Annotated in this window: 222 protein-coding genes and 2 pseudogenes (2 of these 224 cut by a window edge); 103 read left to right on the top strand and 121 right to left on the bottom strand. The window is 72.5% G+C overall.

Features of this window, described 5'->3' with window-relative positions; genetic code table 11:
* From JOF41_RS13160 to JOF41_RS13140, 5 genes are all read right to left on the bottom strand, one after another.
* Positions 1-198 carry the 5' end (the start) of a site-specific integrase gene (locus JOF41_RS13160; protein WP_209619068.1) on the bottom strand. 774 nt of this gene lie to the left of the window's left edge, so 198 of the gene's 972 nt are visible here — the first part of the coding sequence; the start codon lies at positions 196-198; its stop codon lies beyond the left edge, outside the window.
* 70 nt (positions 199-268) lie between these two features.
* Positions 269-511, bottom strand: coding sequence for a DUF6355 family natural product biosynthesis protein (locus JOF41_RS13155; protein ID WP_189223498.1), 243 nt, complete (start codon positions 509-511; stop codon positions 269-271).
* A gap of 207 nt (positions 512-718) precedes the next feature.
* Positions 719-1363 carry a response regulator gene (locus tag JOF41_RS13150; RefSeq protein WP_268248704.1) on the bottom strand — a complete coding sequence of 215 codons (645 nt, stop codon included), beginning with the start codon at positions 1361-1363 and terminating at the stop codon, positions 719-721.
* On the bottom strand, positions 1360-2523 hold the full coding sequence (locus JOF41_RS37760; RefSeq protein ID WP_209619065.1) for a sensor histidine kinase: 1164 nt from the start codon (positions 2521-2523) through the stop codon (positions 1360-1362). Before JOF41_RS37760 ends, JOF41_RS13150 begins: the two co-directional genes overlap by 4 nt.
* 193 nt (positions 2524-2716) lie before the next feature.
* Positions 2717-3835: a substrate-binding domain-containing protein gene (locus JOF41_RS13140; RefSeq protein ID WP_209619062.1), complete on the bottom strand. Its 1119-nt coding sequence runs from the start codon at positions 3833-3835 to the stop codon at positions 2717-2719.
* A 145-nt stretch (positions 3836-3980) separates the two neighbouring features.
* Here JOF41_RS13140 and JOF41_RS13135 point away from each other — a divergent pair, with 145 nt between their 5' ends.
* The 10 genes from JOF41_RS13135 (at position 3981) to rhaS (ending at position 16299) form a co-directional block, all read left to right on the top strand.
* Entirely contained in the window at positions 3981-5279 is a 1299-nt protein-coding gene (locus JOF41_RS13135; protein WP_209619059.1) for an ABC transporter substrate-binding protein, read from the top strand.
* Positions 5276-6202, top strand: coding sequence for a carbohydrate ABC transporter permease (locus JOF41_RS13130; RefSeq protein WP_209619056.1), 927 nt, complete (start codon positions 5276-5278; stop codon positions 6200-6202). The genes JOF41_RS13135 and JOF41_RS13130 overlap by 4 nt, the downstream gene beginning before the upstream one ends.
* 29 nt (positions 6203-6231) lie before the next feature.
* Positions 6232-7041 carry a carbohydrate ABC transporter permease gene (locus tag JOF41_RS13125; protein WP_209624171.1) on the top strand — a complete coding sequence of 270 codons (810 nt, stop codon included), beginning with the start codon at positions 6232-6234 and terminating at the stop codon, positions 7039-7041.
* Positions 7038-8048, top strand: coding sequence for a hydroxyacid dehydrogenase (locus tag JOF41_RS13120; protein WP_229795564.1), 1011 nt, complete (start codon positions 7038-7040; stop codon positions 8046-8048). The genes JOF41_RS13125 and JOF41_RS13120 overlap by 4 nt, the downstream gene beginning before the upstream one ends.
* Complete coding sequence (locus JOF41_RS13115; protein WP_209619053.1) at positions 8045-9964, top strand: DUF2264 domain-containing protein; 1920 nt, start codon at positions 8045-8047, stop codon at positions 9962-9964. The genes JOF41_RS13120 and JOF41_RS13115 overlap by 4 nt, the downstream gene beginning before the upstream one ends.
* A gap of 13 nt (positions 9965-9977) precedes the next feature.
* The gene (locus tag JOF41_RS13110) at positions 9978-11447 is read left to right on the top strand and encodes a glycoside hydrolase (protein ID WP_209619050.1); all 1470 of its coding nucleotides are present in this window, start codon (positions 9978-9980) and stop codon (positions 11445-11447) included.
* A 32-nt stretch (positions 11448-11479) separates the two neighbouring features.
* A complete protein-coding gene (locus tag JOF41_RS13105) occupies positions 11480-12952 on the top strand; it encodes a sugar ABC transporter ATP-binding protein (RefSeq protein WP_244989581.1) in 1473 nt (490 codons plus the stop codon).
* 305 nt (positions 12953-13257) lie between these two features.
* On the top strand, positions 13258-14241 hold the full coding sequence (locus JOF41_RS13100) for an ABC transporter permease (protein ID WP_189223506.1): 984 nt from the start codon (positions 13258-13260) through the stop codon (positions 14239-14241).
* Positions 14234-15232 (top strand): ABC transporter permease, encoded by a 999-nt coding sequence (locus JOF41_RS13095; protein ID WP_209619044.1) that lies wholly within the window; start codon positions 14234-14236, stop codon positions 15230-15232. Before JOF41_RS13100 ends, JOF41_RS13095 begins: the two co-directional genes overlap by 8 nt.
* Positions 15229-16299 carry a rhamnose ABC transporter substrate-binding protein gene (rhaS, locus tag JOF41_RS13090; protein WP_209619041.1) on the top strand — a complete coding sequence of 357 codons (1071 nt, stop codon included), beginning with the start codon at positions 15229-15231 and terminating at the stop codon, positions 16297-16299. Before JOF41_RS13095 ends, rhaS begins: the two co-directional genes overlap by 4 nt.
* Positions 16300-16307: 8 nt before the next feature.
* On the opposite strand, the gene JOF41_RS37005 is transcribed toward rhaS, so the two are convergent.
* Together JOF41_RS37005 and JOF41_RS37000 are read right to left on the bottom strand one after the other, a co-directional pair.
* A complete protein-coding gene (locus JOF41_RS37005) occupies positions 16308-16760 on the bottom strand; it encodes a hypothetical protein (RefSeq protein ID WP_244989580.1) in 453 nt (150 codons plus the stop codon).
* Positions 16729-17148 (bottom strand): transposase, encoded by a 420-nt coding sequence (locus JOF41_RS37000; RefSeq protein WP_244989579.1) that lies wholly within the window; start codon positions 17146-17148, stop codon positions 16729-16731. The genes JOF41_RS37005 and JOF41_RS37000 overlap by 32 nt, the downstream gene beginning before the upstream one ends.
* An 89-nt stretch (positions 17149-17237) precedes the next feature.
* Between JOF41_RS37000 and JOF41_RS37755 the strand changes: the two genes are divergently transcribed.
* Positions 17238-17372: a hypothetical protein gene (locus JOF41_RS37755; protein WP_268248705.1), complete on the top strand. Its 135-nt coding sequence runs from the start codon at positions 17238-17240 to the stop codon at positions 17370-17372.
* Positions 17373-17931: 559 nt separating this feature from the next.
* Positions 17932-19200 (top strand): MFS transporter, encoded by a 1269-nt coding sequence (locus JOF41_RS13080; protein ID WP_307867401.1) that lies wholly within the window; start codon positions 17932-17934, stop codon positions 19198-19200.
* A gap of 822 nt (positions 19201-20022) precedes the next feature.
* Here JOF41_RS13080 and JOF41_RS38250 read toward each other — a convergent pair.
* From JOF41_RS38250 to JOF41_RS13070, 3 genes are all read right to left on the bottom strand, one after another.
* Complete coding sequence (locus JOF41_RS38250) at positions 20023-20286, bottom strand: transposase (RefSeq protein ID WP_307867707.1); 264 nt, start codon at positions 20284-20286, stop codon at positions 20023-20025.
* 137 nt (positions 20287-20423) lie between these two features.
* Entirely contained in the window at positions 20424-20675 is a 252-nt protein-coding gene (locus JOF41_RS36990) for a transposase (RefSeq protein WP_244989578.1), read from the bottom strand.
* Positions 20676-21712: 1037 nt separating this feature from the next.
* Positions 21713-22558: an IS5 family transposase gene (locus JOF41_RS13070; protein ID WP_372448479.1), complete on the bottom strand. Its 846-nt coding sequence runs from the start codon at positions 22556-22558 to the stop codon at positions 21713-21715.
* A 59-nt stretch (positions 22559-22617) separates the two neighbouring features.
* On the opposite strand from JOF41_RS13070, the gene JOF41_RS13065 reads away from it, so the two are divergent.
* Positions 22618-24018, top strand: a complete 1401-nt coding sequence (locus tag JOF41_RS13065) for a BNR repeat-containing protein (protein WP_209619038.1) — start codon at positions 22618-22620, stop codon at positions 24016-24018.
* A gap of 12 nt (positions 24019-24030) precedes the next feature.
* Positions 24031-25359, top strand: a complete 1329-nt coding sequence (locus tag JOF41_RS13060; RefSeq protein WP_209619036.1) for a glycoside hydrolase family 43 protein — start codon at positions 24031-24033, stop codon at positions 25357-25359.
* Here JOF41_RS13060 and JOF41_RS13055 read toward each other — a convergent pair.
* Entirely contained in the window at positions 25303-26241 is a 939-nt protein-coding gene (locus JOF41_RS13055) for a phytanoyl-CoA dioxygenase family protein (protein ID WP_209619033.1), read from the bottom strand. The two genes, JOF41_RS13060 and JOF41_RS13055, sit on opposite strands and share 57 nt — an antisense overlap.
* Positions 26242-26327: 86 nt before the next feature.
* On the opposite strand from JOF41_RS13055, the gene JOF41_RS13050 reads away from it, so the two are divergent.
* From JOF41_RS13050 to JOF41_RS13035, 4 genes are all read left to right on the top strand, one after another.
* Entirely contained in the window at positions 26328-28235 is a 1908-nt protein-coding gene (locus tag JOF41_RS13050) for a S9 family peptidase (protein ID WP_209619030.1), read from the top strand.
* A gap of 54 nt (positions 28236-28289) precedes the next feature.
* Positions 28290-28751, top strand: coding sequence for a hypothetical protein (locus tag JOF41_RS13045; protein WP_209619027.1), 462 nt, complete (start codon positions 28290-28292; stop codon positions 28749-28751).
* A 91-nt stretch (positions 28752-28842) separates the two neighbouring features.
* Positions 28843-29418 carry a hypothetical protein gene (locus JOF41_RS13040; RefSeq protein ID WP_209619025.1) on the top strand — a complete coding sequence of 192 codons (576 nt, stop codon included), beginning with the start codon at positions 28843-28845 and terminating at the stop codon, positions 29416-29418.
* Positions 29415-30314, top strand: a complete 900-nt coding sequence (locus JOF41_RS13035; RefSeq protein WP_209619022.1) for a hypothetical protein — start codon at positions 29415-29417, stop codon at positions 30312-30314. The genes JOF41_RS13040 and JOF41_RS13035 overlap by 4 nt, the downstream gene beginning before the upstream one ends.
* Here the strand turns inward: JOF41_RS13035 and JOF41_RS13030 are convergent.
* The 3 genes from JOF41_RS13030 to JOF41_RS13020 form a co-directional block, all read right to left on the bottom strand.
* On the bottom strand, positions 30300-31046 hold the full coding sequence (locus tag JOF41_RS13030; protein ID WP_189223515.1) for a GAF and ANTAR domain-containing protein: 747 nt from the start codon (positions 31044-31046) through the stop codon (positions 30300-30302). The genes JOF41_RS13035 and JOF41_RS13030 overlap by 15 nt on opposite strands.
* Positions 31047-31118: 72 nt before the next feature.
* Positions 31119-32168, bottom strand: a complete 1050-nt coding sequence (locus JOF41_RS13025) for an NAD-dependent epimerase/dehydratase family protein (protein ID WP_189223516.1) — start codon at positions 32166-32168, stop codon at positions 31119-31121.
* A 74-nt stretch (positions 32169-32242) separates the two neighbouring features.
* The gene (locus tag JOF41_RS13020; protein ID WP_209619018.1) at positions 32243-32917 is read right to left on the bottom strand and encodes a DUF1990 family protein; all 675 of its coding nucleotides are present in this window, start codon (positions 32915-32917) and stop codon (positions 32243-32245) included.
* A gap of 177 nt (positions 32918-33094) precedes the next feature.
* Between JOF41_RS13020 and JOF41_RS13015 the strand changes: the two genes are divergently transcribed.
* Both JOF41_RS13015 and JOF41_RS13010 read left to right on the top strand, forming a co-directional pair.
* Positions 33095-34702 carry an alpha/beta fold hydrolase gene (locus tag JOF41_RS13015; protein ID WP_209619015.1) on the top strand — a complete coding sequence of 536 codons (1608 nt, stop codon included), beginning with the start codon at positions 33095-33097 and terminating at the stop codon, positions 34700-34702.
* A 117-nt stretch (positions 34703-34819) separates the two neighbouring features.
* Positions 34820-35680, top strand: a complete 861-nt coding sequence (locus JOF41_RS13010; protein ID WP_209619012.1) for an NAD(P)-dependent oxidoreductase — start codon at positions 34820-34822, stop codon at positions 35678-35680.
* A 277-nt stretch (positions 35681-35957) separates the two neighbouring features.
* Here the strand turns inward: JOF41_RS13010 and JOF41_RS13005 are convergent, their stop codons facing one another.
* The 3 genes from JOF41_RS13005 to JOF41_RS12995 form a co-directional block, all read right to left on the bottom strand.
* Positions 35958-37997, bottom strand: coding sequence for a xanthine dehydrogenase family protein molybdopterin-binding subunit (locus JOF41_RS13005; RefSeq protein WP_209619009.1), 2040 nt, complete (start codon positions 37995-37997; stop codon positions 35958-35960).
* The gene (locus JOF41_RS13000; protein ID WP_189223521.1) at positions 37994-38467 is read right to left on the bottom strand and encodes a (2Fe-2S)-binding protein; all 474 of its coding nucleotides are present in this window, start codon (positions 38465-38467) and stop codon (positions 37994-37996) included. Before JOF41_RS13000 ends, JOF41_RS13005 begins: the two co-directional genes overlap by 4 nt.
* A 178-nt stretch (positions 38468-38645) precedes the next feature.
* The gene (locus JOF41_RS12995) at positions 38646-39674 is read right to left on the bottom strand and encodes a glycoside hydrolase family 25 protein (RefSeq protein WP_209619006.1); all 1029 of its coding nucleotides are present in this window, start codon (positions 39672-39674) and stop codon (positions 38646-38648) included.
* A gap of 868 nt (positions 39675-40542) precedes the next feature.
* Between JOF41_RS12995 and JOF41_RS12990 the strand changes: the two genes are divergently transcribed.
* A complete protein-coding gene (locus tag JOF41_RS12990) occupies positions 40543-41157 on the top strand; it encodes a TetR/AcrR family transcriptional regulator (RefSeq protein ID WP_209619003.1) in 615 nt (204 codons plus the stop codon).
* Positions 41158-41217: 60 nt separating this feature from the next.
* Positions 41218-42351, top strand: a complete 1134-nt coding sequence (locus JOF41_RS12985) for a cellulose-binding domain-containing protein (protein WP_229795576.1) — start codon at positions 41218-41220, stop codon at positions 42349-42351.
* 312 nt (positions 42352-42663) lie between these two features.
* On the opposite strand, the gene JOF41_RS12980 is transcribed toward JOF41_RS12985, so the two are convergent.
* The 4 genes from JOF41_RS12980 to JOF41_RS12965 all read right to left on the bottom strand — a co-directional run bounded on the left by JOF41_RS12980 (position 42664) and on the right by JOF41_RS12965 (position 46824).
* Entirely contained in the window at positions 42664-43098 is a 435-nt protein-coding gene (locus tag JOF41_RS12980) for a winged helix DNA-binding protein (protein ID WP_209619001.1), read from the bottom strand.
* Positions 43095-43589, bottom strand: a complete 495-nt coding sequence (locus JOF41_RS12975) for a MarR family winged helix-turn-helix transcriptional regulator (RefSeq protein ID WP_209618998.1) — start codon at positions 43587-43589, stop codon at positions 43095-43097. The genes JOF41_RS12980 and JOF41_RS12975 overlap by 4 nt, the downstream gene beginning before the upstream one ends.
* A 106-nt stretch (positions 43590-43695) precedes the next feature.
* Positions 43696-44541 carry a siderophore-interacting protein gene (locus tag JOF41_RS12970; RefSeq protein ID WP_209618997.1) on the bottom strand — a complete coding sequence of 282 codons (846 nt, stop codon included), beginning with the start codon at positions 44539-44541 and terminating at the stop codon, positions 43696-43698.
* Between the two features lie 21 nt (positions 44542-44562).
* Positions 44563-46824 (bottom strand): ATP-binding cassette domain-containing protein, encoded by a 2262-nt coding sequence (locus JOF41_RS12965; RefSeq protein ID WP_209618995.1) that lies wholly within the window; start codon positions 46822-46824, stop codon positions 44563-44565.
* Between the two features lie 74 nt (positions 46825-46898).
* Here JOF41_RS12965 and JOF41_RS12960 point away from each other — a divergent pair, with 74 nt between their 5' ends.
* Entirely contained in the window at positions 46899-47726 is an 828-nt protein-coding gene (locus JOF41_RS12960) for a TetR/AcrR family transcriptional regulator C-terminal domain-containing protein (protein ID WP_209618993.1), read from the top strand.
* A gap of 74 nt (positions 47727-47800) precedes the next feature.
* Here the strand turns inward: JOF41_RS12960 and JOF41_RS12955 are convergent, their stop codons facing one another.
* The 4 genes from JOF41_RS12955 to JOF41_RS12940 all read right to left on the bottom strand — a co-directional run bounded on the left by JOF41_RS12955 (position 47801) and on the right by JOF41_RS12940 (position 50942).
* Entirely contained in the window at positions 47801-48013 is a 213-nt protein-coding gene (locus JOF41_RS12955) for a DUF5703 family protein (protein WP_189223529.1), read from the bottom strand.
* A complete protein-coding gene (locus tag JOF41_RS12950) occupies positions 48010-48978 on the bottom strand; it encodes a YncE family protein (RefSeq protein WP_209618991.1) in 969 nt (322 codons plus the stop codon). The genes JOF41_RS12955 and JOF41_RS12950 overlap by 4 nt, the downstream gene beginning before the upstream one ends.
* 143 nt (positions 48979-49121) lie before the next feature.
* Complete coding sequence (locus JOF41_RS12945) at positions 49122-49832, bottom strand: carbonic anhydrase (protein WP_189223531.1); 711 nt, start codon at positions 49830-49832, stop codon at positions 49122-49124.
* A gap of 144 nt (positions 49833-49976) precedes the next feature.
* A complete protein-coding gene (locus tag JOF41_RS12940) occupies positions 49977-50942 on the bottom strand; it encodes an aldo/keto reductase (protein ID WP_189223532.1) in 966 nt (321 codons plus the stop codon).
* Positions 50943-51014: 72 nt separating this feature from the next.
* Here JOF41_RS12940 and JOF41_RS12935 point away from each other — a divergent pair, with 72 nt between their 5' ends.
* The 3 genes from JOF41_RS12935 to JOF41_RS12925 all read left to right on the top strand — a co-directional run bounded on the left by JOF41_RS12935 (position 51015) and on the right by JOF41_RS12925 (position 53838).
* The gene (locus JOF41_RS12935) at positions 51015-52064 is read left to right on the top strand and encodes an LLM class F420-dependent oxidoreductase (RefSeq protein WP_209618989.1); all 1050 of its coding nucleotides are present in this window, start codon (positions 51015-51017) and stop codon (positions 52062-52064) included.
* Complete coding sequence (locus JOF41_RS12930) at positions 52061-52885, top strand: undecaprenyl-diphosphate phosphatase (protein WP_189223534.1); 825 nt, start codon at positions 52061-52063, stop codon at positions 52883-52885. The genes JOF41_RS12935 and JOF41_RS12930 overlap by 4 nt, the downstream gene beginning before the upstream one ends.
* Before the next feature lie 266 nt (positions 52886-53151).
* Entirely contained in the window at positions 53152-53838 is a 687-nt protein-coding gene (locus tag JOF41_RS12925; RefSeq protein ID WP_209618987.1) for a histidine phosphatase family protein, read from the top strand.
* 613 nt (positions 53839-54451) lie between these two features.
* Here the strand turns inward: JOF41_RS12925 and JOF41_RS12920 are convergent.
* A complete protein-coding gene (locus JOF41_RS12920) occupies positions 54452-55462 on the bottom strand; it encodes a hypothetical protein (RefSeq protein WP_209618986.1) in 1011 nt (336 codons plus the stop codon).
* A 251-nt stretch (positions 55463-55713) separates the two neighbouring features.
* Here JOF41_RS12920 and hrpA point away from each other — a divergent pair, with 251 nt between their 5' ends.
* Positions 55714-59616, top strand: coding sequence for an ATP-dependent RNA helicase HrpA (gene hrpA, locus JOF41_RS12915; RefSeq protein ID WP_209618985.1), 3903 nt, complete (start codon positions 55714-55716; stop codon positions 59614-59616).
* A 31-nt stretch (positions 59617-59647) separates the two neighbouring features.
* On the opposite strand, the gene JOF41_RS12910 is transcribed toward hrpA, so the two are convergent.
* Positions 59648-60184, bottom strand: a complete 537-nt coding sequence (locus JOF41_RS12910) for a helix-turn-helix domain-containing protein (RefSeq protein WP_189223538.1) — start codon at positions 60182-60184, stop codon at positions 59648-59650.
* Positions 60185-60245: 61 nt separating this feature from the next.
* On the opposite strand from JOF41_RS12910, the gene JOF41_RS12905 reads away from it, so the two are divergent.
* Positions 60246-61553, top strand: coding sequence for an erythromycin esterase family protein (locus JOF41_RS12905; RefSeq protein WP_209618983.1), 1308 nt, complete (start codon positions 60246-60248; stop codon positions 61551-61553).
* A 56-nt stretch (positions 61554-61609) separates the two neighbouring features.
* Here JOF41_RS12905 and JOF41_RS12900 read toward each other — a convergent pair whose 3' ends face one another.
* The 4 genes from JOF41_RS12900 to JOF41_RS12885 form a co-directional block, all read right to left on the bottom strand.
* The gene (locus JOF41_RS12900) at positions 61610-62578 is read right to left on the bottom strand and encodes a PP2C family protein-serine/threonine phosphatase (RefSeq protein WP_209618981.1); all 969 of its coding nucleotides are present in this window, start codon (positions 62576-62578) and stop codon (positions 61610-61612) included.
* 2 nt (positions 62579-62580) lie between these two features.
* Positions 62581-64842 carry a serine/threonine-protein kinase gene (locus JOF41_RS12895; RefSeq protein ID WP_209618979.1) on the bottom strand — a complete coding sequence of 754 codons (2262 nt, stop codon included), beginning with the start codon at positions 64840-64842 and terminating at the stop codon, positions 62581-62583.
* A 49-nt stretch (positions 64843-64891) separates the two neighbouring features.
* On the bottom strand, positions 64892-65851 hold the full coding sequence (locus JOF41_RS12890) for a glutamate ABC transporter substrate-binding protein (RefSeq protein ID WP_209624167.1): 960 nt from the start codon (positions 65849-65851) through the stop codon (positions 64892-64894).
* 65 nt (positions 65852-65916) lie between these two features.
* Positions 65917-67200: a GlnX family signal transduction membrane protein gene (locus tag JOF41_RS12885; RefSeq protein ID WP_229795580.1), complete on the bottom strand. Its 1284-nt coding sequence runs from the start codon at positions 67198-67200 to the stop codon at positions 65917-65919.
* Positions 67201-67356: 156 nt separating this feature from the next.
* On the opposite strand from JOF41_RS12885, the gene JOF41_RS12880 reads away from it, so the two are divergent.
* On the top strand, positions 67357-68286 hold the full coding sequence (locus JOF41_RS12880; protein ID WP_209624165.1) for an NADP-dependent oxidoreductase: 930 nt from the start codon (positions 67357-67359) through the stop codon (positions 68284-68286).
* Here JOF41_RS12880 and JOF41_RS12875 read toward each other — a convergent pair.
* Both JOF41_RS12875 and JOF41_RS12870 read right to left on the bottom strand, forming a co-directional pair.
* A complete protein-coding gene (locus JOF41_RS12875; RefSeq protein WP_209618977.1) occupies positions 68276-68422 on the bottom strand; it encodes a hypothetical protein in 147 nt (48 codons plus the stop codon). The genes JOF41_RS12880 and JOF41_RS12875 overlap by 11 nt on opposite strands.
* On the bottom strand, positions 68419-69195 hold the full coding sequence (locus tag JOF41_RS12870; protein ID WP_209618975.1) for a TetR/AcrR family transcriptional regulator: 777 nt from the start codon (positions 69193-69195) through the stop codon (positions 68419-68421). Before JOF41_RS12870 ends, JOF41_RS12875 begins: the two co-directional genes overlap by 4 nt.
* An 87-nt stretch (positions 69196-69282) precedes the next feature.
* Between JOF41_RS12870 and JOF41_RS12865 the strand changes: the two genes are divergently transcribed.
* Together JOF41_RS12865 and JOF41_RS12860 are read left to right on the top strand one after the other, a co-directional pair.
* A complete protein-coding gene (locus tag JOF41_RS12865) occupies positions 69283-70290 on the top strand; it encodes an aldo/keto reductase (protein ID WP_307867398.1) in 1008 nt (335 codons plus the stop codon).
* Between the two features lie 31 nt (positions 70291-70321).
* Positions 70322-70906, top strand: a complete 585-nt coding sequence (locus tag JOF41_RS12860) for a flavodoxin family protein (RefSeq protein WP_189223544.1) — start codon at positions 70322-70324, stop codon at positions 70904-70906.
* 162 nt (positions 70907-71068) lie between these two features.
* Here the strand turns inward: JOF41_RS12860 and JOF41_RS12855 are convergent, their stop codons facing one another.
* Both JOF41_RS12855 and JOF41_RS12850 read right to left on the bottom strand, forming a co-directional pair.
* A complete protein-coding gene (locus tag JOF41_RS12855; RefSeq protein WP_189223545.1) occupies positions 71069-71548 on the bottom strand; it encodes an NUDIX hydrolase in 480 nt (159 codons plus the stop codon).
* Positions 71535-72086: a MarR family winged helix-turn-helix transcriptional regulator gene (locus tag JOF41_RS12850; protein WP_209618973.1), complete on the bottom strand. Its 552-nt coding sequence runs from the start codon at positions 72084-72086 to the stop codon at positions 71535-71537. The genes JOF41_RS12855 and JOF41_RS12850 overlap by 14 nt, the downstream gene beginning before the upstream one ends.
* Before the next feature lie 5 nt (positions 72087-72091).
* Here JOF41_RS12850 and JOF41_RS12845 point away from each other — a divergent pair, with 5 nt between their 5' ends.
* Positions 72092-73228 carry an MFS transporter gene (locus JOF41_RS12845; protein ID WP_209618971.1) on the top strand — a complete coding sequence of 379 codons (1137 nt, stop codon included), beginning with the start codon at positions 72092-72094 and terminating at the stop codon, positions 73226-73228.
* 326 nt (positions 73229-73554) lie between these two features.
* Here the strand turns inward: JOF41_RS12845 and JOF41_RS12840 are convergent, their stop codons facing one another.
* The 4 genes and pseudogenes from JOF41_RS12840 to JOF41_RS38795 form a co-directional block, all read right to left on the bottom strand.
* Complete coding sequence (locus JOF41_RS12840) at positions 73555-74133, bottom strand: pyridoxamine 5'-phosphate oxidase family protein (protein WP_209618968.1); 579 nt, start codon at positions 74131-74133, stop codon at positions 73555-73557.
* Between the two features lie 66 nt (positions 74134-74199).
* Positions 74200-75036, bottom strand: coding sequence for an NsdA family TPR-like regulatory protein (locus JOF41_RS12835; RefSeq protein ID WP_504739848.1), 837 nt, complete (start codon positions 75034-75036; stop codon positions 74200-74202).
* Positions 75037-75159: 123 nt separating this feature from the next.
* Positions 75160-75588, bottom strand: coding sequence for a hypothetical protein (locus tag JOF41_RS12830; protein WP_504739847.1), 429 nt, complete (start codon positions 75586-75588; stop codon positions 75160-75162).
* Between the two features lie 652 nt (positions 75589-76240).
* Positions 76241-76417 (bottom strand): annotated as a pseudogene (locus JOF41_RS38795) (helix-turn-helix domain-containing protein); the annotation flags it as partial.
* Positions 76418-76770: 353 nt separating this feature from the next.
* Between JOF41_RS38795 and JOF41_RS12820 the strand changes: the two are divergent.
* The gene (locus JOF41_RS12820) at positions 76771-77070 is read left to right on the top strand and encodes a hypothetical protein (protein ID WP_209618958.1); all 300 of its coding nucleotides are present in this window, start codon (positions 76771-76773) and stop codon (positions 77068-77070) included.
* A 16-nt stretch (positions 77071-77086) separates the two neighbouring features.
* On the top strand, positions 77087-78127 hold the full coding sequence (locus JOF41_RS12815) for a threonine aldolase family protein (protein ID WP_209618957.1): 1041 nt from the start codon (positions 77087-77089) through the stop codon (positions 78125-78127).
* Positions 78128-78195: 68 nt separating this feature from the next.
* On the opposite strand, the gene JOF41_RS12810 is transcribed toward JOF41_RS12815, so the two are convergent.
* Positions 78196-79158: a zinc-binding dehydrogenase gene (locus JOF41_RS12810; RefSeq protein ID WP_209624161.1), complete on the bottom strand. Its 963-nt coding sequence runs from the start codon at positions 79156-79158 to the stop codon at positions 78196-78198.
* 609 nt (positions 79159-79767) lie between these two features.
* On the opposite strand from JOF41_RS12810, the gene JOF41_RS12805 reads away from it, so the two are divergent.
* From JOF41_RS12805 to JOF41_RS12790, 4 genes are read left to right on the top strand one after another with little or no spacing between them, the layout of a single operon-like run.
* Complete coding sequence (locus JOF41_RS12805; protein WP_209618955.1) at positions 79768-81933, top strand: bifunctional SDR family oxidoreductase/aminotransferase class I/II-fold pyridoxal phosphate-dependent enzyme; 2166 nt, start codon at positions 79768-79770, stop codon at positions 81931-81933.
* Between the two features lie 11 nt (positions 81934-81944).
* On the top strand, positions 81945-82352 hold the full coding sequence (locus tag JOF41_RS12800; RefSeq protein ID WP_209618945.1) for an NUDIX domain-containing protein: 408 nt from the start codon (positions 81945-81947) through the stop codon (positions 82350-82352).
* Complete coding sequence (locus JOF41_RS12795; protein WP_209618943.1) at positions 82349-83134, top strand: inositol monophosphatase family protein; 786 nt, start codon at positions 82349-82351, stop codon at positions 83132-83134. The genes JOF41_RS12800 and JOF41_RS12795 overlap by 4 nt, the downstream gene beginning before the upstream one ends.
* Before the next feature lie 35 nt (positions 83135-83169).
* A complete protein-coding gene (locus JOF41_RS12790; protein WP_209618941.1) occupies positions 83170-84309 on the top strand; it encodes an MFS transporter in 1140 nt (379 codons plus the stop codon).
* Between the two features lie 263 nt (positions 84310-84572).
* On the opposite strand, the gene JOF41_RS12785 is transcribed toward JOF41_RS12790, so the two are convergent.
* Positions 84573-85691, bottom strand: a complete 1119-nt coding sequence (locus tag JOF41_RS12785) for a serine hydrolase domain-containing protein (RefSeq protein WP_189223556.1) — start codon at positions 85689-85691, stop codon at positions 84573-84575.
* A 42-nt stretch (positions 85692-85733) separates the two neighbouring features.
* Positions 85734-86402, bottom strand: coding sequence for a DUF4097 family beta strand repeat-containing protein (locus JOF41_RS12780; RefSeq protein WP_209618939.1), 669 nt, complete (start codon positions 86400-86402; stop codon positions 85734-85736).
* A gap of 228 nt (positions 86403-86630) precedes the next feature.
* On the opposite strand from JOF41_RS12780, the gene JOF41_RS12775 reads away from it, so the two are divergent.
* Positions 86631-87386, top strand: coding sequence for a GbsR/MarR family transcriptional regulator (locus JOF41_RS12775; protein ID WP_209618938.1), 756 nt, complete (start codon positions 86631-86633; stop codon positions 87384-87386).
* A gap of 23 nt (positions 87387-87409) precedes the next feature.
* On the opposite strand, the gene JOF41_RS12770 is transcribed toward JOF41_RS12775, so the two are convergent.
* From JOF41_RS12770 to JOF41_RS12745, 6 genes are all read right to left on the bottom strand, one after another.
* Positions 87410-88300 (bottom strand): helix-turn-helix transcriptional regulator, encoded by an 891-nt coding sequence (locus JOF41_RS12770; protein ID WP_189223559.1) that lies wholly within the window; start codon positions 88298-88300, stop codon positions 87410-87412.
* A gap of 77 nt (positions 88301-88377) precedes the next feature.
* Positions 88378-89181, bottom strand: coding sequence for an SDR family oxidoreductase (locus JOF41_RS12765; RefSeq protein ID WP_189223560.1), 804 nt, complete (start codon positions 89179-89181; stop codon positions 88378-88380).
* Positions 89182-89446: 265 nt separating this feature from the next.
* Positions 89447-90007, bottom strand: a complete 561-nt coding sequence (locus JOF41_RS12760) for a TetR/AcrR family transcriptional regulator (protein WP_209618937.1) — start codon at positions 90005-90007, stop codon at positions 89447-89449.
* A complete protein-coding gene (locus JOF41_RS12755; RefSeq protein WP_209618936.1) occupies positions 90000-90836 on the bottom strand; it encodes an alpha/beta fold hydrolase in 837 nt (278 codons plus the stop codon). Before JOF41_RS12755 ends, JOF41_RS12760 begins: the two co-directional genes overlap by 8 nt.
* 73 nt (positions 90837-90909) lie before the next feature.
* Complete coding sequence (locus JOF41_RS12750) at positions 90910-91815, bottom strand: cyclase family protein (RefSeq protein WP_189223563.1); 906 nt, start codon at positions 91813-91815, stop codon at positions 90910-90912.
* Between the two features lie 101 nt (positions 91816-91916).
* Positions 91917-92993: a MerR family transcriptional regulator gene (locus JOF41_RS12745; RefSeq protein ID WP_209618935.1), complete on the bottom strand. Its 1077-nt coding sequence runs from the start codon at positions 92991-92993 to the stop codon at positions 91917-91919.
* Between the two features lie 241 nt (positions 92994-93234).
* Between JOF41_RS12745 and JOF41_RS12740 the strand changes: the two genes are divergently transcribed.
* Positions 93235-94470, top strand: a complete 1236-nt coding sequence (locus tag JOF41_RS12740; protein ID WP_189223565.1) for an epoxide hydrolase family protein — start codon at positions 93235-93237, stop codon at positions 94468-94470.
* Positions 94471-94549: 79 nt separating this feature from the next.
* Here the strand turns inward: JOF41_RS12740 and JOF41_RS12735 are convergent, their stop codons facing one another.
* Positions 94550-95431, bottom strand: a complete 882-nt coding sequence (locus tag JOF41_RS12735; protein ID WP_209618934.1) for an SDR family oxidoreductase — start codon at positions 95429-95431, stop codon at positions 94550-94552.
* Positions 95432-95513: 82 nt separating this feature from the next.
* Between JOF41_RS12735 and JOF41_RS12730 the strand changes: the two genes are divergently transcribed.
* Positions 95514-96092: a TetR/AcrR family transcriptional regulator gene (locus JOF41_RS12730; RefSeq protein ID WP_189223567.1), complete on the top strand. Its 579-nt coding sequence runs from the start codon at positions 95514-95516 to the stop codon at positions 96090-96092.
* A 35-nt stretch (positions 96093-96127) separates the two neighbouring features.
* Here JOF41_RS12730 and JOF41_RS12725 read toward each other — a convergent pair whose 3' ends face one another.
* Genes JOF41_RS12725 through JOF41_RS12715 form a run of 3 tightly spaced genes read right to left on the bottom strand, consistent with a single transcriptional unit; the run spans position 96128 to position 97132 of the window.
* Entirely contained in the window at positions 96128-96451 is a 324-nt protein-coding gene (locus JOF41_RS12725; RefSeq protein ID WP_209618933.1) for a DUF1048 domain-containing protein, read from the bottom strand.
* Position 96452: 1 nt separating this feature from the next.
* Positions 96453-96809: a DUF1048 domain-containing protein gene (locus tag JOF41_RS12720; RefSeq protein WP_209618932.1), complete on the bottom strand. Its 357-nt coding sequence runs from the start codon at positions 96807-96809 to the stop codon at positions 96453-96455.
* A complete protein-coding gene (locus tag JOF41_RS12715) occupies positions 96806-97132 on the bottom strand; it encodes a PadR family transcriptional regulator (protein ID WP_209618931.1) in 327 nt (108 codons plus the stop codon). The genes JOF41_RS12720 and JOF41_RS12715 overlap by 4 nt, the downstream gene beginning before the upstream one ends.
* 202 nt (positions 97133-97334) lie before the next feature.
* Here JOF41_RS12715 and JOF41_RS12710 point away from each other — a divergent pair, with 202 nt between their 5' ends.
* From JOF41_RS12710 to JOF41_RS12695, 4 genes are all read left to right on the top strand, one after another.
* Positions 97335-98996 carry a serine/threonine-protein kinase gene (locus tag JOF41_RS12710; RefSeq protein WP_209618930.1) on the top strand — a complete coding sequence of 554 codons (1662 nt, stop codon included), beginning with the start codon at positions 97335-97337 and terminating at the stop codon, positions 98994-98996.
* Positions 98997-99071: 75 nt separating this feature from the next.
* The gene (locus tag JOF41_RS12705) at positions 99072-99803 is read left to right on the top strand and encodes an IclR family transcriptional regulator (protein WP_209618929.1); all 732 of its coding nucleotides are present in this window, start codon (positions 99072-99074) and stop codon (positions 99801-99803) included.
* A 109-nt stretch (positions 99804-99912) separates the two neighbouring features.
* Complete coding sequence (locus JOF41_RS12700) at positions 99913-100923, top strand: carbon-nitrogen hydrolase family protein (RefSeq protein WP_209618927.1); 1011 nt, start codon at positions 99913-99915, stop codon at positions 100921-100923.
* Entirely contained in the window at positions 100920-101882 is a 963-nt protein-coding gene (locus tag JOF41_RS12695) for a serine/threonine dehydratase (protein WP_244989577.1), read from the top strand. The genes JOF41_RS12700 and JOF41_RS12695 overlap by 4 nt, the downstream gene beginning before the upstream one ends.
* Positions 101883-101997: 115 nt before the next feature.
* Here the strand turns inward: JOF41_RS12695 and JOF41_RS12690 are convergent, their stop codons facing one another.
* The 3 genes from JOF41_RS12690 to JOF41_RS36985 all read right to left on the bottom strand — a co-directional run bounded on the left by JOF41_RS12690 (position 101998) and on the right by JOF41_RS36985 (position 105494).
* Entirely contained in the window at positions 101998-102489 is a 492-nt protein-coding gene (locus tag JOF41_RS12690; protein ID WP_209618924.1) for a hypothetical protein, read from the bottom strand.
* A 561-nt stretch (positions 102490-103050) separates the two neighbouring features.
* Positions 103051-103818 carry a dienelactone hydrolase family protein gene (locus JOF41_RS12685; RefSeq protein ID WP_209618922.1) on the bottom strand — a complete coding sequence of 256 codons (768 nt, stop codon included), beginning with the start codon at positions 103816-103818 and terminating at the stop codon, positions 103051-103053.
* 128 nt (positions 103819-103946) lie between these two features.
* The gene (locus JOF41_RS36985) at positions 103947-105494 is read right to left on the bottom strand and encodes a tyrosine-type recombinase/integrase (protein WP_209618920.1); all 1548 of its coding nucleotides are present in this window, start codon (positions 105492-105494) and stop codon (positions 103947-103949) included.
* Between the two features lie 323 nt (positions 105495-105817).
* On the opposite strand from JOF41_RS36985, the gene JOF41_RS12675 reads away from it, so the two are divergent.
* A complete protein-coding gene (locus JOF41_RS12675) occupies positions 105818-105961 on the top strand; it encodes a hypothetical protein (protein ID WP_189223577.1) in 144 nt (47 codons plus the stop codon).
* 235 nt (positions 105962-106196) lie between these two features.
* Here JOF41_RS12675 and JOF41_RS12670 read toward each other — a convergent pair whose 3' ends face one another.
* Positions 106197-106775: a TetR/AcrR family transcriptional regulator gene (locus tag JOF41_RS12670; RefSeq protein ID WP_189223578.1), complete on the bottom strand. Its 579-nt coding sequence runs from the start codon at positions 106773-106775 to the stop codon at positions 106197-106199.
* An 80-nt stretch (positions 106776-106855) separates the two neighbouring features.
* Here JOF41_RS12670 and JOF41_RS12665 point away from each other — a divergent pair, with 80 nt between their 5' ends.
* The gene (locus JOF41_RS12665; protein WP_209618919.1) at positions 106856-107629 is read left to right on the top strand and encodes an oxidoreductase; all 774 of its coding nucleotides are present in this window, start codon (positions 106856-106858) and stop codon (positions 107627-107629) included.
* Positions 107630-108129: 500 nt separating this feature from the next.
* Here JOF41_RS12665 and JOF41_RS12660 read toward each other — a convergent pair whose 3' ends face one another.
* On the bottom strand, positions 108130-109008 hold the full coding sequence (locus JOF41_RS12660; RefSeq protein ID WP_244990980.1) for an RNA polymerase sigma-70 factor: 879 nt from the start codon (positions 109006-109008) through the stop codon (positions 108130-108132).
* 249 nt (positions 109009-109257) lie between these two features.
* Here JOF41_RS12660 and JOF41_RS12655 point away from each other — a divergent pair, with 249 nt between their 5' ends.
* Both JOF41_RS12655 and JOF41_RS12650 read left to right on the top strand, forming a co-directional pair.
* On the top strand, positions 109258-109755 hold the full coding sequence (locus tag JOF41_RS12655; protein WP_189223580.1) for a carboxymuconolactone decarboxylase family protein: 498 nt from the start codon (positions 109258-109260) through the stop codon (positions 109753-109755).
* A 14-nt stretch (positions 109756-109769) separates the two neighbouring features.
* Positions 109770-110528 carry an SDR family oxidoreductase gene (locus JOF41_RS12650; RefSeq protein ID WP_209618916.1) on the top strand — a complete coding sequence of 253 codons (759 nt, stop codon included), beginning with the start codon at positions 109770-109772 and terminating at the stop codon, positions 110526-110528.
* A gap of 386 nt (positions 110529-110914) precedes the next feature.
* On the opposite strand, the gene JOF41_RS12645 is transcribed toward JOF41_RS12650, so the two are convergent.
* The 3 genes from JOF41_RS12645 to JOF41_RS12640 form a co-directional block, all read right to left on the bottom strand.
* The gene (locus JOF41_RS12645) at positions 110915-112087 is read right to left on the bottom strand and encodes a coiled-coil domain-containing protein (RefSeq protein WP_209618914.1); all 1173 of its coding nucleotides are present in this window, start codon (positions 112085-112087) and stop codon (positions 110915-110917) included.
* Positions 112088-112369: 282 nt separating this feature from the next.
* Positions 112370-112504, bottom strand: coding sequence for a hypothetical protein (locus tag JOF41_RS37750; RefSeq protein ID WP_276515689.1), 135 nt, complete (start codon positions 112502-112504; stop codon positions 112370-112372).
* A 317-nt stretch (positions 112505-112821) separates the two neighbouring features.
* Positions 112822-113220 (bottom strand): VOC family protein, encoded by a 399-nt coding sequence (locus tag JOF41_RS12640; protein ID WP_209618912.1) that lies wholly within the window; start codon positions 113218-113220, stop codon positions 112822-112824.
* Positions 113221-113310: 90 nt separating this feature from the next.
* Between JOF41_RS12640 and JOF41_RS12635 the strand changes: the two genes are divergently transcribed.
* A complete protein-coding gene (locus JOF41_RS12635) occupies positions 113311-114330 on the top strand; it encodes a helix-turn-helix transcriptional regulator (RefSeq protein WP_209624155.1) in 1020 nt (339 codons plus the stop codon).
* Positions 114331-114381: 51 nt separating this feature from the next.
* Here the strand turns inward: JOF41_RS12635 and JOF41_RS12630 are convergent, their stop codons facing one another.
* Positions 114382-115443, bottom strand: coding sequence for a winged helix DNA-binding domain-containing protein (locus JOF41_RS12630; protein ID WP_209618910.1), 1062 nt, complete (start codon positions 115441-115443; stop codon positions 114382-114384).
* 157 nt (positions 115444-115600) lie between these two features.
* The gene (gene glyA, locus JOF41_RS12625; protein ID WP_307867397.1) at positions 115601-116932 is read right to left on the bottom strand and encodes a serine hydroxymethyltransferase; all 1332 of its coding nucleotides are present in this window, start codon (positions 116930-116932) and stop codon (positions 115601-115603) included.
* Between the two features lie 74 nt (positions 116933-117006).
* Between glyA and JOF41_RS12620 the strand changes: the two genes are divergently transcribed.
* Positions 117007-117858, top strand: coding sequence for a helix-turn-helix domain-containing protein (locus JOF41_RS12620; protein WP_209618909.1), 852 nt, complete (start codon positions 117007-117009; stop codon positions 117856-117858).
* 116 nt (positions 117859-117974) lie between these two features.
* On the opposite strand, the gene JOF41_RS12615 is transcribed toward JOF41_RS12620, so the two are convergent.
* Positions 117975-119261, bottom strand: a complete 1287-nt coding sequence (locus JOF41_RS12615) for a M20/M25/M40 family metallo-hydrolase (protein ID WP_189223592.1) — start codon at positions 119259-119261, stop codon at positions 117975-117977.
* A complete protein-coding gene (locus tag JOF41_RS12610) occupies positions 119254-120081 on the bottom strand; it encodes a M55 family metallopeptidase (RefSeq protein ID WP_209618907.1) in 828 nt (275 codons plus the stop codon). The genes JOF41_RS12615 and JOF41_RS12610 overlap by 8 nt, the downstream gene beginning before the upstream one ends.
* Positions 120082-120172: 91 nt before the next feature.
* Here JOF41_RS12610 and JOF41_RS12605 point away from each other — a divergent pair, with 91 nt between their 5' ends.
* The 4 genes from JOF41_RS12605 to nikE are packed head-to-tail and all read left to right on the top strand — an operon-like array spanning position 120173 to position 125350.
* A complete protein-coding gene (locus tag JOF41_RS12605; protein ID WP_209618905.1) occupies positions 120173-121963 on the top strand; it encodes an ABC transporter substrate-binding protein in 1791 nt (596 codons plus the stop codon).
* Entirely contained in the window at positions 121915-122916 is a 1002-nt protein-coding gene (locus JOF41_RS12600; RefSeq protein ID WP_189223595.1) for an ABC transporter permease, read from the top strand. Before JOF41_RS12605 ends, JOF41_RS12600 begins: the two co-directional genes overlap by 49 nt.
* Complete coding sequence (locus JOF41_RS12595; protein ID WP_209618902.1) at positions 122913-123797, top strand: ABC transporter permease; 885 nt, start codon at positions 122913-122915, stop codon at positions 123795-123797. Before JOF41_RS12600 ends, JOF41_RS12595 begins: the two co-directional genes overlap by 4 nt.
* Positions 123794-125350 (top strand): nickel ABC transporter ATP-binding protein NikE, encoded by a 1557-nt coding sequence (gene nikE, locus JOF41_RS12590; protein ID WP_209618900.1) that lies wholly within the window; start codon positions 123794-123796, stop codon positions 125348-125350. Before JOF41_RS12595 ends, nikE begins: the two co-directional genes overlap by 4 nt.
* A gap of 231 nt (positions 125351-125581) precedes the next feature.
* Here the strand turns inward: nikE and JOF41_RS12585 are convergent, their stop codons facing one another.
* Positions 125582-125902 (bottom strand): NIPSNAP family protein, encoded by a 321-nt coding sequence (locus JOF41_RS12585; RefSeq protein ID WP_209618897.1) that lies wholly within the window; start codon positions 125900-125902, stop codon positions 125582-125584.
* Between the two features lie 30 nt (positions 125903-125932).
* Positions 125933-126886, bottom strand: coding sequence for an NADP-dependent oxidoreductase (locus tag JOF41_RS12580; protein ID WP_209624151.1), 954 nt, complete (start codon positions 126884-126886; stop codon positions 125933-125935).
* 154 nt (positions 126887-127040) lie between these two features.
* Here JOF41_RS12580 and JOF41_RS12575 point away from each other — a divergent pair, with 154 nt between their 5' ends.
* Entirely contained in the window at positions 127041-127430 is a 390-nt protein-coding gene (locus JOF41_RS12575; protein ID WP_209618894.1) for a winged helix-turn-helix transcriptional regulator, read from the top strand.
* Positions 127431-127498: 68 nt separating this feature from the next.
* On the opposite strand, the gene JOF41_RS12570 is transcribed toward JOF41_RS12575, so the two are convergent.
* The 9 genes from JOF41_RS12570 to JOF41_RS12530 form a co-directional block, all read right to left on the bottom strand.
* A complete protein-coding gene (locus tag JOF41_RS12570; protein WP_209618891.1) occupies positions 127499-128356 on the bottom strand; it encodes an SDR family oxidoreductase in 858 nt (285 codons plus the stop codon).
* Between the two features lie 87 nt (positions 128357-128443).
* A complete protein-coding gene (locus JOF41_RS12565; RefSeq protein ID WP_209618888.1) occupies positions 128444-129136 on the bottom strand; it encodes a response regulator in 693 nt (230 codons plus the stop codon).
* Positions 129133-130275, bottom strand: coding sequence for a sensor histidine kinase (locus tag JOF41_RS12560; protein WP_244989575.1), 1143 nt, complete (start codon positions 130273-130275; stop codon positions 129133-129135). Before JOF41_RS12560 ends, JOF41_RS12565 begins: the two co-directional genes overlap by 4 nt.
* Before the next feature lie 42 nt (positions 130276-130317).
* A complete protein-coding gene (locus tag JOF41_RS12555) occupies positions 130318-131130 on the bottom strand; it encodes a hypothetical protein (RefSeq protein ID WP_209618886.1) in 813 nt (270 codons plus the stop codon).
* A 132-nt stretch (positions 131131-131262) separates the two neighbouring features.
* Positions 131263-132474: an acyl-CoA dehydrogenase family protein gene (locus JOF41_RS12550; protein WP_209618884.1), complete on the bottom strand. Its 1212-nt coding sequence runs from the start codon at positions 132472-132474 to the stop codon at positions 131263-131265.
* Entirely contained in the window at positions 132474-133487 is a 1014-nt protein-coding gene (locus JOF41_RS12545) for a phosphotransferase family protein (RefSeq protein WP_209618882.1), read from the bottom strand. Before JOF41_RS12545 ends, JOF41_RS12550 begins: the two co-directional genes overlap by 1 nt.
* Positions 133484-134134: an HAD family hydrolase gene (locus tag JOF41_RS12540; protein WP_189223605.1), complete on the bottom strand. Its 651-nt coding sequence runs from the start codon at positions 134132-134134 to the stop codon at positions 133484-133486. The genes JOF41_RS12545 and JOF41_RS12540 overlap by 4 nt, the downstream gene beginning before the upstream one ends.
* A 602-nt stretch (positions 134135-134736) precedes the next feature.
* Positions 134737-135267, bottom strand: coding sequence for a DUF6886 family protein (locus JOF41_RS12535; protein ID WP_189223606.1), 531 nt, complete (start codon positions 135265-135267; stop codon positions 134737-134739).
* 97 nt (positions 135268-135364) lie between these two features.
* Complete coding sequence (locus JOF41_RS12530) at positions 135365-135802, bottom strand: Hsp20/alpha crystallin family protein (RefSeq protein WP_189223607.1); 438 nt, start codon at positions 135800-135802, stop codon at positions 135365-135367.
* A 111-nt stretch (positions 135803-135913) separates the two neighbouring features.
* Between JOF41_RS12530 and JOF41_RS12525 the strand changes: the two genes are divergently transcribed.
* Positions 135914-136471 (top strand): hypothetical protein, encoded by a 558-nt coding sequence (locus tag JOF41_RS12525; RefSeq protein WP_189223608.1) that lies wholly within the window; start codon positions 135914-135916, stop codon positions 136469-136471.
* A gap of 17 nt (positions 136472-136488) precedes the next feature.
* Here JOF41_RS12525 and JOF41_RS12520 read toward each other — a convergent pair whose 3' ends face one another.
* The 3 genes from JOF41_RS12520 to JOF41_RS12510 all read right to left on the bottom strand — a co-directional run bounded on the left by JOF41_RS12520 (position 136489) and on the right by JOF41_RS12510 (position 140151).
* Positions 136489-137208 carry an ETX/MTX2 family pore-forming toxin gene (locus tag JOF41_RS12520; protein WP_189223609.1) on the bottom strand — a complete coding sequence of 240 codons (720 nt, stop codon included), beginning with the start codon at positions 137206-137208 and terminating at the stop codon, positions 136489-136491.
* A 127-nt stretch (positions 137209-137335) separates the two neighbouring features.
* Positions 137336-138244 carry a S66 peptidase family protein gene (locus JOF41_RS12515; protein ID WP_307867396.1) on the bottom strand — a complete coding sequence of 303 codons (909 nt, stop codon included), beginning with the start codon at positions 138242-138244 and terminating at the stop codon, positions 137336-137338.
* Positions 138241-140151 (bottom strand): dipeptidyl-peptidase 5, encoded by a 1911-nt coding sequence (locus JOF41_RS12510; protein WP_209618870.1) that lies wholly within the window; start codon positions 140149-140151, stop codon positions 138241-138243. Before JOF41_RS12510 ends, JOF41_RS12515 begins: the two co-directional genes overlap by 4 nt.
* 114 nt (positions 140152-140265) lie before the next feature.
* Between JOF41_RS12510 and JOF41_RS12505 the strand changes: the two genes are divergently transcribed.
* The 8 genes from JOF41_RS12505 (at position 140266) to JOF41_RS36980 (ending at position 147209) form a co-directional block, all read left to right on the top strand.
* Positions 140266-140832: a DUF3090 domain-containing protein gene (locus tag JOF41_RS12505; protein ID WP_209618867.1), complete on the top strand. Its 567-nt coding sequence runs from the start codon at positions 140266-140268 to the stop codon at positions 140830-140832.
* An 8-nt stretch (positions 140833-140840) separates the two neighbouring features.
* Positions 140841-141647, top strand: coding sequence for an SCO1664 family protein (locus JOF41_RS12500; RefSeq protein ID WP_209618863.1), 807 nt, complete (start codon positions 140841-140843; stop codon positions 141645-141647).
* Between the two features lie 18 nt (positions 141648-141665).
* Positions 141666-142139 carry a GNAT family N-acetyltransferase gene (locus JOF41_RS12495; RefSeq protein ID WP_209618860.1) on the top strand — a complete coding sequence of 158 codons (474 nt, stop codon included), beginning with the start codon at positions 141666-141668 and terminating at the stop codon, positions 142137-142139.
* Between the two features lie 15 nt (positions 142140-142154).
* Positions 142155-142922: an aminoglycoside phosphotransferase family protein gene (locus JOF41_RS12490; RefSeq protein WP_209618857.1), complete on the top strand. Its 768-nt coding sequence runs from the start codon at positions 142155-142157 to the stop codon at positions 142920-142922.
* 120 nt (positions 142923-143042) lie between these two features.
* Positions 143043-143861 carry a DUF3097 domain-containing protein gene (locus tag JOF41_RS12485; protein ID WP_209618855.1) on the top strand — a complete coding sequence of 273 codons (819 nt, stop codon included), beginning with the start codon at positions 143043-143045 and terminating at the stop codon, positions 143859-143861.
* 40 nt (positions 143862-143901) lie between these two features.
* Positions 143902-144327: an NfeD family protein gene (locus JOF41_RS12480; RefSeq protein WP_307867395.1), complete on the top strand. Its 426-nt coding sequence runs from the start codon at positions 143902-143904 to the stop codon at positions 144325-144327.
* A 15-nt stretch (positions 144328-144342) separates the two neighbouring features.
* Positions 144343-145569 (top strand): SPFH domain-containing protein, encoded by a 1227-nt coding sequence (locus JOF41_RS12475; protein WP_244989574.1) that lies wholly within the window; start codon positions 144343-144345, stop codon positions 145567-145569.
* Between the two features lie 347 nt (positions 145570-145916).
* Entirely contained in the window at positions 145917-147209 is a 1293-nt protein-coding gene (locus tag JOF41_RS36980; RefSeq protein WP_307867394.1) for a GNAT family N-acetyltransferase, read from the top strand.
* Positions 147210-147243: 34 nt separating this feature from the next.
* On the opposite strand, the gene JOF41_RS12465 is transcribed toward JOF41_RS36980, so the two are convergent.
* On the bottom strand, positions 147244-148560 hold the full coding sequence (locus tag JOF41_RS12465; RefSeq protein WP_209618853.1) for a PepSY-associated TM helix domain-containing protein: 1317 nt from the start codon (positions 148558-148560) through the stop codon (positions 147244-147246).
* Positions 148561-148631: 71 nt separating this feature from the next.
* The gene (locus tag JOF41_RS12460; RefSeq protein ID WP_209618850.1) at positions 148632-149153 is read right to left on the bottom strand and encodes a hypothetical protein; all 522 of its coding nucleotides are present in this window, start codon (positions 149151-149153) and stop codon (positions 148632-148634) included.
* Between the two features lie 130 nt (positions 149154-149283).
* Between JOF41_RS12460 and JOF41_RS12455 the strand changes: the two genes are divergently transcribed.
* Positions 149284-149913: a superoxide dismutase gene (locus JOF41_RS12455; RefSeq protein WP_189223615.1), complete on the top strand. Its 630-nt coding sequence runs from the start codon at positions 149284-149286 to the stop codon at positions 149911-149913.
* A 115-nt stretch (positions 149914-150028) separates the two neighbouring features.
* Here JOF41_RS12455 and JOF41_RS12450 read toward each other — a convergent pair whose 3' ends face one another.
* From JOF41_RS12450 to JOF41_RS12440, 3 genes are all read right to left on the bottom strand, one after another.
* On the bottom strand, positions 150029-150868 hold the full coding sequence (locus JOF41_RS12450) for a Rossmann-fold NAD(P)-binding domain-containing protein (protein ID WP_209618845.1): 840 nt from the start codon (positions 150866-150868) through the stop codon (positions 150029-150031).
* A complete protein-coding gene (locus JOF41_RS12445) occupies positions 150865-151293 on the bottom strand; it encodes a nuclear transport factor 2 family protein (RefSeq protein WP_189223617.1) in 429 nt (142 codons plus the stop codon). The genes JOF41_RS12450 and JOF41_RS12445 overlap by 4 nt, the downstream gene beginning before the upstream one ends.
* Positions 151294-151421: 128 nt before the next feature.
* A complete protein-coding gene (locus tag JOF41_RS12440; RefSeq protein WP_209618842.1) occupies positions 151422-152564 on the bottom strand; it encodes an FAD-dependent monooxygenase in 1143 nt (380 codons plus the stop codon).
* 164 nt (positions 152565-152728) lie between these two features.
* On the opposite strand from JOF41_RS12440, the gene JOF41_RS12435 reads away from it, so the two are divergent.
* A complete protein-coding gene (locus tag JOF41_RS12435; RefSeq protein ID WP_189223619.1) occupies positions 152729-153052 on the top strand; it encodes an ArsR/SmtB family transcription factor in 324 nt (107 codons plus the stop codon).
* A gap of 48 nt (positions 153053-153100) precedes the next feature.
* On the opposite strand, the gene JOF41_RS12430 is transcribed toward JOF41_RS12435, so the two are convergent.
* Positions 153101-154474: an amidase family protein gene (locus JOF41_RS12430; protein ID WP_209618839.1), complete on the bottom strand. Its 1374-nt coding sequence runs from the start codon at positions 154472-154474 to the stop codon at positions 153101-153103.
* Positions 154475-154507: 33 nt separating this feature from the next.
* Between JOF41_RS12430 and JOF41_RS12425 the strand changes: the two genes are divergently transcribed.
* Complete coding sequence (locus JOF41_RS12425) at positions 154508-155449, top strand: pentapeptide repeat-containing protein (protein ID WP_209618836.1); 942 nt, start codon at positions 154508-154510, stop codon at positions 155447-155449.
* On the opposite strand, the gene JOF41_RS12420 is transcribed toward JOF41_RS12425, so the two are convergent.
* Positions 155439-155957 (bottom strand): CGNR zinc finger domain-containing protein, encoded by a 519-nt coding sequence (locus JOF41_RS12420; RefSeq protein WP_209618833.1) that lies wholly within the window; start codon positions 155955-155957, stop codon positions 155439-155441. The genes JOF41_RS12425 and JOF41_RS12420 overlap by 11 nt on opposite strands.
* Before the next feature lie 26 nt (positions 155958-155983).
* On the opposite strand from JOF41_RS12420, the gene JOF41_RS12415 reads away from it, so the two are divergent.
* Complete coding sequence (locus JOF41_RS12415; RefSeq protein WP_189223623.1) at positions 155984-156148, top strand: hypothetical protein; 165 nt, start codon at positions 155984-155986, stop codon at positions 156146-156148.
* A 12-nt stretch (positions 156149-156160) separates the two neighbouring features.
* Positions 156161-156892 carry a TetR family transcriptional regulator gene (locus tag JOF41_RS12410; protein WP_209618829.1) on the top strand — a complete coding sequence of 244 codons (732 nt, stop codon included), beginning with the start codon at positions 156161-156163 and terminating at the stop codon, positions 156890-156892.
* Here the strand turns inward: JOF41_RS12410 and JOF41_RS12405 are convergent.
* A complete protein-coding gene (locus JOF41_RS12405) occupies positions 156773-157693 on the bottom strand; it encodes a ferredoxin family protein (protein ID WP_307867393.1) in 921 nt (306 codons plus the stop codon). The genes JOF41_RS12410 and JOF41_RS12405 overlap by 120 nt on opposite strands.
* Positions 157694-157785: 92 nt before the next feature.
* Here JOF41_RS12405 and JOF41_RS12400 point away from each other — a divergent pair, with 92 nt between their 5' ends.
* From JOF41_RS12400 to JOF41_RS12390, 3 genes are all read left to right on the top strand, one after another.
* Positions 157786-158541, top strand: a complete 756-nt coding sequence (locus JOF41_RS12400) for an SDR family oxidoreductase (protein WP_209618823.1) — start codon at positions 157786-157788, stop codon at positions 158539-158541.
* A 91-nt stretch (positions 158542-158632) separates the two neighbouring features.
* A complete protein-coding gene (locus tag JOF41_RS12395; protein WP_229795605.1) occupies positions 158633-159259 on the top strand; it encodes a class I SAM-dependent methyltransferase in 627 nt (208 codons plus the stop codon).
* Positions 159260-159325: 66 nt separating this feature from the next.
* The gene (locus tag JOF41_RS12390) at positions 159326-160111 is read left to right on the top strand and encodes a GNAT family N-acetyltransferase (RefSeq protein WP_189223626.1); all 786 of its coding nucleotides are present in this window, start codon (positions 159326-159328) and stop codon (positions 160109-160111) included.
* Here JOF41_RS12390 and pip read toward each other — a convergent pair.
* Entirely contained in the window at positions 160099-161049 is a 951-nt protein-coding gene (gene pip / locus JOF41_RS12385; protein WP_209618820.1) for a prolyl aminopeptidase, read from the bottom strand. The genes JOF41_RS12390 and pip overlap by 13 nt on opposite strands.
* Positions 161050-161088: 39 nt before the next feature.
* On the opposite strand from pip, the gene JOF41_RS12380 reads away from it, so the two are divergent.
* On the top strand, positions 161089-161574 hold the full coding sequence (locus JOF41_RS12380; protein WP_189223628.1) for a MarR family winged helix-turn-helix transcriptional regulator: 486 nt from the start codon (positions 161089-161091) through the stop codon (positions 161572-161574).
* Here JOF41_RS12380 and JOF41_RS12375 read toward each other — a convergent pair.
* Positions 161534-162151 carry a hypothetical protein gene (locus JOF41_RS12375; RefSeq protein WP_189223629.1) on the bottom strand — a complete coding sequence of 206 codons (618 nt, stop codon included), beginning with the start codon at positions 162149-162151 and terminating at the stop codon, positions 161534-161536. The genes JOF41_RS12380 and JOF41_RS12375 overlap by 41 nt on opposite strands.
* A gap of 902 nt (positions 162152-163053) precedes the next feature.
* Here JOF41_RS12375 and JOF41_RS12370 point away from each other — a divergent pair.
* The 7 genes from JOF41_RS12370 (at position 163054) to JOF41_RS12340 (ending at position 171241) form a co-directional block, all read left to right on the top strand.
* Positions 163054-164025 carry a tyrosine-type recombinase/integrase gene (locus tag JOF41_RS12370; RefSeq protein WP_209618815.1) on the top strand — a complete coding sequence of 324 codons (972 nt, stop codon included), beginning with the start codon at positions 163054-163056 and terminating at the stop codon, positions 164023-164025.
* Positions 164026-164077: 52 nt separating this feature from the next.
* Positions 164078-164941, top strand: coding sequence for a non-homologous end joining protein Ku (ku, locus tag JOF41_RS12365; RefSeq protein WP_209618812.1), 864 nt, complete (start codon positions 164078-164080; stop codon positions 164939-164941).
* Positions 164942-165062: 121 nt separating this feature from the next.
* Positions 165063-166004 (top strand): non-homologous end-joining DNA ligase, encoded by a 942-nt coding sequence (gene ligD / locus JOF41_RS12360; protein WP_189223631.1) that lies wholly within the window; start codon positions 165063-165065, stop codon positions 166002-166004.
* Entirely contained in the window at positions 165997-166902 is a 906-nt protein-coding gene (gene ligD / locus JOF41_RS12355) for a non-homologous end-joining DNA ligase (RefSeq protein ID WP_209618799.1), read from the top strand. The genes ligD (JOF41_RS12360) and ligD (JOF41_RS12355) overlap by 8 nt, the downstream gene beginning before the upstream one ends.
* A 51-nt stretch (positions 166903-166953) precedes the next feature.
* Positions 166954-167529 (top strand): GrpB family protein, encoded by a 576-nt coding sequence (locus JOF41_RS12350; RefSeq protein WP_189223633.1) that lies wholly within the window; start codon positions 166954-166956, stop codon positions 167527-167529.
* Between the two features lie 90 nt (positions 167530-167619).
* Positions 167620-170751, top strand: coding sequence for an AfsR/SARP family transcriptional regulator (locus JOF41_RS12345; protein WP_209618796.1), 3132 nt, complete (start codon positions 167620-167622; stop codon positions 170749-170751).
* A 28-nt stretch (positions 170752-170779) separates the two neighbouring features.
* Positions 170780-171241: a PPOX class F420-dependent oxidoreductase gene (locus tag JOF41_RS12340; protein ID WP_189223634.1), complete on the top strand. Its 462-nt coding sequence runs from the start codon at positions 170780-170782 to the stop codon at positions 171239-171241.
* A 13-nt stretch (positions 171242-171254) separates the two neighbouring features.
* Here JOF41_RS12340 and JOF41_RS38245 read toward each other — a convergent pair whose 3' ends face one another.
* On the bottom strand, positions 171255-171950 hold the full coding sequence (locus tag JOF41_RS38245; protein ID WP_209618793.1) for a VOC family protein: 696 nt from the start codon (positions 171948-171950) through the stop codon (positions 171255-171257).
* A gap of 133 nt (positions 171951-172083) precedes the next feature.
* Positions 172084-172467, bottom strand: a complete 384-nt coding sequence (locus JOF41_RS12330; RefSeq protein ID WP_189223636.1) for a hypothetical protein — start codon at positions 172465-172467, stop codon at positions 172084-172086.
* On the opposite strand from JOF41_RS12330, the gene JOF41_RS12325 reads away from it, so the two are divergent.
* A complete protein-coding gene (locus JOF41_RS12325; protein ID WP_209618790.1) occupies positions 172466-173314 on the top strand; it encodes a glycerophosphodiester phosphodiesterase family protein in 849 nt (282 codons plus the stop codon). The genes JOF41_RS12330 and JOF41_RS12325 overlap by 2 nt on opposite strands.
* Before the next feature lie 76 nt (positions 173315-173390).
* Entirely contained in the window at positions 173391-174788 is a 1398-nt protein-coding gene (locus JOF41_RS12320) for an MFS transporter (protein ID WP_189223638.1), read from the top strand.
* Here JOF41_RS12320 and JOF41_RS12315 read toward each other — a convergent pair.
* Complete coding sequence (locus JOF41_RS12315) at positions 174751-175512, bottom strand: hypothetical protein (protein WP_209618788.1); 762 nt, start codon at positions 175510-175512, stop codon at positions 174751-174753. The two genes, JOF41_RS12320 and JOF41_RS12315, sit on opposite strands and share 38 nt — an antisense overlap.
* The gene (locus JOF41_RS12310) at positions 175509-175838 is read right to left on the bottom strand and encodes a PadR family transcriptional regulator (protein ID WP_306344673.1); all 330 of its coding nucleotides are present in this window, start codon (positions 175836-175838) and stop codon (positions 175509-175511) included. Before JOF41_RS12310 ends, JOF41_RS12315 begins: the two co-directional genes overlap by 4 nt.
* A 182-nt stretch (positions 175839-176020) precedes the next feature.
* Here JOF41_RS12310 and JOF41_RS12305 point away from each other — a divergent pair, with 182 nt between their 5' ends.
* From JOF41_RS12305 to JOF41_RS12295, 3 genes are all read left to right on the top strand, one after another.
* A complete protein-coding gene (locus JOF41_RS12305) occupies positions 176021-176734 on the top strand; it encodes a thymidine kinase (RefSeq protein ID WP_189223640.1) in 714 nt (237 codons plus the stop codon).
* Positions 176735-176761: 27 nt separating this feature from the next.
* Positions 176762-177292, top strand: coding sequence for an NUDIX hydrolase (locus JOF41_RS12300; RefSeq protein WP_189223641.1), 531 nt, complete (start codon positions 176762-176764; stop codon positions 177290-177292).
* Positions 177293-177737: 445 nt separating this feature from the next.
* Positions 177738-178082, top strand: coding sequence for an RNA polymerase-binding protein RbpA (locus JOF41_RS12295; protein ID WP_189223642.1), 345 nt, complete (start codon positions 177738-177740; stop codon positions 178080-178082).
* A gap of 69 nt (positions 178083-178151) precedes the next feature.
* On the opposite strand, the gene JOF41_RS12290 is transcribed toward JOF41_RS12295, so the two are convergent.
* On the bottom strand, positions 178152-178943 hold the full coding sequence (locus JOF41_RS12290; protein WP_189223643.1) for a polyprenol monophosphomannose synthase: 792 nt from the start codon (positions 178941-178943) through the stop codon (positions 178152-178154).
* 283 nt (positions 178944-179226) lie between these two features.
* Here JOF41_RS12290 and JOF41_RS12285 point away from each other — a divergent pair, with 283 nt between their 5' ends.
* Positions 179227-179415 carry a PspC domain-containing protein gene (locus JOF41_RS12285; protein WP_189223644.1) on the top strand — a complete coding sequence of 63 codons (189 nt, stop codon included), beginning with the start codon at positions 179227-179229 and terminating at the stop codon, positions 179413-179415.
* 51 nt (positions 179416-179466) lie between these two features.
* Here JOF41_RS12285 and JOF41_RS12280 read toward each other — a convergent pair whose 3' ends face one another.
* Positions 179467-179820: a GntR family transcriptional regulator gene (locus JOF41_RS12280; protein WP_189223645.1), complete on the bottom strand. Its 354-nt coding sequence runs from the start codon at positions 179818-179820 to the stop codon at positions 179467-179469.
* A 161-nt stretch (positions 179821-179981) separates the two neighbouring features.
* Between JOF41_RS12280 and JOF41_RS38240 the strand changes: the two genes are divergently transcribed.
* Positions 179982-180401 (top strand): permease-like cell division protein FtsX, encoded by a 420-nt coding sequence (locus tag JOF41_RS38240; protein ID WP_209618784.1) that lies wholly within the window; start codon positions 179982-179984, stop codon positions 180399-180401.
* A gap of 43 nt (positions 180402-180444) precedes the next feature.
* Here the strand turns inward: JOF41_RS38240 and kal are convergent, their stop codons facing one another.
* From kal to kdd, 5 genes are read right to left on the bottom strand one after another with little or no spacing between them, the layout of a single operon-like run.
* Positions 180445-180837, bottom strand: a complete 393-nt coding sequence (gene kal, locus JOF41_RS12270; RefSeq protein ID WP_189223647.1) for a 3-aminobutyryl-CoA ammonia lyase — start codon at positions 180835-180837, stop codon at positions 180445-180447.
* A complete protein-coding gene (gene kamE / locus JOF41_RS12265) occupies positions 180834-181577 on the bottom strand; it encodes a lysine 5,6-aminomutase subunit beta (RefSeq protein ID WP_229795619.1) in 744 nt (247 codons plus the stop codon). The genes kal and kamE overlap by 4 nt, the downstream gene beginning before the upstream one ends.
* Positions 181574-183139, bottom strand: a complete 1566-nt coding sequence (kamD, locus tag JOF41_RS12260) for a lysine 5,6-aminomutase subunit alpha (protein WP_189223648.1) — start codon at positions 183137-183139, stop codon at positions 181574-181576. Before kamD ends, kamE begins: the two co-directional genes overlap by 4 nt.
* 2 nt (positions 183140-183141) lie before the next feature.
* Complete coding sequence (locus JOF41_RS12255; protein WP_307867390.1) at positions 183142-184698, bottom strand: amidohydrolase; 1557 nt, start codon at positions 184696-184698, stop codon at positions 183142-183144.
* Positions 184695-185714: an L-erythro-3,5-diaminohexanoate dehydrogenase gene (kdd, locus tag JOF41_RS12250; protein ID WP_189223649.1), complete on the bottom strand. Its 1020-nt coding sequence runs from the start codon at positions 185712-185714 to the stop codon at positions 184695-184697. The genes JOF41_RS12255 and kdd overlap by 4 nt, the downstream gene beginning before the upstream one ends.
* Positions 185715-185919: 205 nt before the next feature.
* On the opposite strand from kdd, the pseudogene JOF41_RS12245 reads away from it, so the two are divergent.
* A pseudogene (locus JOF41_RS12245) lies at positions 185920-186177 on the top strand (ArsR/SmtB family transcription factor); the annotation flags it as partial.
* Positions 186178-186254: 77 nt separating this feature from the next.
* Here the strand turns inward: JOF41_RS12245 and JOF41_RS12240 are convergent.
* Genes JOF41_RS12240 through JOF41_RS12230 form a run of 3 tightly spaced genes read right to left on the bottom strand, consistent with a single transcriptional unit; the run spans position 186255 to position 189230 of the window.
* Positions 186255-187775, bottom strand: a complete 1521-nt coding sequence (locus JOF41_RS12240) for a tripartite tricarboxylate transporter permease (protein WP_209618781.1) — start codon at positions 187773-187775, stop codon at positions 186255-186257.
* Positions 187768-188262 (bottom strand): tripartite tricarboxylate transporter TctB family protein, encoded by a 495-nt coding sequence (locus JOF41_RS12235; protein ID WP_189223652.1) that lies wholly within the window; start codon positions 188260-188262, stop codon positions 187768-187770. The genes JOF41_RS12240 and JOF41_RS12235 overlap by 8 nt, the downstream gene beginning before the upstream one ends.
* Entirely contained in the window at positions 188259-189230 is a 972-nt protein-coding gene (locus JOF41_RS12230; RefSeq protein WP_189223653.1) for a Bug family tripartite tricarboxylate transporter substrate binding protein, read from the bottom strand. Before JOF41_RS12230 ends, JOF41_RS12235 begins: the two co-directional genes overlap by 4 nt.
* Before the next feature lie 152 nt (positions 189231-189382).
* Here JOF41_RS12230 and JOF41_RS12225 point away from each other — a divergent pair, with 152 nt between their 5' ends.
* A complete protein-coding gene (locus JOF41_RS12225; protein WP_229795621.1) occupies positions 189383-190957 on the top strand; it encodes an ATP-binding protein in 1575 nt (524 codons plus the stop codon).
* Complete coding sequence (locus JOF41_RS12220; RefSeq protein WP_189223655.1) at positions 190954-191625, top strand: response regulator; 672 nt, start codon at positions 190954-190956, stop codon at positions 191623-191625. Before JOF41_RS12225 ends, JOF41_RS12220 begins: the two co-directional genes overlap by 4 nt.
* On the opposite strand, the gene JOF41_RS12215 is transcribed toward JOF41_RS12220, so the two are convergent.
* Together JOF41_RS12215 and JOF41_RS12210 are read right to left on the bottom strand one after the other, a co-directional pair.
* Positions 191610-192371 carry a helix-turn-helix domain-containing protein gene (locus tag JOF41_RS12215; RefSeq protein ID WP_209618778.1) on the bottom strand — a complete coding sequence of 254 codons (762 nt, stop codon included), beginning with the start codon at positions 192369-192371 and terminating at the stop codon, positions 191610-191612. The two genes, JOF41_RS12220 and JOF41_RS12215, sit on opposite strands and share 16 nt — an antisense overlap.
* A gap of 41 nt (positions 192372-192412) precedes the next feature.
* Positions 192413-192664, bottom strand: coding sequence for an HC3 family zinc finger protein (locus JOF41_RS12210; protein ID WP_209618775.1), 252 nt, complete (start codon positions 192662-192664; stop codon positions 192413-192415).
* 186 nt (positions 192665-192850) lie between these two features.
* Here JOF41_RS12210 and JOF41_RS12205 point away from each other — a divergent pair, with 186 nt between their 5' ends.
* Complete coding sequence (locus JOF41_RS12205; RefSeq protein WP_209618772.1) at positions 192851-193699, top strand: helix-turn-helix domain-containing protein; 849 nt, start codon at positions 192851-192853, stop codon at positions 193697-193699.
* Positions 193696-193869: a DUF397 domain-containing protein gene (locus JOF41_RS12200; RefSeq protein ID WP_209618767.1), complete on the top strand. Its 174-nt coding sequence runs from the start codon at positions 193696-193698 to the stop codon at positions 193867-193869. The genes JOF41_RS12205 and JOF41_RS12200 overlap by 4 nt, the downstream gene beginning before the upstream one ends.
* 201 nt (positions 193870-194070) lie before the next feature.
* On the opposite strand, the gene JOF41_RS36965 is transcribed toward JOF41_RS12200, so the two are convergent.
* From JOF41_RS36965 to JOF41_RS12180, 4 genes are read right to left on the bottom strand one after another with little or no spacing between them, the layout of a single operon-like run.
* Complete coding sequence (locus JOF41_RS36965) at positions 194071-194301, bottom strand: DUF2188 domain-containing protein (protein WP_189223661.1); 231 nt, start codon at positions 194299-194301, stop codon at positions 194071-194073.
* 27 nt (positions 194302-194328) lie between these two features.
* Positions 194329-195891 carry an alpha-amylase family protein gene (locus tag JOF41_RS12190; RefSeq protein WP_307867389.1) on the bottom strand — a complete coding sequence of 521 codons (1563 nt, stop codon included), beginning with the start codon at positions 195889-195891 and terminating at the stop codon, positions 194329-194331.
* Positions 195888-196847 carry a TIGR03885 family FMN-dependent LLM class oxidoreductase gene (locus JOF41_RS12185; RefSeq protein ID WP_209618763.1) on the bottom strand — a complete coding sequence of 320 codons (960 nt, stop codon included), beginning with the start codon at positions 196845-196847 and terminating at the stop codon, positions 195888-195890. Before JOF41_RS12185 ends, JOF41_RS12190 begins: the two co-directional genes overlap by 4 nt.
* A gap of 39 nt (positions 196848-196886) precedes the next feature.
* Positions 196887-197366, bottom strand: coding sequence for an FxsA family protein (locus JOF41_RS12180; protein WP_189223664.1), 480 nt, complete (start codon positions 197364-197366; stop codon positions 196887-196889).
* A 107-nt stretch (positions 197367-197473) separates the two neighbouring features.
* On the opposite strand from JOF41_RS12180, the gene JOF41_RS12175 reads away from it, so the two are divergent.
* On the top strand, positions 197474-198859 hold the full coding sequence (locus JOF41_RS12175; RefSeq protein WP_189223665.1) for a KamA family radical SAM protein: 1386 nt from the start codon (positions 197474-197476) through the stop codon (positions 198857-198859).
* A 93-nt stretch (positions 198860-198952) separates the two neighbouring features.
* Here the strand turns inward: JOF41_RS12175 and JOF41_RS12170 are convergent, their stop codons facing one another.
* From JOF41_RS12170 to JOF41_RS12150, 5 genes are all read right to left on the bottom strand, one after another.
* The gene (locus JOF41_RS12170) at positions 198953-200497 is read right to left on the bottom strand and encodes a class I adenylate-forming enzyme family protein (RefSeq protein ID WP_307867388.1); all 1545 of its coding nucleotides are present in this window, start codon (positions 200495-200497) and stop codon (positions 198953-198955) included.
* Between the two features lie 118 nt (positions 200498-200615).
* Positions 200616-201497 (bottom strand): fumarylacetoacetate hydrolase family protein, encoded by an 882-nt coding sequence (locus tag JOF41_RS12165; RefSeq protein ID WP_209618761.1) that lies wholly within the window; start codon positions 201495-201497, stop codon positions 200616-200618.
* A 103-nt stretch (positions 201498-201600) separates the two neighbouring features.
* Positions 201601-203256, bottom strand: a complete 1656-nt coding sequence (locus tag JOF41_RS12160; protein WP_189223668.1) for an FAD-dependent monooxygenase — start codon at positions 203254-203256, stop codon at positions 201601-201603.
* A complete protein-coding gene (locus JOF41_RS12155; protein WP_189223669.1) occupies positions 203253-203798 on the bottom strand; it encodes a VOC family protein in 546 nt (181 codons plus the stop codon). The genes JOF41_RS12160 and JOF41_RS12155 overlap by 4 nt, the downstream gene beginning before the upstream one ends.
* A gap of 86 nt (positions 203799-203884) precedes the next feature.
* On the bottom strand, positions 203885-204475 hold the full coding sequence (locus JOF41_RS12150) for a TetR/AcrR family transcriptional regulator (protein WP_189223670.1): 591 nt from the start codon (positions 204473-204475) through the stop codon (positions 203885-203887).
* Between the two features lie 516 nt (positions 204476-204991).
* On the opposite strand from JOF41_RS12150, the gene JOF41_RS12145 reads away from it, so the two are divergent.
* Entirely contained in the window at positions 204992-205372 is a 381-nt protein-coding gene (locus JOF41_RS12145) for an anti-sigma factor antagonist (protein WP_189223671.1), read from the top strand.
* Here the strand turns inward: JOF41_RS12145 and JOF41_RS12140 are convergent.
* Complete coding sequence (locus tag JOF41_RS12140; protein WP_189223672.1) at positions 205369-205851, bottom strand: MarR family winged helix-turn-helix transcriptional regulator; 483 nt, start codon at positions 205849-205851, stop codon at positions 205369-205371. The two genes, JOF41_RS12145 and JOF41_RS12140, sit on opposite strands and share 4 nt — an antisense overlap.
* 96 nt (positions 205852-205947) lie before the next feature.
* On the opposite strand from JOF41_RS12140, the gene JOF41_RS12135 reads away from it, so the two are divergent.
* From JOF41_RS12135 to JOF41_RS12125, 3 genes are all read left to right on the top strand, one after another.
* Positions 205948-206979 (top strand): LLM class flavin-dependent oxidoreductase, encoded by a 1032-nt coding sequence (locus JOF41_RS12135; RefSeq protein WP_209618758.1) that lies wholly within the window; start codon positions 205948-205950, stop codon positions 206977-206979.
* 103 nt (positions 206980-207082) lie between these two features.
* Entirely contained in the window at positions 207083-207946 is an 864-nt protein-coding gene (locus JOF41_RS12130) for an oxidoreductase (protein WP_209618755.1), read from the top strand.
* Positions 207947-208018: 72 nt separating this feature from the next.
* The gene (locus JOF41_RS12125; RefSeq protein WP_209618752.1) at positions 208019-208642 is read left to right on the top strand and encodes a TetR/AcrR family transcriptional regulator; all 624 of its coding nucleotides are present in this window, start codon (positions 208019-208021) and stop codon (positions 208640-208642) included.
* Between the two features lie 23 nt (positions 208643-208665).
* Here JOF41_RS12125 and JOF41_RS12120 read toward each other — a convergent pair whose 3' ends face one another.
* Positions 208666-211149, bottom strand: a complete 2484-nt coding sequence (locus JOF41_RS12120) for a M6 family metalloprotease domain-containing protein (protein ID WP_209618749.1) — start codon at positions 211147-211149, stop codon at positions 208666-208668.
* A gap of 172 nt (positions 211150-211321) precedes the next feature.
* Positions 211322-212254 carry a bifunctional DNA primase/polymerase gene (locus JOF41_RS12115; protein ID WP_189223677.1) on the bottom strand — a complete coding sequence of 311 codons (933 nt, stop codon included), beginning with the start codon at positions 212252-212254 and terminating at the stop codon, positions 211322-211324.
* Between the two features lie 365 nt (positions 212255-212619).
* On the opposite strand from JOF41_RS12115, the gene JOF41_RS12110 reads away from it, so the two are divergent.
* On the top strand, positions 212620-213816 hold the full coding sequence (locus JOF41_RS12110; RefSeq protein ID WP_229795623.1) for an Acg family FMN-binding oxidoreductase: 1197 nt from the start codon (positions 212620-212622) through the stop codon (positions 213814-213816).
* A gap of 19 nt (positions 213817-213835) precedes the next feature.
* Here the strand turns inward: JOF41_RS12110 and JOF41_RS12105 are convergent, their stop codons facing one another.
* Positions 213836-215068, bottom strand: coding sequence for an MFS transporter (locus JOF41_RS12105; protein WP_209618747.1), 1233 nt, complete (start codon positions 215066-215068; stop codon positions 213836-213838).
* Positions 215068-215688: a hypothetical protein gene (locus tag JOF41_RS12100; protein WP_189223679.1), complete on the bottom strand. Its 621-nt coding sequence runs from the start codon at positions 215686-215688 to the stop codon at positions 215068-215070. Before JOF41_RS12100 ends, JOF41_RS12105 begins: the two co-directional genes overlap by 1 nt.
* 288 nt (positions 215689-215976) lie before the next feature.
* On the opposite strand from JOF41_RS12100, the gene JOF41_RS12095 reads away from it, so the two are divergent.
* Positions 215977-217782, top strand: a complete 1806-nt coding sequence (locus tag JOF41_RS12095) for a LamG-like jellyroll fold domain-containing protein (RefSeq protein WP_307867386.1) — start codon at positions 215977-215979, stop codon at positions 217780-217782.
* Positions 217783-217974: 192 nt separating this feature from the next.
* Here JOF41_RS12095 and qcrB read toward each other — a convergent pair whose 3' ends face one another.
* On the bottom strand, positions 217975-219498 hold the full coding sequence (qcrB, locus tag JOF41_RS12090) for a cytochrome bc1 complex cytochrome b subunit (protein ID WP_209618744.1): 1524 nt from the start codon (positions 219496-219498) through the stop codon (positions 217975-217977).
* Between the two features lie 154 nt (positions 219499-219652).
* On the opposite strand from qcrB, the gene JOF41_RS12085 reads away from it, so the two are divergent.
* The 3 genes from JOF41_RS12085 (at position 219653) to JOF41_RS12075 (ending at position 221829) form a co-directional block, all read left to right on the top strand.
* Entirely contained in the window at positions 219653-219985 is a 333-nt protein-coding gene (locus JOF41_RS12085) for a glyoxalase superfamily protein (RefSeq protein WP_189223680.1), read from the top strand.
* Between the two features lie 106 nt (positions 219986-220091).
* A complete protein-coding gene (locus tag JOF41_RS12080; protein ID WP_209618691.1) occupies positions 220092-220961 on the top strand; it encodes an alpha/beta fold hydrolase in 870 nt (289 codons plus the stop codon).
* A gap of 97 nt (positions 220962-221058) precedes the next feature.
* A complete protein-coding gene (locus JOF41_RS12075; protein ID WP_209618690.1) occupies positions 221059-221829 on the top strand; it encodes an NAD(P)-binding domain-containing protein in 771 nt (256 codons plus the stop codon).
* 34 nt (positions 221830-221863) lie between these two features.
* Here the strand turns inward: JOF41_RS12075 and JOF41_RS12070 are convergent, their stop codons facing one another.
* Positions 221864-223306 (bottom strand): flavin monoamine oxidase family protein, encoded by a 1443-nt coding sequence (locus JOF41_RS12070; RefSeq protein WP_209618687.1) that lies wholly within the window; start codon positions 223304-223306, stop codon positions 221864-221866.
* Between the two features lie 223 nt (positions 223307-223529).
* A protein-coding gene (locus tag JOF41_RS12065; protein ID WP_209618684.1) for an efflux RND transporter permease subunit crosses the window boundary here: on the bottom strand, positions 223530-225837 show its 3' portion. The gene runs 788 nt beyond the window's last position; 2308 of the gene's 3096 nt are visible here — the last part of the coding sequence; its start codon lies beyond the right edge, outside the window; the stop codon is at positions 223530-223532.

Raw genomic sequence — 225837 nt, 5'->3', positions numbered from 1 at the left:
GATCAGCTGCCGGACATCAGGATCGCGGACGCCGTGGAAGTCGACCAGCTCCTCCGGTGAACGCCGCCCCTTGTGGATGTGGGTACGCAGCGTCGGCGGCGTCCCTGGTGGGAAGTGGCCCATGCCGCGCAGGATGTCCCAGGCCATCAGCCCGGCGAAGCGGTTGGAGTCCGTCCGGGCACCGACGACGAGGTTCAACCTGCGGTACTGGTGCCGCTGCGCCGCGCGAGCGGTCCGCCTCCTCGAAGAACTTGTCCAGCTGCGTGGATCAGCGGTTGCACAGGCGGTCGTACCAGGCACCCCGCGTCGACCAGGCGGGACCGAGCTTGGTGGTGCCGGGGTTGACGCACCGCTCGCTGTCGAGCCCGGCGACGACATCGATCTTGATCCAGATCTTGCTGCCGTCCGACGTGCAGTGGTTGTACCAGGCCGAGCCCTCGGATTCCGAGTAGCCGCACGGCTTGTCAGCGGCCATCGCGGCGTTCGCGATCGAACCGGTCCCCACGAACATGAACGCGACCGCTGCCGTGGCAGCTGCCAGGCGGACGACACCTGCGCGAGTGTTCCGAATCATCGACTTCTCCCCCAAGAGGCATTACCTCAACACCACACCACTTCATGCGGGTCGGGCACCACCATCTCCACCCGGTCAGGTGACGGCGCGCGGACACCCGCCTCCGACGAGCAGATCCTGGTTGCGCCACACCGGAAGCACGACCTAAGAGGACATCAGTCCGACGCGCCACGCCCAGGAGGCGATCTCCACGCGGTTGCGCGCGCCGAGCTTGCCCTGCGCCGACGCCAGGTGGGTCTTCACCGTCGACAGCGACAGGAACAGCGCGGCCGCGATCTCCTGGTTGGTCAGCCCCCGCGCGACCTCCCGCACCACGTCCCGCTCGCGCGGCGTCAGCAGCTCCGCCCCCGGTTCGTCCAGCGGCCGGGCGAAGTGGCGCAGCATCCGCACGGTGACCTGCGGCGAGATCAGCGCGTTGCCCGCAGCCGCGGCGCGCACGGCTTCCACCAGCAGCGCCGGGCCCGCGTCCTTGAGCAGGAAGCCGCTGGCCCCGTGCCCCAGCGCCGCGTGCACGTACTCGTCGAGGTCGAAGGTGGTCACCACGACCACCTTCAGCGGGTCGGCCACGCCGGGACCCGCCAGCAGGCGGGTGACCTCCAGGCCGTCCAGCTCGGGCATCCGGACGTCCAGCAGGCACACGTCGGGCCGCAGCTCGCGGGCCCTGGCCACGGCCGCAGCCCCGTCGGCCACGTCCGCGACCACCTCGATGTCGGGCTGGTTGTCCAGGATCATCCGGAAGCCGACCCGGACCATCTCCTGGTCGTCGGCGACCAGCACCCTGATCGTCACCGGCCGCTCCCTTCCAGCGGCAGCTCCGCGAACACCCGCCAGCCCCGGTCGTCGGGGCCCGCGGCGAACCGGCCGCCGAGCAGCTCCACTCGCTCCCGCATCCCGAGCAGACCGTAGCCCGCGTCCCCGGTGGCCGGGGCACCGCGCCCGTCGTCGGCGACCACCAGCCGCAGGACCCCCGCGAACGCGGACAGCCGCACCTCGACCTCGGTCGGCGAGTCGGCGTGCCGCCGGGCGTTGGCCAGCGACTCCTGGACCAGTCGCAGCACCGAGCGGCCCACCTCGGGCGGCACGTCCTGCTCCAGCTCCACGCACGTGCGCACCGGCAACCCGTCCTGCCCGGCCCGCTTGGCCGCGGCCAGCACGTCCGCGCGCAGGTCGACGGTCGCTTCCGCGGCCGCGTCGTCGCCTTGGCGCAGCGTGCCCACCAGCCGCCGCATCGCCGACAGGGCGTCCGAGCCGCTGCCGACGATGCCCGGCAGCAGCCGGTGGGCCGCGGTCGGGTCGTTCCCGGCCACCTCCAGGGCGGCCTGGGCCTGCACCACCATCCCGGACACGTGGTGGGCGACCACGTCGTGCAGCTCGCGGGCCAGCGAGATCCGCTCCTCCCGGCGCACCCTCGACTCCGCGCCGATGATGGCCAGGTTCCGCTCCGCGTCCCGACCCCGCAGGTACAGCCCCACCACGACGGTGAGCGCGAACAGCAGGACGGTCGCCAGCGCGTCGGACGAGTCGCCGATGACGCGGACGAGCACGGGGTCGCGCACCACCGCGCCGACCGCCGCCGCCACGCAGAGCGCGGTCACCGACAGCGCCGCCTGCCTGGCAGGCGCCTGCCGCACCGCCAGCGTCACCAGCACCGCGCACGCCGCGGTCTCGGCCGGGGTCAGCGGGCTGACCACGGCAGGCAGCACGGCGTTGAGCCAGCGGTCCGCGGTGGACGCGACCAGCAGCCACCCGGCGGCCAGCAGCGACGCGCGCACCGGGGTCCGGACGGCCAGCACCGCCAGCCCGATCACCGGCCACGTCAGCAGCCACGCGGCCAGCTCCCGGTGGGCGCCGAACCGGAACCCCGGCAGCATCTCCAAGACCAGCAGCACCGCGAGGCAAAACCCGACGAGTACCGGGACACGTCGCTCGTTGAGGGGAAGTCCGTCCACGTGGGGCACCGTACGGAGGCGCGCGGCGGGCCACCTCGGCCGGCGGGTCGCACTCGCCTCGGTCATCCGGCCGATGCGGACGTGGTCATGCGCGCAAACCTCAGTGCGGCAGGACGAACCCGCCACGTCTGCAAGTACCACCGGGTCCTCCTGAACGGGCCGCTAGCCGCCACCTGACCAGCGCGGGTAGCGGTTACGCGCGCGAGGACACCGGTCGGGTGGTACTTGCAGGCGTGCCGCAAGAGGTGCGGACGGCGAGGGTGGGCCACAGGGCCACCCGGTGCACCGGCCGGTCCAGCGGGTCGGTGATCCGCGCCAGCGCGAGTTGCGCGGCCAGCGCGCCGAGGCGGTGCTTCTGCGGCCTCACCGCCGTCAGCGGGGGATCGGAGGCGGCGGCCACCTCGTCGTCGTAGGAGACCACCGCGAGGTCGCCGGGCACCTCCACACCGCGCTGCCGCGCCAGGTCCAGCACCCCGATCGCCTCCCGGTCGGCGTGCACCAGCAGCGCCCGCACGCCGCTGCCCGCGCACTGGTCCAGCACCTCCTCGCACGCCGCGGCCCACCCCGGCGACCCGTACGGCGGGACCTCCACCACGGGGGCGCCCTGCGCGGACATCCCCAGCGACGCCAGCGCGGCGGCCCACCCCGCGCGGATCGCGGCGCTGTGCGGGCTGTGCCGGGAGGCCACCAGGCCCACCCGCCGGTGGCCCAGCGCCGCCAGGTGCCGCACGGCCAGCCCGGCGCCCAGCGAGTGGTCGGTCACCGCCGCGTCCAGCGCCACGGTGGGCAGTTCCGGCGGCGGCACCCGCTCGACGAGCACCACCGGCACGTCCAGTCCGTCCAACCAGCGCAGCAGTTCCGCCCCGGCCCGGCCGCTGGTGCTGGGCGCGACGAGCAGCGCCCGCACGCCCCGGTCCAGCAGTTCGGCCACCTGTCTGCGGTCCTCGGCCGGGTCGTAGCACGACGTGCGCAGCACCAGCCGCCCGCCCGCCGCCGCGACCGCGGTCTGCGCGCCCTGGATGATCGCGGGCCAGTAGTACTCCACCGACGGGGCCACCATGCCCATCAGGGCGTGCGGGGCGGTGGGACCGACCAGCGCGTGCGGTTCGTGGGAGGGGTGTTGCCCGTGGCGGGGCAGCGTGATCCCGCCGTGCACCCGCACCACCAGGCCCCGGTCGGCCAGCGCGGTCACGTCCCGCCGAACGGTCACCGGGGTGACGCCCAGCCGCGCCACCAGCTCCGCCAGCCGCACCGCGCCCTGTTCGCGGACCGCGGTGAGGATCAGCTCGTAGCGCTGCGCCGCCAGCCTCATCGCACCCGCCTCACCCGGACGGCGCACGCGCAACCCATCACCGGCATATCAGTTCCGATCGACTTTGATCGTTCCTGTTCGTTTCGTTGACCTTGACTATGCCACGCGCTGGAGTGATGTCCACCACTCCGGCGGGAGGACGGCGATGGCGCTGCGTTCTCGGCGTGCGGTCCTGCGCGCCTCACTGGCACTGGGGTCGCTCACTCTCGCGGGCTGCTCCTCCTCGGCGGCCCCGCCGGGCGCGACCCGCGTCCGCGTCTGGTCGTGGCTGACCGGCATGGACCGCTACGTGACCGCGTTCAACGCCTCGCGACGCGACGTCTTCGTGGAGCTGAGCGTGATCGCCGCCGGTCTGTCGGGCGGCTACGCCCAGCAGACCAACGCCATCCGCGGCCACAACGCGCCGGACGTCCTGCACGTGGAGTACCAGGGCCTGCCGCAGATCCTGCTCACCGGCGGCCTGCGCGAGCTGACCGACGACGTGGCCGACCTGGCCGACGGCTACTCCCCGGCGGCCTGGCGCGGCGTGCGCCCGGACGGGCGCACCTGGGCGGTGCCGATGGACCTGGCGCCCATGGTCTTCTACCACCGCGAGGACCTGTTCGACGCGCACGGCATCGCGGTGCCGCGCACCTGGGCGGAGTTCGGCTCGGCCGCGCGGGCGGTCCGCGAGGTGGACCCGGCCGCCCGCATCACCACCTTCCCGCTCAACGACGGGTCGTTCTTCGCCGGGATGTGCTGGCAGGCGGGCGATCCGTGGTGGAGCGTCGACGGCGACGCCTGGCGGGTGGACATCGCAGGCGCGGGCACCCTGCGCACGGCGGCCCACTGGCAGGACATGATCGCAGGCGACCTGGTGGCCGGGCTGGTCCACGGCTCGCAGGACTGGATCGCCGCGATGCACGAGGGCAGGCTGTGGGGCCTGCTGGGCGCGTCGTGGAGCGTCGGCACGCTCAACCGGTCCATCCCGCAGGACGCCGGGCGCTGGGCCGTCACCACCATGCCCACCTGGGACGGCGCACCCGCCAACGGCATCCAGGGCGGCACCGCGTTCGGCGTCTCCGCGGAGAGCCGGGTGCCGGGGGCCGCTGTGGAGTTCCTGCGCTGGCTGAGCACCGACCCCGAGGTGCCGCGCATCGGCTCCGCGTTCACCACGCCGTTCCCGGCCCACCTGCCGAGCAGGCAGGTCGCCCGCGACGCCTACCGGGGCGGCTACTTCCTCGGCGACCCGGTCTACGACGTGCTCGACGAGGCCGCGCGCCGGGTGCCGGACTGGACGTGGGGGCCGAACGCGCTGCGCGTGTTCTCCACCGCCGCCGACCGCTTCGGCCCGGTGCGCACCGGCCGCGTCACCCTGCCCGACGCGGTGCGGCGCCTGCAGGACGACGCCGTGGCCGACCTCAGGGCCAGGGGCCTGTCGGTGCGCGAGGGGAGTCGGGCATGAGCGTGCCGGTCCCGCGCGGACCCGCCGTCGCGACACCGCCCGCCGCGCGGGTGCCGCGACGTCGTGAGCGCGGGGTGGCCGGACTGCTGCTGGCCGGGCCGTTCGCGCTGCTGCTGGCGGGCACCGTGCTGGCCCCGGTGCTGTACGCGCTGTACCTGAGCCTGTTCACCGAACGCCTGGCGGGGCTGGGCTTCGACGGCCCGCGACAGGTCTTCACCGCCATGGGCAACTACGCCGCCGTGCTCGGCGACCGGGCGTTCCACGACAGCCTGGGCAACGTCGCGCTGTTCGCCTTGGTGCACATCCCGGTCATGCTAGGCGCGGCGCTGCTGCTGGCCCTGCTGCTGGACTCCGCGGTGGTGCGGCTGCGGCAGCTGTGGTCGCTGGCGGTGTTCCTGCCGCACGTGGTGCCGGTGGTGATCGGCGGGCTGGTGTGGGCCTACCTCTACAGCCCCGGCATCGGCCCGCTGGCGGCGGTGCTGCCCTTCGACCCGCTCAGCGACGTCGGCGTCCTGCCGTCGGTGGTCAACATGGCCACCTGGCAGTGGACCGGCTACAACATGGTCGTCTTCTACACCGCGTTGCAGGCGGTGCCGCGCGAGGTGGTGGAGGCCGCGCGCGCCGACGGAGCCGGGCCGGTCCGCGTCGCCCTGTCGGTCAAGGTGCCGATGGTGCGGCCCACCGCCTTCGTGGCACTGGTGTTCACCGTGATCGGCTCGCTGCAGCTGTTCACCGAACCGCTGGTGCTGCGCGGTTTCACCGGCTCGGTGACCAGCACCTGGACCCCGAGCCTCTACGTGTACGAGGCGGCGTTCATCGCGGGCGACCACGGCCGTGCCGCCGCCGCGTCGGTGCTGCTGGCGGTGGTCTGCGCCGCGCTCTCGGCGCTGGTGATGCGCCTGTCCGCGAGGAGGTCGGGGTGATCCGGTCGCGCTGGACGTCGGTCCCGGCGGTGCACCTGGTGCTGCTGCTGGCCGCGCTCTACAGCCTGCTGCCGCTGGTGTGGCTGGCCACCTCGGCCACCAAGTCGCTCGGCGAGTTCTCCACCACCAGCCCGTTCGAGCTCGGCCAGTGGCACCTGGGTGCCAACCTGGCGGCGCTGTTCGCCCAGGAGGGCGGGATCTTCCTGGTCTGGGTGGGCAACTCCGCGTTCTACGCGGGCGGCGGCGCGGTGCTCGGCGCGCTGATCTGCGCCGCCTGCGGCTACGCCATCGCCAAGACCAGCTTCCCCGGCAGGCGGCTGCTGTTCGCGCTCACCCTCGCGGGCGTGCTGGTGCCCACCACGGCGCTGGCGCTGCCGCTGTACCTGCTGGCCTCCCAGCTGCGCGTGGTGGACACCGCGCTGGCGGTGTTCCTGCCGCTGCTGACCAACCCGTTCGGCGTCTACCTGGCCAGGGTCTACGCCGAGGCCGCAGTGCCCGACGAGGTGCTGGAGGCCGCGCGCGTCGACGGAGCGGGCGAGCTGCGGACCTTCTTCGCCGTGGCGCTGCCGATGATGCGGCCCGGCGTGGTGACCGTGCTGCTGTTCCAGTTCGTCGGGATCTGGAACAACTTCTTCCTGCCGCTGGTCCTGCTGACCGACCCGGAGCTGTTCCCGCTCAGCCTGGGGCTGTTCCAGTGGAGCACCCGCCAGTCGCAGTTCCCGCAGTACACGCCGCTGGTGGTGACCGGATCGCTGCTGGCGGTGCTGCCGCTGGTGGTGGCGTTCCTGGTGCTGCGGCGGCAGTGGCGAGCCGGGCTGGCGGCGGGGAGCGCGCGGTGAGGCGCCCGGAGGCGCTGCTGGTGATGAGCCGGGAGACGATGCGCGTGCAGTTCGGCGCGGCCGAGCTGGCGCGGCTGCGGGAACTGGCCGGGGTGGGCGACCCGCTGGTGACCGACGAGCTGCGGTCGCCGGAGGTGCGCTCCCGCCTGGCCGAGGTGGAGGTGCTGCTGACCTCGTGGGGCTGTCCGCCGCTGGACGAGGCGGTGCTGCGCGCCGCACCCCGGCTGCGGGCGGTCCTGCACGCGGCGGGCAGCGTGCGCGGTCACGTCGGCGACGCGGTGTTCGACCGAGGGCTGCGGGTCACCACCGCGGCGGGTGTCAACGCCGAACCCGTCGCCCAGTACACGGTCGCGGCGGTGCTGTGGGCGTTGAAGAAGGTGCCCTTCCTGGCCGCCGACGCGCGCGCCCACCGCGAGGACTGGAGCTATCGGGAGCGCCGGGGCGAGCTGTCGGCCAGGGACCGGACGGTGGTGCTGGTCGGCTTCTCCCGCGTTGGCCGCCGGGTGGTGGACCTGTTGCGCCGCTTGGACTTCCCGCGCCTGCTGGTGGTGGACCCGGTGGCCGACCCGGCGGCGGTGCGCGCGGCGGGCGCGGTGCCGGTGGCGCTGGCGGAGGCGCTGCCGCAGGCGGACGTGCTGAGCCTGCACGCGCCCGCGCTGCCGCGGACCCGGCACCTGATCGGGGCCGCCGAGCTGGCCGCGCTGCCGCCGGGGGCGACGCTGGTCAACACCGCGCGGGGGGTGCTGGTGGACACCGCGGCGCTGGAGCGGGCCTGCGCGGTGGACGGGCTGCACGCCGTGCTCGACGTCACCGACCCGGAGCCGCTGCCCGCCTCCTCCCCGCTGTACGACCTGCCGAACGTGCTGATCAGCCCGCACGTCGCGGGGTCGCTGGGGTCGGAGACGCGGCGGATGAGCGCGGCGGCGCTGGACGAGCTGGAGCGCTACGGGGCCGGGCTGCCCCCGCTGGCCCCGGTGACCAGGCGGGCGCTGGCGGTGGAGGCGTGATCCCGCCGGAGGACCGGGCGCGGTCGCCGTTCACCGGGTGGACCCGCGCGCACTGGGCGGCGCTCGCCGACCGGGTGCTGGCCGCGCTGGACCCGCACTGGTCGCCCGGCCGCGCCCGGATCGACCTGCCGGGCCCGGCCAGCCGCAGCGGCCGGGAGTCCGACGGGCTGGAGGGCTTCGCGCGCACCTTCCTGCTCGCCGGGTTCCGGGTCGCGGGGCGGGGCGGTGATCCGGGCGGCCTGCTGGAGCGCTACGCGCGCGGCCTCGCCACCGGCACCGACTCCGCCTCGCCCGAGGCGTGGCCCCGCCCCGACCGGCTGGGGCAGGCCAAGGTCGAGGCGGCCTCGATCGCGCTGGTGCTGCAGCTGACCCGGCCCTGGTTGTGGGACCGGCTCGACGACGCCGTGCGGGAGCGCGTGGTGGCCTGGCTGGCCACCGTCGTCGGGCAGCCCTACCCGCCCATCAACTGGGTGTGGTTCCGCGTGGTCGTGGAGTCGTTCCTGCGCGAGGTGGGCGGCCCGTGGTCGGCCGACGACATCGCCGAGGACCTGGCGGTGCACGCCTCGCTGCGCCGCCCCGGCGGGTGGCTCAGCGACGGCCATGAGCGGGCCTACGACCACTACACCGGCTGGGCCCTGCACCTGTACCCGCTGCTGTGGACGCACCTGTTCGACGTGACCGGCACGCTGTGCCCGGTGCAGGTCCGCGACCAGTGGACCGCCGACCTGGCCGCCTACCTCGACGACGCGGTGCGCCTGGTCGGCGCGGACGGCTCGCCGCTGTTCCAGGGCCGCAGCCTGACCTACCGGTTCGCCGCGGCGGCGCCGTTCTGGGTCGGGGCGCTGACCGGCGTGGGCGCTCCGGGGCTGCTGCGCCGCGCGGCCAGCGGGGTGCTGCGGCACTTCGCCGACCGCGCCGCGCCGGACCGGGACGGCCTGCTCACGCTGGGCTGGCACGGCGCGTGGCCCGCGCTGCGGCAGTCCTACTCCGGGCCGGGGTCGCCGTACTGGGCGGCCAAGGGGATGCTCGGCCTGGCGCTGCCCGCCGACCACCCCGCGTGGACCGACGTGGAGCTGCCGCTGCCGGTGGAGACCGGCGACGTCGCCCGCGTGGTGGCCGCGCCGGGATGGCTGCTCTCGGCCCGGCGCGACGACGGCATCGCGCTGGTGCTCAACCACGGCACCGACCACGCGCTGCCCGGCGACACCCGCTCCGACGCGCCGCTGTACGCGCGGCTGGGCTACTCGACCGCCACCGCGCCGCTGCCCGAGCCGGTGGACAACGCCGTGGTGCTGCTGGACGCCGCGGGCCGCCCGAGCCACCGGGCCGGGTTCACCACCCTGTTCGTCCGCGAACTGCCCGGCGGCGTGCTCGCCGGAGCCTCGACCGGGCCGACGCGCTGGGTGGACACCAGCGCCGACGACTCGCCGGACCACGGCTCGGGCCGCACCGGACCGGTGACGCCGGGACCGCGGATGACCGTGGCCTCGCTCGTCCGCGACGGGCTGGAGGTCCGACTGGCCATGGTCCACGAGGCGGACGGGCGCCGCCTGCGCCTGGGCGGCTGGCCGATCTCCGCCGACACCGAACCGGCCACCGCCGCGGAACGGCACGCGGAGGTCCGCGGCGTCGACCTGCGCTCGCGCGTGACCCCGCTGCGCGGCTTCACCGGAGCCGGTGTCGACCTCCGGCGCGACGCCACCGCGTTGGGCGCGGTCACCGCGACCCCGTGGCTGTCCGCCGTGAACACCGGCGGTGTGCTCGCCGCCGCGGTGCTGCTCGACCGCCGCACCACCGAGCCCGTTCTCCCCGCCCTGGCCGTCGAGCGGGCCCACGACGGCCACCGCGTCACCGTCGCCTGGCACGACGGGCCCACCACCCGGATCACCCTGCCGGACCGCCCCGGCGACTCGTGAACAGGAGGAGCTCATGGTCACCCGCAGGACCCTGCTGACCGCCGCCGGAGCCGCCGTCGCGGGCGCAGCCCTCGGCCCCGGCGCGGCACGCGCGGACGCCACCATCGTCATCGACCCGGCCGCCGACTACGGCGCCTGGGAGGGCTGGGGCACGTCGCTGGCCTGGTGGGCCAACGTCTTCGGCGACCGGGACGACTTCGCCGACCTGTTCTTCACCACCGGCACCGTCACCTACAACGGCACCGCGCTGCCCGGCCTCGGCCTGAACATCGCCCGCTACAACCTCGGCGCGTGCGGCTGGAACAGCGTCGGCGGTGAGCGGATGGTCGCCTCGCCCAACATCCCGCGCTTCAAGCAGATCGAGGGCTTCTGGCAGGACTGGAACAACGCCGACCCGGCGTCCTCGGCGTGGAACTGGGACGCCGACGCCAACCAGCGCGCCGCCCTGGTCAAGGCGACCCGCCGGGGCGCGGTCAGCGAGCTGTTCGCCAACTCGCCGATGTGGTGGATGTGCCTGAACCACAACCCCTCCGGCGCGGCCGACGGCGGCAACAACCTCCAGCCGTGGAACTACCGCCAGCACGCCGCCCACCTCGCCGCCACCGCCCGCCAGGCCGAGGACCGCTGGGGCGTGTCGTTCGCGACCGTGGACCCGTTCAACGAGCCCTCCTCGGACTGGTGGCGCGCCGACGGCAAGCAGGAGGGCTGCCACGTCGACGCGGGTATCCAGCGCACGATCATCGCCCACCTGCGCGCCGAACTGGACCAGCGCGGCTTGTCCAACATCGTGGTCTCGGCGTCCGACGAGACCGGCTACGACCTCGCCCGCACCACATGGAACAGCTTCGACGCGCAGACCAGGGCGCTGGTGGGGCAGGTCAACGTGCACGGCTACCAGGGCTCCGGCGGTCGTCGCGACCTGCTGCACAGCGAGGTCCGGGCGGCGGGCAAGAAGCTGTGGAACTCCGAGACCGGAGACAGCGACGGCACCGGCCTGACCACCGCGCGCAACCTGTGCCTGGACTTCCGCTGGCTGCGCCCCACCGCGTGGTGCTACTGGCAGGTGATGGACCCCAGCGCGGGCTGGGCGGCGATCCACTACGACCCGACCACGCTGCGGGCGGGCGCGGTGCAGACCAAGTACTACGTGCTGGCGCAGTTCACCCGCCACATCCGGCCGGGGATGCGCGTGCTGCCCACCGGCGTCGACAACGCGGTCGCCGCCTACGACCCCGCCGGGCGACGCCTGGTGATCGTCGCGGTCAACACCGGCGCGGCGCAGGCGCTGACCTTCGACCTGTCCCGCTTCGGCCAGGTGACCGGGGGAGCGGACGGACAGGTGCCGCGCTGGGCGACGTTGACCTCGGGCGCGGGGGACCGGTACACCCGATACCTGGACACCCGCGTGGACGGCAAGTCGGTCCGGGTGCCCTTCGCCGCGGGTTCGGTGCAGACGCTCCAAGTCGACGGGGTGGTGGAGTGACACGAACGAATGAAACGTTTCAGGCACCGCGGTTGGCCCTCCGGGAGGTCTCCAAGACCTTCGGGTCGGTCCAGGCGCTGCGCGGTGTCTCGCTGTCGCTGCACGCGGGGGAGGTGCACGCGCTGGCAGGCGAGAACGGCGCGGGCAAGTCCACCGCGGTGCGGATCATCGGCGGCGAGCACCGCCCCGACAGCGGCGAAGTGCTGCTGGAGGGCCGTCCGGTGCGCTTCGCGTCGCCGCGCGAAGCGCACCGCCACGGTGTCGCGGTGATCCACCAGGAACCCGCCTGCTTCCCGGACCTGTCGGTGGCCGAGAACGTGTTCATGGGCGCGCTGCCGCTGCGGGCGGGCCGCCGGGTGGACCGGCGCGAGACCCACCGCCGCACCGCGGAGGTGTTCCGGCGGCTGGGCGTGCGCGTCGACCCGGCCCGGCCGGTGCGCGGGCTGTCCGTGGCCGACCGGCAGCTCATCGAGGTCGCCAAGGCGCTGGTCGCCGACGCGCGGGTGATCGTGATGGACGAGCCGACCGCTGCGCTGTCGCCGGTGGAGGTGCGACGGCTGTTCGAAGTGGCTCGTGGTCTGGTCGCGCGGGGTGCGGCGCTGCTGTTCATCTCGCACCGCCTGGACGAGGTCTACCAGTTGTGCGACCGGGTCACCGTGCTGCGCGACGGCGCCCCGGTCACCACCGGGACCGTCCCCGAACTCGACGCCGACGCGCTGGTCCGCGCCATGGTCGGCCGCCCGGTCGAGCAGCTGTTCCCGCGCCGCGACACCGAGCCGGGCGCGGATGCCCTGGTGGTGCGCGGGCTGACCAGGGCGGGGGCGTTCGAGGACATCTCCTTCGCGGTGCGCCGGGGCGAGGTGGTCGGACTGGCGGGCCTGGTCGGGTCCGGCCGCTCGGAGGTGGCGCGGGCGATCTTCGGCGTGGACGGCCGCGACCACGGCCGCGTGCTGCTGCACGGACACGAACTGCCCGCAGGCGACCCGCGCGCGGCCATTCGCGGCGGCCTGGCGCTGGTCCCGGAGGACCGCCGCGAACAGGGGCTGGTGCCGGAGCTGCCCATCGAGCGCAACGCGGCACTGGCCCGGCTGCGCCAGGTCTCGCCGCTGGGCCTGACCCGGCGCTCGCGCGAGCGGGCACTGGCCGCCCGGTGGGCGCGGCGGCTGGGCATCAAGCAGCGGCGGCTGTCCGACCCGGCCGCCACGCTCTCCGGCGGCAACCAGCAGAAGGTCGTGCTGGGCAAGTGGCTGGCCACCGAGCCGACGGTGCTCATAGTCGACGAGCCAACCCGCGGCATCGACATCGGCGCGAAGGTCGAGGTGCACGCGCTGCTGTCGGACCTGGCCGCGCGCGGCATGGCCGTGCTGCTGATCTCCTCCGAGCTGCCCGAGGTGCTCGGCATGGCCGACCGCGTGCTGGTGATGCGGGAAGGGCGGATCACCGCCGAGCTGTCCGGGGAGTCGGCCACCGAGGAGGCCGTGATGCGCGCGGCTGTGCTGGATTGACCCGGCTCTGCCGGGTCGGGCTCGGCCGCCTGGAAGTCGGTCCATCGGCACGCGTTTCGTGCCGATCGAAGGGCGTGATCGGCACGAAAGGCATCCCGACAGACCGACGCGGCTGTGTTGGATGGCCGCTGCTTCGCAGACGGCGGCTCGGCCGCCCGGAAGTCGGTCCATCGGGACGCGTTTCGGAAAAAATCGAAGAGCGTGATTTTTTCCGAAAGGCATCCCGACAGACCGACGCGGCCTCGCGTGGTGGTTGGGAAAGGACGGCATTGCGCGGAGTGGGTGGTGGTGGGAGGTGGTTCGGTGTGAGGTTGGGGCGGGAGAGCGGCGTCGCGCTGGTGCTGGTGGTCGTGGTCGGGGTGACGGCGGCGGTGAACCCGGCGTTCGTCAGTGGCCGTGGGGTGCATGATCTGCTGCTCAACGCCTCGATCGTCGCGCTGCTGGCGATCGGGCAGGCGCCGCTGGTGATCACCCGCAACATCGACCTGTCGGTCGGCTCGGTGCTGGGGCTGGCGGCGTTCCTGTCCGGCCAGCTGTTCCTGGCCGACCGGGACACGCCGGTGGTGCTCGTGGTGCTGGCGGGTGCGGCGCTGGGCGCGGCGTGCGGGGCGCTCAACGGCGCGCTGGTGGCCGTGGCGAAGGTGCCCGCGCTGGTGGTCACCCTCGGCACGCTGTACGTCTTCCGCGGCGTCGACTACGGCTGGGCCAGCGCCTCCGGCGTGCACCAGGTCAACGCCGACCGGATGTCCCCGCGGTTCCTGGCCTTCGGCAGCGGCTCGGTGCTGGGCGTGCCCAACCTCGCGCTGATCGCGCTGGTCGCGCTGCTGGTCGTCGGGTTCGCCCTGCGCGACTCCCGATCCGGTCGCGAGCTGTACGCCATCGGCTCCAACCCCGACGCCGCGCGGCTGGCGGGCATCCCGGCGGGCAGGCGGGTCTTCGGCGCGTTCGTGCTCTCCGGGACGCTGGCGGGTTTGGCCGGCGTGCTGCACGCCGCGTACTTCGGCACGGTCAACGCCTCCGTGGGCACGGGGCGTGAGCTGGCCGTGGTGGCCGCGGTGGTGGTCGGCGGCGTGGCGATCTTCGGCGGCAGCGGCACCGTGCTGGGTGCGGCGCTGGGTGCGCTGCTGCTGACCACGGTGACCGGTGCGCTGCCGGTGCTGGGCGTGCCCGCCTTCTGGCAGCGGGCGGTGGACGGGGCGGCGCTGCTGGTGGCGATCTCGCTGGACCGCGCAGTGCTGCTGCGCGTGGTCGAACGCCTGCGAACGGGGAGAGGAGCGCGCCGTGGATGACAAGCCGCTGCGCTGGGAGGCGGTCCTGCTGGTGCTGTGCGCGGCGGTGTTCGTCGCGGGAGCCGCGACCACGCCCGGTTTCACCGACGCCGACAACATCGGCTTCCTGCTGCTGGACCACACCGCGGTGGCGCTGCTGGCGCTGGCGCTGCTGCCGGTCGTGCTGGTCGGCGAGATCGACCTGTCGGTGGCCTCGACGCTGGGCCTGTGCTCGGCGCTGACCGGCGTGCTGTGGGACGCCGGTGTGCCGTTCGAGACGATCGGACCGGTGGTGCTGCTGGCGGGCGCGCTGCTCGGCGCGGTCAACGCCGTCCTGGTGGTGGGGCTGGGCCTGCCCTCGCTGGCGGTCACCATCGGCACCCTGGGCCTGTACCGGGGACTGGCCTACGTGGTGCTCGGCGACGGCGCGGTGACCGGGTTCCCGGAGAACTACCGGCCGATCGCCACCGACGCGGTCCCCGGCACCTTCCTGCCCTTCTCCGCGCTGCTGGTGCTGGTCGTCGGCGCGGCGATCGCGGTGGTCGTGCACGCCACGCCGGTCGGGCGCGCCCTGTACGCGATCGGGCTGGGGGAGCAGGCCGCGCGCTTCTCCGGCATCCGCGTGCGGCGGATCAAGTTCGCCCTGTTCGTCGCCTCCGGGCTGCTGTGCGCGGTGGCCTCGCTGGTCTACACCCTGCGCTACAACACCGCCCGCGCCGACAACGCGAGCGGGCTGGAGCTGGTCGCGGTCACCGCGGTGCTGCTGGGCGGCGTGTCGATCTTCGGCGGGCGCGGCACGGTGCTGGGCGTCGCGGGCGCCCTGCTGCTCACCGCTGGCCTGCGCAACGTGCTGCTGCTCAACGACGTGACCAACGAGGTCCAGAACGTCGTCAACGGACTGCTGCTGATCGTGTCGGTGCTGGTCCCGGTGGCGGCAGGCGCGCTGCGCGCCCGCCGCCGCACCGCCCCGGCCGCTGTTCCCGCACCCGTTCCAGAGGAGGCTCGACGATGACCCATCCCCGAACGCCGAACCGCGCCGCGGCGGCCACCCTGGCCGCGCTGCTGCTCCTGGCCGGGTGCGGCAGCACCACCAAGGGGTCCGCGCCCACCGCCGACGCGGGTGCGGGCACCGCGAAGGCCGATCCGAACGCGCCGATCAAGGAGGGGCTCAAGGTCGCCTTCCTGCCCAAGGAGATCGACAACCCCTACGAGGCGCTCATGGACCGCGGCGGCATCACCGCGGTCGGGGAGCTCAAGGGCGAGGGCAAGGAGGTCGGCCCGTCCGACGCCTCGGCGTCCTCGCAGGTCTCCTACATCACCACGCTGGTCCAGCAGCGCCAGGACGCCATCGTCATCGCGGCCAACGACCCCGACGCGGTCGCGCCCGCCCTCAGGGAGGCCATGGCCGAGGGCGTCGCGGTGGTCACCGTCGACTCCGACGCCGCCCACGACGCCCGCCGGGTGTTCGTCAACCAGGCCGACTCCGAGGAGATCGGCCGCTCGCAGATCCGGATGATCTCCCAGCAGATCGGCGGCCGGGGCAAGATCGCGGTCCTGTCGGCCACGCCCAACGCCACCAACCAGAACACGTGGATCGAGTTCATGCGCGATGAGCTCGACAAACCCGAGCACGCGGGCATCGAACTGGTCAAGGTCGCCTACGGGGACGACGACGACCAGAAGTCCTTCCAGGAGACTCAGGCGCTGCTGCAGTCCACTCCGGACCTGAAGGGCATCGTCGCGCCCACCACCGTGGGCATCTCCGCCGCGGCCCGCTACCTGTCGACCTCGCCGCAGAAGGGGAAGGTCGCGCTGACCGGTCTGGGCACGCCCAACCAGATGCGGCAGTTCGTCAAGGACGGCACGGTCACCGCCTTCGCCCTGTGGGACCCCGAGGAGCTGGGTTACCTCGCCGGGTACGCCGCCGCCGCACTGGCCTCGGGGCGGATCACCGGGGCCCAGGGCGAGGTCTTCGAAGCGGGGTCGCTGGGCGAGCGCACCATCGGCGAGCACGGCGAGGTCATCCTCGGTCCGCCCACCACCTTCGACGCCGCCAACATCGACGACTACGACTTCTAGCTTGAGTTTTAACCTGTTCGGCGGGGGGCGTGGGTGCTCGACTTGGTCTTCTTGCCGCGTGTGGGTTTCTGCTTGTTTGTGCTGGTGACGGTGTGGACGTCGTGGCGTGCCGCGGGCTGATGGTTGGGCAGTCCTGTGGGGCGTCCCGGGCCGGGGCGAGAGGGTTTCGGGACACAGGCCGGACAGGCCAGTTGTGGACGCAGGTTCCGAAAACCCCGGCGGATCCGTGACGGGCTCAGCCGCTGGGTCGGCCGGGGTTTCTCCCAGGGACGACGCGGGTCGGTGGCAAGTTCGCGGGCGAGGCGGAGCTGGGTGCAGGTGAGGCCGGTGCGGGAGTGCCAGAGCCACACGGGTTTCGGAATCGCGCCCGATGGCAGACGCTCGACCTGCAGCCGGATCACGGTGCCTTCCAGGATCGGCAGCTCCTCGTCATGGGCGGCCCAGGCGATGCGGTGGGTCAACCGTGGGTGACACCAACCGCCCGCCCGCCGCCTGCGGGATCGACACCGCGCTCAACGCGGTCCGCAACCGCGCGAGGTCGATCCCGCCGCGAGCGAGCGCGGCATACCCGCTGCCATGCCCTCGCCGATGCTCGCCCACCAGGGACGACTCCGCGATCGAGCGTACCGGCCCATCGGCACACAACACCGCATCGGCGAGCTCGAACAACGCATCCGCACGCCGGGGCAGGCACCCGTAGAACTCACGCCGGAATCCGGACAACTCCCCGTCGACACGCCTGCCATCGGCGTGAGGCACACTGATCACCGCAGCCCTCTGGTCGATCTTCCAATTGTCGCAAGAAGGAATGATCGACCAAGGGCTGCACGCATGATCAACCAGGGGCAAGCAGACACCACCCGAAGGTTAAAACTCAAGCTAGTGACGTCGATCCGCGTCGAAGCAAGCGGCATTGCATCATCGCCGGTGCGTTCGTCGTGGTCGTCAACATCATCGCGTTCATCTTCAGCGATCAGGCTTCGCGGGCCACGGTGCTCGCCGGTGCATTGCTGGGCGGCTTCCTGGTGGACGCCGTCGTCGATTGGGCGAAGTACCGTCGCACCAAGGGATAGGACCCGAGGGTTGCAAGATCAAAGACGCCGGGGTTTGCGACCCGTCCAGTGTGGTGATCGATCCCAGGGCCGTGCCCGCCGGTTGGACCACGATCTGTCGACCCTGCGGCTGACGAGGCCCACAAGCCCACCGTGGACGGTGTCGGGGTAGCCCATGACCTCGTGCCACACGATCGTCTGTGGTTGATCGGCGCTATACGTATGGCGGTTTGGAATTGGAGCTCTACGGAGCTTCGGTCAGGGCCGAAGCTCCGCGCCGCCCCGCGTGCGCGCTTGGTGGTCGGGGACGACCCCACCACAACCAGCTCGGTCAATGGAATCCCACCCGCAGCCATGCTGACGCTCGATCACCAGCAGACGCCAGTCGTCGCATCGGGCACGACCGCTCGGATCACGATCGCACCGTGTGGGTCGGTGGTGGCTCACGCCGGCATCGGTGTGAGCCACCACCGACCCGTGCGGTCCTACGCCGGCCGAATCGCCTTCAACCACAACCACACCCTCGATTTGTCACAACCCGAAGATCACCAGCCCGACAGTCGATAGCATTCACGTGCCCGTGGCGTTCGCCGAGAGGGAATGCGCACCCATGTCCGAAGCTCTCTCCCCGGCGAGAGATGACGTGGTCACACAGGGGGCGCGGCGCAGGTTCGTGGCCTCAACGGTGATCGACGCCGTCGGCAGCGGACTGTGGATGCCCTTCGCGCTGTTGTTCCTCGTGCACGGACGCGGTCTGGGGCTGGTCGAGTCCGGGGCGGCGCTGACCGTGGGTGGTTTCATCGGGTTGGCCTCGGTGCCGCTGGCCGGCACCGCCGCCGACCGAATCGGGTTCGTTCGCGTGCTCGTAGCGGGCAACGTCATCCGGTGCGCCTGCTTCCTGTGCTACCCCTTCGTGTCCAGCGCCTGGCAGGTGATAGTTCTTGCGGCGGTCATCAGCATCGGCGATCGGCTCTTCTGGACGGCCAACGCTCCGCTCGTCACCGCGCTGACCAGCGGTCGTGACGCCGAGAAGTTGATGGGAACCCAGACCATCGCCCGGTTCACCGGCGCAGGCATCGGTGCGGCCGCCGCGGCTGTGCTGCCTGCCATCGCCGGTGCCGCGATGTACAACCTGTTGGCGCTGGCCAACGCCGCCAGTTTCGCCCTCGCCGCCGTGCTGCTGTTCGGAGTCCCCGTGCCGGGTGCGCCGAGCGCTCCTCCCGAGCCGACTGCCAAGCCGGTGAAGGGCAGTTGGCTGCTGTTGCTCCGCAACCGGCCGTACGTGGCGTTCTGCGCCACGCACGTGCTCTACGCGCTGGCCAGCGTCAGCAAGTTCGCCGTTCTGCCGCTGGTGGTGTTCGACGTCCTGCGTGGCCCCCAGTGGCTGCCCGGTGCGGCGGTCGCGGTCAGCACAGTGATCATCGTCACTAGCCAACGACCGATCACCGCGTGGTTCGCCCGCTGCAACCGGAGCACGGGCATGGTGACGGCAAGCATCCTGTTCGCCGTCTCGTTCGCCACGCTGGCCACGCTGACCGCGCTACCGATGTCGTTGGCCACGGTAGCGATCCTCGCGTTCAGCGTGCTGGCATCCGGCGCCGAGGCGATCTTCGCGCCCATCACCACCGCGACCGCCGCTGCCGCGGCGCCGCCGCACATGGGCGGGCGAGCTAGCGGCCTGTTCCAGCTGTCCTGGGGTGTCGCCCAAGTGGCTGCCCCGGTGTTGCTGACGGGCCTGTTGAGCCAGGGGAACGTGGTCCTGTGGTCGACCCTGGGCATCCTGGCCGCCCTGACGATCCCGGCCGTTCTGCGGCTGCGCGCATCCCTTCCTCCCGGCACGCTCTCCTGAGGCGTCGCGTCCCCCGCGCACGCGCCCTTCGAAGAAGGAGGCGAGTTCCGAGTGCCGTGAGCTCACTTCCTCAACCGCCTCTGGTAACGGGAGATGCCGCAGGGCATTCCACCCCTTCCCATGCCGGCGCAGGCACCGCCCAACGCAGCCGCGCGGTGCAAGGAAATCATCCGTCACCGCTCTACCTGCCCCAAGCTTGAGTTCTAACCTTTGATGTCCGTTGTTGGGGTCTTGCCGGGCTCATGGTGTTGTGCCGGAAGCCGGTTTCGTGATCCCGCTGGGCGTCCGGGACCTGGGCGGCAGGGTTTCGGCGCGTTTGCGGGCAAGGCGATCATCGGTCGGATCGCACGAAACCCTCGACGGACCCGGGCCGGGGACAACCGGGTGGGTGTGGCCGGTGCGCGTTCCCAGGGACGGCGCCGATCCTCCATGAGAGACCGGCCGGACCGGAGCTGGGTGTAGACGGCGATCATCAGCCAGGTCCATCGATCCGCCGCCTGCGGGTCCCGGATGCGGGGTCGGGTCCAGTCCGGGGTCTGTCCGAAGACCCGGAACGTGTGTTCCGGGTCGAATCGGCGCAGGAACGTCTGCCACAGCCGGTCCACCCGTGCCGCGGTGACCTCTTCCCGGCCAGTGCTGAAGTGCCACAGCCACAACGGTTTCGGGGTGGCGGTGCCGGGCAGAGGCTGAACGTGCAAACGGATCCAGGTGCCTTCCACGATCGGTAGCACGTCCTCGTGCTCTGTCCAGGCGCCGACCCGCGTCAGCTTGGTGTGCAGGCGGTCCCAGGACTGGGCATGCGCTGCGCCGTAGCGGGTGCTGTCAGTGGAGGTGGACTGTGCCGGGGCCGGCCGGGTTGGTGAACCCGAACCGGGGTCCGTGACGGACGGGGCGCCCGCGCGTGCCGGGCGCTCTGGCCGGAGCGGGAGAACGCAAGACTCGATCGGAGCGCAGCCGGACCAGGACCGGGACCGGGAGATCGGCTGGCAGGAACGTCAGCCGGACACCGTCGTAGCCACTGCCGGCGACGGTCCGGATCTCCGGGTCGCCGGTCTGCCAGTGCCCGGCGACTATCAACCGGTCCACCACGTCGCACAGCGTCCGGCAACGCGGTCCAGGAGCTGCGACCCGGTTCCAGCGCGGCGACGAAGGAGTAGGGCCAGCCGGGGATCACCTGGGCTTGGCCGGCCCTTGCCCCGGCCGTAGGTGTGGCGGAACAGTCGCTATGGGCTGGTGTCGGCGTCCGGGCGCAGCCAGTGGCTGATGTCGATGGCCGGCATGATGCGGCCATCGTTGTCGCGCGGAATCGGTTGGCGGGCAACGATACCGCGGAACCGGTCGGTGTCGATCCGCCCCTGGTTCAGCGCCTGGTACAGGGTGCCATGGCCGCGCCGGTGCTCTGGCGTCAGCGACAACTCGACCAGCGAGGTGACCGGCCCGTCGGCACAGAGTGCCGCATCGGTCAACTCGAACAACGCATCCGCTCGTGCGGCGAGACACTGGTGGAACCGTTCACGGAACCGAGAAAGGTCCCCGGTGCGGCGCCCGCGCCGGTGTGATGCACACCGATCATCGAAGCCCTTGGTGTGATCTCCCATCTGTCGCAAGAAGGATGATCAACCAAGGGCTTCATCCATGATCAACCAGGACGCCGTGCCCGTCCTGCAACGCCCGCCCTACATCGCCTGGCCACACAGCGGATCCGACTTTGCCGGGACCCTGGGGATTGACCCCACGTGTGGAATTTGTGGTCCGATCAGTCCACCGAGCGACGAGCGCATGGATGCTCCGTACCGGCCTCCCGGACGCTTTCGCGTGGTTCTCCAACGGTTCGCAGGCCAAGATGCCACCTTTGAGTGCTGAATCTCGTCAGGAGTTGACGGGAGCCGTGATCGTCAAAGGAGGGAACACGCAATGAGCAGGACGGTAAGAGCCGGGCTCGCCACGGTGTTGGTCGGCTTGGCCTTCGCAGGCGCGACCGGTCTGACGCCCGCCGCGTCAGCGTCACCAACGGCCAACGAAGTTCGCAATACAGGCACGATCGGCATCGGTGCCATCCAGGTGTTCGACGGTCAATACAAACATCCCGGTCAGTACGATGACCTGATTCCAGGCGGGCGCTTTTCGGGCTACGCCCACACCGCAGGCCTTTACGTCGGGCCGGGATTCTGCGTAAGACTTCGCGGTTGGCTTTACGGGACCGAGCAAAATCCCCCGCCTCCGTCAGGCCTGACGGACCCTCAACTCCTTCCAGGTGGAACAAGCGGAGCTCAATGGGAGCTCAGTGACGCCTACCCTGGTTTCGACGCGAGGGCATTGCCGGCCAGCGATCCTGGCTGTCAAAACCCGTAACCCAGCGCCAACGCCGAACAGTCCTCGACACCTGAGTAGTCACACTGACAGGGCCTGGCGCGTCCAACAGCTCCTTGGCGGCGAGGAGGCTGTCATCGTGGAGAAGGCTGGCCCGCTCGCTGATATTTCGGCGTCCGGGTCGGCCTGAGCCGCTTAGTGATCAGTTCAGAATGAGTTTGCGCAGGCAGATGATCGAGCAGGCCGGACTCAGGATGGCTTGGTGGACGTCGGCTCGTCGTTCGGTGCGGATGCGGAGTCGTCGGAAGCCTTTGAGCCAGGCGAAGGTGCGTTCGACTGGCCAGCGGACTGTGCCCAGGTCGAAGGCCGGTGGTCGTCCGCCGTGTGAGCCCAGGGACGCTCGGCGGGCGATCTGGTCCTTGCGTTCGGGGCAGGTGAACCGGACGTGGCGGGTTCGCATGGCCTGTCGGGTCGAGGTGTGCGAGTAAGCCTTGTCCGCGGTGACCGCCTCGGGTCGGACGCGCGGGTGGCCGGGACCGGTGCGGGCGACGCGGATGTCGTCGAGCAGCGGCAGCAGTTGCGGGTTGTCCCCGGCCTGGCCGGGTGTGATCAGGATGCGCATCGGCAGGCCGCGTCCGTCGACCGCCAGGTGGATCTTGGTGCTCAGCCCGCCCTGGGAGCGTCCGAGTCCTTCCCCGTCGATGGCGAGGGCGTCGACCCCAGGGATGGCATCCCCCTTTTTTCCGGGCCCCGGCGGCGTGCCGGTGGGGCCCGGACGACGCTGGGGTCGACGCTGATGACCCACTCCAGCTCGCCGACCGAGTCGTCCTTGACGATCACGCGGTCCGGGTCCGCAGCCGTTCGTGCGCGGTCTTCCGCGGCCCGTACCGGTCGGGCAGGTCCCGCCAGGGGCGCCGGTGCGCAGCTTCCACAGGATCGCGTTGATCACCTGACGGTGATCCCGCCACCTGCGACCACGCCCCGACACCGGTAACAACGACTCGATCGCCGCCCACGCCCGATCGGTCAGCTCACCACGGCCTACCACCCACCAGAACTATCAGACACCCTGATCACAGACTTACAGGACACTGCCTAGGCGGAGCCATGCGCAAAGCCCTCCCCGCGGCCGTGGCGTTGGCCGCGGGCCTCACCCTGCCCGGCGCGGCCCACGCGGCACCCGGTGTGACGTTGCTGTCGGACACCCTGCTCGACCGCTCGGGCATCTACTTCGTGTCCTACGACGGGCTGGTCAACAACAACGCCTTCCAGCAGGACGCCATTCTCACCCATGCGGGTTACCAGTACGCCGCCTGGTACACGGCGAGCCGGAACGCTGTAATCGCCCGCCGCTCCTTGGCCGACAGCACCCGGTGGGAGACCGCGACGCTGCCGCACACCCTGAGCGCCAACGACTCCCACAACGTGATCTCGCTGGGCATCTCGCCGCAGGACGGCACCCTGCACGTGGCGATGGACACCCACAACACCCGCCTGTACTACGCGAAGTCCGTCGACGGGCTGGCCTCGCGGCCCGCCGCGCACCAGTGGGGATCAGCGGTGTTCGGCGCGGTGCAGCGCACGCTCGGCGGGGCCGAGCTGGGCGACATGACCTACCCGCAATTCGTCGTCACCCCGGAGGGCGTCCTCCAGTTCAGCTACCGGACGGGGGGATCGGGTAACGGCGTCAACGAGCTCGCCGAGTACTCCGGCGGATCTTGGCGCAAGCTCGGCGCGTGGAGCTCAGCGACCGGGAACTACACCGGCCCCAACGGCGTGGTGTCCACGACGCGCAACATGTACCTGCACGGCCTGACCTACGACCACCGAGGACGGCTGCACGCGGCGTTCACCTGGCGCGAGGGCAACACGGGCGTGCTGTGCAGCTCCGGCGGCCTGGCCAACCACGACACCGGTTACGTCTACAGCGACGATCGCGGCCGGACCTGGCGCAACGGCGAGGGGGCGGTGGTGGGCACCACCGGCCGGGCCAGGGTCGGCATCGGCTCGCCGGGCCTGGTGGCCGACCCCCTCGACCCGAACCACGGCCTGATGAACCAGGAGGGGCAGGCGGTCGACTCCACCGGCACGCCGCACGCGGTGATCAGCTACGTGCCCGGCCGGTTCACCCAGTGCGTCACCAGCTACGCCCGGCAGCGCGCGCAGTACGCGCGCGCGTTCCACCTGGTGCGCGGCTCCGACGGCCGGTGGACCAAGCGCGAGGTGCCCGTGGCCCCCGGCCACACCCAGCGCACGAAGATCGTCTTCGACCGGGCCGACAACGCCTACCTGATCATGCCCAGGGGGAGGATCGTGTCGGCGAGCAAGGCCAGCGGGTGGACCGACTGGGCCCTGGTGTTCGACAACCCGGCCATGAACGCCTTCGGCGAGGTGAACGTGGACACCTCCCGGCTGCCCGCTGAAGGCGTGATCTCCGTGCAGTACCAGCAGATCTCCAGCGGCACGACGCCCTCGCCTGTCAGAGTGGCCGACCTCCGCCTAGGTTGACAGGAGAACCCGATGCGCACCCGCTTGCACACCGCTGTGCTCGCCGTGGCCGCGACGCTGGTCGCCCTGCTCGTCCGCGCCCCCGCGGCCGAAGCGGTCGGTCCGGCCCCGCACTACCTGATGACCGCGTTCACCAACACCAGCGAGTCCAACATGTACGTCTACGACTCGCCGGACGCGACGGACTTCGCACTGGTCAGGGCCAACGCCTACACCCCGCCGACCGGCCTGATCCGCGACCCGAGCGTCATGCGGCACACCGATGGCCGCTACTACGTCGTGCACACCACCGGTTGGACCGGCGACACCATCGCCTTCGCCCGCAGCACCGACGGCGTGAACTGGACCTTCCTGCGGACCCTCACCGTGGGGCTCAACGGCGCCACCGGCAGCACGTGGGCGCCGGAGTGGTTCAAGGACACCGACGGCAGCGTCCACGTGATCTTCTCCGCCTCGCGCGAGGGCGTCGGCGGGCAGTTCCGCCCGTACCGGATCACCGCCACCCGCGGCGACCTGTCGAGGTGGACCGCGCCGACCCCGCTGGGCATCCCGGCGAACTTCATCGACAGCTTCCTGGTCAAGGTCGACGGCACGTACCACAACTTCCTCAAGAACGAGACCACCAAGTACGTCGAGCACGCGGTAGCGCGGTCGCTGGCGGGACCGTGGCACTTCGTGGGCACCGGCGACTGGGCGGGCTGGGGACCGGGCCTGGAGGGGCCCGCCCTGGTGCAGCTGCCCAACGGGCGGTGGCGGATCTACTTCGACCAGTACGGCGCGGGCCGCTACTTCTACGCCGACACCCCGGACCTGCGGGCCTTCGGCGCGAAGGCGGAACTGCCGGGCCTGTCCGGCGTCGCTCGGCACTTCACCGTGCTGCGGGAGGAGGTCGGGGACCGCACCGCCGTCCCGGCGGGCAACCGCTCGCTGCGCTCGGTCGACCACCCCGACCGGTATGTGCGGCACCGTGACAACGTCGCCTACCTGGAGCCGGTGAGCACGGCCCTGGACCGGCAGGACGCCACCTTCTCCGTGGTGGCGGGCCTGGCGCACACCGACTGCTACTCGTTCGAGTCGTCCAACTACCCCGGCCACTTCCTGCGCCACCGGGGGACGGCGCTGGTGCTGGGCCGGTTCGACGGGTCGGCCGGGTTCCGCGGCGACGCGACCTTCTGCGGCCGGGCCGGGCTGGCGGGCCGGGGGACCACGTCGTTCGAGTCCTACGACCACCCCGGCCACTACCTGCGCCACGCGGGCCAGGAGATGAGGGTGGAACCACGGGAGTTAGGCGGGAGGTTCGCCGCTGACGCCTCCTTCAGCGTGGTCGCGCCGCTGGCCTGACCGCCACGGCGACAGGTCCAGGCCGGGGTAGCGCAGCGCCGTGCCCGCCAGCGTCTCCTCGGTCCAGAACGGGTGCCCCGGCGGCGGGAAGCCGAACAGCGCGAGCTGCCGGGGCGTGGCGCGCTCCACGAACCGGTACCAGGCGGGCTCGTGGCCTGCCGCGACCCACCCCGTGCGGTGCCCCCACTCGACCTCGGCGCGCCGGTAGCCCAGTTGCATCGAGTAGCGCGCGCCGCCGGGGCGGGACAGGCCGGTGCCGCGGTGGAAGGTGCCCGTCTCGAAGGCCACCACCGTGCCCGCCGGTCCCGCGGCGGACACCTCGTGCGCGTACAGGGCGGCATGCCCCGGTTCGACGAAGTCGTCCGCGATGTCGGCCGGACCGGGGACCAGCCAGTTCGGCTTGGCCCCGAACCCGGTCGTGCGCGTCCTGGGAACCAGGTGCGGCGGACCCAGCTCCTCGGGCACGTCGACCAGGTAGACGAACATCTCCAGTTGCCGGAAGCGCGGGTCCGCGCTGGGCACGGTCACCGTGTGGTTGAGGTAGTCGCGGTGCAGTGCCTGGTCGTAGTCGGCCGCCCCGGTGTACTTCGCCCACGCCTCGGCCGTGTAGAGCCGCAGGTCGTCGTCCTCCAGCAGGGTCCGGGCGAGGTCGATCAGGAGGTCGTGCACGGCCAGCAGGCTGATCTCGGTGCTGGCGAAGGGGAAGCTGTCGATGCCCGCGAACTCGTCTTCGAGGAAGCGCTGCCGCCGCGGGTCGCTGCCGTCGTGGAACGCCTGCGGTGAGGGGAACATCAGCTCCAGTTCGGCCAGCGCCGGGCGCAGCACCTCGGCGGGCAGGTAGCCGGGCAGGACGGCGAACCCCTGGTCCCGCCGGCTCTTCACGGCCGCGCTCAGCTCCACCCGCCCACTGTCGCAGCCCGGATTCGATACGGTCGAACGAGTTTTCGCCGCTGCGGAGAGGCACGCCCATGGAACTCAGCGCAGAGCTGGTGGTCGACGGGTGTCCGCCGTCGACCCCGGTGCTGTCGCCGGACGGCCGCTGGGTGGCTTACGCCGTGGCCCCCATCGGCCGCACCGGCGAGCACCCGTCGAGCCGGTTGTGGGTCACCGCGGCTGGCGGCAGCGCGCCGCCGCGGCAGCTGGACCTGCCACCGGCCCACGTGTCGTGCCCGCAGTGGGCCTCGGACTCCGAATCCCTGTTCTTCCTGTCCGACCACGGCTCACCGGGCGTGGCGCAGCTGCACCGGGTCGGCCGCACCGGCGGGGACGTCCAGCGGCTGACCGACTGGCGCGTCGGGATCGACGCCTGCCGCCGCTCGGCCGATCCCGACGTGGTGGTGATCATCGCCGCCGACGAGCCCGCCGAGCCGGAGAACCCGGCTGACGCCTGGGTGCGCGGTCGTCCGGCCCCGTCCCGGCTGCGGTTGCTCGACCTGCGCACCGGGCGGGTCCGCACGCCCGCGTCGTTCGGCGGCAGGCACGTGGTCGACGCGGTCCAGCGCCCCGACGGCGGGCCGCTGGCGGTGCTGACCTGGTCCACCCCGGACATCGATCCCGGCCTGGTCAACCCCGCGCTGCACCTGCTCGACCCCGGCACCGGCGAGGCCCGCGACCTCGGTCCCACCCCGGCCGACGCCCACTCGCCCGCGTGGTGGCGCGGCGAGGGGTGGCACCTGGCCTACCTCGCGCTCACCCCGCCGGGGCTGCACGGCGGAACCGCCGTGTTCGACCTGGAGGTGCCCGACACCGGACCGGCCGGGGCGCACCGCAACCTCACGGCCCGCCTGCCCGCGTGCCCGGCGGAGCTGGTCCAGGTCGACCGAGGTGCGCCGCTGGTGCTGGTCGCCGACGGTCTGGACACCGCGATCCACCGGTTGGCACCCGACGGCCCGGTGCGGCTGTCGCGGATCAGGGGCCGGGTCGGACAGCTCAGCGCCGACCGGGGCGGTGACGTGGTCGCGGCGGTGGTCAGCGCGGCCGACGAGCCGCACGACGTGCACGCGGGCCCCGTCGGCGGTCCGCTCACCCGGCGCAGCGACACCCGCCCCGAACTGCGCGGCATCCGGTGGGGCGACCAGCAGCGGCTGTCCTGGCAGGCGGGCGACGGGCTCGCGCTGGACGGCCTGCTGGTCCTGCCACCGGGGCGTTCCCGGCAGGACGGGCCGTTCCCGCTGGTGACCCTGGCCCACGGCGGCCCCTACGACCGGTACGCCGACGAGTTCGTGCTGCACTGGGCGCCGTCCGGGCAGTGGCTCGCGCACGCCGGGTACGCGGTGTTCCTGCCGAACCCGCGCGGCGGCCAGGGCCGGGGGCACGACTTCGCCGCCGCTGTGGCGGGCGCGGTCGGCCAGGAGGAGTGGACCGACGTCCTCAGCGGGATAGACCTGCTGGTCGCCGAGGGCGTCGCCGACCCCGACCGGCTGGGCATCGGCGGGTGGAGCCACGGCGGGTTCACCGCCGCCTGGGCGGTCGGCCGGACCGACCGGTTCGCCGCCGCGGTGGTGGGCGCGGGGATCAGCGACTGGGGGATGCTGGCGGCCACCGGCGAGTGGGGCGCGTTCGAGGCCGCGCTCGGCGGCAGCACCGGCTGGGAGGGCGTCGGTCCGCACCCGCACGACCGGCTCAGCCCGATCTCCTACGCCTCGGCCATCCGCACGCCGGTGCTGATCCTGCACGGGGCGGAGGACACCAACGTGCCGCTGTCGCAGGCCGAGTACCTGCACCGCGCCCTGCGCCGGTTCGGCGTCGAGCACGAGTACGTGGTCTACCCCGGCGAGAACCACTCCATCCGCGGGCGCGAACACCAGATCGACGTGCTCCGCCGCACCCGCGCCTGGTTCGACAGGTGGCTCACCCCGTCCACGCGGTCGGTCTGACAGGCGAACCGATCGCGCCGCTGCCGCGAACACCGGGTGGTGAGAGGGGGAGCGATGGATGTGATCGGGTCCTGCGCCGCGGTGGAGTACGCCAACGAGCTGCACGCCACCGTGGAGCGCTGCGCGCTGCGGCTGGGTTGGCCGCTGGTGCTGGTGGACGGCAACGTGCACCTGGCCACCGATCGGGGAGTCGTGGGCCTGCTGGTGGGCGCCAGGTTCGGCGGGCACCTGCTCGGCGAACTGCGCGGCCGGGGCTGGGAGGTCCCGGTGCTGGCGCTGCCGGGCGTCGCGCTGCGGTGGGCGTTCCTGGTGCGGACACCCGTCGGGCCGGTGCCCCGGCTGCCCGCCTGGGCGCGCGTGGTGAGCGGTCCCCAGCTGCTGCCCCTGCCGCCCAGCGTCACCGGGCACGGCCCGGCCCGGTGGGTCCACGCGCCCACCGGGCACCCCGCCTGCGTGCCGCCGTTCGCCGCCGCGTTCGAGGTGGTCCTCGCGGCGGCGAGTCACGCGATCGGGTGATGCCGCGCTGACCTGAGCGGTCGGGGTATCTGCGCCGCCCCGACGCCCCCTGGGTTGGTATCCGTCTTGGATGCGCCAATCGGGGGTATGAATGCGTACGAAGAGCGCCCTGTCGGTGCTGCTGCTCGCCGCGGTGGTCGGCGGGTGCGGTGGGACCGAGCCGGGCGGCCCCACGGGGGAGGGGACCGGGGTGACCTCCTCCGCCGCCGACCCGACGACCTCGCGGGAGGGGACCACACCGGAGAAGCCGGACCGGCCCCGCCGCACCACGGACGAACCGCCGGGGGTGCCGCCGAAGGTGCCCGGTGTGCCGATCAACGTGCCCGAGAACTTCGGCCTGGAGCAGACTTGGCGCGACTTCGAGGCCAACGCCGTCGAAGTCCTCACCTCGCTGTGCGGGGGCACGCTGTGCGTGAAGATCGTGGTCCGGCCGATGCGGCCGACGCCGGGTGATTGCCGGATCGTCGACTTCTCGCCGAAGCGGGTGCGCTCCGGTGACACCTTCACCTTCATCCTGGACAGCCCGTGCCGGGAGGAGGGGACCGCCGAGGAGACGACCGAGGAGACGACCGAGGAGACGACCGAGGAGACGACGGGGAAGACGACGGGGATGACCACCGAAGCAACTACCGAGGTCACCACCGCTTACCCGGTCGAGACGCCGTGAGACCGCGGTCCCACCGCCCCGCCGAGAGCGGGGACGTCGACCTGGCACGCCCCAGGGCGCTGCGGCTGCTCGGCGCGGTGGCCGCGCCGACCACCCTGCTCGCCGCGCTGCTGTACTTCTTCGGCCACCAGCAGGCGCACCACTTCTACCGCTACTTCGGCGTGGAGCAGACGCTGCTGGACCTGAGCACCGAGTACTACCTGTCCCGCAGCGTGGAGGGCCTGTACCTGCCGCTGGCCTACGGCTCTGCGGGCGTCCTGCTGGCGCTGTGGACCTACCGCTTGCTGCGCGCCCGGCTGTCCGACGCCGCGTGGCGCGTCCTGCTGCAGGTGGCCGCGCCGGTCGCGGTGGTCACCGGGCTGACGATGGTCGGCTGGGCGCTGGCCGCGGCGGCCGACCCGGAGCCGGTGATCCACCTGGTGGGCCTGCCGGGACTGGCCCTGGCGGCGGGGGTGCTGCTGGTGGTGTCGGCGTCGCGGTTGCGCACCGCCGCGGATCGCACAGGGGTGCGCCGCCCACCCGCCGGTGCGACAGCCGAGTGGGTGGCGGTCTTCGCGCTGGTCAGCCTCGGGTTGTTCTGGGCGGTCGGGGACTACTCCGCGGCGGCGGGGCGCAGCCGGGCGCAGCGCCAGGAAGCGGTGCTGCCGCTGCTGCCCGAGGCCGCCCTGTTCAGCGCGGAGGGCTTGGCGCTGCCCGAGTCGGTGCCCAGGGTGGAGTGCTCGGACTCGGCCTACCAGTACCGCTACGACGGGCTCCGGCTGGTGGTCCAGTCCAGCGGCCAGTTGCTGCTGCTGCCGTCGGACTGGACCCCCGGTGCCGAGGCGTTCGTGCTGCCGCGCACGGACTCGACGCGGCTGCAGTTCAGCTCCGCGCCGGAGCGGTCACCCCGGTGCTGACGCACGTGACCGCCCGATCCGGTAGCGGGCCAGCGCGTCCGCCAGCTCGCCCCTGTCCTGCGCCTCCACCAGCGCCGAAGCCACTTCGCGCAGCTTGGTGTTGGTGCGCTGGGAAGCCTCCTTCAACAGGCCGAAGGCGTCGTCGGTGCGGCAGGCGAAGTGGCGCATCAGCAGGCCCTGCGCCTGGCCGATGACGTGCCGGGTGCCCAGCGCGGCGGTCAGGTGCTCCACCATCCTGCGGTTGTGGTGGAACAGCCGGGCGTTGTCGAACACGACTCCGGCGTGCACGGTCATCAGCAGCGTCACGTCATGGGTGTGCTCGTCGAACCCGTGCGGCTCGCGCGAGAGCAGCGTCAGCGCTGCGGCGGGGGAGCGCTCGGTGGGCACCGGCAGGCTCAGGCAGCTGCGGTAGCCGTCCTCGGTCAGGCGTGCGAGGTACTCCGGCCAGCGGTCGTCGGACAGGGTGTCCTCCACCCTGCGGGGTTCCCGGTAGCGCAGCACCTCGTGGATCGGTCCGGCGTGCCGGGGATCGGCGGGCGGCAGACCGTCGGTGGCGGCCGCGGTGTCGAACCCGGCACCGCTGAGCACGGTGATCATCGCCTGGTCGCAGCCGTGCACGGTGCGCACCAGGTGGTCGACGAACCGCCGCAGGGCGGTGGAGACGTCGTCCTCCTCCAGCAGCCGCGACACCCGTGCCAGCTCCCCGGCCAGCTCCGCCACGTGGTCCGCCACCGCACCCTCCCCGCTCGCACACCGGACGAGGTCTGGTGTCCCACGACCGGGCGGCGGTGAAACCCGGTGGCGCTACGTCAGGCGCGGGACGCGCAAGTCGTCCCTGAGCTTGTCGCGCGACAGCGCCGGGCTCGGCGCCGTCGCCGACTCGGCCATGCCTGCCAGCTGCTCGCGGGCCGCTTCGACGCTGCCCACCCTAGGCCGCCAGCCCAGCTCCTCGCGGGCGCGCGTGGTGTCCACCACGGGGGAGCGGGTGCCCACGTCGAACCAGCCGGGTGACATGCCGATCGCCCGCAGCCGCCACAGCAGCCCCACCGCCACGCGCATCACCTCGCCGGGGACGGGCACCGCGCGGGCACCTGCCAGCCGGGCCAGGTCGTGCTCGGTGAGCACGTCGGCGGCCAGGTTGAACGCGCCGCCCGCCCGCAGCCGCAGGATGCGCGCCACCGCGTCACCCACGTCGTCGGCGTGCACCAGCTGCACCAGCATCCCGGCGGGCAGCGGCAGCAGCGGCACCTTGCCGCGCTGGAGGAGCCGGAGCAGCCACTGCGGGACGATCGGGTCGAAGAACAGCGCGAGCAGGCTGGCCGAGGTGGCGGACTGGGCCACCAGCGTGGGGCGGATGACGCTGACGGTGGTCTCGGGGTTCTCCGCGGCGAACCGGCGCACCGCCTGCTCCGCCTCGACCTTGCCCGCGGCGTAGACCGAACCCGGCACGCCGGTGGTCGGCCACGTCTCGTCCACCGGCTGCCTGCCCGCCGGGGCGTAGGCGGCGATGGAAGAGGTGTGCACGACGTGCGGCACGCCCGCGCGGCGGGCCGCCTCCAGCACCGCGGCGGTGCCCTTGTGGTTGGTGCGGTGCAGCCGCTCGCCCTGCCGCAGCGGCTGGATCATCCACGCCAGGTGCACCACCGCGTCGGCACCGACCATGACCTCGTCCAGCACCTCGGGGGCGCGGTCGTCGCCCAGGTCGCAGGCCCGCCAGGTGGCCGCGTCATAGGGCGGCTCCGGCTGCGGCGGGCGGCGGCAGATCCCGACGATCCGGTGGCCGCCCTCGGCGGCCAGCGCGCGGAGCACGCCGGTCCCCACGTTGCCCGACGCGCCGGTGATCACGATCTTCACGACTGGTGCTCCATCCGCTCGGGTGGCGTCCCGTGCCTGTACCCAGGCCGTGCCGGGTCAACCGCCACGGCCGCTCAAGGCACCGGATCGTGGATGCGCAACGCCCAGCCCGCGCCCAGGTCGGCCGTGGCGGGGACGACCACGACGGTGTCCGCGGCGTGGCTGAGCCCGCGCAACCGCCGGCCCGCGCGCCGGTAGAACCGCAGCTGCACGCGCCTGCCGAACAGCCGCCAGCCCAGCCGCATCCACCACGGCGCGCGCGGGTGCAGCTGCGAGTAGCTGCGCGCCACGAACTCGACCTCCCCACTGGCGTGGTGCTTGACGACCTCGTAGTCGACCCGTCCGCGCTCCAGGTGGCCCCGCAGGGTCTCGTAGCTCCACCCCCACGTCGTGCGCTCGTCGTCGGCGTCGTCGCGGACCGCGGTGACCCGCACGCCCATCAGGAACCGCAATCCCGGCAGCCGGGCCTCCAGCAGCATGTCGCGGCCCAGCAGCTCCGAGCCCGCGGCGTGGAAGGCCCGGATGATCTCCGGCGGGGTGAACTCGTAGGCCGCGACCAGTTCCCGCGCCCGCCGCCACAAGCCGCGCCCCTCGGGCGGTCCGGGCGCTTCCCTGCCCAGCACGTGCCGGTGCTCGTCGAAGACCCACTCCGGCGGCCGGACCTCGCCGGGGGAGTAGTTGAGGTCCCGGTCGCGCAGGCCGCGCAGCACCGAGGCGGGGTCGGTCCGACCGGGCAGCACCACGCGCACGACGACTCCTCACGTTGTCCGACCAGGTGGGTTGCCGCTGGGAACCGGCGCAAACGACGCACGTCCGGCGGAGGAAAAGCCTTTGGTCGCAGCGCCACCCGACTTCCGGACGGTGCTGGGCGCCCCGCGGCTTGCCTAGCTTGGCGGGGTCCCCACAACTTGATCCGAGGATGAACGATGACCGCAAGCAGAGGGAGCCGGGCGGCCGCCGTGGGCGCCTGCCTGGCGATCGCGGCAGGAGGCGTCGCGGCACCCGCGGCGGTGGCCGCGCCGTCGTTAACCCAGTTCTACCAGCAGGACGTCGAGTGGGCGCCGTGCGACACCTGGCCGGGCCTGCAGTGCACCCAGGTGGTGGTCCCGCTGGACTACCGCGAGCCGGACGCCGAGCGCATCTCGATCGCGGTCAGCAAGCTGCCCGCCGCCGACCCGGCCCGGCGCCGGGGCGTGCTGCTGCTCAACCCCGGCGGTCCCGGCGGCTCGGGCCTGTCGCTGCCGCTGGAGTTCGCCACCCAGCGGATCGCCCGCAGCTACGACATCATCGGGTTCGACCCGCGCGGCGTGGGAGCCTCCACGCCGCTGCGGTGCGAGCTGGAGAGCGACCCGCCCCTGCTGACCCGGCCGACCGACGCGCAGCTGGAGCTGTTCACGTCGAACGCGCGGGCCAGGGAGGACGCCTGCCGCCGGGCGGCGGGCGGCATCCGGCCCCACGTCAACACCCCGAACACGGCCAGGGACATGGACGTCGTCCGGGCGGTGCTGGGCGAGCAGAAGATCAACTACCTGGGTTTCTCCTACGGCACCTACCTGGGCGCGGTCTACGGTTCGCTGTTCCCCGGCAAGCTCGACCGCAGCGTGCTGGACTCGGCGGTGCACCCGGACTGGATCTGGCGCGAGCAGTTCAGGGCGCAGTCCAGGGCCATCCGCGACAACGTCGACGAGTTCATGACCTGGGTGGGGCAGCGCCACGGCGTCTACGGCTTCGGCACCTCCCGCGAGGAGGTGCTGGCCACCAGCGAGGCGCTGGGCGCCAAGCTGGCGGTGACGCCGTGGCAGTCCGAGATCGACCTCAACACCTACGACATCGTCGTGGGCTCGAACGCCCGCTACCGGGAGATCTGGCACGAGCTCGCCTCGCTGATGAAGGTCATCCGCGACGACGTGGAGGGCGCGGCGCCCGGTCCCGAGCTGCTCGCCGACGCGACCAGGGCCGCGCGGGTGCTGCGCGAGCTGGGCATCGCCGAGACCATGTCCGGGGTGTTCCAGACCGTCACGTGCGAAGCGGACTGGACCACCGACCTGAACACCTACTACAGCGACATGCGCGAGTTCCGGGCCAAGTACCCGTATGGCTGGGGCGTCCTGCGCGCCGCGCCGAACGAGTGCACGTTCCGCAGCTTCACGCCGACCGAGCGGGTGACCGACCTCAAGCGCGTGAAGTACCCGGCGGGGTTGGTGGTGCAGGCGGAGTTCGACCCGCAGACGCACTACGACGGCGGACCGGCGATGGCCACCAGGCTCAACGAGCCGCTGATCTCGGTGGCCGACGAGGGCATCCACGGTCTGTACTCCCGCAACGACTGCGTCACCGCGCTGGTCGACCGCTACCTGGTGGACGGTGTGCTGCCCGGTAGCCGCACGGTGTGCGCGGGCACGCCGAGGCCGGACGTTCCCGCCGACGAGCAGGCGGGTGCCGACCTGCGCCCGCAGGCCCAGCCGAGTCCCACGCTCGAGCGCGAGATCCGGGCGTTCATCGACGAGAAGAAGCTGATGGGGCACCACTTCTGAGCCCTACCGCCACGGGTGGTCCGGACCGCTCCGGCGTCCGCACCACCCGTGGCGCGGTGTGCGCGCCACGGGCCCGAGTGGGATGTTGGACCACACGGACGACGGGGAGGCGGAGCGGTGGCGAAGACCGTGGCGTTGCTGGGCACCGGCTTGATGGGCGCGGGCATGGCCCGCAGCGTGCTGCGCGCCGGGTTCGACGTGGTGGTGTGGAACCGCACCGCGGCCAGGGCACGGCCGCTGGCGGATGACGGTGCGACCGTGGTCGAGCAGCCGTCGCGGGCCGTCGAGGGCGTGGACGTGGTGGTCACCATGCTGTTCGACGCCGACGCCACCGCCGAGGTGATGGCCGGGGTGCTGCCGTCGATGGGCGGCGACGCGGTGTGGGCGCAGTGCGGCACGGTCGGGCTGGACGGCACGCGGCGGCTGGCGGAGCTGGCCCGCGAGCACGGCGTCGGCTTCGTCGACTCGCCGGTCCTGGGCACCCGGCAGCCCGCCGAGAACGGGCAGCTGGTGGTGCTGGCGGGTGGCCCGGTCGCCCTGCGCGACGCGGTGGTCCCGGTGTTCGACGCCATCGGCTCGCGCACGGTGTGGGCGGGGGAGCGGCCCGGCGACGGGCACCGGCTGAAGCTGGCGGCCAACGCCTGGGTGCTGTCGATCACCGCGGCCACCGCGCAGTCGCTGGCACTGGCCCGAGGCTTGGGGCTGGACCCGGCTTCGTTCCTGGACGTGATCTCGGGAACGGCCACCGACAGCGCCTACGCCCAGCTCAAGGGGCGGGCCATGCTGTCGGGGGACCTCGCGCCGTCGTTCGGCATCGACGGCGCGGTCAAGGACAGCGAGCTGATCCTGGCGGCGATGCGCGGGACCGGGGCGGACGACCGGCTCATGCGGGCGCTCAACGAGCAGTACCGCGAGGCCGCGGCGCTGGGCGACGGGGTCGAGGACATGGCCGCCGTCATCCGGGTCCATCGCGGCTGATCTCCTCTCCGAGCGCGGGTCCAGCGGAATCAGGCGACTGCGACCGGCCCGCGACCAGTCGATTCGAACTGATCAATGATTTCAGTGTTGACAGAATTTAAATCGGTGCGGGGCGGACCCCGCACCGATCACCCCGATCAACCGAAAGCGGCCGTGACGAGAACAGGGCTCGTCCGCGGGCAGCACCCACGTGACGCGCATCTGCTGGTCCCTGGTCGGTTCGGATCACCCCGACTGTTCCTCGGGGTGGGCGATGATCACCCGGTCGGTTGGCGGGTCAGCCGACCGGGCTGTGGGAGGGCATCCCGGTGACCGGGCGGCCGGTGGCGTCGGCGATGGCCGCGGCGATGGCCGCCGCCGCCGGGGGGAAGGCGAGTTCGCCCGCGCCGCCCAAAGGCGCGTCGGAGGGGACGATGAGGGCGTCGATGTCGGGTGCCCGGTCGATGCGCGCCCAGGTGTAGTCGCGGAAGGACGATTCGACGACTCGGCCTTCGCGGACGGTGATCTGGGCGCCCAGGACGGTGGAGACGGCGTCCATGACGCAGCCCTCGACCTGGGCGCGCAGGCCGGAGGGGTGCAGTGCGCGGCCGACGTCGACGGCGGCGGTGACGCGGCGGACGCGGGGCTGGTCGGCGCGGGCGTCGACCTCGGCGATGACGGCGATGGCGGAGCCGTACTCGGCGTGGCAGGCGACGCCGAGGGTGTGGCCGTGGCGGGGACGGCGGTGGTGCTCGCCTGCGGTGTCGAGGACGCGCAGCAGCCGGGGCTGCTGGGTCAGCAGGCGTTTGCGCAGTTCGACCTGGTCCCAGCCGCCGAGGGTGGCCAGTGCGCTGAGGAAGACCTCCTCGGCGTAGGCGAGGTGGCCTGCGTAGACGGAGCGCCAGAAGCCGGTGCGCAGCGGTGCGGGTTTGATGACGACCGTGGGCGTGCCGGGCACGGAGTAGGGGAAGTGGTTGCCGTTGACCAGGACGAGTGAGGGGTCGGTGGGCAGGGGCAGGACGGTCAGCGGCCAGGTGGCGATGTCGTGGGAGCGCCAGGTGGGCAGGCCGGTGGCGTCGGTGGTGGCTTGCAGGCGGTGCACCGACATGGGGCGGTAGGAGTCGTGGCGGGTGTCGTCGTCGCGGGTCCAGAGGACCCTGACGGGTGCGCCGGTGTGGCGGGAGCACAGGGCGGCTTCGGCGATGTAGTCGAAGTCGAAGCGCCTGCCGAAGGCGCCGCCGGTGAGGGTGGGTTCGACGCGGACGGTGTCGGTGGGCACGCCGAGGAACCGGGCGAGGGTGACGCGCAGGTTGCCGGGGTCCTGGGTGGGGACCCACGCGGTGGCGCCGTCGGGTCGGACGTGGACGGTGGCGTTCATGGGTTCCATGGGGGCGTGGGCGAGCAGGGGCAGGGAGTAGGTCGCCCGCAGTGCCACGGGGGAGGGGGCGGTGGGGGCGGGCGGCAGGGCGGCGGTGAGGTCGGTGAGCCAGGCGCGGCTGTCGGCGGTGGGGGTGCCGCCGGTCCAGGTGCACTTCAGCGCGGCGCGGGCGGCCAGCGCGGCGGCGGTGGAGCGGGCGATGACGGCGACGCCGCCCTGGGGCCCGGTGTCGGGGTCCAGGCGCAGCACGTCGACCACGTCGGGCAGGGCGCGGGCGGCGGTGTCGTCGACGGTGTCGAGGCGGGCGCCGATCCAGGATGGTCGGGCGACGACGGCGACGAGGGTGCCGGGCGGTGCGGTGTCGATGCCGTAGCGGGCGCGGCCGGTGACGATGTCGCGGGCGTCCACGCGGTGGGCGTGGCGGCCCAGGACGCGCCACTGGTCCTCGGGGGTGAGGGTGACCGGGACGGTGGTGGGGTCGAGTGCGGCGGCGTCGTCGACGAGTGCGGCGTAGGGGAGTTTGCCCTTGCGGCGGTGGTGGACGACGCCGTCGCGGGCGGTGCACTCGTCGACGGGCACGCGCCAGCGCTGGGCGGCGGCGGTGAGCAGCAGGCAGCGGGCGGTGGCCGCGGCGCGGCGCATGGGGTCGGCGAGCTGGGGGACGGAGGTGGAGCCGCCGACGGTTTGGATGCCGTAGCGGGCGGTGTCGCCGGGGGCCTGCTCGACGCGCACGGAGTGCAGGGGGACGGCGAGTTCCTCGGCGATGAGCATGGTGACCACGGTGCGCACGCCTTGTCCGCTGTCGGGGCGGGGGATGGTGGCGGTGACGCGGCCTTGGCGGTCGACGCTGACGAAGACGTTGGGGGTCAGGCCGGTGGGGGAGGCCAGGGCGGGGACGGGCAGCGCGACGGAGAGGGCGCCCAGTCCGGCGGCGGCGAGGAAGCCGCGGCGGCCGATCACGACTGGGCCTTGCGGGTGTACTGGGCGGCCAGGCGGACGGCGGCGCGGATGCGGGAGTAGGTGCCGCAGCGGCAGACGTTGTCGCGCAGGGCGCGGTCGATGTCGTCGTCGTCGGGGTCGGGGTTGGCGGCCAGCAGTGCGACGGTGCTCATGATCTGGCCGGGTTGGCAGTAGCCGCACTGGGCGACGTCGAGCTCGATCCAGGCGCGCTGCACGGGGTGGTCGCCGTGCTCGGAGAGGCCTTCGACGGTGGTGATGTCGTGCTCGCCCGCTTCGGCGAGCGGGGTGACGCAGGGGCGGGCGGCCTGTCCGTCCACGATGGAGGTGCAGGCTCCGCAGGCGCCGATGCCGCAGCCGTACTTGGGGCCGGTGAGGCCGAGTTGTTCGCGGAGCACCCACAGCAGGGGGGTGTCGCGTGGTGCTCGGACTTGGTGGTGTTTCCCGTTGACCTGGAGCCGGAACTGGTCCACGCCTGCCTCCTGATTGCACGTACTGCCATCTTGGCAGTCACTGCCACATTACAGATCTCCTGGCAGTCACTGCCAGGAGTGGTGGAACATGGCGGCGTCGGAAGGCACGAGTGCCCGAAGGGGCGGTCTCAGCGCAGTGAGGTGCTCGGGGCCCCGCCGCGGCGGGGCCCCGAGCCGGTCAGCTCCCCTCGGCCTGGCCGGTGCTCCCGCTGGTGCGGTCGGTGAGCAGTTCGGCCAGCGCGTCGCGGATCTGCGGCGGCAGTTGCCGGTAGACCACCTCGGCGATCCGGCGGGCGTTGGCGGCCGGGGCGTCGCTTCCCTGCGCGGCAGCCGCCGCGGTGGACACCTCGTTCGAGGCCCGCAGCGCCGCCAGCAGGTTGGTCTCGTCCTCGGTCAGCTCCCCGGCGTGCGCGTCGAGCTTGACCTCGACCCGGCGCGAGGTGGCCTCGGCGCTCTGCGCGCTCCACATGCCCTGGATGGTGTTGTTGACGATCGAGCGGTCGGGTTGGCCGTCTCCGTCGGTGTCGTAGCGGCGCTGCTCCATCTCGTCGAGCACGGCCTTGGCGATCTCCTGCGCGCTGGGCAAGATGTCTCCTTCCAGAAGCGCGGCCAGCTGTTCGCGCGTGCCGCGGTAGGCGTTGCCGTCGATGCGGCCGTTGGGGTAGTTGGCCACGGCCAGGCTGCTGGTGAACTGGGCGATCTCGGTGTGCAGGCCACCGAAGCTGGGCCAGTACTCCGGGCCGAGGGCGAACTGCTCCTTGCGGCGCACCACGTTGTCGGGGTAGAGCGAGTGCCACAGCGGTGGCAGGCCGGACAGGTTGGGCGAGCCCATGCGCCCCTGCCAGTACCAGCGCGGGATGTAGATCAGCGGGGAGGCGTAGCCCGCCCGCCGCAGTTCGTCCACCAGCGCCCGGATCGAGGCCAGCGTGCCCGCGCCGTCCTCGATGTCGAGGATCACGGGGGTGTCGGTGGAGACCATGGCCCGGATGTTGGCCAGTTGGCTGCCCACGTCCGAGCCCCGCATGTAGTGGTAGGCCGCGACCAGCATCCCCGCCGACCGCGCGCGGCCCAGCTGGTCGTGGTAGTTCGGGGACCGCCAGGTGGCGCCCTCGGTGGCCTTGATGATGGCGAACTCGATGCCCTCCCGCCGTGCGGCGGCGAAGTCGAAGCCCGGCTGGTAGGCGGAGACGTCGACGCCGTAGATCACGGGCGACCTCCTGGAGTAGTAGTTGCGGTGCCGTTCGGTCCACTGCGTGATACGTGTGCTGGTGGCGATCGGATCACCCGAATCCCGGGCAAGTGATGCCGCCGCCTGCGCATCGGGAGGTCGCCGGGGACCGGCCTGCTCGGCAGGCGGCCCCCCACCACGTGAAAAGGACCGCGCGAGGCCGCGGTGACGACCGCGGTGGTACGCGCGAGCCCTTGCCCCCGGTGGCGCGAATTCCCCCGTGACCTGGAAAACCCCGGGAAGTCCCGGTGTGCCCGATGTGCCACTTGTCCCTGCGGTGGTGGTCCGGTTGCCAAGTCGTTTCCCAGATTCATGGATCGGTAGGTGTGTGTCAAAGCATTACCCGGTAGTAGTGCGACTTACCACTCGATTGCGCTACTTAGGGGTTGCCGATGGCGACATCGGCAGCAGGGGCGGGGGTCCGATCGCACACCGCGAGCGGACAGCGGCACCCGACTGACCGACGCCGACCACCGGGCCGCCTTCGGCGCCGCAGGCGTGCCCGACCGACCACGACCGCGGCACGGACCGGGCACAGGGACGCCTCCGGGTGGTCTGCGAATGGTGTCGCCTACTAGTAGAGCGCGTTCCCGGTCCCCGTTCGCCCGGTTTCGCACATGACGTGGCCGGCGATTCCGCCGATGACGCGAAATGCGGCCAGCGGGCCGCTGCGGTCGATATGAGGACTGTTCACAGTGGCGTCCCCCTCGGATGGTCCCCTCCGTGCGGGCGGTTCCGCCTCATCGGAATGCGACCGGGTATTTCATGGGAGGTCCGTCGCCTGCCGCTGGTCACGATGCGGATCGCGACTGAAGTGGATAATATTTCCACTTGCTACTCTGGCCCCATGCCGGACCGTCGGCCGATGCGCGTGGACGCCGCGCGCAACCGCGACCGGGTGCTGTCCGCCGCGCGCGAAGCGGTGGCGCGCGGTGACACCTCGTTGCAGCTCAACGAACTGGCCCGACGGGCGGGCGTGGGCGTGGGCACCGTCTACCGCAACTTCCCCACCCGCCAGGCGCTGCTGGAGGCGCTGTCGGAGGACCGGCTGCTGGCCCTGCTGGCCGAGGCGAGTGCGGCACTGGCCGAAGCCGACCCGAGTTCCGGGCTGCGACGGCTGCTGCGCGCGGTGCTGGACGTGCTGCTCGCCGACGAGGCCTTCGCCGAGGTGCTGGCCACCCGGCAGGAAGCCCGCAGCGCCGCGGCCGGGCTCAAGACCCGTTTCGACCGCGCCGCCGAGGACCTGATCACCCGTGCTCGCGAGGCGGGGGCGCTGCGGGCGGACGTGGACGCGGAGGACCTGCGGCTGATGGTGTGCGGGGTGGTGCACGCCGCGCGCAACAACGGCGGCGACACCGACTCCGCCGCCGAGCGCTACCTGGCCGTTCTGATGGCCGGGCTGCACTCTGACCCACGGTCAGCCGCACCCCGTTGCGGCACTCGGTCCCTTCCGCCGGAGTGAACGGCTCATTACGGTCAGTGTCTGGGAGCGTTCCCAGAACTCGACAACAAAGGAGTCGTCGTGCGAAGCCTGCTGCGATGGGCCGCCCTGCTGGCGGCCGGGATCTCGACCGCGGGGTTGGTGGTGGTGGGCGGGAACGGAGCCGCGGTCGCCGTGCCCGCCTGCACCGTGGACTACGTGCCCAACCAGTGGTCCGACGGGTTCACCGCCGACGTCACCGTCACCAACCGCGCCGCCCCGGTCAGCCAGTGGGAGCTGAGCTGGACTTTCCCCGGAAACCAGGCGGTGATCTCGGGGTGGGGCGCCGAGGTGCGGCAGACCGGCGCGAAGGTGGTCGCCACCAGCCTCGCCTGGAACGGCTCGCTGGCCACCGGCGCCAGCGCCCGGTTCGGCTTCCAGGCCGGCTACCAGGGCGCCAACGATGCCCCGGTCGACTTCGCCTTCAACGGTGTCTCCTGCAACGAGGACGCGCCCACGACGACGACCACTACTACCACCACTACGACCGGGAACCTGCCGGTCGACTGCACCACGGCGACCGTCTGCGACGATTTCGAGGCCCACTCCGGGAGCACTCCCGGAGCGCCGTGGACAGTCGGCGCGGCCAACTGCACCGGCACCGGCCGGGTTTCCGTCGACAGCTCCGTGGCCCACAGCGGCTCCAAGTCGGTGCGCGTGGACGGCAAGGCCGGGTACTGCAACCACATCTTCTTCGGCGCGCCGCTGAGCGGCAGCGTGGTCCACGGCCGCTTCTACGTCCGGCACACCACGGCCCTGCCCGCCGCGCACGTGACGTTCCTGGCCATGAAGGACACCTCGGACAACAACCGCGACCTGCGCATGGGCGGGCAGGGCACGAAGCTGCAGTGGAACCGCGAGTCCGACGACGCCACCCTGCCCGAACAGAGCCCGCAGGGCTTGGCCCAGAGCCCTCCGCTGCCCACCGGCGAGTGGAACTGCGTGCGCTTCAGCCTCGACAACGGCAAGCTGACCACCTACCTGGGACAGCAGGAGATCGCGGGCCTGAAGGTCGACGGCGTGCCCACGCCCGACATCGACCGGCAGTGGCTGAACAGGCAGGGGTGGCGGCCGACGGTGACCGACATCCGGCTGGGCTGGGAGAGCTACGGCGACGGCAGCGACACCCTGTGGTACGACGACGTGGCCTTCGGCCCCTCGCCGATCGCCTGCTGAGGTGCGCGCACGCCTCCGGGCGCCGTGGGGGGAGACGGCGTCCGGAGGCTGGTCGAAGGGGTCGGCGCGGCGGTCGCCTCTCGGCGAGTGGCACGACGCGGCTCCAGCCGAACGGTATTCCGCGAAGGCGTTAGGTGAGGCCCGGGGACACGGACCGCACCGACCGCTCCGTACAACGGCGCGCGCCCGCCCGGTGTTTCCGGTGTGGGTGTGCCCTGCGTCTCACCGTATAGCGTGATTATTCCTATAGCTTCAGTGTTGACCAAAACAAACACTCATCAACGCCGAAGCCCCGAGCAGGGCGCAGAAGGATCAGTGGGCCAACACCGCGAGTTCCGCGTTGGCGCGTTGGATGACCAAAGCGAGGACGCGACCTGCCGCGGCCAGGTCGTCGACGGGCATCCCTTCCCAGATGCGGGCGGAGATGGGGGCGACCTCCGCGTTGACGGCGGCCAGCAGTTCGCGTCCTTCGTCCGTCGGTCGGAGGTGTGCGCCGTCGACGACGAGCAGCCGCTTGGCGAGCAGTTCGTCGATGGTGGCGCGGATGCCTGCCGGATCGGCCTTGAGGAAGTCCCGGACCAGGTCGACCACCTCGTCCGGCGTTCGCGGGGCGTTGACGGTGGCGGTGCGCAGGGCGATCTGCTGCTGGAACGTGATGCCGTGCCGGGTCAGGACGTGCTCCAGGACGCCGCGGGCGGCGTAGTGGGCCAAGCCGAGCAGGCGGGAGTCGACGGCGGGGGTGGTCATGGGTTCCTCCTTCGAGGGTTGTCGTTGGGCGCGAGTGGGGCGAGGGGTGTGTCGAGCAGGGTCGTCAGCTCCTGGGTGAACGCGCGCGTCCGAGGGGCGTCGAGGCCGCCGAGCGGTGCCAGCAGCCGCTGGAGCAGTTCCTGGACCATCGCGATGGCCTGTCGCGTGACCGCCTGGCCCTGTTCGGTGAGGGCGAGTTGCACGGCGCGCGGGTCGTGGGGGTCTCGGCTGCGCTCGACCAGACCGGCCGACTCCAGGGCGCGCGCCAGCTTCGAGACGTAGAGCGCCTCCAGGCCGGTGTGGTCGGCGAGTCGGCGTTGGCTGGGGCGTTCGCCCGTGCGCTGCACGTCATACAGCGCTGTGACCAGCGCATACTGCGCGTGGGTGAGGCCCAGTGGAGCTACCGCGCGGTCGACCGCGACGCGCCACTTGTTGGCCAGCAGCCACACCAGGTAACCGGGTGTGGGGGCCGGTGAGTCCTCGTCGTCCATGAGATTTAGAGTACATGTACATTATGTACATGGCTACTGATTAGCGGACGTCACCGGCCCGGTCCCTCCGAGGGCGCGCTCGTCTGGTGCGAGCGGCATCACCGTGCTAGGCGGTCCCCTCCCCGGTGGCGGCCAGCTTCTCCCGCGCCTCGGCCAAGTCCTCCTCGGTGGGCGCGTCGTCCTGGGTCAGCCGCAGCCGCCAGTAGCCGCTGAAGTCCACCGCCGGCTTGGGCAGGCCACGCTCCCGGACCAGGTGCGCGCGGATCGCGCGCACGACTCCCGCCTCACCCGCGACCCAGGCGCGGCCTTCACCGGGCGGGAAGTCGGTCGCGCGCACCGCGCGCAGCAGGCCGTCGCCCAGTCCCGGCGGCTGATCGCCGCGGTGCACCCAGCGCACCGACAGCCGCGCGCGGGTGGGCAACCGCTGTTCCTCGGCCTCGTCGCGCACCTCGATCACCGCCGTGGCCGGGGTCGCCGGTGGCAGTGACGCGACCAGCGTGGCGATCGCGGGCACGGCCGTCTCGTCCCCGGCGAACAGGTACCAGTCGGCAGCCCCCAACGGGCGGGCGTAGGCCGCGGCGGGGCCGTAGCGGCCGATGGTGTCGCCAGGGCGTGCCGAGGCCGCCCACCGGGTGGCCGGTCCTGCTCCGTGCTCGTGCAGCACGAAGTCCACCGCGATCTCCTGGCGCAGCGGGTCGTAACGGCGCACGGTGTAGCTGCGCATCCACGGCCGTCGCTGCTCGGGCACCGAGGTGAACGCCCGGTACCAGCCCATGCCGTGCTCGTCCTCGGTGTAGGACAGCTCCGGCAGGCCGTGGCCGGGTCGGGGGAACAGCAGCTTGAGCTGCTGGTCGGGCCAGATCGGGAACTCCTCCAGCCCCGGTCCGGTGAAGCTGACCCGCACCACGTGCGGGGTGACGCGCTCGACGTGGGTGACGTGCAGGGCGAGCACCGTGTCCTCCTCCGTGCGCTCTCAGCGGCCGACGTAGGCGCGCAGGTGGTGGGCGGTCAGCGTGTCGGCGCTGTCCACCAGCTGCCGGGGCGTGCCGGTGAACACCACCCGGCCGCCGTCGTGGCCCGCGCCCGGTCCCAGGTCGATCACCCAGTCCGCGTGCGCCATCACCGCCTGGTGGTGCTCGATCACGATCACCGTGTTGCCCTGGTCGGCCAGCCGGTCCAGCAGTGCCAGCAGCTGGTCCACGTCGGCCAGGTGCAGTCCGGTGGTGGGCTCGTCGAGCACGTAGGTGGAGGACTTCTCGGCCATGTGGATGGCCAGCTTGAGCCGCTGCCGCTCCCCGCCCGACAGCGTGGTCAGCGGCTGCCCCAGCCCCAGGTAGCCCAGGCCCACGTCGGCCAGCCGGTCCAGCACCGCCCTGGCCTGCTTCTCGGTGAAGAACTCCCGCGCCTGGTCCACCGACATGGCCAGCACCTCGCTGATGTCCTTGCCGCGCAGCTTGTGGGTGAGCACCTGCGCGGTGAACCGCTTGCCGCCGCACTCCTCGCAGGGCGAGGCCACCCCGGCCATCATCGCCAGGTCGGTGTAGACCAGCCCGATGCCCTTGCAGTGCGGGCACGCGCCTTCGGAGTTGGCGCTGAACAGCGCCGCCTTGACGCCGTTGGCCCTGGCGAAGGCCGCGCGGATGGGGTCGAGCAGGCCGGTGTAGGTGGCCGGGTTGCTGCGCCGCGACCCGCGGATGGGGGACTGGTCGACGACCACCACGTCCGGTCGGTGGTCCAGCGAACCGTGGATCAGCGAGGACTTGCCCGATCCGGCCACCCCGGTCACCACCGTCAGCACGCCCAGCGGGATGTCCACGCTGACGTCGCGGAGGTTGTGCAGGTTCGCGCCGGTGATCGGCAGCACCCCGGTCGGCGTGCGCACCTGGTCCTTCAGCCGCGCCCGGTGGTCCAGGTGCCGCCCGGTGAGGGTGCCCGAGGCGCGCAGCCCCGCCACGTCGCCGGTGAAGCACACCCGTCCGCCCGCCGCGCCCGCGCCCGGTCCCAGGTCCACCACGTGGTCGGCGATCGCGATGGTCTCCGGCTTGTGCTCGACCACCAGCACCGTGTTGCCCTTGTCCCGCAGCCGCAGCAGCAGGTCGTTCATCCGCTGGATGTCGTGCGGGTGCAGGCCCACGGTCGGTTCGTCGAACACGTAGGTCACGTCGGTCAGCGCCGAGCCCAGGTGGCGCACCATCTTCACCCGCTGCGCCTCGCCGCCCGACAACGTGCCCGACTGGCGGTCCAGGCTCAGGTAGCCCAGGCCGATCTCCACCAGCGAGTCCAGGGTCTGCCGCAGAGCCGCGAGGATCGGTGCCACCGAGGGCTCGTCCAGCTTGGCCGCCCAGTCGGCCAGGTCGCTGATCTGCATCGCCGAGCAGTCGGCGATGTTGACCCCGTCGATGCGCGAGGCCAGTGCCGCGGCGTTGAGCCGCGCGCCCGCGCACTCGGGGCACGGGGCGAAGGTCACCGCCCGGTCGACGAAGGCCCGGATGTGCGGCTGCAGCGCTTCCCGGTCCTTGCCCAGGTACAGCCGCTCGACCTTGACCGCCAGACCCTCGTAGGTGACGTTGGTCTTGCCGACGCGGATCTTGGTGTTCTGCCGGTGCAGCAGCGCGTCCCACTGCTCGGGGGTGAAGTCGGCCAGCTTGGTGTCGGGGTCGTACAGGCCGGAGTTGACGTAGGTCTGCACGTACCAGTGGTCCACCGAGAAGCCGGGCACGGTGATCGCGCCCTCGTTGAGCGACTTGCTCCGGTCCACCAGCTGGTCCACGTCGATGGTGGAGACCCTGCCCAGCCCCTCGCAGCGCGGGCACATGCCCTCGGGCAGGTTGAAGCTGAACGCACCGGAGGTGCCCGCGTGCGGGGTGCCCAGCCTGCTGAACAGGATGCGCAGCATGGTGTGCGCGTCGGTGGCGGTGCCGACGGTGGAGCGCGCGTTGGCGCCCATGCGCTCCTGGTCGACCACGATGGCGGCGCTGAGGTTGCGCAGCGAGTCCACGTCCGGCCTGCCCAGGGCGGGCATGAACGACTGGACGAAGGCGGTGTAGGTCTCGTTGATCAGCCGCTGGGACTCCGCGGCGATGGTGCCGAAGACCAGTGAGGACTTGCCCGAGCCGGAGACGCCGGTGAACACCGTCAGCCGCCGCTTGGGGATGTCCACCGACACGTCGCGCAGGTTGTTCTCCCTGGCTCCGCGCACCTCGATGACGTCGTGGCTGTCCGCGACAGCGTTCATACCGCCGGCCCCCTGAACGTTTTATGGCGTAAACTGATCTCGGGCACCGTACTTTACGCTGTAAGGAGTGGCAAGTGGTCCTCTACGCCGGACAGGGCGACGCGCAACGGTCCATGTCGCTGCTGTGGCGCGGACCCGACCCGGCGTCCGGTTCCGCGTCCGATCGCCGGCCGTCCCGGCCGGGCCCCAAGCAGGGGCTGAGCGTCGACGCGATCGTCGACGCCGCCGTCGCGGTGGCCGACGAGCAGGGCATGGCCGCGCTGTCGATGCGCGCGGTGGGGCAGCGGCTGGGGCGCACCGCGATGGCCCTGTACACCTACGTGCCCAGCAAGGCCGAGCTGATCGACCTGATGTACGACAAGGTGCTGGGGGAGTTGCCCGCCGAGCACGACCTGTCGCGGGGCTGGCGCGCGGCGCTGACCGCGTGGGCGCGCGAGACCAGGGCGTTCTACCTGCGCCACCCGTGGGTGCTCCAGGTCTCGCAGGCCAGGCCGGTGCTGGGGCCCAACGAGTTCGCGACGCTGGAGGCGCTGGCGCGCGTGCTGCACGGGACCGGTCTGCCCGCGCCGGTGCTGCGCGGCGTGATCGGCGCGGTGGCGCAGTTCGTGCGCGGCGCGGCCCAGGTGGTCGCCGACGCCCGCCAGGCCGCGCGGGCCACCGGGGTCGGCGACGAGGAGTGGTGGTTCTCCCGCTCACCGCTGCTGGAGCGGCACGCCCCCGACCTGGCCCGGCGGTTCCCCCTGGTGGTGTGGATCAACCAGGACGACCCGCCTGCGGTGCCCGACGCCGACGACGCGCCCCACCTGGAGCGCGACGCCATGCACAACTTCACCGTCGGGTGGGAGGTCCTGCTCGACGGGATCGAGGCGAGCATCGCCAAGCACGGCGGCGATCAGCGCTGACAGCTTCCTGACCGGCGCGGATTCTGACCACCACAGGTGTGGTACCACACCTGTGGTGGTCAGAATCCGCGCCGCTAGGTGATCAGGCCGGGCATGACCGCCGCGGTGCGCTTGCGGCGCAGCCACACCTTGCGCGAGCCGTCGCCGAACAGCAGGGTCCTGGACAGCTCCCACCCGGAGAACTCCGCCTGGATGGACAGCTGCGTCGTCACCGCGCGACGGGACAGACCGGCCGGGAGCCGCAGCGGCCGGTACTCCCAGTCCCCGTCGACCACCCCTTCGTTCATGGCTGGATCACCTGCATCCCTTCTCCTGCCGCGGAGGCGACGAACACGCGTCCGCTGCCGGGGTCGACCGCCACCGAGTCCGGTTGGCGGACGGTGGCGAACCGGTGCCTCTCCACCGGCTCGCCTCCCGCGACGTCCAGGCCGACCACCTCGTTGCGCTCGGTGAGCGTGATCCAGGCGAGGTCGCGCCGGTCGTCGTAGGCCAGTCCGTACGGAGCGCCGGGCACCGGGTAGCGCTGGCGCATGATCAGCGGGTCGGTGGAGAACGCCATCAGCTCGCCGCCCCTGGTGTCGACCACCAGCACCCGGCCGAACCGGTCGGCCACCGCGTTGGTGGCCCCGTCGCCCGCGCGCAGGCCCGCGCCGGGCCGGTCCGCGGCCGGGTCCAGGTCGAACACGGCGCTGCGCGGGCGGTCGAGCACCACGGCCGCCCCGCCCACCGCCAGCACCCGGTCCGGGCTGGACACCCCGGCGATCGTCCGGTCGTCCACGCCGACCAGCTTGGCCTCGCGGCGGGCCACCAGGGTCCGCCCGCCGACCACCGCCACGTCCACCGGGCCGCCGTCGACGGCCCGTTCGGCCGTGCTGCCGTCCGGCCGCACGGTCACCACCACGCCGCTGCCGGGCACCGCGGCCGCCACGTCGGAGCCGATGACCTCCAGCGACTCGGCCCGGCCGGGCAGCGGCACCGCGATCGGCACGGCGGCCGGCTCGGCCAGCGGGTACAGCGCCACCGACGGCGGGTCGGCCAGCGCCACGGCCACGTGCCGCGCGGTCACCGCGACGGCGTCCGCGCCGCCCAGCGGCAGCACCCGACCGGCGGGCGCGGTGGTCGGTTCGGGGGAGGCGGCGGGTTTCGCGGCCTCCAGGGTGGCCGCGACCTGCAGCGGGTCGCGGGGGTTCTCCTCGCGCCCGCACCCCGCCAGCAGCGCAACGGCGAGCACGACCGCCGCCAGACGACGCAACGTCAGACCTCCCAGCACCCGTTCGCGGACTGCTCACCAGCATCCATCACGCGCCCGCGATCGTCACGCAGGGGGCGGGTGTCGTCGTTGGTCCCCTGGGGTGATACCCGCTGCCCGCCCGTGCCCGGCGGTCGGGTCGGCGGTCAGGTCAGCCGGGTGACCCGGCCGGTGGTCAGCTCGTAGCTGGCGGCCACCACCCGCACGCCGTGCTCGGCGACCGCGGCGCGCAGGGTCGCCGAGCGCTCCAGCAGCAGCCGGACCGCGCGCTTGGCCTGGTTGTCCACGCACCGCGCCAGGAACACCGCGTCGTCGGGATCGGCCGGGGTGCCCAGCACGGCGGGCTCGATCGCGCGCACCAGGCTGCTGATGCCGCCGGTGACCTCGCCCCGGCCGCGCACGACGTCGACGGCCGCGGACACCGCGCCGCAGTTGGCGTGCCCGAGCACCACCACCAGCGGCACCTCCAGGTGCTCCACGGCGTACTCGACGCTGCCCAGCACGGCCTCGTCGACGACCTCGCCCGCCGCGCGGACGGTGAACAGGTCGCCCAGGCCGTGGTCGAAGACCAGCTCGGGCGGAACGCGGGAGTCGGCGCAGCCGAGCACCGCGGCGAACGGGTGCTGCCCGCCCGCCAGCGACTCGCGCCACCTCAGCGACTCGTGGGGGTGGCGCTGGTGGCCGCCGACGAACCGCGCGTTGCCCTCGGCGAGCTTGCGCCAGGAGCCCTCCGCGTCGCGTCGCCCCTGCCGGGCCGTCGCGGGCGCCGCGCCCGCGACCACGGTGGCGGCCGTTCCCGCCGTGATGCCGAACAACCGACGCCGCGTCACCGCGGAGCCATCGCCTGTGTCACCCACGGCGCGGAATTTAGTCCTGTTTCACTTCAACGAGTGAAATTACGTGGTCCGGTTCACAATTTCCGATAGACGTATCCGGCGAACCGGACAGTTTGTTTTCGGGCGACGGAATTCGCGAACCGGACAGCGGCGCGCGATCACCGGTCAGCCCACCGGGCACTCGGGGTAGCCGAACTCGATCGCGCTCACGTCGTCCAGCGCGGCGCGGATCGCGGGCGGCAGCGTCAGCTCCTCCGCGGCCAGCGAGCCCAGCAGCTGCCCGGTGTCGCGCGCGCCCACCACGGGCGCGACCACGCCCGGCCGGTCCCGGACCCACGCCAGCGCCACGGACAGCGGGGAGGTGCCCAGCCCGTCCGCGGCCGTGGTCACCGCCTGCACGATCCGCGCGGCCCGCTCGGTGCGGTGCTGCTCCACGTAACCGGCGAAGTGCGCCGAAGCGCCGCGGGAGTCCGCGGGGGTGCCGTTGCGGTACTTGCCGGTGAGCACGCCCCGGCCCAGCGGGGCCCACGGCAGCAGGCCGATCCCGTGGTGCGCGGCGGCGGGCACCACCTCGCGCTCGATGCCGCGTTCCAGCAGCGAGTACTCCGCCTGGTTGGACACCAGCGGGGTGTGCCCCGGCAGCGCGGCGGCCGTGGCCAGCTGCCAGCCCGCGTAGTTCGACACCCCGACGTAGCGCACCTTGCCGCTGGTGACCGCGGCGTCCAGGGCGGACAGGGTCTCCTCCAGCGGCACCGCCGGATCCCAGGCGTGCAGCTGCCACAGGTCGACGTGCTCCACGCCCAGCCTGCGCAGCGAACCCTCCAGCGCGTGCAGCAGCGCCCCGCGCGAGGCCCCGCCGCCGAACGGCCCGTCGTTGCGCCGCGCCACCGCCTTGGTGGCGATGACCAGGTCCTCGCGCGGCACCACCTCACCCAGCAGGCCGCCCAGGATGCGCTCGCTCTCGCCCTCGACGTAGACGTCGGCGGTGTCCACGAGCGTGCCGCCCGCCTCGGTGAAGGCCAGCAGCTGGGTGGCCGCCTCGTCCGCGTCGGTGTCCCGGCCCCACGTCATGGTGCCCAGGGCCATCCGGGAGACCCGCAGGCCGCTCCGGCCGAGGTATCGCTGTTCCACGCGGCGCAGCCTAAGGGTTGATCGACGTCCCGGCCTGGCAAATGGTGTTACCCGGCGGTAGGGTCCGGCTTCGTGCGACTGGGACTGAACCTCGGGTACTGGGGTGCCGGCAACGACGCGGCCAACCTCGAACTGGCCAAGGAAGCCGACCGGCTGGGCTTCTCGGTGGTGTGGGCGGCGGAGGCCTACGGCTCCGACGCGCCCACGGTGCTGGCCTGGGTGGCCGCGCAGACCGAGCGCGTCGACGTGGGCAGCGCGATCCTGCAGATCCCCGCCCGCACCCCGGCGATGGCGGCGATGACCGCGGCGACGCTGGACTCGCTGTCCGGCGGGCGCTTCCGGATGGGCCTGGGCGTGTCCGGGCCGCAGGTCTCCGAGGGCTGGCACGGCGTGCGGTTCGACAAGCCGCTGGCGCGCACCCGCGAGTACGTCGACATCGTGCGCATGGCGCTGCGCCGGGAGCGGCTGCGCTACGACGGCGCGCACTACACCCTGCCGCTGCCCGACGGCCCCGGCAAGGCGCTCACCCTGACCGTGCACCCGGTGCGCGAGCACATCCCGCTCTACCTCGCCGCGGTGGGCCCGAAGAACGTCGAGCTGGCGGGCGAGATCGCCGACGGCTGGCTGGCCATCTTCTTCTCGCCCGAGGACTCCGCGGAGTCGCTGACCGCGCTGCGGGCAGGCCGGGAGAAGGCGGGCAAGACCCTCGACGGCTTCGACGTCGTGCCGACCGTGCCGCTGGCCGTCGGCGACGACTGGCGCGCGTGCGCCGACAGCGTGCGCCCCTACGCCGCGCTGTACGTGGGCGGCATGGGCAGCAGGCAGAAGAACTTCTACAACGCCCTCGCCGCGCGCATGGGCTTCGCCGCCGAAGCGGCCGAGGTGCAGGACAAGTACCTGGCCAGGGACTACCAGGGGGCCATGGCGGCGCTGCCGGTGGACTTCCTGGACCGTACCTCGCTGCTGGGTCCGAAGCAGCGCATAGCAGACCGCATGAAGGCCTACGCCGAGGCGGGGGTCACCACTCTCACGGTTTCACCCATGCTGCAAGATCTCGATCAGGGGATCGCCGCGCTGCGCACGGCGTCCGAAGCTCTGGATCTGGCAGGAGTAGGTAGTTGAGCTGGTTGCAGGCCCTTGTCCTCGGACTAGTCCAAGGCTTGACGGAATTCCTGCCCATTTCCTCGTCGGCGCACGTGCGGATCGTGTCCACGCTGTTCTTCGGCAACGACGCGGGCGCGTCGTTCACCGCGGTGATCCAGCTGGGTACCGAGGTCGCGGTGCTCATCTACTTCGCCAAGGACATCGGCAACTTCATCGCGGCCTGGTTCCGCGGCCTGTTCAGCAAGGCCGCGCGGCAGACCGAGGACTACCGGATGGCCTGGTACGTCATCATCGGCTCGATCCCGATCAGCGTCCTGGGCTTCCTGCTCAAGGACGTCATCCGGTCCTCGTTCCGCAACCTGTGGATCACCGCGACCGTGCTGGTGGTCTTCGGCCTGCTGCTGGGCCTGGCCGACCAGCTGGCCAAGCACGTGCGCACCAGGCTGGAGCTCAAGGACGCGGTGGGCATGGGCCTGGCGCAGGCGCTGGCGCTGATCCCCGGTGTGTCCCGCTCCGGCGGCACGCTGACCGCGGGCCTGTTCCTGGGCCTGGACCGCGCCTCCGCGGCGCGCTACTCCTTCCTGCTTGCGCTGCCCGCGGTGTTCGGCGCGGGCCTGTTCAGCATCCCCGACGTGCTCGACCGCTCCGAGCCCAACGCCGCGTCGGTGCCGCAGATGATCGTGGCCACGATCGTGGCCTTCGCGGTCGGCTACGCCACCATCGCCTGGCTGCTGCGGTACGTGTCCAAGCACAGCTACTCGGCCTTCGTCTGGTACCGGCTGCTGCTGGGCATCGTGCTCATGGGCCTGCTGTCGATGAACCTGATCAGCCCGTCGTAGTCCCTGGCTCCACGTGGAGGCCCTGCCGCACTGGTCGGCAGGGCCTCCACGCCGTTTACGAGCGTCTCGCCCTCCCGCGAGTCGAACCTCCGGACACCCCGAATTCGACATTCGCGCACCCCGCCCCCGCGCTTTCACGCGTGTCGGGTGGTAGTTACCGGCCCTCCTGGCCTCGTCGGGTAGTACTTGCCGACGCGGGTGGGGGAGGGGCGAGGGGGGAGCGTCGCTTTTCACGGTGGGAGAACCGGCCGCATAGGGTGGGGGCCGTGGCTACCGTGATCTTGCTGCGACACGCGCGTTCGACCGCCAACGGCTCCGGTGTGCTGGCCGGGCGCCAACCGGGGGTGCGGCTGTCCGACAAGGGGGAGGAGCAGGCCAAGGCCCTGGTGGACCGCCTGGCGGACATTCCGGTCGATGCCGTGGTGACCTCGCCGTTGGAGCGCTGCGGGGCGACCCTGGAGCCGCTGCTGGCCGCGCGCGGGCTGACCCCTGTGGTCGAGCCGGAATTGGCCGAGGTGGAGTACGGCGAGTGGACCGGGCGTGAGCTCAAAGGCCTGGTCGAGGAGCCGCTGTGGTCGGTGGTGCAGCAGCACCCCTCCGCCGCGGTGTTCCCCGGCGGGGAGGGGCTGGCCGCGGTGCAGGCGCGCGCGGTGGCCGCGGTGCGCAGGCACGACGCGCGGATCACCGAGGAGTTCGGGCCGCGCGCGGTGTGGGTGGCGTGCAGCCACGGCGACGTGATCAAGGCGGTGCTGGCCGACGCGCTGGGCGTGCACCTGGACGGCTTCCAGCGGATCGTGGTCGACCCGGCTTCGGTGTCGGTGGTCCAGTACACCCCGACCCGGCCGTTCGTGCTGCGGGTCAACGACAACGGCGGCGACCTGTCCGGGGTGGTGCCGCCGCCGGAGCGGCCCGCCTCCTCCGACGCGGTGGTGGGCGGCACCACCGGCGGGTGAGCCGCGCGGGTGAGCCGCAGCGGTAGTGGCCCCCGGACCTTGCAGGGTAGGCCGGGGGCCACCGGTGGGGCGGCGGTCCGACTGGTCGGCGGCCGACGACCAGGTGGGCTGATCGTATTGCGGTGAATGCCCTGGTAAATCCCCTGCCTGGAGGTGACGGCGGAGAGCTGTCTGCCGGCTTGCGCGGGTCAGGATGCGTCCCGCGGGGCAAGCGCCGGTCCAAAACCGCTGATCAAGCGGGGGAGTGCGACCAGGACGACGTCACCGGTAGCCCGAGTCGGGCGGTGCGCTGGGCCGTTCAGCTCCGTCCGGGAGCCGGGGTCGCGTTTACGGTTAACGACCGCCCGTGCGCTGTCGGTCACAACCCGAGGCGGGTGACGGTGTTCTCCTCAGCGCCCCAACCGACCCGGTCTGGGCGGTAGACGCGCACCGGTTCGGGCGGGAGCACGGGCGACCTCATCAAAATCAATATATTCGATGATTTCAGTGTGGAATAAAATCAATCACACAGAGTGGTGCAGTCGAACACACAGAACAAACGCAAAACGCAGGGACGCCGAGCCCTCCGCTGGCGAAGGCGCTCGACAGCGCACCCAGGAGGACCGGTGAGTCGTCAGGTGGCTGGGGTGTGGCGCAGGACGTGAACGCCTTCGGCGGTCTTGAGGTAGGCCCAGGCGGTGCCGGTGGAGGTGGTGGCGAGGCCGACGTGGGAGGCGGGGGTGGCGGCCAGGTCGTCGGGCAGGGGGATGGGGGTCCAGTCCTGGCCGGTCCAGCGGTGGAAGGTGGGGCGGGTCTCGAAGCTGCGGCGGGTGGTGCGCACGCCCCAGGTCCAGCCCGCGGTGACGCCGTGGAGGCTGAGCCGGTCGGGACCGGTGGGGGTGGGGACGGGGTGCCAGCGGTGGCCGTCCCAGCGGTGGACGAGCAGGCCGTCGGTGTCGCGCTGGTGGCCCAGCCAGAGGTCGGTGGGGGTGGCGGCGGCGAGGTGGGCGATGTGGCCGTGTTCGAGGCGGGGGACGCGCAGGTCGGTCCAGCGGGTGCCGTCCCAGTGGATGAGGACGGGGTACTCGTAGCTGGTGGGGCCGGTGCCCGCGAGGCCGCCGCCGCCTGCCCAGACGTCGTGGGGGCCGGTGGCGGTGATGGTCTGGAGCCCTTCGCGGGGGGAGGCCAGGACGGTGGTGCGGGTCCAGCGGGTGCCGTCCCAGTGGAGGGTGTCGGGGCCGGTGCCGACGATGTGGACGTCGTGGGGGGTGATGGCGGTGACGGCTTTGGCCCAGGTGATGGGTGGCAGGTCGAGGAGGTGCCAGGTGGTGCCGTCGTAGTGGAGCAGGAGGGGTTTGCCCGCGCTGTTGCCGACGGCCCAGACGTCGTGGGGGCCGGTGGCGGAGATGCCCGCGAGGCTGGCGGCGGCGGGGAGGTGGGGGAGGGGTTCTTCCTGCCAGGTGTGGCCGGTCCAGCGCAGCACGAGGGGGGCCGAGGGGTGGCTGGTGAAGACCCCGGTGGTGCCCGCGAGCCAGGCGTGGTCGTCGCCCGCGGTGGCGAGGTCCGCCAGTGCGGTGCTGGGTGGCAGGCCGGGAACCGGCACGGGTTGGAACAAGTGCTTCCCCTCGATGGTCCCCCGACTCATCGACGGGTCTACCTCACCAGGCCCTGGCGTGGTGGGTATCCGCCGAATGGTTGGTCTCGGGTGTGGTTGGCAGGTGTTGTGTACCGGATCTTCGTGCGGCCGGGTGGGGTTTGGGGGGTTTGTCGCTAGGTTGTGGGGTGTCGCCGGGGGGTGTGGCTGGGGGGCAGTGGTGAGACGCACGCCTCGAACGGTGCTCGGCGGGGGTTATTCGGGGGCTTGTGCGGGTGGAGCTGACTATCCTTGGGCGCAGTATGAACACCTCGCTCTTCGCCGATCTGCATCAGCGCCTGCCCGAGCTCATGTCGCGGGACCAGCGGCGGCTTCGCCGCAGGTTGGAGGGGGCCCGCAAGGTCCGTGACGACAAGGCGCGGTTGGCGGTGGTCGCCGAGATCGAGGCGGAGCTGGAGCAGGCGGAGCTGCGGGTGGCGCTGCGCCGCGAGGCCGTGCCGAAGATCACCTATCCGGCGGAGTTGCCGGTCAGCGCGCGCAAGGACGACATCGCCGCGTTGATCCGCGAGCACCAGGTGGTGATCGTGGCGGGGGAGACGGGGTCGGGCAAGACGACGCAGCTGCCCAAGATCTGCCTGGAGCTGGGTCGGGGGGTGTTGGGGCAGATCGGGCACACGCAGCCGCGGCGGTTGGCGGCGCGGACGGTGGCCGAGCGGGTGGCGCAGGAGTTGGGCACGCCGTTGGGGTCGGCGGTGGGCTACAAGGTGCGCTTCACCGATCAGTCCGGTGATGACACGCTGGTCAAGTTGATGACCGACGGCATCCTGCTGGCCGAGATCCAGAGCGACCGGATGCTGTCGCGCTACGACACGATCATCATCGACGAGGCGCACGAGCGCAGCCTCAACGTGGACTTCCTGCTGGGCTACCTCAAGCAGCTGCTGCCGAGGCGGCCGGATCTGAAGGTGGTCATCACCTCGGCGACGATCGATCCGGAGCGGTTCTCCCGGCACTTCGGCGGTGCGCCGATCATCGAGGTCTCGGGGCGCACGTACCCGGTGGAGGTGCGCTACCGACCGATCGTGGATCCCGATGACGTCGATGCCGATCCGGATCGGGATCAGACGCAGGCGATCTGCGACGCGGTGCGGGAGTTGCAGGCGGAGGGGCCCGGTGATGTGCTGGTGTTCCTCTCCGGTGAGCGGGAGATCCGGGACACCGCGGACGCGTTGGCGGCGTTGGAGCTGCGTGATACGGAGATCCTGCCGTTGTACGCGCGGCTGTCCTTCGGTGAGCAGCACCGGGTGTTCCAGCCGCACCGGGGGCGTCGGGTGGTGTTGGCGACGAACGTGGCCGAGACGTCGTTGACGGTGCCGGGGATCAAGTACGTGGTCGATCCGGGTACCGCGCGCATTTCGCGCTACAGCCACCGGTTGAAGGTGCAGCGGTTGCCGATCGAGCCGATTTCGCAGGCTTCGGCCAACCAGCGCAAGGGGCGTTGTGGGCGGGTGTCGGAGGGTATCTGCATCCGGCTCTACACCGAGGACGACTTCGACGCGCGTCCGGAGTTCACCGATCCGGAGATCCTGCGCACGAACCTGGCGTCGGTCATCCTGCAGATGACTTCCATCGGGTTGGGTGATATCGCAGCGTTCCCGTTCATCGACCCGCCGGAGTCGCGCAACATCGCCGATGGTGTGCAGTTGCTGCAGGAGTTGGGTGCGATCCTGCCCGCCGAGCAGAAGTTGACGCCGCTGGGGCGCAAGTTGGCGCAGCTGCCGGTGGACCCGCGGTTGGCGCGCATGGTGATCGAGGGTGATCGCAACGGCTGCGTGCGGGAGGTCATGGTGATCGCCGCGGCGTTGTCGATCCAGGACCCGCGTGAGCGGCCCAGTGACAAGCAGCAGGCCGCCGACGAGCAGCACAGCCGGTTCCGCGATCCGGATTCGGATTTCCTGGCTTATCTCAACTTGTGGAATTACCTGCGGGAGAGGCAGCGGGAGCTGTCGTCCAACCAGTTCCGCAAGCTGTGCCGGTCGGAGTTCCTGAACTACCTGCGGGTGCGGGAGTGGCAGGACGTGTACACGCAGTTGCGGCAGGTGGCCAAGACGTTGGGTGTGCACGTCAACGACGAGCCCGCCGATCCGCGCAGCATCCACATCAGTCTGCTGTCGGGGTTGTTGTCGCACATCGGTGTCAAGGACGTGCTCAAGCGTGACGCGGGCAAGCGGCAGGCCACCGAGTACTTGGGGGCCCGCAACGCGAAGTTCGCGATCTTCCCCGGTTCGGCGCTGTTCCGCAAGCCTCCGCAGTGGGTGATGGCGGCGGAGTTGGTGGAGACCTCGCGGTTGTGGGGTCGGATCGTGGCGCGCATCGAGCCGGAGTGGGCCGAGAAGCTGGGTGAGCACCTGGTCAAGCGCACTTACAGCGAGCCGCACTGGGAGGCTCGCCGGGGTGCGGTGGTGGCGCTGGAGAAGGTGACTTTGTACGGGGTGCCGATCGTGGCCTCCCGCAAGGTCAACTACGGGCGGATCGATCCGGAGCTGTCGCGGGAGCTGTTCATCCGGCACGCTCTGGTGCAGGGGGAGTGGACTACCCACCACAAGTTCTTCCACCGCAACCGGGAGCTGTTGGCGGAGGTCGCGGAGCTGGAGAACCGGGCGCGGCGGCGCGACATCGTCGTCGACGACGAGACTCTTTACGACTTCTACGACCAGCGGGTGCCCGCCGAGGTGGTTTCGGCCCGGCACTTCGACAGCTGGTGGAAGAAGACCCGGCACGCCCAGCCGGAGCTGCTCAGCTTCGACAAGGACATGCTGGTCAACGACCGGGCGCAGGTCAGTCCCGAGGCTTATCCCGACCGGATCGACCGCAGCGGGCTGACCCTGCCGTTGAGCTACCGGTTCGAGCCGGGCACGGATGCGGACGGGGTGACCGTGCGGTTGCCGCTGCCCGCGTTGACCGCGCTGCCCGACGACTCGCTGTCCTGGCAGGTGCCGGGTCTGCGCACGGAGCTGGTGGTGGCGCTGATCCGGTCGCTGCCCAAGCCGTTGCGCCGCAACTTCGTGCCCGTGCCGGACGTGGCGGCTGCCGCGCTGGCCCGCATCGGCGCCGACGAGGCCCTGCTGCCCGCCTTGGAGCGCGAGCTCAGGGCGTTGACCGGGGTGAGCGTGCCGCGCGAGGAGTGGCGGCTGGACCAGGTGCCCGAGCATCTCAGGCTCACCTTCCAGGTCGTGGACGACAACGACCGGGAGCTGGCCAGGGGCAAGGATCTGGGGGCGCTCAAGCAGCGGTTGCGCGCGGAGCTGCGCGACAGCTTGGCCGCCGCCGCTGCCAGCCTGGCCCGCACCGGTGTGACCAGCTGGGACATCGGTGATCTGCCGCGCACCGTGCAGCGCCGCCAGTCCGGCATCGTGGTCACCGCGTATCCGGCGCTGGTGGACAAGGGCGATTCGGTGGCGGTGGAGATCCTGGACACCCCCGGTCGGCAGCGCCAGGCCATGTGGGCGGGTACCCGGCGGTTGTTGTTGCTGACCGTGCCCTCTCCGGTCAAGCTGCTGCAGCGGGGGCTGAACAACGCCGAGAAGTTGGCGTTGACCCGCAATCCCCATGGCGGCGTCGCGCCCCTGCTGGCGGATTGCATCGCGGCCGCGGTGGACCAGCTCATGGCGCAGGCCGGGGGGCCTGCGTGGACGCAGGCGGGGTTCGCCAAGCTGGCCGAGCACGTGCGCAAGCACCTGGGTGAGACGGTGTTCGACGTGGTGGGCAAGGTCCGGCGGGTGCTGGAGGCGGCCCAGGACGTCGAGTTGCGCCTGGCCGGGGTGCGCGGCGCGGTGTTCGAGGAGTCGCTGGCCGATGTCCGGGCTCAGCTGCGCGGTCTGGTGCACAAGGGGTTCGTCACCGAGGCGGGGGCCGGGCGGCTGGGGGATGTGCACCGCTACCTGCAGGGCATGTCCCGGCGGTTGGAGAAGCTGACCGAGAACGTGGGGCGTGACCGGGAGTGGATGGACCGGGTGCACCAGGTCCACGCCGAGTACCGGGAGCTGCGCGCCCAGTTGCCCGCCGACGAGCCGCAGGAGGCGTTGGAGGAGGTGCGGTGGATGATCGAGGAGCTGCGGTTGAGCTACTTCGCCCAGACCATCGGCACCCGCTACAGCGTTTCCGACAAGCGCATCTACAAGGCCCTGGACGCCATCGAGCGCTAGGGCGGGCTCCGCGGCCGAGGGTGCGTCGTCTTCACGGCCGGTGCGTTGCGGTGGGGAAGAAGACCGCGCTGACCAGGTAGGGGGCCCGGCCCGGCGCGGGCCCGTTGCCCGCTCTGGCCGCGTACACCCGGCGCATCCCCTCGGCGACCTCGGCCAGTTCCTCGCGGCTGAGCCACAGCACGCCCTGGCGGTAGCCGACGCCGTCGGTGGCCGGGTCGGCCCCGTCACGGTCGAGGTAGGAGCCGAACTCGCCGATCATCGCGGCCATCGCGGCGGTGAACCCGCGGCGGTGGTCCTCCAGCGACATGGCCTCGGCCGCCTGCTGGTCCACCGCGTACCGCTCGCGGCGCAGCCGGTAGTGCCGCTCCACCGCGCCGTGCACGCGCTGCTCGTCGGCGACTTCCAGCACCCCGCCCTCGACCAGCAGGCCCACGTGGCGGTACACGGTGGTCTTGGGCACGTCGGGCAGGCGGGTGCACACCTGCGAGGTGGTGTGGGTGCCGCTGTCGGACATCACGTGCACGATGCGCAGCCGGATCGGGTGCAGGAGCAGGTCGAGGGCGTCCACGCCCCGGACGATCTCACATCTGGTACCTTTCCCAAAATTGGAAACGGATATGGGGGGCGACATGACGACCGCACCGGACAGGCTCGGTGACCAGGCGGTGGTACCGCTGCGCACGCTGGACCCGGACGCGCCGCTGGACGACCTGGCGCACCTGGACCGGGCCATCGGCGACGCGCGGGTGGTGGCGATCGGCGAGAGCGCGCACTACAACGCCGAGTCCTACCGGCTGCGCCACCGCCTGCTGCGCTACCTGGTCGAACGGCACGGGTTCACCACCTACGCGATGGAGACCGGGGCCTGCGAGGCGTGGCTGGTCGACGACTGGGTCCGCGGCGGGGCGCAGCCGGTCGGCCGGGTCCTGGCCGAGGGCCTGACCTCGCTGATGGGGTCGTGGACGCAGATGCGCGAGCACCTGGAGTGGATGCGGCGGCACAACGCCGCATCCACTCCGGTCGGCTTCTACGGCATCGACCTGGGGTGCGCCAACGCCTCCCTGCTGCCCGCCCTGGACGTCGTGCTCGACCACCTGGCCCGCGCCGAGCCCGAGTCGCCGGTCAGCCCCGCCCTGCGCGCGACCGCCGCGACGTTCCCGGCCACCTCCGCCTTCGCCATCCCACAGGCGCTGGCCGCCTACGGGCAGTTGCCGGTCGAACGCCGCGACGCGCTGACGGCGGGCCTGGCCGAACTCGCGGCACGCCTGCGGGCGGGCAGCCTGGACCACGTCCGGCGCACCGGCGCGGAAGACTACGAGCGCGCGCTGCGGGCGATGGCCAACACGGTCACCCTCGACGTGGTGCTGCGCGGGATGGCACGCGGCGACCTGCGCAGCGCCGCGCTGCACCGGGACACCACCATCGCCGAGACCGTCGAGTGGGTGCTGGGCCGGGAGCGGCGGGTGGTGCTGGCCGCCCACAACGGCCACATCCAGCGCCAACCCGTCACCATGCCCGGCGCGGCGGCACCGGTGACCACCATGGGGATGCGCCTGGCCGACCGGCTGGGGCGGGACTACCTGGTCATCGGCACCACCACCGCCACCGGCCGCACCCTGGGTCCCGGCTTCTTCGCGGGCGAGCTGTTCGAGCGTCTGCCACCGCCCGAGCCGGGCAGCCTCGACGCGCTCATGGCCGCAAGCCATGACGGGCCTTTCATCACCGATCTGCGCACCCTGTCCTCGCGCGACGCCGAGGCCGTGCGGGCCGCGTCACGGCAGCGCTACGGCACCTACTACGCCGAAGTCGACCCTCTGGACGCCTACGACCTCCTCGTCCATCTCCCTTACGTCACCGAGGCCACCCCCGACCCCGACGCCCTGACGGCCTCACCCGAGGAGGTGCGGGCGGCCTTCGCCGCGTGGCAGGCGCGCTAGCGGGTCAGCCACGCGGCCACGTGCCCCCGGTTGCCCCGCAGGGGATTCGGGCGAGATCAAGCGCCATGCCCACCCCGCAGCTGAACGACGACCACCGTCACGTTGTCGTGGCCCCCGGACTCCAGGGCCACCTCCACCAGCGCCCGCGCCACCTCCAGCGGAGGTGTCCCCACCGGTAGCGCCGCCTTGAGGTCCTCGGGTTCGGGCAGGTAGTTCCACAGCCCGTCGCTGCACAGCACCAACAGCGCCGGTGTCCCCGCCTGCAGCGTCACCACCTGTGGTGTGCCGAAGCCCGAGTCCCCGCCCAGCCACTTGGACAGCACGTGCGCCCGCCGGTCGGTCAGCGCTTCCCGCTCGGTCAGCACCCCCTGTGCCACCAGCTGCGCGGCCCAGGTGTCGTCGCTGGTCAGGCGCGCGGCACCGGTTTCGGCCACCAGGTAGGCGCGGCTGTCGCCCACCCAGCCCACGGTCACCGCCCCGTCGATCACCACCGCCGAGACGAAGGTGCACGACGGCGCCAGCTCCGGCGCCTCCGGCCGCGCCAGCGCGCTCACCGCGCGGTCGGCCGACATCGCCGCGTCCACCGTGGCCGCCTCCGCGTCACCTCCGCACTGCACCGCCGCCAGCAGCACGTCCAAGGCGGTGTCCGCGGCCAGCTGGGAGGCCTGCTCGGCGCGCTCGGAGGAAGCCACCCCGTCGCACACCACCGCCGCGACCCCGCGCCCGCGCACCCGCCCGAACGCCAGCGAGTCCTCGTTGCGGCGCCTGCGCCTGCCCAGGTCGCTGACCCCGGCCACGCCCGGCAGCGAGAACTCCACCCGGTCGCGCCCCTGCCCGCGCGCCCGGCCGCACCGCGCGCAGCACTGCCCGGCGTCGAACTCCTCCCCGCCGCACGCGCACCGCGTCGCGGGCCCGGCGCCCGGCCCGCCCACCGGGGTGCGCTGCACCCGCAGGTTGCGCCCGCACGCCTCGCAGAACCGGTCCTGCGCCGAGACCGGCGCCCCGCACTCCGGACAGCACTCCATGATCACACCAACGTCCTTGGCCGGACCGCGTTCGCGCGGTCGACGAGAGCGATGCGCTGCTCGGGGGTGTCGGCCAACCGGGCCAGCTGCCGGTAGCAGCGTTCCAGCCCCAGCCGCAGGCCGGTGTCGGTGACCGGGCAGCCCAGCAGGGTTCCCGGCACCGCCTCGCCCGCGCGCAGCGACTCCAGCGCCCGCCCCAGCACCTCCGCGGTCAGCTCCACCCGCCGCGCCACGTCCAGCTCCAGCCCCGCCAACCGGGTACCGGCCGCCAGCACGTCGGGCAGTTCCCCGCCCGCCTGCGCCCGCACCGCGGCCACCTGCGCGGTCACGTGGTGGCTGGAGGTGTCGGGCACCGAGTGCAGCACCGCCACCGCCTCCCGCCGGGCCCCGCGCGCCAGCAGCACCCGCGACCAGCCGAAGGCGGCGCTGACGTAGGAGTGGTCGGTGCACCACACCACCTCGTAGAACCGCGCCGCGGTGGCCGGGTCGCCCTCGGCCTCCGCGCACACCGCGATCGCCAACTTGGGGGCGGCTTCACCGGGCAGCACGTCGCAGATGATCTCGAACGCCTCCCTGGCCTGTCGCACCCGCCCGTCCGCCAGCGCCGCCACCCCCAGGTACCAGCCGGGACGCCAGTCGTCCTCGGCGAGGTCGTCCTCGACGTCCCGCGCGGCGGCCAGCGCGTCCAGCTCCGCCTCCGCCTCGGCCACCCGGCCCGCCTCCACCAGCGACCGCGCCAGCTGCAGCCGCACCTCCACCGTGGTCACCGGCGCCGACCGCAGCGCCCGCACCAGCTCCTGCGGGTCGCCGCCCGCCGTGGCCAGGAACCCCGCCGCCGGGTCGGCGGCGTCCACCTGCGGCACCGGCAGCGCCCGCCACGCGGCCCCGGCGTCGCGGGCCACGTCGAACGCGGCGGGCACCCGCCGTTCCGGGGTGAACTGCCGCGACAGCCCCGGTCGCGGCAGGCCGTCCTGCTGCGCCAGCACCTCCCGCAGCACCCCGGTCAGCTGCTCGGCCATCTCCTCGGCCGAGGCGAAGCGCTGGTCGGGGTCGCGGTGCGTGGCACGGGCCAGGAACCGGCGGAACGAGTCGTGCCGCGCCAGCAGCGGCTGCTCCTGCGGCCCCGGCAGCGACTCGCGGTGGGCGTGGCGGAAGTCGAAGTGGAAGCTCATCACCGCCAGCGCCCGGCCCACCGTGTACAGGTCGGAGGCCACCGACGGGCCGCGCTTGCCGATCTCCGGCGCCTGGTAGCCGATGGTGCCGTAGATGGGGGAGTGCCGGTCGTCGACGCGCCGCACCGCGCCCAGGTCGATCAGCTTGAGCTGCTCCTCGGTCTGGATCACGTTGTCGGGTTTGAAGTCGCAGTACAGCAGCCCCACGCTGTGCAGGTAGCCCAGGGCGGGCAGCGCCTCCAGCGCGTAGGCGATGGCCTGCGCCACCGGCAGCGACTCGGTGCCGGTGCCCCGCGCGCGCAGCTGCTTGATCATGTCCTTGACCGAGGTGCCGCCGACGTACTCCATCACGATGTAGTCGACCAGCTCGCCGCTGCGCCGGTCGGCGTGCCGCACGAAGTTGTGGATCTTGACGATGTTGGGGTGCTCCACCTCCGCCAGGAACCGGCGCTCGGCCATCGCCGCGGCCATCGCGTCGGCGTCCCCGGAGTCCAGCAGGCCCTTGAGCACCACCCACCGGTCGCTGACCGCGTGGTCGGCGGCCAGGTAGATCCAGCCCAGCCCGCCGTGCGCCAGGCACCCCAGCACCTCGTACTGCTCGTGCAGCACCTCGCCCGGCTCCAGCTTCGGGGTGAACGAGTAGCGGTGGCCGCAGTGCGCGCAGAACCCCTCGACCCGCCCCGGCCGCCCGTCGCGGCCGCGCCCGACCTGCTTGCCGCAGTTGCTGCAGAACCGCTTGGCCTCGGGCACCTCCGGGTCGGTCAGCACCGCGGTCTTGGGGTCGCGGTAGGGCACGCGCGGCACCTCCACCAGGCCCGCGCCCAACCGGCCCCGTCCCGAGGAGCGCGTCGACGCGCGGGTGACGGCCCGCCGCGACCGGGTCGCCGCGGCGCTCGTCCCCGTCCACGGCGCGGTGCCCGGCCCGGTCGACGGGGAGCTGTCCGGCGCGGTGCGGGGGCCGGTGCCCGCAGCGGCATCAGCAGCGGTGGCCGGAGCGGTGTCCTCCAGCACCGGCGCCTCCAGGCCGCACCGGTGGCAGAACCCGTCGCTGCCCACCCGGCCGCCGCACGCGGGTCGCGGGCACGTCCTCATCGCCTCTCCATCCTGCCCGGCAGGCGCACCCCTGCCACGGGACTGCACGTCAATCCCGGTAGACCGGCTCGGGCGGGGCGGGCGGGTCGCCCAGCCACCGGCGGTGGATCGCCGCCCAGGTGCCGTCGGCGCGCAACCGCTCCAGCACGCCGTTGACGAACCGCACGAAGTCCTCGTGGTGCCTGGGCACGGCCATGCCGTAGGGCTCGGTGGTGAACCGCGGCCCCACCACCTTGGTGTAGGGGTCCTGCGCGGCGAACCCGGCCAGGATCGTGTCGTCGGTGGAGATCGCGTCCACCTGGCCCTGTTGCAGCATCACCAGGCAGTCGGTCCAGTTGGGCACCCCGACCGCGATCGGCCGCGACGGGGCGGCGGCCACGTTGGTCAGCGAGCTGGAGCCCTTGGTCGCGCACACCCGCCGCCCGCCCAGGTCCTCGATGCCGTCCGCGTCGGAGGAGGTGGGCACCAGCACCTTCTGGCCCGCCAGGTAGTACACCGCGGAGAAGTCCACCCGCTGCCTGCGCTCGCAGTTGACCGTCATGGTGCGCACCACGATGTCGACCTCGCCGCGCTCCAGCGCCGGGATGCGCTCGTCGGAGGTCAGCACCTTGAACTGGACGGCGTCGCGATCGCCCAGCACAGCCGCGGCGACCTCGCGGACCATGTCCACGTCGAAGCCCTCCAGCTGCCCGGACAGCGGGTTGCGGAACCCCATCAGGTAGGTGTTCTGGTCCACCCCGGCGATCAGCTTGCCGCGCTGCTGGATGCGCTCCATGGTCGACCCGGCGGGCATCCGCCCCGGCGCGGGCTGCTGCCCGGTCGGCCGCAGGCTGGCCAGGGGATCCCCGCAGGAGTCGGGTGGCGCGGTGGCGCTGCCGGGCGCCGCGGGCAGCTCCACCGCGTCGGCGGGCCGCGGTGGCTCCACCACGCCGCCGCCGATCTCCGGCGCCGAGCTGGGCACCGGGGCGCAGCCGCACAGCAGCGGCAACGATGCCAGCGCGACCGTCATCAGCGCCCTGACCAGCGGGGTCGCGCGCGGCCATGAGCGGGGCGGCAAGGGGCGGGGTGGCGGTCTCACCGGTACTCCTTCAACCGCTGCCACAGCCCCGCCGTCGAGGCCGCCGCCGCGCCCAGCGCCAGCAGCACCACCACCGGCACCGCCCCGGTCAGCGCTCCGCGCGCCCGCGCGATGGAGTCGGTCAGCCCCTGCCGCGCCCCGGCCAGCGCCTCGACCAGCCCGGCGTCCAGCGCGTCGAACGCCGTCGCCGCACCCGCCGGGTCCTGCCCCAGCGCCAGGGCCACCGCCTGGGCGACATCACCGCCGTCGTCGGCCGCGCGCACCCGCGCGTGCACCTCCTGCCAGCGCTGCTGGTGCCGCACCGCCGCGGCCACGGCGGGCGCGTCGGTCATGCCGCGCGCCTGCGCCAGCAACTCCCGCAACTGGGCGTCCGCCTCGCCGTAGCGCTGCTCGTACTGCGCCCCGCTGCCGCGCGCCACCAGCGTCAGCGTCTCGTCGCCGCGGGCGGACAGCGTCGCGATCCGCGCCCTGGCCAGCACGTCCACCAGCGCCGCGTCCCGCGCGCTGGAGTCCACCCGCGCGACCACCAGCAGGCTGGCGGCGAGCACCCACAGCAGCGACACCACCGCCATCGCCGTGGCGACCAGCAGACCCACGTTGAGCAGCCGGTTGGTCTTGCGGGTCAGGTACCGCTGAGCCAGCGCCAGCGCCGTCAGCAGCACCGCCCCCAGCGCCAGCTCCGACCACGGCAGCGCTCCGGCTCCGCGCAGGTCGCGCGCCACGTTGCCGGTCTCCGCCCGGTAGAGCTCCTGCGCGGCGGGCAGCAGCCGCGAGCGCATCAGGTGCGAGGCCTCCCGCAGGTAGGCCGCTCCTACCGGGTTGCCCTGCCGGTTGTGCGCGCGGGCGGTCTCCACCAGCCCCGTGTAGACCGGCAGCTGCCCCGACAGCGTCGACAGCACCGGCGACAGCTCGGGGGAGCGGGTGCTCTCGCTGGTCGCCGCCGACAGCGCCGCCGCGGCCTTGGCCACGTCCGCCTCGTAGCGCCCGCGCAGGCGCGGGGACTCCACCCCGCCGGACAGGAACGCGCTGGCCGCGGTCGCGTCGGCGTCGGCCATCGCCCGGTGGACCTCCTGCGCGGCGAAGGCCAGCGGCTCGCTGCGGTCCGCCAGCGCCGCCAGCGCGTCGGACCTGCGCTGCACCGACAGCGCGGTCAGTGCGCCCGCCAGCAGGCTCGCCGAGATCAGCAGCAGCGCGACCAGGCTCAACCGGCCGGGGGTGCTGCGGGCCAGCCCGGTCACCCGGCGCAGGACGCGCCTGTTGCGCTGGCCCTCGACCAGCACGACCGCCCCCTTCTCGAAGTGATCGGCGTCACCCGCCGCTGCGCCCAGCGTACTTTTCCGGTGAGCGGAATCGGACGTAATTCATCGCGACCCGTCGGAGTGCGGGCGCGATTGGCGCACCTGGGCGACCTGCCCCAGGATCGGTCCATGACTGCCATGCGCGCGATCAGCCAGGACCGGTTCGGCGGTCCCGAGGTGCTGCACGAGGTGGAACGGCCCCGGCCCGAACCCGGCCCCACCGAGATCCTCGTCCGCGTGCACGCCGCCGGGGTCAACCCGGTCGACGCCAAGACCCGCGCGACCGGGTACCTGCTGGGCGAGCTGCCGTTCGTGCTCGGCTGGGACGTCTCCGGCGTGGTGGAGGCCGTCGGCTTCGGCGTCACCCTGTTCCGGCCCGGCGACGAGGTGTTCGGGATGCCCCTGTTCCCCCGCGAGGCGGGCGCCTACGCCGAGTACGTCGTCGCCCCCACCCGCCACTTCGCGCCCAAGCCCGCGGCGCTGGACCACCCGCACGCCGCCGCGCTGCCGCTGGTCGGCCTGACCGCGTGGCAGAGCCTGGTGGAGACCGCCCACCTGCAGGCAGGCCAGCGCGTGCTCGTGCACGCCGCCGCGGGCGGTGTCGGCCACGTGGCCGTGCAGCTGGCCAAGGCCAGGGGAGCGCACGTGATCGGCACGGCCAGCGCCGCCAAGCACGACTTCCTGCGCGAGCTGGGGGTGGACGAGCCGATCGACTACACCACCGCGGACTTCGCCGAGCAGGTCCGCGACGTCGATGTCGTGTTCGACACCGTCGGCGGGGACATCGGCGTCCGCTCGGTGCCCGTCGTGCGGCCCGGTGGCACCGTGGTCACCATCCTGGGCAACACCCTGCCCGCGCTGGCCGAGGCGGCCGCGGGCCGCGAGGTGCGCGCCGCGGCGGTGCTGTGCGAACCCGACCGGTTGGGCCTGACCGCGCTGGCCGACCTGGTCGAGGGTGGGGCGCTGCGCACCGAGCTGGACGCGGTGCTGCCGCTGGCGCAGGCCGGGAAGGCACACGAGCTGATCGAGTCCGGCCGCACCCGCGGCAAGATCGTGCTCACGCCCTGAGCGCGGCCCGTACCTCCAGCAGCGCCTCGCCCAGCAGGTTCGCGCTCTCCGACGGTGAGGACCGGGGCTCCACGACCAGCCTGGACGCGCTGCTGGAGCGGATCGCCCCCCACTGCGAGAAGTCCGCCGCCGTCATCGAGATGCCGGGTTGCTGCTACCGGCGGATTCGTGGGCCTCGTTGAGCCGTGCGAGCCACTCGCGCAGCAGGCCGGCTTCGAAGACGCTGAAGCCCGCGTCGACCACGGGGTCGGCATTGCCGGCGGGGGTGATGATCGCGAGCAGTGACTGTGCGCGGTCGGCGATGTGGGAGCGGTCGTCGGCGCGCGGTTCCGCCTGCTCCATCAGGGCGTCGAGCACGATGTCGCGCAATGGTCGGATCAGCTGGGCGTGCCGCGCCTGTTCCGGCTGGGCCAGCAGGAGGAGGACCGCGCCTGTCGTGGACGCCTCGATGGCCACCACGGCCGTCTCGACAGGTACCCGGAGCAGGCCCTGCACTTTGGCGCGTTCGAGCATGCCGCGCAGGATGGCCCGGTTCTCCGTTGCCGCCGCGGGACGGCGGCCCGGCCGCAAGTTCCCGTACATCAGCGTGTAGATGGCGGGATTGGCCAACCCGAACTCGACGTGTACCTCCCAGCCCCGGCGCAGGTCGTCGACCGGGTCGTCGCTGGGCTCGAACGCGCGCTTCTCGGCGAGGTAGCTCTCAAAGCCGAAGCTGGCCACGGCGTCGAGCAGCCCGTCCTTGTCCGCGAAGAGCCGGTACAGCGTCGGCGTCTGAACTCCGGCCGCTGCCGCGACGGCTCGAGTGGACAACGCGGATGGCCCGGCATCGGCGAGCAGTTTCACCGCCGAGCTCAGGATGCGCTCGCGTTGCTCGTCGGACCCGCCGCCGCGTCGATCGTCGGGTTTCATGTGCCGACGATAACAGAAGCCTGTTGACGTTGACAGTGACACTGTCACGGTTCTAGCGTTATCAACGTCAACAGATGGGGGGCGGAAGTGGCTGACGGCAAACGGCTGGAGCAGGTCCGGCTCGGTGGTCGGGGTCTGGTGGTGGGGGCGCAGGGCCTCGGCTGCATGGGGATGAGCGAGTTCTACGGCGACACCGACGAGTCGGCCGCTCGCGCGACATTGGATGCGGCTCTGGAGCGGGGCGTGACGATGTTCGATACGGCCGACATGTACGGCCGCGGCGAGAATGAACGCTTCCTCGCCCCGTTCGTGCGGGCTCACCGCGAGCAGGTCGTCATCGCCACGAAGTTCGGCAGTGTCCGCGACGACGACGGTTCGATGTCCGTGAACAACGATCCACGTTATATCCGACAGGCCATCGACGGCAGCCTGTCCCGGCTCGGCCTCGACGTGATCGACCTCTACTACATGCACCGCTACGACCCGAAGGTGCCATTGGCCGATCCGATCGGAACGATGGCCGATTTGGTGACGCAGGGCAAGGTGCGCTACCTGGGGTTGAGCGAAGTCACGGGCGATGAGCTACGCGAAGCCGACGCCATCCACCCGATCGCTGCCGTGCAGTCGGAGTGGTCGCTGTTCACTCGTGACATCGAGCGCACCCTGGTGCCGGCCGCCGCTGAACTCGGCGTCGGCGTTGTGCCTTACTCGCCGCTCGGGCGGGGCTTCCTGACCGGCGCGATGCCTGCCCAGTCGCAGGGCAACGACATCCGTTCGGTGTTCCCCCGTTTCACCGGCGAGAACGCCCAGCGCAACGCCGAGCTGCTCACACCTGTCGCCGAAATCGCCGAAGCTCGCGGTGCGTCGATGGCGCAGGTCGCCCTGGCCTGGCTGCATCGACAAGCCGTCGTGCGGAACCTGACCGTGGTGCCGATCCCCGGCACCCGCAAACCGGACCGACTGGCGGAGAACCTGGCCGCGCTCGAGATCACCCTCACCGACGACGAACTCGCACGTCTGGACCCGATCGCCGAGCAGGTGGCCGGCGAACGCTACCCGGACATGACCGAGACCGCAGGCTCACGCGAGTCCTGAGCCGGCCCCGCACGACGAAAGGAAATCCGATATGCCATCCGTTCAAGTCGCCATCGCTTACTACTCCGGCTACGGGCACACCCTGCAGATCGCCAAGGCCGTGCGCGACGGTATCGAGTCGGTACCGGAGGCCCGCGCCGACATGGTCGACGTAGCGGACATGACCGACGCGAAGTGGGCGATCCTCGATACCAGTGACGCGATCATCTTCGGAACACCGACCTACATGGGATCGGCATCCGGGGCGTTCCACGTATTCGCCGAAGCGACCTCGAAGCGCTGGATGACCCAGCAATGGTTGGACAAGCTCGCGTCCGGGTTCACCAACTCCGGATCGATGAGCGGCGACAAGCTGCACACGCTGCAGTACCTGTCCCTGCTCGCCGCGCAACACGGCATGCACTGGGTCAGCCTGGGCCTGATGCCCGGCTGGAACACCACCACCAGCAGCGAACACGACGACAACCGGCTCGGGTTCTACCTCGGCGCGGGCGCCCAAACCTGGAACGACCAAGGCCCAGAGGCCGTCCACACCGCCGACATGACCACGGCACGTCACCTCGGGGCCAGGGTCGCAACCCAAGCCCTGCGCTATCAACATCCGGTCGCGCCGTAGACCCGCGAACGGCTCGACAACGCCTACCGCGCCCAGCGCCGGTCGGGGCCTTGTCACCGTGACGTGGCCCCCCGGTGTCGCGTCCCCTCCATCAGCAAGGGCGTTCGGGGTCTGCCTCCACGTCGAGCGATCGCTCTGGCTGCGACCGGGACAGCGGCAGCGTCATCGCACGCCGCGCGAGGTGAACCGGGCGTGCGGGGTGTCGGCCACCGCCGCGTCGATGCGGGCGCGCATGGTCGCCTCCAACTCCGGCAGCCCGTCCAGCGCAAACCAGCGGGCCTCGGTGTTCTCCCCGTCGGCGGGGTAGGGCTCGCCGGACTCCCACCGCAGCCGGAACACCAGGTCCAGGTACTGCACCTGGTCGCCGTTGGCGTACCGGGCGGGCGGCAGGACGTGCACCATCGCCAGCCGCTCGGGCGCGGCGTGCACGTCGGCCTCCTCCAGCACCTCGCGCACCGCCGCGTCGGCGGGCTCCTCACCGGGGTCGACGATGCCCGTCACCGGGGTCCAGGCTCCCGAATCGGCCCGGCGCACCAGCAGCACCTCCTGCCCTCGCAGCACCACGGCGGTCACGCCGGTCAGCCACAGCATGTCGGTGCCGATCTTCTCGCGCAGGGCCAGGACGAAGTCAGGAGTCGCCACCGTCCCATCCTCCACCGTCGCGCCCGCACACCCGCAGCCACCCGGCGTGCACCGGGCAGCGCGGGCAGCTGTCCCGGTCGCACAGCCTGCACAGCTCGGCCAGCAACTGCTCGGTGCGCGCCTCGGGGCCCAGCAGGGCGTCGGCGATCTCCACCAGTTCCTGCCGCTGCCGCCGGGTCAACCGCTCGCTCAGCTGCGCCAGCACCGCCTGCCGGGCCGCCAGCGCATCGGCCGCCACCCGCTCGCCTGCCTCGGTCAGCCGCAGCGGGCGGCTGCGCCCGTCGCGCGCGGTGCCGCGCTGGACCCAGCCCGCCTCGGTCAGCCTGCGCACCAGGTGCGCCGACCCCGGCTGCGAGATGCGCAGCACCGAAGCCAACCAGTCGGCGGTGCGACCGGGCTGGTCCTTGATCGCGATCAGCGCCTCGCCCAGCACCCCGCCCGCGCCGACGACGCCGGTGACCGCTTCCCGCACCGCCCCCGCTACCAGCAACCCCACCGCGCCCAGCACGTTTGCCGCTTTGGCGTCCAGGTCATTCATAACTCATGAATCTACGCCTGCTGGTCGTGGTCATCGCGATGAACCTCGGCCAGTTGCCGGTGGCCATGCGCCCGCTTCTGGTGACGCTGCTGGGCTCGCACGTCACCGGCAGCTTCGCCGTGGCGGGTCTGGCGGGCGGTGCGGCGGCGGTCGGCATGGCGGTGACCTCGCCCTGGTGGTCCCGAGCGCTGGCCCGCTTCGGCGACCGGCGCGTGCTGACCGTGTCGTGCGCGCTGTTCCTCGTCGCCCAGGCCGCGCTGATCACCGCTCGCGCGCCCGCCGCGTTCGTCGGCGTCGCCGCGCTCTCCGGACTGTGCACCCCACCGGCCGCCAGCAGCGTCCGGGCGCTGCTGGCCCGCCTCGCGCCGGGGGAGCGGACCCGCGGGTACGCGGTGAACGCGGTCGCGATGGAGACCGTCTACATCGCCGGACCGCTCTGGGTGACCGCGTGGACGGCACTGGCCGACCCCGTCGTCGCGGTCCTGGCCACCGCCGCGTGCGGAGCGCTGGCACTGGCCGTCGCGGTCCCCTCGGTCGCGACCGGTCCCCACGCGCCCACGCCTCGCGGCGAGCCGAACACCCGACCGCACGCCCTGCCGGTGGTCCGCACCCTCGCGGGCACCTACCTCGGCTACTGGATCTGCATGGGCGCGATGTGGGTGCTGGTGCCCGCCTTCGCCCAGCACAGCGGCCAACCCGGCCAAGCGGGCGTGCTGGTCGCGATCTGGTCGGTCGGCAGCCTCGTCGGCGGCCTGGCCCTGGTCGCCCGCCCACCCCGGCTGCCGCTGCGCACCACCTACCTGGCGCTGCTGGCCGTGCTCACCCTGACCTCGCTGCCGCTGGCCCTGCCCTCGGGGGTGACCCCCATGGCCGTCGCGATCGGCGGGTTCGGCCTGGCCCTGTCGCCGTGGCTGGCCACCGGCGACCAGGTGGTCGCCGCGGCGGTGGGGGAGCAGCGCAGCGCCGAGGTCTACGGCTGGCTGACCACCGTGGGCCAGCTCGGCGGCGCACTGGGGTCGGCCCTGGCGGGCCCGCTGGGCGACCGGCACGGCGGCGGGCCCGCGTTCCTGCTGGTCACCGCCGCCCTGGCAGTCGCCTTGGTCTTCGCCCTGACCCGCCGCCAAACCCTGCCCACCCGGTGAAGCACCCCCGCAGTGCGTCGGCAAGTACCACCCGGTGGCTGTGCGGGGACCAGTAACTACTACCCGTAATGCGCTCGCCGCGCGGCAGGTCGCCAAAGACGGCGCTCGCGGGCACCCCCTGCTGCGTCGGCAAGTACTACCCGGCGGGGCGGGGAGGGCCGGTAACTACCACCCGAGGTGCGAGGAAGTACGCGTCAGGTGCGCGAATGTTGAATTCAGGGTGCTTGGACGCTCGACTCGCCGGAGCGACACGCCCAACACGCCCATAAGTGGACGACGCCGGAGGCGGGCGTGTTGGGCGTGTCGGGCCGGGATCGGTGATCCCGTTAGGGCCGGGCAGGCAGCGGCAGCGGGATCGCGGGCAACCCGTCGATGCTGCTGACGTTGTGCGGCTTGGACTCGCAGTAGGCGGCGAACTCCTCGTCGGACTTGCGGCCGAAGTGCTCCTTGTGCAACGTCCGCTCACCCCGGTAGTCCATGAACGGCACCGCGAACCCGCACGTGTCGCTGATCAGCTTGGCCGTGACCAGCACGACCGCCCGCAACGCCGGCCCGTCGGCATCGCCGAACCCGGCCACCAGTTCGGGGAAGCGCGGGTCGTCGCGGAACACCGGCTCTCCCGTCCCGTGCACCCGCACGATGTTGGGCGGACCGTCGAACGCGCACCACATCAACGTGATCCGGCCATTCTCCCGCAGGTGCGCGACGGTCTCCGCGTGGCTGCCCCCGAAGTCGAGGTAGGCCAGCGTCCGCTCGTCCAGCACCCGCAACGTCCCCGCCCGGCCCTTGGGCGAGACGTTGACGTGCCCGTCCTCGGCCAGCGGCGCGGACGCGACGAAGAACACCGGCTGCGCCTCGATGAACTCCCGCAACCGGCCTTCGATCCGCTCGTAAGTCTTCCCCATGTCGATCAGTATCACAGTCCGCGAGGTGGCACCCCACTGCTTTGACCTCTGCGGTGGAAACGCGCTTCACCCAGCTGTCACCCTGGTCGCGCGGTCGAGTTCCCGGTTCAGCTCGCGCACCGAGGGCACTGCCCGGTGCCTCTGACCGGCCGCCCGCAACCGTCGGAACGACTCGACCACCCGGTCTGAGCGGATCGCCTCGGTGCCCAGCTCCGCCGCTCGAACCGGGTCGCCGCAGGTCATCATCAGCACCGCCAGGTTCGCCAGAGCCAGTGCCCTGCCTCGCGAGTGCCGGTCGGGAAAAGCTCCGACCGCCGCGCTCAATCGGTGCTCGGCCTCGCGGTGATCACCACCGCCGAGAGCCGGACCGAGCAGTGCCCTACCGGTGTCCCGGTCCAGCCGCGACCGGTCGTAGTAGGAAATCCAGTCCGGCTCCTCACCCGCACGTATTGCGAAGGTGTCCTCTGCCCGGCGCACGGCGACCAGGCAGTCCGTCTGGCGCGTCACGCCCATCGCGCCCAGTGCCCGTGCGTGCCGGGTGTGCAGCACCGCCCGGACCACGGGGGGCAACCGGTCCAGGCGCACCAACGACATCTCCGCGTAGCTGAGCGCCTCATCGACTCGCCCGCGGTGCACCGCGAGGTTGGCCATGCCCGACAGTGCCTTGGCGCGGATCGCCCAGTCGTCCGCCTCGGTGGCGCAGCCGACCGCGAACCGGGAGCAACGCTCGGCGTGCTCGTGCAGACCCGCGTCGAAACACATGCCAGCCGCTGTGTCCGCCAGGTCGGCCACCGCCGAGAACAACCCGGTGCGGATCGTGTCCCGCGCGAACCGGCCGTCGAGCAGTTCTGTCGCACCTGGTCGACCTCGGTCTGCCCGATGCGACGTTGTGCAGCCGCTCAGGCAGTGCCCACCAGCACGTCGGTGACGGGATCGGTGAAGGCCAGGCCGGCGACACTCCCGGCCAATGCCCGCAGAAACGCCTTGCGATGCACGTCGTCCCCTCCGTTCGCTCGCCAGGACCGACTACACGGGCAGTGCTTCGCGCAGCGCACGCGGTGCGGGACGGTTGCGCCACGGCTCAAGGGTCCGAACAACTTCCGCCAGCACTCGCAGGGTGCGTTGCGAATGGGTGGCTTCGGCCGCCCGCGCCGACTCCAACCCGACCCTGGCAGCCTCATCGGGCTCCCCGCTCAACGCGAGCGCCGCCGCCCATCGCGCCCGGTGCAAGCCCGCGTTCCGACGCGGCAGCACGTCCTCGGCCAGCATCACGGCATAGAGTTCCGCCGCTCGTTTGGGGCGGCCTGCCTCGGTGTGGCAATTGGCCTCACGCAGCCGCAACGTGTGCTCGCCGAAGTACACCCCGAGCGGCCCCTGCTCGCCCGTCGAGCGGGCGAAGAACCGCCGGGCTTGGTCGAGCTTGTCCTCGACACCGCGCAGGGGCTCGCCGATCATGGCCATGCCCAGCGCCTCCTGCTGACTGATCTCGGCGCGCACCTTGGCCGGAAGTCGCCAAGGGACCCGCGCCCGCAGCTCGGGCCAGCGTCAGCACTCGCAGGCCGTCACGGTCGTCGTAGGCCATCTGCGATTTCTTGAGCAGCAGGTAGCCCTGCATCGCCGTGTCACCCGCCTCCTGCGCCCACTCCATGCCCCGGTCGAGCCAGAACCCCTCCGCGACCGGCTCGTGGAGCTCCCGGTACAACCAGCCGCACAGCTCCGCAGCCCTGGCTCCGACCCCCAGCAGGGAGCAGCGGACGTCGGCTTTGACGTCCCGCGCGCTGTGCTGCACAGCGCCCGCCAGCCCCAGCGCCATCGGCAGCGCTTCCCTCGCCCCGACCGAACGGTCATGTGCCATCACCGCGCTGATCTGGCGGTCGAAGTGCCGCAGCAGGTCGCGGTCGAGGTATCGACGGGCATCGGCCAGTGCTTTGACGACGTGTTCCGCTTCGTCCCCGTCCAGGGCAGGCAGCGCGAGGGCCGCGCGGGTGAGCAGCGCGCGACGGCTGAGCTGGCTCATGGCGCTCCGATCCGGACTCGACCTGCCGGTGACGCCGGGCACCTGGGGTGTGGTGTCACCGCGCGGCATCCGGAACCACAGTAGGTCGGCGGGAATGCCGAGCACATGAGCCCAACGCGTGAGCTTGTTGAGGTTGACGATCCGCTCGCCGTTCTCGATCCGGCTCAACCGGGTCTGCGTGACGCCGACCCACGCCGCCGCGATCCGCTGGGAGATGCACCTGCCGTGGTGCGGATGCGTGCGGAAGGCCCGGATGACGGCGCCCATCTCGCAGCTCGCCAGGGCCGCACGCATCTCCTCGGTGCGCCAGAACTCGGCAGGGACCGCAGGCGGCCGGACCAGGTGGTCACGAGCAGCCCTGGCGCACGCATTGCACTGCACCCCCTTGTTGTCGCGGGCCAGTCGGGTTCCGCAGCGGCAATGGCGCACCTGCTCGTCGATATCCACTCACCTCTTCACCTGCTCTGACTCTCCGCGCAAGAGTGGACACAGTACGTGAAGACCGCTGGTGGGCTATGCGCTGAGCCGCATACAGGTCATGCGATTCCACATCAAGTGGCGCGCCGTGAATCGGGCAAGGCTGGTCCACACCAGCAGCACAACCGGAAGGGACCGCCGCCATGAACCACCTGCTCCACCAGTGGTGCACCAGCGACCAGGACTTCACCGCCTACCTCACCGGCCTGGCCGTCGACGACGCCCCGCGCCTGTTCGCCATCGCCCACGAGTACGGCGACCGCGAGGACGGCTGGATCGCCGCCTACGGCATGGCCTTCGCCGGCCACGCCGAAGTCGTCTCCACCGAAGGCGACTTCCACACCAAGTCCGCCACCCCCGAGGCCGCCCTGACCGCCTTCGCCCGCTTCGCCGACGCCGACGTCAAGCTCCACCTTTTGTGGTTGCCCGGCCCACGGGGGTGAACGGAGACTGCGGCGCATGGCAGAGATCCGACGTTCTCTCGTCGCGCACGCGCCGCTGCGCCGCGACCCGCACAAGATCCTGAGCCGCCTGCTGGAGCGGGTGCCGCCGGGGACGCGGCCCGACGCGCCGGTGGCCGAGCTGGAGGAGCGGATCGCCGGTCTGCTGGGCAAGCCCGCCGCCCTGTTCTTCCCCACCGGCACGATGGCCCAGCAGACCGCCCTGCGGGTGCACGCCGACCGGCGCGGCAGGCCGACCTTCGCCGCCCACCCGCAGTGCCATCTGGCGCTGTGGGAGAACAACGGCTACAGCGCGGTGCACGGCCTGCGGTTCCAGCCGGTCGGCGACCACAACGGGCTGATCACCCTCGACGACCTGCACGAGGTGCGCGAACCGCTGTCGGCGCTGCTGCTGGAACTGCCCCAGCGCGAGATCGGCGGCCTGCTGCCGAGCTGGGACGACCTGGTCGCGCAGACCGGGTGGGCCGCCGAACGCGGCATCGCCCGGCACGTGGACGGCGCGCGGCTGTGGGAGTCGCAGCCGTACTACGACCGGCCGTTCAGCGAGATCGCGGCGCTGTTCGACACCGTCTACGTCTCCCTCTACAAAGGACTGGAAGGCGTGCGCGGCGCGGTGCTGGCGGGGGAGCGGGACGTCGTCGACGAGGCGTCGGTGTGGCGCAGGCGGCTGGGCGGGGACATCCCCGACGCGTGGCCGCTGGCAGTGGCCGCGCTGATGGGCTTGGACGAGGTGCTGCCCAGGATGGCCGAGTTCCGCGACCACGCGGTGGCGCTGGCCGCCGCGATCAACGCCGACGGGTTCGCCCGCACCGTGCCCGAGGTGCCGTGCACGCCGATGTTCCACCTCCTGCTGCCCATGTCCAGGCAGGAAGCGGAGGCCGCGGCGCGCGAACTGGTCGAGGAGCGCGGCATCCACCTGTTCACCCGCGCGCAGAGCACCACCGACCCGAGGGTGAGCAAGGTCGAGGTGACCGTCGGCGTCAACGGGATGGGGTTCGGCCCCCAGGAGCTGGTGGAGCTGCTGCGAGCACTGCGCTGAGCCGTCACGCGTCGTTCCCCGTTCGCATGAGGGGTGCGAACGGGGAACGACCGGATCGACACCCCGGCTCAGGGAATCCCGACGAGCTTGCCGACCTGCCGGTTGTGCTCCAGGTCGTCGTGCGCGCGGCGGATGTCCTCCAGCGGGTAGACCGTGGTCGGCCACAGCCTGGTCTCCCCGGAGGCCACCTGGTCCAGGTAGCGCTGCAGCACCTCGGCGGGCAGGTCGTCGCTCTCGCCGCCGTAGGCGGTCAGCCGCACGCCCTTGGGCAGGTAGCCGATGGGGTAGAAGTCGGGCACGATCCACTCGTTGGACAGCATCCCGGCGAAGCACACGGTGCCGTGCACGCGGGTGGCGGCCAGCGTGTCGGGCAGCGTGGGCGTGCCCACCAGCTCCAGCGCCGCGTGCACCCCCTCGGGCACGATCTCGCGGACCCGCTCGGCCACGTGCCCGTCGTCGACCAGGGGGTGGTCCACGCCGTGGTCGCGCAGCACGGAGGTCCGGTCGGCGCTGCGGGTGGTCGCCAGCACGGTCGCGCCGATGTCCTTGGCCAGCGCCGCGGTGGCGAACCCCAGGGCGGAGGTGCCGCCGCGGATCAGCAGCGTCTGGCCCGCGCGCAGGTCCAGCCCGGTGGTCAGGGACCCGTAGGCGGTCTGCAGCGTCTCGGGCACCGCGCCCAGCACCTCCCAGGGCAGCCGCGAGGAGAACGGGACCAGGGTGTGCCGGGGCACCACGGTGTACTGGGCGTACCCGCCGTCGAAGACCCGTCCCATGCCGCCCATCATCGCGGCGACCTGCTGCCCTCGCGGCAGGTCGCAGTCGCTGTCGACCTCGCCCACCGCCTCGATGCCCGGCACGCGCGGGAACGTCACGCCCTCGGCCAGGCCCAGCCGGGTGTGCAGTTCGGAGCGGTTGAGCCCGAAGGCCCGCACCCTGATCCGCACCCAGCCCGGTTCGGGCTCGGGGACCGGTTTGTCCACCACGGTCAGGTTCTCCACCGGGCCGGGTCCGCTGAGCACGGCCGCGCGCATCGTGCCGCTCACGCGCGGCGCTCCGGCACCAGGGTCGACATCCGCACCAGTTCCTCCTTCTCGGCCGCCGACAGCGGCGTCGGCAGCGGTGTCGGCAGCGGTGTCGGCAGCGGTGTCGGCAGCGCGTCCTGCGCCTGTTCGACCCCGGCCTACCCGGTTCGTCCAGGAACGTCCAGGAGTTTCCCGGATCGGTGCCCCAACGGGCTGTCGTGCGGTGGACTGTCCCCGCGCTCGACGGGGAGTGCGGCGGGGCCCGGCACGCCGGGGGGACGCGCACAGGTCCCGCTGCTTGAGCGCAGGCACGGGCCACTCCGCCACACGGGCGGGGTGGCCCGCCGCCGTTCGGGTCCGGAACGCGCCGCGCGCCGATCTCCTGCGCGCCGACTTCCGTGAAAATACTTCAGTTCCTGGTTCACGCGAACGGCACGCGCGTGTTTGCTCGATTCAGTGACACAATGCCACTCGACTGAGTGACAACTGGAGTCGAAGGCGTGTCATCACATCGTCGAAATGACCGCCCGACGCCCCCCTCGAAAGGACAAACCCGCTTTTCGGCGGTCCACCGGGCGGATAAGTTGACCCGGAATTCGCGCATCTCTGGGGGGAATGATGCAGAGCAGGATCATGGTGACCGGCGCGGGCGGCTACCTCGGCTCGGTGCTGCTGCCGGTGCTGCTGGAGGCGGGCCACCACGTCGTGGCCGTGGACAAGTTCTACTTCGGGGACCACGTGCTGGCCGCGGTCGACGGGCACCCGGCGCTGACCGTCCGCCGCTGCGACGTCCGCGACCTGGCCGCCGCCGACCTGGTGGGCGTGGACGCGGTGGTCGCGCTGGCCGCCATCAGCAACGACCCGGCGGGCGATCTGGACCCGGACTGGACGGTGGAGGTCAACCAGGACGCCACCGTGCGGCTGGCCGAGCTGGCCGCCGCCGAGGGCGTGCGCACGTTCGTCTTCGCCTCCTCGTGCAGCGTCTACGGCGCGGGCGGGGACGGCGTGCTCGACGAGTCGTCGCCACTGCGCCCGCTGACCGTCTACGCCTGCACCAAGCAGGCCACCGAGAAAGCGCTGGACGCGCTGGCCTCACCCGATTTCCGGGTGCTGTCGCTGCGCATGGCGACGCTGTTCGGCGCCTCGCCTCGGATGCGCCTGGACCTGGTGGTCAACCGCATGGTCGCGCACGCCGTCGCGGGCAGGCCGATCCACGTCCACGGCGGCGGCCAGTGGCGTCCGCTGCTGCACGTCGCCGACGCCGCGCGGGCCTACCTGCGGTGCCTGGAGCTGCCCCGCGAACGCGTCCCGATCAGCGGGGTGTTCAACGTGGTCGGCGAGAACGCCACCATCGCGGACCTGGCCCGCCGGATCGGCGCCCGCCTGGGGGCGGTCCCGGTGCGGATCACCGACGGGGGCCCGGACCAGCGCAGCTACCGGGTCGGCCAAGCGGCGTTCCGGGAGCTGACCGGCTTCACCGCGGACACGGGCGTCGAGCAGGGCGTCGAGGAGCTGCGCCACGCGCTGGCGGACGTGGACGTCGACGACCCCCGGTACTGCACGGTCGAGGCGCTCAAGGCCGTGGTGAGCACCCCCGCCCGCGACGGCGGGGAGAAGGTGCGGCGCGCCTTCCTGCCCTTCGCCCTGCCGCTGGTCGGGCGCGAGGAGGAGCGGGAGGTCCTGGACACGCTGCGGTCGGGCTGGCTGACCACCGGCCCCAAGACCAAGCGGTTCGAGGCGCTGTGCGCGCAGTACCTGGGCGTGCGCCACGCGGTGGCGATGAGCTCCTGCACCGGCGCGCTGCACGTGGCCCTCGCCGCGCTGGACATCGGCCCCGGCGACGAGGTCGTCACCTCGCCGGTCACCTGGCCCGCCACCGCCAACGTGATCCTGCACCTGGGCGCCACACCGGTCTTCGTCGACGTCGAGCCCGACACGCTCAACATCGACCCCGCCGGGGTCGAAGCCGCGATCACCCCGCGCACCAGGGCCGTCGTGCCGGTGCACATGGCCGGGCAGACCTGCGACATGGACGCGCTGGCCGCCATCGCCCGGCGGCACGGCCTGCCGATCGTCGAGGACGCCGCGCACGCCATGGGCGCCACCCACGGCGCGCGCAAGGTCGGCGGGCTCAGCACCGCCGCGGCGTTCAGCTTCTACCCGACCAAGAACATGACCACCGCCGAGGGCGGGCTGCTGGCCACCGACGACGACGCGCTCGCCGAGCGGGCCAGGGTGTTGAGCCTGCACGGCATCTCCCGCGACGCCTGGAAGCGCTACTCGCCCGACGGCGCGCTGCACTGGGAGCTGGTCGAACCCGGCTTCAAGTACAACATGACCGACCTGCAGGCCTCCCTGGGCCTGCACCAGCTGGGCAAGCTGGACGCCTTCCGCGACACCCGCGCCGAGTACGCGGCGCGCTACGACGAGCGGTTCGCCGACCTGGCGGCGCTCCGGCCGCTGGCGCACCGGGGCTTCGGCGTCCACGCCCACCACCTCTACGTCGTGGTGCTGGACCTGGACGCGCTGACGATCAGCCGCGACGAGTTCCTGCTGGCGCTGCGCGAGGAGGGCATCGGCACCGGCGTGCACTTCACCTCGATGCACCTGCAGCCCTACTACCGCGACCGGTGGGGCATGGACCCCGACGCGCTGCCGGTCGCCGCGGACCTGTCGCGGCGGATCGCGTCCCTGCCGCTCTACCCGAAGATGACCCGGCAGGACGTCGAGGACGTGGTGGCGGCCGTGCGCAAGGTCGTGCTGGCCTACACCCGGACCGCTTGAGAGGGACCGACGTGGACGAGGGCACGAACATCGTGATGGTCAACCCGGTCGGGCAGGTGCTGCTCCACCAGCGCGACGACAAGCCGACGATCAGCTTCCCCGGCCACTGGTGCCTGCCCGGTGGCTACCTGGAACCGGGGGAGCGGCCGCACGAGTGCATCCGGCGCGAGATCGAGGAGGAGATGGGGGTCGTGCTCGACCCGGCCGCGGTGCGCCCCCTGTGCTCGCGCCGCCGTTCCTACGGCGTCGAGCACACCTTCTGGACCGCCATCGACCTGGACCTGTCCGAGGTGGTGCTCACCGAGGGGCAGGGCCTGCGGTGGTTCACCCGCCAGGAGGCCGCAGCCCGCAGGCTGGGCTACGAGGACAACGCGATCCTGGCCGAGTTCTTCGGCCTGCGGGACCGGGGTGCCCTGTGAACGGTCCGGCGGGCGGCGACGCGGCGGAGGTCACCGCGTTCGTCGAGGAGGTGCTGCGCGAGGCGGGCGCGCTGCTGCTGCGGATGCGCGACGACCACGTGGTGGGCCACAAACCAGGCGGCCACCTGGTGTGCAGCGCCGACATCCGGTCCGAGGCGCTGATCGTCGAGGCCCTGCGCCGCCGCTTCCCCCACGACTTCGTCGTCGCCGAGGAACGGGGGGTGCTGATGGGCGATCCGGACCGGATCTGGCTGGTCGACCCGCTCGACGGCACCGGCAACTACGTGCGCGGGCTGCGGCCCTGGGGCGTGACCATCGCGCTGGTGCGCGAGCGGCGAGTGGTCGTCGGCGGGTTCCACGACCCGCTGGAGGGCACGGTGCTGCTCGCCGAACGCGGCGGCGGCGCGTGGCTGGACGGCAGACGGCTGGCCCTGGGCCCGCCGCCCACCACCGCACCGGCCGTCGCGCTGTCGGCGTCCGCGCCGCCGTGGCAGGGCCAGGCCCGCAACATCCTCGACCACGTGTGGGATTCGGGCGCGGAGATCCGCATGACCGGCTGCGGGGCCGCCGCGCTGAGCGCGGTCGCCACGGGCGCGCTGTCGGCGTTCATCGAGGTCGACGGCGGCCCGTGGGACTACGCCGCCGGGGCGCTGGCCGTCGAGGAGGCGGGCGGCCGGGCCACCACGCTCGACGGGGCCGAGGTCGACCACGCCAGCACCACGGTGCTCGCCGCGCACGCGGCGCTGCACGCCGAGCTGTCGCGCGTGGACTGGGGAATGTAGTGCGGGGCGCCAGGCTCAGGGCCGCGGTGTACGCGGTGGCGTTCCTGCTCGGGTGGAACCTGGTGCTGCTGCCCTCGCTGGTGCGGTCGCTGCTGGGGCACTTCCAGCGCGGCGACACCGACTTCGGGGTGCTGCTGTTCACCGGCGCCCTGCTCTACACCCTCGGCGCGGTCACCAGCGGCCACCTGGTCGACCGGTGCGGGCGGCAGGCCGTCCTCGGCACGGCCGCGCTCGCCTACCCGGCGGCCCTGCTGGCCATGGCGCTGTGCCCGACGTGGGCGCTGCTGGTCGCCGCGGCCGCACCGGGCTACTGGGCCGTCGGCGTGCTGGAGGGTGGCCTCAACGGCCTGTTCCTCGACCTGCACCGCGACCAGCGCGGCCGGGCGATGAACCGGCTGCACCTGTACGTGGCGCTGGGCGCGTTCACCGGGCCGCTGGCCGTGGGCGGGCTGTCGCTGCTGGACATCGGCTGGCGACCGGTGCTGGTGGGCACCGCCCTGGCGGCCGCGGCCGCCGCGGCGGCACTGCTGGGCGGCGGGATGCCGTCGGGCCGGGGCCAGGACACCGCGGCGCGCGGCGGGAGCCTGCGGCTGGCGGGCAGCCTGGTGCCCTTCACCGGGCTCGCCCTGGCCATCAACCTCTACGTCGCCGCCGAACTGGCGGTGTCGAACTGGGTGGTGCGGCTGCTGGACAGCACCACCGTGGCCGCGGCGACGCTGGTGCTCGCGGTCTACTGGGCGGGCCTGGCGCTGGGCCGGTGGACCGCCGAGCGGGTCGTGGAGCGGATCGGCTACACCGCCTTCGCCTGCCTGTGCGTCGTGGCGTCCGGGGTGTTCCTGCTGGCCGCGCTCGCGGTGACCGGGACGGGGCCCCGGCTGGTGCTGTTCGGCCTGGTCGGCGTGTGCTACGGCCCGGTCTACCCGATGATCATGGCGATCGGCGGCGGGTTGTTCCCCGGACGGCTCAACCGGGTCAGCGGCGCGCTGTCGGCGGCGGCGGTGTCCGGCTCGGTGCTCTACCCGCCGCTGCTGGGCGTGGTCGCCGACGCCGTGGGACTGCGGGCGGGCATGGTCGGTGCGGTGCTGCTGGTGGTGCCGATCGTGCTCAGCCTGCTGCTGGTGCGGCGGCGCGGTCCCACGGCGGTGGTCACGCCCAACCGCCCTGGTCGAGGATGATCCAGCGTGGCACCGCCCGTGCCCGGTTCGTCCAGGAACGTCCAGGAGTTTCCCGGATCGGTGTCCCGACGGGCCGCGGTGAGGTGGACTGTCCCCGCACTCAACGGGGGAAGCGGGGTCCGGTGCGCGTCGGGGGGACGCGCACCTGGTCCCGCTGTTTGGGGGGCAGGTGACGGCCACTGCGCCGATCGCGGTGGCCGTCACTTTCGTGTTCCTGCCGAAGATTGCCCGCGGACCGGTGATCGCATCGAGGAGGGGGCGGCTCAACCGGCCCGTCCGCCGTGGAACACCTCTTCGACCAACCGCCGCGTCGCCTGCTGGAACGGCCCGGCCAGCGACTGCGCGGCGTCGTCGACGTAGTTCAGCGCGGCGGTCAGCGTCCTGCTGCCGTCGGGCGTGGTGTACATCAGCGCCGCGTGGCCCGCGATGCCGCCGTTGTGGGTGATGACGGTGCCGCCGCGGTCGGTGTCCTGCACGAACACGCCCAGGCCGTAACCCGCCTTGGGGTGCGGGGTGAGCATCTCGGCCAGCAGCGGGGCGGGCAGGAGCCTGCCGCCCACGAGGGCGGAGAGGAACGCGCGGAGGTCACGGGTGGTCGAGATCATGTCACCGCCGCCGGAGATCCAGGAGGGGTTCTGGCGGGTGACGTCGACCGTCTGCCGCGCGCCCGCCTCCTCGTACCGGTAGTACGCGTGGGCGTGCGGCTCGGGGACGTCGGTCCCGGTTTCGGGTGCCGAGGTCTCCGACAGCCCCAGCGGATCGAGGACCAGCCGACGCATCTCCTCCTCGAAGGGGCGGCCGGTGATCCTCTCGACCAGCAGCCTGGCCAGCACGTAGTTGGTGTTGGAGTAGCTCCAGTCCGCGCCCGGCTCGAAGCGCGCCCGCTTGGCCAGCGCCAGCCGCACCAGGTCCTCGGGCCGGTGGGTGGTGAACCGGTTGTCCACCCACTCCCGGCCCTGCCAGGCGATCCCCGGCACCACCGTCCCGTCCTCGTAGTACTCGCCGGTGAAGTTGAACAACCCGCTGGTGTGCTGCAGCAGCATCCGCGCGGTGATCCGCCGGTCCAGGCCGAACTCCGGCAGGTGGTCGGCCACCGGGCTGTCCAGCCCGGTCCTGCCCTCGGCCACCAGTCGCAGCACCAGCGCCGCGATGAAGGTCTTGGTGTTGCTGCCGATCCGGACCCGTCCGTCCACCGGCGGCGCGGCGGTCCCGCCCAGCTCGCCGAGCCCGGCGCTGCCGACCCACTCGCCCCGCTCGTCGTGCACGCGCAGCTGCACCCCGAGGAAACCGGAGTCGACGATCTCCTGGATGACCTTCCGCAGCTCGGGGCGGTCCGGGCCGGTCTGCGGGGTGAACTGGTCCTGGTTGGTGGTGGCGGACACGGTGTGCGCTCCTTCGATGGTGGTTGCCGGCCTGTGCCGGGGTCAGAGGCTGCGGGCGGTGATGTCGCCGTGGGCGGTGGTGGCGTGGATGGCGAGTTGGGGCGCGGCGCCCCCGGTGTTGGTGAGACTGTTGTGGATGCGGCCGTGGCCGGTGCCCGCGTCCAGGGATGCCGAGACCCCTGTGGCGGCGCCGACGCGGACCTGGCCCGCCTGGGTGCGCAGCACGAGGGTGCCGCGGGTGGCCTCGGCGATGTCGATGTCGCCCTGGTCGGTGCTGATGCGCGCGGGCCCGGTGAGACGGCCGACGGTGATGTCGCCCGCGGCGGTGGTGAGGTGCGCGCCCGCCGCCTCGTCGAGCTTGATCGCGCCGTACGCACCGGTGACGGCGACCTCGCCGAGCCGTCCGACGCCGCGCACCTCGGCGGCGGCGGCCTCGGCCTCCACGTGGGAACCGGCGGGCAGCCCGACGGTGACCTCGACGGCTCCGCCGGGGCTCAGCAGCCGGTTGCCGGTCGGGGTGGTGATGCGCAGAACGCCGTCGCGGTAGTCCACCGCGGTGCGCTGCGCCGCCTTCACGTCGCGGTCCTTGGCGGCATCGGCGGGCAGGACCTCGACCGCGGTGTCGGGCCGGTCGGCGGCGATGAACCGGACCCGCCCTGCGGGCACGTCCAGCACCACGGAGATCGGGGAGGGGGTGGGGAACTCGTGCATCGTGGCACTCCCGGAGTCGTCGATCGGTGTTTCTGACACCGGAAAAGCTACGTTGCGTTTGAGGACCTAGCAACAAGGTCGTTGCGATCTAACTGCATAACAGCAGCTCAAATGTACAATATCGTTGCAATGGATCAAAATTTAAGGCAACGGAAGTGCCTCTTTGTTGCAATGAGTAGAAGCTGAACGCTACTCTGGGCGTCCCGAGGAGAGCACGAGGAGACCGCGATGCCCGGAGGCAGGCTCACCCAGCAGGAGCGCCAGCAGATCGCGCTGGGGCTGGCCGAGGACCTGCCCTACGCCGAGATCGCCCGACGACTGCACCGCCCCACCTCGACGATCACCCGCGAGGTCATCCGCAACGGCGGCCCCGCCGCCTACCGCCCCGACCTGGCCCAGCACGCCACCCAGCACCGCGCCCGTCGACGCAGGAAGACCACCCCCCGAAGCCCTCAAGCACTCTCGCAGGCGCACGGGCGCGACGCCTCGACCGTGCGCGACTACGAGGAGACCTTCACCGCCCTGCTCATGCAGTCCGGCCTGCCCAGGATGGCCGCCCGAGTGCTGACCAGCCTCTACACCACCGACGCGGGCAGCCTCACCGCCGCCGAACTCGTCCAGCGCCTGCGGGTCAGCCCGGCCTCGGTGTCCAAGGCGACCACCTTCCTGGAGAGCCAGGGCCTCATCCGCCGGGAACGCGACGAACGCCGCCGCGATCACTACACCGCCGACACCGACGTCTGGTACCAGTCGATGATCGCCGCCGCCCGCTCCCACGCGGCACTCGCCGGCACCGCGCGGCAGGGCGTCGACGTCCTCGGTCCGGGCAGCCCCGCCGCCACCCGCCTGGAGAACATCGCCCGCTTCATCGACTTCGTCGGCGAGAGCATCGCCCGCGCCGCCGAACAGGCCCACGAGATCCTGCACACCCAGCCCGGAACGGCCACGAGCGGCACCGCCGCGCCGGCCCCGGATCGCGGGTAGGCCGGACTGAACGGGTTGGCACATCAGTTGAGTGCTTGGATCCCGGTCGCCCGCTTCTCCCGGCCTGCCGCCCACGACGCCAGGAGGGCCAGACCGTCCGCGGTCGCCGTGCCCGCGGGCGCGGTGTAGACGTTCAGGAGCAGGCCGGGTTCGGCGGACATCTCCATCGACTCGACGTCCAGGTCGAGCAGGCCCACTACCGGGTGGTGCACACGCTTGCGTCCGGACCGGTGGAGCCGGACGTCCTGGGATGCCCACCGCTGCCGAAACAGCTCACTGCTTGTCGCCAGTTCACCGACCAGGGCGGTCAGTTCCTCGTCGTGCGGATCGCGGCCGGCTTCCATGCGCAGCTTCGCGGCCACATCGCAGGCGATTCGGTCGTAGTCGACGAAGAACGTCCTTGCCGCTCCGGGATCCAGGTAGATGAACCGAGCGGTGTTCGCCTGCCGCCGCGTGTCGGCGAGCACCGGTGAATACAGCGCGCGGGCGAGTCGATTCGTGGCCAGCACGTCGTAACGAGCGTTGCAGATCCACGCCGGCGCGTCGGTGATGGCGTCGAGCACCCGCTGAAGTGCCGGACGCACCGTCACGGCGGGTCGCGGGCGGCGTGGACCGCCGGGTGCCCTGGACTGCCGCGCGAGGTGGAACAGGTGATCGCGCTCGGCCTCGTCGAGCTGCAGGGCGGAGGCCATCGCGTCGAGCACACCGTCGGAGGCACCGGTGAGACTGCCGCGCTCCATGCGCACGTAGTAGTCGACCGACACCCCTGCCAGCAGAGCCACCTCTTCGCGACGCAGACCTTTGACCCGGCGGTTGCCGCCGTGGACGGGCAGTCCGGCCCGCTCGGGCGTGAGCCGCGCGCGACGCGAACTCAGGAATTCCTTGATCTCGGTGCGCGGATCGATCGGGGCCACGCCTTCACCGTAGGGGCATGTCCGCAGGCGAAGGGAGGTTCTGCTGGTACCCCGATGACACGGCCTCGCGCCGACGCCTAGGTACCTGATGCGGTCGTGGCGATGCCGCCGTCGACCGGGATGACGGCGCCCGTGAGGTAAGCCCCGGCCCGGCTGGCGAGGAACACGGCGACACCCGCCATGTCGTCGTCGCGGCCGAGCCTGCGCAGCGGGGCTTTCGCCACGATCGTGTCGCCGATGGCATCGAGCGCGGCCGCCATCATCTGCGACGGGAACGGTCCAGGGGCTACCGCGTTCACCGTGACGTGCTGCGGGCCCAATTCCCTGGCGAGCACCCTGGTGAGTTGGTGGAGTGCCGCCTTGCTGCTGGCGTACGAGTAGTTCGGCGAATCGGCGACGTGGATGGCGGCGATACTGCCGATGTTGATGACCCGCGCGGGATCATCGGCGGTGCCCGCCCCGCGAAGTGCCGGGAGCAGTGCCTGCACCAGCCAGAACGGCGACTTGAGGTTGAGGTCGATCACCGCGCCCCAGGCCTCGTTCGGGAACGTCTCCAGCGGCTCGCGCCACATCGCTCCCGCATTGTTGACGAGGATGTCCAGGCGTTCCGAATCGGCCTTGACGAGATCGGCGAGGCGCTGGCACTCGTCGTACCCGGACAGGTCCGCGGGGAATGCTCGAACGTCGCCGAATCCGGACAGCAGGTGCTGTGCCTCCGCGCATGCGTCCGCCTTGCGCGAGCTGATGATGACGCGGGCACCGGCCTGCAGGAGGCCGCGCGCTATCATCATCCCGATGCCCCTGGTGCCGCCAGTGACAAGTGCGCTCTTCCCACTCAGATCGAAAAGGTCCGCGTGAGTGGTGAACTGGTTTTCCGTCATCGGTTTTCGTTCCTTCTGCCGTGGCAGCACGTGCCGACACGGCCGCGCGTCCGTGCAGCTGAGTCGAACTGATGGGGGTGAAGCCGCAGTGCGTTCCTCGGGCGGCCGCCGTGCGCGTCTCCCGTGGAGCTGTTACTTCTGCTCTGCGTCGACTCGTACAGGCTGACAGGCGTCCTGCGTGTCCGGGAGATCCTGGTGATACAGGTACCGCGAGTGCCCGTTCCGGAGCGGGTCGGGGTTGCACCGCTGCTGCTCAACCCCGGCTTCAGGTGCGGCGAGGAGTCCTCAGCCCGGTGACCACCATGTGGATCAGCAGTTCGTAGGTCTCGTCCACCTGATCGGGCAGTTGGAACGCGTTCTCGGTTTCCAGCACCGCGAAACCGTGGACGGCCGCGCGCAGGCAGCGCACCGCGTGGATGGCCTCGGACTCCTCCATGCCGTAGGCGCGCAGGGCCGCCAGCATGATGTCGACCAGATTCTCCCCGGCCCCCGCCGTCTCCGGCTCCGGGGCTTGGACGAGCGCGGCGTACCGGTGGCGGTGCTCCACGGCGTAGTCGCGCCAGGTCGTCATCAACGCGCGGATCGCCTCGTCGGCGGAGCGGCCGAGCACGGCCCGCCCGATCCGCTCGGCGAGTTCCTCCAGGATCCGCGCCGACATGAGCGCGCGCAGCTCGGCCAGGTTGCGCACGTGCTTGTACAGCGACGGCGTGGCCACCCCCGCCCTGGAGGCCACCGCCGCCAGAGTCAGCGCGGCGGGCCCCTGCTCGTCGACCAGCCGCAGCGCGATCCCGACGACCGCGTCCGCGGACAGCGCCGCCCTAGCCACGGCTGACCTCCCCGAGGAAGGCCAGGATCACCGCGAGCACCTCGGTCGGGAACTGGACGTGCGGGTAGTGTCCCGCCCCCTCGATCACCTCGACCCGCCCCAGCCCGGCGGGCATGGCCGCCACGACGGCCTCACCCTCGGCGCGGGGATCGGTCCAGTCGGGGTCCAGCGACCCCTCCACGACCAGCACGGGACACCGGAGGTCGCCGAGCCGGGCGCCCGCGTCGGTGGCGGGGGACAGGCCCATCCTGCTCACCACCGCCATCCGGCCGGGCCTGCGCAGGTCGGCGTCGAGCGCGGCGAGGTGCCCGGCGAAGCCCGCCTGCCTGGCGCCGGGGTAGGCGTGGTGGAGGTAGCGCTTCCACAGCCCGACGCTGCGGAACGCGCCCATGCCCATGAGCAGCGCCATGCCCTTGCGGTACCGGGCGTGCGAGAACAGGCCACCGAAGTCGACCTTCTGCGCGCGGGTGAACGGGGCGATCTCCACCACGGCACCGACCAGTTCGGGCTCCTGGGCCGCCGCGATGGTGGCGGCGCCGCCCGCGAACGAGTGGCCCACCAGCACCGCGGGGCCGCCCAGGTGGCGTACCACGGCCAGCAGGTCGGCGGCCGAGTCGGTGCGCGTGTAGGAGGCCCAGCCGGTGCTGGACTCGCCGTGGCCGCGCTGGTCCACGTTGGCCACGCGGTAACCGGCGGCGGCCAGCCCGGCGGCCACCTCGCGGTAGGCCGACCGGTTGTCGCCGATGCCGTGGGCCAGCACCACCAGCGGCCCCTCACCGGCCACGTCGTAGGCGAGCCGACCACCGTCGAACTCCAGGAACTCCGTCATGTCCACCGCTTCCACTGGCTAATGTCTATAGCCTAAAAGCTAATGACATTAGCCAGTGGTGTCAACCCGCCGCTCAGAACAGCGCGATCGGGTTGACGGGCACCCCGGTCAGGCCGTGGATGCGTGGCGGCGCGACCACGAGCAGGAAGGAGTAACGGCGCAGCTCGGCGCAGACGGCGGCGAGCTCGTCCACGGCGGCTCCGTCCACCAGCGGCATCCCCATCAAGGGCAGGGCGACCCCGTGCAGCGGCAGGGGGCAGGCGGGGTCCAGCGCCGGGTGCGCGTCGCCGATGTCGCCGACGTAGAGCGACACGCCGCGCCCGTGCATCCACCGGACCGCGTCCAGGCTCATCCCCGGCATGGGGCGCTCGGGGTCGGGAGCGGCCGACCACCCGCAGCGGACCACCAGCGCGTCCCCCGGTTCCAGTCGCACCCCCTGGCGTTCCTCGGCGGCCTCGAAGTCCCGCGAGGTGACCGCGTGGCCCGGCTGCAGCGGGCCGTCCGCGGCCAGGTCGACCAGGACTCCGCGGGTGGTGATCCCGGCGGCGAACGCCGTCGTGGAGCCGTGGTGCACCCCGGCCAGGGTCACGCTCTCCGCCAGGCTGCGCCCCGGGTAGACCAGGCCGTCGCGGTGGATGTGCGCGAGCGCGTCGATGTGCGTCGAGCCCAGGTGGTGGTTGGCGACGAGCATGACGTCGGCCGTCGCCGGCGCCGGGGAACCGGTGTACGCCATGACCTGCTGGACCGCCGAGACCTCCTGGCTGGAGGGGGCGAAGGGGCCGCTGACCAGCGGTCGGGGCCGGACCGGCTGCGCCAGCGACACCGCCCTGCCGGTGCGGACCTCGGCGGCGCCCCTGGCGCGGGCCTCCCCGGTGATCAGGTTGAGCGTGCCCAGCTCGTCGTCCTCGCCCCAGCGGCCCCAGTTGTCCGGCAGGTCCTCCGCGCCGCGCGCGACGGCCTCCGCGTGTCGTTCTTCCATGGGGCCACACTACGTGGTTGTAATGACAGAAATCAATTTTTGTCACTACATCGAGGTCGGGCGGGTACCGCCACCACTGGCAGGCGGTACCCGCCCGGTCGTCACACCTCCACCACATCGGCCACGACGCACGCGATGTTGTCCGGTGCCCCCGCCTCGTAGGCCAGCTCCAGCAAGTCGTCCAGCACCCGCTCCGGATCGCCCGTCCCGATCAACGCCTCGCGCAGCGCCCCGGTGGGCACGACCGCGGACAGCCCGTCGGAGCACAGCAGGTACCGATCACCGGCCAACGCCGTGTGCAGCGACAGGTCCGGCCTGCTGGTGCCGGAGCCGGTGAGCGCACGGACCAGCATCGCGCGGTGCGGGTGCGAGGCCGCCTCCTCCGCGGTGAGCCTGCCCTCGTCCACCAGCGACTGCACGTGGCTGTGGTCGTGGGTGATCTGGAACAGCTCGCCACCGCGCAGCAGGTACGCCCTGGTGTCGCCGATGTGCACCAGCGCGAGCCTCGACCCCGCCCACAGCATCGCGGTCAGCGTGGTGACCACCTCGCCCGAGGGCGTGGACTCGGCGATGTCCCGGATCGCCTGGTCCGCTTCCCCGACCGCCTCCGCCAGCACCCCCAGCAGCTCGTCGGCGGGCACGCTCCTGGTCTCCAGCGGCACGAGCGCGGCGACGGCCGCCGCACTGGCCCGGTCCCCGCCGGGTCCTCGCATCCCATCGGCCACCGCCAGCAACCTGCTGCCCGCGTAGGCCACGTCCTCGTTGCTCGTGCGCACCAGCCCCGACACCGAACGCGCGGCGTACCGGATACCCAAGGTGCTCACCTCGTCGGCCACGGCACTTCCCCTTCCGGACAAGTAGTCGACGAGGAAGGTGGCCAGCCGTCCACGCGCGGCGGTCTCGGCCACGACGTGGTCCCAGTAGGCGGCGATCTCCGCGGCGGCTTCCGCGGCCCCCAGGTCGCACACCCGGCGGACACGCGCCAACGGCATGCCCAGCCGCCGCAACCAGGCGATCAGCCGGGCCCGCTCCAACTGGTCGGCGTCGTAGAACCGGTAGCCGGATTCCGCGTCCACCGCAGCGGGTCGGAGCAGACCCAGTTCGTCGTAGAGCCGCAGCGCCTTCGGCGACAGCCGCGCGGCCCTGGCGAACGCCCCGATCGTCAGCAGGTCCCCCACCACCTTCCCCGTCCCCGGTCACCGCGACCGGTGATTTGATGCTGCTGCTTCCCCCAGGGGCAAGGTCAACAGGCCGTGGCGCGATCATGCCGGTTCCCGGTCCAAGCCGAACCGGTGCGGCGGCAGCGTCCGGACACCTCGGGCGGATGAGTGGTACTGGTACAGGTCCCACGCGCCGATGGCCCGGTTCGGCGCCCGACCGCCCGACGGCACCGCTTCCCCGCCGGTGAGGAACCACGTGATGACGACTCCGCACGCCTTCCCCTTGCAACCCACCCCGATCCGCGTGCCCGACGAGGCCCTCGACGACCTGCGCACCCGCCTCGCGCTGACCCGCGCGCCGCTGGACGAGGGGAATCAGGACTGGTCCTACGGCGTCCCGGACGGCTACCTCCGCGAGCTGGTCGACTACTGGCGGCACGGCTACGACTGGCGCGGGGCCGAGGCCGCCATCAACGCCTACGAGCACTACCAGGTGAGCGTGGCCGGTGTGCCGGTGCACTTCATGCGCAAGGCCGGCCGCGGCCCCCGGCCGATCCCGCTGATCCTCACCCACGGCTGGCCGTGGACGTTCTGGCACTGGTCGAAGGTGATCGACCCGCTGGCCGACCCGGCCGCGTTCGGCGGCGACCCCGCCGACGCCTTCGACGTCGTCGTGCCGTCCCTGCCCGGCTTCGGCTTCCCCGGCCCGCTCACCGGCTTTCCGGACGTCAACTTCTGGAAGGTCGCCGACCTGTGGCACACCCTGATGACCGAGACCCTGGGACACCGGAAGTACGCGGCCGGGGGTTGCGACATCGGCGGGCTGGTCTCCAGCCAGCTCGGCCACAAGTACGCCGACCAGCTCTACGGCGTCCACATCGGATCAGGGCTGCCGCTGGACTTCTTCGCGGGTCCCCGCTCCTGGGACTTCGCCCGCAACCTCCCCCTGACCGAGGACCAGCCCGCCGACGTTCGCGCCCGCATCGTCGAACTGGACCGCCGCTGGGCGTCCCACCTCGCCGTGCACACGCTCGACGGCGCCACCCTGGCCCACGGGTTGAGCGACTCGCCCGCCGGACTGCTGGCCTGGCTGCTGGAGCGCTGGAACGCCTGGAGCGACAACGGCGGCGACGTCGAGTCCGTCTTCACCAAGGACGACATGCTCACCCACGCCACGATCTACTGGGTGAACAACTCCATCGCCACGTCCATGCGCTACTACGCCAACGCCAACCGCTACCCCTGGGCCCCGGCCCACGACCGCACCCCGGTCGTGCAGGCCCCGGTCGGCCTCACCCTCGTCACCTACGAGAACCCGCCTGGCGTCCACACCGCGGACGAGCGCGTCCGGGCGTTCGAGGCAGGCCCGCAGGCCCGCTGGTTCAACCACGTCAACGTCAGCGCCCACGATCGCGGCGGCCACTTCATCCCCTGGGAGAACCCCGAGGCCTGGGTGAGCGACCTGCGCCGCACCTTCCGCGGCCGCAGGCCCTGAAACCCTCGCGCAGTGGTGCGAGGCGGTGCCGACAACGGCCGGTGGACGTCTGCCGCGGCCTGCGCCCGGCGTGAGGGCCTCAGGGCTGGATGTTCTCCAGGTCGTCGAGGAGGCTGGGGTGCCGGGGCCACCACCCGAGGACCTCGCGGGTGCGGGCGCTGGAGGCGGGCTGGTCCATGGCGAAGATCGGACCGAACGGGCCGAAGTTCTCCTGCGGCACCGGCTCGACCGGCAGCCCGAGGCGCCTGCCGATGACGGCCGCGATGTCGCGGACCGCGTCGCCCTCGTCCGCCACGGCGTGCCAGGCCGTCCCGGCCGGTGCCGACTCCAGCGCCAGCCGGAACAGCACGGCCGCGTCGCGGGCGTGCACGGCGGGCCAGCGCTGGGTGCCGTCGCCGGGGTAGCCCGCCACGCCGGTGCGGCGTGCCTGATCGGTCAGCAGGCCCGCGAATCCGCCCCTGCCCTCGTTGTGGACCGTGCGCGGCATCCGGACGGCCGTCGCGCGGACGCCGCGCGAGGCCAGATCCAGCAGCGCGTTGACCGAACGGCCACGACCGCCGACCGGCCCGTCGGTGGGCAGCGGATCGGCCTCGGTGCAGGCGCGACCGGCCACCCAGGGCGTTCCGGAGACGGTGACGATCGGGCGGTCGCTGCCGACGAGCTCTTCCCCGAGCACGGCCATGGCGGCGCTCTCCTCGGCGATCGACCGCGCGAGGGCCTGCTCGGTGCTGTAGTCGCTGCCGAAGGCCAGGCTGATCACACCGTCGGACCGCGCTGCGCCGGCCCGCAGGACGTCGAGGTCGGCTAACTGCCCACGCAGCACCCTGGCCCCGACGTCGGCGAGGGCTTGCGCGGACTTGTCCGAGCGGGCCAGCGCGAGCACGGTGTGGCCGCCGTTGAGCAGCTCGGCGACGACGGCGGAGCCGATGGTGCCGGTACCGCCGGTGACGAAAACGCGCATGGGCCCTCCCCAAGTGATGCGACTTTTGTCCCGTCACCGTACACAGTGATGGGACTTTTGTCCCATCACCTATGATGGGCACATGGCCCGATGGCAACCGGACACGACCCACCGACTCGTCGTCGCGGCCGTCGACCTGTTCACCGAACAGGGGTACGACGCCACCACCGTGGCGCAGATCGCCGAACGCGCGGGCGTCACCAAGAGCACCTTCTTCCGGCACTTCTCCGACAAGCGCGAACTGCTGGTCGCGGGCCAGGAGACGCTGAGCAGGCTGCTCGCCGAGGGGATCGCCGAGGCGCCCGCGAACGCCAGCCCGCTGGAGGCCGTCGCGGCAGGCCTCGAACGCGCCTCCAGCGCCATGGGCCCGGCGAACCGCGAACTCGGCCCCCGGCTGAAAGTGGCCGTGGCGGCCAGCACCGAACTGCAGGAGCGGGACGCCCTCAAGAGCGTCGGTCTCGCGGCCGCCATGACCACCGCGCTCGTCGCCCGCGACATCCCCGAGCCCACCGCGCACCTCGCGGCCGAACTGGGAGTCCTCGCCTTCAAACGGGGTTACGCCCAGTGGTCCGAACAGGACCGCGACGACGGGCGGGGGCTCGCGCACCACGCGCTGGCCGCGTTGGACGACCTGCGCGCGGCAACGGCCTCGCTGGGCTGACCGGCTGACGCGGACAGCGGGACGATCGCCTCGGGTCAGGAGGTCTTGCCGGGTTCGCCGCCGAGGGACGCCCGGTAGATGTCCGTGTAGGTGGGGGAGTCCTTGATCAGGTCGTCGCAGAAGGCGGCGACGTCGTGGCCGACGAGTTCCAGGACCGGCCTGCCCGCCGCGGCGCCCTCCTCGAAGAAGTCGACGATCCCCGACAGCAGGCGCCCGTCGGGCAGGTCGACCGGCCCGACCTTGAAGAAGTACTTCTGGATCTCCCCGTAGACGATCCGGTAGTCCGGCGGGAGCGCCTTGACCCGAGCCACGTGCGCCCGCCAGTGCTTCTTGCCCTCGATGATGTCCCGGATGCCCATGTCAGCCCCCCAGCCTGCTCAATTTGCGCGCGACGTTGCTGTTCAACTGCTCGCGCCACCGGTCGCGGTAGTCGCGGAGCCCTTCTCCGCCCGCCAGCGCGGCGCAGAAACCCGCGATGTCGTCGCCCAGCACCTCGTCAACGCCCTGTCCGTCCGCGGCCGTCTCCTCCAGCAGTCCCAGGACGCCGTCGAGGACCGGCAGCAGGTCGCGCCCCGTGAAGCCGGAACGGGGGAGGAGGTGGGCCTTGATCCGCTCCCACGCCGCCCGGTGGCCTGCGGGCAACGCCTCGGCCCTGGCCTCGAACGCCTTCCACGCCCTGGTCAGATCGCTGCCCGTCACGGTCTCCCAGAAGTTCATCTCCAGCCCTCCTTGAGCTTGTCGATCCGTGATGAGAGGTACTCCCACTTCGCCCAGAACCTGGCCAGTTCCTCGCGTCCCGCGTCGTTGAGCGCGTAGAACTTGCGCGGCGGCCCCTTCTCGGACGGCCGTTTCACGACCCGGACCAGCCCGTTGCGCTCCAGTCGCAGCAGGATGGTGTAGACCGTCCCCTCGATGACGTCGGTGAAGCCGAGTTCGTTCAGCCGACGCGTGATGGCGTACCCGTAGGTCTCCTCGCCGCCGATGATCTGCAGCACGCACCCCTCGAGCGTGCCCTTGAGCATCTCCGTCAGATCGTCCACAACACCTCTCTTCCGGTACTGCGTAACACCGACTACTGCTATACGGTATCACCGAGTAGTGGTTCGTGTCAGCCACTCCTGACGCGGCGGCGAGGTTGATCATCGTTAGGATGGCGCGGTCTTGCCGGGACGCGTCCCGGCGAAGCAACCGCCGGAGCGCACGGAATCCGCAGCGCCAGTCGACCCGCTCGGAGGGGGTGCCGTGAAGCCGCTCGCAGCGTCCGACCCGACCGCCATCGGCCGCTACCGCGTCCTCGCGGAACTGGGCCGGGGCGGCATGGGGCGGGTGCTGCTCGGTTCCGGCCCGGACGGACGACTGGTCGCGGTCAAGCTGGTCCGCGCCGCCCTCGTCCAGGACGAGGGGTTCCGCGCCCGCTTCAGCCGCGAGGTCGAGGCGTCCAGGAGGGTCTCCGGCGCCTACACCGCCGCCGTGGTCGAGGCCGACGCGGACGCGGACGTGCCGTGGCTGGCCTCGGTGTTCGTGCCGGGCCCCTCGTTGCACGAGGCCGTGGCGACGGCCGGACCGCTGCCGGAGGAGTCGGCGCTGCGCCTGGCCGCCGGACTTGCCACGGCGTTGCAGGAGATCCACCGGGTCGGCCTGGTGCACCGGGACCTCAAGCCCTCCAACGTGCTGCTGACCGACGACGGCCTCCGCGTGATCGACTTCGGCATCGCCAAGGCCGTGGACGACCCCGGCGGACACCTCACCCACGTGGGTTCCATGGTCGGCTCGCCGGGGTTCATGTCCCCCGAGCAGGCCGAGTCCCGCCCGCTCGGGCCCGCCGGCGACGTGTTCTCCCTGGGGGCGGTGCTCGCCGCGGCGTGCACGGGACGCAGCCCGTTCGCGGGCGCCTCCACGTGGCAGACGCTGAGCAACGTCGTGAGCGCCCACCCCGACCTCTCGGCACTGCCGCCGCGGGTGCGCCTGCTCGTGCAGCGGTGCCTGGAGAAGGACCCCGGCAGGCGCCCCAGCCCCGAGCAGGTCCTCGACATGGCGCACCCCGTCCCGCCGTCGGTGCGGCCCTGGCTGCCCGCCGTGCACCGCATGATCGACGACCAGCGCGCCGCCGTCGCCCGACTGCTGCCCGCCGGACGGCAGGACCCCGCGCCCGCAGCGCAGACGGCCCGCTCCGCCGTCTCCCCGCCGCCCTCCACCTCGCTCTTCGCGGGCGAGCCGACGCGGGTCGGGCACCCCTCCCCGGCCCCGCCGCCCGCCCGCCGGGGCCTGCGGTGGGCGGTGACGGCCATCGCGGGCGTGGCCGTGCTCGCCCTGCTGACCGCGGCGGCGATCGTTTGGCAGCAGTGGCCGCACCAGGGAACCGCGAGCGGTGGAACGGTGGAGGGGCCGCGCAGCACGACACCGCCCGCACCGGCCTCGACCGCTCCGACGTCGTCCACCACCGCCTCGTCGTCCACAGCCGCGAGGCCCGTTCTGGAAGATCTGCGGCTGTACTGGAACCCGGGCCCTCAGGACAACGCCACCTGCGCCGCCGACGCGTGCCTGGGGCAACGGCGCGCCGAGTACGGCCTGGCCCGCACGGAGGGGCGGGTGCTGGCCTCCCGTGCGGAAGGCACCGTGCCGCTGAGGACCTACCGGAACGACGCTCGCGGGGACATCGTCACCTGCGGGACCGAGGCGTGCGTCCGGCAGCAGGAGGAAGTGGGGTACGTCTTCGTCCGCGAGGAAGGGCACGTCTACCCCGCACAGCGGGAGGGCACCGTCGCACTGCGGCTGTTCTGGCACGAGGGTCGCGGGGACAACGCCACCTGCGTGACCGACGCGTGCGCCCAGGACCAGATCAGCGTCGGCTACCAGTACATCCGGGACGAGGGCTTCGTCTACCCCGCCACCCCGTCGAACTGACCGCCGAGCGCGACCGGGCACGACGCTGTCAGCGAATCACCTGTCACCGGTTCTCCTCCAGGGAAGGCGTGGGCGATGAGCGGACCACCATCCGGGCGCGGGGTCCTCGACGGGGCCTTCACGGTCCTCGGCGCTCTGGAGACCTCCGGCACCCCCATGCGCTGCGCCGAGATCACCCGCGCGACGGGCATCCCCAAGCAGACCGTGTCCCGGTTGCTGACCCAGCTGGAGGACCACGGTGCCGTGACTCGGGTCGGCGAGCGCTTCACCCTGGGCTCCGGCCTGTTCCGACTCGGATCGCGCTGGTCGGGAGCGCGGCTGGCCGCCGTCGGGCAACCCGTCCTGGCTGAACTGCACCGGCGCACGGCAGCGACGGTGCACCTCGCGGTCCTGGTGGACGACGCCGTCTGCTACGTGGCCAAGCTCGTGGGGCGTGACGGGGATGTCGCGCCTTCGGAAGTCGGGCTCCTCCAGCCACCGGCGGGCAGCGCGGTCGGCAAGGTCCTGCTCGCGGGGCTCCCCCAGGAGCGGCGCAAGCGCGCACTGGAAGCCGTGACCGACCGGGGGATCGCGAAACGCACCCGTGCGGCACTCGACGGGTTCACCCGCTCCGGCGTGGCCTTCGACCACGAGGAGGTGAGCGACGGCCTGTGCTGTGCCGCCGCACCCGTCCTCGCCCGCCACGGGGCCATCACCGGAGCGCTGTCGGTGTCCGTCCCGGCGTCCCGGCCGCTGTCCCCCTTGACGGATCAGGTCCGCGCGGCCGCCAAGGCGCTCTCGCGGCTCAGCGGGACCGTCTCACCGTGAACCGGACCGATCATCCCGCTGCGACCCAGCGCCTGCTCATGCCCCACATGTCCCACTGAACGGGGCAACGGCTCCCCCCAACCGCGTCATCACCGGCATCCTCGCGGGCATGACCAGTGACGACAGCACTCACAACAGAGTCGTTCGGGCGGGCGTCGTGCAGGCCGCCCCGGTCCCGTTCGACCCGGTGGCCACGTTGCGCGTCGTGGAGCGGTGGCTGTCCGAGGCAGCCGAGCGGAACCTGGATCTCGTGGTGTTCCCCGAGGCGTTCATCGGTGGCTACCCCAAGGGATCGGCGTTCGGGGCAATGGTGGGCGACCGGACCGCAGCCGGACGAGAGGAGTTCGCCCGGTACTGGAGCGGCGCCGTGGAGGTGCCCGGCCCCGTCACGGACCGGCTGGGCGAACTGGCGGCCGATGCCCGCACCCACCTGGTCATCGGCGTCGTCGAACGGGAGCACGGCACGCTCTACTGCACGGTCCTGTTCTTCTCCGCCGCGGGAGCGCTCCTCGGCAAGCGGCGCAAGCTCATGCCCACCGGCGCCGAGCGGATGATCTGGGGGTTCGGCGACGGCTCGACCCTCGACGTGCACCGCACCGAGCTCGGCAGGCTCGGGGCCGTGATCTGCTGGGAGAACCTCATGCCCGCGACACGACTGGCCATGTACGCGCAAGGCATCGAGCTGTACTGCGCGCCGACGGCGGACAGCAGGGAAAGCCACCACGCGACCATGCGCCACATCGCCATGGAAGGCAGGTGCTTCGTGCTGGTGGCGAACCAGTGCCTGCGCGTCGGGGACTTCCCCCCGGACCACCCCACGCCGTACGGCACCGACCCGGAGCAACTCGTCTCCCGCGGTGGCAGCAGCATCATCGGCCCGCTGGGCGAAGTGCTGGCCGGGCCCGTCCTGGACCAGGAGATCCTGCTGACCGCGGACCTCGACATGGCACTGATCCCACGCGCCCGCTACGACTTCGACCCCGTCGGCCACTACGCACGGCCCGACATCTTCCGCCTCCACGTGGACACCACGGACCGCCGCGCCGTGCGGACCAGCGACAGTCCGAGCGCGTCCCCCTCAGCCGACTCGCCCACCACCTCCCTCGGACACCGCCCATGAACGAGCAGCCCGTCAACATCCCCTCGTCGGCGGACATCGCCCGCGCGGCCGAACGAATCCGCGACGTGGTGCGCCGCACCCCCGTGATTCGGGTGGCGGCCGGGGAACTGGACGTGCCCGTCCCCGTCACCCTGAAACTGGAATTCCTCCAGCACACCGGCTCCTTCAAGGTCCGTGGCGCGGCCAACACGCTCGCCCTCCTGCGCGTCGCGGAACGCGGCGCCCCGACCGCAGGCGTCTGCTGCGCGTCGGGAGGCAACCACGGGGCCGCCGTGGCCTGGGCGGCACGCGCAGCGAACCTGCCCGCCACCGTGTTCGTGCCCGACTTCTCGCCCAAGGCCAAGACCGACATCATCGAGTCCCTGGGCGCACGCCTGCGCCGCGTCGAAGGCTTCTACGCCGACGCGCTGGCCGCCAGCCGGGATCACGCCCGGCGCGAGGGCGCCTTCCACGTCGACGCCTATGACGCCCCGCAGACGGTGGCCGGGCAGGGCACGCTCGGCCTGGAGCTCGCCGAGCAGGTGCCGGAGGGACAGCCCGTGCTGGTCGGGTGCGGTGGGGGAGGCCTGTACGCGGGAGTCGCTCTGGCGCTGGACGGGCGCAACCGCGTGATCGCAGCCGAACCGTCCTCGGCGCCTTCGCTCACAGCAGCGCTGGAGGCGGGCGAACCGGTGGACGTGGAAGTCGGCGGGATCGCCCTGGACAGCCTCGGTGCCCGCCGGGCGGGGCGCATAGCCACCGCGGTCGGCCTCTCGCTGGGCACGAAGACCCTCACCGTCGCGGACGAAAACATCGCCACCGCCCAGGCACTCCTCCACCAGCGGCTGCGCATCGTGGCCGAACCCGGCGGAGCCACCGCTCTCGCCGCGCTGCTCGCCCACCCCGAAGACTTCCCCGACGGAGCCACCGTCGTCGTCTCAGGGGCCAACGCGACACCGCCGTCGAGTACCGGCCGCTGAGAAGTCGTTGTCCTACCGGGAGGTCGGCTTGACACGGGGGCGGTACCGCTTCCGAGCATTACTCACGACCTGGACCGGTGCCGGCCCTGCCGACAACCGGCCCAGAGCACGGGAGCTAACCCAAAATACAGCCGTTGGACAGCCTGTCCAGGTAGGACTGGTCGGTGGTGATGATTTTATCCCAGTCGAAGTGCCAACGGTTGAACGCGGATTCACTTGCGATGTAGTGCTTCCTTCCCCCCTCCGGCCTGACGAGGTACACGTGCGCGCTGGGTCCCTTCGCGAGGAACGCGCCGTTCAGGCCTGCCCCCTGGCCGATGGAACCCACGTCGGACATCGTCACGATACCCTCCCAGTCCCGGAAAAGGCCTTCGTAAATGCGCTCATTGGGAATGTTCGCGCGCTGTCCGCACAAGACCAGCCAGACCTTGGGGTCGCCAGCTTCCTTGACGCGGTTCCCTTCGTAGGAGGCCAGCGAACCAACCGGGCCAGTCGGCTGCGCACCGGCTGGTGACGCCATGCCTTGCGGCCCCGCGACCAGCACAGTGACTCCCGTCAGGATCAGGACCAAGAGGCCCGAACGAATCCTTCGCGTGAAGATGGACATGTTCCCTCCGTCGTTTCACAGTAGGGCCGATCCCCTTGCTGCGCCTCAACTCAACGGTCGCCTGTACCGCTGTGCGCTCTACTGAGCTTGACGGTGTCCACGGGGACCGGTCCCGGCTGGCCATCAACCCCGGAGAAGCCGGAGTGGACGTCGCCGACCAGTCCCCGTTCCGGAACACCGCGATTGAGTCGATCTCCTGCCCTTCCGAACGACGACAAGAGGCTCGATCTCCCCGACGTCCGTCTGATGTCGGCGGGATCACCATCTCGATGCGCACAGTCGACAGGCACCGTCCCCACGGCATCGATCGCCGACGAGAACGCGGTCACCGCGATTTCCTTCGTCGACCGCGCGAACCTTCTTCACCGCCAAGGCATCACCCAGGCGCATCGCGTCGTGGCCGGCGACAGTTCCCGCTGCCACGTCCACACCTGGACCAGCCAACGGCACCGCACCCGTGCCCTGGCTGTGTGGAACGTGGACAACAACCACCACCGACCCACGCCAACTCGCCGGCCTCGTACGCCGAGCCACTCGGCGCGACATCGACCGCGAGGACTGTCAGTGCCCGACGCCAGCACGCTCACCCGGGACGTGCCTCAGATCCTCCGTCACGGGCAGGCACTCGGCGAGCAGGTCGACGACGTCGCGCCAGGCGCGCTGCGCGTGCCGCGGGTGGTAGCCGACGCCGGGGACCACAGGGTGGTCGACCGGCGGGTGGTGGAAGGCGTGCAAGGCGCCGCCGTAGACCGTGAGGCGCCAGTCGACGCCTGCGGCCTGCATCTCCGCGGTGAACGCGTTCCGTTGCGCGGGCGGCATGATCGGGTCTTCCGACCCGACACCGGCCCACACCGGGCAGCGAATGCGCGCCGCCTCGCCCGGTCGGCCCGTGGTCAGTGCGTTGACTGTCCCGATCGCGCGCAGGCTGACGCCGCCGCGCCCGAGTTCCAGCCCGACAGCGCCCCCGGTGCCGTAGCCGATGGCGGCGATCCGGTCGGGGTCGGTCCGCGGTTCGGCGCGCAACACGTCGAGCGCCGCATGACCTATGCCCCGCATCCGGTCGGGATCAGCGAGCAGCGGCAGGCAACGGCCCAGCATCTCCTCGGGGTCGCCCAGATAGCGCCCGCCGTGAAGGTCGAAGGCCAGCGCCACATATCCCAGTTCGGCGAGGGCGTCGGCCCGGCGGCGCTCGACATCGCTGAGCCCCATGCCCTCTGGTCCGAGCAACACCGCGGGCCGGTGGTCGGCACCGGCCGGGAGCGCGAGGTGCCCGATCATCGTCAAACCGTCGGCCGGATACTCGACCGCACGCGTCGTAATCGTCGTCACGAGACTGGACGGTAGTGATCGTCGAGCCCGCTCCGGCTGGTGTTCTGCCACGGGCAGAACACTTCCGAACTACGGCGAGGACTCACGAGAACCGTCACAAACCCCGGCCCCACGGCAGCGCTATCGGACTAGTTCACCTCCGCCGGAGCTTGGACACGGCGCAGCGCCGTGGCCTCGGCCAGCACGCGGGGATGCGGCTGTGGCTGGGCGATCAACGCCGAAAGCACCCGATCGGCAGCCGAGGAGGGCGTGTCGGCGCGGAGGGCCTGTCGCAGCAGTTGCAGACCGTGCAGTTGTTCCACCGGGTCCCCGGTGCGCAGTCCGTTCCACAGCACCTGCAGCGCCGAGTGCTCGTCCGCCTCCGACACGTCCACAGGGAGAAGCGGTCTTTCGTCAGTCATCCCCTGAGCCGCGGCGGGCGGCGGGGTGTGGCGGGCACGGGCGGCGAGCAGGACCTGTTCCACGGCGTCCACGGCCGAGCGGTCGGGGGAGCGGGCGGCCTGGTTGTAGACGCGGTGGGTGGTCTCGACCGAGGAGTGACCCACGTCGGCCTGGATGTGGGTCATGTCCACGCCCGCTTCCGCGGCTGTGGTGACGTAGAAGTGACGCAGCACGTGCGGCCCCATCCGATCGGCGACATCGGCCAGGGCAGGGCCCGCGCTGCGGGCCAGGCGACGCAGCAGCGACCACATGTCGCGCGGGTCGACCGGGCCGCCGTCGCGGGTGGCGATCAGCGGGGAGAGCTGCCCGCGCAGTTGTCCGGGCAGGGCGGGTACCGCCGCGGCGCTCCACCGGTCCCGCTCGGCCAGGTAATCGTCGAGCGCGGAGGCAGCCAGGGTCGACAGGTAGACGGTGCGGACCTTGTTGCCCTTGCCGGTCACCCGCAGCGCCCGCCGCCCTCGGGTGGTGTGCACATCGCCACGCCGCAGACCGGTCAGCTCGCCGATGCGCACCCCCAGGGTCAACAGCGCCACGATGGCCACCGACCGATAGCGCATCACCGGATGCACGCCCCGCCGCGGGGTGGCCGCAGTGCGCATCAGCCGCTCGACCTGCTCGGCGGTGAGCACCACGGTGGGGGAGGTGTCGCGATGAGCGCCCAGGCCGAGCCGGGAACGGTCGAAGCGAGTCGGATCGACCGTGACTGCACCGTGCTCGGCCAGGTGCGCGTACATCGCGCCCACAGCGGCCAGCCGATGGGCACGGGTCGCCTTGGGCATGCCCAGCGCGCCCAACTCCAGCTGCCAGCGCTTGACCGCAGTGCTGTCCGCGCGCAGTGGGTGCACCTGGTTGCGGTCACACCACCGCAACCACGCCCAGTCCCGGTAACGCCCTGGTCTGGTGGGCGGCGCGTGCCTGCTCGTGCCACTCGACCCCGCAGGTGTGCCTGTCCTGTTCGCGCCCGCAGTCGCCGGGGGGATGAACGCGAAGTCCTCGGGGCGCCCGATGGCCTCGACCCATCGACGGTCCAGCCCCAGCGCATCGCCGTAGGACCGGCGCGTGGCAGCCGAGGCATAGCCGGAGAGCCAGTCGTGCAACAGCCGCTCCAGCGTCCGCATCTCCGACTCGGTGACGAAGGAGAAGTCGTGCCGCCTGCTGGGATCGTGAGCCGTGTCCTCGGCGAGGACCGGTGCGAACACCGACGGACCAGGCGACTGCGGCGGTTCGACGATCACAACCGGCAGCCTATCGACAGTCGGCACCACCGACACCGGATGACGTTTCCCAGTCGGGAAGTGTTCTGATGTGGCTCCCAGAACGGGTGGACATCGGACTTGGCCTGCCCTTGAACCGTTGCCGGAGCGACCATCGGGCCTCCTGCCCCGACGCCCAGCCCGATCCCCGCCGGCTCCCCGCAGCCGATGATCAGGCTGTGTCGGACGGGGGGAGGACCGCTGTCGTCACGTGACCGGACCGCGGTGCGTCCGGGCCGCTGGACCACGCCGCTGCTCGTCCTGACCGGGGTGACGTCGGTGGTTTTCACGGTCGGGACGGCGGGGTGTGGCTGGTGCCGCCGGAGGTGCTCACCGCAGCGCGGGAGCGGTTCGGCGTTGCCGGGGTGCTCCCGTCGATGGTCACCGACGTCGGCGCGCTGGCGCTGGTCGTCGTGCTCGCCACCGCGTCGGCGAGTCCGTCGAACTGACCCCTCACTTCGACCACCGGGGGTGAGCAGCAGCGGTGCAGCGGTTGATCCTGAGCCGGGATCCGCAGGTCAGGGCTGATCGACCAGGTTCCGGTCTGTGCCCGTTGAGTTCCTGGCCGACGAGCACGCTGAGTCTCGCGGGACGTTCACCCAGGAGCCGACCCGCCCGGAGCTGGAGCAGTGAGGACGACGACGGGAGCGGGCAGGAGTAACACCAGGCACGCGCGTCCTTGGCTCAGCTCGCGCGCGGGGCCCCGTGGCGCAGACCGTCGAGGAGGAGGGCGGTGATCTGCCGGGCCTCGTCGAGCCATCCCTCGGTCACCCGCATGGCGCAGATGCCGCCCAGAGCCCGCAGCAGGGTGGGTCCGGTGACGTCGCCGCGGATGGTGCCTGCCGCGCTGCCCGCATCGAGCAGACGGGTCAGGGCGTCGCCCATGCGGGTGCGGGCGTCGTCGAAGACCGGTGAATCCGTGGCCATGATGCTCTCCAGCGCGACGGACATCCCCTTGCCCACGGCGGCGTGGTCCACGAGCAGCAGCAGGAACCGCCGCAGGGCCTCCTCCGGGGCGTGCTGGTTCAGCAGGTCGCCGGGCGCGGTGCACAGGTCGTCGACCTCCTTGCGGTAGACCTCCTCGATCAGCGCCTCGCGGGTCTCGAAGTGGCGGTAGAGCGTGCCCACGGCAACGCCGGCGCTGCGGGCGATGTCCTCCACGTGCACGTTGATGCCGCCGCTGAGGAACGCCTGACGGGCTGCGGACAGCAGTGCCTCGCGGTTGCGTCGCGCGTCGGCGCGCAGCGGGCGTGATGACGACAAGGAACCTCCATAAGGTGAGTCCGGTTCCGCTTATGTGTACAGTTTCCGGAGTCAGGTTCATCTTACGGAGGGGATTTGCCATGCCGAACACCGACGAGGGCCTGGACGGCTTGCGAGTGCTGGTCACCGGTGGCAGCAGGGGCCTGGGCGCGGCTGCCGCACGTCGCTTCGTCGCCGCGGGCGCGACCGTGCTGACGGCCTCCCGCAGCCGGCCCGAGGAGGACGACGGCGCCATCTTCATGCCTGCGGACCTCTCGACGCAGCAGGGCGTGGCCGAGCTCGGCCGCCGAGTCGTCGACCAGGTGGGCGGGGTGGACGTGCTCGTGAACAACGCCGGCGCGGCCAGCGCCCCGGCGCCGACCCTGAGCCGGTCCGACACATCCTGGCAGGCGGACCTGGATATGAACCTCCTCAGCGCCGTGCGCCTGGACCGGGCCCTGGTGCCGGGAATGGTCGAGCGGGGCTCCGGCGTCGTCGTGCACGTCTCCTCGATCGCCAGCCAACTGCCCCAGCGCACCGAGGCTTCCTATGCCGCTGCCAAGGCCGCGCTCAACACCTACAGCCGTGAACTGGCCACCGAGGTCGGCGCGCACGGGGTGCGTGTGGTCTGCGTCCTTCCCGGCTTCGTCGTCACCGACGGCGCCACCGCCCACCTCCGGCACATGGCCGAGGAGCAGGGCGTGACCACCGAGGAGGTCACGCAGCAGATCGTGGACCGCCTGAACGTCCCCATGGGCCGCCCCGGAGATCCCGAGGACGTCGCCGAGATGATCGCTTTCCTCGCCTCCGGCCGCGCGAAGTGGCTCACCGGGGCGCAATTCCGCGTCGACGGCGGCATCATCCCGACCGTCTGAGCACCGACCAGTACCAGCGCGAAGAACAGGACCGTCACCATGCCCATCACCCTGAGTTCCGTGATCATCGACGCTGCCGGGATCGAGGCGGAGAGCGCCTTCTGGCACCGGCTGCTCGGTGGCTCGATCCACCGCACGCCGACCCACCACTTCATTCAGACCCCCCGGCCTCCCGGTCATCGTCGTCCAGTCCGCACCCGAACACGTCTCCCCGAACTGGCCGGACGGCACCTCCCAGCAGATGCACCTCGACTTCGGCGTCGTGGACCTCGCGACCGCCGACCGCGCGGGACTGCGCGGAAACGTCGGTCACCGAACGCGCGCTATGCGGCATGAACGGATACCGGCAATGCCTTCCAAGGCGCGCTGCACTCAGCGCCACGGACAATGCCGGATGCGGAGGAATGGGCGGCGCGGCGCCGCGGCATCCGGGCGCAGCCTCGTCGGTCATGTGGTGGCCGGAGCAGGGAGCGCGCCGGGCGGGGCCGGTCTCGGCAAGCTCAGCGGCTTACGGCGATCTCCTGCTCCACGCGTGACAGCTTCTCAGGGTTGCGCACGTGGTAGGCGCCGGTGACGTAGCCGTTCTCGACCCGCACCGCGAGCACGCCGTCGATCTCCCCGTTGACGCGGATGAGCAGTCCTGGGCCACCGTTGATCTGTACCGGCTCGACTGACCTTCCTGCGTCGCGTTTCCACCAGCCGGCGGCCAGCAGACGAGCCACGTTGTCCGCGCCGATGATGGGCCGCAGCAGGGCGTGTTTGACTCCTCCGCCGTCGCTGAGGGCGACGACGTCCGGCGCGAGGATGTCGAGCAGGCTCTGCAGGTCGCCGGTTTCGACCGCTGATTGGAAGGCCTGGAGTGCGGCCCGGTGCTCGGCGGGGGAACCGGTGCCGCGCGGTCTGCGCGCGGCGACGTGTGCCCGTGCCCGGTGGGCGATCTGACGCACCGCGGCCGGGGTCTTGTCGACGGCTTCCGCGATCTCGTCGTAGTCGAGGTCGAACACTTCACGCAGCACGAACACTGCCCGCTCGGTCGGGACGAGCGTCTCCAGCACCAGCAGCATCGCTATCGAGACGCTCTCGGCGAGTTCGACGTCCTCGGCCACGTCCGGGGCGGTCAGCAGCGGCTCGGGCAGCCACGGGCCGACGTAGGACTCCTTGCGCCTGTCGAGCGTCCGCAGTCGTTTGAGCGCCTGCCGGGTGGTGATCCGGATCAGGAACGCGCGCGGGTCCAGCACCGTGTCGAGGTCGACGCCCACCCACCGCAGCCAGGTCTCCTGCAGGACGTCCTCGGCATCGGTAGCTGAACCGAGCATCTCGTAGGCCATGGTGAACAGCAGGTTGCGATGGGCCACGAACGCCTTGGTCGCCGAGTCCATGGCGCGGTCCACGTGGCTGCCACGAGCGAAGGGGCCTGCCGCGTCCGTCGGTTGCTCGCGTCGTTCGCCCATCGCTGGTTCTCGCCTGTTCGTTCGCGACCGTGCCATGTCCATACGATCCCGCCCCTCACCGCTTTGTGACACCAACTATCGGTGGCCCCCGTCACATGGCCGGACTGTCACAGGGAGCAGGTCACCGGGATCTCTTGCTCGTCACAACGCGACACCACGAGTGAGGAAGTCCTGACCATGTCCACAAGCACGACGACCGACCCGCGGTCGCGCATGCCCAACCCCATCCGGTTCGTCCCAGAGATGGCGGAAGTCGCCGGAGCCCTGCACAAGGTCCTCAGGAACGATGCGATTCCCCCGGCGACCGTCAGCCTGATGCAACTGCGCGCCGGGCAGATCCTCGGCAGCACGTACTTCACCGTCCGGGAAACCAACAGCCTTCGCGGGCTCGGGGAATCGGAGAAGCGCATCACCGCCGTGGCCACCTGGCAGGACGCCACCTACTTCACCGCCGCCGAACGGGTCGCGCTGGAGCTCGTGGAGGCTGTCCTCACCCCGAACCCGTCCGGGGAGCGCGTCCCCGACGAGTTGTACGCCAAGGCATCCGCGCACTACGACGACAAGGCGCTCTGGACGCTCGTCATGGTGATCGCCCACATCGGCTTCTTCACCCCCGCCGCGCTCATCGCCAAGCCGATTCCCGGCATGCCCCCCGGCCAGAACTACAGCGAGTAAGAAGGGCACACACCATGAGCACCACCAAGTTCGCGGTGGCAGGAGCGACCGGGCGGCTGGGCCGCCACGTCGTCGACGTCCTCACCGAACGGGGGCACCGTGTCGTGCCGATGTCCCGGGCCACCGGCGTGGACATCATCACCGGTGATGGCCTCGCCGCGGCGCTCACCGGAGTCGAGGTGATCATCGACGTCGCCTCGTGGCACGGCTCCGAGCAGGAGGCGGCGACCGAGTTCTTCCGCACGTCGGCCCGCAACCTGCAGGAGGCGGGCCAGAAGGCGGGGGTCGCCCAGATCACCGTGGCGTCCATCATCGGCGTCGACAAGGCCACCGCCGGTTTCCTCGCCGCCAAGAAGGTGCACGAGGAGCTCCTCCTGTCCGGCCCGCTCCCCGCTCGCGTCCTGCGGGCCGCGCAGTTCCACGAATTCGTCGGGCAGCTCTTGGACTGGCAGCAGAGCGACGTCGCCTACATCCCGGCCCTGCCCACCCAGCTCGTGGCCTGCCGCACCGTGGCCGAGGAACTGGTCGACCTGGCCACCGACCCCAGCGCGCCCGCCCCTGAAACACCGATCCCCGAGATCGCCGGACCCCGCAAGGAAACCATGGCCGAGGCGGCCCAACTCCTCGGCGCCCGTCGAGGCATCAAGGTCGTCGGCGTCGGCGGCTCCGGCATACCCGATGCCGAGATCGCCGCCAACGGCGGGTTCCTGCCCAGCCCGCACGCCAAGCTCGCAGGACCCACCTTCCAGGAGTGGCTCGACACCCACCCCTGAACCGGCCTGCCCTACGGCGCGGCCTTGCCCTTGTTCTCGGAACGCCACGGCCCGGAGTTTCGAGAACAAGGGCCCCTCCGGACCTTGCGCTCGGGGACTCGGTAGTTCCTCTGAGCCAAACACAACGCGATACCCCGACAACTGCGACACCGACGCAACTGCGACAGCTTGACTGTTTACATGACCCTTGCGGTTGTGGTGGCCTGTCCTGCGGATCTCGGCTTGGCGTCAACGGCTGTACCGCTGCTGTTCAGCCCTGACTACCTGTTCGGGTTATCCGCAGCCGGTCGAGATCTGCTCCCCGTATCCGTCCCGCCCGGTCGGTCGGTCCGGGCGGGACGGAAGCGGAATGCACGACCTCGTGACGCACTTGCCTCGTTGGTCGCTCACGGTGAGGACGGTGCCTCGGTGCCGTCGGGTGTGACCCGTGCGGACTCCAGCATGGCGATGACAGCGTGCAGGGTGTTCCGCGCCCCGTGCTCGACATCCGCCTGCTCCCGGTCTGCGGGGTCCTGCGTCGGGGTGGCGGGATCGGTCCGGGCCGTGGCGAGGAGGCGGTCGATCAGCTCGCGGTGGCGGTCGTGGGCCCGCTGGAGCCGGTCGGCTCGTTCGGTCTGGGCGCCGAGCTGGCGGCCGAGGTCGAGAACACGGCGCTCATGCTGCTCGCGCAGCGCCGCGAGCTCTGCGCGGGCCTGCTCGACGCGGCGCTCGGCGTCGGCGACGGCCTGGTCGATCCGGCGTGTGGCGTCGGCCGCGGCCTGGGCGAGGCGGTGCTCGGTGTCGGCGCGCAGCCGGTCGGCGGCCTGTGCGGCCTCGTGCAGGCGTTCGTCGCGGTCGCGGAGTTGGTCGCGCAGGCTCTCGACCTGGGCGCGCAGTGCCGCCGCCTGCTCGCGGGCCGCGGCGGCGGCGTCGGCGGCGGCCTGGACGCGCCGATCGGCGGTGGCGGTGATGTCGGTGACCGTGGCCGCTGCGGTGGCGGCGGCCTGGTCGGCCTGCTCACGGGCGGCGTCGCGTTCGGCGCGCAGGCGTTCCTGAGCGCGCAGGGCGTCCTGGGTGGCCTGTTCGGCGGTGTCGCGGGCGCGCAGCGCCTCGTTGCGCTGGGCGCGGGCCTGCCGAGCCTGGTCGAGGGCGTCGTCGCGGGCGACCTCGGCGGCCAGGGCGCGCTGGTCGGCCTGCTCGCGGGCGGCCGTGGCCTGCTCGGCGGCCTGCTCGGCGCGTTCGACGCGGGCGATGAGGTCGTCCCGCAGCGTAGTGAGCAGGGTACGGGCACCCTGCGCGGACTCGACGAGGTCCTGCAGGGGTTCCCAGGCCTCGTCGAGGTGTCCGGCCAGTTCGACCACGCTCTGGCGCAGCGCGGCGGGCCCGCCGGCGGTGTCCGCCGCGCGGGCGGCGATCCGCTCGGCGCGGGCGCGGGCCGCGCAGTCGCGCTGGTCGGGCGGGCAGTAGCGGGGCGGGCGTCCGGTGGGTTTGCGGGCGGTCACCGGACGCCCGCAGTGGGCGCACGGGCGGGTGCGGGGCTCCGGGGCGGGCGTCACCTGCGGCTCTGCGGTGCTTGTCACCTGATCATCGTAGCTGAGTTCTCGTTTCCGGAAACGACAACAGGTGGCTGTTTCCGAAAACGATAACTTCTGTGAAGAGGTTGCCGAGATAAGTGACATTATGTCGGTAACGTATGCATATGCGAATCCGAGGGCGATCCAGGGAGCTGGAGGCCCCGTCTGGAAACAGGGGGTCGTCACCGTGACGAAACTCGGTGGTGTTCTCAGTGCGCCGATCACTGCCTTGCCACCGGCCGCGCCACCGATCGGCGGGTGGGTCCCGCATGGTCACGCGGCTCGCCGCTATCCGGATGAGGCCCACCGCGTCGCGCCGCCGGTGTGCGTGAGCGCGGCGACCCCAGCCTGGACCAGCATGGTGGCGTACTGGGCGGTGACGGGCTCGGCGGTGGCGGCAGGCGCGGTGAGCGCCAGCGTCATGGGCGGCGCCGCGGTCGTGGCGGCAGCGCCGAGTGGTAGTCGGGGATCCCATGCTCGACACCGCATAATTGCCGCTGTTGTCGCAAGGCTCCCGTACCGGCGAAACCGGCAGGGAGCACGAAGCAGCCATGAGGTCGCGGGGGGCGGAGCACCCGCTGTCGGTATGGCTGGTCGACACCGACACCGACACCGACACCGCGTGGAGCGGTCCGCGTGGAGCGGGCCGAAGCGCGGCTGGACCGCGCCTTGGCCGAGGTGGACTGGGTGCGCACACCGAACCCGTGACCGGACAGCGTCACGAGCTCGGCGCGGTCTTGTCAGCGGGCGAACTTCTCGATGGCTGCGGGGGTGACGGGGGTGAAGAAGTTGACGAGGTTGCCGTCGGGGTCGCGGAGCAGGAGGGCGCGGTTGCCCCAGGGCATCGTGGTGGGTTCGTTGACGAACTCCTCCACGAAGCCGGTCAGGTTCTGGTACAGGGCGTCCACGTCGTCGACGAGGAACTCGATGATCACGCTGCGGTTGTCCGCCGGGTGGGCGGAGCCGGGCGCGAACAGGGGAACGGTGCGGGTGCTGCCGATCGCGAGGGTGGCCGAGGCCGTCCTGAGCTCGGCGAAGTCCTCGTTGGCCCAGCTCGCCCGCACCCCGGTGGCGCGTTCGTAGAAGTCGACGAGGCGGGCAACGTCGCCGGTGATGACGCGGGTCGAGACAAAGTGCACGGATTCTCCTTGGTCGGTCAGTGCTGCTGAACGCACGCTATGACCAATACCGGGCAGAATCCGCCCGGTATTGGTGGGAGACTTCCGGATGTGCCCCAGCCCACTGCTCGCGTGCTCACCCTGCTGGAGCTCCTGCAGTCAGGAGGCGTTCGCACCGTGGCCGAACTCGCCGACCGGCTCGGCGTGGACGAGCGCACAGTGCGGCGTTACGTCAACCACCTCGTCGACCTCGACGTGCCCGTCGAGTCGGTGCGCGGCCGCTACGGCGGCTACCGGCTCGCCCCCGGTTATCGCATGCCTCCGCTCATGCTCAACGACGACGAAGCGCTCGCCGTGCTGCTCGGCTTGGTGGCAGGACGGCGAGCCGGTTTGATGACGGGCACGGGTACGGCGGGGGAGACGGCAGCGGCGAAGATCCGGAGGGTGCTGCCTGAGCGGCTCGGCCGCAGACTCGACGCCGTGCTGGACTCCCTCGCCTTCACCGCTCCAGCCGGTGAGCCGACCGCCCCTGAGTCGGCGGTCCTGCTCTCGATCGCCGACGCGGTCAGCCACCACCGGCCGATCTCGATTCGGTACACCGCCGCGGATGGCAGGCGCAGTGAGCGCACCTTGCACCCGTACGGACTGGTCACCCACTCGGGCAGGTGGTACGTGACGGGCGTCGATCCCGCGATCGGCGAGGACCGGACGTTCCGACTGGACCGCATCGCCAGTGCGAGGGCCCTGCCCGGCTCGTTCGACCCGCCCGACGGGCCCGATCCGGTGAAGCGAGTCCTTACAGGACTTGCCACCACTCCGTACCGGCATGAGGTGGTGCTGCGGGTCCGGGGCACCGCCGAGCAGATCCACACGCGGCTCCCCGCCGGAATCGCGACCGTGACGGAAGCGCCGTCGGTGGACCGAGCGGGCTCGGACAGCACGCGCTGGTCCCGCGTCGAATTGCGGGTGGAACGGCTCGACTGGCTGCCCGGTGTGCTCGCGTCGTTGGACCTGCCGTTCCTGATCGAACGCCCCGACGAGCTCCGTGACCTCGTCGGGGCGCTGGCCGACCGGCTCGCGCACTCGGCCCGGAGGCGTCCGTCCCGCGCGGGCCCGGAACTCGACGGGTAGTGGCAAGGCCACCTTCCGGTTGGCGTTGATCCGCGAGGCCACCGGCCGGTCTCACCGCGGAAGGCCGATCCGTACCTCTCCACCGACGCCCGTGACGGCCAGCAGGTCCGCGCCTTCGTCGAGCAGGTCCTGGCGCTGGTCGCGGGTCAGCGGTCGGAACAGCTCGACCCGCAGCCCGTCGGGTGTGAGCCGCCATGTGCCGTGGACGAAGCCGTCGACCAGGACGGTCGGCTTGCCGCCTACGACGATGCCGCGCCGGTAGTCCTCCTCGGAGATCACGCGCGTGCGGTCGTCGTGGCCGAGCAGGAGGTTGTCGAACTCGGGCAGGAAGCGCACCGGCGCGGGCGTGTCGGGGTCGGGCAACTCGGCCTCGGGCAGGTCGAGCAGTTCGCGGCCGTGCTCGTCGCGCAGCACCCGCAGTTCCATCGCCGCGATCACGGGCCGCAGGCCGCTCAGTCCGGACCACGCCCGCACGTCCCCGACCGTGGCGGGGCCGAACGCGGCCAGGTAGCGGCGGACCAGACCGGCGGGGTCGGCGTGCTCGCCCGACTCGCCCAGCCAGTGGGAGGCGGTGGTCCAGCGGGCCTGGCCCGAGCTGCCCCACACCCCGCGCGGCGGGACCTGCACCACGGGCACCAGGTAGGTGGCGGCCTGGCCGAGGGCTTGCGGGGTGGTCCCCGGCCAGTGCGGGGCGAGTGCGTCGCCCAGTTCGCGCCGGGTGAGCGGGCCCTCGGCGACCAGCGCGGCCACCTGCTCGCCGAACCGGACGGGGTCCAGTCCGTCGAGCGCGGAGCGGAACGGCGATGAGGCGAACCGGCGGCGCACCAACGGGCGCAGCGCCGGTTCGACACGGCCGTGGTCGGCAGCGGTGACCAGGTGGATCGTGACGCGGTGCAGCGGGGCTCGCACCACCTGGCGGGTGGTGAGCAGCTCTGCCAGGTGGTGCGGGTGGAAGTCGCGCAGTCGGGACCACAGTCCGTAGTAGGGCGCCATCGGTTCCTGGGCCTGCATCCCGACCAGGTGTTCCACCGCGTCGGTCACCGGCAGGTCGGCCCGGCCGAGCAGCAGTTGGCGGTGCAGGGTGGCCCGGTTGAGCGCGCGGGTGGTGATCACGACCGCACGCTAGGCGTGATCGCGGACAGGTTCGGTCCTGGATCTGCCTTCCCGGCGAGTCGAACCTCCGGACATCGCGAACTGAACGTTCGCACACGTCGGGTAGTGGTTACCGGCCTCCCGGCTCTGTCGGGTAGTACTCGCTGGCGCGGTGGGGTCAGCGGGCGTCGACTTCGCGGCGCAGGGCGACGGCGTCGGCCCGGACGCGGTGCGGGGGTTCGCGGTCGAGCAGGGCTCGTCGCATCAGCACCGCGATGGCCTGCTGGTCGGCGGGCAGGAAACCCCGCCGGGTGATCTCCTGGGTGCCGATGCGCAGCCCGCGCAGGCCCTCGTCGGGGTGCTGCCAGGGCAGGCCGATGCCGCTGAGGTAGATGCCCGCCTCGCCGAGCAGCACCGCCGCCGCGTCACCGCCGCCCAACGGCGCGGCGTCGACGGCCACGTGGTGGGAGCGGGTGAACTCCGCGTCGCGGCGGGCGAGCCGGAAGCCGTTGTCGTGCAGGGCTTGGGCGAGCGCCTGGGCGTTGGTGACGCAGTCGGTGGCGTAGGCGCCGCCCCACTCGGCCAGCTCCGCCGCGGTGACGGCCAGCGCGCCGAGCCTGCCCGCGTCGTAGTTGGCCAGCATCCCCGGATAGGCCACGGCGGACACGCGCCGGGCCAGTTCGGGGTCGCGGGTGACCACGCAGCCGCCGGACGGGCCGCCGAAGGACTTGTAGGTGGAGAAGGTCAGCACGTGCGCGCCCTCGTGCAGCGGGCGCTGGAACACCTTGCCCGCCACCAGTCCGGCCACGTGGGATGCGTCGTAGAGCAGCACCGCGCCGACCTCGTCGGCCGCCGCGCGGACCGCGGCCACGTCGTGCGGGAACAGCATGAGGCTGGCGCCGATGACCACGATCCGGGGCCGGTGCGCGCGCAGGAACGCGGGCAGCCGCTCGTAGTCGATGTCCAGCGACTCCGGGTCGTAGGGCAGGTCCACCACGGTCAGGCCGCGGATGGCGGGCGCACCTTGGGCGTGGTGGCTGGCGTGGCCGCCCGCCGCCTCGGGCAGCACGGCGATCGTGTCGCCGGGGCGGGCGAAGGCTGCGTAGACGGCGAGGTTGGCCAGCGTGGCGCTCTGCAGCCGCACCTCGGCGTGCGCGCCTTCCACCAGCTCGGCCACCAGCAGCGGGGCCAGCACCTCCAGGGTGTCCAGGTGCTCCAGGCCGACCTGGTACTTCTCGCCCGGCCAGCCCATGCTGGGCCTGCTGGACACGCTGGTGCGGTGCGCCGCCGCGGCGGCGGGACTGAGCACGTTGGTACCCGCGTAGAGCACGATGCCGTCGTCGTCGAACTGCGCGGTGTGGGCGTCGAGCGCCTTGCGGACGGTGTCGGCGACCCCGGCCGCAGTCAAGTCGGCGGACACGGTGGCTTCGACCTCGGCCAGGCGGCGCTGCGCCCCTGCCGAGGCCCACGGCGCGATGCGGCTGCTGGTCACTGGGTGGCTGTTGGTCACGGTGCGGACGTTAGGGGTGCGGCGCCTGCCGGGGCGACCGCGCGCGATAGGGACTTGTTCCTACAGTTGTCGGAATGCAGGAGCTGCTGGACGAGCTGTCCCGCTCGGTGGGGTGCGGTGTGTCGGTGGACGACATGTCGGGGCGGGTGGTCGGGCACAGCGAGCAGACCGACTCGGTGGACCCGGCGCGGGTGCGGGCGATCCTGGCCCGGCGGGTGCCACCGGAGGTCGCGGCGTGGCAGGACCTGCACGGTCTCGCCACCGCCACCGGGCCGGTGCGGGTGCCGTCCAACGAGGCGCTGGGGTTCCGGGCGCGTGTGGGGTTCCCGTTGCGGGACGACGGGGTGCTGGTGGGCTACCTGTGGGTGCTGGGCGAGCTGCCCGACGCGCTGGCCGCAGTGGTGCAGGAGCAGCTGCCCGCGGTGGCGGCGCAGGTGCCGTCGGGGGAGCGGGCCGCGGTGCGGGTGGTCGTGGCGCTGTCGCCGCGCGTGGTGCGGACGGTGCCCGCGGGTGCCGCGTTGCCGGAGCTGGACGGTCACGTCGGTGTCAGCGACCCGCACCCGCCCGGCCGCGCGGGCGCGGCCTACCAGCAGGCGCTCGCGGCGGCGGAGCTGTCGGCGCTGGACCCGGCGCTGCCGCGGGTGGCGCGGTGGTCGGAGCTGGGCGCGTACCGGCTGCTGCTGGGCGCGTCGCCGGGGGAGGTGCTGGCCGGGCTGTCCGCGACGCTGCTGGCCACGCTGGAGACCTACCTGGACTCCGGGTGCGACGCCCGCGCCGCGGCGGCGCGGCTGCACCTGCACCGGACCAGCCTGTACTACCGGTTGGGGCGCATCGCGGAGCTGACCGGTCGGGACCTGTCCGACGGGGCGGCCCGGCTGGAGCTGCACGTGGCGCTGAAGCTGGTGCGGCTGGCGCGGCGGCCGTGACGGCCCGGTCGCGGTTCACCGGCTGGCGGTGAGGGCGTGCCAGCTGCTGGAGCACGGCGCCGAAGAACTGCTCTCCACCGAGCTGCCCGACTTCGCCCGCTGATCACCTCGGGGCTTCAGGAGGACAGGAAGCGGTCCAGCACGCGCGTGCCGAACCGCAGGCCCTCCACCGGCACCCGCTCGTCCACCCCGTGCGCCATCGCGCGGTAGTCGTAGCCGGGCGGCAGCAGCAGCGGCGAGAAGCCGTAGCAGTCGATGCCCAGCGCGGAGAACGCCTTGGCGTCGGTGCCGCCGCCCATGCAGTAGGGCACCACGACCGCCTCCGGGTCCTCCGCGCGCAGCGCCGCGGCCATGGCGTCGAACCACGGCGAGTCGATCGGGGCCTGCACCGGCGGCTGCGCCTCCAGCTGCTCGCGCACCACGTCCGGACCGATCAGCGAGTCCACGGTGGCCATCAGCTCCTCGGCGGTGCCGGGCAGGGCCCGCACGTCCACCTCCGCCGACGCGGTGCCGGGGATGACGTTGACCTTGTACCCGGCCCGCAGCACCGTCGGGGTGGTGCTGTTGCGCACCGTGGACTCGGCCAGGGCGCCGACCGGGCCCAGGCGGGCCAGCGTGCCGTCGACGTCGTCGAGGTCGACCTCGACGCCCAGCGCCGCGCCGGTGCGCTCCAGGAACGCCCGCACGGTGGGGCTCAGCCGCACCGGGTGCCGGTGGGCGGCCAGCCTGCCCAGTGCCCCGATCAGCTTGACCACGGCGTTGTCGTCGTTGCGCCGGGAGCCGTGCCCCGCCCGCCCGCGGGCGGTCAGACGCAGGTGGTACGTGCCGCGCTCGGCCGTGGCCACGGGGTAGATCCGCCGGTCGCCGAAGCGGTAGGAGTAGCCGCCGGACTCGCTGATCGCCGCCGCGCAGCCCGCGAAGAAGTCGGCGTGGTGCTCCACCAGCCAGCGCGCGCCCAGCACCCCCTGGTCCTCCTCGTCGGCCACGAACGCCAGCACCACGTCGCGCCGGGGCCCGCGGCCCTCGCGGGACCAGGTGCCCAGCACGGCCAGGACCATGGCGACCATGTCCTTCATGTCCACCGCGCCGCGCCCCCACAGGTAGCCGTCGCGCTCGACGCCGGAGAACGGCGGCACGCTCCACTCGGTCGGGTCTGCGGGCACCACGTCCAAGTGGGCCTGCACCAGCAGGGCGGGCAGCGACGGGTCCTCACCGGGCACCCGCGCCAGCACGTTGGTGCGCCGGGGCGCGGGTTCCAGCAGCGTCGCGGTGATGCCCAGGTCCTCCAGGTGCCCGGCGACGAACTCGGCGGCCTCCCGCTCGCCCGCCGAGTCGCCCCGGCCGCGGTTGGTGGTGTCGAACCGCAGCAGCGCCGAGCACAGGTCGACGACGTCCTCAGCCATAGATCCCTTCCACCGCCCCCGCCGCGATGGCGGTGACCACCTTGAACGCCTGCATCGCCAGGGTCATCGACGCGGCGTCGAACCCGACGCGCCGAACGCCGACCCGCTCCACGGTGGGCACCACCGCCGCGGCGGCGGCCAGGTGGGTGGCGTCGAACTCCACCTCGACGCGGTGCGGCGCGGTCGCCGGGGTACCCCGCCGGGCACGACCCATGCCCTCCCGCGCGGCCTCGGCGATGAGCCCCGCGGTGACCTCCGGCGGGGAGCAGATGGCGGCGTAGCGGCTGACGCACTCCTTGACCGCGACCAAGCGCGCGTCGGGGGCGTAGGAGCGGGCGTCGGCGCAGGTGCGGTCGTCGCCGGTGACCAGCAGGACCGGCACGCCGTGCTCGGCGGCCAGCGCGGCGTTGAGCCTGCCCTCGCAGGCGGGCAGGCCGTCCAGCCACACCCCGGTGATGGAGTTCTCCAGGTAGGTGTGGGCGAGCACGCCCTCCTCGCCCGCGCCCGCGTGGTAGCCGAGGAACACCACGCCGTCCACGCCGGAGTCCACGCCCTGCATCATCGACAGCGGCTTGTGCCTGCCGGTGAGCATCCTGGCGCGGGTGTCCAGCTCCTCCAGCAGCAGGTTGCGCTGGCTGGAGTGCGCCTCGTTGACCAGGACATCGGTCGCGCCGCCGTCGACCAGCCCGGCCACGCAGGCGTTGACGTCGCCGGTGAACAGCCGTCGGAAGCGCTGCCACTGCTCGGTCTGGGGGACCACGTCGGCGGTCCAGGTGACACCGGTGGCCCCCTCCATGTCCGCCGAGATCAAGATCCGCATACGACTACCGTATCGGGCTATGGAAATTCTTGACTAGGAGACCACGATAGTGGTTATTTCTTGACTTCACATCCGTGGGGAGGCGGTCGCGATGGGTGTACGACGGCGGATCGGCGCGGTCGGCGCGGTGGTCGGGCTGGTGGTGCTGCCCTGCGCGGCACCCGCACAAGCACAGTCCCCCATCACGCTGCGGGTGGCCATCACCCAACAGGTGGACTCGCTTAACCCGTTCCTGTCGATCACGCAGGCGGGCACCGAGGTCGGCAGGCTCATGTACGACTACCTGACCGCCTACAGCCAGGCCGACCAGCGCCCGGTGGAGGGCGTGGCGGACGAGTGGGAGTCGTCCGACGACAAGCTCACCTGGACCTTCCACGTGCCCGATGGCAAGAAGTGGTCCGACGGCAAGCCGGTCACGGCCAAGGACGTGGCGTTCACCTACAACCTGATGATGCGCGACCCGGTGGCCGCCACCGCCAACGGCAGCTTCACCGCCGAGTTCGACAGCGTCACCGCCACCGACGACCGCACGGTGGTGATCAGGACCAAGGCCCCGCAGGCCACCATGCTCGCCCTGGACATCCCGATCGTGCCCGAGCACGTGTGGTCCGCGGTGCAGAACATCGGCGAGTACCAGAACGAGGCCGTGCCGGTGGTGGGCAGCGGACCGTTCGTGCTCACCGAGTACCGGGCCAACGAGTTCATCCGGCTCACCGCGAACAAGGACTACTGGCGCGGCGCGCCCAAGTACGACGAACTGGTCTTCACCTACTACAAGACCGTGGACGCCGCCGCGCAGGCGCTGTCCAGGGGCGAGGTCGACCTGGTCAACCGCATGGGGCCCGCGCAGTTCGACTCGCTCAAGGGCAAGGAGGGCATCACCCTCAACAAGGCCAACGGCCGCCGCTTCAACGAGATCGTGATCAACCCTGGGGCGGCGACCAAGACCGGCGAGCCGATCGGCGACGGCCACCCCGCGCTCAAGGACGTGGTCGTGCGCCGCGCCATCGCCCAGGCCATCGACCTGGACGAGATCATCGAGAAGGTCAACGGCGGCTACGCCCAGCGCGGCACCGGCCTGATCCCGCCGGTCTTCCCCGACTTCCACCTGGACAAGCCCAACCCCGAGCGGGTGTACGACCCCGCGGCGGCGAACAAGGCGCTCGACGACGCCGGGTACCGGCGCAACGCCGAGGGCACCCGCGTCTCCCCGGAGGGCCGCGAGCTGGAGCTGCGCCTGATCGGCCACGCCAGCCGCGCCTACGACGAGCAGACGGGTGAGTTCGTCAAGCGGTTCCTGGCCGACATCGGGATCGTGGTCGACGTGCAGATCGTCTCGGACAACCAGCTCAACGAGTCCACCACCGCGGGCACGTTCGACCTGGCCTTCTCCGGCTGGGGCACCAACCCCGACCCCGAGTCCATCCTGTCGCTGCACACCTGCGCCCAGCGGCCCAACGCCGACGGCAAGGGCGGCACCACCGACACGTTCTTCTGCGACGCCGAGTACGACGCCCTCTACGCCCAGCAGAAGGCCGAGTTCGACCTGGCCAAGCGCTCGGAGATCGTCAAGAGGATGCAGCAGCGGTTCTACGACCAGGTGCCCTCGGTGGTCCTGGGATACGACAACGCCCTGGAGGCGTACCGCAGCGACAAGTTCGCCGGCTTCCCGCTGCAGCCCGAGAAGGGCGGCGTGATCATGGCGCAGAACGGCGTGTGGGGCTACTACGGCGCCACGCCCACCGACAACGCGGGCCGGTCGTCCTCGGGCGGCAGCACCGCCCTGGTGATCGGCGGCGGGGCGGGCGCCCTGGTCGTGCTCGTCGGAGGCGCGTGGCTGGTCTCGCGCCGCCGGGGCGCGTCCGCCGGAGAACGGGAGTGATCGGCCACCTGGCCCGCAAGCTCGGCGGCGCGTTGGCCAGCCTGGTCTTCGTGGTCGTGCTGGGGTTCTTCCTGTTCCGGGTGATCCCCGGTGACCCGGTGGTCGCCATGACCAGGGGGCGCCCGGTGGGCAGCGCGCAGATCGCCGACCTGCGCGCGCGGCTCGGCCTGGACAAGTCGCTGGGCGAGCAGTTCCTGGACTACCTGGTCAACGCCGCCCGCGGTGACCTGGGCACTTCCTACGTCTACAACCGCCCGGTGGCCGACCTGATCGGCGAGCGGCTGTGGCCGACCGTGCTGCTGGTCGGCACGGCCACCGCGCTGGCCGTGGTGGTGGGGCTGTGGCTGGGCATCCGGGGCGCGTGGCGGCGCGGCAGCCGCTTCGACCGGGTCTCCACCGGCGTGGCGCTGACGCAGTGGGCGATGCCGACGTTCTGGCTGGGCATGCTGCTGTCGATGGCGACCGGGGACCTGTTCCCCACCGGCGGGATGCGCTACCCCGACACCCCGCCGGACTTCCTGTCGCAGTCGCTGGACGTGGCCCACCACATGGTGCTGCCGGTGATCACCATGGTCGCCGTGGTCTACGCCCAGTACCTGCTGGTGATGCGCTCGTCGCTGCTGGAGGAGATGCACGCGGACTACCTGGTCACCGCGCGCGCCAAGGGCCTGCGCGACGACCTGGTGCGCCGCCGCCACGCGGTGCCCAACGCGCTGCTGCCCACGGTGACCCTGGTGTTCCTGCACTTGGGGCTGGTGGTGTCGGGGGCGATCACGGTGGAGACGGTGTTCTCCTGGCCCGGTCTGGGCCTGCTGACCTACGAGGCGCTGACCGGACCGGACCTGCCGCTGCTGCAAGGCACCTTCGTGGTGCTGGCGGGCGCGGTGATCACCATGAACGTGCTGGCCGACCTGGTGTACCGGGTCCTGGACCCGCGGGTGCGTGCGGCATGACGGCGATCGTGTGGGAGCGCCGCCGGGCGGCGGCGCGGGCGACCTGGCGTGAGTTCGCCTCGCACCGGGGCGGCCTGGTGGGGTTGCTCGGGCTGGGCGCGATCGCGCTGCTGGCGCTGCTGGCGCCGCTGCTGACCGACCAGACCGGGCTGGACGTCACGCGCGCGCCCGGCAGGCCGTTCGAGCCGCCCAGCGGCGAGTTCTGGTTGGGCACCGACAACACGGGCCGCTCGGTGCTGCTGCTGACCTGGTGGGGCACCAGGGTCTCGCTGCTGGTCGGCCTGTCCGCGACCGTGCTGTCGGTGCTGATCGGCACGCTGGTGGGCGTCGCGGCGGCGCACTTCGGCGGCTGGACCTCGGCGCTGCTGATGCGGTTCACCGACTTCTTCCTGGTGCTGCCGTCGCTGGTGCTGGCCATCGCGCTGTCCACCGTGCTGCCGCGCGGGCTGGGCACGATCGTGCTGGCCATCGGCGCGACCTCCTGGCCCGCCACGGCGCGGCTGGTGCGGGCGCAGACCCTGGCGGTGGAGGCGCGGCCGTTCATCGAGCGCGCCAAGGCGCTGGGCGGCGGCCACGCGCACGTCATCGGCAAGCACGTGCTGCCCGCGGTGCTGCCGCTGGTGTTCGTCAACACCACGCTGACCGTGGCAGGCGCGATCATCGCCGAGTCGACGCTGTCGTTCCTGGGCCTGGGCGACCCCACGCAGATCTCCTGGGGGTCCATGCTGCACGCGGCGAACGTGCACGGCGCGGTGTCGCAGCGGGCGTGGTGGTTCCTGGTCCCGCCGGGGCTGGGAGTGGTGCTGGTGGTGCTCGCGTTCACGATGTGCGGGCGGGCGCTGGAGACGGTGCTCAACCCTCGGCTGAAGGGGGAGCGGTGAGCCCACTGCTGGAGCTGCGCGACCTGAGCGTGCACTACGGGGGCGCGCGCGGCGGCACCGCCGCGGTGAAGTCGGTGAACCTGGCGCTGGATGCCGGGCAGACCCTCGGCCTGGCGGGCGAGTCCGGCTGCGGCAAGTCCACCGTGGCCATGTCGGTGCTGCGGCTGCTGCCCCGCGACGCCCGCATCGACGGGCAGGTGCTGCTCGACGGCGAGGACGTGCGCACCATGTCCTGGGGCAGGCTGCGGGCGGTGCGCTGGGCGTCGGCCTCGATCGTGTTCCAGGGCGCGATGCACGCGCTCAACCCGGTGCACCGGGTGGGCGAGCAGATCGCCGAGCCGATGCGCCTGCACGGCACCAAGGGGTCGGTGTCGGAGCTGCTGGCCCAGGTGGAGCTGCCGCCGCGGGTGGAGCGGGCCTACCCGCACGAGCTGTCGGGCGGGCAGAAGCAGCGGGTGATGATCGCGATGGCGCTGGCGTGCTCGCCGCGGCTGGTCATCGCCGACGAGCCGACCACCGCGCTGGACGTGGTGGTGCAGGCGCAGGTGCTGGCGCTGCTGAGCAGGCTGGTCACCGAGCGCGGCATCGGGCTGGTGATGATCAGCCACGACCTGTCGGTGCTGGCCGCCACGTGCGACCGGCTGGCGGTGATGCAGCGTGGCGAGGTCGTCGAGGAGGGGCCCGCGCGGTCGGTGATCAGCGCGCCCACCCATCCGCACACCCAGGCGCTGGCCTCGGCGTTCCCGGTGATCGGCGACCCGGCGTTCCGCTACGTCACCGAGTCCGCGCCGGAGGGCCCGGTGCTGCTGCGCGCGGAGCGGGTGAAGGTCGACTTCGGCTCCACCACCGCGGTGGCCGGGGTGGATCTGGAGGTGCGCGCGGGCGAGATCGTGGCGCTGGTCGGGCAGTCCGGCTCGGGCAAGACCACGCTGGCCCGGACCCTGCTGGGGCTGCAGAAGCCCACCTCCGGACGGGTGCTGTTCGACGGCAGGCCACTGCCCTCCTCCTCGGCCGGGCTCAAGGACTACCGGCGGCAGGTGCAGCTGGTGCTGCAGGACCCGACCAGCGCCCTCAACCCCCGGCACTCGGTCTACGAGTCGGTGGCCGAGGGGCTGCGCATCCACCGCGTGCCCGGCGACGAGGGGCAACTGGTGGCCGAGGCGCTCAACGCCGCCGAGCTGCGCCCGCCGGAGCTGTTCTTCCCCTCGCTGCCGCACGAGCTCTCCGGCGGCCAGCGCCAGCGCGTGGTGATCGCGGGCGCGCTGGCGCTGGGACCGCGGCTGCTCGTCGCCGACGAGCCGGTGGCCTCGCTGGACGCCTCGGTGCGCGGCGAGATCCTGGCGCTGCTGCTGCGGCTGCGCCGCGAGCTGGGCCTGGGCGCCCTGGTGATCACCCACGACCTGGGGTTGGCGTGGAGCATCGCCGACCGGGTGGTGGTGATGTACCACGGCGAGTTCGTCGAGCAGGGGCCGGTGGAGGAGGTGCTGCTGCGCCCCCGGCACGACTACACCCGCAGGCTGCTGGCGGCGGTGCAGCCGTTCGGCTCGGTCTGAATCGACCGGTTTGATTGCCGCCGGTGATCGAGCCGTTCGGGTGGTGGACCGGTTCCGGGTTGCTGTCGGGGGTGCGAGGGCTGCTGGTCCGACCAGCTTTCCAGGACTTCGGGTCGTGGGTGTCCTGTTCGAACGGGGTCCGGGCGATCCCGGCGACCGCAGCGCCGGGACGCACGACGCTGCGGTACGCGATCGACGGCGCGCTCTACGCCCTCGACTGCCCTCGCCCGCTCACCTCAGCCCGGAGTTCGGCGTAGGGACGACCCTGGTGACCTCGATCCGGTCGACGAGCAGGAAGCTCTTCACCTTCGGGTCGAGCTCGTTCCGCCAGCGGTCGCTCTGGTAGACGTTGGCGTACAGGGCGGCCCGCTCCTGCTCGTCCTCGAACCGGCGGATCCACACGTAGCCGTCCGGGTCCTCCTCGTCCACGAACGACGCCGTGACCGACATCCCCCGTTCGACCTGGAACGGGATGACGGTGTCCTCCATGTAACGGACCCATTCGTCGCGCAGCCCCGGCCGGACCTGGTAGCGGCGGATCTCGTAGAACATCGGGTGCTCCAGTGCTTTCGAGGCGGGGATTCAGGAAGCGACGCGCAGGACGAGCTTGCCGCGGGTGCGGTTGGACTCACCGCGGGTGTGAGCCTCGGCGACCCGCTCGAGCGGGAACACCTCTTCGACCTCCACCACCACCTCGCCGGAGTCGATGAGCGAGCCGATGGTGGTGAGCGCGGGCCCGTCCGGCTCGACCAGGAACGGCGACACCCGCTTGCCCTTGGCCTCGGCCGCGGCGGCCAGCTCGGGCGAGACGCCTGCCGGGATCGCGACCAGGAGCCCACCGGGGCGCAGCACGTCCAGCGACCGCGTGCTGGTGTTGTCGTGGAGGTCGCCGACCAGGTCGATCACGACGTCGACGTCGGAGACCGCGTCCTCGAACCGGACGGCGGTGTAGTCGACGAGCTCGTCCGCGCCGAGCTTGGTGAGCCAGTCGTGGCTGCCCGCCCGAGCGGTGCCGATCACGTGGGCGCCGAGGTGCTTGGCGAACTGGACCGCGAAGTGGCCGACGCCGCCGCCCGCGGCGTGGACCAGCACGCGCTGCCCCGACTGGAGGTGCGCGGTGTCCACCAGGGCCTGCCACGCGGTGAGCGCGGCGAGCGGCACCGCCGCGGCCTGCTCGTGGCTGATGCTCGAAGGCTTGCGGGCGAACTGGCGGGCAGGCGCGGTGACGTACTCGGCGTAGCCGCCCGCCGCCCGCGGGAACCAGGGCATGCCGTAGACCTCGTCGCCCTCGCGCAGGGTCGTGACGCCGAAGCCGACCTTGTCCACGACACCGGAGACGTCCCAGCCCAGGGTGAACGGCGGCTCGCCGAGCACGCCCGCCATGCCCGACCCGGCGCGGGTCTTCCAGTCCACCGGGTTGATGCCTGCCGCGTGCACCTTCACCCGGACCTCGGTCGGCAGCGGTTCGGGGCGGGGCACCTGCTCCACCGAAAGCACGTCGGGACCGCCGATGGCGTGCTGGACGACGGCGCGCATCGATGCGTCGGACACTGGTTCTCTCCCTGGATCAGTTACTCGGAAAGACCCGAGGATGATCTTTCCCTGAACGCCGAAAACGTATCCCCAGGGATATAGTTACCTGCAAGGGTTAAAACTTCCCAATGGGAAGTATCGAGGTGAAGGGCTTGCCATGACCACCGTGTGCCTGACCGGACAGCACTCCGACCACGACGTCTACGCCGCGCAGTGCCCGTGCCGAGCGATGCTGGACCTGCTGGCGAACAAGTGGTCCGCGCTGGCCATCGGCGCGCTCGAGGACGGCCCGCGGCGTTTCGGCGAGCTCCAGCGGCACCTGCAGGGAGTCAGCCCGAAGGTGCTGACCCAAACCCTGCGGCGCCTGAAGGACTTCGGCCTCGTGGACCGCACTGTCTACCCCGCGGTGCCCCTGCACGTCGAGTACTCGCTCACCGAGCTCGGGCACAGCGCGGCAGTGCCGCTGCGGATGCTGCGCAGCTGGGTGGAGGACAACATCGACAGCGCCGCCCGCGCCGGGGCGTCCGCGGCGTCCTGCGCGGGATAGACCACGACGAACCGCCGACAACGCCGGGCACCCGCCGAAACCGCGCCCGCCGGCCGGTGAACTCGGGCTCAGCCGAGCAGCGGGCGCAGCCCGTCGAGCAGGGCAGTGCTGGGGCGGCCCGCGAGGCGTGACAGGTCGCCGGTGGTCAGCGCCAGCGCGCCCGCGCGGGTGCCCGCGTCGAGCGCGACGAGGAACCCGGCGGTCTGCTCGTCCACGCCCGCATCGAGGAGTGCGGCCAGGTGCTCCTCGGGGGTGACACCGCGGTGCACCACCTCGCGGCCCAGCAGCGTCGAGAACGCATGGGCCAGCTCGTCGAAGTCCCAGGCGTAGTCGCCGGAGAGCTCGTAGACCTTGTTCTCGTGGCCCTGCCCCACCAGCGCGCCCGCGGTCGCGGCGGCGTAGTCGGCGCGGGTGGCGCTGGCCACGCGGCCCTCGCCCGCGCTGGTGAGCACCTCGCCGGTGGCCGCGGCCTGCTGCAGCGCCGGGGCGTAGTTCTCGGTGTACCAGCCGTTGCGCAGGAGGGTGAACGGCAGACCGGAGTCCCTGATCAGCTGCTCGGTCTCGACGTGGTCGGCGGCCAGCACCAGCGGGCTGCCCTCGGCGGAGAGCACGCTGGTGTAGAGCAGCCGGGACACCCCCGCGCGCACGGCGGCCCCGATCACGGCCCGGTGCTGGGCGACCCTGGTGCCGACCGCGTCGCTGGAGATCAGCAGCAGGGTGTCGCCCTCGGACAGCGCGGCGTCCATGCTCGCCGGGTCGTCGTAGTCGAAGCGGGTGGTGGTGACGCCGAGCGCGGCCAGGTCGGTGATCTTGTCCAGGTTGCGCCCACCCGCCACGATCCGGTCGGCGGGCACGCCGCGGTCGAGCAGTTCGGTGACGACCAGGCGGCCCAGCTGGCCGGTGGCGCCGGTGATGACGAACGACATGGCGCGACGGTAACGGCCCGCGCGCACGCCTGCCCGTTCGGACAGCGGATCGGGGGTTCACCCCCTGGAGCGCTGTGGGCGCAGGAGCTACTCCTGGGAGCGTGGCGACTCCGCCGCATGCGCGGACCAGGCGCCGGACTGGCCCGCGTCGCGGACGAGCAGGGCGATCTGCACCCGGTTGGTCAGCCGGAGCTTGGCGAGCGAGCGGCTGACGTGGGCCTTGATGGTGGTCTCGGTCATGCCGAGTGCCCTGGCGATCTCGGCGTTGGCCAGCCCTCGCGCCACCGCGTGGGCAACGTCCCGTTCGCGAGCGGTGAGCACGGCCAGGCGTTCCCGCGCGGCACGGACATCCGGTGAGAACTGGTCCGCGAACGCGTCGATCATCCGTTTGGTGACCGTGGGCGCGAGTACGGCGCTGCCGTCGGCCGCGGTGCGGACGGCGGCGATCAGGTCGCGGGGCGCGGTGTCCTTCAGCAGGAATCCCGCGGCCCTGGCGCGCAGGGCCGCGTGGACGAACTCGTCGCGGTCGAAGGTGGTCAGCATGAGCACCTTCGGCGGGCTCTGGGACCGGTTGATCTCCTGGAGCGCGGCCACTCCGTCCATGCTCGGCATCCGCACGTCCATGAGCACGACTTGCGGCCGATGGCGGGCGACGGCAGTGATGGCCTCCGTGCCGTTCCCGGCCTCGGCGACCACCTCGATGTCGTCGGCGGCCTCCAGGATCATGCGCAGCCCGGTCCGCACCAGGGTTTCGTCGTCGACGACGAGCACCCGGATCATGTCGGAAGCGCCGCGGACACGAGGAAACCGCCGTCCGGCTCCGGTCGGGCGACGAACGTGCCGCCCAGGACTTCGACGCGCTCCCTCAGACCGATCAGGCCGAGGCCGCTGCCGGACATCGCCGGTCCGGGATCGGACGGTGCGGTGTTGCCGACCGTGATCTCCAGCGCCGAGGGCGAGTACCGCACGACCACCCGCGCGGTGGCGGTGCTCGCGTGCTTGTGCACGTTGGTCAGGGCTTCCTGGACGATCCGGTAGGCGGTGTGCTCCACCACGGCGGGCAACCCGCGTGCCGTGCCGCTGTCGTGCCGTTCCACGACAACGCCGACCGACCTGGACTGGTCGAGCAGCCAGTCGAGGTCGGCGAGCGTCGGCTGTGGTCGGGCGGCTTCCCCGTCCGCTTCACCGAGTATCCCCAGAACCGCTCTCAGCTGGGTGAGCGCCTGCTTGCCCGTCGTGCGGATGAGTTCCGCCTCCGCCGCGGTCCTGTCGTCGGTCGCGTTGATCTCCAGCGCTCCGGCGCGCAGCACCATCAGCGAGACCCGGTGGGCCACCACGTCGTGCATGTCCCGCGCGATGCGGGCGCGTTCGTGCGCACGGGCCTGCTCGGCGCGGGCGGCTTGCTCCCGTTCCAGCCTCTCGGCGCGCTCGCGCAGCCCGTCCACCACCTGGCCGCGCGCGGCCGCCCACAGCCCGATCACCAGCGGAAGCCAGACGAACAGCGGTGCGCTGCCCAGCGAGGAGGCGATGTCGGTGCCGGGGCGCGGCAGGACCGCCGGCAGGCTCGCGGTCACCGCGTAGATCACCAGGTGGAGCGGTCGCCGGTAGGTGGTCGCCGCGACGTACGACGTCACGGCGACCAGGAGGCCCGGTGACCGGACCACGGCGTCCACAGCCGTCACCGCCAGCAGCGGCCATCGCCGTTGCGGCGTCATCCGGATCGCGACCGCGGCCAGCAGCCCGACTGCGGTCGCCTGGACGTAATCGGGGACTGACGCGAGTCCGGGCAGGTCGAGGCTGCGCAGCCCCGCGTCGGGGAGGGCCGAGGGGAGGAAAGCGCCGCAAAAAGCAGCCGCTGGAAGCCACCAGGGTGCCGCACCACCGCGCGAGGAGCGCATCCGCGGCGACACGTTGCCCATCCGCCTGATCATAACGAGGTACCGGGTCCGGGGAACGACGTGTCACCAGCTCAAGATCTTCAACGGCTCGCGGCCGGAAGCGTGCGGGCTCCTGATCCGCAGCTCGGGCACGGCGTTCCGCAGCACCCGGATGCCCAGCGGCACGAACACCGGGCACAGGGCGGCGGAGGTGACGACACTGGCGAAGGTGCTCTCCTTCAGCACACCGGTCCACAACGTCCCCGACAGGAGGAACAGCAGGAGACGCCCCGTGCCGAACACCCCCGACCGGTAGGCGCCGATGGCCAGCACGAGGGTTCCGATGTACAGGCCGAAAGCCGCCGTGATGGGAACCCGCCACGGACCGTAGGAGATGTCCACGTACGCGTCCATCACGGTCTCGGTGGCCTCGTCGAGTCCCAGTCGCCCCACCAGTTCGAAAGCGGTCTGGTCCACGCCCGCCCAGTACAGGCGGGAGAACAGGCCCACGACGACGAGCGTGCCCGCCACGAAGGCGAGCTTCGGGGAGTGCACGGCGACGATCTGGGCCAACGTGACGACCGCGGGACACAGCAGGATGGCCCCGGCTGCGAAACACGCGTAACCGGCCGTGGTCAGCGCGGGGTTCGCCAGGTAGACGGCCAACTGCGACGCAGCGGCGAACGGCTGCCTGGCGAACCAGTCCACCTGCTCGGCCGAGAAGGTGGCCGAGCGCTGCGCCAGATGGCGCAGGAGCAACCCCGTCAGCCACACGAGGGGGCCGAGTACGAGTGCCGTGCCTCCGATGACCCTGCCGGGGAACAGGGCATCGTGGTGGGCCACCGGGGACGTCTTCCCCCTGCCGCCTGATCCGGCGTCCGTGTCCGGTCGTGTCATGGCCGGAACCCTGGACCACCGACGGCGCGACCACATCCTTCGATCGATGCGCGAGCCGTCTCCTTGGTAGTACCGCCGCCCTGCGCGGCGGCACCGCCTGGGACCGGGGGCGTGGGCGGCGCCGCACCCTCGTCACAGGTACTTCTTCAGCTCCCGCTTGGCCAGCGACATGCGGTGGACCTCGTCGGGGCCGTCGGCCAGCCGCAGGGTGCGGGCCGCGGCCCACAGCTGGGCCAGCGGGAAGTCCTGGCTGACCCCGCCCGCGCCGTGCGCCTGGATGGCCTTGTCCAGCACCCACTCGGCCATCAGCGGGGTGGCGATCTTGATCGCCTGGATCTCGGTGTGCGCGCCCTTGTTGCCCACGGTGTCCATCAGCCACGCGGTCTTGAGCACCAGCAGCCGGGCCTGCTCGATGCGCACCCGGGACTCGGCGATCCACTCCTGCACCACGCCCTGGCGGGCCACCGGCTTGCCGAAGGCCACCCGCCCGATCGCGCGGCGGCACATCAGCTCCAGCGCCCGCTCGGCCATGCCGATCAGCCGCATGCAGTGGTGGATGCGTCCCGGCCCCAGCCGGGCCTGGGCGATGGCGAAGCCCTCGCCCTCGCCCGCGATGAGGTTGTCCGCGGGCACCCGCACGTCGTCGAAGACGATCTCGGCGTGCCCGCCGTGGTCCGCGTCGGTGTAGCCGAACACGTGCATCCCGCGCTTGACGTGCACACCGGGGGTGTCGCGGGGGACCAGGACCATCGACTGCTGGCGGTGCCGCTCGGCCTGCGGGTCGGTCTTGCCCATCACGATCAGGATCTCGCAGTGGGGTGCCATCGCGCCGGAGGACCACCACTTGCGGCCGTTGATGACGTAGTGGTCGCCGTCGCGCTCGATGCGGGTGGCGATGTTGGTGGCGTCGGAGGAGGCCACGTCCGGTTCGGTCATGCAGAACGCGGAGCGGATCTCGCCCGCCAGCAGCGGCTGGAGCCACTGCTGCTTCTGCCGCTGGGTGCCGAACATCGCCAGCACCTCCATGTTGCCGGTGTCCGGCGCGGCGCAGTTGAGCGCTTCGGGGGCCAGGTGCGGGCTGCGGCCGGTGATCTCGGCCAGCGGCGCGTACTGCAGGTTGGTCAGCCCGGCCCCGTGCTCGGCGTCGGGCAGGAACAGGTTCCACAGCCCCTGGCGGCGCGCCCGGGCCTTGAGCTCCTCCAGCACCGGGGGGCGCGCCCACGGGTCGGTGGCGGTGGCCAGCTGCTCGTGGGCCACCGCCTCGGCCGGGTAGACGAACTCGTCCATGAACGCCAGCAGCCGCTGCCGCAGCTCCTCGGTCCTGGCGTCGTACGCGAAGTCCATCAGTGCTCCCCTGCTGTCTGGGCGAGACCGCGCCGGACCAGCGGCAGGGTCATCGCGCCGATGGTGTCGAAGCCCGCGCCCACGGTCTTGCCGGAGGTGAAGCGGTAGTGGATGCCCTCGATGATCACGGCGAGCTTGAAGTAGCCGAAGGCGGTGTACCAGCCCAGGCCGGTGACGTCGGCGCCGCTGCGCAGGGCGTAGCGCTGGACCAGCCGCTCGGTGTCGGCGAAGCCGGGCAGCGACGGGACGGTGCCGGTGATCGGGTCGTCCTCGGCGCCGCCGAGGCCGCTCCAGTACACACACAGCAGCCCCAGGTCTGCCAGCGGGTCGCCCAGGGTGGCCATCTCCCAGTCCAGCACCGCGCTGATCCCCAGCGGGTCGGCGGTGACCAGCACGTTGTCCAGCCGGTAGTCGCCGTGCACGATGGTGGCGCGGCGGGGGGAGGGCACGCTGCCCGCCAGCCGGTCGCGCAGCTCGTCGATGCCGGGCAGCTCGCGGCTGCGCGAAGCCTCAAGCTGCTTGCCCCACCGGGCGACCTGGCGCCGCAGGAACCCGTCGGGGCGGCCGAAGTCGCCGAGGCCGACCTGGGCCGGGTCGACCGCGTGCAGGTCGACCAGCACGTCGACCAGCCGGTCGGACAGCGCCGCGGCCTTGTCCGGGGTCAGCCACGGGCACTGGTCGCGGTGCCGCAGCGCCTGGCCGGGCATCTCCCGCATCAGGTAGAACGGCGCGCCGAGCACCTCGGGGTCCTCGCACAGCAGCTCCACGCCCGGCACCGGCACCGCGGTGCCCGCCAGCGCGGAGATCACCCGGTACTCGCGGGACATGTCGTGCGCGGTGGCCAGCACGTGGCCCAGCGGCGGGCGGCGCAGCACCCAGCGGTGTCGCCCGTCGGTGACCCGGTAGGTCAGGTTGGAGCGGCCGCCGGGGATCAGCTCGCCGGTCAGCGGGCCGGTGCCCAGGTGCGCGGCCAGCCGGTCGAGGTCCAGACCGGGCAGCTCGGTGCCGCTCACGCGGCGGCCCCCAGCAGTTCGGCGATCACCGCGCGGGTGCTCTCGGCGTCGGTGTGCCGGTGGGCGTGCAGGCCCACCGCCCTGGCGCCCTCGACGTTGGCGGGCGCGTCGTCGAAGAAGGCGCACCGGTGGGCGGGCAGGCCGAGGCGCTGCAGGGTGTGCTCGAAGATGCGCGGGTCCGGTTTGCGCAGCCCGACGCGCCCGCTGATGACGACCACGTCGAACAGCTCCAGCAGCAGGGTCTCGGGGTAGCCCTCGCCCCAGCTGTTGGACAGCAGCGCCGTGGTCACCCCGTCGGCGCGCAGCCCGCGCACCAGCTCGACCATGGCGGGGTCGGGGTGGGCGCTGCCGAACATCCGGCGCAGCAGGCCCTTGGCGGCGACCTCGCGGCCGTCGAGGGTGACCAGCTCGGCGGCCAGCAGCGCCTCGAACTCGGCCACGGTCAGCTCGCCGGTCTCCAGCCGGAGCACGGGGCTGTCCGGCATCGCCTCGCGTCCCATCCAAGCGCGCATGGTGCTCCGGTAGCGGTCGCGGTCGATGCCCTCCGCGCCCAGCCAGTCCTCGATGAACTGCGGCACCGAGACGGTGAGCACGCCGCCCCAGTCCAGCACCACGGCGTCGATCCGACGCTGTCTCGCATTGGCCACGCGGCGAGGGTACCGACCGGTCGGTATGTCAGCAAGCGGTTCTTTTCAAAAACGTGAACACGTTGTTCGCGTCTGACTTCTCGCAATTTCGCGGAAATCCGGGCGCATTCTCCGGAACCGTCCCGCCGATCGGGTCCGTCGAACAGCGCGGAGGGGTCGTGCCGATTCTGGTCACCGGTGCCACGGGCACCGTCGACAGCAGCGTCGTGCGCCTACTGCTCCACCTGGTGCACAACCATCCCGGCCGGGACGACGACGATCCGCCGGAGGCCCGGCACCGGGTGTTCCAGCGCGCCATCGAATCCTCGGAACGGACTGGACGCACGTGTTTCCCGGCGAATTCATGGCCAACACCAGGGAATGGGCGCCGTCGATCCGGGCCGAGGCGGTGGTGCGGGCCCCGTTCGGCGACTGGCTCAGCGCCATGGTGCACGAGGACGACGGGCCGCGATGACGCGGTGCGGCGGCTGATCGGCGAGGTGGTCGGCAGGCCGGTGCGGGGCACTGGCGGGAGCTCTACTCGCCGCAGGTGGTCGAGTGGTTCCCGGAGAGGGGCGAGCACCCGGAGGGCGACGCCCGGGTCTCGCCCGACGTCGCCGAGGTCACCCCGGCTCGGGCCTGCTGACCGCGTTGCGCAGCCGGATGCCGCTGAACCCCAGCGTGGAGGCGGTGACGCGGTCCCAGAACGGCCACAGCGAGGTGGTCAGCCGCAGCTCGACGCCCGCTTGCCCGTGCAACCGCACCAGGTCGCCGACCGGCTGCGGCGGGCCCAGCGGCACCACCGGACCGGTGGCCACGTGGGCGTGCGGAGGGTCGCCGATCGGCCGGAACGCCGAGGCGTCGAACCGGTAGGCGTAGAGCCTGGCGGACAGCAGCGCGGGCAGCCACCGGTACTCCACGACGTGCACGCGACCCGCGCCCAACCAAGCCCGGTCCGCCTCGGTGGTGGTCGGCTCGACCCAGGCCATCGCCCGCGGGCACTGGCGGGGGAACCAGTAGTCGGGAGCGCGTGCGCCGTCAACCGCCCACACGTAGGCGCCGGGGACCTTGGCGGTGGCGGCCACGTGCGGGACGAAGCGGGTGATCGTGGAATCCTCGGAGAAGTGCAGCACTTCTCCCGCGGCCGGTCGCATGGTGGCAGTCTGGCGGGAACCCGGCCCGCCGAGGACCGGATTCCCGCCGGACGCGTGATGGACCGCGGGGTGCGCGCGCGGTGGTGTCGGCCGCGCGTCAGGCGTTGATCTCCTTGCGGCCGGTGTCGCTGCCGCCGATGGCGATCTTGCGCGGCTTGGCCTTCTCGGCGATCGGGATGCGCAGGGTCAGCACGCCCGCGTCGTAGTCGGCCTTGATGTGGTCGGTGTCCAGCGTGTCGCCCAGGAACAACTGCCGGGAGAACACGCCCAGCGGGCGCTCGGAGACCTGCATCTCGACGTTGTCGCCGGAGTGGGCGGGACGGCGCTCGGCCTTGACCGTCAGCACGTTGCGCTCCACGTCGAGCTCGATGGCGTCCGTGGCGACACCGGGCAGGTCGAACTCCACGACGAACTCGTCCCCGACGCGGTAGGCGTCCATCGGCATGGCCGTGGGGCGGGACCAGGTGCCCGGTCCGGTGAACAGCTGCTGGGTCAGCCTGTCCAGCTCACGGAACGGGTCGGTGCGCATCAACATGGGAAGACACCTCCTGTGTGGCTGTTCTCTGGACAGTCAATGCGCTGTGCCACCACAGTAGCGCGTCGTCACTTCGTTGACAACCCCTTTTGTCGTCCATACGATGACCACATGGCCATCGAGGACTACGAAGCCGTCCGGGCGGCCGCCGCCGCGGGCGAGGACCTCACCGCCGAGCAGGTGCTGTCGGCCCTGGTCCTGCTGCGCAGGCTGCGCGAGGAGCTGGCCGGGTGGGAGCCGCAGCTGATCGCCGCCGCGCGCGAGCTGGGCACCAGCTGGGCGGAGCTGGCCCCGGCGCTGGGCGTGGCCAGCCGCCAGGCCGCCGAGCGCCGCTACCTGCGGCTGCGTCCGTCGGAGCTGGGCTCCACCGCCGAGCAGCGGGTCCGCGCCGAGCGCGACCGCCGGGCGGGCGAGCGGGCGGTGGCGCAGTGGGCGCGGGAGAACGCGGCGTCGCTGCGCGGACTGGCGGGCCAGGTCGGGCGGGTGGACGTGGTCGTGCGGCAGGCGCTGGCGCACGACGACACCGCCGCGCTGCTGGAGCCGCTGGTCAACGCGCTGGGCCGGGTGCGGGACGCGGACCCGGCGCTGGCCGAGGAGATCCAGGCGATCAGCGAGCGCAGCGAGGAGGTGCGCCGCGACACGCTGTCGCTGCGCGACAGGAGCAGCTGACCGGCGCGGCGCCGGGTTCAGCGGGTCAGGGCTGTCGACCGCTCGGGCTCGACGGGGAAGAGCTGCCGGGTGGACCCGTCGACCAGGTTGCGGGTGTGCACGCGGTAACCGGTGGCGACGGCACCGGTGAAACGGCCACCGGTGGTGCACTGGAAGGCGGCCGGGTCCGGGACGCGGTAGCCCTTCTCGATCATCTCCGCGACCTCGCCGAAGCAGCGCTTCCAGCTGCCGCCGTCGGCCCACCGGATGTCCAGGAACCCCCGGACCTGCAGCACCGCGGTGAAGGGGGTGCTGATCCTGCCTTCCAGCACGGAGAAGGTGGTCTGCACGCGGCAGCGCGCGGGCACCGGGATCTGCGCGCGGTAGCGCCAGTGCCGGGTCACCGCGGTGGTCTGGGGCCGGGTGGAGGTCAGGTCCAGCTCGGCGCGGACCCCGTCGTCGTCGACGAGCGGCACCGGAACCTCGAACGTCGTGCCGACCCGCAGCGCCTCCGACAGCGTCCAGCCGAAGGTGTCGGTGGTGGTCTCGTCCACCGCGAAAGTCCGCGTGCGGGTGTTGTCGGTGTCGTTGGTGAAGACCGACTGCCGCACCACCACGGCGCGCTGGTCCTCGACGTCCAGGGTGGTGTAGCGCAGGGCGGCCAGGCCCAGGGTGACGTCGAACCTGTCGAACCGGAAGTCCTGCTCCGGGATCTCGCCCCGGATCTGCTGCCTGATCACCTCGACGGGATCGCGCATGGGTGGTTCCTCTCGACGCTGGGCGGGCCCTCCGCTGGACACGCCCGCTCCAGCGTCCGCCCCAGGGAGGGCGTGTCCAGCGCGAAGTGCGCCGTCCGGGCGACGGTCACCCACCACCGCGGGGTCGTCACCGCGCCACGGTGAGCAGGCCCGCGTCGGCGTCCAGGACCGCGGTGACCCCCAGCGGCACGGTGCGCTGCCCGGCGCAGTGGCCGAACCCGACCGAGCCCAGCACCGGCACGCCCAGCCCGCCCAACCGGTCCACCAGCACCGCCTCGACCTCGGCGGGCTCGCCGCAGTCGACCCACGAGCCCAGCGCGACGCCCGCGACCCGGTCGAACCAGCCCTGGCGCAGCAGCCCGGTCAGCAGGTGGTCGAGCCGGTAGGGCTCCTCGTGGACGTCCTCCAGCAGCGCGATCGCCCCCTCGGGCGGGGTGGTGCCACCCAGCAGGCTGACCGTGCCGCCCACGGCGGTGCCGGTGGCGCGACCGGGCACCACGGGCACCCCCGGCAAGCTTCCGGAGGAATCCCCGGACAAGCCCTCGACGCCGGAGAACAGGGCGTGGCGCAGGTGCTCGCGCGCGGTGGCGTCCTCGACGAACGCGGCCGTGGCGACCATCGGCCCGAACCAGGTGGGCACCCCCAGCCGCCACAGCCTGCCGTGCAGGGTGGTGGTGTCGCTGGAGCCCGCGAAGACCTTGGGCCCGGCCGCGGCCACCGCCGCCCAGTCCACCAGGTCGACCACGCGCTCGCTGCCGTAGCCGCCGCGCGCGCACAGCACCGCCCGCACCGACGGGTCGCACCAGGCCGCGGTGAAGTCGGCGGCCCGGTCGGCGTCGGCGCCCGCCAGGTAGGGCAGCACCGGGTGTCGATCGCGGGCGTGCGCGGTGAGCACCACCTCCAGCCCCCACGAGCGCAGCAGCCCCAGGCCGCGGTCGAGCAGCTCGGGCGGGCAGGGGCCCGCCGGGCTGACCACCGCCACCCGGTCACCGGGCCGCAGCGGCGGGATCACCCCCGCGACCGGTGGCGTGGTCACCGGCGCAGCTCCAGCACCGGCACGCCGAGCGGGGTGAAGCCGAAGACCTGGCCGTAGAAGGACAGCTCGGCCTGCAGCGCGGCGACGATGGTCTCGGCCCGGCGGAAGCCGTGCTGCTCACCCGCGAAGGTCAGGTAGGCGTGCGCGATGCCGGTGCCCGCCAGCGCGGCGGCGAACCGGTCGGCCTGCTCCGGCGGGCAGATCTCGTCCTCCAGGCCCTGCAGCAGCAGCACCGGCCCGGCCAGCCGGTCCACCCGGTTGACCGGTGAGCGCTCGGCGTAGCGGTCGGCGGCCTGCGGCAGCGGCCCGACCAGGCCCTCCACGTAGCAGGACTCGAAGTCGTGGGTCTCGCCGCCCTGACGGGTCCACCCGGCCAGGTCCAGGATCGGGAAGGCCACCATGCCGCAGCGGTAGGTCTTGACCGAGGTCAGCGACGCCGCCGCGGTCCAGCCGCCCGCGCTGCCGCCGCGGATGCCCAGCCGGGCGCGGTCGGCGGTGCCCTCGTCGGCCAGCGCCCGCGCCACCGCGGCGCAGTCGTTGACGTCGACCACGCCCCACTGGCCGCGCAGCCGCTCCCGGAAGGCCCGCCCGTAGCCGGTGGAGCCGCCGTAGTTGACCGCCACCACGCCGATGCCCCGGCTGGTGAAGTAGGCCAGCTCCAGGTCCAGCACGGGCGAGAACCGGCCGGTCGGGCCGCCGTGGACGTGCACCACGTACGGCGGCAGCTCGCCCTCGGGGGCGGCGAAATCGGGGTTGTGCGGCGGGTAGAGGTAGGCGGGCACCTCCCCGTCGGGGCCCTGGAAGACCCGCTCCACCGGGGTGGGCAGGTACTCGGCGTGCGCGACCTCGGAGGGCGTGAACCGGGTCAGCTCGCCGGTGGCCAGGTCCAGCGACACCACCGCGGTCTCCGCGCGCGGCCCGGCCGCGGCGCCGACCAGCATCCCGTCGTGGGCGGCCAGCTGCGCGCTCCACCAGGGCAGGTCCACCTCCACGTCGGTGACCGTGCCGGTGCGCTCGTCGAGCACGGCCAGCGCCCCGGAGCGCAGCACCGCGTACCGACCGGGCGCGACCGGGGCGAACCAGCGCTGGCCCAGCCGCCACATCGGCCCGCCCAGCTCCTCCCGGCACGGCGCCAGGTTGACCGCGGCACCGTCGAGGCTGATCCGGTGCAGGTTCCACCAGCCGTCGGGGTCGGTCAGCGCCAGCAGCGCGTCGCCCTCCCACTCGACCTGGCAGACCGCCTCGGTCGGGCCGCCCGCCAGGACGCGGTGCCGGTCGGAGCCGACCTCGGCCACGCACAGCTCCGTGCCGTCCCACGGCATCCGGGGGTGGTCCCAGCCGATCCAGGCGAAGTGGCGGCCGTCGGGGCTGAGCCGGGGGCCGGTCATGAAGTGGTGGCTGGCGGCGAGCACCCGCGCCGGGGAGCCGTCCAGCGGCACGGCCACCAGCTCGCGCCGCACGTCGGTGCGCGCGTCGCCGGTCACCGTCTCCCGCACGCACCACACCTCCGTGCCGCCGGGCCCGGCGGTCAGGTCGGCGTAGCGGTAGCCGTGGCGGCGCTCGGGCTCGGGGGTGATGGGCACCGGGTCGGGGTCGGCGGGGTCGAACAGGTAGATCCGCTGGTCGTCCCAGTGGGTGAAGGCCACCCGGTCGCCCTCGGGGGTCTCCAGCACCGCCCAGGGCCTGCCGCCGTACTCGTGGACCCGGTTGCGGAGGTTCCACGGCGGGGGCAGCAGGTCCCGCCCGTCGCGCACCAGCGCCACCCGGCCGCCCTCGGCGGGCCGTCCCTCGGCCCACCAGAGCCTGCCCCGGTGCAGGTCGACCCACTGGGGGCCGCCGCCCGCCGCCGCGACATCGGCGGCCTGGACGGGCGATGTCCACGTTCCGTACGGCGCGATCTTCACCACGCGGCGACTGTATAGGGGTCGCGGGTGCGTCGGGGCACCCGAGCGCGGCTCGCGGGGCGAAAGCCGGGGGGAGGGCTGCCGGTCACCGGCCGGTGGCCTAGGGTCGTTGTCGTCATGGCACGCGTCATCCACGTATTCCGCCAGCCCGACCGGTTCGTCGCCGGCACCGTCGGGCAGCCCGGCGAGCGCACGTTCTACCTGCAGGCCTCCGAGGAGAGCAGGCTGGTCAGCGTCGCGCTGGAGAAGCAACAGGTCGCCGTACTCGCCGAGCGCATCGGCTCACTGCTGGAGGAGGTGCACCGGCGGTTCGGCGCGGAGGTCCCTGCGGAGGTCCCCGACGACCTCCGGGACACCGAACCGCTGGTGGTGCCGGTCGAGGAGGAGTTCAAGGTCGGCACGATGGGCCTGGGCTGGGACGCCGAGTCCCGCGCCGTGGTCATCGAACTGCTCGCGATCACCGAGGAGGAGGTCGACGAGGCGGTGGTGCTCGACGACACCGAGGAGGGGCCCGACGCGGTGCGGGTGTTCCTCAGCCCGGCCGAGGCGCGGGCGTTCGCCGAGCGCGCCGACCGGGTGGTGCGCGCGGGCCGCAAGCCGTGCCCGCTGTGCTCGGAGCCGCTGGACCCGGAGGGCCACATCTGCCCGAGGCAGAACGGCTACCGGCGTTCGGACGAGGGCTGAGCGCAGCCGTGGGTCCCGGCGACGACGGCGTGCTCGACCTGCTCGCCCGCGGCCGCTTGGAGGTCGAGGGCAGGCTGGTCGACGCCTCCAACGCCACCCTGTTCTGCGCCATCACCCTGGACGGGGTCTCCGCGCACTGCGTGTACAAGCCGGTGCGCGGCGAGCGCCCGCTGTGGGACTTCCCCGACGGCACGCTGGCGGGCCGCGAGGTGGCCACCTACCTGGTGTCGGAGGCCGCCGGGCTGGGTCTGGTGCCGCCCACGGTGCTGCGGCCCGGCCCGTTCGGCGAGGGCATGGTGCAGCTGTGGGTGGACACCCGCGAGGACGAGGACCTGGTCGACATCGTGCCGGTGGAGCAGGTGCCGCCGGGGTGGCGCTCGGTGCTGCGCGCCCACGACCGGTTCGGTGAGCCCGCGCTGCTGGTGCACGCCGACCACCCGCGGATGGCGCTGATGGCGGCGTTCGACGCGGTGGTCAACAACGCCGACCGCAAGGGCGGTCACGTGCTGCACGCGGGCGACGGCGCGGTCTACGGCGTGGACCACGGCATCTGCCTGCACACCGACGACAAGCTGCGCACCGTGCTGTGGGGGTGGCTGGGCGAGCCGCTGCCCGCGCCCGCGGTGGAGGCGCTGCGACGGCTGCGCGCCGAGCTGGGCGGGGACCTGGACGGGCCGCTGGGGCGGCGGCTGCACGAGCACCTGACCCGCGCCGAGGTGCGCGCGCTGGCCGAGCGCACCGACAAGCTGCTGGCGGCCGGGGTGTACCCGGAGCCCTCCGCGGACTGGCCCGCCATCCCCTGGCCCGCGTTCTGAGCTGGTGTACTGGGCGCCGTGAACGCTCTGGTGCTGCGCGAGGTCACCGAGTCCGACGTGCTGACCTTCTTCGAGCACCAGCGCGATCCCGACGCCCGCAGGCTGGCCGCGTTCACCTCCGGTGACGCCGAGGACCGGGCCGGGTTCCTGGTGCGGTGGGCGCGCATCCTGGCCGACGACACCATCCTGGTGCGCACGGTGGAGTTCGACGGCGAGGTGGTGGGGCACCTGCTGTGCTCGGCGGAGTTCGGCGAGCCGGAGGTCCGCTGCTGGATGGCCACCGAGCACTGGGGGCGGGGCCTGGCCACCGCGGCGCTGGAGCGGTTCCTGCCACTGGTGCCCACCCGGCCGTTGTACGCGCGCGCCGCGGTGGACAACGTGGGCGCGTTGCGGGTGCTGGACAAGTGCGGGTTCGTGGCGGTCGGGGAGGACTCGGGCTTCGCCGAGGCGCGCGGCGAGGTGGTCGAGGAGTTCATCCTGCGACTGGATTGAGATGGGGGGTCGTCGATGAGCGAGCGGTTGCTGTCCCGGTTCGGGCCGGGGGTGCGGGCGTGGCTGGAGGCGCTGCCGGACCTGGTGGACGCCCTGGCTCGGCGCTGGGGGCTGGAGGTGGTGCGGCCGATGTCGGGCGGCACCTCCCACACGCTGCTGTGCACGCGGGAGGGCACGACCGTGGTGCTCAAGCTGACACCGGACACGACGATCGCCGCCGAGGAGCACGCCGCGCTGCGGGCCTGGGAGCCCTCGCCGCGGGTGGTGCGGGTGCTGGAGGCCGACGTGCCCGCCGGGGCGCTGCTGCTGGAGGGACTGGTGCCGGGGACCCAGGTGGGCTCCTCGGGCGGTGTCGTGGCGGTGCCGGTGCGGCGGTTGGCCGACCTGCTGCGCGAGCTGCACACGCCGCCGCCACCGCCGGGGTTGCCCACGCTGGCCCAGCGGGTGGACTACATCTTCGACCTGTTCCGGCGGCGACGCCCGGAGCAGGACTACTCCGCCGCGCACGCCGCGGCCGCGGCGTTGGCGGGCGACCGCGTGCCCACCCGGCTGCTGCACGGCGACCTGCACCTGGGCAACGTGCTCGACGGCGGGGCGCGCGGGCTGGTGGTGATCGATCCCCGTCCGTGCGTGGGCGACCCGGCGGTGGACGCGGTGGACTTCGCCTACGCCGGACCGGACCTGCGAGCGCGGATCGAGGCGTTGTCGGCGGTGGTGGACGGCGACCGGCTGGCCGCCTGGTGTGCCGCCTTCGCCCCCTACTTCCCGTCCCAGCCGGCCTGACACACGCCCCCCGCACCCCCTGCGGGTAGTACTCACCGGCCCTCGCGGCGGCCTCGGGTGGTACTTGCCGACGCGCACCGCCTGCCGACCCCGTGGCTAGGCCGATGCGAGACTGAGGCCGTGCGATCACACGACTACGGCCGCGACGTGCTCTCGGGTGGCAAGCGGCGGACCGTGCCGGAGGTGGCGGCCGAGCCGGGGCTGGTGGTGGAGGACCCGGTGTCGGGGTTCTGCGGCGCGGTGGTGCGCTTCGAGCACGGCCAGGTGGTGCTGGAGGACCGGCACGGCCGCCACCGCCTGTTCCCGCTGCGCCCGGCGGCGTTCCTGCTCGACGGGCGGCCGGTGACGCTGGTGCGCCCGGCCCCCGCGGCGACCCGGCCCGCGCCCTCGCGCTCGGCGTCGGGGTCGGTGCGCGTGGAGGGCCTGCGGGCGCGCACCGCGCGCGACAGCCGCATCTGGGTGGAGGGTCTGCACGACGCGGAGCTGGTGGAGCGGGTGTGGGGCCACGACCTGCGCGTGGAGGGCGTGGTGGTGGAGCCCCTGGACGGGGTGGACGTGCTGGCACAGCGGGTCGCCGAGTTCGGCACGGGGCCGGGGCGGCGGCTGGGGGTGCTGGTGGACCACCTGGTGCCGGGCACCAAGGAGTCCCGCCTGGTGGCCGCCGTGCGTGACGAGAACGTGCTGGTCACCGGCCACCCCTACGTCGACGTGTGGCAGGCGGTCAAGCCCTCGTCGGTGGGCATCGCGGCCTGGCCGGAGGTGCCGCGGGGCGTGCCGTGGAAGGAAGGCGTGTGCGCGGCGCTGGGCTGGGGCGAGCCGCACGAGGGGTGGCGGCGGGTGCTGGCGGGGGTGCGCGGGTTCCGCGACCTGGAGACGCCGCTGATCGGCGCGGTGGAGCGGTTGATCGATTTCGTCACGGAACCGCCCGCGAGCGGGTGAAACCCGCACGGGTGATGCCGCGGGGTGTCAGGATGGCGGTGTGGCCGCGGTGATCTGGTTGGTCCTCGGTGTGCTCCTGGTGGCCGCCGAGGTGCTGTCGGGCGATTTCGTGCTGGTCATGCTCGGTGTGGCGGCGCTGGGGGCGGCGGGGGCCTCGGCGCTGGGCGCGGACGCGCTGGTCGGCTCGGCGGTCTTCGCCCTGGTCTCGCTGGGCCTGCTGGTGGGGGCGCGACCCGCGCTGCGACGGCGGATGACGCGCGGGCTGGACCACCGCTCCGGGGTGGAGGCGCTGGTGGGCGGCACCGCGGTGGTGGTGGCCAGGGTCGACGGCCACGGCGGGCGGGTGCGCATCGGCGGCGAGGTGTGGTCGGCCAGGTCCATCGACGGCAGGGTCGTCGAGCCGGGCGAGGAAGTGACCGTTGTCGAGATCTCGGGCGCGACCGCCGTGGTGCTGTCCGGGTCCTGAGTGGAGGCTGCAGAGTTGACCACGACACTGGTAGTGGCGGCGGTGCTCGCGCTGTTCGCGCTGATCGTGCTGTTCAAGTCGGTGCTGGTGATTCCCCAGGCCACGGCCGCGGTGATCGAGCGGCTCGGCCGCTACCGCACCACCGCCGCGCCGGGGCTGAACATCCTGGTGCCCTTCTTCGACCGGGTGCGGGCGCGCATCGACCTGCGCGAGCAGGTGGTGTCGTTCCCGCCGCAGCCGGTGATCACCCAGGACAACCTCACCGTCTCGATCGACACGGTCGTGTACTTCCAGGTGACCGATCCGCGCGCGGCGGTCTACGAGATCTCCAACTACATCGTCGGTGTGGAGCAGTTGACCACCACGACGCTGCGCAACCTGGTGGGCGGGATGAGCCTGGAGGAGACGCTGACCTCCCGCGACCAGATCAACAACCAGTTGCGCGGGGTGCTGGACGAGGCGACCGGCCGGTGGGGCATCCGGGTGGCGCGGGTGGAGCTCAAGGCGATCGACCCGCCGCCGTCGATCCAGGACTCGATGGAGAAGCAGATGCGCGCCGACCGGGAGAAGCGCGCGATGATCCTGACCGCGGAGGGCCAGCGGGAGTCGGCGATCAAGACCGCGGAGGGGCAGAAGCAGAGCCAGATCCTGGCCGCGGAGGGCGCCAAGCAGGCGGCGATCCTGGCGGCGGAGGCCGAGCGGCAGTCGCGCATCCTCAAGGCGCAGGGCGAGCGGGCGGCCCGCTACCTGCAGGCCCAGGGCCAGGCCAAGGCGATCGAGAAGGTGTTCGCGGCGATCAAGGCGGGCAGGCCGACCCCGGAGGTGCTGGCCTACCAGTACCTGCAGACGCTGCCGCAGATGGCGCAGGGCGACGCGAACAAGGTGTGGCTGGTGCCCAGCGACTACGGCAAGGCGCTGGAGGGGTTCGCGCGGATGCTGGGCGCGCCGGGCGAGGACGGGGTGTTCCGCTACGAGCCGCCCGCCGAGCAGCCGCCCGCCTCGTCGCCGGAGGAGGACGACCCGGCGGTGGCGTCGTGGTTCGACACCGCGCCGGACCCGGCGGTGGCCGAGGCGGTGCGCGCGGCGGAGGCGGTGGCGCGGCAGGAGGTGCCGGGGCCGCTGGAGTCGGCGCGGGCGGCGTCGCTGGAGGCGCCCACCGCGTCCCCGGCGGCGGGACTGGCGGTGCCCCAGGACGCGCCTGGTGAGGTGTCGCAGGAGGCGCCCCGACCGCCGAGGCAGTGAGCCGGGTCCGACGGGAGGGGTGGCGGCCGGTCATGGCCGCCACCCCTCCCGTGTGAACACCCCGTCCGCTGGGACGGTCGTCGGCATTTGATCACCACAGTTGGTCACTGTCGGTGATTACGGTTGGATGTTCCCGTGACGGTGTTAGCCGATCGGGTTGTCGACGTGCTGGCTCGGGAGCTGCCGTGGGCGCGGCGCTGGGACGAGCTGTCGGCGGTCGTGGCGGAGCTGTCGCAGGTGGTGCGGCGGGGTCCGGGGGCTCGGGTGCAGGCCGAGCGGGTGGCCGAGGCGCTGCTGGCCGGGTCGATCCCCGGCACCGGGCGGCCTTCGCCGAACTGGTGGACCGGGTGCTGGACCTGCACGCGGTGGCCTGCCAGAGCGATCCGCCGCCGCCCGAGACGCTGGCGGACTGGCTGCTGCGGTTGCAGACCGCCTTCCCCGAGCCGCCGGAGGTGCGGCTGGCCCCGTACGCGGCGGCGCTGGGCGAGCGGGGGCTGGCCCGCTACCGGGCCGAGGCGGTGGCGCGGTTCGAGCGGCTGCCGGTGGTCGGGTTCGGCGGCACCGGGCACTACGACCGGGCGCGCTGGGCGCTGCTGCGGGTGGTGGAGGAGCTGGCCGAGCACACCGGGGACGTGGACCTGCAGGTGCTGCGGCTGAGCCGGGACCTGTCCTCGGGGTGGCACTACCTGCAGGTGGCCACGGTGCTGCGGGAGGCGGGCCGCCCCGCGCAGGCGCTGGAGTGGGTGCGCCGGGGGTTGGCGGCCACCGGCGGCCGGGGCGCGGCGGGGCGGCTGGCGGACCTGGGCGTCGACGAGTGCCTGCGCCACGGTGAGGTGGGGCAGGCGCTGGAGCTGTGCGGCGATCTGCTGCGGCTGCGGCCCTGCCCGGAGACCTACGGGCGGTTGCGCGCCCTGGCCGCGGCCACCGGGCAGTGGCCGCGGGTGCGGGAGCGGACCTGGGAGCACCTGGTGTCGGCGGCCTCGCCGCAGCAGATCGCCGAGCTGGTGGAGCTGGAGCTGCGCTCGACCCCGCCGCGGCAGGTGCTGGAGTGGGTGCGGGAGGCGGCGCGGCGCGCGGGGCGGCCGCAGGCGTGGGCCGGATGCCTGGACCTGCTGCTGGCGGCGGTGCCGCTGGAGGGGCCGCCGGAGGGGCCGCCGGAGAGGCCGGAGGTGCTGCTGGAGCCGCTGCGGGTGTCGCACGCCGAGGAGATGGTCCCGGTGCTGGCCGACGCGCGGTTGCACGCGTTCACCGGCGGCGCGCCGCCGACCGCGCAGGAGCTGCGCCGCCGCTACGCCGCGCAGGTCGCGGGCCCGGTGGGCCAGGCCGGGCGGTGGTGGCTGAACTGGGTGGTGCGCCGTGGTGACGACGGCCGGGCGGCGGGCTTCGTGCAGGCCACGGTGGCGGAGGCGGACGAGGGGCTGCGCGCGGAGGTGGCGTGGGTGGTCGGGGTCGAGCACCAGGGCCGGGGCGTGGCGCGGGCGGCGTCGCGGCTGATGGTGGACTGGCTGCGCGGGCGCGGTGTGGCGCGCGTGCTCGCCCACGTGCGCCACGGCCACGTCGCGTCGGAGGCGGTCGCGCGCTCGGTCGGGCTGGCGCCCACCGGGGTGGTCGTGGACGGCGAGCGGCGCTGGCAGGACTGATCCGGCCCGCGCCGCTCACCGTGCGCCAGCCGGATCAGCCGGTCAGCGCGGGCTCCTCCGGCTCCTCGGGCTGCTGCCCGCGGGTGCGGGTGCGGCGGGCGCCCAGCAGCAGGTCCACCGCGAGGAAGACCAGCAGGCTCACGCCGAACACGGGGGCGAACCAGCCCACCGCCGCGGCGAGCACGAGCACGACCGCCAGTTGGGCGCGGGGCAGCTTGCGCCACTGGCCGCGCGGCACGGGCCTGCCGAAGCCCCTGGTGGGCCTGCGCAGCCACCACATGCGGTAGCCGAGCACGACCAGCGTGACCAGCCCCAGGCCCAGCAGCACCAGCAGGACCTGGTTGAGCGGGCCGAACAGCGTGCCCATGTGGGCGTCGATGCCCCAGCGGGCGAGCTTGGCGACCAGCGGGTAGTCGGCGAAGTCGACCCGGTCGACCACCGCGAAGGTGGCCGGGTCCACGGCGACGGTGTCGACCTGGGTGGGCCAGCCCCGGCCGATCTCGGCGACCTTCCACACCTGGCCGGGTCCGGCGGGCAGGGAGACCTCGACCTCGCCACCGTCGATGCCCGCGGCGCGGGCCGAGGCCAGCACGCGGTCGACGTCCTCGGGGGAGGCCGCGACGGGGGCGGTGGCGGTGGTGTGCTCGGCGTGCCCGCCCGCGCTGTGCAGCGCGGGTGTGCTCCAGCCCAGCGCCTGGCGCAGGTCGGCGACGTTCTCGCCCGCGTAGGTCGACCAGGTCAGGCCGGTGGCCGACAGGAACAGCGCGCCCACCAGCACCCACAGGCCCAGCACGGCGTGCCTGCGGCGCACGGGCTTGTCGGCGGCCGCGCGCCTGCGGGTCAGCCACAGCGCCAGTCCGCCCAGCGCGACCAGCCACAGCCAGGAGGCGGCCAGTTCGCTGTAGAGGCGGCCGGGTTCGCCCAGCATCAGGTTGCGGTGCAGCTGGTCCAGCGTCGTGCGCAGCGGCAGCACGCCGCTGGTGCCGTAGGTGACCAGGTCGCCGACGACCCGACCGGTGGCGGGGTCGACGAAGGCGGTGCGGTGCTCGGACTCGCCCAGGTCGGGGTCGGCGAACAGCACGCGGGTGGTGGCGCCGGGTTCGGGGGCGGGCCGCACGGCGAGGACCTCGCCGCCGGGGTGGGCCGCCCGCGCGGCGTCGACCTGCTCGGCGAGGGTGAGCGAGGACTCGGCGGCGGGCGCGCGCAGCTGCTCGGCGTAGAGCCGGTCCTCCAGCTGCGGGGTCAGGGCGTAGAGCACGCCGGTGAGGGCGGCGACGAGCACGAAGGGGCCGACGAGGACCCCCGCGTAGAAGTGGAAGCGCAGCACGAGGCCGCGCCAGGGCTTGGTCATGGCCGAACTCCTGGACATCCGGGGACGACGGGGGACCGCCCGTGCGCCTGCGCGGGCGGGTGGGGGATCTCTCAGGAGTGGGCGGGCGGTCCGCGGCGGGGTGCGGCGCGGCGGCGCAGCACGTCGCGCACCGGCGGCAGCGGGTGGGCGGCGATGGGGATGCGCAGCGCCGCGGTGGCGGGCGGCGGGGCGAGTCTGCGGGGCAGTGCGGCGGCCAGTGCGGCGGCCAGTCGGAACACGGCGGTCTCCGCACCGGTGAGCACGGCGACGACCAGCAGGGTGGCGACCAGGTGGCCCAGCGCCATCGCGGGGGTGGGCACCAGCCGGTGCGGGTGCGACAGCAGCGACAGCGACAGGTGCGCGGTGAGCTGGACCAGGCCGACCACGGCCAGGATCGCGCCGGGTCCGCGCCTGCGGTCGGCGAAGGGCAGCGCCAGCCACGCCACGCCCGCGGTGAACACCACCACCTGCGGGGCCGGGGGAGGCTGCCCGGCCGCGCCGGTGTGCACCAGGGCGGCCAGCAGCCCGCTGGTGGCCCCGACCGCGCCGCAGCGCGCCGAGCGCAGCGGGCCGCGGGTCGGGGTGATCGCCACGGCCCGAGCGTAGGGGGCCCACGACCCCCTGTCACCGGTGCGACGCGACGGGTGACCCCTGAACACTATTGCCACTTACTTGCAACTGCTACTGTGCGGCGGCAGGACCGATGCGGTGCGAGGAGAGTCGATGAGCCAGTACGTGCTGCCGGATCTGCCCTACGACTACGCGGCGCTGGAGCCCGCGATCACCGGGGAGATCCTGGAGCTGCACCACAGCAAGCACCACGCCGCCTACGTCAAGGGCGCCAACGACACCCTGGAGCGGCTGGCCGAGACCAGGGAGAAGGGGGACTTCTCGGGCATCGTCGGCCTGGAGAAGACCTTCGCGTTCAACCTGTCCGGGCACGTGCTGCACACGATGTTCTGGGACAACCTGAGCCCCGACGGCGGCGACCGGCCCGACGGCGAACTGGCGGCGGCGATCGACGAGCACTTCGGCTCCTTCGACGCCTTCGCCAAGCAGCTCTCCGCCGCCACCACGCTGGTGCAGGGCTCGGGGTGGGGCGTGCTGGCGTGGGAGCCGCTGTCGCGGCGCCTGGTCGTGGAGCAGGTCTACGACCACCACGGCAACGTCGGCGTGAACACCACCCCGGTGCTGGTGTTCGACGCCTGGGAGCACGCCTACTACCTGCAGTACCGCAACGTCCGCCCGGACTACGTGCAGAAGCTGTGGTCGCTGGTGAACTGGGCCGACGTGACCCGGCGCTTCGACGCCGCCCGCGCGGGCGGCACCGGGCTGGTGGCGCCGGCGCGCTGACCTCCGCGCGTTGCCCCCGGGCGCCGACCTCGCGCGCCGGCTCCGGTCCGGGTGGCGGGTGCTCCGACAAGTGGCGCCACCCCGTCCCCGCGTCGGCGGGGACGGGGACGCGCGGTCAGGCGGCGAAGGCGTCGCGGTGGGCGGTGACGAACTCGCGCAGCGAGCGCGGCGGGCGGCCGGTGAGGTCGGCGACGGTGGTGGTGACGCGGTCCTCCGCGCCGTCGCGGATGGTCTCGTCCAGCGCGGCCAGCACGGCGGCGAAGGGCTCGGGCATCCCGTCGGCGACCAGCAGGGCGGTCAGTTCGCCCGCGCTGACCGACCGGTGCCGCACGGGGCGCCCGGTGACCTCGGTGATGGTCTCGGCGACCTCGGCGTAGTCCACCGCGCGGGGGCCGGTGATGACGTGGTCGGTGTCGTGGGACACCGGGTCCAGCAGCGCGCGCACCGCGACCGCGGCGATGTCGTCGGCGTCGACCAGCGCCACCCGGCCGGAGCCGGTGGCGGTGACGATCTCGCCGCGCTCGCGGATGCCCCGGGCCAGCACGTGCTCGCGGGTCAGGTTCTGCAGGAACCAGGAGGGCCGCAGCACCGCCCACTGCGGCACCAGGTCGCGCACGGCCCGCTGCAGCGCGCCCAGCCCTGGGGTGTCGGGGGCCACGGCCGAGGAGCTGAGCAGCACCACCCGTCGCACGCCCCGGTCGACCGCCCGCGTCAGGAACGGCTCGACCACGGGCAGCGGGTCGACCGCGCCCAGCGGCGGGATCAGGTAGACCCGGTCGACCTCCGCGGTCGCGGGGTCGTGGGTGGCCGGGTCGGCCCAGTCGAAGCGGACCTGGTCGGGCCGGTCCGGGCGCGGGTGGCGGGTGGCCACGCGCAGTCCGGCGCCGCGCTCGCGCAGCGCGGCGGCGACCCGGCTGCCGGTGGTGCCGGTGCCGCCGATGACCAGGGTGTTCACCGGGCGCCCGCGAAGGAGGAGGTCCCGCCCAGTGCCTCGGCGGCGGCCTGCGGGCTCCAGTAGTCGCGGTAGGAGGCGATCCGGCCGTCGCGGGCGGTGATCACGGCGACGTAGCGCATCCGGTAGGGCTTGCCGGTGCCCACCACGACACCCGCGATCTCGAGCTCGACCACGACGGTGTCCGGGTCGGTGGTGGTGTGGGTGGTGCGGGAGGTGATCTCGCGCGGGTCGACGGTGTCGTTGTAGTCGCGCAGGTACTCCCGCACCGCCTCGCGGCCCTCCAGGCGCTGGGGGGCGCCGGCGGGGGCGAAGGGGAACTCCAGGACCCCGTCGGCCGCCCACAGGTCGGCGAAGCCGGACATGTCGTGGGCGAGCACCAGTTCCAGGGCCTGGTCGACGAGTTCGTGGACGCTGCGGTGGGGCATCGGGCACTCCTGAATCGAACGGACGGGACGGTCCCGTCCGTTCAACTATACGACGGGACGGTACCGTTCCGTCCAGTGGGATGCCCGCCGCCCCGCCCCGGCCGGGATGAGCCCGTCGTTGAAGCGGCTCAAGCGGGTTCCGCGTGTTGTGCCTGCCGACCGCGTCCGAAGCCCGCGGCACGGGCGACGGCGTTGCGCACGGCGAGTCCGTGGCGTGTCCGTGGAACCATCAGCGAGGCGAGCAGGCCGACGCGCCGCTGGCGTTTCTCCACCTCCCGCCGGTGCTTGGCCTCGTAGACGCGGAAGGCGCGCGCGTGGTCGCCCGGATGAGCCGCGAGCGCCAGGGAGAGCGCATGTGCTCCGGCGATCGCCATGCTGGACCCGTCGCCGAGCAATGCCGTGGCGGAGGCCGCGTCACCGAGCAGGGCCACCCGGCCTCGGGACCACCTCGCCAGACGTACGTTGGTCAGCGGGTCGAAGTAGGGTGCCGGGTGCTCCCGGTAGGCGGCGATGAACTCCGGTGCCCGCCACCCCACGCCGGCGTAGGCCCGGGCCACCATCCGCTTGCGCAGGGCGACGTCGTGGCGGTCGTACCCGTGCGCGGGCGCCGCGCGGAACGTGAAGTTCACCAGCGGCGTGTCCCGCGACGGATGGAGTGCCAGCATCCGGCCGGGGGCACCCAGGACGGTCATTTCGCTCGGGTCGTCGATCGCGTCGGGCGCCAACGGCACCGTCGCCCCGTGCATGCCGAGGTCGGTCGTGAAGCCCCGTTCCGGGCCGAACACCAGTCCGCGCACCGCGGAGTGGATGCCGTCGGCGCCGATCACCAGGTCGAACCGGCGGGGTGCGGCACGGCGGAAGGTGACGTCGACGCCGGAATCGTCCTGCTCGATGGCGGTGACCGTGTCGTCGAAGACGAACTCGGCGTCATCGGCCGCTCTGCGGTTGAGCACCGCGGACAGATCCGACCGGGTGACCTCCAGCGCTCGCGACGGGTCCGGGTTCAGCGGAAACCGCGCGATCCGTCGGCCGCCGGCGTCCAGGAGCGATACGTGGGTGGCGCGTGTCCTGAGTTCGCGCAGCCGCGGCGAAATGCCCATCTCGTCCGCTACTGCGAGTGCCGGCCCCCTGAGGACCACCGCGCTGCCACCGGAGCGCAGTTCCCTCGACCGCTCGACGACCGTCGGCCGCCACCCGGAACGGGCGAGCCAATGAGCCAGCGCGGGGCCGGCGACGCCGGCGCCGACGATCAGCACACCAGGAGAAACCATGTCACGACCTCTGAATCCACGAGTGGGCATCCGGGGCCGTCGGCTTGCCGTCGCCCCGGACGTGTTCGCACGGGTCCACCCGTACTTAGGTACGAAAAATTTCGTACCTAAGTGGAGCACAAACCGAGGTACGATTCAAGTCGTACCTATGGGAGGGTGGCGTGATGCCGGAGACGAGTGCGGTGCCGGGAGACGAGCTCGACCTGGGCACCGTCCTGCGCGCCCTCGCCGACCCCCACAGGCGCGCCGTCGTGATCGAACTGGCCGCGGACCGGACCGACGGCGAGCGCGCCTGCCACTCCTTCAACCTCCCGGTGAGCAAGCAGACCCGGACCCACCACTTCCGGACGCTGTGCGACGCCGGCCTGCTCTGCGAGGTCGACTACGGCAACAAGAAGGGGGTCCGGCTGCGTCGAGCGGCGATCGACCGCCGGTTCCCCGGCCTGCTCGACCTGCTCGCCGCGGAGTTCACCAGGTCCGCCCGGTAGTTCCCGGACCGGTAGTTCCCGGACCGGTAGTTCCCAGACCGGTAGTTCTCAGAAGCCGGGCGGGCGGCGGTCGGCCCACGGGCGGGCGCGTTCCAGCTGGGCGGCCGCGGCCAGGACGGTGCGCTCGTCGCGCGCGCGCCCGACGAGCTGGACGGCCAGCGGCAGGCCCGCGCGGGTGTGCCCCGCGGGCACGGCGGCGGCGGGGTTGCCCGCGATGTTCCACAGGGGCAGGAAGGTGGTCATGCGGGCGGCGGAGAGCAGCGCGGTGACCGTGGGGCGGCCGGCCCACTGGCCCACCCGCAGCGGCGGGCGCGTCAGCACCGGGGTCAGCAGCAGGTCGTGCCGGTCGAAGACCCGGTTGGCGTGGCGGGTCAGCGGCTCGCCCTGGGCCAGGGCGGCGCGCACCGTGCGCGGCGGCAGGGCGCGGCCCAGCGCGGCGACCCGGCGGGTGGTGCGGTCCAGCCTGCGGGGGTGGGGCAGCTCGGCCACCCCGCGTGCGGCGATGTGCAGGTAGCGGGCGGCGAAGGCGGCCGATCCGGCGACGTCGCGCATCTCCGGGTCCAGTCGCACCACGTCGTGGCCGAGGTCGGCCAGCAGCCGGGCGGTGTCCAGGACGGCGTCGCGGACCTCCTCGGCGATGGGGATGCCCGGACCCCAGGTGCGCAGCGACACCGCCACGCGCAGGCGGGGCGGGTCGACCGCCGCCGCGGCGGCGAAGTCGGCTCCGGGGGCCAGCACGTCGGTCAGCAGGGCGGCGTCGCGGACGTGGCGGGTGATGGGCCCGGCCACGACCATGCCGGTCCAGGCCGCGCCGTCGTCGAGCGGGACGCGGTCGCGGTGCGGTTTGAGGCCGAACAGGCCGGTGCAGGCGGCCGGGATGCGGATCGACCCCGCCCCGTCGGTGCCCACGGCCGCACCCACCATGCCCGCCGCCACGGCGGCGGCCGAGCCGCCGCTGGAGCCGCCCGGCGAGTGCGCGGGCGACCAGGGGTTGCGGGTGGGCCCGGCCCAGCTGCTCTCGGTGTGCGGCCACAGGCCCAGCTCCGGCATCCGGGTGCGGCCCACCACGACCGCGCCCGCGCGGCGCAGCCTGGCCACCACCTCGGAGTCGGCGGGGGCGGGCCGGTCCACCGCGGCGGTGCCCTTGGTGGTGGGCAACCCGGCGATGGCCAGGTCCTCCTTGACCGCCACCGGCACGCCCAGCAGCGGGGCGTGCTCGCCGCGGGCCGCGCGGGCGTCGGCCCGCTCGGCCTCGGCCAGCGCGCCGTCCGCGAACACCAGGCGGAACGCGTTGAGCACCCGGTCGTGGCCGTCGATGCGGCGCAGGCACTCGGCGACCAGGTCACGACTGCTCAGCGCGCCCGCGCGGATGAGCTCCGCTTGCCGTGCGGCACCCGCGAAGCACGCCTCGGTCAGGTCCATGGCCGCACCCTACGGTCAACCGGGGCCGGTGTGGTGACGGAAGCGGCACGCGCGGTTCCCGGCGCCGACCCGGCCGGTGCGGGCATGATCGGGGACATGGTCCCGACGTGGCTGCAGTGGGTGTTCGTGGCGGTGGTGATCGGCGTCGTGGTCCACCGCCACCACCGGACCTCACGCGCGGAAACGCTGCTGGACGAGCACGCGCGCAGGCGCACCGCGCCCGCCGCCCCGGCCCCGGTGTCGCGGTGGCGGCAGGCCAACCGGCTGCTGCGCGCGGGCGAGCGGGCCGGGCTGGACCTGCTGGAGGAGATCGGCAGGCAGCAGCCGCGGCGGCGCCAGGACGTGGTCGACGCCTGGCTGGCGGTGCTGCGCGGCGGGGTGGAGCGGGGGCTGGACGCGCCGTGGCGGGGGCTGGTGCAGCAGCGGCTGCGCGCGCACCTGCGCCCCGGCGAGGACTTCTGGCCCGGCGTGGAGCTCAAGGCGGCCGGGGCGATCCTGGTGGACTGGGACCTGTCGGGCTGCCGGGTGGCCGCGGCCGACTTCACCGGGGCGGTGTTCCTGGGCGACGCCCGCTTCACCGCGGCGACGGTGACCGGCGCGGCCCGGTTCGACCAGGCGCGGTTCCTGCGGCACGCCCGGTTCGACGAGGCGCTGTTCGTCGGGCCGGTCTCCTTCGCGGACGCGGTGTTCACCGGCAACGCCGGGTTCGCCGGGGTGCGGGCGGCGCGCGAGGCGGTGCTGGACGGGGTGCGCGTCTCCGGTCGCGCGGACCTGCGGCGCGCGGAGTTCACCGGGCCCGCCTCGGTGCGCGGAGCCCGCTTCGGCGGGCGGGCGCTGTTCGGCGGGGCGGTGTTCCAGCACGACGCGGTGTTCTCCGGGTCGTGGTTCCGCGGCCGCACCGACGTGGGCTCGGCGCTGATCGGGGAGTCCGCGCGGTTCGACGGCGTGCGGTTCGGGCGGCGGGTCAACCGCTGAGCCCGCGCCTGCGGTGCTCGCGGACGTGCACCCGGTTGGCGCAGCGGGTGTCGCAGTAGCGGCGACGGCCGTTGCGGGAGGTGTCGACGAAGACCACGCCGCAACCCTCGCGGGCGCAGCGGCCCAACCGGTCGGGGTCCTGGCACACCGCGTGGGCCAGCCCGGCGGCGGTGAAGGCGCGCACCCGCTCGGGGGTGGGCGCCCGCTCCGGGGCGAAGTGCAGGTGGGGCGGGCGGTCGTCGTGGGTGGAGATGTAGGGCCTGCTGGCGCTGTCGACCAGCAGCGCGTTGACCAGCCCCACCCGCCGCTCGGGCCGGGTGAACACCTCCTCCAGGCGGCGGGCCCAGGCCATCAGCCCGGCGGCCTGGTCGTCGGTGAGCGTGCCCACCGGCTGGTAGCCCTGCGCGTGCAGCAGCCGCTCCAGGTCGCGGGCGCTCGTGCCGGGGGAGGCGTTGACCAGTGCGGCGGCCAGCTCGGCCGCCGCACCGCCGTAAGGGTTGAAATGCACTGAACCATGACACCACGCTGGGGTGCGTGACCACCACGTGCCCCAGCTGCGGCTGGCCCGCCGACGACCCCGCCTACCCCGTCTCCACCCACGGTCGCGTGCGCTACGTGCGCTGCGTGTGCGGGATCTGGCTGGTCCTGCGGGACGGCAGGCTGCTGGCCACGGCCGGACGGCCCGCCCGGCTCCGCTAGTGTCCCCTCCCCGTGACGAGCCGTCGGGAACTGCTGTGCGACACCGCCATCTCCGTGCTGGCCGCCGAGGGCGGGCGAGGGCTGACGCACCGCGCGGTGGACCGGGCGGCGGGAGTGCCCGAGGGGACCACGAAGAACTACTTCCCCAGCCGCGACGCGCTGCTGCGCGCCGCGGCGCAGCGGATGACCGAACTGCACGCCGCCGCCGTGGCCCGGCTGCGCGCCACCACCCCCGCGGGCATCTCCGCCACCCAGGTCAGCGAGCTGTACCCGGCGCTGCTGCGACGCGCGGTGGCCGAGGACCCGACCCAGTTCCTGGCGATGGTGGAGCTGTACCTGGAGGCGGTGCGCAGACCGGGCGTGCGCGAGGCGCTGGGCCGGATGGTGGTGGCCAACGCCGAGGCAGGCGCGCGCCTGCACCGCGCGGCCGGGCTGCCCAGCGGCGTGCGCGACGCCGGCCTGCTCGACGCCTACTTCCTCGGGGTGGCCGTGTCGCTGCTGGCACTGCCCGCCGAGGCGCTGCGCGCGGTGGGCCTGGACGACCCCTACGCGCTGGGCCTGGGCCTGTTCCACGCCGCCGTGCCCTCCTCGCAACCCACCCCACGCCCCTCCGCGGGGCCTACCTCAGCGCCGTCCCCCCTGCCGCCCTCGCGCAACGCCCGCCAGCCGCTGGACCTCGACGACGACCAGGACGACGGGCACGGAGGGGGCCGCGCCGCAGCTGGCGGGGCGTGCGGGCGGTAGGTCGCGACGCAGGCAGCGCACCCGCCAGACGCGGCCGTCGACGTGCCGGACGTACCCGCCCGCGGCGGTGAGCACGTCACGGGTCTCCCCGGTCTGCTCCCGCACGGCCAGCTCGGCGACCTGGTCGACCGGCAGGTAGGCCGAGCGGCCCCGGCAGCGCTCGACCACCACGCGCCCCTCGGCGGCACGGCGCAGCAGGTGCTCGCCGAAGACCGGGTCCAGACGCGCGTAGTGGTAGCCGGTGGGCAGCAGCACCCCGGTCGGGGCGAAGCGGTGCCCACTGGTGTGACTGCACTCCCACACCGCCTCCGGGTGGGCGGCGGCCAACCCCGCCATCGCGGGACGCCCGCGCAGCGCGCAACAGGCGTCACGCCGACCGTGAGTGCACACCAGCAGCAGCGGACCCGACACCGGACGCCCCAGACCGGTGGGACGAGCACCACCCAGAGCGGCGAAGTCCAGCTCCAGCAGCTGCTCGGGCGCGACCAGGTCGACCCGCTCCAACCACGACCCGCCGGGAGTGCCCGCCGCCAGGTAGGCGCGACGGACCGGGGACGTCCCGCGGCGGTCGTCGGCGTGACGGCCGGGACGGCGGATCAGCAGCACACGCGCACCCACCGCCCCTGCCCGCCGCTGCAGCTCGACGCCCAACCTCGGGTCGAGGCGGCTGCCGGTGAGCGCCTCGCGCCCCCACGCACCGGGCTGCTCCAGGCAGATCCACCCGGCGGCGGTCGGCGCGGTCCCCGCCTGCGGCTCGCCGCAGGACTGCGACAGCGCGGCGCAGCGGACATCTCCGGTCACCACCACGGGGTGCCCCCATTCCTCCCTTCGAGTGGTCCCACCACCCCGTGCCACCCAACCGGGTGACATGGTCACCGGTATGTTCCCCGGTCATGACGACCAGGGGGAACGACAACGGGGCAGCCAACGGCGCGCACAGCCCTCTCACCGTGATCACCGGCGGCAGCCGCGGCATCGGCGCCGCCACCGTGCGGCTGCTGGCCCGACGCGGCCACCGCCTGGTCTTCAGCTACCGCACCGCCGCCGAACGCGCCCGCGCCCTGGCCGACGAGGTCGGCGCGGTGGCCGTGCGCGCCGAGGTCGGCGACGACGCCGACGTCGACCGGCTGTTCGACACCGCCGCCGAACTCGGACAGGTCACCGGTGTGGTGATCAACGCGGGCATCACCAGCCCCGTGGGCCCCCTGGCCGACACCGACCCGAGCGACCTGCGGCGCGTGGTCGAGGTCAACGTCGTCGGCGCGCTGCTGTGCGCCCGCCGCGCCGCCCGCGACCTCGTCGAAGGCGGAGCGATCGTCTCGATCTCCTCGGCCGCGGCCACCCTGGGCTCGCCGGGGGAGTACGTGCACTACGCGGCCAGCAAGGCCGCCGTGGACGCGATGACCATCGGCCTGGCCAAGGAGCTGGGCCCACGCGGCATCCGGGTCAACGCCGTGGCCTCGGGCACCGTCGACACCGAGATCCACCAGCTCTCCCGCGTACCCGACCGGGCCCACCGCGTGGCCCCGTCGATCCCGCTGCGCCGCGCGGGCACAGCCGAGGAGATCGCCGCGGCCGTCGCCTGGCTGCTGGGGGAGGAGGCCTCGTTCACCACCGGAGCCGTGCTGCGCGTGGCGGGCGGCCTGTGACCGCACCACCCCGCCACCGGCGACACCGGTACTACCATCGCGCCATGGCGCGACAGCCACTCCGCCCCGCCGACCACCACCTCACCACCTAGTGGACGACCCACCCGTGGACGACCTGCTGGCCAGGGACACCACGCTGCGCCCCGTGCCCCTGGTACCCGAGATCGCGCTGCACACCGCCGACGACGTCATCTCCCTGTGGGAGCACACCGGCACCACCGACCCGCCCTTCTGGGCCTTCCCCTGGGCGGGCGGCCAGGCACTGGCCCGCCACGTGCTCGACCACCCCGCCACCACCGCCGGACGCCGCGTGCTGGACCTGGCCTGCGGCTCCGGCCTGGTCGCCATCGCCGCCGCCCGCACCGGCGCCCACGTCACCGCCAACGACGTCGACCCGCTGGCCACCACCGCCACCACCCGCAACGCCGCCGCCAACGCCGTGGACCTGACCGTGCTCACCGGCGACCTGCTCGACACCGACCCCGACACCGACGTGGTGCTGGCGGGCGACGTGTTCTACGACCGCGACATGGCCGCCCGCGTGCTGCCGTTCCTGCTGCGCGCCCACACCCGCGGCGCCACCGTGCTGGTAGGCGACCCCCAACGCGCCCACCTGCCCCGCGACCGGTTCACCGAGGTCGCGGTGTTCCAGGTGCCCGTCTCCCGCGACCTGGAAGGCCGCGACGTGCGCACCACCACCGTCTGGCGCCCCCGCTGACGCCGAAAACCCCGCGACGGAAAACCCCGTGCCCGCCGCACCACCGCCGTGTCAAGATCGCCCACCATGCGCGCCCTGCAGGACATCGCCAGCACCTGCTGGCCCACCGGCCGTTGGCACATCGGCGGCCTGACCTGGTCGCTGACCCAGCACGGCCGCACTGACTGGCCCACCCTGGTCCTCGACCACGCCTGGGGCTGGCTCAGCGCGCCGGGGGAGCTGGAGCTGGGCGCCCACCCCGACCACCCCGAGGAGGTGGAGCACCTGCTGGACTGGGCCGACCCCCGCACGGTCACCATCCTGGACAGCGAGACCCACCTCGCCCGCGCCCTGCACCGCCGCGGCCTGCGCCCCCGCCCCGGCCCGTTCTTCCAGCGCCTGGTCCACGACCTGACCGACCTGCCCGAACCCCGCCTGCCACCGGGGCACCACCTCGACCACGTCACCGACCCCGACGTGCCCGCCAGGGTGGCCGCCCACCGCGCCGCCTTCCACCCCTCCCGCGTCACCGACCACAGCTACCGCCTGGTCCGCGCCACCTGGCCCTACCGCGCCGACCTCGACCGCGTCGCCCGCACCCCCGACGGCAGCGTCGCCGCCTACTGCCTGGCCTGGCTGGACGAGCGCACCGGGGTGGGGGAGTTGGAGCCGGTGGGCACCCACCCCGACCACCGCCGCCGCGGCCTGGCCGCCGCGGTGTCCCTGGACGCGCTGCACCGGCTGCGCGCCGCAGGAGCCCGCACTGTCGTGGTGCACCCCCGCGGCGACGACGCCTACCCGGTCCCGCGCCACCTCTACACCGCGCTCGGCTTCCGCCCCACCGGACAGCGCACCATCACCTACGGCCGGTAGGAGTCCAGCGCGGCCACCAACGCCTCGGCCATCCCCGCGTCCCGCACCGAGTGCGAAGCACCCCGCACCACCACCAGCTCACCCGCAGGCCACGCCCGGTCGACCTCCCACGCGGTCAGCAGCGGCCCCTGCAGGTCCAACCTGCCGTGCACCATCGTCCCCGGAATCCCCGCCAGCCTCGGCATCCCCCGCAGCACCTGCCCCTCCTCCAACCACGCCCCGTGCCGGAAGTAGTGCGCCGTGATCCGGGCGAACGCCATCCGCCACGCCGGGTCCTGCGCCTGCGGCGGCGGCGTGTGGTCGGGGTCCAACGACAGGATCGAGTGCTCCCACTCCACCCAGTCGTCCGCAGCCTTCTGCCGCACCGCCGGGTCCGGGTCGTTGAGCAACCGGTCGTAGGCCACCACCAGGTCCGCGGCGTCCTCGGGCGCACCCGCCCGGAACCGCTCCCACTCCACCGGGAACAACCGCCGCATCCCGTGGTAGAGCCAGTCGATCTCCTCCCGCCGCGTCGTGGTGACCGCGATCAGCACGATCTCGCCGACCCGGTGCGGGAACAGCTGCGCGTAGTGCAGCGCCAGCGTCGATCCCCACGACCCGCCGTGCACCAACCACTTCTCGACACCCAGGTGCTCGCGCAACCGCTCGATGTCGGCCACCAGGTGCGCGGTGGTGTTCACCGACAGATCCGCGCCGTACTCGCTGGCGTGCGGCGTGCTGCGCCCCGAACCGCGCTGGTCCATCAACACCACGCGGTACGCGCTCGGGTCGAAGAACCGCGCCGCGCCGGGGGAGCAGCCCGTCCCCGGACCGCCGTGCAGCACCACAGCGGGCTTGCCGTCGGGATTGCCGTGCACCTCCCAGTGCACGAGGTTGCCATCACCGACGTCCAGCATCCCCTGCTCGACCGGCTCACCCACCGGATAGGTCATCGACATCCCCCTCCACAACTACAACAGCACTGTTACATTAGCGCGGTGGCCACCAACGACTACCTCGGCACCCGCCTACGACACCTGCTCGACCAACTCGAGAACGGCCTGACCAGCCTCTACGACGACCTCGGCCTCACCGACTACCGACCCCGCTACACACCGGTCATCCGACTCGTCGCCGCACGCGGACCCCAGTCCATCAAAGACCTCGCCACCGAAATCGGCGTCACCCACTCCGCCATCAGCCAAACCGCCAACCAGATGGCCCGCGACGGCCTGGCCCGACTGCAGGCGGGGGAGCAGGACGCCCGCCAGCGCGTCGTCCACCTCACCGACCGCGCCCGCGCCCTGCTGCCCACCCTCGACGCCGAGTGGCACGCCACCCGCGCCGCCGCCACCGAACTCGAAGCCGAACTGCCCCACCCGCTCGGCGACCTCATCGACGCCGCCCTGGCCGCCCTGGCCCGACGCCCCATGCACGACCGGATCAGCTCACACCTGGCAGCACCACCCGAGACCGCGCCTTGAACAGCTCCAACCCCCGCCCCAACACCATCAACCCCACCGCCGCGGCGGCCAGCACCGGCCGCACCGACTCCGCCACCGAGGCCAAGTCGATCCCCGGCTGCACCTGATCCACCACCTCCGCCCTGACCAGCACCCCGTCCACGGCAGGGGAGAGGCCGTCACACGCCCGCCACGCCGCCACCGCCAACTCGGCCCCCACCGCCGGAGCCAGCTCACCCGCCCGCCGCACCAGCGCCGACCGCTCCACGGCCACCTCCGAGGCCGCATCCGCCAGCCGCTCGGCCCGCGACGCGCCCAACAGCCACACCCCGCAACACGCGTTCTCCACCGCGCCGCGCACCAGCGCCCGGACCACCCGCAGATCACCACCGTCCGCGCACACACCACGCGCGGCACGCAGGAACTCCACCGACTCGGTGAGCGCCGTCCACGCACGGGCGCTGATCCGGTGCGGCTGGGTGCGCAGGTCCTCGGCCGCCAGCGGACTGCCGGGACGCACCACCCCCAAGCGCGAGCCCTCCGCCACCAGCGGCACCACCCGGTCGACCTTGTCCAGCACCACCAGCAGTTCGCGCATGGGCGTTGAGGCTAGGGGAGCCCGGACCGCCGGGCGGGAGAGGGCCGCGAACGACTTACTTAACATAATGTAGATTATCGGCGTTGCGGCGACCTGGCCGGAGGCCATCGGGTGGGGGTCGTCCACAGTGGCCGGTGCCACCTCCGGCACACGCCCAACGCACTGCAGCGCAGCCGCCGCAGCCGCGATGACGCCCCGCCGTGTGCCACGGACGGCTTCGACCGACGGCGCACGATGGACGGTGCGGACGAGCGAGGCGGCCGAGCGGGACCACACGGCCGCCCAGGGGCTCCACAGGTACGCCCGACGGCCAGCCGGACACACCACACCGAAACGTCACAGTGACGTATCAGCGGCAGCGTGGTCCCGGTGATGGCACGCCGGAGCACCTGCGACACGAAGCCGCCCAGGCACCTGCGCACCCACGTCGCCCGGAACCCCAGACTCGCCTTGCCCGTCGAGTCAGTCGCCCGACGACGAGTGACCGTGTTCGACGAGCGGCCGCGTCCCGCTTGCGACGAGCAGAGCGCGGCACGGCAGGAGCAGCCTCCGGACAGCCGGAGGGCGACGGCCGCCGTGGGGCGTCCCCCGCCGGGAGCGGTCGCCCGCCACCCGGCTCAGATCCCTGTTTGATGGATAATCGCCATTATCCATCAAACAGGGATCGTTGTGCTGCGGTGCGGGCGTGTCCACCCCGTTGCCGCCCAGGGGCTGCGATCCCCACTGCCCCGCAGGGGCCACCCCGGCTCCGCCTTCCACGTCGCCCTCTCCCGCACCGTCGATGAACTGGCCGCAGGAAGGCGCTCGCGCGGTTGTCCTCCACCGGTCCGCCCGGCCGGGTGCTCCCCTCCCCTGCTCCGCGTGGACGGGAAGTTGTCGGTCCGGTGCGGTAGGAAGATCAGGTGGATGTTCTGGCTGCTCAGGATGCGTTCTTCCTCGCGCGCAGGCCGCGGAAGGACTCCCCTCACACGACTGCGGCGTACCGGCGTGACCTGGCGGGGGTGACTTCGCTGTTGGCGCAGGTGCTGGGGTGCGCGGTGGCGGAGTTGCGGGTGGAGGACCTGACGGGGGCGAACCTGCGGGCGGCGTTCGGGTTGTTCGCGGACACGCACGCGAAGAGTTCGGTGTTGCGGGCGTGGTCGACGTGGAACCAGTTCTTGACCTTCTGCGTGGCGGAGGACTTGGTGCCGGGCAATCCGATGGGTGCGGTGGCGCGGCCGAAGACGCCTCCGCTGGTGCCGAAGCCGTTGCGGGGTGAGGACACGCCGGAGCGGTTGTTGGAGGCCGCGGCGGAGGGGGTGCGGGGTGGGCGTGACCCGTGGCCGGAGCGGGATGTGCTGGTGCTGGCGTTGGGGCTGGTGGCGGGGTTGCGGTCGGCGGAGATGCGGGCGTTGACGCTGGCGTCGGTGGTGGGTCGGCCGGGTGAGCGGCGGTTGCACGTGGTGGGCAAGGGGAATCGGGATCGGTCGGTGCCGATCGAGCCCGCGATGGATCGGATCGTGGAGCAGTACTTGGCCTCGTGTCGGCGGCGGTTTCCGCAGGGGCGGTTCGATCGGGGGTCGGCGTTGTTGCGGGATCGGCGGGGTGAGCCGATCGGGCGGGGCGGGTTGGAGTATTTGGTGCGGTCGTGCTTCCGGTGGGCGGGGTTGCACGATCGGGTGCCGTCGGGGGCGAATCTGCACGCGTTGCGGCACACGTTCGCGACGCGGTTGGCGGAGGACGGTGCGTCGGCGTCGGAGATCATGGCGTTGTTGGGGCATGCGAGTTTGGCGACGAGTCAGAACTACATCGAGGCGACGGCGCGGGAGCGGCGGGCGGCGGTGGCGGGGAATCGGACGTACGTGTCGTTGTCGCGGTTGCCGCAGCGGGAGTAGGGCTCTGTTGGGGTGGGGTGCGTGAGGTGCTGTGGCGGGGTACCCACGTGGGATGAGGGCTGTGTGGCGTGGGGCGATCTCCTTCGGGTTGGTGACGATCGGTGTGCGGTTGTACACGGCCACGGAGGAGCATGATTTCCGGTTTCACCAGGTGCACCGGGAGGACGGGGGGCGCATCCGGTATCGGCGGGTGTGTTCGGTGTGCGGTGAGGAGGTGGCGTTCGCCGACATCGCGAAGGGTTATGAGCTCGATGACGGGCGCATGGTCGTGATGGCGGATGAGGATTTCGACAAGTTGCCGATCAGTACTGATCACGCGATCGAGGTGTTGGAGTTCGTGCCCGCGGAGGAGATCGATCCGATCTACTTGCAGCGGGCGTACTACTTGGAGCCGGACAAGGCGGCGGCGCGGCCTTATGTGTTGTTGCGGTCGGCGTTGGAGCGCAGTGGTCAGTTGGCGGTGGTGAAGATCACGGTGCGTCAGCGGGAGTCGTTGGCGATGGTGCGGGCGCACGGGGATCTGCTGGTGTTGCACACGATGTTGTGGCCGGATGAGGTGCGGAAGCCGGATTTCGAGTTCTTGGACGACGATGTCGAGGTGCGGCCGCAGGAGTTGCGGATGGCGGCGTCGTTGGTGGAGAGCATGGCGGGGTCGTTCGATCCGGGTGATTTTTCCGATGACTACACCGAGGCGTTGCAGAAGGTGATCGCGGCGAAGGCGGAGGGGGCGGAGTTGCCCGCGCGGCCGGAGTCGGTGGATTCCGGTGAGGTGGTCGACCTGATGACGGCGTTGGAGCGCAGTGTGGAGCAGGCGCGGTCGGCTCGGGCGGGGCGGGGGGCTGCCGGGCGGGGGTCTGCGGGGAAGGGATCTGCGGGGCGGAAGTCGTCGGTGAGGAAGAAGGCGAAGCCTGCCTGAGGTGCGGGAGGGTTCGCTCCCCCATGTCGTGGGCGCTGCCCGGGGGTTGCCGTCGGAGTCGGGGGCGGTGCGGTTAGCGGTGCGGTCGGGTTGGGTGGGGTTGCCGGAGTGGGTGGCGCCGATGTTGGCCACGCCGGTGTCGTCGTTGCCGCCCGCGGAGCAGGACGCGTTGTGGTCCTACGAGTTCAAGTGGGACGGGGTGCGGGCTCTGGCGCGGGTGCGGGGTGGTCGGGTGCGGTTGGTGTCGCGGTTGGGCAACGACGTGACCGCGGCCTATCCGGAGGTGCAGGGGTTGGGGGCGCAGGTGGGGGCTGCGGAGGTGTTGTTGGACGGGGAGGTCGTGGCGCTGGCGGGTGGTCGGCCCAGTTTCGCGGCGTTGCAGCGGCGCATCCATGCGACGGGGGCGCAGGTGCGGCGGTTGGTGGCGCGGGTGCCGGTGACGTACCTGGTGTTCGACGTGCTGCACCTGGACGGGCGGTCGACGGTGGGACTGCCTTATGCGCGGCGGCGGGAGTTGTTGGAGTCGTTGGGGTTGCGGGGTGGGCATTGGCTGACTCCCCCGGCGTTCGCCGGTGCGGGGCCGGAGGTGCTGGCGGCCAGTCGGGAGCAGGGGCTGGAGGGGGTGGTGGCCAAGCGGCTGGATTCGCCTTACACGCCGGGGGTGCGTTCGCCGCACTGGATCAAGATCACGGAGGTGGCGGCGCGGGAGGTGGTGGTCGGGGGGTGGCGTCCGGGGGTGGGCAGGCGCGAGGGGGTGGTGGGGGCGTTGCTGCTGGGGGTTCCCGGTGAGGGCGGGTTGGTGTTCGTGGGGTCGGTGGGCACGGGGTTCAGCGATGGGGAGTTGGCGGCGTTGACGCGGCGGTTGCGGTCGGTGGAGGCGGGGCGTTCGCCGTTCTCGGGGCAGGTGCCCGTGGCGCGGGCGAGGGGTGCGCGGTGGGTGCGGCCGGTGCTGGTGGGCGAGGTGGTGCACCGGGGCTGGACGCGGGAGGGGCGGTTGCGGTTCGCGGTGTGGCGGGGGTTGCGGACGGACAAGGCGCCGGAGGAGGTGCGCGGGCTTGGGTGAGGCGTTGGTGGAGGTGGAGGGCCGCCGGTTGCGGTTGTCGAACCTGGACAAGGTGCTCTACCCGGAGGTGGGGTTCACCAAGGCGGAGGTGATCGACTACTACACGCGGGTGGCGCCGGTGCTGCTGCCGCGGTTGCGGGACCGGCCGGTGACGGTGCGGCGGTTTCCCGAGGGGGTGGACGGGCCGTCGTTCTTCGAGAAGAACGTGCCCTCGCACGCGCCGGAGTGGGTGCGCACGGTGCGGTTGGCGACGCCGGGGTCGGCCAAGGGCGCGCCGTACGCGGATTTCGTGGTGGTTGAGGACCTGGCGACGTTGGTGTGGTTGGCGAACCTGGCGGCGTTGGAGTTGCACGTGCCGCAGTGGAGGGTGGGGCCGCGCGGTGGCAGGCACTCCCCCGACTTGCTGGTGTTCGATCTGGATCCGGGGGCGCCCGCGACGGTGGTGCAGTGCTGTCGGGTGGCGTTGTGGTTGCGGGAGGCGCTGGCGGCGGACGGGGTCGGGGCGGTGGTCAAGACCAGCGGGGCCAAGGGGTTGCAGCTGTACGCGGCGGTGCGGGTGTCGCGGCCGGAGCGCACGGCGGAGTACGCCAGGGGGTTGGCGCGGCGGTTGGCCTCGGAGCACCCGGATGAGGTGGTGTGGCGGATGGGGCGGTCGCAGCGGGCGGGTCGGGTGTTGATCGACTGGTCGCAGAACAACCCTGGGAAGACGACGGTGGCGCCGTATTCGTTGCGTGCGCGGTCGTTGCCGTCGGTGTCCACTCCGGTGACGTGGGAGGAGGTGGAGGGCTGTTCGCGGCCGGAGGATTTGCTCTTCGTGGCCGAGGAGGTTCTCGAACGGGTGAGTGGGGGCGACTTGATGGCGGACTTGGGGGCTGATCCGGTGTTGTTGCCCCGGTGAGGTCCTACTCTGGCGGGCTGTTTGGCGTGGCCTGCTGGAGAGGGGACGGGTGTGGACGAGGCGGCGGAGCGGGAGTTGGAGCGGGTGGTCAACCGCGCGTGGATCGGCGGGGCGGTCCGGCACGACGCGACGATCACGCTGGTGGAGTACGACCCGGAGTGGCCGCGGTTGTTCCGCCGGGAGGCGGAGCGGATCAGGGGGGCGTTGCCGGAGCGGGTGGTGGTGGCGCTGGAGCACGTGGGGTCGACGTCGGTGCCGGGGTTGGCGGCCAAGCCGATCATCGACATCCTGCTGGTGGTGCCGGATTCGGCGGATGAGGCGGCGTACGTGCCCGCGTTGGAGTCGGTGGGGTACCGGTTGGTGATCCGGGAGCCGCATTGGCACGAGCACCGGATGTTCAAGGGGCCGGACACGGATGTGAATCTGCACGTGCACACCGCCGGTGACGCGGAGGCCGAGCGGATGCCTGCGTTCCGGGACCGGTTGCGGGCCGACGCGGCTGATCGGGTGCTGTACGAGCGGACCAAGCGGGAGTTGGCCGCGCGGCGGTGGAGCTACGTGCAGGGGTACGCCGAGGCCAAGTCCGGGGTGGTGGAGCGGATCATGGCGCACGCCCGCCGGGCCTGATCCCCCTGCCCTATCCCCCTGCCCTGCTCTCCTGGGCCCTGATCGCGCGGCCCTGATCGTGGGTGGGGTCGGTGCGGGACAATCGCGCGCGTGCGGTTCGCGGTGCTGGGTCCGATGCAGGTGTGGCGTGCCGACGGGACGCCGGTGCGGATCGGTGGGCAGCGGCTGCGCGCGCTGTTGGCGCTGTTGCTGGTCCACCCCGGCCGGGTGGTGGGGGTCGACCAGCTGATCTCCGGGGTGTACGGGCAGCGGCCGCCCGCGGGGGTGGCCAACGCGGTGCAGTCGCAGGTGTCGCGGTTGCGGCGGTTGCTGGACGTGGAGCTGGTGCGCACCCCGGCGGGTTACCGGCTGGAGGTCGACCCCGGTGAGGTCGACGCGCACCGGTTCGAGGAGCTGGTGGCCGCGGGCCTGCCGGGGCAGGCGCTGGCGTTGTGGCGGGGGCCCGCGCTGGTCGACGTCGGTGACGCGCCGTTCGTGGCGGCGGTGGTGGCCCGCTGGGAGGAGCTGCGGCTGCGGGCGGTGGAGGAGCACGGCGGTGTGGGCGCCGTGCCGGTGGAGTTGCTGCGGGAGCTGGTGGCGCGTCATCCGGGGCGGGAGCGGCTGGTCGCGGCGCTGGTGCGGGCGCTGCACCGGCAGGGCAGGCAGCGTGAGGCGTTGGAGGTCTTCGACCGGGCGCGTCGGGAGCTGGCCGAGCGGGTGGGTGCTGATCCGTCGCCGGAGCTGGCCGCGGCGCACCTGGAGGTGCTGCGCGGGGACCGGCCGCCCGCGCGGCAGGTGCTGCCCGCGCAGCTGAGCGGTTTCGTGGGGCGGGAGGAGGAGTCGCGGCAGCTGGCCGAGGCGTTGGGCCGGGCTCGGCTGGTGACCGTGGTGGGGCCGGGCGGGGTGGGCAAGACGCGGCTGGCGGTGCAGGTGGCCGAGGCGGTCGGGGGGCAGGTCGCGCAGGAGGTGTTCTTCGTCGACCTGGTGCCGGTGGGGCGGGGCGAGGACGTGGCGCGGGCGGTGCTGGCGGCGCTGGGGCTGCGCGAGGACGGGACGGGTCCGGTGACCGAGCCCGCGCAGCGGGTGGTGGCGGCGCTGTCGCGGGGCTCGGTGCTGCTGGTGCTGGACAACTGCGAGCACGTGGTGGAGTCGGTGGCGGTGCTGGTGGCGCGGCTGCTGGCGGGGTGCGCGCGGGTGCGGGTGCTGGCCACCAGCCGGGAGGCGCTGGGCGTGACCGGCGAGGTGGTGCGGCCGGTGCCGCCGCTGGGGTTGCCCGAGCACGACGGGCGGTGGTCGGACTCCCCCGCCGTGCGGTTGTTCGCGGAGCGGGCCGCGGCGGTGCGGCCGGGGTTCCGGGTGGCCGACGACGTGGCCTCGGTGGTGGCGGTGTGCCGGGCGCTGGAGGGGTTGCCGCTGGCGATCGAGCTGGCGGCGGCGCGGGTGCGGTCGCTGCCGGTGGCCGAGCTCGCGCGTCGGGTGCACGACCGGTTCGGGTTGCTGTCGCGGGGCAGCCGGGGCGCGGCGGCGCGGCACCGGACGCTGCACGCGGTGGTGGAGTGGAGCTGGGAGCTGCTCGACGAGCCGGAGCGGCGGTTGGCGCGGTGGCTGACGGTGTTCCGGGGCGGGGCGACCCCGGCGGCGGTGCGGGCGGTGTGCGGTGCGCAGGCGGAGGAGCTGCTGTCCGCGTTGGCGGACAAGTCGCTGGTGGAGTTGGCGGGCGACCGGTACCGGATGCTGGAGACGATCCGGGAGTTCTGCGCGCGGGAGCTGGTGGCCTGCGGGGAGTCGCAGCGGGCCGGGCGCGCGCACGCCGAGTACTTCCTGGAGCTCATCGGCCGGTCGGGGCCGCGGTTGCGGCGCGCGGAGCAGGTGGTGGAGCTGGGGCGGCTGGCCGGGGAGCACGAGAACTTCCGGGCGGCGGCGCGGTGGGCCGCGCGGCACGACCCGGTGCTGGCGTTGCGGCTGGTGGCCGAGCTGGGCTGGTACTTCTGGCTGCGCGGGATGCGGTCGCAGGGTTCGGCGCTGGCCGAGGAGGTGCTGGCGGCGGTGGGGCCGCGCGCGCCGCTGGGGGCGGAGCAGGAGCACCTGCTGTGCCGGTTGATCGGTGTCTCCGACGGGCGGGCGCGGGTGGAGTTGGCGGGGGTGCCCGAGCGCTGGGGTGCGCCCGATTTCCCCGATCCGCCCCGGTACCCGTTCCTGACCCTGCTGTGGGGCATGGCGCATGGCGCGCCGCAGCTGGAGGGCGAGGAGCTGGAGGGCTACCGGCGGGCGCTGGTGGGGCAGGACGCGTGGAGCCGGGCGCTGGTGGAGCTGGGCGCGGGGATGCAGCACCAGTACAACGGGCTGGTGGAGCAGGCGTGGCAGGCGCACCGGCGGGCGCTGGCGGGGTTCCGGGAGCTGGGTGAGCGGTGGGGCGCGTCGCTGGCGTTGTCGCGGCTGGCGGACCTGGCGGCGGGCCGGGGTGAGCCGCGGCGGGCGGTGGAGCTGGTGGGCCGGGCGCTGGCGCTGGCCGAGGAGCTGGGGGCCACCGAGGACGTGGCCGCCCTGCTGGGGCAGCGGGCGTGCTGGCTGGAGCGCGTGGGGGCCTGCTCGTCGGCTCGCCGGGACCTGGAGCGGGCCGCGGAGCTGGCGCGGCGCGCCGGGTCGGTGGAGGCTCTGGCGGCGGCGTGGTTGGGGTTGGCGGAGCTGGCGCGCAGGCGGGGCCGGTCGCGGGAGGCGCTGCGGTGGTGCCGGGAGGCGCTGCGGGTGTGCCCGTCGGACTGGTTCGGGCCCGCGGAGGTGCGGGCGCAGGCGCGGGTGTGCCTGGGGCGGCTGGCCGCGGCGCGCGGTGAGGTGGAAGGGGCGCGGCGGGAGTGGGCGGCGGCGCTGGACTCGGCGGTCCGGTGGGGCAACCGGGTGGTGCTGGCCGGGGTCGCCGAGGCGCGGGCGGCGGCCGAGGCGGGTCCGCCGCCCTCCCCCGACTCCGACATCGACATCGACTCCGACGCCGGCGTCGAGTCGGAGTCCGGCGTCGAGGAGGGGGTCGTGGCCGGGGGTGACGCGCGGCGGGTCGCGGTGCTGCTGGGCGCGGCGGCCACCCTGCGCGGGGCGGCCGATCCCACCGATCCCACCGATCCGGCCGATCCGGAGGTGCGGTGGGTGCTGCGGTGGGCGCGGCGGCGGCTGGGCGGGGACTTCGAGGCGCTGTTCGCCCAGGGCGCGGGGATGTCGCGGGAGCAGGTGCTGGCGGTGCTGCGCGCGTGAGCGGTGCGCGGCCCCTACGCTGGGGATCATGCCGAGGATCGCCACCAACACCACCGTCGACCGCGCCGGGCTGGTCGAGTTCCTGCGGCCCCGCCACCGGGCGCTGCTGATCACCACCCGCGCCGACGGCCGCCCGCAGGTCTCCCCGGTGACCTGCGGGATCGACGACGAGGGCCGGGTGGTGATCTCGACCTACCCGCGGCGCGCCAAGGTCCGCAACGCGCGCCGCGACGAGCGGGTGAGCCTGTGCGTGCTCTCCGACGACTGGGACGGTCCCTGGGTGCAGCTCGACGGCCGCGCCGAGGTGCTCGACCTGCCCGAGGCGCTGGAGCCACTGGTGGACTACTACCGCTGCATCGCGGGCGAGCACCCCGACTGGGACGACTATCGCGCGGCGATGCGACGGCAGGGCAAGTCGCTGATCCGGGTGACGATCGACCGGTGGGGGCCGATCGCCACCGGCGGTTTCCCGCCCGAGCTGGCCGACTGAGGCCCGACCGGGATCAGGAACCGGCCAGGGCACCGCCCCAGGCGGGCGGGTCCTGCAGCAGCGCGCACACCGCGCCCGCCGGATCGGCCACGGCCGCGACCAGGCCGGTGGGCACCTGCCGGGCGGGCGCCACCACCGTGGCCCCCAGCCGCCCCGCCGCCGTCAACGCCCCGGCCAGGTCGGGCACGGCGAAGTAGCACAGCCACCCCGGCGGAAGCTCCCCGGCACCCCGCAGCCGCCCGGCCACCGGCCTGCTCCCGCCCTCGGCCGGGCCCCCGGCGGCGTCACCGCCCGCGACGTCGAGCAGGGTGAACCCCTCCCCCGGCGTCCGTGCCGCCCAGCCCAGCTCACCGGTCCAGTACTCGTCGGGATCGGCCGGGTCGACCAGCTCCACCCAGCAGGGCTCCCCCTGCCGGGGAGGCGGCGCCCACGGGCCGTGCAGGGCGCGCCCGGTGTCGACCAGGGCACCGGCGCGCAGCTCACGGGCGGGGGAACCGGTGAACACCACCTGCCAGCCCTCCCGTCCCGGCCGCACGCGGGCGGCCAGGCGGTCACCCACCCACCCGGTGAACGTCCCGTCCGGCTCGGCGATCACCGCCCAGCCCAGCCACCGGGCGTAGAAGTCGGCGATCTGCTCGGGCTCGGCGGTGCCGCGCTCGAGGCGGCGCAGCCCCCGCGCGGCGGGCACGGGTGTGGCGGGTGTGGACACGAGGGTTTCCCATCCGGCGGTGATCAGGAAGAACGCGCCCCATCCTGCGCAGCGCACAACCCCTGCGACAATGCTCCATCCGGGTGTACGGGCCGGGCCGATCGGAGTCCGTGCGCCGCAGCGGCCCTGCCGGTCAGCGCAGCCGCTCCAACCCGCGCGCGGTGGCGGCCAGCTCACGGGCCAACCGGCCCAGCTCCGGGGCGTCCGCGCCGTCGTCCGCGGCGGTGGCCACGTCCTCGGCGGCGCAGCGCAGCTGGAACAACCGGTCCTGCAGGTCGGCCAGCTCGGCGGCGGAGAGCACCACCGCGTCCTCGGGCAGACCACCGCGCTGCACCGCGGCACGCCGCTCGTAGGCGCGCTGCCTGCACGGCTGGGCGCAGTAGCGGCGAGGACGACCGATCCGGCCGGAGTCGGGCAGCCTGCGCCCGCACCAGGCGCAGTGCCTGGCCTCCTCCCGCCGCCCCGACGCACCCGCCGCGACGTGCCCACCCGCCGCCGCTCCGGTCAGAAGCTCCATGGGCGGCGACGGTATCCGGCTACCCATCGGTCACCACGACGCCACGCCGCCGGGGCACACTACGGCCGTGACCCACCCCTACCTGTCCGGCCCGCACCCCAGGGCCTTCGCCCACCGCGGCTGGCACCTCGACGACCTGGCCGAGATGGAGAACTCGCTGTCGGCGTTCCGCCGCGCGGTCGCCGAGGGCTTCCGCTACCTGGAGACCGACGTGCACGCCACCTCAGACGGGGTCGTGGTGGTCCACCACGACGACGTGCTCGACCGCACCACCGACGGCACCGGCCCGGTGGCCGCGCAACCCTGGTCGGCGGTGCGGCGGGCCCGCGTGGGCGGGCGCGAGCCGGTGGCGCGGCTGGAGGACCTGCTGGAGGAGCTGCCCGACGCGCTGGTCAACATCGACGTCAAGGCCGACTCGGCGGTGGTGCCGGTGCTGGAGGTGCTGCGCCGCACCCGCGCGCTGACACGGGTGTGCCTGGCCTCGTTCTCCGAGCGGCGCCTGGCGCGGCTGCGCGCGCTGGCAGGCCCCGACCTGCTGACCTCGATGGGACCGCGCTCGGTGGGCGCGCTGTGGGCCGCGGGCAGGCTGCCCCGACTGCCCGTGCGGCTGCCGGTGCGCGGCGCGCTGGCCCAGGTGCCGGTGCGGCAGGGCGGGCTGACCGTGGTCGACCGGCGGTTCGTGCGCGCCGCGCACCGGCGCGGCCTGGAGGTGCACGTCTGGACCGTCGACGCCGAGGACCGGATGCGCGCCCTGCTGGAACTGGGCGTCGACGGACTGGTCACCGACCGCCCCGACACGCTGCGCCACGTGCTGCGCACCCGCGACGCCTGGTCGCCCGGCAGGTGAACGCAGAGCAACAGCTTGGCAGTGATGCCACCCGGACGGAGGACGGATCGATACCGCCCGGATACAGTCCGCCCCCATGAGCGTGGCCGACAGCACAGCCCCCACCGCCGAACGACGCCGCGAACAGCGGGGCTGGACCTGGTACGACTGGGCGAACTCGGTGTTCCCCACCTCCGTGATCACGGTGTTCCTCTCCGGTTACCTCACCGCCGTGGCCAAGGAGTCCGCCCGCCAGGACACCGCCCGCAACGGCCCCGCCGCCTGCGCCGAGAGCGCCCTGCGCGACTGCGACATCTCCGCCTTCGGCCTGCACTTCCCCGCCGGATCGCTGTGGGGCTACCTGCTGTCCATCGCCACCGTGGTGCAGGTGCTGGTGCTGCCGGTCATGGGCGCCATCGCCGATCGCACCCAGAACAAGCGGCGCATGCTGGGCGGGCTGGCCTTCACCGGCTCCGCGGCCACCGCCGCGCTGGCCCTGGTCGGCGGCGCGGACTGGGGCCTGGGCGTGGCGCTGTTCATCCTGGGCAACATCTGCTACGGCGCCTCGGTGGTGGTCTACTACGCCTTCCTGCCCGAGATCGCGGGCCCCGACGAGCGCGACGCGGTCTCCTCGCGCGGCTGGGCCTTCGGCTACCTGGGCGGCGGGCTGGCGCTGGCGGTGCAGCTGGCGCTGTTCATCGGCCACGACGCGATCGGGCTGTCCGAGTCCGCCGCGGTGCGCGTCGGGTTCGTCTTCTCCGGCCTGTGGTGGGCCGGGTTCACCCTGATCCCGCTGGCCCGCCTCAAGCGCCACCAGGCCCCGCACGGCACCGAGACCGGCGCCTCGGTGCTCACCGCCGGGTTCGCCGAGCTGCGCTCCACCGCCCGCCAGGCCCGGATGTTCCCGCTGACCCTGGCCTTCCTGGGCACCTACCTGATCTACACCGACGGCATCGCCACGGTCGCCAACGTCTCCGCCCAGTACGGCCGCGACGAGCTCAGGCTCGACGAGACCGTGCTCATCACCACCATCCTCATCGTGCAGTTCGTGGCGTTCCTGGGCGGGGTGCTGCACGGCCTGGCCGCCCGCCGCTGGGGCGCCAAGCGCACCATCATGGTCAGCCTGCTGGTGTGGATCGCCGTGGTCGGCGCGGCCTTCTTCGTCCAGGCCGGGCAGCAGGGCCAGTTCTACGCGCTGGCCGCGGGCATCGGCCTGGTGCTGGGCGGGACCAACGCGCTGTCGCGGTCGCTGTTCAGCCAGATGATCCCGCCCGGCCGGGAAGCCCAGTACTTCTCCCTCTACGAGGTCGGCGAGCGCTCCACCTCCTGGCTGGGACCGCTGGTGTTCGCGGGCGTGGGCCAGGCCACCGGCTCGTTCCGGCTGGCCATCATCTCCCTGGTGGTGTTCTTCGTCGTCGGGTTGACGCTGATGGCGTTCGTGCCGGTGCGGCGCGCCATCAGCGCCGCGGGCAACCCGGTGCCCGCCAAGGTCTGAACACCGCCACCACCGCGGCGGTGACCAGCCACGCGGAGAAGTAGACCAGCGTGGGCGTCACCGCCGCCCACACCACCGACACCACCACGCCGAGCGCGGCGGCCCACCACCACCGGGCCGCCGCCACTGGCGGGGCCTCCCGGTGGAAACCCAGCAGCACCGCCGCCGCAGTCACCACCAGCGCGGTGTTGGTCACCAGCGACCACCAACCCGCCGCGCCCGGTCCGCTCACCACCACCAGCGCCGCGGCGACCACCGCCACCACCCCGACCGCGGCCCGCGCCACCCCCCGCCGCCCGGCCAACAGCGCCGCGAAGGCCACCACCAGCAGCAGGTCGAACACCGAGGGCCGCACCGGGCCGAAGCGCACCGCGAACGCCACCGACTCCGCGGCCAGCAGCACGTGCCCCAGCAGACCCGCCAGCGCCACCCCGCGCACCACCCGCCCGGCGGGCCTGGCCGAGGCCAGGCGCACCCGCACCGCCAGCGCCGCGGTCGCCGCCGCCTCCCCCCACCCCGGCCAGCCGTGCTCGTGGTCCAACTCGTCCACCCGGTCGGCCAGGAAGACCTCGACCATCTCCTCCTCGCGGCCGTCGCGGTACCAGGCGGGCAGCAGCACCCGCAGCAGCGCCCGGTACCGGCGCTCCAGGTTCGACCCGCCTGTGCTCGACCCGCCGGGGTCCACCCCGTCCGCCGCGGTCCCGTCCGGCATCGGCGCGCTCACCGCGCCTCCCTGGCCCGCAGCACCGCCGAGGCCGCCCGCACGTGGGCCGACAACCGCGCCACCTCCGCCGACAGCGCCCGCACCCCGGCGTCGGTGAGCCGGTAGTAGCGGCGCAGCCGCCCCTGGTGCACCTCCTCGCGGTCCCGCTCGGCCAACCCGTCGGCGACCAACCGGTCCAGCACCCCGTACAGGGTGCCCACCCGCAACCGCGTGCGCCCCTGCGACAGCGACTCCACCGCCTGCACGATCGCGTACCCGTGCAGGGGCTGCTCCGCCAGCGCGGTCAGCACCAGGAACGCCTGCTCCGACAACCCCCTACCACTCATGTCCCATGTTATATCGGAAAGCATGATATTCGGTCCAGCCCGAGGTTCTTCTTCAAAGCGGGTTGTCCCGCCTGCTCTGCGTGCTCTGATGCCACCGTTGAGGTGAATATTTGATCCACACTGAGAGTATCGACAACACCGAGGTGTGGCGGTGATCGGCCACGGCGCTAAGGTGGCCCGCCGTGGAACCCTCGAACCCCGCCCTCGACCCGACCGATGCGCTGTCCTCGGTGCCCACCGCCGGGGCACGCCGCGCCGCGGCGGTGGGCAGCCTGAGGTTCTTCTTCGGGCCCATGGACTGCGGCAAGTCAACACTGGCCCTGCAGATCGACCACAACCAGGCCCGACAGGGCCGCAGCGGCCTGCTGCTGGTGCGCCACGACCGCTCGGGCACCCCCACCATCTCCAGCCGCATGGGCCTGGCCCGCCGCGCCCTGGAGGTGCAGGAGGGGATGGACCTGTGCGCGCTGGTGCGCGAGCACTGGGCGCGCGGCGCGCGGGTGGACTACCTGATCGTCGACGAGGCCCAGTTCCTGTCCGCCGAGCAGGTCGACCAGCTGGCCGAGCTGGCCGACGAGGCCCGGCTCGACGTCTACTGCTTCGGCCTGGCCACCGACTTCCGCAGCACCCTGTTCCCCGGTTCGCAGCGGCTGTTCGAATTGGCCGACGAGCTCAACGCCATCCAGGTCGAGGTGCTGTGCTGGTGCGGCCTGTCCGGCCGCTTCAACGCCCGCGTGCACGACGGCGAGGTGGTCCGCGCGGGCAGCACCGTGCTGGTCGCCGACACCGCGCCGGTGGCCGACGAGGTCCGCTACCAGGTGCTGTGCCGCAAGCACTACCGCACCGGCGACCTGGGACCCGCGGCCGTGCGCGGGGAGCAGCTCAGCCTGACCTGATCGCCGGCGACCCCGCACACTGGAGCGATGACGGACGGGCGGACTGGTCGGCGCACGGGCAGGCGGGGTGCGGGCAGGCGCAGCGCGGGCATCCTGCTGTACCGGCGCGCCGCGCACGGACTGGAAGTGCTCATCGGGCACATGGGCGGCCCCTTCTGGGCCCAGCGCGAGGAGGGCGCCTGGTCGGTCCCCAAGGGCGAGCCCGTCGACGGCGAGCAGCCGCTGGACACCGCCCGTCGGGAGTTCGCCGAGGAGCTGGGCCTGCCGGTGCCCGAGGGACGGCCGCGGCCGCTGGGCCAGGTGCGCCAGGCCGGTGGCAAGGTGGTCGAGGTCTGGGCGCTGGAGGGCGACCTGGACCCGGCGCGGGTCGTGCCCGGCACCTTCCGCGTGGAGTGGCCCAGGGGCTCGGGCCACTGGCGCAGCTACCCCGAGCTCGACCGGGTCGCCTGGGTCTCGCCCGACCAGGCGCGCAGCAGGCTGGTCACCGCCCAGCGCGAGTTCCTCGACCGGCTCGAAGCGCTGTTGCGCGGGCCATCCGACGCCGAAGCCGAATCGTGACCGAAAGCCGGGTTTAACCGCCTGCCGGATGGGTGAACCCATTCAGGATGCCGTCATCGGCAACCACCGAACAACCACGCACAGTAGGTCCGTCGTCTCCCATGAGCAATGTAACTTTCCGTAATCCAAGTCGTTACGGACATCACTACTGCCGCGTAAAGCCCGCAGTGTCGTCGCCCACCGTGGTCGGTCTAAGCTGTCGCAACCGCACACTACGGGCCGCTGCTACTCCATCCGAGTGATGATGTAGTCCAGCAGCCTGATAACGCGTCACGATCCCGCCGCGATTGCATCCCTTAGGAGGAAGCCTTCGTTGACGGGTGAAAGACGTCACTGTGGGCGACCATGACCGTCGAACCGGGAACGAACGGAGCAATCCGGACGTTGCACTCGGTAAGCACCACCGCCTGGGCCCCGGCCCTGAGCCGAGCGAAAGGACACCGCCATGGCCGACCGCGTTCTACGGGGTAGCCGGCTCGGAGCAGTCAGCTACGAGACCGACCGCAATCACGACCTCGCCCCGCGCCGGTCGGTGCGGTACGCCTGCCCGAAGGGCCACGACTTCGAGGTCCCCTTCTCCGACGACGCCGAGATCCCCCCGACCTGGGAGTGCCGCCTGCACGGCCAGGAGTCCAAGATCATCGACGGGTCCGAGCCGGAGGCCAAGAAGGTCAAGCCGCCGCGCACCCACTGGGACATGCTGCTGGAGCGGCGCTCCATCCCCGAACTGGAGGAGCTGCTCGACGAGCGGCTGGAAGAGCTCAGGGGCAGGCGCACCCGCACCGCCTGAGCACCACCCAACGCACTTGAGGGGGCCCGCCGCGCGGCGGGCCCCCTCAACCGTGCCAGGGGCCGCGCCCTAGCGCGCCGCCCCGGTCTTCGTCTTCGGCGCGAACAGCTCCCGCAGCTGGGTGTAGCGCCGCCGCAGACCCCACTTGGTCACCCGGATCAACGCCTCCCGCACGATGTCGCCACTCATCTTCGACACACCGATCTCACGCTCGGTGAACGTGATCGGCACCTCCACCACGCGGTAGTCCAGCTCGATGGTCCGCCACGCCAGGTCGATCTGGAAGCAGTAGCCCGCCGAGGCCACGTTGTGCAGCTTGAGGCTGCCCAGCACCCCGGCCCGGTAGGCGCGGAACCCCGCCGTGATGTCCTTGACCTTCGCCCCCAGCGCCAGCCGCGAGTACAGGTTCGCCCCCCGCGACAGGAACTCCCGCTTCTTCGGCCAGTTCACCACCGTGCCGCCGGGCACGTACCGCGAGCCGATCACCAGGTCGGCGTCGTGCAGCGCGTCCAGCATCCGCGGCAGGTCCTCCGGCGCGTGCGAGCCGTCGGCGTCCATCTCCACCAGCACGCCGTAGCCGCGCTCCAGCCCCCAGCCGAAGCCCGCGATGTAGGCCGCACCCAACCCCGCCTTCTCGGTGCGGTGCAGCACGTGCACGCGCTCGTCCGCGGCGGCCATCTCGTCGGCCAGCTGCCCCGTGCCGTCCGGGCTGCCGTCGTCGACCACGAGGGCGTGCACCTCCGGCAGGGCCGAGTGCAGCCGCTTCACGATCTTGCCGATGTTGTCCCGCTCGTTGTAGGTCGGGATCACCACCAGCACCGGCCCGAGCTCGCGGTCAGGCTGCGCCTGCTGGTCCGCCATCCGTTTCCTCCTCGCCGGCACCCACCGAGGGCACCGGGCGCGATCGTCGTCGTGTCACTGCCCGGCTCGGGGCCGGGGCCGCAAGGCCCGGCGCGCCCCTCGTCCGCGCACCGCGGACCGAGCCGGGTGGTCAGCGTAGCCCCCCGCGCGCGGGCACCCGCGCCACCAGCGCCCCTCCCCCCGATCACGATGCGTGGACACCACCCCCGCAGGGAACCCCGAGGCCGCGAAATCAGGGTTTCCACCGATGCGCGGCACCCCGGTGACAAGGAGTGTGGAACACATGACCACCACATTGAGCAGGCCCATGGACCGCAGGGTCATCGCGGGCGTGTGCGCGGGCCTGGCCGCCCGTTATGGTTGGAAGCCCGGCACCGTCCGGCTGCTGTTCGTGCTGTCCTGCCTGCTGCCCGGACCCCAGTTCGTCGTCTACCTGGCGCTGTGGATCATGATGCCCGCCCGCGCGTACTGACCGGGGCCGCTCCCCCGCGTCCTCCGGCCCGCGACCGGGCGGGAGGACGCGCTAGTCGGCCAGCGCGGCCCGGACGATCTCCAGCGCCTCCTGCGCGGTCAGACCCTGCTCCCGCGCGGTGGCCGCGTACGCGCGCGCCGCGCGCAGCACCCGCTCCCTGCCCTGCTCCCCCGCCGCGCTGACCACCGTCCCGGCCCGTCCGCGCGTCTCGATCAGCCCCGCCTCCTCCAGCTCGCGGTAGGCCCGCGCCACGGTGTTGACCGCGATGCCCAGCTGCGCGGCCAGCGCCCGCACGGTGGGCAGCCGGGTGCCCACCGCCAGCTCCCGGTCGGTGATCTTGCGGGCGAACTGCGAGCGCACCTGCTCGTACGGGGGGACGGCGGAACCGGGGTCGAGGGTGATCACCCCACCGATCCTGGCAGAGGGCGCAACCCCTGCTCGTCCGGCTGTGACCGGCACCGGGTCCGATTGTTTATTTTATTCCACACTGAAGTCATAGAATCAATTGATCAGACGGCGGGTGGCCGGACTGCGCGCCACCACGCCCGCTGTGCCACCATTCCGCAGTGGACCGCCGATCGCTCCTGCTACTGGCGACGACCTCGGTGGTCGCCGCCGCGGCGGCGGTGACCGTCGCCGCGCTGCTGCCCGCCGAGCGCGTGCCCGGCTCCCCCACCCCGTACTGCACGACCCTGCTGGTCTTCACCGACACCGACGAGGCGATGCGCGAGGCCGAGCGCGCCCTGCGCGCCGACCCCAGGGTCCGCGAGCTGACCGCGCGGACCAAGCAGGAGAACTTCGCGGCCTTCCAGGAGAGCCTGGGCGCGGAGGTCGTCGCAGGCGCCCGCCCGGACAAGGTCCCCGCCTCGCTGCGGGTGGTCGAGTCCTTCGGCGTGGACCCCAGGGCCCTGCGCGACGACCTGGAGCGCTACGGCCGCGCCACCTACGAGGACTACTGCCGCGTCATGGCCAACCTGCCGCGCTGAACACGCGCTCGAGCGCTGACCCGCCCGCCGCCGCTTCGGCCGCTCAGTCCGCGGCCTTGGGGGCCACCACGGTCCCCCTGGCCCGCGTCACCACCAGCGGCGGGTCCAGCACGTCGGCCGCCGAGGGCCCGCGCAGCGGGGCCGAGCGGCACACCACGCGCGCCTCGAACTCGATCTCCCGCGACCGGTTGCCGATGCGCACCAGCGTCGCGGTCGCCTCGATCACATCACCCGCCTGGATCGGCGCGACGAACTCCACCGAGCTGTACCCGGCGAACAGGCCCTCGTCGGCGTCGGTGTGGATGAGCAGCTCGGTGGCCACGTCCCCGAACAGCCCCAACCCGTAGGCGCCGTCGACGAGGTCGCCCCCGTAGTGGGCGTGCGAGCGCGGCACGTAGCGGCGGTGGGTGACGGAGAATCCCTCGTACAGGCTCACGCGGCGACTTCCTTCCTGGACCGGACGGCGTGCACCAGGTAGCTGGCGACCTCGCCGGGGGTGGTCCCCCGGCCGAACACGCGGTCCACCCCCAACTCCCCCGCCGCCAGCGGGTCGAAACGCGGTCCGCCCGCGATCAGCAGCGGGCGGCGGGCGCCCATGGCCTCGCGGAAGGCCGCGGCCATCTCGCGGGTGTTGAGCAGGTGCGCGTCGCGCTGGGTCACCACCTGGGAGACCAGCACCGCGTCGGCCTTCTCCGCGCGGGCGCGGCGCACCAGCTCGGGGACCGGGACCTGGGCGCCGAGGTTGACCACCTTCAGCTCGCGGTAGTACTCCAGCCCCTTCTCCCCCGCGAAGCCCTTGATGTTGAGGATCGCGTCGATGCCCACGGTGTGGGCGTCGGTGCCGATGCAGGCGCCCACCACGACCAGCTTGCGCCGCAGCAGCTTGCGGACCGCCGCGTTGACCTCCGCGGGCGACAGCAGCGGGTACTCCCGCTCGACAACGCGCACCTGCTCCAGGTCGACCACGTGCCGGACCGGGCCGTAGACGACGAAGAAGGTGAACTCCTCGCCGATGGCGTGGGAGTGCACCACCATCGCCGGGTCGATGCCCATCCGGTTGGCCAGCTGCCGTGCGGCGCCGTCGGCCTTGGGACCGAAGGGCACCGGCAGGGTGAACGAGGTCTGCACCATGCCGTCGCCGGTGGTGTCGCCGTAGGGGCGCACGTGCCGCTTCACGCCGGGACCTCCAGCAGCTCCGAGGCCGGGTTGCAGTACCCGGCCGCCTTCTCCACCACGCCCTCGGCGCCCTTGCCGCCGTCGGCGGGGCGCTTCATCAGGCCGAACGTGCCGTCGGCGATGGCGTTGAGCAGGCCGTCGTCGACGATGCGGCCCAGCAGGTCCACCGCCTCGCCCAGCACCTGGTGGGCGCGCTTGACGATGAAGCCGTCCGGGGCGGGCCGGAAGTCCTCGCGCAGCCCGCCCGCGGCGCCCAGCACGTAGCGCACGTTGGCCAGCGCCAGGTCGCGGTCGGACAGGAACGGGGTGACCACGGCCTCGGTCATCATGCCCACCAGCAGGATGCTCTGGCCGGTGAGCACCCCGGCGAGGTTGAAGAACCCGTCGAGCAGGTAGCCGTCGAAGACGTTGCCGGTCATGTGCTTGGTGGGCGGCATCCACTTCAGCGGCGCGTCCGGGAACAGCTCGCGGGCCAGCAGCGCGTGCGCCAGCTCCAGGCGGAACGACTCGGGCACCTTCGGGTCGATCTCGAAGGCGTGGCCCAGGCCCAGCAGGTGGTCGGGCAGCCCCGCCTCGTGCGCGAAGTGCTCGTTGAGCAGCTGGGACACCGTCACGGTGTGGGCGGCCTGCACCGCGTCGGCGGTGGTGAGGTAGTTGTCCTCGCCGGTGTTGATGATGATGCCCGCGCGGGCGTGGACCTGGCGGGAGAAGCGCTGGTCGACGAAGGTGCGGATGGGGTTGATGTCGCGGAACAGGATGCCGTACATGGAGTCGTTGAGCATCATGTCCAGCCGCTGCAGCCCGGCCAGCACCGCGATCTCGGGCATGCACAGCCCCGAGGCGTAGTTGGTCAGCCGCACGTAGCGGCCGACCTCCTTGGACACCTCGTCCAGCGCGGCCCGCATGATGCGGAAGTTCTCCTGCGTGGCGTAGGTGCCCGCGAACCCGTGGTGGGTGGCGCCCTCGGGCACGTAGTCCAGCAGGGACTGGCCGGTGGAGCGGATCACGGCGATGACGTCGGCCCCGGCGCGGGCGGCGTTGCGCGCCTGCACCACGTCCTCGTCGATGTCGCCGGTGGCCACGATGAGGTAGATCCAGGGGCGCTGCGGCGGGTCGCCCCACCTGGCCACCAGCTTCTCGCGCTGGGCGCGGTTGCGGTCCACGGTGCGCAGCCCCCTGGCGACCGCGGCGCGGGCGGCCTTCTCCGCGCGGGCGCGGTCGCGGCCCTCGGGCACGGTGAAGCGGACCTGGCCCGCGGCGCACGCCTCGGCCAGCTCGGTGAGCGTGCCCAGGTCGTGCTGCCGCAGGGCGTGGAAGACCGGCAGCGCGGCGCCGTGCTCCAGGCCGCAGTGCTCGCGCACGGTGTCCACCACCCGGTTGACCCACGGCACGTCGCCTGCGCGGTGGGTGGAGTCCGCGCCGGTGATGCCCGCCAGGCGCAGGGTGGCGCGCTCGACCGAGACCGTGGTGTGCGCCTTGGCGATGGCCACCACCGGCTCGGCCGCCCGCGCGGCCAGCCGTCGCGCGGTGGCGACCACCTCCGGGTCCAGGTCGAGCAGCATGCTCACTCCCTCTCGTAGATCGTCCGGCCGCGCAGCACGGTGCGCAGGCAGGTCGGGGCGGGTCCGTCGAGGGCGGGCAGCGCCGGGACGCGCGAGCGCGGGTCGGTGGACCAGCGCTGCACCCGGCTGTCGGGCGCGGCGACCTCCAGCTGCCCCGCGTCCCAGACCGCGTAGGTGGCGGGGGCGCCGGGCTGCAGCGTGCCGGTGACGCCGTCGTCCACGCCCGCCGCGCGCCAGCCGCCGCGGGTGTGGGCGTTGAACGCCGCGCGCGGGGAGATGCCCAGGCCGTCGGTGCGGTGGTGCACGGCGGCGCGGACCGCCGCCCAGGGGTCGACCGCGGTGACCGGGGCGTCCGAGCCGAAGGCCAGGACCACGCCCGCGGCGGCCAGGTGGGCGAAGGGGTTGAGGGCGGTGCCCCGCGCCACGCCCAGGCGCTGGGCGTACATGCCCTCCGGGCCGCCCCACTCGGCGTCGAACAGCGGCTGCACCGAGGCCACCACGCCCCAGGAGCCCAGTTTCGCGGCCTGCTCGGGGGTGACCATCTCCAGGTGTTCCAGGCGGTGCCTGCGGGCGGCCAGGGCGGGCACGCCGACCGCGGCGGCGGCCCGCTCGAAGCCCTCGACCACGGCGGCCACCGCGGCGTCGCCGATGACGTGGAACCCGGCCTGCAGCCCGGCCTCGGTGCACGCCACCAGGTGCGCGGCCACGGCCTCGGCGTCGAGGTAGAGCGCGCCGCTGGTGTCGGGGCGGTCGTGGTAGGGGCGGCTGAGCGCGGCGGTGCGCGAGCCCAGCGCGCCGTCGACGAACAGGTCGCCCGCCAGGCCGCGCACGGGCAGGTCCACGTGCTCCAGCGAGCCCCAGTAGGGCACCACCTCGGGGCCGTCGGTGAGCGCGAGCAGGTCGGCCAGGTCGTCGCGGCCGGAGATGTCGGGCCCCGCGCACTCGTGCACCGCGGCGATGCCCTTGGAGGCGGCGTGGCGCAGGAAGGCGCGCTGGGCGGCGCGGCGCTGCTCGACGGGCAGGGCGTCCTTGGCCGCGCCGCGCACGTGGTGGTGGGCGGCGCGGGTCAGCGGCCCGGTGTCGGACCAGCCGTCGGCCTCGCGCGCGCCGGGTGCCAGCTCGACCAGGGAGGTGGAGACCAGGGCCGAGTGCACGTCGACGCGGGAGAGGTACACGCGCGCGCCGCCCGCGGCCCGGTCCAGCTCGGCGCGCGTGGGCGGGCGCTGGTCTGGCCAGCGGGTCTCGTCCCAGCCGTGGCCCCAGACCAGCGGCCCCGGCGCGGCGCGCACCGCGTCGAGCAGTTCGGCGCGCGAGGCGCAGCCGGTGAGGTCCAGGCCGGTCAGCAGCAGCCCGGCCGAGGTGGCGTGCACGTGCGCGTCGACGAACGCGGGCGCGACGAACGCGCCGTCCAGCTCGACCACCTCGGCGTCGGGGTGCAGGGCGCGGCCCACGGAGTCCTGGCCCAGCCACACCACGGTGCCGTCGGTGACGGCCATCGCGGTGGCGTCGGGCGCGGTGGGCGAGTGCACGCGCCCGCCTACGAGAAGGGTGGTAGTCACGCCTGGTGAGTCTGCCTGTGCTCGAACAGCGCCCGCACCGCGGGCTCGGCGCGCAGCAGGTCCAGCGCGAACCGGGCGTGACCGGGGACGTAGCCGTTGCCGATGAGCATCCGCACGTCCGCCGCCAGCCCCTCCGCGCCCAGCGCGGCGGCGCTGAAGGAGGTGGCCATGGAGAAGAACACGACCGTGCCGCCGTCGGCGGTGGCCAGGATCGCGCCGTGCTCGCAGCCGGGCACGTCCACGCACACCACGGTGACCTCGACCCGCTCCCCCACCGCCCGCGCCACCGCGACGGGGTCGCGGGCGTCGGCGACGACGACCTCGTCGGCCAGCCCGGCCGCGCGCACCGCGGCGGCCTCGTCGTCGGTGGGCACCAGCGCCACCAGCCTGCGCGCCCCGGCCCGCCGCGCCGCGGCCAGCGACAGCGACCCGGACTTGCCGCCGCCGCCCAGCACCAGCACCGCCGGGGCCTGGGCGCACCCGCGCACCACCCGGTCGGTCAGCGCGGGCGCGCCGCACACGTCCAGCACCGACAGCGCCAGCTCCTCGGGCAGGTCGTCGGGCAGCACCGCGGCGATGGAGCGGCCGAACAGCACCGCCGTGCCGCGGCAGGGCACCTGCTCGGTGCGGCCGTCCCAGTCGGCCAGGCCGTCGGTGATGCGCAGCGGGGTCAGGGTGAGCGAGACCAGGCTGGCCACGCGGTCGCCCACGCGCAGGCCCAGCGGGGAGTCCGGGCCGACCGCCCGGACGGTGCCCAGCAGCATCCCGCCGGAGCCGGTGACCGGGTTCTGCATCTTGCCGCGCCGGGCCACGATGTCCAGCACGGCCTGGCGCACGCCGTCGCCGTGGGCCTCGCGCAGCTGGCGGAAGGACGCGGCGTCGAGGTTGAGCCGCCGCACGTCCAGCACGACCTCGTCGGCGCGCGGCGTGGGATCGGCGTCGAGCCGCCACGCCTGCTGCGGCAGCACCCCGGCGGGTTCCAGGACGCGGTGGAGTCCGTACGGCGAAACCGTCACGCTGGAAATCCTCCCGTCCGTCGAGCTACGGCCCGGATATCTTCACGCGCAAGGTCACCTCGGCGCAAGGTTCAGCATCCGCGCCCGCAAGTACCACCCGCCCCTCCCCCGAGCGCCGTTGACCACCACCCGCGCCCGGCACCGCCGCGTCACGCACGGCCGCGGCACAAGCGGCGGCAGGCACAGTGGCCGATACAGTGGCGGGGTGCGCGCGTTCGACGTCCTCGGCGACCCGGTCCGCAGGCGCATCCTGGAGCTGCTCGCCGAGGGTGAGCGGACCTCCGGCGCGGTGACGGAGGTGATCACCGCCGAGTTCGGCATCTCCCAGCCCGCGGTCTCCCAGCACCTGCGGGTGCTGCGCGACACCGGCTTCGCCACGGTCCGCGCCGAGGGCACCCGGCGGCTCTACGCGGTCGACGCCGCGCCGCTGCGGGAGGTCGACGCGTGGCTGGACCGCTTCCGCACCCGCTGAGACATCACGTGAAAAAGGGTGGCCGGGCGGGAGACCAACCCCGCCCGGCCACCCGGAAGTCCCCCGCGTCACACCGCGGTGGGCGTCTTGTCCTCCACCGCCGCCGCGGCCTTGGGTCGGCGCATCCGCACCACCGCGGCCACGACGACGACCACCGCCAGCACCGCGTAGACCACCGCGGCGAACGGGCTGGTCACCAGCGCGGACAGGTCGCCCTCGCTGATCTGCAGCGTGCGACGCACCTGCTCCTCGGCCATCGGCCCCAGGATCAGGCCCACCACCAGCGGCGCGACCGGGTAGCCGTGCCGCCGCATGAAGAACCCGACGACGCCGATCACCAGCAGCACCACCAGGTCGTCCACCACGAAGTTCACCGCGTAGGTGCCCAGCGCGGCGAACAGCAGGATGCCCGCGTACAGGTAGGGCCGCGGGATCTGCAGCACCTTCACCCAGATCTTGACCAGGGGCAGGTTGAGCACCAGCAGCATCACGTTGCCGATGTAGAGCGAGGCGATCAGCGCCCACACCATCGCCGAGTTGTTGGTGAACAGCAACGGCCCCGGCTGGATGCCGTAGCTCTGGAACGCCGCCACGATCACCGCGGCGGTGGCCGTGGTCGGCAGGCCCAGGGTCAGCAGCGGCACCAGCACGCCCGCGGCGGCGGCGTTGTTGGCCGCCTCCGGCCCGGCCACGCCCTCGATCGCGCCCTTGCCGAACTCCTCGGGGCGCTTGGAGAGCTTCTTCTCCGCGGCGTAGGACAGGAACGTCGAGACGTCCGCGCCGCCTGCGGGGACGGTGCCGATCGGGAAGCCGATGAACGTGCCGCGCAGCCACGGCTTCCACGACCGCGACCAGAACTCGCGGGTGAACCACTTGCCGCCCACCGGCACCACCTCGACCGGGCCGTGCCGCAGCCGCGAGGCCACGTACAGGGCCTCGCCGACGGCGAACACGCCCACGGCCACCACCACGACGTCGACGCCGTCGGCCAGGGTGTCGACGCCCAGGGTGAAGCGGGACTGGCCGGTGAGGGTGTCGGTGCCGACCAGGCCGATGAACAGGCCCAGCGCCAGCGAGGCCAGGCCCCGCACGGGCGAGGAGCCCAGCAGCGCCGCGACGGTGACGAAGGCCAGCACCATCAGCGCCGCGTAGTCCGCCGGGCCCAACTGCACCGCCAGGTCGGCGATGGTCGGGGCCAGCGCGGTCAGCAGCAGCGTGGCGATGGTGCCCGCCACGAAGGAGCCGATCGCCGCCGTGGCCAGCGCCGCGGCGCCGCGCCCGGCCTTGGCCATCCGGTTGCCCTCCAGCGCCGTGACGATCGACGCGGACTCCCCCGGCGTGTTGAGCAGGATCGACGTGGTCGACCCGCCGTACATGCCGCCGTAGTAGATGCCCGCGAAGATGATCAGCGCCGCGGTGGGCTCCAGGGTGTAGGTCAGCGGCAGCAGCAGCGCCACCGTCATGGCCGGGCCGATGCCCGGCAGCACGCCCACGGCCGTGCCGAGGGTGACCCCCAGCAGGGCGTAGAGCAGGTATTCCGGCTGCGCCGCGGTGGCGAAGCCGTCCAGGAGCGCGCTGAAGCTACCCATCGAGCAGCGGCACCCCTTCGAAGATCCCCGCGGGCAGCGACAGGCCCAGGCCGGAGGCGAAGACCACCTGCACCACCAGCGCCAGCACCACCGCCACCACCAGTGCCCGCCACCAGGTCGCGCCCAGCGTCCAGGCGGCACCGGCGAACAGCACCGCCGCCGCGACCGGCCAGCCGACCGCGTCGATGAGCACCAGGTGGGCCACCAGCACGGCGACCAGCTTGGCCACGGTGAGCCAGTCGGTGCGCACGTGGGTGTCGATGTCCTCGGCTTCCTCCGCCTCGCCCAGCTTGCCGCGGGCGGTGGCCGCGATCGCGGCGATCCCCGTCACGACCAGCAGCGCGCCCACGGCGTAGGGGAAGGCGCGCGGCCCGACGGTGTTCGCCGAGCCGCGCACGACGATGGTCGTGGCATCGACCAGGGTGAAGACCCCCAGCGCCGCGACCAGGCCGCCGAAGACGTACTCCTCGACCTTCTCGCTGATCACTTCACCAGGCCGATTTCCTCGAGCACCGGCTTGATGCGGCCGATTTCCATGGTCAGGAACTTGGAGAACTCGTGGCCGGTCAGGAAGGTGTCGGTCCAGCCCTTCTTGGTCAGCTCGTCCTTCCACGCCTGGCTGTCGTGCATCTGGGTGACCAGCTTGACCAGCTCGTCCTTGGCGGCCACCGAGATGCCGCCGGGGGCCACCACGCCGCGCCAGTTGATCAGCTCCACACCGGTGCCGACCTCCTTGAGCGTCGGCGCGTTGAGGTCGGGGTGCGGGGTCGGGCCGGAGGTGCCCAACGCGCGCAGCTTGCCCGCCTTGATCTGCTCCTTGTACTCGCCGATGCCGGAGATGCCCGCGGTGACCTGGCCGCCCAGCAGCGCCGCCAGCGACTCGCCGCCACCGGAGTAGGGCACGTAGTTGAGCTTGTCCGACGAGATGTTCTTCGCCTTGAGCAGCATCGCGGCCAGGATGTGGTCGGTGCCGCCGGCCGAGCCACCGGTGATCGAGATGGCCTTGCCCTGCTCCTCGATGGCCTTGAGCAGGTCGTCGATGGTCTGGTACGGCGATTCCGCCGGCACCACGACGACCTCGTCCTCGGCGGTCAGCCGGGCGATCGGGGTGGTGTCCTCCAGGCGCTTGTCCGCGCCGTTGGTCTCCACCGCACCGACCATGACCAGGCCGGTGACCATCATGTAGCTCTCGGACTTCTCGGTGGCCAGCTTCTGCAGGCCGACCGTGCCGCCCGCACCGCCGACGTTGCTGACCTGGACGGAGTCGACCAGGTCGGCCCCGGTGATGGCGGCCTGCATGGCGCGCGCGGTCTGGTCCCAACCGCCGCCGGGGTCGGCCGGGGCCATGATCTCCAACTTGTTGACCGAGCCCGCCTGGCTCGATCCTCCACACCCCGCGAGCACCAGTCCTGCGGCGACGACGGCCGCGGCCAGTCGGGTGTGCTTTCTCGACATCTCGGGTCCTCCACCCTTCATCGGAGCGACGCGCTCCGGTGGCCGGGAACGGTAGGAGGACGGACTGTACTGGGTAAGACACTGGTCGTAACGAGCGTATTGGTCGTTTAGGTCGTGGAAGCGTTCACAAGCCGTACGCCAGAATGCCCCCCATGCGCCGCCGATCGGTCCCGCTCGGGGTCACCCTGCTGGTGTTGCAGGTGACCATCGTGCTGGTCACCACCTGCGCCGCTGGGCTGTTGGCGGCCAAGTTGCAGAGCGATCGGATCAGGCAGTCGTACATGGAGCGGATGCTGTCGGTGGCCGAGAGCGTGGCACGGCTGCCGACGGTCGTGGAAGCCTTCGACTCCCCGAACCCCTCGGAGACGATCCACCCGCTGGCCGAGCTGATCCGCAACGCCTCCCAGGTGACCTACGTGGTGGTCACCGACCGCAACGGCGTGCGCTACTCCCACCCCGATCCGGCGCGCATCGGCGAGCACGTCTCCACCGACCCGAGCACCGCGCTGGCCGGGCAGGTGTTCGTGGGCACCGAGACCGGCACGCTGGGCACCTCGCTGCGCGCGAAGGTCCCGATCCGGTCCGCGTCGGGGGAGATCATCGGCATGGCGTCGGTGGGCATCCTGGAGAGCGCCCTGGACGACGACCTCGCCGAGGACCTGCCCGAGCTGATCGGCTGGCTGGCAGCCGCCGCGCTGGTCGGGGTGCTGGGCTCGGCGCTGGTGACCCGGATGGTGCGCAGGCGCACGTTCCGGCTCGAACCCGCGGAGATCGCCCAGCTGCTGGAGACCCGCGACGCGATGCTGCACGGCATCCGCGAGGGCGTGGTGGCCGTGGACGAGCACGAGCGGGTGGCGCTGGTCAACGACGAGGCGGTGCGGCTGCTGGGGCTCACCGACGACCCGACCGGGCGGCCCGCCGCCGAGGTGCTGGAGGACGGCGGCCTGCTGGACCTGGCCCGCGGCGTGGACGACGTGGCCGACCGGCTGGTGCTGGCGGGCGAGCGGGTGCTGGTGGCCAACCGGATGACCGCCCGCACCCACGACCGCCGGGTGGGGGTGGTGCTGACCCTGCGCGACCGCACCGAGCTGCACGACGCGCTGCGCGAGCTGGACGGCCAGCGCACCGTCACCGAGGTGCTGCGGGCCCAGGCGCACGAGTTCACCAACCACCTGCACGTCATCAGCGGCCTGGTCGAGCTGGACCGCCGCGAGGAGGCGGTGCGCTACATCGAGCGGGTCGGTGGCGCCGGGTCGGTGACCTCCGAGATCATCGGTGGCGCAATGGCCGACCCGGCGCTGGCGGCGCTGCTGCTGGCCAAGTCCAGCACCGCGCACGAGCGCGGCGTGGCGCTGCGACTGGCCCAGGACTCGCGGGTCGTGGCCCGCGCCGGGGACGACGCGCTGACCGTGCTGGGCAACCTGGTGGACAACGCGGTGGACGCGGTGGACACCGGCGGGACGGTGCGGGTGCTGGTGCGCTCGGACGGCGAGGGCGTGCGGGTGGTGGTCGAGGACGACGGCCCCGGCGTGGCGGAAGCCGACCGGGACCGGATCTTCACGCTGGGTGTGAGTTCCAAAGCGCCCCGAGGGGCGCACGGACGAGGGATTGGACTGGCATTGGTGTCCAGGGTGGTCACCCGAAGACGAGGTCGGGTGCGGGTCTCGGAGTCGGAGCTGGGCGGGGCGGCGTTCGACGTGTGGCTGCCGGAAGCGGGTGCGCGGTGACGGTGCGCACCCTGGTGGTGGACGACGACTTCGCGGTGGCCGCGGTGCACCGGGCCTTCCTGGAGTCGCTGCCGCAGTTCGAGGTCGTCGGCGAGGCCCACGGCGGCGGGCAGGCGCTGCGCGCGGTGGACGAGCTGGAACCGGACCTGGTGCTGCTGGACATCCACCTGCCCGACATGTCGGGTCTGGAGGTGCTGGCCCGGCTGCGCGCCCGCAGCGGCCCGCAGGTCGACGTGATCGCGGTGACCGCGGCGCGCGAGCGCGAGACGGTGCGCCAGGCGATGTCCCGCGGCGTGGACCACTACCTGGTCAAGCCGTTCACCAGGGCGGCGTTCCTGGACCGGATGCGCGAGTACCTGGCCCGACGCTCGGAGGTGCAGCGGCTGGGGCCGTGGCTGGACCAGGAGGACGTCGACCAGCTGCTGCTGCACCGGCCGCGGACCAGCGACCTGCCCAAGGGGCTCTCGGCGGTGACGCTGAAGCTGGTGACCGAGACCCTGCGGTCCTGCCAGGAGGACATGTCCGCGCAGGAGGTGGCCGAGCGGGTGGGGCTGTCGCGGGTCAGCGCGCGGCGCTACCTGGAGCACCTGGTGTCGGTGGGCAAGGCCGAGGTGCAGCCGCGCTACGGCATGGCCAACCGGCCCGCGCACGGCTACCGGCTGACCTGAGCGCGGGCCCGCAGCTCCTCGAACCGCTCGACGTGGGCGCGCACGTCGTCGGGATCGGTGAGGACCACGTCGCCCGACAGCAGCTCCACCACGACCACGCGGTCGTCGAGCACGCGGAAGCCGGTGTCGGGCAGCGGCACCGCGCAGGGGATGACACCGGTGCCCGGCGGCAGACCCGGCCACGCCGCCCGCTCGGGCACCAGCAGGCTCAGCCGCCCCCGGTAGGCATCCGGGTCCGGCAGCCGCCCCAGGCTCAGCACGCGGACGGCGGTGGCGGCCTGTTCGGCGCGGGCCACACGCGGGCTGTGGCAGGCTCGGGTGCGCAGCAGGACCGGACGGCGGCGCTTCCGCGCCGGGGCTTCGGCGGCCAGCGCGGTCATGCGCCCGCGCACGTCCGGCGGGACGCGGTAGGCGTCGGCCAGCCGTGCGACGTCCTCCGGTTTCGGGGCCAGGCGGCCGGTCTCCAGCTTGGACACCTTCGACTGGCTCATGCCCGCCCGCTCGCCCGCCTCCCGGCCGGTCAGGCCCGCGCTCAGGCGCAGCGACAGCAGCAGCACCGCCAGTTCCTCGCGCTGGGGATCGCCTGCCGCTTCCCGTGCCCGCAGGCCGCGCGACCGCAGCGCGACGCCCTCGGTGACCAGCGCGCTGCGCACCGTCCCGTAGGAGCGGCCCGTCAGCGCCGCCAGCGCGCGGATGGTCCTGCCCTGGGCGTACTCCGTCGCCACGAACTGGCGGAACCTGGTCATGGGGTCTTCCTCCTGCTGCGGTGCGGCGTTGTCGGGGTGGTTCACGACGCCTTCCCCGAGGGTGATCGTCCCGACCTGGGGTAGGCCGGTATGCCTTCGCTGGTGCGCCAGGCCAGGTCGCAGCCGGCGCAGGTGGGCCAGCACCAGTCCGGGATGCGGGGCAGCGGCCGGTTCGGGACGGTGACCGCGATGCCGCACAGGGTCCGGCCCTCGTCGAACGCGGCCAGCTCGGTCGGGATGGCGTGCCGCCGCCCGGCGTGGGGCAGCCAGCGGAACTCGCGCCCGTCGGTCATCACGACCATTCCAGGGGAACGCGGAGACACCCGGTGTTGCGACAGCTGACGATCCGATACCAGGACAACGGAGGTCTCCAAACGGTGAGGAGGTGGTGCGCACCAGGTTGCTGGGTGCGCACCACTGTGGGCAATTCCCTGATCGGAGGACCCTGGAAGCGGAGAGCGGACTTCTATGCTGTGCCCATGGTGGGCACCAGTCCGAAAGCAGTCGCCTTGGGAGCACAGCTCCGCGCTGTCCGCGAAGCTCGTGACATCGGTCTGCGTGCGTTCGCCAAGCGGGCCGGTACCGATCACAGCACCCTGTCTCGTGTGGAATCCGGTGAACGTCCTCCGACGCCGGAGCAGGTCGCGACGTACGTGCGGCTGCTCGGTGTCGACGGTGCCGAACGCGATCGCCTGGTCGAAATGGCGAGAGACACCGATGGGGCCCCATGGTTGGCGATCAGCCTGCCGGAGCGACAAGCACAGCTGAGCGCACTACTCACCTTCGAGCAGCTGGCGGATCGGATCGTCACGGTCGAACCGCTCTTGGTACCCGGACTGCTGCAAACCTCATCCTATATCCGGGCGGTGATGCGCTCGGGTGACGTACCGACAGATGAAGTAGAACTACGAGTCGCTATTCGGCTGGGCCGCCAGGAAGTCCTGAGCCGTGAACGGAACCCGGTTCGGTACACCGCCTTCATCGGCGCGTCCGCCCTGCGCCACACCATCGGTGGCCCGAGTGTGATGGTCGACCAGTTGCGTCATTTGCTGAAGGTCGCGGAGTGGCCGAACGTAACCCTGCACGTCATCCCGGATGACGTCGGGTGGCATCCAGGACTGGAGGGCGGTTTCGTCATCGTGGGCCTTGAGGCGGCGATGAACGTCGTGCACATCGAGAACCGGCGCAGCGGCCTCTTCCTGAGAGATAAGGAGGATATCGCCGTCTACCAAGACGCCGTGGAGAAGGTGCTCGAGGTGGCGCTCACACCGGATCGAACCATCGAATTCATTATCCGCATCGCCGAGAAGATCGAGGGGACCAGATGACCGAATGGCGCAAGAGCACCCGCAGCAGCACGAACACCAACTGCGTCGAGGTGCGCCGAAGTCTGAACGCGGTACGCGACTCGAAGAACCCGGCACCCGCGCTCACTGTCAGCCCCGCAGGGCTCACCGTGTTCCTCGAAGCCGCGAAGCGAGGCCGCTTCGACCGATGACGACTCAATGGTGAAGGTCGAGCAGGAGCGGGTGCATAGGCAAGCTCAACCGCGCACGAGTGTGGGGTTCGGACGTCCTGAACGTTGAACTCGGGGTGTCCGGAGGTTCGACTCGCGGTGCGCGAACGCGGAACTCGCGGTGCCGGAACGCTCGGTTCGCGGGGTGGCCCCCGCCGGGAGGCGGGGGCCACGGCACGCGGGTCAGCCCTTGGGCGGGTTGGGGTCGCGGTCGCGGGGGTAGGTGTTCTTCTCCCCGATGGTGCCGTCCTGCTTCTTGATCACGTGCTCGACGCCGCGGTCGGACGCCATGCGACGGCCCTCCGACACGGCCTCGGCCTTGGTGGCGGCGGTGTTGGAGGCGCGCTCGCCGCCCTCGACCTGGTTCTTCCACCGACCGTCTTCGAACTGGGTTTCGACGTCACCCTTGGCCACTGGCCACCTCTCCTTCCTCGATGGACTTCACGAACCGCTCCGCGCCCGGAACCACCGGCAGCCGTACGCGCCGAGGTCGACCTCGGCCACGCCGTCGGAGGAGACCTCCACGGTGCCGTCGACCAGCAGGTCGGTCAGCGCGGCGATACCGCCGAGACCGGGCAGTTGCACCGAGACCTCGGCCTCGGCCAGGTTGTGCACGGCGACCACGGTGCCGCCGTCGATGTCGCAGCGGTGGGCGAACACCGCGGGCTCGGCGGTGTCGATGACCTGGAAAGCGCCCCACGCCAGTTCGGGGCACTCCCGGTAGCGCTCCACCAGCTTGCGGGTCCACGCCAGCAGCGAGTCCGGGTCGCGCCGCTGCTCGGCGGCGGCGTCCCACCACATGGGGGTGCGCACCGCCAGCCTGCCCTCCTGGGACAGGTCCTCGGTCATGCCCACTTCCTCGCCGTAGAACAGCACCGGGGTGCCGGGCAGCGAGAACAGCAGGCTGTAGACCATCTTCACGCGCCTGAGGTCACCGCCGAGCATGGCGGGCAGCCTGCGGCGCAGTCCCCGGCCGTAGAGCTGCATGTCGGGTTCGGGGCCGAAGGCGGCGAAGACCTCCTGGCGCTCGGGTTCGGTGAGCTTGTCCAGGGTCAGCTCGTCGTGGTTGCGCACGAAGGTCGCCCAGTGGCAGTCGCGCGGCGGCTGCGGGCGCTCCTTGAGCGCGTGGGTCAGCGGGCTGACCTCCTCGCGCGCCAGCGACAGGAACATCTGCTGCATCCCGATGAAGTCGAAGCACAGGTGCAACTCGTCGCCCACGCCGTCGCCGAAGAACTTCATCGTCTCGGTGTAGGGGAGGTTGACCTCCCCCAGCAGCACGCCCTCGCCGTTGCGCCGCGACAGGAACGCCCGCAGGTCGCGCAGGTAGTCGTGCGGGTCGGGCAGGTCCACCGCCTGCACGCGGTCGGTCTCCAGCAGGAAGGGCACCGCGTCGACGCGGAACCCGGACAGGCCCAGCTCCATCCAGAACCCCATGACCCGCGCGATCTCGTCGCGCACCGCCGGGTTGGCCACGTTGAGGTCGGGCTGGTGCTTGTAGAACTTGTGCTGGTAGTACTGCTTGGCCTTGCGGTCGTACTGCCAGACCGACTTCTCCTTGTCCGGGAAGACCACGCCCTGGTCGCCGTCGGGCGGCGGCTGGTCGCGCCAGACGTACCAGTCGCGGTAGGGCGAGTCGGGGCTGCTGCGCGCGGACTGGAACCACGGGTGCTGGTCGGAGGTGTGGTTGACCACCAGGTCCGCGATCACCCTCATGCCCCGGTCGCGGGCGGTGCGCACGAACTCCACGAAGTCGCCCAACGAGCCCAGCTTCGGGTCCACGCCGTAGAAGTCGGTGATGTCGTAGCCGTCGTCGCGGTCGGGCGAGGGGTAGAACGGCATGAGCCACAGGCAGGTCACGCCCAGGGCGTGCAGGTGGTCGATCTTCTGGATCAGGCCGCGGAAGTCGCCGTGGCCGTCGCCGTCGGAGTCGTGGAAGGTCTCCACGTCCAGGCAGTAGACCACCGCGTTCTTCCACCACACGTCGGCGGTGCGGGTCAGCTTCACGACCGGACCTCGGGCAGCACGCGCTCGCCGAAGGCGTCGAGGAACCGCTGCTGCTCCTGCCCCACGTGGTGCAGGTAGATCTGCTCGAAGCCCAGGTCGGCGTACTCGCGCAGGGTCTTGGTGTGCCACCCCAGGTCGGCGGAGATGTTGACCACCTCGGCCACCTGGGCCGGGGCGACCCGCTCGGAGACGATGTCGAACTGCTCGGCGGTCTCGGTGTCCCAGCACACCGGGGGCGGGAAGACGTTGCTGCGCCACTGCTCGTGGGCGATGGCGGTGGCGGTGTCCTCGTCGGGCGCCCAGCTCAGGTGCACCTGCAGGTGCAGCGGGCCGCGCCCGCCCGCCTCCCGGTAGGCCTCCACCATCCGCCGCAGGTGCTCGGCGGGCGCGTTGACGGTGATCAGCCCGTCGGCCCACCGGGCGCACCAGCGGGCGGTGGCGACGCTGACCGCGGCGCCGATCAGCGGCGGCGGCTCCTCCGGCAGCGTCCACACCCTGGCCCGGTCGACGGTGATCAGGCCGTCGTGGCTGACCTCCTCGCCGCGCAGCAGCGCGCGGATGACCTCCACGCACTCCAGCAACCGGGCCGAGCGCACGTCCTTGCGCGGCCAACCGGCGCCGGTGATGTGCTCGTTGCTGGCCTCACCGGTGCCCAGCGCCGCCCAGAACCGACCGGGGTACATCGCGGCCAGCGTGCCGATGGCCTGGGCGATGATCGCCGGGTGGTAGCGCTGGCCGGGCGCGTTGACCACGCCGAAGGGCAGCGAGGTGGCCTGCAGCGCCGCGCCCAGCCAGGACCAGGCGAACGCCGACTGGCCCTGCCTGCTGCTCCACGGCGAGAAGTGGTCCGAGCTCATGGCCGCGTCGAACCCGACCTCCTCGGCCCGCCGCACCGCGGCGAGCAACCGGGTCGGGTGAACTTGCTCGTGGGAAGCGTGCACCCCGTAGACGGTCATGACCTTCCACTACCCGCCCGGCGTGCGCGCGACACCGGTTCAGCGCAGTTCGGGTCGCTCGGTCGTGCCGGGCCGGTCCGGGCGGACGTCGATCACGTCGCCCTCGACCACGACACCGCCCGCCGTCGGGGGCCTGCCGTAGCGGTGGTTGAGCACGAAGGCCCGCTCGCGCCGCTCCGCGCCGCGCGCCATGCGCCTGCTGATCAGTCCTCGGGTCGGCGGGAACAGCAGGAACAGGCCCAGCACGTCGCTGATGAAGCCGGGCACCACGATCAGGAACCCGGCCGCGGCGATGAGCACCCCGTCGGCCACCTCGCGGTGCGGCGCGCGACGGGTGCGCAGCGCCTCGTTGAACGCGACCAGGGTGCGCGCCCCCTCCCGGCGCATCAGCAGCGACCCGACCACACCGCCCGCGATCAGCAGGCCCAGCGTGGGCAGGAAGCCGAGGGAACCGGTGACGGCCGCGAGGACGGCGATCTCCACGGCCATGGCGGTCAGCAGCACGACGAGCAGGCGCATACCCCCTCAACGCACCGACCCCGCAAAACGTCCCCGACCGGAATATTTACGTCAATCCCCCCTTCTGGCAGCATATCTTTACGCCACCTAGCCAGTAGGGAGCATGGATGACTGCCCTGCACGACACCACGCCCGGCCTGCGGCCCGACCTGCAGCCCTACACCTACCGACGCCGGGAACTGGTCGAACCCGACTGGCGGCGCTTCCCCGGCTGGCGGGAGGTCACCGAGGCCCAGTGGCGCGACGCCCAGTGGCAGCGCGCCCACTGCGTCAAGAACGCCAAGCAGCTGCGCGCCCTGGTCGGCGACCTGCTCACCGAGCGGTTCTACGACGACCTGGCCGCCGACCAGCAGCAACTGGCCACCATGTCGATGCTGGTGCCGCCGCAGATGCTCAACACCATGGCCCCCGACGCGCCGCTGACCCCCGAGGCGTTCACCGAGGCGTTCCTGGCCGACCCGGTGCGCCGCTACATGATCCCCGTCCGCTCCGACCGCGACCCGCGCTGGCCCAGCCACCCGCACTCGGCCCGCGACTCCCTGCACGAGGCCGAGATGTGGGTGGTGGAGGGCCTGACCCACCGCTACCCCACCAAGGTCCTGGCCGAACTGGTGCCCACCTGCCCCCAGTACTGCGGCCACTGCACCCGCATGGACCTGGTCGGCAACTCCACCCCGCAGGTGGCCAAGCACAAGCTCGCGCTCAAACCCGCGGACCGGCAGGACCGGATGATCGACTACCTCAAGCGCACCCCCGGCGTGCGCGACGTGGTCGTCTCCGGCGGCGACGTGGCCAACGTGCCGTGGCCGCAGCTGGAGTCGTTCCTGATGCGCCTGCTCGACATCCCCACCGTGCGCGACGTCCGCCTGGCCACCAAGGCCCTGGCGGGCATGCCCCAGCACTGGCTGCAGCCCAAGGTCGTCGAAGGGCTGGAGCGGGTGGCCCGCACCGCCGCCCGGCGCGGCGTCAACCTGGCCATCCACACCCACGTCAACCACGCCCAGTCGGTCACCCCGCTGGTCGCCGAGGCCGCCCGCACCGCCCTGGAGGCGGGCGTGCGCGACGTGCGCAACCAGGGGGTGCTCATGCGCGGGGTCAACGCCACCCCCGACGACCTGCTGGACCTGTGCTTCGCGCTGCAGGGCGAGGCGGGCGTGCTGCCCTACTACTTCTACATGTGCGACATGATCCCCAACGCCGAGCACTGGCGCGTCGCGGTGTGGGAGGCCCAGCAGCTCCAGCACGCGATCATGGGCTACCTGCCCGGCTACGCCACCCCGCGCATCGTCTGCGACGTGCCCTACGTGGGCAAGCGGTGGGTGCACCAGCTCAACGAGTACGACCGCGAGCTGGGCATCTCCTACTGGACCAAGAACTACCGCACCGGCATCGAACTCGACGACCCCGAGGCGCTGGAGCGCCGCTACCCCTACTACGACCCGATCTCCACGCTGCCCGAGTCCGGCCAGAAGTGGTGGTCCGACCAGAGCTGACAGGTCGCGCGCGGACTCGCGGAAACGAAGGACTGCGGCCGCGACGCACCGGTCGGGGACCGGCTGCCGAGTTGAGCCTGCCTGCGCGGTCGATCAAGTCGCGCATCGCCGGTTTCCGGGCGATGCGTCGATCGGAGTCGTCGCGCTCACGGCTGCGCGCAGAGGACCTTTGACCAGCTTGCCGACCGAGTTCTTGGGCAGCTGGTCCCGCACGTGCATCTCGGCGGGGGTCTTGTAGCGAGCGAGCGACGCCGCGCAGTGCCCGATCAACTCCTCGGCCGTCACCGCGCTCCCCGGCCGAACGACGACGAACGCGACGGGGACCTCGCCGTACTTCTCGTCGGGCTTGCCGACGACCGCGGCCTCGACCACGCCGGGATGGCGGTGGAGACAGTCCTCGACCTCCTTCGGGTAGATGTTCTCCCCACCCCGAATGATCATGTCCTTCATCCTGTCCACGATGCGCAGGTAACCATCCTCGTCGAGAATTCCCACGTCACCGGTGTGCAGCCAGCCCGCGCGAAGGACCGCGGCGGTCTCCTCCGGCCGCCCGAGGTAGCCCCGCATCACGTTGGCGCCACGCACGACGACCTCTCCGCGCTCCCCTGGGCGCTGGGGCCTCCCATCGTCGGAGACGACCAGGACTTCCTGACCCGGCAGCGCGACACCGACGGTTCCGGGCTTGCGCGGACCCGCGACCGGGTTGATCGTGGACGCGACGCTGCCTTCGGAGAGCCCGTACCCCTCGACGACCGGAACGTCGAACCGCCTCTCGAAACGGGAGACGAGCTCGGCCGGGGCGGGAGCCGCTCCGCAGATGGCGAAACGCAGCGAGGACGTGTCCACCGCGCGGTCCGTGTGCGTATCGAGCACGGAGTAGACGGTCGGCACAGCGGAGAAGTAGGTCGGTCGGTTCACCTCGACCACGTCCCAGAACGTGTCGGGTGAGAACCGCGGGGCGACGACGACGTCCCCGCCTGCGCGCAGCGGGGACAGCACGCTGACAACCAGCCCGTTGACGTGGAACAGCGGCAGGACCAGGAGGCTCCTGTCCGCGGCGGTGAGCTCGAAGTGCTCGATGAGCGAAGTGCTCATCGCGTCCAGGTTCGAGTGGTCGAGGAGCACCCCCTTGGGCCTGCCGGTGGTCCCGCTCGTGTAGATCACCAGCGCGACGTCGGAGGCGTCGGCCAGCGGCAGCACTTCTGCGCCGGGTCCGACAGGCGGCTCGTGGCTGTCGCGGTGGAGCGTCTCCGCGTCGACCCAGGACGCGCCGACCGACGAGGCCAGCGCCTGGGCGCGCTCCCCGCCCACGACGACGGCGGAACAGGAGTCCCGCAGCTGGTACCGCACCTCGTCATCGGTGAGAGCCGGATTGATCGGGGTCAGCGCAGCGCCCCGACACCACGCGGCGAACATGACGGTGACGATCTCGGCGCGGTTGGGCAGCAGCACCGCCACCGTGTCACCGCGATCGACGCCGAGGCCTTCGAGCCTTCTCGCCGTACGCCGGACGACTTCGGCGAAATCCGCGTTGTCGAGGGCACGATCCCTGTCCCGGACGCAGGGTGCTCGAGCCGAACGGTGTTCGCGGCGGAACGGGATGCGCGCCAGCACGCTCGGCGTCGACGAGTCGCTCACGGGGCTTCCTCCTTCTGGATCGGGGTGGCGAATCGGCGGCACCACGTCGTCCGGCGCGTGGACGTACCGCCATTCGTGGAACGGGTGGTCGATCGCACCTACCAGGTCACCGGCGGCATCATCGGCGTCCTGGTGGGCGGGGAGCGGATGACGCCGACTCGACGCGGTTGCGGAGGCATCCGATCCCCTCGACCTCGACCTCCACCTCGTCGCCCTCCCTCAGGAACCGTTCCGAGAAGAACCCGATCCCGCGGGGGGTTCCGGTGCAGATGACATCACCCGGCTCCAGTGTCATGAACTCCGAGAGGTAGGCGACGAGCTCCGGAATGCTGTGCACGAAGGTGCCGGTGCGGTCGTCCTGCCGCACCTCTCCGTTGACTCGGGTGATCAGCCGCAGGTCGGGCTGCGCGCCCACCTCGTCGGCGGTGACCAGGCACGGGCCCATGGGCTTGAAAGTGTCGAAGCTCTTGGCCGTGCTGATCGAGACCGTCAGGTCCCCCGCCATCGCCCTGGCCTGGATGTCACGAGCGGAGACGTCGTTGACCACGGTCAGGCCCGCGACGTGCTCCCAGGCCCGGTGGACCGAAACCTCCTTCGCCGAGCGGCCGATCACCACGGCGACCTCGCCCTCGTAGTCGACCTCCGCGTCGGCGACCTTCGGCAGGACGACGGCCGCACCGGGCGCGACGACGGCCGCACCGGCGACGATCTGGAAGTTCGGGACCTCCGGCAGATGCACCTCGCCCCGTGCCTCGCGGACCTCGTCAGCGTGGCTCGGGTAGTTGTACCCGATGACCAGGACCTTTCCCGGACGAGCCACCGGGGCGAGCACCCGTGCGTCGTCGAGCGGGACGGTCGCGGTCACCGGTGCGTCCCGCGCGGCTTCCAGCCCCGGCCCGAGCAGGAGCTCCGCGACGTCCGCGCACGCGAGGTCGAGCAGGTCGAGGCTGCCCGCATCCGCCTGCCTGGCAATGCCTCGTTCGGTGCTGTAGATCCGCATTGACCTCGTATCTCTTCCGGTCGGTTCGTGTTCGTGGACCGAGAACCGCAGGTCGCCGCGGACCGTGCGCCCGTTCGCGTGCGGGTGCTGCTCGCTGCCCCGGCTAGCGCTCGGCGGGGACCGCCCCGAGCGTGGTCCGCAGTGCGCGCTCGAGGTCGTCCTCCGGGCTGGGCGAGCCCGCGGGCGCTCGCCATGCGATGTGCCCATCGGGACGGATCAGCACGGCGCCGTGCTCGCCGAGGCCGAACGGATCCTCGTCGGCGGTGTCGATGTCACGGCCGACGAGGACCGGGGAGCAGGGGATGTCGCCCGCGACGCGGTCGAGCGCCTCGAGCCAGCGCCGCCCGTGCGGGGCCGCGATCAGCGTGAACCCTCGCGCGACGACGTCGAGGGTCGAAATCCTCTGACCGGATCGGCTGATCCAGCGGTGCGGTGGACGTCCGCCCTCGGCTCCCCTGGAGCGGGGGTAGACCGGTGCGACAGGCGGACGGTCGGCGCCGTACACGTAGCCGATCTCCTGGTCGATCGAACCGAAGTGTCCACGCTGGTGCGGGATCACCTCGGCGAGACGGGCGCGCTCCGCCGCCGCCACCTGCGGGTCGTCGCTCTCGAGGAGTTGGGCGATCGCCGCCGTGGTGGGTCCGAGCCCGCACTCGGCCATCTTCATGGCGTTGTCGACGCTGAACCCGGCGTTGCTGCGGGCCACCGGGCGTCGCTCGGTCTCGTAGCTGTCCAGCAGGGACTCGGGAGCCCAGCCGGCGAGCACGGCTGCCAGCTTCCACCCGAGGTTGTCGGCGTCGGCGATGCCGGTGTTCATCCCCATGCCGCCGGTGGGCGGGAACTGGTGGGCCGCGTCCCCGACCAGGAAGACGTTGCCGCGGCGGTAGTGCCGCGCGATCCGCGAGGCCAGCCGCCACGTGCCGACGGACTTCACCTCGATCTCGACCTCATCGACGCCCAGTGCCCTGCGGATCAGCTCGGCGCAGCGCTCGGGGGTGTAGTCCGCGACGGTCTCGGCCTCGGGGTCGTAGCCGAAGTTGTAGGTCCATCGGCGGCCACCGTCCATGCCGATGATCCCGCCGGGCGCGGCGGAGTTGATCAGCCACACGAGCAGGGCGGGGTCTCGGTCCGTCCACGGTGAGAGGTCGGCGTGGAAGTAGACGTTGATCTGCCGACCGAACTCCGGCACGCCGTCCATCTCGATGCCCAGCCTCGAGCGCAGCGCCCCCGAGGCTCCGTCCGCGGCAACGGCGTAGCGCGCCGTCACATGCTCGACGGCACCGTCCGCACAGCGGAGCGCCGCGGACACCCCGCTCTCGTCCTCGTCGAGCTCCACGACCTCGACCCCGAAGCGCACGGTCGCCGTCCCCTGCTGCCGCAGCGCGTCCAGCAGCACCCGCTGCACGCGGTCCTGGGCACAGGACGCCGCCGTCACCGGGGAGACGCTCCCGAAGTGCTCCTCCTCGTCGCGGGCGAGCGGGAGCCGGCCGAGCTCCTCACCGGTGAACGTGTGCTTCCACACGACGTTGCCCCACGCGGGACCGACGGCCTCGCGGAGGACGGCATCGGCGATGCCCCAGTCCCGGAAGATCTCCATCGATCGGGTGTTGACGACGTGGGCGCGCGGGTGCGGATTGACACCCTCGTACTTCTCGCAGACCACGCTCGCCACGCCGTGGCGGCCGAGGACGTAAGCGGTGGCGAGACCTGCCGGCCCGGCGCCGACGATCAGCACCGGCGCATCGGCCGAGCCGCTCACCGCCGCTGGCTCACGGTCGCCGGGCTGCCCGTCTGCTTGATCAACTCACTCCTGGGTTCGCCCGCCTTCAGACGCGCGTGGAGCTCGTCCGGGTCGAACTCGACCCCGATGGGGTTGGCGGCGAAGGCACCGGAGGCGAAGAACGCCTCCATCTGCTCGTCGGTGTCGAAGTTGTCGATCTGCAGCTCGACCTTGTTGCCGTCGGGGTCCGCGTAGTAGAGAGACGTCGTCGGGCCGTGGTTGACGCTCCACACGGGCGTCGTGCCGGCAGCCTTCAGACGCTGGTAGTTGTCCAGCAGGTCACCGAGGTCGGCGTAGGTGAAGGCGACGTGCTCGAGTCCGGAGTGCGCGGAGGTGGGCCGCTCGGTCGCACCCGCGTTCACGAGGGCCACGCGGTGGTGCTCGTCGTCGTAGGTGAGGAAGGCCAGCTGTTCGTTGGCGTGGACGACGCGTGCGTCCAGGACGGCGACGTACCAGTCGATCATCGTCTGCAGGTCGCCGGTGCGCAGGACGACATGGGCGAGCTTGGCGGGTGAGACCACGGGGGTTCCTCTCATGCGGCGGCACTGCCGTGCCACCATCTCTTAACTGGTGATTAAGAGATGGTGGCACGGGACCGGGCGCACGGTCAAGAGCCCGTTGTGCCGCCTCGGGGGCGCGCGGCCGCCGCGGCCGCCAGCGGATCGATGAGGAGGTCGATCATGTCGGCTATCGACCGGTCCCTCGTGCGCACGCTGACGAGGAGGCCCTCCAACAGGACGTGCGCGGTCTCGGCCAGGAGATCGACGTCGGCGTCTTCGGACACGCGCTGGGCGATGGCCCGGATGAGGCGGTCGTCGGCCCACTGCAGCACCTTGGCGTACGCCTCCCGCAGCGTCGAGGAGGTGTTCAGGCGCTCGTACGCCTCTCGCACGAGCGCCTTGTGGGGATCGAGCTCCTCGAGGACGCTGATGAGCTCGGCGCGCGGATCACCACCCAAATCGGGATCACCGGACGCCCGTTCCGTGGCGGCGTGGAACATGCTCGTGAGCACTTCGGCGAATAGGTCGTCCTTGGTCGGGAAGTACCAGTGGACAGCAGCGGAGGAGAGCCCGAGCACCTTCGCGATGGCCGTGATGCTGGTGGCGCGGTACCCGTTGCCGGCGAACTGGCGGATTGCCTCGTCGAGCACCTTCGCACGGCGCTCGGCGTGCGGGATCTCCTGGCTATTCTTCGGCATGCGCACAATTCTGACCTACGAGTGGTGCGCCCGCGGCCGTCGTCGCCGGATTGAATTGTCAACCGCGCCAACAAGTTCCGTCCTGGTGCCGCAGAGGTGCCGGCAGTGGTGCCCATGCCTGAACGTCGACCGCAACGACGCCGCGGGGCTGTTGTCCCGGCAGTTACCGGTCGCGCCCATCGACCGGCGCAGCCCGTGCCGGAAACAGGCCTGTGCGGTCAGGTTCGCCGCGCACTCGCCGCCGCGGTCGAAATGCGGGACCGTGCCACGACAGTCACCGCCGACGACCCCGAGGCGCTGGAGCGCCACCACTCCTGCTGCGACCCGGTCTCCACGTCGCCCGAGTTCCGGCGTGCCTGGCCGGCGGAGCACGGTTGATCAATTTTAGTCAACACTGAAATAATCGATAGAGTTAAGATTCCAATCACGGCCCAGGGCTCTGGGTAACGCAGCGTGATGCGTCTCCGGGAACGGGTGACTACCATTCCTGATAGGGGTATCTCGGAAGGAGGAAGCGTGGTCTCCAACGACCAGCCCGATCCCGACTACACCGAGCCGCTCCGGGTCGGCCGCGAGCAGCGCGAGCGCGCGGTGCTCGTGCACGCCACCGGCGAGGTGGACCCGTCCACCGCTCCCCTGCTGCGCGAGCAGCTCACCGCGGCGTTCGAGGACGCCGGGACGAGCAGGCTGCCGGTGGTGGTCGACCTGAGCGGAGTGAGCTTCTTCGCCTCGGTGGGGTTGTCGCTGCTGGTGGAGCACCACCAGCAGGGTCAGCGGCAGGGCACTCCCCTGCGCGTGGTCGCACCGGCCCGCACCATGCTGCGCGCGCTGCGCGCCACCACGCTCAACCAGCTCCTCGACCTCTACCCCACGCTCACCGACGCCCTGGACGCCTAGCGGGTCGGATCCGCCTCGTCGTCGTCGGCGGCGATGCGGGCCAGCACCCGGTCGAAGGCGCGTCCCAGCACGTCGAGCTCTTCCCGCGAGAGCACGTCGAACAGGTAGCGCCGCACGCTGTCGACGTGCCCCGGCGCGGCGGCCCCGATCGCCGCGCGACCGGCGGGGGTGAGCCGCACCATCGAGCCGCGCGCGTCCTCCGCGCACTCCTCGCGGACCACCAGCCCGCGCTTCTCCATGCGCTTGACCTGGTGGGACAGCCTGCTGCGCTCCCAACCGACCCGCATGCCCAGTTCGCGGGCGCGCAGCAGGCCGTCGGGGGCCTCCGACAGCGGCACCAGCAGTGAGTAGTCGGCGTTGGACAGCCCCGAGTCGCGCACCAGCCCGCGTTCCAGCGCGCCCGTCAGCTCGCGCTGCAGGGCGAGGAAGGCCCGCCACACGTGCGCCTCCCGCTCGTCCAGCCACCGCGGTTCGCCCATGCCTCCACGGTAGCGGTTGTTGATGCATCACCAAAGGTTTGTTGACGTGTCACGCCGAGCGGATTACTTTGGTGACGCATCAACAATGGAGGCGTCATGGAACTCGGGATCTACAGCTTCGCCGACCGCCACCGCGACCCGTCGACCGGCGAGCAGGTCCCGGTGGCCACGGCGCTGGCCCAGACCTTGGAGCGCATCAGGCTCGCCGACGAGCTGGGGCTGGCCTTCTACGGCCTGGGCGAGCACCACCTGGAGGACTTCGCCATCTCCAGCCCCGCCACGGTGCTGGCCGCGGCGGCGAGCGTCACCGAGCGGATCACCCTCAGCAGCGCCGTCACCGTGCTCAGCACCGAGGACCCGGTGCGGCTCTACCAGCAGTTCACCACGCTGGACCAGCTCAGCCGAGGCCGCGCGGAGCTGCTGGCGGGCCGGGGCTCGTTCACCGAGTCCTTCCCCCTGTTCGGCGCGAGCCTGCGCGACTACGACGAGCTGTTCGAGGAGAAGCTGGAACTGCTGCTGCGCCTGGACCGGGAGAACCCGATCACCTGGTCGGGCAGGTTCCGCGCGCCGCTGGAGGACGTCTCGGTCTTCCCCCGGCCCTACCGGGGCAGGCTGCGCGTCTCGGTGGGCACCGGCGGCAACCCCGAGTCCTCGATCCGCGCGGGCGTGCTGGGCCTGCCGGTGGTCTACGCCGTCATCGGCGGCGAGCCGGAGCGCTTCGCGCCGCTGGTGGACCTGTACCGGAGGGCGGGTGAGGCGGCCGGGCACACCCCCGAGGACCTGCACGTGACGATGGGCGGGATCGGGCTGGTGGCCCGCGAGTCCCAGCGGGCCAAGGACGCTTTCTACCCGTACTGGCTGGAGACGATGAAGTACGGCGCGCGGGCGCGCGGCTGGGGGGTGCCCTCGCGGTCGGACTACGACGCCTGGGCCGAGGGCGCGCGGTCGATCTTCGCGGGCAGCCCCGACGAGGTCGCCGAGCGGATGATCTCGGTGGGCAGGCTGGTGGGCGCGGACCGCTACGCCATGCAGATGGACTGGTCCGGAGTGCCGCACCGGTTGGTGATGGAGGGCATCGAGCTGCTGGGCACCGAGGTGCTGCCCAGGGTGCGCGCCGAGCTGGGCTGACGCCCGATTCTCGACGTCGTGTAGATTTAAATCTACGCGATGTAGAGACATGCGCCCGGTCCGCGCGGACCGGCTGCCCCGCAGGGACTGGAGTGGCACCCGCATGAGCACACCCACCAGCCGGACCTTCCTGATCACCGGCGTCAGCAGCGGCCTGGGACGCGCCTTCGCCACGGGGGCGCTGGAAGCGGGCCACGTGGTCGTCGGCACCGTGCGCAAAGACGGGGACCGAGCGGCGTTCGAGGCACTGGCACCCGGTCGCGCACACGCCCGGCTGCTCGACGTCACCGACGACGACGCGGTGTTCACCGCGGTGCGGGAGACGGAGGAGCACGTCGGCCCGATCGACGTGCTGATCGCCAACGCCGGGTACGGGTACGAAGGCGTGTTCGAGGAGTCCCCGCTGGCACAGCTGCGGGCGCAGTTCGCCGCCAACGTCTTCGGCCTGGCCGCCACCGTGCAGGCGGTGCTGCCGTTCATGCGGCGGCGCCGGGCCGGGCACATCTTCGCGGTCGGCTCGATGGGCGGCCTGATGACCGTGCCCGGCCTGGCGTTCTACTGCGGCAGCAAGTACGCCCTGGAGGGCATGATGGAAGCCCTCGCCAAGGAAGTCGCCCCCTTCGGCGTCCGGGTCACCATCCTGGAACCGGGCTCGTTCCGCACCGACTGGGCGGGTCGGTCCATGATCCGCTCCGAGCGGTCCATCGCGGACTACGACGAGTTGTTCGAACCGCTGCGCGCCGCCCGACAGGCGGCCAGCGGCCACCAGCTGGGCGACCCCGCCAAGGCCGCGGCGGCGGTGCTCGCGGTGCTGGACGCGCCCCGACCACCGGTGCACCTGGTGCTGGGCTCGGACGCGCTGCGCCTGGTCGCGGCGGGCCGCGCGGCGGTGGAGGCCGACCTGCGGGAGTGGGCGGAGCTGTCGCGCTCGACCGACTTCCCCGAAGGCCACCAGATCACCTCGTAGCGCCCGGCCGCGCGCGGGTCACCACCGCGCAGGTCACTACACTGCGCCGCGGTCGGAGGAGGCGGCACGGCGATGGGCAAGCGGCGGGAGACACCGCGCAAGGGCGACCTGCGGGAGCAGGCCATCCTGGACACGGCCGAGGCGCTGCTGGAGCGCGAGAGCACCGAGCCGATGACGGTGGAGACCATCGCCAGGGGCGCGGGCATCTCCCGCGCTTCGCTGTACTTCTACTTCGGCTCCAAGCAGGAGGTGCTGACCGCCCTGGTGGCGCGCACCGTGGCCGTGCTGCGGCAGGACGCCCTCGGCGCCTCCGAGGCCGTGGGCTCCTCACCGGAGGACACCGTGCGCGAAGCGGTGGCCCGCACCGGGAAGATGTGGCGCGAGCACGGCCGCGTGATGCGCGCGGCCGTGGACTTCTCCCCCTCGGTGCCCGACATCGCGGCGCTGTGGAACGACACCGTGACCGCTTACGCCCAGGCCATGGCCCGCGTGCTGGTGCGGGCGGGCATCCCCGACGGCGAAGGCCCGACCGGCGCCGCGGCGCTGGCCCGCGCGCTGTGCCACATGACCGAACGCGCCTTCTACCACGCCTCGGGGACCGGCGACCTGGACGCCGCGACGCTGACCTGCACCGAGATCTGGTTGCGCGTCATCAACCGGTCGGGTGACGCGGCCCCGCGCCACCCGACCGGTTGACCGACCCGACGCGGACCGGCGGCTCAGCCCAGCGCCGTCCAGCCCGACCAGGCCCCGAGCGGAGTGCGGGAGGCCAGCCGCACCTGCCCCTCCCCGGTGATGCCGAAGACGTGCAGCGTGTCGTCGCCCACCGCCAGCGGCACCACCGCGGTCAACTCGGGTGCGCCGTTCCACCCCGCCTGCCAGGCGGTCCACGCCCCCGACGCGTCGCGGGAGGCCAGGTGCAGCACGTCGTCCGGGGCCACGCCGAACACGTGCAGACCGTTGGCCAGATCGCCCACCGGGACGACGGCCCGCAGCGCGGGCGCACCGTTCCAGCCCGCCTGCCAGGGGCTCCAGCGGCCCTGCCCGTCGCGGACGACCAGGTGGACGGTGCCGTCGGCGGCCACGCCGAAGACGTGGACCGCGCTGGTGCGGTCGTGCGCGGCGGTGATCGCGGTCAGCCGGGGCGCACCGCTCCAGCCCGCCTGCCACGGCGTCCACGACCCCGAGGCGTCGCGGGAGGCCAGGTGGGCGGTGCCGTCCGGGGCCACGCCGAAGAGCAGGACGTTGCCGACCAGATCGGCCACCGCGGCGACCGAGCCCAGCCGGGGCGCGGCGTTCCAGTTCGCCTGCCACCGCCCCCAGGTGCCCGCCGCGTTGCGGGCGCTGTGGTGGACGGTGCCGTCCGAGGCGATGCCGAACAGGTGCAGTTCGTTGGCCTGGTCGACCAGCGCGGTGATCGACTGCAGCCTCGGGGCGCCGTTCCAGTTCGTCCGCCACGGCCCCCAAGCGCCCGCGGTGTCACGGGCGCTGTGGTGGACGGTGCCGTCCGGGGCGAGACCGAAGACGAACAGCGCGTTGCTGCGGTCGTTGACCGCGGTGACGCCGCGCAGCGCGGGCGCCCCGTTCCAGCCCGCCTCCCAGCGGCTCCAGGCCCCCTGCCCGGTCGACGAGGCCAGGTGGAGCACGCCCTCGGCGTCCAGGGCGAAGACGTAGGCGTTGTTGCTGCGGTCGGCCACCGGGCTGACGGTGGTGATCCGCAGACCGCCCGCGGCGCGCAGGGTCATGCTGGGACCGGGGGCGGAGATCCGCTCCAGCCGCAACCCCGAGGCGCTGCCGTCCCACCAGCGGCCCGACGGCGCGGTGAAGTCGCTGAAGCCGGTGGCCGAAGGCGCGCCGAACAAGTCCGCGGCGTCACCCTGGTTGAAGCCCCGCTCCAGGTCGAAGGCGTTGTCCGCCTGCTCCAGCGAGCACATGTAGTGCAGGCTGGGGGTCATCTGCTCGTTGCTGTTGCTGCCGTCCTCGTCCACGTGCCAGATCGCCAACCCTGCGTCGGGCAGGTTGGCGTCGCGCCCGGAGCGCGCCCGGTTCTCCAGGATGAAGTACTCCCGGTCGTTCCTGCGGTGCAGCAGGAAGTCGTTGCGCCCCGCGTCGAGGGTGTAGGTGCTGCCGGGGACGATGTCGGCGACCTCCTCGGCCCACCCGGCCTCGTTCTTCAGGAACGCGCAGACCTGCACGGGATTGGTGCCACCGCTGGCGCTCATCAGGCAGTAACCGCCGGTGCCAGCGGATTCACCACCGTAGTCGTACAGGTCGGGGAAGTCGCAGACCATGTGGCCGTTCTCGTGGCAGAACGTGCCCAGCGTCAGCGCATCACCCATGTTGCTGATCTGATAATCGCTGAACCAGGTTGTCGGGGTGGCCTCGAAGGGCTCGGCCAGCGCCCAGGCGTGCGGCCACAGGCCCTCCGACCAGTTGTTGACCACCGGACCGGCGTAGAAGACGTTGAGCGCCCGGATGTAGCCCTGGTCGTCCGGGGTCAGACCGGAGAAGTCGAAGCCCCGCGAACGCAGCGCGGTCAGCGCCTCCACGATGACCTCCCGCGCCCGCGTGCCGTAGGGGACGGCGGGGTCGGTGTAGTAGGCGCGCTCGCGCGTGGTGGTGTAGTAGGCGGTGACGACGTTGGTGTAGTCCAACCTGCCCGCGGAGATGTCGCGGAAGTAGTCGCGCACCGAGCCGTTGTTGCCGAAACCGGTGTAACCGAGCTGGTTGCAGTAGTCCTCGACCTGCCCGACGCTGATCGTCCCCGGCACATCCGGGAACTGGATGAGCAGGCACAACCCGGTGACGCTGCCGGTGATCTCCAGCGCCCCCACCTCGCCCAGGGCCCGCAGCGCCGACTTCTCCTCCCGGCGGCGCATCCAGCGCGGCCTGCCCGGCATCGCCTCCAGCGCGGCGGCCGCCGCGCGCTTGCCCGCCCCGGCCACCGGGCGCAGGTGGCGGGGCAGGCCCAGGGTCGCCGGGTCGACCTCGCCGACCCGCGCGCCCTCCAGCGGCACCAGGGCCGACCGGTCCGGCGACAACCCCGCGTAGTGGTGGTAGCCGGTGCCGGGGTGGCGGACCACGGTGTGACCGTCCAGCGCCTCGAACACGGCGGTCCACTGGTTGCCCCAGCCGCGCACCCTGATCGACGAGCCGTCCGGCTCGGTGAACGTTAATTCTTCGTCGAAAAATGGAACAGGCATTGCCGCCCCTCCCCCAGAGGACCCGCGGACCATTCCTGACCGCAACCCCCTGCTGCGGCCCGGCGCGGGCTACCACCAGTGTATCCGAGAATCAGCCCGGACCCCCGGCGGAAAAACCTGGGCGAAGTAGGTAGAATCACCTTTGGACACTATTCCAGGGCAATCCGAATAATTACTTCCGGTCATTGTCCGATCGCAATTCGTCGCCCCCGTCGGCCCGGCTCGCGCCAACCGGGCGCTCCGGCAGCACCCGCGGCCTGCGCCGCCCCAGCGCCACCCCGTTCGCGATGTGCCGCGACGCCTCCCGCCCGCCCCACCCCTCGACCCCGTCGTGCACCGCGGCGGCGGCCGACAGCAACGACACCGCCGTCGCCTCGTCCAGCCACCCCGCCCCCACCAACTCCCCCAACCGGCACGCCGCGGTGAACACCACGTGCGCCCGCGTCCCCGGCGCGGCCTCGCGCACCCGCTCCACCTCACCGCTGACCACAGCGGCCCGGTACGCGCGAACCCGACGCCCCGACGACACCACGCGCGCCACCCCCGGCCCCAGCAGCGGCCCCGACACCTGCCGTGGCGCCAACGCCGCCACCAACCACGCCGGAGCGGGCGCCACCGGCCCGTCCCGCACCACCCGGTAGCGACGCGGCCCCCGCGCCGTCCGCCGCACCGACCCCGCCGCCGTGACGAACCCGCCCACCCCGCGCGTGTCCACGTGCACACCCAGTCGCGCCACCGAATTGCCCAGCACGGGCCACTCCGGAGCCAGGAAGTACCGGTGCTGCCCTCCGCGCGGCGTCTCCACCGTGTACGTCTCCCGCGGGTCGTCCGCACCGTGCGCACGCGCCAGCTCCCGCAGCACCTGACAACCGTGCGGACGACCGGCGTCCAGATCCACCACCAACAACCCCGCGCCCCGGCACGAGATCCCGACGTTGTACGGGGCACGCGCCCACCAGGACCGCACCACCGCCGGATCGAGCGTCGCCCGCCGGTCCCACTCCCGCCACACCGGCACCTTGCCGCCGGGACGCAGCGGGATCACCGGCCAACCCCGCTCCACGGCGGCCAACGCCGCGGCCAGCCTGGGTGGCGTGACGGACATGGACGGCCCCCTCCCCCACTACGGGCGCGGGGGAAGCGCGCCACCGCCAGTTTTCCACTACCGGTCCGATGGCACCAAGCTGCTCGACGCAGAATGATTTATTCTTTAGTTAACACTGAAAAGATTAAGTAAATTAAGCACGACTCCGACGCGTCCACTGTGGACCGGACTGCGCCGAATGCCGCGATCTTCTTGCGCCGCACCCGGCGCGGCCTCGCTGCACCAAGCGCGGCCGTGGCGGCGGTGGACCGATCGTGTCGCGCTGTTCACCGATGATTCCGTCGAGTTGACCACGACCAGCCGGGCCGAACTCGCGGCGCGGTATCGCCGTCGTGCCGGGTCTGCCTGCGCGCGAGGAGCAGCGGATGGACGGCCGGTTCGTCGGCGCGACGGTGACCGCCGAGGAGGACATGGGCACGACCGGGGTCGCGGGGGTGCGGGTGGCCGGGACGCGGGACGAACTCCCCGGCCCGGACGGGACCTTCGGCCGTGTGGCGTGGCGGTGGCCCCGACGGACAGTGGGTGTGGTTCGTCCGGATGACCCGCCGGGTCGATGGAGCGGAGGTGGCGTGGTGGACGGTGTGAAGCCGGTGCTGGGGCTGACGGCGCAGGAGGTGACCGAGGTCCTGCGCGCCGCCGCGCTGGCTCCGTCTGTGCACAACACCCAGCCGTGGCGGTTCCGACTGGCGGGCGACCGCGTCGAGCTGCACGCCGATCCCGCCCGCAGGCTGCCCGCGACCGACCCGGAGGACCGCGAGCTGCGCTTGGCCTGCGGCGCGGCGCTGTTCAACCTCAGGGTCGCCCTGCAGGCGCGCGGGGTCCGGCCGCTGGTGTCGCTGCTGCCCGGCAGCGACGCGCCCGGCGCGCTGGCCGCGGTGCGCCGCGGTGGCACCTTCCAGGTCGACGAGCAGACCCGCGCGCTGGCCGCCGCGGTGCCCGCGCGGCGGTCCAACCGCAAGCCCTTCCGCGACGTCGCGGTGCCGGTGGGCCACCGCCAGGCGCTGGTGCGCGCCGCCGAGCGCGAGCGGTCGTGGCTGCACGTGGTGGGCGACCCCACCGACCGGGCCAGGTTGCAGGAGTTCGTGGCGCGGGCGCACCGCATCCAGTCCGCCGACGCGGACGTGCGCTCCGAGCTGGCGGCCTGGACCGGTCCCGACCGCGACGGGGACGGCGTCCCGCCCGCGTCGGCCGGGTTGCGGCCCGCGCCGCAGGACGAGTGGGCGCTGCGCGACTTCCAGGCCGTGGAACGCCCACCGGGCAAGGACTACGAGTCCGACCCGCTGGTCGTGGTGCTGTGCTCGTTCTACGACGGCCCGCTGGCCGACCTCCAGGCAGGCCAGGCGCTGCAACGGGTGCTGCTGACCGCGACCACGCTCGGCCTGTCGGCCTCCTTCCTGTCCCAGCCCGTCGAGGTCCGCCCGGTCCGCGAGGAGCTGCGCCGCGCGCTGGGCGGGACGCTGGTGCCCCAGGCGGTGCTGCGCATCGGCTTCGGCTCGCCGGTGCCGCCCGCGCCCCGCCGCCCGGTCGCCGAACTGCTGCTGGAGCCGACCACGACGCGGTGAGCGGCGGGTGGGCGCGTGGCTACCGGTCCAGCGGGACCGCGGCCGCAGGCACCTGCTCGGCCTCCCCCTCCGGTTCGGCCCGGCTCCCGGCCTGGGCGGTGGCACGCCGCCGCCCCGGCGAACGCGTCGACAGCGCCACGCACGCAGCCAGCGCCGCGGTGACCGCGCCGACCACGGGAACGGCCTGCACCCCGGCCGTCGCGGTGACCGCGCCACCCACCACGCCCGCGCCCGCGATCCCCAGGTAGATCGCCGAGGCGTTGAGCGCCAGCAGCACCCCGGCGCGGCCGGGGTCCACCGCGACCAGCGCGGCGAACAGCGGCGGGTTGAACGCCCAGAACAACCCGCCCCACGCGGTCAGCACCGCCACCACCGCCACCGGATCGCCCAGGGCGGGTCGCAGCAGCACCAACGCCACCGCGGTCCCGAACAGCGCCACCAGCAGCGGACCGCGCGGGCCTCGGCGGTCGGCGGCCCGGCCGCCCAGCACGTTGCCCAGCACCCCGCCCACGCCGTAGGCCAGCAGCAGCAGGCTCACCGGCAGCGCCGCCGGGCCCGCGGTCAGCAGCGGCGTCAGGTAGCCGTACACGCTGAAGGTGGCCAGGCAGGACAGCAGCGACACCAGCAGCAGCCGCCGCGCCCCCGCGCCACCGCCGGGCAGCGCCAGCCGCTGCCGCAGGCCCAGTGGCGGGCCCGCCGGGGTGGCGGGCACGACCAGGGCGACCACCGCGGCGGCCAGCAGGCACAGCCCGGCGGTCAGCGCGAACGCGGCCCTGGGCCCGGCCAGCTCGACCACCGCCCGACCGGCGGGCACGCCGAGCACGGTCGCCGCGGTCAGCCCTCCGGTGACCACCGCCATCGCCCGCGCCCGCGTGCCCGGCGGGTGCAGCTGCGCGGCCACGGCCGTGGCCGCCGGGGTGGTCAGCGCCGCGCCGCAGGCGGTGACCACCCGCGCTGCCAGCAGCGGCCCCAGGCCCGGCGCCAGCGCCGAGGCCAGGTTGCCCAGGGCGGCCACCACCAGCGCGGCCACGATCAGCGCGCGGCGCTCCCACCCGGCGGTCAGCACCGCCAGCACCGGCGAGCCGACCGCGTAGGCCAGGGCGAACGCGGTGAGCACCTGCCCGGCCGAGGCGAGGGTGACGTCGAGGTCGGCGGCCAGCTCGGGCAGCACCGCGGCCACCACGTAGCCGCTGGTGCCCGCCGCCACCGAGGCCGCGGCCAGCGCCCGGGTGCGCGCGGACACCACGGGCATCAGGACACCAGGCCGTGCGCGGGCGGGTGCAGGTGCGACAGCACGTCCGGTGGCCTGCGGCTGGTCAGGGTGACCTCGTAGACGGTCTCCCTGACCAGCGCGACCGGGCGGCCCGCGCTGAGCAGGGTCGCCTGGCAGCGCAGCACGCCCACGTCGCCCGGCTCGTCGGGCAGCGGGTCGTCCAGGTCCGGGTCGGCGGCGCCGGCGGCGACCGGGCAGGCGTAGTGGGTGACCCGCCGCGCGTCGTTGAGCAGCAGGCCCAGCGGCAGGTAACCCCTGGACAGCTCGGAGTGCTGCGGCTCGTCCAGCTCCAGCGACGAGGTGTGCAGCAGCGCGGTGATCGCGGCCAGGCGCGGCCCGCCACCACCCAGGTACGGCACGAGGTAGCCCTCGCGCCGGGTCACCGGGGTGCCCGTGGGCAGGCCGCCCATCAGCTGCGCCTGGCGGGCGGTGAGGTGGTGCACGCGGTCGGGGCACCGGGGCTCCCGGCGCACGCGGTAGCCGACCCACAGCGAGACCACGCGGGTGAACGGCACGGGGACGTCGCGGAGCAGCCTGGCCATGGTCTCGGCGCGGGAGCCGAGTTCGTCGGGGTGCGGGAGCGGGCTGACGTCGATCATCGGGGTGCACCTCCAATGGGGGCCGCGCACGTCCTGGCGCGGGCACCGCGGGGCCGTCTCGGTGCGGGCGCCGAGGGGGCGAATCGCCCCGTCCCCTCGACTCGCCCGCGTCCACGGTGCACCGGCGTGCCCGCGCAAACATCGGTCGGATGACGGATGGCAGGCGCACCGGATGAGACGCCCGCCGGACGTGTCCGGTCCGCTTGCGCCCCAACGGTCCCCGGCACTGGGCCGAACAGCCGCCCGGCGTTCACGCGGTGTTCGCCGGACCCGCCTACGGTCCGCGGCGTGGACATCGCCAGGCGCACCCTCCTGCAAGCGGCCATCGGCACACCGGCGGCCATGACGAGCGCGGCGCACCTCGCCGCCCCGGCCTCCTCGGCCGCCGCACGCCCGGACGCCGACAGCCCCCGGTTCACCATCGCGGTGCTGCCCGACACCCAGTACCTGATCGACGAGGGCGGCTCCGACGAGGAGCCGGTCCGGGAGACCCTGCGCTACCTGGCCCGCAAGCGGCACGAGGAGAACGTGGTCTTCCTGGCCCACCTGGGCGACGTCACCGAGCACGGCACCGAGCGCGAGATGCGCGTCGCCGACACCGTGTTCGCCACCGCGACCCTGCCCTACAGCGTGCTGGCAGGCAACCACGACATCGCCTCGAACAGCACCGACCAGCGCGGCGACAGCCCGTACCTGCGCACGTTCGGCCCGCACCGGTTCCGCCGGATGGCCACCTACGGCGGCTCCTCCCCCGACGGCTACAACAGCTTCCACGTCATCCCGGCGGGCGGGCGCCGCTGGCTGCTGCTGGCGCTGGACTGGCGGCTGTCCGAGCGCGGCTTCGGCTGGGCGCAGCAGGTCCTGGACCGGCACCGCGACCTGCCGACCATCCTGACCACGCACGACCTGGTGTGGGCCGACGAGCGGGGGCAGGCCGACCTGTCCACCTACGGGCGGGCGCTGTGGGACCGCCTGATCCGCCGCAACGACCAGGTCTTCCTGACCCTCAACGGCCACTACTGGCCGCCCGGCCGGACCACGCTGACCAACGACCGCGGCAACCCCGTGCACCTGCACGTCACCAACTACCAGGACCGCTACTACGGCGGCGCGGGAATGATCCGGCTGTACTCGTTCGACCTGGCGCGCGGTGTGATCGACGTGGAGACCTTCTCCCCGTGGCTCAGCGCCGCCGACCGCTCGCCGCTGGGCGCGCAGAACCGCGAGCTGAGCGGGGACGTCGACCGGTTCACCGTGGCGGTGGACTTCGCCGCGCGGTTCCCCGCTCCCGTCCCGGCACCGCGCCCGGCGCGCGAGGTGCTGGTTAAGGGCACGGTCGCGTACTGGCGCTTCGACCGCGAGGGCTTCCCCGCCGCCGACGGCCCGGTGCCCGACGGCGCGGTCGCGCGCGACCTGTCCGGCAACGGCAACGACCTGACCGCGCAACGGGTCCACGGCTCCGCGCCGGAACTGCTGGCCTGGTCCGGGGAGCACCACCAGGCCCAGCCGGGGCACGCCAGCCTGCGCTTCGACGGCGGCCAGGGCCCCGACCGCTGCGCCGTGCTGCGCACCGCCGCGACGGCTCCGCTGAACCGGATGAAGTTCGAGTCCGGCTACACCATCGAGACGTTCATCAAGCTGCCCGAGCCGTTCGAGGGCGAGCACGCGTTCATGGGCATCCTCAGCTGGGAGGGCCGCAGCGGCGACGCGGGCAAGACCAGCGGGTGGTCCGACGACGAGCCCACGTGCAGCCTGAACGTCTCCGGCGAGCGGTTCCTGCAGTTCGTGGTCTACCCGGTGCCGGTGGACTCGGACCCGACCTCGTGGAGCCACGCCGTGCCCACCGGCCGGTGGACCCACGTCGCGGTGGTCAACGACGGGCGGCGCACCACCATGTACGTCGACGGCTCGAAGATCGCCCGCAACGCCGCCGAGGACTCCAGGGGGATCTCCACGCTGGGCAAGCCGTTCGCGTTGGGCGGCACGCAGTTCGCCGAGCGCTACGGGCAGGGCTTCTACGGGTGGATCGGCGACACGCGGATCGTCGCGCGGGCCCTGCGGCCCGACCAGTTCCTCACCGCCCCGTCGCGGTGATGCCGGGTGTGGCCGGACCGCGTCCCGGTCCGGCCACACCGCCCGCCCGGACCTCACCCCATAACGCCTGCAAGTACTACCCGAGCGCCCTCTCCGAGCGCGTAACTACTACCCGCTCCGGCGGGGCGGGTAGTAGTTAGCGGCCCGCTGAGGTGGCACGGGTAGTACTTGCAGGCGCGGTGGGGGTGCTGGTCAGTTCGCGAACGGGGCGGGCGCGGTGTCCTCCGGCGGGTCCGGCGTCAGGAGGCTGCCGGGCACCGGGCGGCCCGCCGAACCCAGCTTGTTCATCTTCTTCGGCACCGGGGCGCCCTGGTACTCCAGCGGCCGCGCTGCCAGCGGCTGGTGCACCTCGACGAACTCGCCGTGCGGCAGGCGCTTGATGATGCCGGTCTCCACGCCGTGCTCCAGCACCTCGCGGTCGGCGCGCTGCAGGCCGATGCAGATCCGGTAGGTCACGAAGTACGCGATCGGCGGCAGCACCAGCAGCCCGATCCGGGCCATCCACGTCATCGCGTTGAGCGAGATGTCGAACTTCAGCGCGATGACGTCGTTGGCGGCGGCCAGCAGCGCCACCATGAAGCAGGTCAGCGCCATGGCGCCCAGCGAGGTCCGCACCGGTGCGTCGCGGGGCCGCTGGAGCAGGTTGTGGTGCGCGTAGTCCTTGGTCATCCTGCGCTCGATCCACGGGTACACCGCGGCCAGGCCGGTCAGCAGCGGCAGACCCAGGATGAACGGCAGGAACGGTTCGGGCACCGTGTAGTCGCCCAGGTACAGCTCCCAGGCGGGCCAGATCCGCAGCAGGCCGTCGGTCCACCCCATGTACCAGTCCGGCACCGTGCCCGCCGAGATGTGACCGGCGTTGTACGGGCCGAAGTTCCAGATCGGGTTGATCTGGAACACGCCGCCCATGATCGCGGTGACACCGGCGACCACCGCGAAGAAGCCACCCGCCTTGGCCGCGAACACCGGCATGATGCGCACGCCGACGACGTTGCCCTCCTTGCGTCCCACACCGGGGAACTGGGTGTGCTTCTGGTACCACACCAGGCCCAGGTGCACCGCGACCAGCGCCAGCATGACCGCGGGCAGGAGCAGCACGTGCAGGGTGTAGAAGCGGGGGATGATCTCGGTGCCGGGGAACTCCCCGCCGAACAGCGCCCAGTGCAGCCAGGTGCCGACCACCGGGATGGACAGCAGCAGCGACGAGGTGACCCGCAGGCCACCGCCGGAGAGCAGGTCGTCGGGCAGCGAGTAGCCCATCAGGCCCTCCAGGCAGCCCAGCAGGAAGATCACCACGCCGATGACCCAGTTCGCCTCCCGCGGCCTGCGGAACGCGCCGGTGAAGAACACCCGGAGCATGTGCACCACGATCGCGGCCATGAACAGCAGCGCCGCCCAGTGGTGCACCTGCCGGACGAACAGGCCGCCGCGCACGTCGAAGGAGATCTCCAACGCGGACTCGTAGGCCCGCGACATCGGCACGCCCCGCAGGTTCTGGAAGCTGCCGTCGTAGACGACCTCCTGCATGGAGGGGTCGAAGAACAGCGCCAGGTAGGTGCCCGACAGCAGCAGCACGACGAAGCTGTAGAGCGCGACCTCACCGAGCAGGAACGACCAGTGCGTCGGGAAGACCTTGTTCAACTGCCTGCGCAGACCGCCCGCCGCGTCTAATCGGTCGTCGGCCCACCGCGCGGTCGCACCGATGAGCGGACTCATGAGCAGCATCCCATGCGAGGACCCCCTAGCCCCGTGGTATGACCCGTTCGACAGCCTACTCCCCCACCACGTCCCGAAGACGGGAATCGGCCGACCCACTTCGGTCCACTGTGGACATGACCGCTGGCACCGGGCGGTCTGGGACGATGGCCCGATGCGCGAAGAGGTCATCCCCGTTCTCCGCGTCGAGGACGCCTCGGCGGCGGTCGCCTGGTACGAGCGTCTGGGCTTCGTCAAGCAGTGGGAGCACCGCTTCGAACCGGGGTTCCCCGCGTTCGTCGAGGTCGCCCGGCACGGGGTGCGGTTGTTCCTGTCCGAGCACGAGGGCGACGCCCGCCCCGACACGTTGGTCTACCTCCGCGCTCGTGACGTCGACGCCATCGCCGCCGAGTTCGGCGTGCGAGTGGAGGACGCGCCGTGGGCGCGCGAGGTCGAGCTGCGCGACCCCGACGGCAACCGGCTCCGGGTCGGAACACCGCGCGAGTGACGGCAGCCCCGCACCGTTCCACGCGACGCCGTCGTCCACGCCGATCACGGCGGGGCCAGTCGATCAACTACGGTGGAAGCGAACGTCCAACGAGGAGGTCAGGTCCATGCCCCGCGCGCAGGCCAACGGGATCGAGCTGGAGTACGACACGTTCGGGGACCCGGCGAACCCGGCCCTGGTGCTGGTCATGGGGCTGCGCACGCAGATGATCGCGTGGGAGGAGGAGCTGTGCGGCCTGCTGGCCGACCAGGGCTTCCACGTGATCCGGTTCGACAACCGCGACTGCGGCCTGTCCACCCAGTTCGACCACCTGCCCGCGCCCGACTTCGCGGCGATCTTCGCCGGTGACCGCACCACCGTGCCCTACACGCTGGCCGACATGGCGCTCGACCTCGTCGGTCTGCTGGACGCGCTGGGCGTGGACAAGGCGCACCTGGTCGGCGCGTCGATGGGTGGCATGATCGCCCAGCAGTGCGCGATCGACCACTCGGAGCGGGTGCTGAGCCTGTGCTCGATCATGTCCACCACCGGCAACCCCGCCGTGGGACAGCCCTCCCCGGAGGCGTTGGCGCTGCTGGACCAGCGGCCCGCCACCACGCGGGAGGAGGCGGTGGAGGCATCGGTGGCCGCGTGGCGGGTCTTCGGCTCGCCGGGGGTCGACGAGGAGCAGCTGCGGGCCCGCTCGGCGTTGGCCTACGACCGCGCGTACAACCCCGCGGGCGGGATGCGGCAGTACGCCGCGATCATCGCCTCCCCCGACCGGACGCCGGGCCTGCAGGGCGTGCGGCTGCCCGCCCTGGTCGTGCACGGCACGGCCGACACCCTGGTCAACCCCAGCGGCGGTCAGGCCACCGCCGCCGCCATCCCCGACGCGGAACTGCTGCTGGTCGACGGCATGGGCCACGACCTGCCCCCGACCGTCTGGCCCACCCTGGTCCGCGCCATCCGGCGCAACGCCGACCGGGCGGCCGCCTGACCCTGGGCGCACGGCCCGCGCCGCCGCCTCCTTCTGGCATGGTCGTGGGGTCGACCGGGCCGGTCGACCTCGGCCGCACACCACGGAGGAAGGCCCAGTGAAGCGCGTCGGCATCATCGGAGTGGGCGAGATCGGCCGGGCCATCGTGACGGGCCTGTGCGACGGGGAGGGGTCACCGGAGGTGTACCTCTCCCCACGGGGAGCCCGCACGGCCGCGGAGCTGTCCGAGCGCTACGACGGCGTGCGGGTGTGCGCCGACAACCAGGCGGTGGTGGACCGCTCCGAGCTGGTGGTCATCGCCGTGCGCCGCCAGGACCGGCACGAGGCGCTGGCCGGTGTGCGGGTGGACGGCGACCGGGTCGTGGTCAACGTGATGGCCGGTGTCGCCAACGACGACCTGCGCCGGACACTGGCCACCGACGTCCCGGTGGTCCGGGCCATTCCCCTGCCCGCGGTGCGCGAGCGCCGTTCCGTCACGGTGACCTGCCCGTCGCACCCGGTGGTGGACCCGTTCTTCGAGCAGCTGGGCGGGGTGCTCCCGGTCGCGGACGAGGCGGTCTTCGACGTCTTCTCCGCGCTGACGGGAACGCTGACCACGCACTACAGCTACCTCGCGACGCTGACCTCGTGGGCCGTCGGCCACGGCATCGCCTCCGACGACGCCGACAGCTACGTGCGCGGCCTCTTCCAAGGCGTCGGCCGTTCCCTGAGCGAGACAACCCGCTCCCTGAGCCAGCTCGCCAACGACCACGAGACCCCGAACGGGAGCAACGAGCGCATCCGCACCACCTGGTTCACCCCGGCCAACTCCCGAGCCCTGGAGAAGGCGCTCGACGACCTCCTGGCCGATCTGCGACGGTCCCGCTGAAGGGGCTCACCCGCCGAAGTGCGCGAGCGGCGTCTCAGTCCTTCCAGGGCATCTCGTCGCGCATCCCGGTGTCGATGGCGTAGGCGTTCTTCACCGCGGCCTTGAGCGCGCCCTCCACCCAGCGCCGGTGCCGCCGGTCGCAGGCGTCGTTGGCGAACCAGACCCGGTGCACCGGGCGGATCACGTCGTCGTAGGCCGCCTCGCTCATCTCGAAGGCGCGGAACAGCGGGCCGATGCCGCAGGCGAACCAGTCCAGCGCCCAGTCCTTGTAGACGCCGAACTCGAAGGTGTCACGGGCCTGCGGGTGGATCTTGGCCAGGTCCTCCAGCGCCTGCAGCACGCACTCCTCCCCTGCCAGCGGGGTGTAGGGCATGCTGTCCTGCTCCCAGCAGTAGGACGCGATCATCACGCCCTTGCGGTAGCGGGGGTCCTGCCCCGCGGGCGGGTAGACGACGTTGCGGATCGCCAGGTCGGTCACCGTCAGCCCCTGGGTGATGCCGTAGTCGTTCTCCCACCACCGCTCGCTGAACTGCATGAACAGCTTGTGCGCCCGGCCGTAGTAGGTGTTGCGGATGGCGTACCACTTGTCCGGGTCCAGCCCCTGGATCTCCATGTGCCGCAGCCCGGCGAAGGGCACGGTCACCACGCACTCGTCGGCGGTGAGGCGCTGGGACCGGCGGCCGACCCGGTAGTGCACGTGGACGTTCTTCTCGGTCTGGTCGATGGCGTGCACCACCGCGCCCAGCCGGATGTCGTCCATCAGGTGCGGTTCGAACGCCCTGGGCAGCGCGTCGGCACCGTCCACCAGGTAGACCAGGTTGCCGAACACGTCCTCGTAGTAGTGCGAGAACCACTCGACCAGTGAGAAGTGGTAGCGCCCCTCCAGGTTGAACAGGGGGCCGAGCATGGACAGCGCGCCATCGCTGAGCCCGCGCTCCTTCAGGTAGCCCAGCAGCGTGTACTTGTCGTAGTCGGTCAGCAGCCTGCGCCACGCCTCCGGGGCTTCCTCGCCCTCCACGATGTCGACCAGCGGTTGCACGGTGTGCCGGAGCAGTTCGTGGGGCGTCCGCGCGGCCTCGTGGGACAGCAGGTCGAAGTCGAATTGGTCGGCGCTGAACTCGGCGCGGCGCACGCCTTTGCCCTGCAGGTAGATGAACGTGTCCTCGTCGTACATCGGGAACGGCCGCACGGTGAGCTTGAACTTGTCCTGGATGAGCCACTGGACCAGCGGGTGCTGCAGCGGGAAGCGCATCGCGCCGAATTCGCCGTACATGTCGCCCGCGAATCCGCGGTGGGTGAGGATGCGGCCGCCCAGCCGGTTCTGCCCCTCCAGCACGGTCACCTCGTGACCGGCCTCTTTGAGCAGCAGCGCGGTGGTCAGACCGGCCATTCCGGCGCCGATCACGACGACCCGCTTGCGCGGCCCGGAACTCTCGGGCAGTCCTTCTTTGAGCAGGGCGAGAACGTCGAGCGACATCGAGGGCACCTCCGCCAGAGCGCTTCCACGGCACAGCGACGGTACGCGTCCGCAGAATGCCCTGCCAGTACCCGAAAGCATGAGGAGGAATTACCGAGAATTGCGGATATTCCGCAGCGGCGGAAATGTTCGGCAAAAGATTTGACCGTTTGCAGGCAAATCCCACCCGTTCGAGTGATGGCGGGCCCCGCCGCCGGGAGTCCGGCGGCGGGGCCCGCCGTCGTCACACGGAGACCGGCTCGCGCTCCCGCACCGGTTGCCCGCCGTCGGCCGCGCGGGACCGGCGGCGCTCCTTGCGGCTCTCCACCATCGAGTACAGCGTGGGCACCAGCAGCAGCGTCAGCAGCGTGGAGCTGATCAGCCCGCCGATCACCACGATCGCCAGCGGCTTGCCGATGAAGGCGCCCTCGCCGGTGATCCCCAGCGCCATCGGCAGCAGCGCGAAGATCGTCGCCGCCGCGGTCATCAGGATCGGCCGCAGGCGGCGCCTGCCGCCCTCCACCACCGCCTCGGTGACCCCCATGCCCTCCGCCCGGTACTGGTTGACCAGGTCGATCAGCACGATCGCGTTGGTCACCACGATGCCGACCAGCATCAGCATGCCGATCAGCGCGGGCAGCCCCAGCGGGGTGCCGGTGGCCAGCAGCAGGCCGATCGCGCCGGTCGCCGCGAACGGGATGGACACCAGCAGGATCAGCGGCTGCACCAGGCTGCGGAAGGTCGCCACCATGATCAGGAACACGATGGCGATGGCGGCCAGCATGGCCAGGCCCAGGTCGGCGAAGGTCTCGGCCTGGTCGGCGCTGACGCCGCCGATGCGGTAGTCCGCGCCGCCGGGCAGGTCGAGCGCGTCCAGGCGGGAGGTCAGCTCGGTGGTCACCGCGCCCAGGTCGCTGCCGGTGGCCTTGGCCGAGACCGTGGCGCTGCGCGCGCCGTCGGTGCGCCGCACCTGCACCGGGCCGTCCACCACCGACACCTCGGCGACCTGCCCCAGGGTCGCGCCGCCGGGCAGCGGCAGCGCGCGCAGGGCGTTGACGTCGGCCGGGGTCGTGCCGCTGCGCAGCAGCACGCGCTGCGGCTCGCCGCCGATGGGCAGCTCGGCCACCGGCACGCCGCGCAGCGCCTGCGCCGCGAACTGGCCGATGGCCTGCCCCGACAGGCCGCGCGCCGCCGCGGCGGCCTGGTTGACCACCACCTGCACGCGCGGCGCGCTGACCGCGAGGTCGTTGGTCACCTCGCCGACGCCCGGCGTGCCGGAGACCGCCCGCTGCACGCTGTCCGCCGCCGCGCGCAGGGTGTCCGCGTCCGGCGCGGTCACCAGCACGTCGATGGAGTCCGAGCCGAACCCGGACGCGGCGGCGCCGAAGGCGACCTCGCCCGCACCGCCGGTGGCGCCGAGGCGCTCGGTCAGCCGCTGCTGCAGGGCGGCCAGGTCGGTGCCCTCGCGGACGGTGGCGCGGATGCTGGTGTCCGAGCCACCGCCCATGCCGAAGGCGGCCAGGCCGCTGTCGCCGCCGATGGTGACCTGGTAGGTCTCCACCTCGTCGGTCTCGGCGAGCACGGCCTCGACCTCGCGCGCGGCCTCGTCGCGGGCGGCCAGGCTGCTGCCGGGAGGCAGCTTCTGGGTGCCCTGCAGCGCGGTGCCGCCCGCGTCGTCGATGAAGTTGGTCTCCAGACCACTGGCCAGGCCGAGGGTGCCGCCGAAGACCAGCGCCGCGATCAGCAGGGTGGCCCACCGCCGCCGCGTGGCGAACCGCAGCACGGGCACGTAGGCGCGCTGCAGCGGGCTGCGCCGCTCCTTGTCCACGGCGGCCTGCCTGACGCGCTCAGCCTCGGCCGGGTCGGCGGGCACCTCTGGCCGCTTGAGGAACCAGTACGCCAGCACCGGCACGATGGTCAGCGACACCACCAGCGACGCCAGCAGCGCCACGGTCACCGTGATGGAGAACGGTCCGAACAGCTCGCCCGCGATGCCGCCGACGAAGGCGATCGGCAGGAACACCGCCACCGTGGTCAGCGTGGACGCGGTCACCGCGCCCGCCACCTCGCGGGTGCCGTCGAGCACCGCGCGCTGCTTCTCGTCGCCGTACTCCAGGTGCCGCTTGATGTTCTCCAGCACCACGATCGAGTCGTCCACCACCCGGCCGACCGCGATGGTCAGCGCGCCGAGGGTGAGCAGGTTCAGCGACAGGTCCCCGGTCCACAGCGCCAGCAGCGCCACCAGCACCGACAGCGGGATGGACACCGCGGTCACCAGCGTGGAGCGCACCGACAGCAGGAACAGCAGGATCACCACGACGGCGAACAGCAGGCCCAGCAGCCCCTCGGTGGTCAGGCCGCTGATGGCCTTCTCCACCGCCGGGCCCTGGTCGAAGGCGACGGTGAGCTTGCTGTTCGCGGCCTCGCCCAGCTCGTCGAGCCGGTCGCGCACGGCGCGGGAGATCTCCACCGCGTTGCCGTCGGCGTTCATGGTGACGCTGATGCCGAGGGTGGCCTCGCCGTCGGTGCGGGTGATCGCGGTGGCCGCGGCG

It is taken from the genome of Saccharothrix coeruleofusca, assembly GCF_017876325.1.
GTDB lineage: Bacteria > Actinomycetota > Actinomycetes > Mycobacteriales > Pseudonocardiaceae > Actinosynnema > Actinosynnema coeruleofuscum.
Note: the sequence above shows the minus strand (reverse complement) of the source record. Positions and strands in the feature narration are given on the sequence as shown.

Bases quoted from the DNA above. Each gene is read 5' to 3' on its own strand.
- JOF41_RS13155 (WP_189223498.1), bottom strand. From the start codon at position 511: ATGTTCGTGGGGACCGGTTCGATCGCGAACGCCGCGATGGCCGCTGAC.
- JOF41_RS13140 (WP_209619062.1), bottom strand. From the start codon at position 3,835: ATGAGGCTGGCGGCGCAGCGCTACGAGCTGATCCTCACCGCGGTCCGC.
- JOF41_RS13135 (WP_209619059.1), top strand. From the start codon at position 3,981: ATGGCGCTGCGTTCTCGGCGTGCGGTCCTGCGCGCCTCACTGGCACTG.
- JOF41_RS13130 (WP_209619056.1), top strand. From the start codon at position 5,276: ATGAGCGTGCCGGTCCCGCGCGGACCCGCCGTCGCGACACCGCCCGCC.
- JOF41_RS13110 (WP_209619050.1), top strand. From the start codon at position 9,978: ATGGTCACCCGCAGGACCCTGCTGACCGCCGCCGGAGCCGCCGTCGCG.
- rhaS (WP_209619041.1), top strand. From the start codon at position 15,229: ATGACCCATCCCCGAACGCCGAACCGCGCCGCGGCGGCCACCCTGGCC.
- JOF41_RS13065 (WP_209619038.1), top strand. From the start codon at position 22,618: ATGCGCAAAGCCCTCCCCGCGGCCGTGGCGTTGGCCGCGGGCCTCACC.
- JOF41_RS13060 (WP_209619036.1), top strand. From the start codon at position 24,031: ATGCGCACCCGCTTGCACACCGCTGTGCTCGCCGTGGCCGCGACGCTG.
- JOF41_RS13050 (WP_209619030.1), top strand. From the start codon at position 26,328: ATGGAACTCAGCGCAGAGCTGGTGGTCGACGGGTGTCCGCCGTCGACC.
- JOF41_RS13045 (WP_209619027.1), top strand. From the start codon at position 28,290: ATGGATGTGATCGGGTCCTGCGCCGCGGTGGAGTACGCCAACGAGCTG.
- JOF41_RS13040 (WP_209619025.1), top strand. From the start codon at position 28,843: ATGCGTACGAAGAGCGCCCTGTCGGTGCTGCTGCTCGCCGCGGTGGTC.
- JOF41_RS13015 (WP_209619015.1), top strand. From the start codon at position 33,095: ATGACCGCAAGCAGAGGGAGCCGGGCGGCCGCCGTGGGCGCCTGCCTG.
- JOF41_RS12990 (WP_209619003.1), top strand. From the start codon at position 40,543: ATGCCGGACCGTCGGCCGATGCGCGTGGACGCCGCGCGCAACCGCGAC.
- JOF41_RS12980 (WP_209619001.1), bottom strand. From the start codon at position 43,098: ATGACCACCCCCGCCGTCGACTCCCGCCTGCTCGGCTTGGCCCACTAC.
- JOF41_RS12975 (WP_209618998.1), bottom strand. From the start codon at position 43,589: ATGGACGACGAGGACTCACCGGCCCCCACACCCGGTTACCTGGTGTGG.
- JOF41_RS12965 (WP_209618995.1), bottom strand. From the start codon at position 46,824: ATGAACGCTGTCGCGGACAGCCACGACGTCATCGAGGTGCGCGGAGCC.
- JOF41_RS12955 (WP_189223529.1), bottom strand. From the start codon at position 48,013: ATGAACGAAGGGGTGGTCGACGGGGACTGGGAGTACCGGCCGCTGCGG.
- JOF41_RS12920 (WP_209618986.1), bottom strand. From the start codon at position 55,462: ATGAGTCGGGGGACCATCGAGGGGAAGCACTTGTTCCAACCCGTGCCG.
- hrpA (WP_209618985.1), top strand. From the start codon at position 55,714: ATGAACACCTCGCTCTTCGCCGATCTGCATCAGCGCCTGCCCGAGCTC.
- JOF41_RS12905 (WP_209618983.1), top strand. From the start codon at position 60,246: ATGACGACCGCACCGGACAGGCTCGGTGACCAGGCGGTGGTACCGCTG.
- JOF41_RS12900 (WP_209618981.1), bottom strand. From the start codon at position 62,578: ATGGAGTGCTGTCCGGAGTGCGGGGCGCCGGTCTCGGCGCAGGACCGG.
- JOF41_RS12895 (WP_209618979.1), bottom strand. From the start codon at position 64,842: ATGAGGACGTGCCCGCGACCCGCGTGCGGCGGCCGGGTGGGCAGCGAC.
- JOF41_RS12890 (WP_209624167.1), bottom strand. From the start codon at position 65,851: ATGACGGTCGCGCTGGCATCGTTGCCGCTGCTGTGCGGCTGCGCCCCG.
- JOF41_RS12880 (WP_209624165.1), top strand. From the start codon at position 67,357: ATGCGCGCGATCAGCCAGGACCGGTTCGGCGGTCCCGAGGTGCTGCAC.
- JOF41_RS12875 (WP_209618977.1), bottom strand. From the start codon at position 68,422: ATGACGGCGGCGGACTTCTCGCAGTGGGGGGCGATCCGCTCCAGCAGC.
- JOF41_RS12870 (WP_209618975.1), bottom strand. From the start codon at position 69,195: ATGAAACCCGACGATCGACGCGGCGGCGGGTCCGACGAGCAACGCGAG.
- JOF41_RS12860 (WP_189223544.1), top strand. From the start codon at position 70,322: ATGCCATCCGTTCAAGTCGCCATCGCTTACTACTCCGGCTACGGGCAC.
- JOF41_RS12850 (WP_209618973.1), bottom strand. From the start codon at position 72,086: ATGAATGACCTGGACGCCAAAGCGGCAAACGTGCTGGGCGCGGTGGGG.
- JOF41_RS12845 (WP_209618971.1), top strand. From the start codon at position 72,092: ATGAATCTACGCCTGCTGGTCGTGGTCATCGCGATGAACCTCGGCCAG.
- JOF41_RS12840 (WP_209618968.1), bottom strand. From the start codon at position 74,133: ATGGGGAAGACTTACGAGCGGATCGAAGGCCGGTTGCGGGAGTTCATC.
- JOF41_RS12830 (WP_504739847.1), bottom strand. From the start codon at position 75,588: ATGATCGGCGAGCCCCTGCGCGGTGTCGAGGACAAGCTCGACCAAGCC.
- JOF41_RS12820 (WP_209618958.1), top strand. From the start codon at position 76,771: ATGAACCACCTGCTCCACCAGTGGTGCACCAGCGACCAGGACTTCACC.
- JOF41_RS12815 (WP_209618957.1), top strand. From the start codon at position 77,087: ATGGCAGAGATCCGACGTTCTCTCGTCGCGCACGCGCCGCTGCGCCGC.
- JOF41_RS12810 (WP_209624161.1), bottom strand. From the start codon at position 79,158: ATGCGCGCGGCCGTGCTCAGCGGACCCGGCCCGGTGGAGAACCTGACC.
- JOF41_RS12805 (WP_209618955.1), top strand. From the start codon at position 79,768: ATGCAGAGCAGGATCATGGTGACCGGCGCGGGCGGCTACCTCGGCTCG.
- JOF41_RS12780 (WP_209618939.1), bottom strand. From the start codon at position 86,402: ATGCACGAGTTCCCCACCCCCTCCCCGATCTCCGTGGTGCTGGACGTG.
- JOF41_RS12775 (WP_209618938.1), top strand. From the start codon at position 86,631: ATGCCCGGAGGCAGGCTCACCCAGCAGGAGCGCCAGCAGATCGCGCTG.
- JOF41_RS12765 (WP_189223560.1), bottom strand. From the start codon at position 89,181: ATGACGGAAAACCAGTTCACCACTCACGCGGACCTTTTCGATCTGAGT.
- JOF41_RS12755 (WP_209618936.1), bottom strand. From the start codon at position 90,836: ATGACGGAGTTCCTGGAGTTCGACGGTGGTCGGCTCGCCTACGACGTG.
- JOF41_RS12750 (WP_189223563.1), bottom strand. From the start codon at position 91,815: ATGGAAGAACGACACGCGGAGGCCGTCGCGCGCGGCGCGGAGGACCTG.
- JOF41_RS12740 (WP_189223565.1), top strand. From the start codon at position 93,235: ATGACGACTCCGCACGCCTTCCCCTTGCAACCCACCCCGATCCGCGTG.
- JOF41_RS12735 (WP_209618934.1), bottom strand. From the start codon at position 95,431: ATGCGCGTTTTCGTCACCGGCGGTACCGGCACCATCGGCTCCGCCGTC.
- JOF41_RS12730 (WP_189223567.1), top strand. From the start codon at position 95,514: ATGGCCCGATGGCAACCGGACACGACCCACCGACTCGTCGTCGCGGCC.
- JOF41_RS12725 (WP_209618933.1), bottom strand. From the start codon at position 96,451: ATGGGCATCCGGGACATCATCGAGGGCAAGAAGCACTGGCGGGCGCAC.
- JOF41_RS12720 (WP_209618932.1), bottom strand. From the start codon at position 96,809: ATGAACTTCTGGGAGACCGTGACGGGCAGCGATCTGACCAGGGCGTGG.
- JOF41_RS12705 (WP_209618929.1), top strand. From the start codon at position 99,072: ATGAGCGGACCACCATCCGGGCGCGGGGTCCTCGACGGGGCCTTCACG.
- JOF41_RS12700 (WP_209618927.1), top strand. From the start codon at position 99,913: ATGACCAGTGACGACAGCACTCACAACAGAGTCGTTCGGGCGGGCGTC.
- JOF41_RS12695 (WP_244989577.1), top strand. From the start codon at position 100,920: ATGAACGAGCAGCCCGTCAACATCCCCTCGTCGGCGGACATCGCCCGC.
- JOF41_RS12690 (WP_209618924.1), bottom strand. From the start codon at position 102,489: ATGTCCATCTTCACGCGAAGGATTCGTTCGGGCCTCTTGGTCCTGATC.
- JOF41_RS12665 (WP_209618919.1), top strand. From the start codon at position 106,856: ATGCCGAACACCGACGAGGGCCTGGACGGCTTGCGAGTGCTGGTCACC.
- JOF41_RS12660 (WP_244990980.1), bottom strand. From the start codon at position 109,008: ATGGACTCGGCGACCAAGGCGTTCGTGGCCCATCGCAACCTGCTGTTC.
- JOF41_RS12655 (WP_189223580.1), top strand. From the start codon at position 109,258: ATGTCCACAAGCACGACGACCGACCCGCGGTCGCGCATGCCCAACCCC.
- JOF41_RS12650 (WP_209618916.1), top strand. From the start codon at position 109,770: ATGAGCACCACCAAGTTCGCGGTGGCAGGAGCGACCGGGCGGCTGGGC.
- JOF41_RS37750 (WP_276515689.1), bottom strand. From the start codon at position 112,504: ATGACGCTGGCGCTCACCGCGCCTGCCGCCACCGCCGAGCCCGTCACC.
- JOF41_RS12620 (WP_209618909.1), top strand. From the start codon at position 117,007: ATGCAGGAGCTGCTGGACGAGCTGTCCCGCTCGGTGGGGTGCGGTGTG.
- JOF41_RS12615 (WP_189223592.1), bottom strand. From the start codon at position 119,261: ATGGCTGAGGACGTCGTCGACCTGTGCTCGGCGCTGCTGCGGTTCGAC.
- JOF41_RS12610 (WP_209618907.1), bottom strand. From the start codon at position 120,081: ATGCGGATCTTGATCTCGGCGGACATGGAGGGGGCCACCGGTGTCACC.
- JOF41_RS12605 (WP_209618905.1), top strand. From the start codon at position 120,173: ATGGGTGTACGACGGCGGATCGGCGCGGTCGGCGCGGTGGTCGGGCTG.
- JOF41_RS12595 (WP_209618902.1), top strand. From the start codon at position 122,913: ATGACGGCGATCGTGTGGGAGCGCCGCCGGGCGGCGGCGCGGGCGACC.
- JOF41_RS12585 (WP_209618897.1), bottom strand. From the start codon at position 125,902: ATGTTCTACGAGATCCGCCGCTACCAGGTCCGGCCGGGGCTGCGCGAC.
- JOF41_RS12580 (WP_209624151.1), bottom strand. From the start codon at position 126,886: ATGCGCGCCGTCGTCCAGCACGCCATCGGCGGTCCCGACGTGCTTTCG.
- JOF41_RS12575 (WP_209618894.1), top strand. From the start codon at position 127,041: ATGACCACCGTGTGCCTGACCGGACAGCACTCCGACCACGACGTCTAC.
- JOF41_RS12570 (WP_209618891.1), bottom strand. From the start codon at position 128,356: ATGTCGTTCGTCATCACCGGCGCCACCGGCCAGCTGGGCCGCCTGGTC.
- JOF41_RS12565 (WP_209618888.1), bottom strand. From the start codon at position 129,136: ATGATCCGGGTGCTCGTCGTCGACGACGAAACCCTGGTGCGGACCGGG.
- JOF41_RS12560 (WP_244989575.1), bottom strand. From the start codon at position 130,275: ATGGGCAACGTGTCGCCGCGGATGCGCTCCTCGCGCGGTGGTGCGGCA.
- JOF41_RS12555 (WP_209618886.1), bottom strand. From the start codon at position 131,130: ATGACACGACCGGACACGGACGCCGGATCAGGCGGCAGGGGGAAGACG.
- JOF41_RS12550 (WP_209618884.1), bottom strand. From the start codon at position 132,474: ATGGACTTCGCGTACGACGCCAGGACCGAGGAGCTGCGGCAGCGGCTG.
- JOF41_RS12535 (WP_189223606.1), bottom strand. From the start codon at position 135,267: ATGCGACCGGCCGCGGGAGAAGTGCTGCACTTCTCCGAGGATTCCACG.
- JOF41_RS12530 (WP_189223607.1), bottom strand. From the start codon at position 135,802: ATGTTGATGCGCACCGACCCGTTCCGTGAGCTGGACAGGCTGACCCAG.
- JOF41_RS12525 (WP_189223608.1), top strand. From the start codon at position 135,914: ATGGCCATCGAGGACTACGAAGCCGTCCGGGCGGCCGCCGCCGCGGGC.
- JOF41_RS12520 (WP_189223609.1), bottom strand. From the start codon at position 137,208: ATGCGCGATCCCGTCGAGGTGATCAGGCAGCAGATCCGGGGCGAGATC.
- JOF41_RS12505 (WP_209618867.1), top strand. From the start codon at position 140,266: ATGGCACGCGTCATCCACGTATTCCGCCAGCCCGACCGGTTCGTCGCC.
- JOF41_RS12490 (WP_209618857.1), top strand. From the start codon at position 142,155: ATGAGCGAGCGGTTGCTGTCCCGGTTCGGGCCGGGGGTGCGGGCGTGG.
- JOF41_RS12465 (WP_209618853.1), bottom strand. From the start codon at position 148,560: ATGACCAAGCCCTGGCGCGGCCTCGTGCTGCGCTTCCACTTCTACGCG.
- JOF41_RS12455 (WP_189223615.1), top strand. From the start codon at position 149,284: ATGAGCCAGTACGTGCTGCCGGATCTGCCCTACGACTACGCGGCGCTG.
- JOF41_RS12445 (WP_189223617.1), bottom strand. From the start codon at position 151,293: ATGCCCCACCGCAGCGTCCACGAACTCGTCGACCAGGCCCTGGAACTG.
- JOF41_RS12440 (WP_209618842.1), bottom strand. From the start codon at position 152,564: ATGGTTTCTCCTGGTGTGCTGATCGTCGGCGCCGGCGTCGCCGGCCCC.
- JOF41_RS12435 (WP_189223619.1), top strand. From the start codon at position 152,729: ATGCCGGAGACGAGTGCGGTGCCGGGAGACGAGCTCGACCTGGGCACC.
- JOF41_RS12430 (WP_209618839.1), bottom strand. From the start codon at position 154,474: ATGGACCTGACCGAGGCGTGCTTCGCGGGTGCCGCACGGCAAGCGGAG.
- JOF41_RS12400 (WP_209618823.1), top strand. From the start codon at position 157,786: ATGACGACCAGGGGGAACGACAACGGGGCAGCCAACGGCGCGCACAGC.
- JOF41_RS12390 (WP_189223626.1), top strand. From the start codon at position 159,326: ATGCGCGCCCTGCAGGACATCGCCAGCACCTGCTGGCCCACCGGCCGT.
- pip (WP_209618820.1), bottom strand. From the start codon at position 161,049: ATGTCGATGACCTATCCGGTGGGTGAGCCGGTCGAGCAGGGGATGCTG.
- JOF41_RS12375 (WP_189223629.1), bottom strand. From the start codon at position 162,151: ATGCGCGAACTGCTGGTGGTGCTGGACAAGGTCGACCGGGTGGTGCCG.
- ku (WP_209618812.1), top strand. From the start codon at position 164,078: ATGAGGGCTGTGTGGCGTGGGGCGATCTCCTTCGGGTTGGTGACGATC.
- ligD (WP_189223631.1), top strand. From the start codon at position 165,063: ATGTTGGCCACGCCGGTGTCGTCGTTGCCGCCCGCGGAGCAGGACGCG.
- JOF41_RS12340 (WP_189223634.1), top strand. From the start codon at position 170,780: ATGCCGAGGATCGCCACCAACACCACCGTCGACCGCGCCGGGCTGGTC.
- JOF41_RS12325 (WP_209618790.1), top strand. From the start codon at position 172,466: ATGGGCGGCGACGGTATCCGGCTACCCATCGGTCACCACGACGCCACG.
- JOF41_RS12330 (WP_189223636.1), bottom strand. From the start codon at position 172,467: ATGGAGCTTCTGACCGGAGCGGCGGCGGGTGGGCACGTCGCGGCGGGT.
- JOF41_RS12320 (WP_189223638.1), top strand. From the start codon at position 173,391: ATGAGCGTGGCCGACAGCACAGCCCCCACCGCCGAACGACGCCGCGAA.
- JOF41_RS12310 (WP_306344673.1), bottom strand. From the start codon at position 175,838: ATGAGTGGTAGGGGGTTGTCGGAGCAGGCGTTCCTGGTGCTGACCGCG.
- JOF41_RS12300 (WP_189223641.1), top strand. From the start codon at position 176,762: ATGACGGACGGGCGGACTGGTCGGCGCACGGGCAGGCGGGGTGCGGGC.
- JOF41_RS12295 (WP_189223642.1), top strand. From the start codon at position 177,738: ATGGCCGACCGCGTTCTACGGGGTAGCCGGCTCGGAGCAGTCAGCTAC.
- JOF41_RS12290 (WP_189223643.1), bottom strand. From the start codon at position 178,943: ATGGCGGACCAGCAGGCGCAGCCTGACCGCGAGCTCGGGCCGGTGCTG.
- JOF41_RS12285 (WP_189223644.1), top strand. From the start codon at position 179,227: ATGACCACCACATTGAGCAGGCCCATGGACCGCAGGGTCATCGCGGGC.
- kamD (WP_189223648.1), bottom strand. From the start codon at position 183,139: ATGCTGCTCGACCTGGACCCGGAGGTGGTCGCCACCGCGCGACGGCTG.
- JOF41_RS12240 (WP_209618781.1), bottom strand. From the start codon at position 187,775: ATGGGTAGCTTCAGCGCGCTCCTGGACGGCTTCGCCACCGCGGCGCAG.
- JOF41_RS12230 (WP_189223653.1), bottom strand. From the start codon at position 189,230: ATGTCGAGAAAGCACACCCGACTGGCCGCGGCCGTCGTCGCCGCAGGA.
- JOF41_RS12225 (WP_229795621.1), top strand. From the start codon at position 189,383: ATGCGCCGCCGATCGGTCCCGCTCGGGGTCACCCTGCTGGTGTTGCAG.
- JOF41_RS12215 (WP_209618778.1), bottom strand. From the start codon at position 192,371: ATGACCAGGTTCCGCCAGTTCGTGGCGACGGAGTACGCCCAGGGCAGG.
- JOF41_RS12210 (WP_209618775.1), bottom strand. From the start codon at position 192,664: ATGACCGACGGGCGCGAGTTCCGCTGGCTGCCCCACGCCGGGCGGCGG.
- JOF41_RS12205 (WP_209618772.1), top strand. From the start codon at position 192,851: ATGGTGGGCACCAGTCCGAAAGCAGTCGCCTTGGGAGCACAGCTCCGC.
- JOF41_RS12200 (WP_209618767.1), top strand. From the start codon at position 193,696: ATGACCGAATGGCGCAAGAGCACCCGCAGCAGCACGAACACCAACTGC.
- JOF41_RS12185 (WP_209618763.1), bottom strand. From the start codon at position 196,847: ATGACCGTCTACGGGGTGCACGCTTCCCACGAGCAAGTTCACCCGACC.
- JOF41_RS12180 (WP_189223664.1), bottom strand. From the start codon at position 197,366: ATGCGCCTGCTCGTCGTGCTGCTGACCGCCATGGCCGTGGAGATCGCC.
- JOF41_RS12175 (WP_189223665.1), top strand. From the start codon at position 197,474: ATGACTGCCCTGCACGACACCACGCCCGGCCTGCGGCCCGACCTGCAG.
- JOF41_RS12165 (WP_209618761.1), bottom strand. From the start codon at position 201,497: ATGCGGATCTACAGCACCGAACGAGGCATTGCCAGGCAGGCGGATGCG.
- JOF41_RS12150 (WP_189223670.1), bottom strand. From the start codon at position 204,475: ATGCCGAAGAATAGCCAGGAGATCCCGCACGCCGAGCGCCGTGCGAAG.
- JOF41_RS12140 (WP_189223672.1), bottom strand. From the start codon at position 205,851: ATGGGCGAACCGCGGTGGCTGGACGAGCGGGAGGCGCACGTGTGGCGG.
- JOF41_RS12135 (WP_209618758.1), top strand. From the start codon at position 205,948: ATGGAACTCGGGATCTACAGCTTCGCCGACCGCCACCGCGACCCGTCG.
- JOF41_RS12130 (WP_209618755.1), top strand. From the start codon at position 207,083: ATGAGCACACCCACCAGCCGGACCTTCCTGATCACCGGCGTCAGCAGC.
- JOF41_RS12125 (WP_209618752.1), top strand. From the start codon at position 208,019: ATGGGCAAGCGGCGGGAGACACCGCGCAAGGGCGACCTGCGGGAGCAG.
- JOF41_RS12120 (WP_209618749.1), bottom strand. From the start codon at position 211,149: ATGCCTGTTCCATTTTTCGACGAAGAATTAACGTTCACCGAGCCGGAC.
- JOF41_RS12115 (WP_189223677.1), bottom strand. From the start codon at position 212,254: ATGTCCGTCACGCCACCCAGGCTGGCCGCGGCGTTGGCCGCCGTGGAG.
- JOF41_RS12110 (WP_229795623.1), top strand. From the start codon at position 212,620: ATGGACGGCCGGTTCGTCGGCGCGACGGTGACCGCCGAGGAGGACATG.
- JOF41_RS12105 (WP_209618747.1), bottom strand. From the start codon at position 215,068: ATGCCCGTGGTGTCCGCGCGCACCCGGGCGCTGGCCGCGGCCTCGGTG.
- JOF41_RS12100 (WP_189223679.1), bottom strand. From the start codon at position 215,688: ATGATCGACGTCAGCCCGCTCCCGCACCCCGACGAACTCGGCTCCCGC.
- qcrB (WP_209618744.1), bottom strand. From the start codon at position 219,498: ATGAGTCCGCTCATCGGTGCGACCGCGCGGTGGGCCGACGACCGATTA.
- JOF41_RS12085 (WP_189223680.1), top strand. From the start codon at position 219,653: ATGCGCGAAGAGGTCATCCCCGTTCTCCGCGTCGAGGACGCCTCGGCG.
- JOF41_RS12080 (WP_209618691.1), top strand. From the start codon at position 220,092: ATGCCCCGCGCGCAGGCCAACGGGATCGAGCTGGAGTACGACACGTTC.
- JOF41_RS12070 (WP_209618687.1), bottom strand. From the start codon at position 223,306: ATGTCGCTCGACGTTCTCGCCCTGCTCAAAGAAGGACTGCCCGAGAGT.